The sequence below is a fragment of the Flavobacterium sp. GNP002 genome (genome assembly GCF_054343795.1).
The window spans coordinates 57,672-288,357 of record NZ_JBTGUW010000001.1; the positions used below are offsets into that span (position 1 = coordinate 57,672).

The window sequence follows — 230,686 nt, forward strand, 5'->3', positions numbered from 1 at the left end:
ATTCTACAAAAGTATTAAAACGATCTGTTTCATCCTCAATTGAATCTAAATAAGCACTATGCAAACGATATACATCTTTGATGTGACGAATCCAGTTATCAATAATACCAATAGAATCATTGCCCATTGCCGCTTTAACACCACCACAACCATAATGTCCGCAAACTAAAACGTGTTTTACTTTCAATACATTCACGGCATAATCCAATACGCTCAACATATTCATATCACTATGCACAACCATATTGGCAATGTTTCTGTGTACAAAAACTTCTCCGGGTTTTGCCCCCACGATTTCATTGGCAGGAACCCTACTATCTGAACAACCTATCCATAATAATGGAGGTGTTTGACCTTTGGCAAGATCTTGGAAATAATTTGGGTCACTCGCTAAAGAAGTTTCAACCCATTTTTTATTATTCTCTAATATTTTTTTATAAAAATCGCTCATAATCTTTGTGTAATTATTTTATTAATACAAACGTTTAGTAACTTTTCGATACAATGTAAAGAAACTCTTTTTTTTAAAATTTAATACCTAATTAATTTTAGTTTTATTCTTTGATGAATTCTTCATCTGTTGCAACCTTTTTAACCATAACTCTTTTGGCAGCATCATAGTAATGCTCAATAGAAACATGATTTTGTGAGCCATCAGTGTTTTCTAACTGATACGCTTTTTTAAATCCTTTCAGCTTCACTTTTATATTATTATCTAATGCTCTGGTCGTTTTAAATTCATGGATTAAATCCAAAATATCATGCGCAATATAAACCGTATCTTTTGCATCAATTATGACCTTAGAATTTTCCGGAATATGATTTAATGTTTGTTTGATTGCTGCTTTATTCAAGAAAGAAACTTCCTGAGCTAAATCAATATGAATTACATCGCCATCTGCATATTCCTCTTTTCTAAAGTAATAAGCTCTTTTAAGATTCCCTTTTAAAACAAAAATAATACTAATCATAATTCCAAGAGCAACACCTTTCAATAAATCCAAAAATACTACCGCCAATAATGTGGCTATAAAAGGTACAAATTGATACTTTCCTTTCTCCCAAAAATGTTTGAATGTAGCTGGTTTAGCCAGTTTATATCCAATTAAAATTAAGATAGCTGCTAAAGTAGCTAACGGTATTTTATTCAGAATTACTGGAATGGCAAGTACACTGATCAACAATAAAAATCCGTGGATGATGGTCGACATTTTAGATTTGGCTCCTGAATTACTATTTGCAGAAGAACGTACAATTACAGATGTTAAGGGTAAACCTCCTAAAAGAGAACTCATCATATTACCAATTCCTTGTGCTTTTAATTCCTTATTAGTGTCTGTATAGCGTTTTTGAACATCCATTCTATCAGACGCTTCAATGCTTAAAAGCGTCTCGATAGAAGCAACAATTGCAATTGTAAATGCTACTACCCAAACTTTAGGATTAGTAACTCCTGAAAGATTAGGCGTTACAATAATTGATTTAAATTCTTCGAAAGATGATGGAACCGGCAAAGAAACTAAATGTTCTTTTCCAATGGTCAAAGCACTTCCAGTACCAATGAAAATCTCATTCAAAATAACACCTAGAGCAACAGCAATTAAAGCTCCAGGAACTAATTTTAATTTTTTCAAAAAAGGAACTTTATCCCAAGAGATCAAAATCGCCATTGAAACCAATGTAATAACAATGGAGCCTATTTGGATATAATCAAAAATATTAAACAACGCAGAAAAGGTGTTACTGCCATCGGTTTGTGAAAATGCTTGATCGCCTTCAAAATCATTGTCGTAACCAAAAGCGTGCGGTAATTGTTTCAGAATAATAATAATTCCAATCCCTGCTAACATTCCTTCAATAACATTCGTTGGAAAATAATTAGAGATACTTCCTGCTTTGACAAATCCTAATATCAATTGTAAAAGACCTGCTATGAAAACTGCAGTTAAAAAAATATCGAAAGCACCTAAATCTGTTACTGCAGTAAGAACAATTGCAGTAAGACCTGCGGCAGGTCCAGACACACTTATGTTAGAAGTACTTAAATAACCTACAACTATTCCTCCTATAATCCCTGAAATAATTCCTGAAAATAAAGGAGCACCTGAAGCCATTGCAATACCTAAACACAATGGTAGCGCCACCAAGAAAACCACTAAACCAGACGCAAAATCAGATTTAAGGTTAGCAAAAAGATTGATTTTTTTTGTCATAATACCGAACTAAAAATTGAATACAAAAATTTGTTCACATGCCATATGTGAAAATTGATTTTAAAAAATTAAAATCGAAAATTGTATTAAACTTCGTTGGGCGGAGGTATGAATATCGAGGAGGTGATATTGTCGTGTTTTGATAAATTCTCAGATAGAATAGCACTAGAGGATAATCTCGATGAAGTAATAACTTCGGTAGGAGATTCTAAATAAAAAAAAGTCTTAATTTCTTTGTGCGCATGTTCTTCTTCGGAAACACTGTAGAAAATAGAAATATCTGCACTTTTCTCAATCACGGTAACTATCGTTGGAGTGATGAGAAAAGCGATAAATAGAATTAAAAATATTTTAGATATCATTTTCATTTGCGCAAAAATAGAATTAAGTTTATTAAATAAGCAATGGTTTTTCTAAATTTAAAAAAAAATTAACATTTAATAAAAATAGAAAAAAGTTAATTCATTTCATCACACTTTTTTTAAATTCGTATAAAACTACAAACTTTCTTCTAACCAAGCTTGCATCATCCAAATCGTCTTTTCCTGTTCTGATATAAAATCACTCATCATTGAATTTGTTCCTTCGTCATTAATTTCACCCGCTTTCTTAAGAATTTCCCTTTCTATCTTTAACAAATGAGACAATGACGTGACAATTAAATGTACTGCTTTTTCATCGTTTGAAATGTTTTTACCTACAACTAACTGATTATTATTTATGTAATCTTCAAAAGTATGCAGTGGTGTTCCACCAACAGTAAGAACTCTTTCGGCAATTAAATCAATTTTTATGTGGGCATCTGTATATAATTCTTCAAATTTCACATGCAAATCAAAAAAACGTTTGCCTCTAATATTCCAATGAATTCCTCTTAAATTTTGATAATAAATTTGAAAATTAGATAACAAAATATTCAATTCACTAACAATCAATTCTGATTCTTTTACCGGTAATCCTAAAATATTTGTTTTCATAATTTTTATTTTAAGCAAATCTAGATAAGAAAACTGATGTTTACACTATAAGTTAAATTGATTGTTTTTATATTTGCATCAGATATTACTATAAAAGATGACAATTACTCAATTAAAATATGTTCTAGCTGTAGCCGAACACAAAAATTTTACTCTAGCTGCCGAAAAGTGTTTTGTAACTCAACCTACATTGAGCATGCAAATTCAAAAAATAGAAGAAGAATTAAGTATTCAGATATTCGACAGAACTAAAAAACCAATTCAACTTACTGATATTGGTCAAAAAATTGTAAATCAAGCAAAAAACATCGTCAACGAGGCTGATAGGATTCAGGATATTGTAGAACAACAAAAAGGATTTATTGGCGGCGAATTCAGATTGGGAATTATACCAACCATTATGCCTACGCTATTGCCAATGTTCCTGAATAATTTTATAAAAAAATATCCTAAAGTAAAACTCATAATCGAAGAGTTAAATACGGAAGAAATTATAATAAAACTAAACAATGGTCACCTCGATGCTGCCATTGCCGCGACTCCTTTGATGGAGGAAAAAATAAAAGAAATTGTATTGTATTACGAGCCTTTTGTAGCCTACATTCCGGAAAGTCACCATCATTTTCAGAAGGATGAAATAGAAGTTTCTGACTTAAACTTAGACGAAATCTTGCTATTGCAAGACGGACACTGTTTCCGAGACGGGATTTTAAATTTATGCAAAAATGTAAGTAAAAATGAAACGAGTCGTTTCCAAATTGAAAGCGGAAGTTTTGAAACTCTTATAAAATTAGCCGACGAAGGTTTAGGGACAACATTGCTTCCCTACTTACATACCTTAGACTTGAAAGAAACGGACAAATTAAAACTACGCCATTTTAAGGAACCTAAACCTGCCAGAGAGGTCAGCCTCATCTTTCCTAAGAGCGAATTAAAAATACAGATAATTGATGCGCTTCGAAATACAATTGCAGGAGTTGTAAAAGGTGCTATCGTATTTCAAAATGTTCAAATTATAAGTTCTCTTCCTAAAAAATAAAAAAAGGAACCGTTTTGCGGTTCCTTTTTTTATGAATTTACGATTAGTAAACATTGTTTTAATTCTGGTTTTCCAATTGTAAAATTTAATAACCATTCTCGCAATTGCTCCATTTCGTATGGTAATAATGTTTTGATGGCTTTTTCTAATTCCTTGCAAAAAAGCAATGGATCAAAACTCACTCGTTCTAAAATTGATTTTGTATAGTCATACATGATTTTTGACATAGTAAACGTTGATTTTTAGTTAGATTTGGATTCTAAAGTCTTGTAAAAGTACATTTTTTTTTATTACTACATAACTATTTAACTTAGTTTTAATTTTTTTGTTTTTAATTCATGAGTTTTGGATTAAAAAAATTAAATCACTGAAAACAAACTATTTAAACAATAACTATTATCCTTTTCTAGCACGAAACATTTCTCTTTTTCCAGGTGGTCCGGCAAGTTTTTCAACAGTAAAGCCCACTTCAATCATACTTCTTTTTACAACTCCTCGAGCGGCATAAGTAACCAGCACACCATTCGCTTTAAGCGCCTTATACATCTTCTCAAAAATAGCAGTGCTCCACAATTCAGGTTGTACTCTATATCCAAAAGCATCAAAATAAATCAAATCAAATTTATCAACATCATCAATTTCTTCAAAAAACTGTTTCCTTTTCGTAAGTGAAAAATCATCTCTTAAATCAATTTTTTCTCCCCAATTACTTTCATGCATTTTATCGAAAATTGCACTTTCTTGACTTGCATTTAATTCTGCGACATAATTCATCAGTAAAACTTCATCTACGGAAATTGGGTAGGCTTCTACTCCAACGTAATCAATTGATTGCTGCATTTTTTTTGACTCCAGCAAAGTAATAAAGGCATTTAAGCCTGTGCCAAATCCTATTTCCAAAATAGAAACATTTCTACTTTTAAATAATGAAAGACCATTTTTAATAAAGACATGCTGTGCTTCCTGTATAGCACCATGTTTAGAATGATAACATTCGTCCCATTCTGCTATGTGAATGGTAGTTGAACCATCAAGTGTTTGGATTATTTCTCTTTTCAAAATCGCATTTTGAGGTTATATTGGATTAAAAGCTACAATGTTTGTCCAAAATTAATCAAAATCTAATACGTTTGCCTCTGAAAAATCTATATTTATTGTATAATCAATAGAAATGGGCATGATTTTTTTGTTTTTTTTAAAATGTAAACAAATCTTAGTTAAATGCTATAATTAATAGTTTTTTGACAAGTCTTTTGTTGATTTTTATTTAATTTTGCAAAGATTAAACTTCAACTTATGGACATTAAGTTTTTTTAAGCTACAGTTTGTCATTTAAAAAAAAATCAAAAAAACAATATATTACTATGAGTACTACTCAAACTAACAAAATTGAAACATTAAAAGCCTCCTCTACAAAAATAAACGAGGTTGATTTTTCAAACTTAAGCTTTGGTTCTGTTTTTACAGATCATCTATTTGAATGTGATTATAAAAATGGGGAATGGCAAAAACCGGTCATTAAACCTTATGCACCATTTTTGTTAGACCCATCTACAAGAGTTTTTCATTATGGTCAAGCAATTTTTGAAGGTATGAAAGCCTACAAAGACGAGAATGATGATGTTTGGCTTTTTAGACCTGATGAAAACTACAAGCGTTTTAACACCTCTGCAGTAAGAATGGCTATGCCAGAAGTTCCTGAAGAAATATTTATGAGCGGTTTGAATCAATTGTTGCAATTAGACGAAGCTTGGATTAAAAAAGGAAAAGGAAATGCCATGTACATCAGACCATTTATGATTGCAACTGGTACTGGAGTAATTGCTAATCCTTCTAATGACTATAAATTCATGATTATTTTATCGCCTGTGAGTTCTTATTATTCTGGTGATGTAAAAGTACTTATTGCAGAACATTTCAGTAGAGCTGCAAATGGAGGAATAGGAGCTGCAAAAGCTGCCGGAAATTATGCTGCTCAATTTTACCCAACTAATTTAGCAAATAAAGAAGGTTTTCAACAGGTAATTTGGACTGATGATGCTACGCATACCAAACTGGAGGAAGCGGGAACTATGAATGTATTTTTTAGAATAAATGATACATTGCTAACTGCTCCTGTAAGTGAGAGAATTCTTGATGGTGTGACCAGAAAAACACTTATTGATTTAGCAAAAAGTATAGGTATAGATGTAGAAATTCGTTCCGTATTAGTATCTGAACTTGTTGAGGCTGCTAAAAATGGAACTTTGAAAGAAATTTTTGGTGCTGGAACTGCTGCTGTAGTAAGTCCAATTTCTGGATTTTCTTATCAGGATGTTTATTATGAATTGCCAAAAATTGAATTCACAATGGCTTTACAACTAAAAACTAAATTGGAAAACATCCAAAATAAATTAGAAGAGGATACTTTTGGATGGACTGTTAAAGTATAATTCTAAGATTTGATAATTTTAAAAAAGCGATTTTCACTGTGAAAATCGCTTTTTTTTATATCATAATCTATGCATCAATAAAACTTTAAACATTATGCGCTATTCTTCTATTATTTTAGAAAAATCAGGTTTGAAATAATTAGGTCCTTTCATGACTTTCCCATCTTCGCGATAAATAGGTTTCCCGTCTTCACCTAACTTACTCATATTACTACGTTGGATTTCGTCAAAAACTGCTTCAATTTTATGTTGCAAACCATGTTCGATAATGGTTCCGCATAGAATATACATCATATCACCTAATGCATCTGCAATTTCTACTAAATCATTATTCTGAACTGCTTCAAGATATTCTTCGTTTTCCTCTTTCATTAAGTTGTAACGAAGCGTGTGTTTACTTTCCCCTAAATTAGCTGTAGGAATTTCACTGTGACCTATTTTAAAAGTCGTATGAAATTCTTTAACTGAGTTTATCTGTTTTTGCATCTTTTTATTTTGTTAAATGAAAAGGCAAATTAGCAACTATTTCTAAACTATTAACTAAATTTGCCGGAAATAATTTAAACTATGTTTAGTCAAGGTCAATTAGTGTTTGCAGGCTTGTTTTTAGTTGCATTTATTATCGCAGCAATTTATGCCTATCGAAAAGATATAAAAATACATAAAGAGTTTTATAAAGGAAATTACAAGATTCTAATAGGATTTGGGGTTTTTATTGGGATTTTATTTTTAATAAAAGTATTTTTCAAACGTTAGTGTTTTAAACCAAACAAATAATGTCCGCTAAATAGTGGACATTTTAATTTAAAACACTCAACAATAAAGACTTACTAAACTAAATGGATATACGAATTTAGTTTTTTCTTCAAAAACGGATCAGTTGAACACAATCGAATATCGTAAAGTCTTCTTTAAATTAAAACCAAAAATAAAGTGACAAACATTCTTTATCTAGAAAATCATCTATATTTATTTAACACTTTCAGTGACTTGTAAATAAAATCTTTAACTTTACAAAAATTAACAAACCTGTATATTATGAGGATTTTAAAATACTTATTTCTTTTACTATTGCTAAGTTTAGTGGCGCTTTCCATTTTTGTGGCAACTCAAAAAGGAGATTTTACCGTAGAAAGAAGTCAAATCATAAATTCTCCAAAATCTACCGTATTTAATTTTGTTAATGATTATAGAAACTGGGAAGATTTTAGTTCATGGATTGTTGAAGATCCTGAAATGCAAATTACATACCCTAAAAAAACAATTGGCCCTGGAGCTACCATTTCATGGGAAGGAAAAGAGGGAACTGGAGATATGTTGACCGTTTTTGTAAAAGAAAATGACAGTATTTCTCAAAAAATGAATTATGATGGAACTTCCTCATCTGTTTTTTGGAGTTTTAAGGATACTATAGGCGGAACAAAAGTGACATGGAAAACAACCGGAAAAATGAGTTTCACCATGAAAGTTTATACTGCTTTTAATGGGGGAATAAATAAAATTATAGGCGAAACATATGAAAAGAGTTTAGCTAACTTAGACAAAACTCTTGATTTTGAAATAAATACTTATGCGGTAAAAGTAAATGGATTAGTAAAAAAACTTGGAACCTTCTATTTGAGACAAACCTTTACTAGTGAAATTTCAAAAGTCATTAAAAATGGTCAAATCGTATTCCCAAAAATGATTACTTTTTGCGAACAAAACAATATCGAATTAAACGGAAAACCATTTATAATTTATCACACTTATGACACCGTAAGTGGTTTGACCAAATTATCTTTTTGTGTACCAATAAAAAATCAAATCTTAACGAGTTCAGGAAGTGATATTTTAACCGGAAAACTGGAACCATTTGAAGCCATTAAAACTACTTTAACTGGGGATTACTCGCATACGAAAAAAGCTTTGGATAAAGCAAAAACATATATTTATACCAATCGAATTGCTCTTGACCCAACATTTTCTCATGTAGAGAATTTCACCATTAGCAAAACAGAAATTAAAAACCCTTCAAAATGGGTTACGGAAATTTATTATCCAATAAAACCTAAAGCAATTCCAGTAATTCCTTCAAAGGCTTTCACTCCAGCTGTTACAAAGGCGTCTGAAGCCGTAAAAACGCCTGCACCAGTAATAAATAAGGAAGAAGAACAATCTGAATTTTAAAATTTTTTGTAGCTGATTAAACCTTTTTAATAAATTCTATTCTAACTCTTAAATAATCGCTTTGCAAGAAGAAAAGGAATTTATAAATCACTTGTTAGACCCTAAAACGCAAAATCAAGCGTTTCAGCAGTTATTGCAGGATTATCAAAGACCGTTATACAATCATATCCGTAACATTGTTTTGAATCACGATGATGCTGATGATGTCTTGCAGAATACTTTTATAAAAATATTTCAAAATGTAAAAAATTTCAAAGGAGAAAGTAAACTTTTTTCATGGATGTATCGCATTGCTACGAATGAAGCCTTGACGTTTTTGAAACAAAAATCAAAAACAAGTGGTATTTCATCCGAAACTTTACAAAACAAAACTATTGATAATTTGGAAGCCGACGTTTTTTTTGACGGAAATGAAATTCAAATAAAATTACAGAAAGCGATTGCATTATTGCCCGAAAAGCAACAATTGGTTTTTAAAATGAAATATTTTCAAGAACTGAAATACGAGGAAATATCGGAAATTCTGGGAACCAGCGTTGGTGGATTAAAAGCATCCTATCATCTTGCCGTTAAAAAAATTGAAGCTTTTGTTTCGACAAATTAAACCTTTTAGCTGTAACACTGTCTAAAGCACATTATGAAAACATTTAAATTAGAGAACGAACCTAAAATTGAAACTGGATTTAAAACTCCAGACCATTATTTTGAAAATTTTTCAATCAAAATGATGGAGCAATTACCTAGAAACGAGCCAAAAGTAATTTCTATTTTTCAAAAAAGAACAACTTTAATTATGATGGCAGCAGCAGCAGTTTTAATACTAGCTCTGATGATTCCAATTTTAAGTCCTTCTTCGACAAACACACAAGAATTAGATGCTGCGGCTTTAGAAAATTACATTACGTATCAATCTAATGTAAATCAATATGATTTGATAAGTGTATTAGAAACCGAAGATATTAATAACATAAAAACAGGTATTGTTTTAGAAGATGAAGCGATAGAAGATCATTTATCAACAAATTCAAACTTAGAAAATCTTATTTTAGAATAAACCAGACTGTAAAGCTTTCCTTTAAAGCTATAATTAAATAAATAAAAAATGAATCTAAAAAAATTATTACCAATACTATTGCTATTCGTTTCTTTTAACTTTTACGCTCAAGGCGAAAGTATGAAAGAGAAAAAAGAGCAAATAAAAGCTTTAAAAGTAGCTTTTTTCACAACTGAATTAGACTTCACAGCTAATGAAGCAGAAAGATTCTGGCCCATCTACAATACATTTGACGACAAACAGTTTGAACTGAGACATCAAAAAATGAAAACCTACATGAGAAGAATGAATGATGGCTCACTGGATAAAATAACTGAAAAAGAAGCAAATGCCTTTTTGGCCCAAATAGAAGATACTGAAGAAGAGTTATTTTTATTACGAAAAAAATTCATGCAAAATGTGAGAACAATTTTACCAGCCGTGAAAATAGTTAAACTTAAAAAAGCAGAAGAAGATTTCAATAGAAAATTGCTGCACCAATATCGTAACAAAGGTCAAAAAAAATAATATTTTTTATTTTTATTAGTTCAAAAAAAATACCCTAAGCTCTCATTATATAGGACTTAGGGTATTTTTAATTATTTAAAACTGATGCGAATCATTTTATTTTGCCCCGCAGCAATTGCCGTATGCTTATCTATAAACCTGATGGTATTAAGAGTGGAATCAGTAGATAATTGCTTCCATGAATTACCACCATCCGAGGAATAGTACATTCCTGAAAAACCAATCGTTACCAGCCCTTTTCCGTTACTTTCAGGAATATATTGCACACAAGAAGCGTATCCAAAAGCTTGATTTTCTGCTATTAGCTTCCACGTTTTTCCGCCATCAGTTGTGATTGCTTTATTAGAAAAATTTTGATTTCGCACTTCATAATCTCCTCCGGCTATAAATCCATTTTGAGCATCAAAAAAATCTGCAGTAAAAATTCCTGTCATTGATTTTCCTTGCACTATTGGAGTTTCATACACTGTCCATGTATTTCCCTTATCTGGAGAATAAAAAACTCTCGATTTTTTTCCGCCGGAAACAATCCAAGTATTATTCCCTTTAATAATAATATTAGTGTTGCTTGCCGCAAAAGCAGCTTCTCCATCCATCACCTTTGGCAATTTATCCGACGGGACCTTACTCCATGAATTTCCACCATCACGAGTGATTATTATGTTTAAGCAATCAGCAATTGGATCTCCCATCGCTATTCCTTCCTTATCATTCCAAAATTGCATACTATCATAAAACACTTTCTCATGATTTTCTTGGTACACTAATTTTGTTTTTTTTCCGTCTTTTGAAATTTGATATAACAAAGCAGGATTTCCAACATTTAGAATAAAAATATGCTTTTTTGTTTTGGCATTACTTCTAAATTCCAGCTTTAAAGAATCTTTGATAATTTTGCTTTCAAATTTTTGATTGTTATCTAAATTAAAAAAACCAAATCTTCCTTTATCAGCAGCAAACCAAATTTTATTTGCATCAAATAAAATGGCTCTGATACTTATTTTATCCTGAAATAATGTGTCAACTAGAACGGACTTAAATTCAACATAAGCATCGCTTTTCACAGTAAAATAGGCTGTTTTACAGGATATCAAAACATTTGAAATCAATAGAATCAAAAAAAAAGTTCTCATTTTTTATACATTTTATGGCTAATTTACAATTAATAATAAGAATAGTAAATAAGGATTAAATTAATTGGCACAGTAATTGGATAATCAAAAAAAGGACAAACTTAATTCAATTAATTATGAAAACGAAACTGCTACTATTGAGTCTATTGACTTCTGTTTTCGCAACTCAAATACAGGCGCAAGATAGAACATCAGTAAATGCAATGAATAATGAAATCAGTGACAACCTTGATTTGAGAGCTGTTGCTTCTATTTTTGGTGACTCCAGAAATCTACAAGATTTTGAACGTCGCCTGAATGACCCTGAACTGCAAATATCTAATTTAGATTTAAATGATGACAATGAAGTTGATTATTTGAGAGTTATTGAAACTGTCGAAAATCGGACTCACGTAATAATCATTCAATCTGTTATAGATACAGATGTATATCAAGATGTAGCTACAATTGACGTTGAAAAAGACAGAAACAACAACATCCATGTTCAAGTTGTAGGAGATGTATATATGTATGGTCAAAATTACATTTATGAGCCTGTATATTATAGCACTCCACTAATTTACGCTTCATTCTGGTCTGCTAATTATCGCCCTTATTATTCTACTTGGAATTGGGGTTATTATCCTTCTTATTATTATGCCTGGAATCCGTTCCCAATATTCAGATATAGAAATAATATCAACATTAGTTTGAACATTAACAACAATTACAATTATGTTAATTACAGACGAAGTGAACGTGCAATCGTTCTTCACAGTTCTAGACGTTCAAATGGATATGAAAGACAACACCCAAATTATTCCTTTTCCAGAAGAAATACTAATGTAACAAACCGTTATGAACTAGATCAAAGAAGAGGTTCAAGAAACGAAGTGGCTAACTCAAACAGAAGAACCGGATCTCAAAGAGATTACTCTCAAAACAGAACTAGTTCATCGAGAGAAGTATCACCACAAAGAGGAAATTCTAGCAGAGATTACTCTCAAAACAGAACTAATCCTTCTAGTCAGGCAACACCACAAAGAGGAAATTCTCAAAGAGATTACTCTCAAAACAGAACTAATTCTTCTAGTGATTCAACGCCACAAAGAGGAAATTCTCAAAGAGATTATTCTCAAAACAGAACTAGTCCTTCTACTCAAGCGGCTCCACAGAGAGGAAATCCTCAAAGAGATTACTCTCAAAACAGAACTAACCCTTCTACTCAAGCAGCTCCACAGAGAGGAAATTCTCAAAGAGATTATTCTCAAAACAGAACTAGCCCTTCTACTCAAGCGGCTCCACAGAGAGGAAATTCTCAAAGAGATTATTCTCAAAACAGAACTAATTCTTCTAGTGAGTCAACACCACAAAGAGGAAATTCTCAAAGAGATTATTCTCAAAACAGAACTAGCCCTTCTACTCAAGCGGCTCCACAGAGATCAGAGTCACAAAATAGAGGTAATTCTTCAAGAGAATCAGCTCCTCAAAGAAATGAATCTCAAAGAGGTAATTCCTCCAGAAATGACAACAGAAGGTCTTAAAAGATTTCAATAAAAAACATAAAGAAACACGGCTCATACAGCCGTGTTTTTTTTTATTGTATAAAAAGCGTTAATTTATTTTAAAAGTGTAAATTTGACCAGTTTTTTAAAAAATTTTTATGAGCACTTCACACAAAGACCTCCATAGCAAATGGACATTAGGTGGATTATTAATTTCATTAGGAATAATTTACGGTGATATTGGAACTTCACCATTATACGTAATGAAAGCCATACTTGGGGATCATGTTATTAATGCTGATATTGTTTTAGGCGGAATCTCATGTGTTTTTTGGACACTAACCTTACAAACAACTATAAAGTACGTCATCATTACCCTAAGTGCTGACAATCATGGAGAAGGCGGTATTTTTGCATTATATGCTTTAGTTAAAAAAACAAAAATCCAATGGTTAATAGTCCCCGCAATAATTGGGGGAAGTGCATTACTCGCTGATGGAATTATTACTCCTCCTATCTCAGTATCTTCTGCAGTTGAGGGAATCAGAACCTATTATCCTGAAATAAATACAATCCCAATTGTTATAGGAATTCTATTTATACTTTTTACCATTCAACAATTTGGAACCAAATTAGTTGGTAAATTCTTTGCACCAATGATGCTGATTTGGTTTGGAATGCTTGCTGTTCTAGGAATCACACAGATTTCTCAAAACACTGAAGTATTAAAAGCTATTAATCCGTATTATGCCTATCATTTATTAACTATACATCCGGAAGGTTTTTTTGTTTTAGGTTTCGTATTCCTTTGTACAACCGGTGCTGAAGCATTGTACTCAGACATGGGACATTGTGGACGAAAAAATATTAGAATCAGTTGGATTTTTGTAAAAACAGCTTTAGTACTTAATTATTTCGGACAAGCCGCTTATTTAATTCATCATGAAGGAGAAACATTACAAAGTTTAGGCGGAAAAAATGGAAACCCATTCTATCTTATCATGCCCGATTGGTTTCAACCCATTGGAATTGTAATTGCAACAATGGCTGCTGTAATAGCATCGCAAGCATTAATTAGCGGTTCATTCACATTGATAAATGAAGCAATGCGATTGAATTTTTGGCCAAAAGTAAAAATTAAATATCCTACTGAATTAAAAGGTCAGTTATATATTCCATCGATAAACTGGTTATTGTTTATTGGGTGTGTTGGAATCGTATTGCACTTTGAAGAATCTAGTAATATGGAACATGCTTACGGTCTTGCTATCATATTATGCATGATTATGACTACTATTTTACTTAATTTTTATTTGATAATGAAAAGAGTAAAATTGTATTTTATAGTACCGCTGATTACGATATATTTAGCAATCGAATTTAGTTTCCTGGCAGCAAATATCACTAAGTTTGCTGATGGTGGCTATGTTACTCTTTTCATAGCAATAACTTTAATAAGTATAATGACCATTTGGTATTTAGCCAAAAAAATCAACAAAAGCTACACCAAAATTGTCAAAATTGAAGATTATAAAAAAGTACTCGTTGAGCTAAGTGCTGATTTATCAATACCTAAATATGCAACGCATTTAGTTTATATGACCAATGCAGGAAGAATAGATGAAATAGAAGAAAAAGTAATGTATTCTATTTTACAAAAAAGACCTAAAAGAGCTGACATCTATTGGTTTGTACATGTAAATATCTTAACTGAACCTTATAAAACCGAATATAAAGTAACCGAAATCGTAAAAGATGATTTGTATCGAGTTGACTTTAATTTAGGTTTTAGAGAACCTACAAAAATAAACCTGATGTTTAAAGAAGTAATTAAAGATATGGTACAAAAAGGAGAAGTAGATATTACCAGTAGATACGAATCTCTAAACAAAAACAATATCATAGGCGATTTCAAATTTGTATTATCTGAAAAATTCCTTTCTAATGACAGTGATTTACGTTGGCATGAGAAAATAATTATGAACTCTTATTTCTTTATCAAAAAACTAAGTTTATCCGAAGAAAGAGCATTTGGACTAGACAGCAGCTCTGTAAAAGTGGAGAAATTTCCAATGGTACTTCATGCCCCTGAGAACATAGGCTTGACAAGAGTGAAATAAGCTTCTTTAGTTTAAAATTATAAAAAAACACTGTTTTAAAAACAGTGTTTTTTTATGCTAAAAAATTAAAAAACAACATTCATTATTAAAAATATAACATTCAATCAATTAATAGTACCTTTGCACCTCAATTATTTAAAATGAGATTACACAGAAATTTAGTTTACACAACAATAGATGCATTAAACGCCATTTTTAACGAAGGCGAATATGCTGATAAAGTGGTAGCAAGATCCTTAAAAAAAGACAAACGTTGGGGAAGCTCTGACAGAAAGTTTGTTGCCGAAACCATCTACGAAATTGTACGTTGGAAAAGATTATACGCAGAAATAGCCGAAGTAAAAGAACCATTTGACAGAGACAATCTTTGGAGAATGTTTTCTGTTTGGGCAATATTAAGAGGATATCCTATTCCGGATTGGCGTCAACTGGAAGGAACTCCAGAACGAAAAATAAAAGGACGTTTTGACGAACTTTCAAAAGTGAGAGCTTTAAAAGAATCTATTCCAGACTGGATGGATGAATTAGGCGTGAAAGAATTAGGCGAAAAAGTTTGGGCAACTGAAATAGCAGCTCAAAACCAACCTGCGAAAGTAATTCTAAGAGTAAATACACTTAAGACAACTAGAGAAGCGCTACGTGCTATTTTGATGGATTTAAACATTGAAACAGAAACGCTGAAAAATCAACCGGATGCTTTGGTACTGAAAGAAAGAGCTAATGTTTTCTTAACTGACGCTTTCAAACAAGGTTTCTTTGAAGTCCAAGATGCTAATTCACAATTAGTAGCTGCTTTCCTTGATGTAAAACCAGGAATGCGTGTTGTGGATACATGTGCTGGTGCAGGTGGAAAAACGCTGCACATTGCTTCTTTGATGGAAAACAAAGGACAATTAATTGCAATGGATTTGTATGAAAGTAAATTGAAGCAATTAAAAATCAGAGCCAAAAGAGACGGTGCTTTCAATATTGAATATCGCATTATTGACTCGACAAAAATCATCAAAAAATTACACGAAAAAGCAGACCGTGTTTTAATTGACGCACCCTGTAGTGGTTTAGGAGTTCTGAAAAGAAATCCAGATGCTAAATGGAAATTGAAACCGGAATTTATTGATAATATTCGTAAAGTACAATCGGAAGTTTTAGAAAGTTATTCTAAAATTGTAAAACCGGGAGGAAAATTAGTGTACGCTACTTGTTCTATATTACCATCTGAAAATCAAGAACAGGTAAAACGCTTTTTGACAACTGACATTGGTAAACAATTCAATTTTATAAAAGACCAAAAAATATTGGCCTCAGAGTCAGGTTTTGACGGATTTTACATGGCTTTGTTAGAACGTAAAGAAAACTCAGAACAGAAAGAAAAAAGAATACAAAAAGAAATAGAATAGGTTTTAGAGTCTAAAATTTACAAAAAAAGTCCTCGAAATTCGAGGACTTTTTTTTATATCATTATTTTTTCAGCTTAATCTTTTTACAACTTTAAAACATAAACTAAAAAACTTCAAATTTTATATTAATCATTCATTGAGATTAAAAACTCCTCATTATTCTTCGTTTTTTTGAAACGGTCATTAATAAAATCCATCGCTTCCACTGGGTTCATATCCGAAAGGTATTTTCGCATAATCCACATTCTTTGCAATGTTTTTTGATCTAATAGCATATCGTCACGTCTTGTACTTGAAGATGTCAAATCGATAGCCGGGAAAATACGTTTGTTTGCAATTTTTCTATCTAATTGCAATTCCATATTACCGGTACCTTTAAATTCTTCGAAGATAACTTCATCCATTTTCGAACCAGTTTCAGTCAATGCAGTAGCGATAATACTTAATGAGCCTCCATTTTCTACATTACGTGCCGCTCCAAAGAAACGTTTTGGTTTTTGCAATGCATTTGCATCCACACCTCCACTTAATACTTTACCTGACGCCGGTTGTACTGTATTATACGCTCTTGCCAAACGCGTAATTGAATCCAATAAAATCACTACATCGTGACCACATTCAACCAATCGTTTTGCTTTTTCAAGAACGATATTCGCAATTTTCACATGCTCTTGTGGTTCTCTGTCAAATGTAGAAGCAATTACCTCGCCACGCACACTACGTTGCATATCCGTAACCTCTTCCGGACGCTCATCAATCAATAAAACAATCAAATACACTTCAGGATGATTCGCCGCAATTGCATTGGCAATTTCCTTAAGCAACATCGTTTTACCGGTTTTAGGCTGCGCCACAATCATTCCACGTTGTCCTTTTCCTATTGGCGAAAACAAATCGATAATTCTGGTTGAAATAGTGCTTTGTTTTTCTGCCAATTTAAATTTTTCTGATGGAAAAACTGGAGTTAAATGTTCGAATGAAACTCTGTCACGAACCACTTGAGGATCGTGCCCGTTTATTTTTAAAACTCTAACTAATGGGAAAAATTTCTCTCCTTCTTTTGGTGGACGAACCACACCTTTTACAGTATCTCCGGTTTTAAGACCGAACAATCTGATTTGTGAAGTCGATAAATAAATATCATCCGGCGAAGCCAAATAGTTGTAATCTGAAGAACGCAAGAAACCATATCCATCAGGCATCATTTCAAGAACGCCTTCACTTTCTATAATTCCGTCAAATTCAAAATCAGAAGCAGCGAAATTACTTTTCTTATTTTTAAAATTTGGATTTTGATTCCCGTTACCATTTCCATTTTGATTTGGGTTTTGGTTAGGATTCTGATTTGGATTCTGATTTGGATTTTGCTTATGTAATTGGTTTGGATTTATCTTTTTTACTGGAGCAACAGGAGCTTCTGTTTTTTCTTCAGTTGCAGTGTCAGCAACAATCACATTCTCTGTATTTGCTTCTTTTACCTCTTCTTTATCCTTTTTTAAAGCAATTTTCTTTTCGTAAGCTGATTTATTAAATTTAATAATTTTGCCTACTTTTTTCTCATTTCCTTCAGATTCCGGCTTTGTAGCGGATTCTTCTTCTTTTGCAACAGCTTCAATCGGAAGATTATTTTCAACGGGGGTATTTATTTCATCTGCAACTTCTTCTTTTTCAAAAAGAGAATTTGGCACTGCTTTTTGAATTGCTGCTTTTTTTACAGGAACTATTCTAACTCTTTTAGGTTTGTCGTCATCAAGGTTATTTTCTTTTTTTGTCTCTGATGCAGAATCAACACTTGCCACTTGATGCTCTAAAATTTGACTGATTAATGTCTCTTTCTTTACACCGTTAACTTTTATGGTTTTAGCTGATTTAGCTATTTCTTGAAGCTCAGAAAGCTTCATTTCTTTTAATGCAGAAATATCAAACATGAATGTTCTATGAGTTTAATTAATTTTTGGAAAATAATGTAAAAGATAGGTAGTGAACTTTATTTTGAATCAACCGCAGTATGAAGTGCTTACGGTATTATGATGCAATAATACGAATAAAATTTAATCAGACAATAGTATTTATTAAAAAGAAAATATATTTTTGTAAAAGATATTTAACAAATGATACAAAGAATTCAGACCATCTATTTACTACTTGCTTTTGTAGTTACAGGCATCTTACTATTTTTTATTCCGTTATGGACAATGAAAGATGGAAAAGACTTTTATTTCATGCAAAGCCAAGTGTATACCATAATACTGGGATTGAGTACTACACTGACTTTGTTAAGTATTGTTTCCTATAAAAAAAGACAAAATCAATTTGTTATTGGCAGATTGAATATCATATTAAATTTGATTTTATTAGGATTGTTTGTATATCGTTCACTAAATCTATCTGGAGAGACACCCGCTGTTTCTGAGAAAGGTATTGGGATGTTTCTACCTGTAGTTGCTATCGTGTTATTAGTATTGGCTAATAAAGCTATCAAAAAGGATGAAGATCTTGTAAAATCTGTGGACAGATTGAGGTAAACCTATAAATTTTAGTTTATTAGTGCGAAGGAAACCCGAATGTAACAATTCGGGTTTTTTTGTATCTAATCTTTTTATTTGATTTAAAAAGCGAATAGAAATCTTATAAAATGATATTCTCCTATTTTTTTTATAAATTTGAAAATAGTAATTCCAATATGTTACAAAAAATTAAAATCCACCTTGCTGATGACCATCAAATACTTATTGATGGCATTCGTACTTTGCTGCATACCCTTCCTGATTTTGAAGTAGTTGGATTCTCTCTGAACGGACATACTATTTTCAATGAGGTTACCAAAAACAAAGCCGATATCCTTATTTTAGATATTAACATGCCTAAAAAGGATGGAATCGAAGTCATTAAGGAATTTGCCGAAAAAGGATTTCCTTGTAAAATTATTGTTTTATCCAGTTACGATGATTTAAGAATAATTAAAGAAGTGATGAAATTAGGCAGCAGTGGCTATTTGACAAAAAAATGTGCCGGTGAAAATATCGTTGAAGCGATTCAGGTGGTATCAAGAGGCGAAGAATATTTTTGTAAATCAGTGCGTGAAAAAATATTTAATACGGTAACAAAAGACAATGTAAAATTAATCAAAAATGAGTCTACCTTAAATTCTATTTTAACTGATCGCGAATTAGAAATCATAACATTAATATCCCTAGAATACAGTGGTAAAGAAATTAGTGACCAACTGTTTATCAGTATGAATACCGTTGAAACTCACCGCAAAAATATAATGAAAAAACTAGGCGCCAAAAACTCTATAAGTCTGGTTAAATACGCTATAAAAAACAAATTAATCAAATCTTGAGTTATCTATCTAAAATACAATTTGCTTGTAACAAAAAAAACAGAAAAATTAAAGTATCTATGCCGTACAAACAAATTGCTATAGTATTGATTTTACTCCTGAATCTTTCTTGCGTCACTGTTTTTTCACAAAAAAAAGCACCTTCAAAAAAAGAAGTTACCTTGATTTCCAACGAGGCAATTAAGTTAATGAAAGAGGGAAATTTCGAAAAATCATTAATAAAATCAAGACTTGTTTTAAGTTATGCCATTGCTTTAAAAGATGACAATCTCATTGCATATGCCTATAACACGATTGCTGCAAATTTTGATCAATTGTCTGAATATGACAAAGCCTTTTTTTATTACAATAAAGGGTTAGCCCATGCGAATAAAACCAATAATGACGAGTTAAAAAATTGGTTAAATAATAATTTGGGAAATATTTATTGCTTTGACAAGAAACAATACGAAAAAGGAATTTACTACTACAAAAAATCACTGCAATACAGCACTAAAATTCATGATTCAGCTCAAATTGTTTTTACAAAACTCAACATTACTTGGGCCTATTTTGACATTGGTCGTTACGAAGAGGGATTATCCTATTTAAAATACATAAACAAATACCATAAAAAACATGGCGATGAGTCGACCATTGTTGCCCTGAATATGCTAAATGGGATGTATCATAGCTATAAAAATGACACCCAAAAGGCATCGTTTTTTTTTCAAAATGCCATTAAATTAGGAACTGAAGGAAATGAAAAATCAGATTTATCGTATTCGCATCATGAGTTTTCTAAATTTTTATTAAAAAATGGAGATTATGAGAATGCGTATAAAAATCTGGCAATTTACAATGACCTAACGATTCAATTAAACAATGAAGAAAAGCTTAACAAAGCAAATGTTGCCGGAATAAATCTTGAAATTGACGAGTATAAAAGAGAAATCGATAAAATAGGAAACGAGTACAAAACTAAAGAATATTTACTAATACAAGAGCAATCCAGAAACAAAAAAATTGTGATTGTAATAATTATTATTTTATTATTTTTCTTTTTCCTTTTTTACATTTTCTCAGAAAACTCAAAGCTTAAACAAAAAAACAAACTAAAAGATATTCAAAATCAAGTACATCAAAATATAATCAACGCATCAATTAACGGACAAGAGTTAGAACGAAAAAAAATAGCTTCTTTTTTACACGATAACATTAGTGCCTTACTCTCTTCGGCAGGATTACACTTGAGTACTTTCACTTCGAAGAACCAAATTATTTCTCAAGAAATCTTAAAAACCAAAGCTATATTAGAGGAAGCGCATGATCAAGTCCGTGATTTATCCCATGAATTGATGCCAACTCTTTTAGCACGTTTTGGTTTATTTTACGCATTAGAAGATTTATGCGAAAAAAATTCAAACTCAGTAATTCAATTTAACTACTCCATTGTGGTACCTACAAAAACACGTTACAATGAAGATTTCGAAATGAAAATGTATTTTATCACAATGGAACTACTAAACAATATTATAAAACACAGTCGCGCCACTCAAGCAAATTTGACTATTCAAGAAAACAATAAATCGCTTCAAATCATAATAGAGGATAACGGAATAGGATTTGACACCGATAAATTTTATATTCGGGAAGGTTTTGGAATCAATCAAATTAAAGCCCGAATAAACAATAAGAAAGGAACTTTCGCAATACTTTCAAAGATTAACTCGGGAACAACTGTGGCTATTGAAGTTCCTATTACCTATCAGAAAAAAACAACTACACCCGTTTTTCCATCTCAATAATTTCCATATCCTTAATTTTATCTCCTTCAATCACAAATCTCAACATGGTGCGTACTTGATGAAAACCACTTTTTCCAGCAGCTCCGGGATTCATGTGTAATAAATTATGTTTTTTATCAAAAATGACTTTCAGGATGTGCGAATGTCCGCAAATAAATAATTTTGGAGGATTTGATTCCATCCCTGCTTTAATATTCGGATTGTATTTTCCTGGATAACCGCCAATATGCGTAATCCAAACATCCACTCCTTCACACATAAAACGGTTGTGCAAGGGAAATTCCAGTCTGGCTGTGGCATCGTCAATATTCCCGTACACGCAACGCAACGGTTTTAGCTTTTTTATCGCATCCGTAACAGCCAAATCACCTATATCGCCCGCATGCCAAACCTCATCAGCCTGAGCGACATATTTCAAAATCGTATCGTCAATGTGACTGTGCGTATCAGAAAGCAGAAGTATTTTTTTCATATTTATAGTGTCATTACGAGGTACGAAGTAATCTGGAGCAATTTGCTTCGCCAGTTCGCATCGCTCGTGTCCTGCTATCCGTTACAATCTTTATTATTATAGAGAAAAACAATAAAGGATTTTCACTTTTATCAGGGCTAGGATTTTGCGGTAAAAATAAACATTCGAATTCCAAATAAAAAATGAAATCGAAACTTAACAAAGTTTGCACCAATGCGACTTCGTGGCAAAAAAATTAATAAGTATCTTTGTGGCTTCAAAAAAATTCACTTGAGATATTTCATCAAATTAGCATACAACGGAACCCATTATCACGGCTGGCAATACCAACCCAATGCTGCTTCTGTCCAGGAAACAATGAACAAAGCGTTTTCGGTGCTATTGAATACAACCATCAATCTTATGGGAGCCGGAAGAACAGACACCGGAGTTCATGCCAAAGAGATGTATGCTCATTTTGATTTTGACAAATCGTTGGACACTCCAAGTTTAGTACACAAGCTCAACTCTTACTTGCCCAAAGACATAGTTATTTATGACATTATTCCGGTTCACGATGAAGCACATACTCGTTTTGATGCTACAAAAAGAACCTACGAATACTACATCAATACGTTCAAAGATGTTTTTTCGCAAGAGCAAAGTTGGTATTTCCATCAAAAATTAGATATCGATTTGATGAATGAAGCAGCTCGAATACTATTCAATCATACTGATTTTCAGTGTTTTTCAAAAGTCAACACGGATGTGAATACTTTTGACTGTACGATTTTTGAAGCGTATTGGAAGCAAGAAAACGGCAATCTAATTTTCACCATTTCGGCCAATCGTTTTTTACGAAATATGGTGCGTGCCATTGTGGGAACATTAGTAAACATAGGATTACACAAAATTTCACTGGCAGATTTTACCACCATCATAGAAAGTAAAAACCGAGATAAAGCTGGTTTTTCGGTTCCGGCGCATGGTTTGTATTTAACCAAAATAGAATACGATTATTTATAGCTTCAGGCTGTAAGCTTTACGCATTATGCCTAAAGCCTAAAGCATAAGGCTTAAAGAAAAAATATGAAAGCAAAAGCATTTGATACTAGATTATTCAAACGAATATTAAAATTCACCAAACCCTATCAATGGCGTTTTAATGGTGTAATTATTTTCGCCATTTCACTATCGATTTTTGCGGCATTACGTCCGTATTTGTTGAAACAAACCGTTGATGGTTATATTGCAACCCAAGACCAACAAGGATTATTATTGTATGTCATCCTGATGGGAATTGTGCTATTGCTCGAGGTATTCTCTCAGTTTTACTTTGTCTATTGGGCGAACTGGCTCGGTCAAGACATTGTAAAAGACATTCGGACAAAACTGTTTCAACACATTCTAAGTTTCCGAATGAAATATTTTGATCACGTTCCTGTAGGCCAACTCGTAACGCGTTCGGTATCGGATATTGAATCGATAGCTCGAATTTTCAGTCAGGGATTGTTCATGATTATCAGTGATTTGATGAAAATGGTTGTCGTATTGGCTTTTATGTTTTACATGAACTGGACCTTGACTTGGATTGTGATTGTGGCGATGCCAATTCTGGTTTTCTTCACCCGAATTTTCCAAAAGAAAATGCAAGTCGCTTTCGAAGAAGTACGTACACAAATTGCCAATATGAATTCCTTTGTGCAGGAACGCGTAACAGGAATGAAGATTGTCCAACTTTTTAATCGTGAAAAAATTGAATACGAAAAATTCAAAAGTATCAACGACAAGCACAAAAAAGCATGGATAAAAACTATTCTTTATAACTCCATCTTCTTCCCTATTGCGGATATTATTTCGTCTTTAACGCTTGGTTTTATTGTGTTATATGGAGGAATCAAGATATTAAACGGCGATAATTTTACCACTTTTGGAGATTTATTTTCATACACCATGTTCATTGGAATGTTATTCAATCCGCTGCGTCAAATTGCTGATAAATTCAACGAGATGCAACTGGGAATGATTGCGGCGAACCGTGTTTTTGACATTTTGGATACCGAAGATCAAATTCAGGATACCGGAACCATCGAAGCTCCGATTTTTAAAGGAGATATCAAGTTCAAAAAAGTTCGTTTTGGATATATTCCAGATGAAGAAGTGATAAAAGGAATTGATTTAGAGGTGAGTGCGGGTCAAACCATTGCCATTGTAGGCTCTACTGGTGCCGGAAAATCTACGATTATCAATTTGCTTAATCGTTTCTACGAAATCAACAGCGGTTCTATTTATATTGACAATCACAATATCGAGAACTACACTTTGGATTCTTTACGGAAACAAATTGCGGTTGTTTTACAAGATGTTTTCCTTTTTGCAGATACTATTTTCAACAACATCACCTTGAATAATTCTGAGATTAGTCGCGAACAGGTTTTGGCTGCAGCCAAAAAAATTGGCGTACACGAATTCATCATGAGTTTACCCGATAATTATGATTTTGATGTGAAGGAACGCGGCGTTATGCTTTCTTCCGGTCAGCGCCAGTTGATTGCTTTCTTGAGAGCATATGTGAGCAATCCAAGTATTTTGATTCTGGACGAAGCCACTTCATCAATAGACACGTATTCCGAAGAATTGATTCAGCGCGCTACGGAAACGATTACCAAAGGCAGAACATCAATTGTCATTGCGCACCGCTTGGCAACGATTGTCAATGCTGATAAAATTGTGGTAATGGATAAAGGACTGATTGTAGAACAAGGAACACACCAAGAATTAATCAACCGCGAGAGTGGGTACTACAAGAATTTGTATGATTCCCAGTTTTCGGTGGCAAATTAGTTTTTTAAACCGCAAAGAGCGCTAAGTTTTCGCAAAGGACGCAAAAATTTAATTAAAGAGTTTGAGGAGCGGGAATTTTTGAAAAATGGTTAGTTTGCCACTTTATTACTTTGAAACTTTCTCAAAACAGAATAAATCCTTAAATTCGCCCAAATAATTAAACAAGAGAAACACACAAAATAAAATGAGTTTTTACGAATTCATTTTACCAATAAAAAACAAATAAAAAACTTTGAAATGACACGAGGCCTTGCCGACTGCATTTTGTACAAATAACAAATAAACAAGCACAAAATGAAATACGATATTATAGTTTTAGGAAGTGGTCCAGGTGGTTATGTTACAGCTATTAGAGCATCACAATTAGGCTTTAAAGTAGCCGTAATAGAAAAAGAAAACTTAGGCGGTGTATGCTTAAATTGGGGTTGTATCCCAACAAAAGCATTACTAAAATCAGCTCAAGTTTTTGATTATCTAAAACACGCTTCTGATTATGGATTGACTGTTTCATCATTTGACAAAGACTTCCCTGCTGTTGTACAACGCAGCCGTTCAGTAGCTGACGGAATGAGCAAAGGTGTTCAATTCCTAATGAAAAAAAATAAAATCGATGTAATTGATGGTTTTGGAAAACTAAAACCAGGAAAGAAAGTTGATGTTACTGACAAAGACAATAAAGTTACGGAATACAGTGCGGATCATATTATTATCGCTACTGGAGCACGTTCTCGTGAGTTGCCAAACTTACCTCAAGATGGTGTAAAAGTAATTGGTTACAGACAAGCAATGACATTACCAACACAACCAAAATCGATGATTATCGTTGGTTCTGGAGCGATTGGAGTTGAATTTGCACATTTTTATAATTCTATGGGTACTGATGTTACCATTGTAGAATTTATGCCAAATGTAGTTCCTGTTGAAGACGAAGACATTTCGAAACAAATGGAGCGTTCTTTGAAAAAAGCAGGTATCAAAATCATGAAAAACTCATCTGTTGAGAGAATTGATACTACTGGAGCAGGTGTTAAAGCATTTGTGAAAACAGCAAAAGGAGAAGAAGTGTTAGAAGCGGAAATTTTACTTTCGGCTGTTGGAATCAAAACCAACATTGAAAACATCGGATTAGAAGAAGTAGGAATTGCTACTGACAAAGATAAAATTTTAGTAAACGCGTACAACCAAACGAACATTCCAGGTTATTACGCTATTGGTGATGTAACGCCAGGACAAGCATTAGCGCACGTAGCTTCTGCGGAAGGAATTAACTGTGTGGAGAAAATTGCAGGATTGCATGTAGAACCTATCGATTACGGAAATGTACCGGGTTGCACGTATGCAACTCCAGAAATTGCCTCTGTAGGTTTGACTGAAAAACAAGCTAAAGAAAAAGGATACGAATTGAAAATTGGAAAATTCCCGTTCTCAGCTTCAGGAAAAGCGAAAGCTGCCGGAACTCCGGATGGTTTTGTAAAAGTAATTTTTGATGCTAAATACGGAGAATGGTTAGGATGTCACATGATTGGTGCCGGAGTTACTGATATGATTGCTGAGGCAGTTGTAGCGCGTAAACTAGAAACTACAGGACATGAAATCCTAAAATCAATTCACCCGCACCCAACCATGAGTGAAGCGGTTATGGAAGCTGTAGCTGATGCGTATGGTGAGGTAATCCATTTGTAGATTTCAGAATTTATAATAAAGATTTCAGATTATAAATTAATCCGATTTGTGAAAGCAAATCGGATTTTTTTGTGGAAACATTTCCAACACAAAGCATCCATTTTGTGGGAATTTAACATATTAACATTTATTTACAAAGCAAGGTTATGAACCTATTTAATTCTACTGTATATTTGTATTTCGAGCCTTTTTTCTCGTTTAATTCTGATTTTATTCCATTATAAATGAATACTGAAACCAACCGTTTTTCGAATACACTACATGTAAACCAAAATAAAAATTGGGTAAGAGCAATCGATTCTTCTAAAATCATCAATTGGATTGATGATTTATTCAAAATATTATTTCCTGAAAAAGCTTTGGAAACCATTCAAATCGAATTGCTTTTGGACCAAAATAAAGCCAACTTTATTGCCATTCTTTCGGAGATTGTAAAAGACAAATCAGCCAATGAAATCTTAGATGATGCTGAATCATTTTACACCGCGCTTCCGGAATTGTATAATTCGATGCAAAAAGATGCTCAGGCTATTCTGGATACAGATCCTGCCGCTGATTGCATTCAGGAAATTATTAATTCTTATCCCGGTTTTTTTGCCATAGAAGTCTATCGCATTGCTAATGCAATTGCCTCCCGAACTACTTGTTTGTTGCCGCGAATTCTTACCGAATATGCCCACAGCAAAACCGGAATCGACATTCACCCAAGTGCCACCATTGACGTTCCTTTTATCATTGATCATGGAACTGGAATTGTCATTGGTGAAACCACAACCATAGGAAAACACGTGAGTATTTATCAAGGAGTCACTTTAGGAGCGTTGCAAGTAGAAAAAAACATGCAGGAAAAAAAACGCCATCCTACCGTAGAAGACCATGTTATTATTTATGCCAATGCCACCATTTTGGGCGGTAGCACAATCATAGGAAACCACAGTATTATAGGCGGAAATACGTTTATTACCAAGAGTGTGAATCCGTATTCATTTGTGATGCAATCCAATAAAAACACCGTTTTGAATCAACAGGAAATAAAAGATATTAATTTTTTCTCCATATAAATATTATGAAATACAACAACATACTCGAAACAATAGGTAATACACCACACGTAAAAATCAACCGTTTGTTTGGAACAAATCACAATGTTTGGATTAAACTGGAACGTGCAAATCCCGGAGCCAGTATCAAGGACAGAATTGCGCTTGCCATGATCGAAGATGCCGAAGAAAAAGGATTATTAAGAGAAGGAGGTACCATTATTGAAGCTACCTCCGGAAATACTGGCATTGGACTCGCTATGGTTGCTGCCGTAAAAGGTTATAAATTAGTGCTGGTCATGCCAGAATCCATGTCTATAGAAAGGCGCCGACTCATGAGCCTTTATGGTGCCGAATTTGTCTTGACACCTCGCGAAAAAGGAATGAAAGGCGCGCTGGAAAAAGCACAGGAATTAGTTGCTGAAATGCCAAATGCCTGGTCGCCACTTCAGTTTGATAATCCTGCCAATATTGAAATTCATAAAACAACCACCGCTCAGGAAATCATAAATGCATTTCCTGAAGGGCTGGATTATTTGATTACCGGCGTAGGAACCGGTGGTCACATCACGGGTTGTGCCGAAATATTGAAACAACATTTCCCCAACCTGAAAGTGTATGCTGTAGAACCTGAAGCCTCACCAGTAATCAGCGGTGGCACACCAGCTCCCCACCCTATTCAAGGAATTGGAGCAGGATTTATCCCTACCAATTTGCACACGGAGCTTTTAGACGGAACCATCCAAGTAAGCAAAGACGAAGCATTTGCTTATGCCCAAAGAGCCGCTAAAGAAGAAGGCATGTTCGTAGGAATATCCTCTGGAGCTTCGCTGGCAGCCGTGGCCAAAAAACTACCTAAAATCCCTGAAAACGCCAAAGTCCTGACCTTCTGTTACGACACCGGCGAACACTATTTAAGCATCGAAGGCTTATTTGTATAAACGAAAATCCTCTTTAAATACAAACCGATTTGTAAAACAAGTCGGTTTTTTTATGGCGTTTATTTTTTGGCGTGTCCTTGTTGCAGTGCTATTGTATAAATTACTTTGTTTAGTCCTGCAACAAGGTAAGGCTTTCCGTTATAATCTTTTATTCAGCTGTGCTTAATAAAAGGAGTTTCACTGCCATCCTTAACACAAAACGTACATGTTAAATGCTTTAGTAGACATGCTGACTTAGCTATCACAGAAAGTTAAAAACTAAACTCAATTTCAGCCTATGAAACAAGTCTGAAAAATTTATGACAAAGCTTTTAAAGAGAAAGCCGTTTAATTGAGTTATGATAGAACAAATGTATCACAACTCGCCAGAGAGTTGGGAGTTAGAGCACCACAGTTGTATGAATCGCGTAAAGAGTTTGAGGAATTTGGAGAAGGAAGTTTTAAACGTGTTACAATTTTAAAAACAGCCCTGGCCATGCGTCTTATAAGCGTTGATTTACTTGTATAACGTTAACCGGTTTAAAGTAAAATATATGAAATTATTATTTAAAAGGGAAGCTTTTGAAAGTACTATTTTTTAATCAAAAGGCGTTTCACTCTAACGGATAATTCATTTGGAGTGAAAGGTTTTGTTATGAAATCATCTGCGCCAAGTTCAAAAGCTTCCAATACTGTTTTCTCTAATCCAACAGCTGAAAGTATAATAATTGGTATATTTAATTGCAGTTCGATTTTCACTTTTCTTACGATATCTAATCCGGAAATATAAGGCATCATGATATCAGAAATTATTAAATCTGGATTTTCTGAAACTATTTTATCTAAAGCAACTTGACCGTTTGGACATAGAATCACGTGATATCCTTCTTTAACCAATCTGAATTCCATGGTTTTCAACATCATCTCGTCATCATCCACAATTAATATCTTCTTCATACAAATAGTTTTATAAGTTTATAGCTTTAAAAAAAATAAGAATCATGGGATAATTTAATATTTTCTACAAACTCAAGCTCAGTAATAACCAACTGGCAAAGTTTATTTAAATAAACAACTTCATCTCTTCTTTTCTGACTCAAGGGATTTGTCTCAATTTCATTTTCGATAATTTCTATACTTTCTGAAGCCTTGCTAATACCCAATAAACTGATGGACGATTTTAGCTTATGAATTTCTTCTTTCAACGTTTTTATGTCATCATCTTTGTTTGATTTCAAAATAATTTCTATGGATTCTGGTGTGTTTTCTAAAAAAATAGCAACCATATTTTTAATAAAACTCTGATCTCCTTCAGCGAAATCCTTTAAATATTTAAAATTAACTAATTTATCTCCTGTCAACACTTCATTTAGTGTTTTTGAAGATGGTGAATGAATTCCTTTATTTAAATTTACATTATGATATAACTTCTCCAATAATACATTAAAATCATAGGGTTTAGACAAATAATCGTTCATTCCATTTTGCAAACATCTTTTCTCTTCTCCCAATGTAGCATGCGCCGTCAAAGCGATAATAGGAACATTAGATTTATACCCCATTTGAGTCCGAATATAATGTGTGAGTTCATTCCCATCCATTTCCGGCATTTGGATGTCCATCAAAATAATATCATAATCGGTATTCGTGATCTTTTCAATCGCTATTTTTCCGTTAACGGCAATATCAATTTGTTTGTCCCATTTTCCAAAAACTTTCATCGCAAGAAGCTGATTCAATTCATTATCTTCCACTAAAAGTATTTTTATGTCTTTTAAGAAATCAGGATTGATTACCGTATTTTTTAATTTAGTGAGATTGCTTGTTGCTTTTTCCGCCTTTTTATACTGCAATGAAAAAGAGAATTCACTTCCTTCTGCAAATACACTTTCAACAGTAATTTTTCCGCCCTGTAACTCGACCAGTTTTCGCGTTATGGTAAGACCAAGCCCGGTTCCTCCATATTTTCTAGCAGTTTCGTTTGAAGCCTGATTGAAACTTTCAAATATGGAATCTATTTTATCTTTTGCAATACCGATTCCGGTATCGATTACTGAAAATTTAATCAAAGTATCGGTTTCAGTTTCCTGCATTTCAGTAACGACTACTTCCACATATCCTTTTTCGGTGAATTTTAAAGCATTCCCAACCAAGTTTACTAAAATTTGAGATAGTTTTGTAGGATCTCCAATTAAAATGCCATTTATATCCGGATCAATATCGTATAATAATTTTATTTTTTTCTCTTTTGCATTAGGAGATAGTAATTCAATCACGTAACTCACTGTTTTGGATAGAGAAAATTGTACTTCTTCAAAAGTCATTTTATCGGCTTCAATTTTAGAAAAGTCGAGAATATCATTAATAATATACATCAAATTATGGCTGGCTTTTTTAATTGCTTCCACGCTTTGCTTCTGGTCATTATCTAGATTTGTACTTTCAAGAATTCTGGCAAATCCAATGATTCCATTCATAGGAGTCCTAATTTCATGACTCATATTAGTAAGAAACTGCTCTTTTACAACAACTGCTTTTTCTGCTAATTCTTTTGCTTTAATTAATTCTGCTTCTGTACGTTTTTGTTCACTGATGTCTTGAATGGTTCCCAAAATTTTATACGGTTTGTCATTTTCGTCATTCACACATTTGATGAATTCATTGATATATTTTACCGTTCCTTTTTTACTTGTGATGCTATGATGAAACTGTACTTCTGCATTTGTGTTAATAACATGGTTCAGATTGTTTTCAAAAAGAGCTAAATCTTCAGTATCAGTAAAACAAGATTTAAAAAAATTAACTGAAGCAATTTCTTCGTTTTCTATTTCGAAAATAGTAAAGAATTCATCCGAAAAATAGACCTCATTAGTGCTTAAATTAATTTCCCAGCTTCCTATTTTGGCTAACTTTTGCGCTTCCAGAAGTCGGTTAGCATTTACCTTCAACGCTAATTCAGTATCTTTTCGGAGTTTTATACTTTCATGTAATTTGATTGCATTTCTAATACTTTGAGAAACACCATCAGGAGTCAAGAGGGTTTTTGGGATATAATCCGAAGCACCGCTTAGTATGGCCTGACTGGCAATTTTCTCGTCACCTTGTGAGGTTACAAAAATTATAGGTGTTTCAATTCCTGCCGTTCTTACTTTTTTCAAAAAAGAAATTCCATCCGTATCCGGCATCAAATAATCTAAAAAGATTAAGTCATAATACATTGATTCAATCTTTTCCATGCCTACTTTTGCAGAAAACACACTGTCTACCTCAGCAATCATTCCAGATTGAGATATCGAACGGCTGATTGTAATAGAGTCGATTTTGTCATCATCGATTATTAAAATTTTTAAAACAAGGGCCATAATATGCTGTTATTTTTGACTTGAAAATTCGATGATATTCCAATAATCATTCAATACCGAAAGAGAATAATTCAATTTATCGCTTTCAAATGACATTGGAATGTAACCGGCAATATTCAGGTTCAAAGCTGCTGCTTTATTAATATCTTCATCCGAGTCTGTAATCACAAAGATTAAAATCGATTTCAGATCTGGATGATTTCGTATTGCACTCAATAAATTTATTCCTTTTTTCTTTGTTCTGTTCACATCAATAAGTACTATTTTAGGAACAGGATTTATTTTATGAGATCCATCTAACATTAACCATGCCTCATTTTCGTTTTCTGCTGAAAATAAAGTATGCTTACAATCAATTTCTAAAAAAGACTTTTTGATATTTTCAATTGTGGTCTTTCTATTATCTACCAGCAAGATGTTTGCGTTTCCCATAACCAAAATAATTTAAATAAATTACATTTCACATAATTGCCAGAAATTTTTGAGCGTAGCAACTGAAGTCAAGAATTTTTCGAAAGAAAGGGGTTTAAGAATGTATCCGGCAACATTCAAATTATAAGCATTGATCTTGTCACTGTCCTCGTTTGAAGTGGTCATCACAAAAACCGATATATTTTTAAATTTTTCGTTTTCTCTCATAATTTTCAGAAACTCGATTCCATTCATTTTTGGCATATTAATATCCAAAATAATGATTTTAGGCATAGGAATTATCTTGTCGTCGAGCATTTCAAGGGCCTCCACTCCGTTTCCAGCAACAAAAAGCGGATTCATAATATTGTTTTTAGAGAATGCTCTTTTTACATTCATTACGTCTACTTCATCGTCTTCGACTAATAAAATATTTACCAATTTTTGGTTCATCATATTAATTTTTAAATGTTATTGTTTTGGGCCAATTTATTGTAAACACTGAACCGCTGATTAATCCCGGTGCATATGCTAATTTCCCTCCCACTAATTTCATGATTTTACAACTGATGGCTAAACCAGCTCCAGTTGTATTCGCTTCATCTTTAGAATTAACGGTATAAAAAATAGAGAAAATTTTCTGAATTGCCTGTTCCGGTATTCCCGGACCATTATCACTGATTTTTATTTCATAATCATTCTCATTTTCGCTTACGTCAACAAATACTTTCCTGTTCTCTTCATGATTAAACCGTACAGCATTATCAAGCACACACATTATTACTTTTTGCATTTTCAGCCCTAAAGTGATACAATTCTCCTGTTGCAGATCAGTATTAAATTGAAAATCTACATTTGCTGTGTTATCAAATAAAGCAATACAACTGGAAACCATTTTAGGAATATTCAATTCATAAAATTCTAATTCTGTTCGTTCAACCCGCGAAAGTTCAAGCAATGCATTCATCATGTTCTCAAGGCGGCTTACTCTATTTTTCAACAATCCTAAGTTAGTTAAAACATCTTGATTTACATCACTTCCCAGATCTTCTTCAATCCAGGTCGTTATATTTGATATCGCTCTCATTGGCGACTTTATATCGTGTGAAACAATATAAATAAACTCTTCAAATTCTTTTTTAAGGGTTACCAATTCTTCTTGGCACTTTTTTTCAGATTCCTCCATTTTAATTTATTTAGGCACGGTGAAAATGAAACTACATCCTTTATTTTGTTCGGATTCAATATGAATAGTTCCTCCTATTTCTTCAATAATTTTTTTGACAATAGATAACCCAATTCCGGTACTCTCTTTTACATCGCGCGCTTCAATGGTTTGAAAAACTTTAAATACTTTTTCATGGTACTCTTCCTCAATCCCTGGACCGTTGTCTTTTATACTAAATTGGTGAAAACCGGATACCGATTTATAATGACATCCTATTTTCCCCAAAGGTTTATCATTGTATTTTACTGCATTACTAATCAAATTACTAAAAACCTGTTGCAACAGTATTCCTTGAGATACAATAATCGGAAAGTTACCATCAATTGTAATTTCAAAACCTTCCATTGGAACAATCGAATCTACGATTTGACTTAGCATTAGTTTCAAATCAATAGTTTCGTTCGCAATTTCAACCCGTCCAATACGCGAATAATCTAAAACTCCATTAATTAAATTTTCCATTCGCATCACACGACCTCTCAATAAATCAAAGTTTGTGCTTACCTCTTTTGGCATATCCGGCATATCTTCAGCAATCCATTCCGAAAGATTATTGATTGCCCTGAGAGGAGCCTTCAAATCATGTGACACTACGTATGCAAACTGATCGAGCTCTTTATTCGTTTTCCCAAGATTTAATAATGCTACTTTTAAGTTTTCTTCGGCACTTTTCTGATCGGTAATGTCCGCACTGATAGCAATATATTGATATGGTTTTCCTTTTTCATCTAAGAAGGGTACAATGGTTGTTTTTTCCCAATAATACGTTCCGTCCTTAGCTAAATTTCTAATCTCTCCTTTCCATACATTCCCGTTTATAATTGTTTTGTATATCGTTCTAGTGAAATCCGGTGAAAGGTCACCTGAAATTATTCTTTGGTCTTTTCCTACCAATTCCTCTTTTGTATACTTAGAAATAGTACAAAAATTATCATTTACAAATGAAAACACCCCGTTTTTATTCATAATAGAAACAATTGAAGATTCATCTAATGCGGCTCTGATGTCATTGATTTCTTTTGCTTTTTCAGCAATTTTTAGCTCTGCAAGTGTTTTTTCAGTAACATCCATTATAGAACCCTGCAAACCAATTATTTGCTCTTTTTCATTTTTAATGGGCTTCCCAATTTCTAAAATATACTTTAATCTATTACCTGGTAAAACTATTCGATAACTAATTTTAAAATCTTGATCAATATCTAATTTATCATGGTTTAAATTATCTAATATTTCTAAATCATCGGGAAATATCCTTTCTCTATAGGCAGCAAATAACTTATCAGAACTTAACTCTTCCAGTTCAAAAATATTGTAATGTGATTTTGACCAAACCAAATCATCTGTAGCTAAATCAAATTTCCAACTACCAATTTTCGCAATACTTTGTGATTCATCTAATAATTTATTGCTATTTATCAAACTTTGTTCCACCAATGTCTTTTCAGTAATATCCTGAATACTCCCTTGAGCACCTATAACTTCTCCCGCTTCATTTTTGATAACCTCACCTAAAGTTAAAATGTATTTTACTCTGTTATCAGGGAATTCAATACTGTTTAAAAACTCAAAATCCTGACCTGTAGCAACACTTTTTTCAATTTCTTTATCTAATAGTACCAAGTCTTGCGGGCGTAGAATCTTTCTGTAAGCTTCATATAGGATTTCCGGAGCTAATTCATCAATTTCGAAAATTTTATAATGTCCTTTTGACCAAATTAAATCCTTTGTGATTAAATCAAATTTCCAACTTCCTGTTTTAGCAATACTTTGTGACTCGTCTAATAATTTATTACTGTTTATTAAATTTAACTGTGCTTCTTTTTCTTTAGTAATGTCTTTTGCTATCCCAAGATAACCTGTAATTTCATCTAAATTATTTTTTATAGCAGTTACTGATAATTGTACGGGTAATGTGCTGCCATCTTTTCGTACATAGGTCCACTGATGAGAATCAGCTATCCCTAATTTTCGTGCCTTAACAACAAAAACATCAAATCCAGGAAGTACTTCTTCTCCAAGTTCAACCGTGAGCTCTTCTGCCCTTTTAATTACTTCATCTAAAACATGCGCAATAGCCGGAGAATTTTTTTCAACTAGTTCAGCGGCTGTATAACCCAGCATAATTTCAGCTCCTCTATTGAATTCTTTAATTGTTCCATCAAGATCCGTCGCAATTACTGAAAACTCTGTAGAATTTAGAATTGCAGATAATTCACTACTTGTTTTTACAAGCGCTTCTTTTTGATCATTTTCTAAAGTCATGTCTCTGGCTATGCAATACAGATTACCAGTGATAGGATCTGGTGAGGTATTCCAGCTCAATAAAACATATTTCCCATTTTTACAGAGATATCTGTTTTCAAAACTGATTGTAAGTTCCCCGTTAGAAAGTTTTTCTACTTCATGGTAGGTTGATGCCAAATCATCCGGATGAACAAAATTAACAAAGGGAATTCCTTCCAGTTCTTCCTTAGAATAACCTAATACGGACGTAAATGCAGGATTCACTTTATAAAATAATCCATCCACATTAGTAATACAAACCAAATCCTTTGAAAGGTCAATAAAATTCTGAAATTCTTTTTGGGTAGTATTTAAATCTGAATTCTTTTTTCGCAATTGCAATAATAAAACGACTTGGTTTGCCAATAATTTTAAAGCATTTTTTTGTTCTGTACTCAAGGTCCTAGGCACCGTATCAATAACGCAAAGCGATCCTAAATTAAAACCATCTGAGTCTTTTAGCGGTGCTCCCGCATAGAATCTAATATCAGGATTGCCAGTTACCAGAGGATTAGCAGCAAATAATTTATTCTCTAAAGCATTTGCAACTTCATAGACTTCCTCTCCCATGATGGCATATTGGCAAAACGAAATTTCTCTAGGAGTTTCGGACGCTCCTAAGCCAACACTTGATTTAAACCACTGTCTTTCTTTATCCAACAAACTGACTAAAGCTATTGGAGTTCCGCAAATATAGGAAGCCAATTGTGTTATTGCGTCATACTCTTTTTCCGGTAAAGTATCCATAATTGAATAACTTTCAAGAGCTGTTAATCGTTCCGATTCATTTGTAGGTAAAGGGATTTTTTTCATTAATTTGGGTGGGTATTCTTTTAAATTTCATTAAACAAGAATTTAAATCCGTTTAAATAACTATTGATTAATAGCTAACAACTATATAGCACTTCCCGCTTTAAGAAGGTGTACATACAAAAATAATTTTTTTTTTGAATAATTGGAGTCTTAATCCCATTTTATATGGTCAAAACTAAAATCAAACTTAAATTTGTGGGTTCTTGACTCTAAAATTAACATTAGATAAAAGAATAAACTTTCACACAAAAATCTTATTCTTTTCTTCTATGCAATAACTATTTAAAGAGAAACAATTTTTCTTAAACATTTTTCATTTGTACGACAATTCTATCTTTTTTTGTGCTTTTCAAAAGTAAAAAATTTGTGAATAGGAAAAAATAAATCTATTTTTGATTCGATAACTTTTTGTTCAAAACGGATGAGCTACCTCAAAAAAGAATTATACGAACTTATCAAAATAGACAATTCTATTTTTGATTTCATTCAGGAATCCGCATTAGATGGACTTTGGTATTGGGATTTAGAAAAACCTGAGGAAGAATGGATGAATCCGAAATTTTGGACAACACTGGGCTATGATCCTCTAGAAATGCCTCATAAGTCCGCCTCTTGGCAGGACATTATTCATGCGGAAGATTTAAAAAAAGCAACCGAAAATTTTATCAAACATTGCGAAAACCCCAATCATTTATATGAGCAAATAGTTCGTTATAAACATAAAAATGGCACTACGGTTTGGATAAAATGTAGTGGCAAAGCAATACGGGATCAAGACGGGAAAGCAGTTAGAATGCTGGGCGCCCATACCGATATAACAAATTTAAAAAAGCAAGAAGAATTATTATTAAATTGTAATTCAGCCGCACGCATCGGATATTGGGAGATTGACTTGATTGCACAGACCTTACATTGGAGTCCCGTAACCAAAGAAATTCACGAAGTTAGCGCCGATTACGAACCCAATTTAGATACTGCAATAAATTTTTATAAAAAAGGGGAGAGCAGAGAACAGATCATCGCTTCGGTTAGTTTAGCGACAACTGAAGGTGTCCCATTTGACCATATGTTGCAAATAGTAACTGCAGAAAACAATACGCGTTGGATAAGAGCTATTGGTCAAACAGAGTTTTCTAATGGTATATGCACCAGAATTTATGGCACATTTCAAGACATTCATACTGAAAAAGAAGCCAAATTAGCTTTGATTCAGGAAAAAGAAAAACTGCAAAGTGTGCTCGAAGGCACAAATTCCGGTACTTGGGAATGGAATATACAAACAGGAGAAGCCCATTTTAATAGACGTTGGGCAGAAATTATAGGATACACGCTCGAAGAACTGGAACCCATAAGCATTCAAACCTGGATAGATCTGGCTCATCCTGATGATTTGATTACTTCCGGTGAAAAACTTAACGCCTGCTTTGGAAAAAAATCAGAATTCTACAACTGTGAATGTAGAATGAAACATAAAAATGGCGAATGGATATGGGTTTTAGACCGTGGAAAAGTTATTAGTTGGACTGAAGAAGGTTTACCGTTAATGATGTACGGCACTCATTCAGACATCTCTGAATACAAGAAAACCTTTGAACGAAACAAGCTTTTTATCGAACAAACCCCTACGGCGATAGCTATGTTTGATACGAACATATGCTACTTAGCTTCTTCGGAAAAATGGAGAGATGATTACGGATTACATGACAAAACCATAATAGGCAAATCACATTATGAAATATTCACGGAAATTGGAGAAGAATGGAAGCAAATTCATCGTGAATGCCTAAGTGGAATAACGAAAAAAAGAGACGAAGATAAGTTTGTTCGCAGCGATGGAACAATCCAATGGTTAACATGGGAGGTTAAACCCTGGTATACTGATAGTGGGATAGTAGGAGGATTAATAATGTACACCGATGATATTACTGCCAGAAAAAAAACCGAAGAACAACTACGTATCAGCGAAGAAGCTTTTAGAGGAAACTTTGAAAGTGCTGCTATAGGAATGGCTTTACTAAATGAGTCTGGACAATGGCTCAAAGTAAATAAAAGTTTATGTGAGATAGTGGGATATAATGAAGAGGAATTGATGCTCCTTACTTTTCAGGATATCACCCATCCGGACGACTTAGATACGGACCTCACCTTGCTCAAGGAACTTATTGATGGAAAAAGAAGTTTCTACCATATGGAAAAAAGATACATCTGTAAAAATCGCAGTACTGTTTCTATAATTTTGGCCGCTTCACTTGTAAGAGATGAAGACAACAAACCTCTATATTTTATTTCACAGATAATAGATATAACCGCCCAAAAAAGAGCAGAAAAAGAGCTGGAACAAGCATTAGCTCAGATTCAGGGTATTTTTGATGCCAGCACTCAGGTTTCAATTATTGAGACTGATGTCAATGGAATTATTACCACTTTCAATGTTGGTGCAGAAAATCTATTGGGATACAAAAAAGAGGAAATTACTTTTTTAAAAACACCGGAATCCATTCATCTGAAAGAAGAGATTATAGCCAGAGGAATAGAGCTAAGTTCTAAAAATAACTGCAAAATAGAAGGTTTTAATGTTTTTACCCACGCAGCAGATAAAGGTGAATTTGAAACACGCGAATGGACCTATGTAAAAAAAGATGGAAGTCAATTCCCGGTGCAACTAACCGTAACTGCTGTAAAAAACAGAGATATTATAGTAGGTTACTTAGGAATTGCGGTAGATATCAGCATTATTAAAAAAGCCGAAAATGAGATACAATCTCTGCTCCATGTAACCAAAGATCAAAATGAGCGGCTAAAAAATTTCGCACATATTGTTTCACATAATCTTAGATCGCATTCCGGAAATATAGCCATGATGTTCGATTTGTTGTTATATGAAAACCCAACATTCTTAGAAAACGAATTTATACAATTATTAGATACTGCTTCAAAAAATTTAAAAGAAACGATTGGACATCTTAACGAAGTAGTGTTAATGAACACTACTATAAGTGAAAACCTAATAACTATCAATCTACAAAAAGCTTTAAAAACATCCATTAATAGTATTAGTGCTCTTGCGAAAATTTCAAACGTAACCATTTACAACGAAGCAGATCCAAATCTGGAAATAGTAGGTATTTCAGCTTATGTTCATAGTATTTTACTCAATTTCCTTTCGAATGCTGTGAAATATAAATCCGATAAACGGTCTGCGTTTATAAAATTATATACCGAAATAGAAAATGATTTTGTAATTTTGAATATCGAGGATAATGGGATTGGAATCGACCTAAAAAAGAATAGTGGCAAACTCTTTGGAATGTATAAGACTTTTCATGGCAATTCAGATGCCCGTGGTATAGGACTATTTATTACTAAAAACCAAATTGAAGCCATTAGTGGAAAAATAAAAGTCACGAGTGACTTAGATAAAGGAACAACTTTTAAATTATATTTTAAACATGCCTAAAATTGACATTGCCTGTATTATTGATGACGACCCTATTTTTGTTTTTGGAACAAAAAGAATAATGGAAATTGCGAATTTTTGCGAAAGCTTCATGATTTTTCGGAATGGTAAAGAAGCTTTTGACAAACTGAAAGCAATTATTACTGCTGATGAGAAGCTACCCGATTTAATTCTTTTGGATTTGAATATGCCAATTTGGGATGGATGGCAATTTCTAGATGAGTTTATAAAAATTCCAAATGTAAATCCAATCACGATTTACATAATGACCAGTTCTGTTGATCCAGAGGATATCGAAAAAGCCAAAACTTACGATGCCGTTAGCAATTATCTAAAAAAACCTATCACCATGGCTGAGTTAAAAAAGCTTATGGAATAAAGTGTAAATTATTTCTATTCAACAAGAGCTAAAATATATAAAACTTTGATTTTAGTTCTTGTTACATTTGAAGTTCCATCTTTCCGTTTACTGTAACTTTATAAATATGTTTTTTTTAGCGCTAAAAATAAATTTTTAGTCACATAAAACTCTCTCTAGCACAACAAAAATACACTTCCAAAAAACTAAAAATAAAATACATATTAAAAAAATAACCATTTTTCTATTCTTTTTAAGTAGATTTATGTAGTGGTTTTTATCCCAATAAATATTTGACCCAAACAAAAATTTAAATACCATAAACACGGTTAATAATAAAATTTAAACCAATACTTATGGATGCTTATATTGTTAAAATGATAAAAGCGGTTTATATCACACACTATGTAAAATGCTTTACATTTCAAAACCCGACCGCGCTGATATAACATAATCGTGAGTACAATTATGCATCCGCTGCCGATAACATTGAGCATATAAATAAGAAACATTTTATACATGAAAAGAATTACTGTCTTCTGTGGATCCAGCTTTGGAAACGAAAAAAATTATGAAATTCAAGCTTTCAAACTTGGACAACTAATGGCCGAAAATAATTACGAACTCGTTTATGGTGGTGCAAACGTAGGTCTTATGGGAAGTGTTGCAGATGGTGTTTTAAATCACAACGGAAAAGTATTTGGTGTCTTACCAAGTTTTCTGATGAAGAAGGAAATCGCACACGATAGATTGACAGAATTATTCATTGTAGAAAGTATGCATGAGAGAAAAACCAAAATGAATGAACTTAGCGATGGCATAATTGCTTTGCCTGGCGGTTTTGGAACTCTGGAAGAATTATTCGAAATGCTAACTTGGGCGCAACTTGGACTTCATAAAAAACCAATTGGGATTTTGAATATCGATGGTTTTTATGATTTGTTACTACAATTTGTTGCAAATATGGTCGATAAAGGTTTTCTAAAACAAATCAATCAGCAAATGATCCTAGTGAGTGACAATGCTACCGATTTGCTTGAAAAAATGGAAAATTATGTAGCACCGGAAGTTGGAAAATGGATTATAAAGGGGAACGAATAATAGAGAGACAAACAAGTTCAATTGTTTCGCTTTTATAAAAAAGCTGCTGGTTCCTATTTTAGGTCTCTATTTAATATTTCTGATATAATGCGCCGAATTCAAATTAAGTCTACAGATGAACGATAAAAACAGTCAAAACGCGGTTATCGCATTATTAGCAGAATATGAAAAAGCAATCATAGAATTGCAGCATGTAATTCAAGATGTTTCCCAGGAAGACTTAATATTTATAGTAGATCAAGAAACCAAAAATCCTGATTGCAAATCCATTCAAACGATACTTTCACATGTGGTAAGTTCATGATATTCCTATTGTGTTTACATTCAGAATTTTAAATATAGAAATAGCATCCGTCCCGAAAAAGCAAATCGGAATTCTATTGTTGACTATATAAATGATTTAAATAACGTTCTCAAATTCACACAGGAAACATTTACAACAATTGAGGATGATGTGCTTGAAGAATGTGATTCTTCAAAGAAAATTAGGACTTCATGGGGACAACTTTATGATATAGAACAATTAATGGAACATGCCATAGTTCATATTCAACGTCACAGAAGACAAATTGAAAAGTTTAAAACCGCAATTAAACAACTGCACTAAACTGCAAATAACTGAGCACTAGTTTGTTTTTATGTTATAAAATAATACATTTACTCTAATTAGCATTAAAACGAGCAAGACGATTATTCCAAACTAAAAAATACAAACAACATGAAGTGGACAGTATCTTTTTTTCTTATCCTAATAATAAACATGGTAAGCTACAGCCAGAATAGCGATGAAGCTGTAGTTATAAAAAAATTACTGGAAAAAGAGTCCGCAACATGGAGAGCTGCTGATAGTAAAGGACATTCAGAATGCTGGCACATTCAACCGTATAGCCGAATATTAATTTCCACTCCTGAGGGAGTTACACTTGATATTCCTCCAACTGCAATGATTAACACAAATCCTAGTGCTATGGGAAATGGCGGTTTTTCTGTAAATACAAATTATAAAATGAGTATTAATGGGAATAGTGCGTGGGTGAGCCATGACGAAGAATCAACTGCTAAGGATGGTAAAAAAACTTTCTCCTATGAAATTCGATTATTAGAAAAAATTGAAGGACTATGGAAATTAGTGGGGCAATCCATCCACATTTATAATCCAAAATAATTTTTGAATCTTCAACTTTATTATGTTTAAAAAATTCTCTTTATCCAATAAATCAACTAAAACCATCAAAAGTAATTTTGATGGTTTTTTTTTGATCGGTTACAGCTATTATTTCCATTTTAATTCTACTTCAACTTTTAAGAAAACAAAAAAGAATTATTTACATACTATAAAACAGTATTTGAAATCGAAAAACACTAAGTATTCTATATTACTTTATAAAATAACTTTCAATATCCTAAACCAGTACTTTAGTTTGTTAAATTTTTTTCTAAGCAACTTTTCAAGGCCTTAATCAGTATATCAATGTCCTCTTTTGTATTGAAAAGACTAGATGAAATGCACTAACGTATTGTTTTTTTAATCTTAATCAGAAAGCATTTCAACTTAACATATCAGGGTTTTATACTTCCAGAGTGGTAGGTATTTCCACTAGAAACGGTAATTATTTTCATATCTAAATGAAACAAAAGCATCACCGTTTTTGCTGCTACAAAAGGCAATAACACAAATAACACAACCTTAATATAAAAATACAAATACCTGCCTGTTAAATACTTAAAATAAAAATATCTAAAAAAAGTATTTTTTTTGTACCAATAAAATAATTATTTGTTTAAATTTACAGTATTGGTTTAAACAGGCAGGAACACCTACTACCTCTTCTTTTAAACTTGATAAGTAAATTTCAAACCTACTCCAGAATTACAAAATTTACTATCCTATTAATTAAAAAATCAGCCCCAGTAATTTTCTATTGTTTCAAATCTAGCATACCAATAATGGTATGTTTATACTTAAAAAACATACGAAATGGGGAAGTACAAATACATACTGTTTTTTGACCAAATTGGTATTGATGCCATTAGTAAAGTAGGTGGTAAAAATGTCTCTTTGGATGAAATGTACAATCAGCTTAATCCAATAGGGATTAGTATTCCTAATGGATTTGCAGTTACAGCTGAATCATACCGTCTTTTCAGGAAAACGAATAATCTGGAGCAACCGCTTCAAGATTTGTTGTTTTCATTAGACACTAAAGAGTATTCGAATCTTTCTGCTATTGGAGAAAAAGCCAGAAACCTTATTTTATCAGCTACTATTCCAGACGAAATTCGGGATGAAATTAACACTGCCTACAAATCGCTTAGTGAACAATGCAACCTCAATACTTTAGATATAGTCGTGCGAAGTAGCGCTAAATCTGAGGATTTACCTACTGCGAGTTTTGCCGATCAAATGCAATCATTTTTGAATATCAACGGTGCAACACAATTATTGGATGCCGTTCACCGCTGTTTTGTTTCGTTATTTACAGATCGAGCCATCAAATACCGCCATGACATGGGTTTTACCATTTCGAATACTATTAAAATTCATCCGCTGGCTTTGTGCGAACCTGAAAAAATAATAGATGAAAAGATTATCGCCGAAATAGCGACATTAACGAAAGGCTATGAAAATCCTAAAAATTATTTCATTGATAAACTGGCCGAAGCTGAAGCAATTGTTGCCGCTGCTTTTTATCCAAAAGAAGTAATTGTTCGAATGAGTGATTTTAAAAGTAACGAATATGCTAACCTCATCGGAGGAAAATGTGCTTACTGAAATGTCTAAAAACGGATTAGTACAAGGCATAAACGGATTACAAGTATATGTCATGATTGAGATCCCAAGCAATGTATTAATGGCCGATGAATTTGTAAAACTCTTTGACGGGTTTTAAAATGGTTCTAATGATTTAACGCCACTCACATTAGGTTTAGACTGCGATTCTGCACTGGCAAGTTATTTGTTCAGCGAAGAAAATCCTGCTGTCAAATCTTTAATTAAAGAAACGATTCGGGTCGACAAACGTTTTGAAATAAAAGTGGGATTGTGCGGACAAGCACCGAGCGATATCCCACAATTTGCTAAATTCTTAGTAAACGAAGGTATTGACAGCATCTTGTTTAATCCCGACGCTTTGATAAAAGGGATTGAAAATATTTTGGAAGCAGAAAAGAAAACAAAAAGAGAAATTCTAATGTAAAGCGATTTGATTATCGAAGCACCATTCAAAAATAAAGTAGCCATCGTGACCGGTGGTTCGTCTGGAATTGGCAAATCAACCGCCTTGGCTTTCGTCCAAAAAGGGGCTATTGTAAACTGTGCTTCTGTAGCCGGACATGCAATGGCAGTATACGGCGGATTTGTCGCACAATAATTTTTTGAGTTTAAATGTCACTTAAAAACGCATAAGATGTATACTTACGAAATAAATCTAAAATGGTCCGACAAAAGGAAAGGGATCTTAAGTTCTCCCATTTTGCTTCAAAATATTGAAGTCGCGACACCTCCTGAATTTCCGAAAGGAATGGAGAAAATATTGAGTATAATCTTGTTCCGCTTGGCAATTCTTTCAAGATTAGTATTTAGAATCCATTTTCGAAAAAACATAAAGCTATCCTGACCAGCATTCTATCGATTTTGCTACAGCAATGGATTACAGAAAATGAGATTACTGGTTTTGAAAACAAAATAAAAATAAAAATTCAGAAAGCATTAGATTTTGCAGAATAAGGAGCAAGGGAATCTTTAGAGCAATTGACAAAATTTATTAACACCAAAATTTAAATTATTAATATTAAAATCAAAAAACACTATGAAAAACTTTACACTAAACTCTTTAAAAGTAAACAGTATGGAAGACATACTGTTTTGTCAAAGTTGCGGTATGCCACTTCATACAGACAAACTAAAAGGAACCGAAAATAATGGTATTAAAAGCAATGACTATTGCAAGTATTGTTATATTAACAGTGATTTTAAAAATCCGGAAATGAACCTCGATGACATGAAAAATGTTGTACAAACCTATATGGAAAAAAGAAATCTTCCCAGTTATATGATTCAAAAGGCCGTTAATATTTTGCCTGCCTTAAAACGTTGGAAAAACAAACAAAAACAATAATTGTTGATTCATCCCATGAAAAATAACAACGTGACATTATCCATCACTTATCGAGAAGCATTAAATCAAGGTTTTCGCGAAGCATTTCAAAATGATGAACGCGTCTTTTTGATGGGCGAAGATGTTAGCCGCTACTGATGTTATATCTGTGCATTATCTGCTCGATGAAACAACAAACCATCTGTTTAATAAAAGCATTTTCGCATTAATGAAAAAAGGAGTGATTTTTATTAATACTGCTCGTGGAGGAATCGTAAATACCAAAGATTTATTAGAAGCTATCGAAAATAAAACCAATGGTGCAGCATGCTTAGATGTTTACGAAAAAGAGAAACCATTATTTTTTCAAGATCATACTGATTCTCCAATAGATGACAACTCGTTTTTAAAACTTCGTTCCCATGATAATGTAATGATTACCGGCCATCAAGCTTTTTTGACAAACGAGGCATTAGAGGGAATTGCACACACAACAATTGCAAATTTGAATGCTTGGCCTGTAATTTTATTTCGGGAAATGAGGTGAACTAATACCGGTTTTGAATTCATTTATAAACGAATAGCTTTTGTATTGCTTGTCTGTTTTTCTAATCATACTACGGTTAATAACATTAAAAAATCAAAAGATGAAAGGATCCTTTAAACTCGGAAAAGTATCAGGTATTGGAATATTCATACACTGGACATTCAGTTTACTTATTCTGTTTATCATTTTCATGAACTACAAATCAGGACAAAATGCCACTAAAATAATATGGTCAGTGGTGTTTATCTTATGTATATTCATTACTGTTTTATTACACGAACTCGGCCATGCTTTAGCGGCAAAAAATTACAACATAAAAACCAAAGACATCATTCTTTTACCCATTGGCGGATTAGCCCGACTGGAACGATTACCAGAAAAACCATCGGAAGAATTAATAGTGGCTTTTGCAGGGCCTTTGGTAAATATTACGTTGGCCTTTATCACTGGAATCTTTATTACCATTCCCGATACTTCAGAACAATTAATGGCGGAGTTGTCTAATGGAGTAAACGCCAATAATTTCTTCCTCAATTTCTTTTTAGTCAATTTCTGGTTGGCACTTTTTAATTTAATTCCAGCTTTTCCTATGGATGGCGGCCGGATTTTACGTGCGCTCTTATCGTTCAAGTTAAAAAGACATATTGCCACAAGAATTTCGGCACGGATAGGGCAACTGTTAGCAGTAGGATTCATTATTTTTGGCTTTTTCACTTCTCCAGTTTTAGTTTTTATAGGTATTTTTGTAATTATTGGAGCTCAGGTTGAGGCTGATTATACGGAATCTAAATTCATCTTGAAAGGCTTTAAAGTCCATGATGTAGTAATGAAGCAATATCCTACGATTGATGTAAATGATACTGTAAAAACAGCCGTTGAATTAGTATTAGACAGTCAAAATAAGAATTTTTTGATTATTGAAGAAGGTATTCCTGTTGGAACACTGAATCGGGATCAGATTATTATGGCGCTTTCTAAAAAAGGAGATGATGAATTTATTTACAATGTCATGGATCGAAATTTAGTTTATCTTGACAGTGATTCTCTTTTAGAAAAAGTCTTTGGGCTCATTCAACTCAATAAATCAAGATTAATACTCGTTATGGAAAATAATAAAGTTGTTGGTATTTTAGATATTGAAAATCTTATGGAATTTCTTTTGATTAACGAAGTAAAAATAAATAAAGCCCATGATAGAAAATAAAAATAGCCTTATAGCTTCAAAAAATCTGGAACTTGTTTACAGTGGCGAAGATTATTTTTCTCGATTAGAGGCTATTATTTGTAATTCACAGATTGAAATTCACATGCAAATGTATCTCTTTGAGAACGATGCAACTGGAAATAGAATTATTAAGGCATTAAAAGAAGCGGCTTCCCGTAATGTTCAGGTTTATGTTCTTTTGGATGGTTTGGGGTCTTTATCATTTCCCTCCGAAACAATAAAAGAAATGAGACAAAGTGGTATAAACATTCGTTTTTTTGCTCCTTTATTTTCTACTTATACCTTTTATCTTGGTAGAAGACTACACCGAAAAGTTATTGTTGCTGATGCAAAAGTTGTACTAATTGGCGGCATAAATATAGCTGATAAATATTGTGGTTCCCCTACAGAAGCTCCTTGGTTGGACTATGCAGTTCAATTAAAAGGAGAAATTGCCGAACCACTTCAAAAATTATGCACCAATATCTATTTTAAAAAAAGAAACTTCCAAAACAAAAAAATAAAATCTTCCTTTCCATTTGAGGAAGATGGAATGGTTCGCATCCTTCAAAATGACTGGTTAAAAGGTGAAAATGAGATTTGTGATGGGTATATAAAATCCATACGAAATGCAAAAACAGAAATAATCATTGTGGGAAGCTATTTTCTACCTGGGATTCGAATCATTAGAGCCTTGAAAAAAGCATCTAAAAATAAGGTGAAAATTAAATTAATTCTTTCGGGAAAATCAGACCTGCCCCTGACAAGGCGTGCTACCTGTTTTCTCTATGGCAAACTACTTAAATATAATATTGAATTATACGAATGGGACCAATCTATCTTACACGGAAAAGTCGCGGTAATAGACGGTAATTGGACTACAATAGGATCTTTTAATTTGAATAATTTAAGTTCGTACGGAAGCCTTGAAATGAATGTCGAAATAAATTCTGCTTTATTTTCTAAAATGTTTGAAGCGCACCTCATCAAAATTATTGCTCAATGCCAAAGCATAACATCTAATTCCCTAAAAATCAAGAACAATTTATTGACGAAATCCATTAACTTTCTTTCGTATTGCATAACCAGAATAATAGAAATAATTGTCACCTACACTCCCTACAAGCGGTTCAATAATTGATTTTTTTTGCTAAGAATAATTACAGTTTCTATTCCAAAACAAAAAAATTATATTTTTTTGTACTATTGACAAATAATTTTCAATCAAATTAATGTATTGTTTTTTTTATTTAAAATATTGATAATTAATATTTTACAGCCGTTAATAATAAAACCACCCAGATTAAAAACGAAAAAAAGAGGATTAGATTCAAAAAGATTTGGAACGTACATTCTCAAATTAAAAAAATTAAAATAGTGCTTATTCACCATTAATATCAATTATTTTTTACTTCATTTCTCAAAAAATAAATGTTTAACTTGGTTTACATAGAAGCCTTCAATCACGATATTGTGATTGAAAGCCCTTTAAGCACTAGCTTAAAAATTCTTTATAAAGACCAAATTTAAACCGGTATTTTAATAGGAATAAGGGGAAAATAGTCTCTAATCTAATTACGATTTCGACGCATTGGATTTTGCACAATATAATATTCTTTTTATGCAAAATCAAAATAACCAGCCATTCGTTACCAAATATTCAACGCTGTCTGGATTATGCTGAAGTTTTATTTTCTAATGATGTACCGGATAGTAACAACACAAGTCGTTTTTTACTTCTGAAACATAACATATTGAAATAAAGCAATTTATTACTATTTTAATACCTTAAAATTAATTAAATTTGATAGACAAAAATTTCTAACAAGTACAATCATTTGTACTGTCTCTTTTACACCTACAAAAATTGATAAAAGCGAGATTACAACCTCCAAACGTCTTTATAACCTCTCAAATAATTAAAAAGTAATACCCCATGAAAAAAATAAGTACAATTATCGCAACATTATTTTTCTCTACTTTTCTGCTGGCACAAACAACATGGAAAGCAGATCCAATGCATTCTAAACTTACTTTTAGCACCGTACATCACGGCATTTCAGATATAGCCGGATTATTCAAAAAATTTGAGATAACCACAACCACTAACAAAACAGATTTCAGTGATGCTGTGCTTGAACTTTCGACTGATGTAGCATCTATTGACACCGAAGTAGAAATGCGTGATAATCATTTGCGAAGTGCTGATTTCTTTGATGTGGAAAAATATCCAAAAATGACTTTTAAAAGCATCTCCATAAAAAAAATTGGAAAGGATAAATACAAACTTATAGGCACGCTCACATTGCATGGAATAACAAAACGGGCAATAATTACTATGTGGTATAGAGGAACTATAGTGAATGAACAATCAAAAGCAATTACTGCTGGGTTTCAGTTTAGCGGAATTTTAAAGCGCTCTGATTTTAATATAGGTTCTAAATTCCCTTCGGAAATGATTAGCGACGAAGTAAAAATTAAAGCAGATTGTGAGTTCATTAAACAGTAAATACCTTCGATTAAAGTATTATTAAAGCCCGAAAATTAAATAAAAAAAATCCAGATGGCATTTATAGACTATTACAAGATTCTTGAGGTGGACAAAAAAGCAACCGAAGCCGAGATTAAAAAGGCCTATAGAAAACTGGCCCGAAAATACCATCCCGACTTAAATCCCAACGATAAAGAAGCTGAAAGAAAATTTAAGGAAATCAATGAGGCCAATGAAGTATTGAGCCATACAGAGAATCGTAAAAAATATGATGACTACGGCGAAAACTGGCAACATGCGGAAGAATTTGAAAAATCAAAACAGCAACGACAATACCAAGGCAATGGCCAACAAGGTGGTTTTGGCGGCGGGGCAGATTTTTCAGATTTTTTTGAATCTATGTTTGGAGGTCGTACATCAGAAGGTGGAGGTCGCAGAAGTGCGCAGTTCAAAGGACAGGATTTTAATGCTGAACTGCATCTGGACCTAAAAGACGTATACACTACCCACAAACGTACCTTGACAATTAATGGCAAAAATATTCGGATTACCATTCCTGCCGGAGTTGAAAATGGCCAACAAATAAAAATTACCGGACTTGGTGGTGAAGGCGCTGGCGGTGGACCTAAAGGAGATTTGTACATCACTTTCACCATTGAAAACCACACCAACTTTAAGCTAGATAAACACAACCTCTACTCCACCGTTACATTAGATTTATATACTGCCATATTGGGTGGCGATATCACCGCAGATACTTTTGACGGAAAAGTAAAGCTAACCGTAAAACCCGGAACCCAAAACGGAACAAAAGTAAAACTGAAAGGAAAAGGGTTTCCTGTCTATAAAAAGGAAGGGGAATTTGGAGATTTATACATTACCTATCAAGTGCAAATACCCACAAATATTACTGAGAAAGAAAAAGAATTATTTACGGAACTCGCTAAGTTAAAAACGTCATGAACATAGAAAACCTTATCGCTATACCTGTATTATGTACCCATTATAAAGTAGAAATATCCTTTTTTAACAATCTCAGTGAAATGGGTTTACTTGAAGTAAAAACAATCGAAGAAACGCAATATATCCATCCGGACGCAATCTATGAAATTGAGAAAATGATACGCATCCATCAGGAATTAGATATTAATACAGAAGGAATTGATGTCGTATTTAATTTATTGCAAAAAATTGATGCCTTGCAAAATGAGCTGATTTCCACTAAAAACAGATTGCGTTTGTATGAAAGTTGAGATTTGATAATCACAATATTCTTTTTACTGAATATAAAAAAGTAAAAAATATGAACTGGCATTTACTTCCGCTATCAGAAATAACACAGTTGCTAAACACAACTCCATCCGGTATTGATGATATAACTGCTTCGGAACGCTTGTGCGAACATGGTAAAAACCAAATTGAGGATAAAAAGAAAAAGACAATTCTACAGATGGTTCTTTCTCAATTATCTGACTTCATGATTCTCATCCTTATTGCTGCAGCAATCATATCAGGAATAATAGGTGATCTTACGGATACAATAATTATTCTTGCTATCATTATTATTAATGCTGTGGTGGGATTTATCCAAGAATATCGGGCTGAGAAAGCAATGGAAGCACTAAAGAATATGGCAGCAAACCATGCCCGTATTTTACGTGAAGGAAAAACAATCGACCTTCCGGCATCGGATATTGTCCCCGGTGATGTAATTGTATTAGAAGCGGGAAATGTTATTCCTGCTGATGTCCGTTTTTTTGAAACCCATCAGATAAAAGTAGATGAATCAGCACTTACAGGCGAATCAAACAATGTAGAAAAAAATCCTGAGGAACTTCCCGAAGGTAATTATGCACTAGGTGACCAAACCAATATGGGTTATAAGGGAACATTTGTTACTAACGGACGCGCACTAGCTTATGTTGTAACAACTGGAATGCATACTCAACTTGGACACATCGCAAAAATGATCCAAACCGATGAAACCGCTACGCCTTTACAAAAAAGGTTAGCTGCTTTTGGCAAACGATTATCAGTGATTATACTTATTATCTGCGCTGTAATTTTCTGTATCGGATGGTTGCGTGGAGAATCAGTTTTGATGATGTTGATTACTTCTATTTCGCTTGCTGTTGCTGCAATTCCTGAAGCTTTACCTGCATTAGTAACGATTGCACTTGCTTTTGGTGCCAAAAAATTAGCAAAAAGCAATGCGCTCATTCGAAAATTACCGGCAGTAGAGACTCTGGGTTCCGTGACTTACATCTGTTCTGATAAAACGGGAACTCTTACGTTGAATAAAATGACGGTACAGGAAATTTTTGAAACATCGGATACAAAGTATGATACTGTTTTTAAGGAAGAAAATTTACTGTTACACACTATCGCTTTAAATAATGATGTTACAAAAGAAGAAAATGGGAAATGGCTGGGAGATTCTACAGAACTTGCCTTGGTACAATATGCATTCGATAAAAATTTGAATCGCCCAGATTTAGAATTAAAGTTGCCCAGAATAGGAGAATTGCCCTTCGATTCTAAAAGAAAATGCATGACTACAATTCATCAAACCCAAAATGCTAATGGTGAAATTATGGTGATTACGAAAGGAGCTGTTGATGTATTGTTTCACAAACTGAATGCCAATCAAAAATCACTCATTCCTGAATTTGAACGTAAAGTCAACGAAATGGCTGAAAAAGGATATCGGGTTTTAGGGTACGCCATTAAAACACTTTCGTCCTTACCGGATACTTTAGATGCCAATTTGATAGAAAATGAATTAACGCTTATTGGGTTTGTAGGCATGATTGACCCACCACGAGAAGAAGCAAAACAAGCGGTTTCTGAGTGCAAAGAGGCCGGTATTATTCCCGTTATGATTACGGGTGACCACAAACTAACTGCCAAAGCAATTGCCGAAAAACTTGGCATTATTGTCACAGACGACGACCTTGTTTTAACGGGTTCAGAACTATCCGTATTAACACAGAGTGAATTTATAAAAATTGTCGAAAAGGTAAAAGTATATGCCCGCGTAAATCCAGAACAAAAGCTAAGAATCATTAAAGCTTTACAATCCAAAAACCATTTTGTGGCGATGACCGGCGATGGTGTGAATGATGCTCCTGCCTTAAAAAATGCGGACATAGGCATTGCTATGGGAATCAATGGAACCGAGGTATCAAAAGAAGCCTCGCACATGATTTTACTCGATGATAACTTTGCCACCATCGTAATTGCCGTTAAACACGGCAGGAAAATATTTGATAACATCTTAAAATTCATCAAATACATTATGACGGGAAATTCAGGCGAAATATGGGCTATTTTTTTAGCGCCATTCTTCGGTTTACCTATTCCGTTATTGGCGATTCACATTCTCTGGATTAATCTGGTAACGGATGGTTTACCTGGATTAGCACTAGCCTCAGAGCCATCTGAAGCAAATATCATGAAACGACCACCCAGAAATCCAAAGAAAAATATTTTTTCAAACGGTATGGCTTTACACATCTTATGGGTTGGGTTTTTGATGGGCTGCGTAACCATAGGAGTGCAGGCATACGCTATATACAACACCAATTCTCATTGGCAAACGATGGCTTTTACGGTACTTTGTTTTAGTCAATTAGGACATGTTATGGTCATTCGTTCCGGGCGTGAATCTATATTCAAAATTGGATTTTTTTCTAACAGACCTATGGTAGGTGCACTATTGATAACTATTATTCTTCAATTTATGGTTATTTACACACCTTTCTTTAATGAAATTTTTAAAACCCAACCTCTATCTTTATACGAATTGGGAATAACCTTAGCTGCATCAAGCATTGTATTTTGGTCTGGTGAAATAGAAAAATGGATTAAAAACAGACGCGTTACTAACTTCCATGTTCTGTTTTAGAATAATTTATGAGCAACAAAAACACCGCTAAAAGTGTTAATATACAAAACACTAACTTTTGATTGATTCAAAATTAATTAGGTCTTAAATCGCCTATTTACAATCTTAAAAATCATGTTTTTTTATATAAATTTAGTAAGATTATTCAAACGTTAATTATCTCAATTTTTAATATTAACAGAAAAAATTGCATTAATTTTACAATCCTAATTTATATAATATGACAACAATTACAGATTATTGGTGGGTACTAGTATTGGTTTTGTGCGTGATTCTTTACAAATTCGTTTTACGTGTTTTCTTCGGAATGGTAATCGTTCCTGAAGATAAAATTGGTTTAGTAACCAAAAAATTTGTCCTTTTTGGATCCGAAAAATCCTTACCGGACGGTAGAATTATTGCTACCAAAGGGGAAGCTGGTTTTCAGGCAAAAACACTTGCTCCAGGATTATACTGGGCTATGTGGCCTTGGCAATTTTCTGTTGAAATGGCTCCTTTTACCATTATCCCTGAGGGTAATATTGGTTTGCTTTTGAGTAAAGACGGTGCAGAAATACCAACTGGTAGAATTTTAGCACAAAAAGTGAACTCAGACAATTTTCAGGATGCTACCCTATTTCTGAATAATGGCGGGCAAAAAGGACGTCAATCGGCCTTTATAACTACTGGATCTTACAGGATTAATACCTTTTTATTTGAAGTGGTAATGTCCCCTCAAATTGTGATTTCAGAGAATATGGTCGGAATAGTAACCGCTATGGATGGTGAGCCAATTCCTATTGGTCAAATTGCAGGTAAATTTGTTGAAAATCACAATAACTTTCAAGATTTTGATCAATTTCTAAAAAATGGTGGAAATCGTGGATTGCAGCCACAGGTTATGCTTGCCGGATCCTATTATATTAATACTTGGGCGATACAAATTGAGCAAACCCCTATGACAGATGTACCTATTGGTTATGTTGGTGTTGTGATTTCTTATATTGGCGAAGATGGACAGGATGTAACAGGTGATACTTTCAAACATGGAAATATTGTTTCAAAAGGGCAACGTGGTGTATGGATGGAGCCGCTGGGTCCCGGAAAATATGCCTTAAATAAATACACTACTAAATTAGAACCTGTTCCTACAACAAATCTAGTGTTGAACTGGGCAGATGCACGCAGTGAATCCCATAATTTAGACCAAAATTTATCCACAATTACAGTTCGTTCAAAAGATGGTTTCCCTTTTAATCTGGATGTGTCCCAAATTATTCATGTTCCCGCGAATGAAGCTCCAAAAGTAATTGCCCGTTTTGGAAGTATGAACAATCTTGTTTCACAGGTTTTGGAACCAACAATTGGGAATTATTTTAGAAACTCTGCTCAGGAAAGTGATGTAATATCCTTTTTATCAACAAGAAAAGAACGTCAAGAATCTGCTAAAAATCATATCAAAGTGGTTCTTGATGAATACAATGTAAATGCAGTTGATACATTAATTGGTGATATTGTACCACCGGAATCCTTAATGAAAACACTTACTGACAGGAAGATTGCCGAAGAAGAGCAAAAAACCTATCAGACCCAAAGAATGGCTCAGGAGCAACGTCAGGGAATGGAAAAAGAAACCGCTATTGCCGATATGCAAAAAGAAATCGTAAAAGCGTCACAAAGTGTTGAAATTGCGCAGCGTACTGCTGATGCAACAGTAAAAAAGGCAGAAGGAGATGCAACCAGTTTAAAATTAAATGTAAATGCTGAGGCAGAAGCAACAAAAATGCGTGCTAATGCAGAAGCGGAAGCAACTAAAGCAAGAGCTGGAGCACAAGCAGAGGCGACAAAACTAACTGCTAGTGCCGAAGCCGAAAGAATTTCTAAAACAGGTCTTGCCGAAGCTGAAAAAATTATGGCTATTGGTAAATCAACTGCCGAAGCATATCAATTGCAAGTCTCAGCAATGGGTGGTGATAACTTTACGAAATACAAAATAACCGAAGAGATTGGTAAAGGAAAAATCAAAGTAATTCCTGATGTTTTAATTTCAGGAAATAATGGCTCTGATGGACCTATCAGCGGCCTTCTTGGAATGAAACTGATGGAAATGATGGATACAAAAAACGAGAAGGAATAAAGTCTAGTACAATAGTTTTTTATAAAATGTTCCACAAACGCCATTCAAAATTTGAATGGCGTTTGTTTTTTATGTTTTTTCAATAAAAACATAAAAAAAACAGCTTAAAAATACTGAAAATCAACACAATAACCCTATATTTGAGTAGCTTTTTTTCTATTAAAAATTAATTCATTTGCTAATGAATAGTATTTTTAAAATAATCGAATTGTTTAAAAGTTTTTTACTTGAAGTTGGCGAACTCTCCTATTTTGCCGGTCGTTTTTTTAAAGAAGCTTTTAAAAGTCCTTCGGAATTCAAAGAATTCCTTAGACAATGTTTTTATATGGGAAATCGTTCCTTGTTGCTTGTTGCAGTGACAGGATTTATCATTGGCTTAGTATTTACTTTGCAATCGCGACCCACGTTACAGGAATTTGGTGCCGTTTCCTGGATGCCCTCAATGGTGAGTATTTCTCTTATCAGGGAAATTGGACCTATCATTACGGCTTTAATTTGCGCAGGCCGCATTGGTTCCGGGATTGGTGCTGAATTAGGATCTATGAGAGTTACAGAACAAATAGATGCTATGGAAGTTTCCGGTACAAATCCATTCAAGTATTTAGTCGTAACCCGCATATTAGCAACTACTTTCATGCTTCCTGTTTTGGTTTTTTTTGGAGATGCTATTGCCATTTTTGGTTCTTTTTTAGTAGAAAACATTAAAGGAAATGTTTCTTTTTTACTGTATTACAATCAGGTTTTTGATGCGTTGGAATTTGGAGATTTAATCCCGGCAACCATTAAGACTTTCTTTTTTGGGTTTGCTATAGGATTAGTGGGTTGTTTTAAAGGATATTATTGTAAAAAGGGAACGGCAGGTGTAGGTTTAGCGGCTAATTCCGCAGTGGTTTTTACCTCGATGCTATTGTTTATTATTGACTTTGTTGCTGTTTTTATCACGGATATTTTTTATGATTTATAACTGATTATGAATACATCTACACCAAATAAAAAAGCCATAATAGAAATCAAAGGCTTAATAAAAAGCTATGGTAATAATCATGTTTTGGATGGTTTTAATATGGTTTTGAATGAAGGAGAGAATCTGGTTATTATGGGAAAATCAGGTTCCGGGAAATCTGTTATGATAAAATGCCTCATTGGATTAGAAGAACATGACAGTGGGACTGTTGAAATAATGGGAAAAGATATTAGCGCACTAAACCGGGAAGAATTAGATGATCTTCGGACGGAAGTAGGTTTCCTTTTTCAGGGGAGCGCACTTTATGATTCTATGACCGTTAGAGAAAATTTAGAATTTCCCTTACGCCGTCACAAAAAAAAATTTGGAAAAATAACCGATACCACGCCACTGGTTATGGAAGCTTTAGAAAATGTGGGACTCGCACATACCATAAATTTAATGCCCGAAGAACTTTCGGGAGGAATGAAACGAAGGATAGCTTTGGCAAGAACTTTAATTCTACAGCCAAAAATAATTCTTTATGATGAACCAACAACTGGATTAGATCCTATTACGGCAAAGGAAATTTTACTGTTAATGATGTCTATCCAAAAAAAATACAACACTTCGGCTATTATCATAACTCATGATGTGGATTGTGCCAGAGTGATTTCGAACCGAATGATTTTACTGGTTGACGGCATCAATTATATCGAAGGAACTTTTGAGGAATTATCAATCTCAACCGATCCTAAAGTACAAGCTTTCTTTAAATAAGAATACATTATGGAAAAAACGACATCACAAAAACTGCGCCTTGGACTTTTTGTAATCATCGGATTAACGCTATTTGTACTGGCAATATATTTCATTGGCGATAAGCAAAAAATGTTTGGAAAAACCAATCATCTTGAGGCGGTTTTTAACAACGTAAGTGGCTTACAATTAGGCAATAATGTACGGTATTCAGGAATAAATGTAGGCACTGTCCGCGGAATAGAAATGATCAATGACTCTACCATCAAGGTAGATATGCTCATTGATAAAACTATTTTTCCTCACATCCGAAAAAATGCTGTTGCCACCATAGGTTCTGATGGTTTGGTAGGTAATATGATTATAAATATTATCCCAGGTAAAGGAATGGAAGCAGCTGTAAATCCAGGCGATGAGATTCAATCCTTAAGCCGAATTCGTACGGATGATTTACTGAATACCCTTGGCGTGACTAATAAAAATGCGGCACTTCTTACGGCTGATTTACTTAAAATTACACAGGAAATAAATCAAGGCAAAGGAACGGTGGGGGTATTGATTAAAGATTCCACTGTAGCCAATAACTTGAAAGAAACCATCCGCTACTTGAAAAGTACCGGAAAAGGAACTTCAGAATCTGTGATAAAATTAAACCGACTCATTTCTTCCTTAGAAAATAAAGATAATGTGATAGGTTTTTTGAAAGATACCGCTGTTGCCAATGATATGAAAGCAGTAGTTCGCAATTTAGACAAATCCAGTACTGAAATAAATAAAGTAGTTAGCAACCTCAATTCGACCATTGCAAACATTAAAGATGGAAAAGGAGCTATAAACTACTTATCCAATAATCCGGAATTAGTACTAAAAATAGATTCTACGATGACAAATATTAATGATGCGAGTTCTCGTTTGAATGAAAACATGGAAGCCTTAAAACACAATTTTCTATTTCGGGGTTATTTTAAAAAACAGGAAAAAGCAAAATTGAAAGAGCAGAACAAATAAGACATAACATAGGAAACCAGTCTTTCGAGCAGATTTTTTATATTGTTTTCAACGCTTCAATGAGTAAATCAATATCCTCTTTTGTATTAAAATGACTAAAAGATATACGCAAACTCGGTTTTTTCAAATCCTCTACAGAAAGCATTTCGGCTAAAACATGCGAAGGTTTTATACTTCCGGATTGGCATGCGCTACCGCGGGAAACAGCAATTCCTTTCATATCTAAATGGAATAATATCATAGCTGTTTTTGCTTCAGAAAAAGGCAAAAGAACATTCAAAACAGTATAAAACCCATCAGGATTTCCATTAATTTTAAATTCCGGAAATTCAATTTTGAGTTGGGCAATCAAATAGCTTTTCAACTCAGCAATATGATTTTGCTCAGCTTCTAAGTTGGCATAGGAAACTTCTAATGCTTTTGCCATACCAGCAATTTGATGCAATGCTTCGGTTCCTGCTCGCAATCCTTTTTCTTGTTCGCCACCAAAAAACAAGGGTTGTAACCCAGAGTTTTTTCGAATAAAAGCAAAACCAACACCTTTTGGCCCATGAAATTTATGTGCACTTGCCACAATAAAATCAACAGGAATAGTTTGCAAATCAATCGTAGCTTTTCCAATGGATTGCACCGTATCCGAATGAAATAGAGTATTATGCTCTTTACAAATGCGCCCTATTCGTTCCAAATCTAAAATATTACCTGTTTCATTATTCACATGCATCAGGCTGACCAATGTTTTCTTTTCCTGCGAAAGCAACTCCACTAAATGAGTAATATCAATTTCTCCATTTGGTTTCACATCCACATAATCAATTTGAATATCATATTCTTTTTCTAAGACTAAAGCCGTGTATAAAACCGCATGATGCTCTATTTTACTGGTAATAAATCGTTTTACCTGTAAATCTTTTACCGCAGAACGAAGTATCCAATTGTTAGCTTCGGTACCACAAGAGGTAAAAATAATTTCCTGTGCAGTCGCATTTAGATTCTTGGCAATCGATTTTCTGGAAAGTTCCAATATACTTTTGGCGGCACGACCCAAACTATGCGTTGACGATGGATTTCCATAATCTTCCGTCATTACTTTGGTCATTTCCTGGATTACTTCGGCACGAATAGCTGTTGTAGAAGCGTTATCGAGATATACTTTTTTCATTTTTTTTGAAATTATAAAATTATTTTAAACCCTCTATTTCTACTGGAATGTTTCTCGATTTTCTAGAAAAAATAAGCTTCTCATTAAAAACAACTATCGAAATCATAATCAGGAAATAGGAAAATAACTGGAGTGTGCTTACGTGTTCATGGTAATAAAAGATGGCCAATAGAAACCCAATAATTGGATTAATATATATCATAATCCCAACTGCAGACGAGTTAATTCCTTTTAATGCGTACAAGTTTAAAAACAACGGAATAATCGTAAAAAAGACTACGATTACTAGCAAACAACTATAAAATAAGGGCTCTGTAGGTAAATCTCCACTATAATCAGGATAAAAAGGAAGTAGAATTATTGCTGTAAAAACTAATTGAATAGTCAAAACAAGAAATTTATCCAATTCACTATTTTTTCGCTGACTCACTAAATACATTGCATAAGTAGCTGCTGTAATAAGGCTGTAGAAAATGTCTTCAAAATGATTTAATGATAATAAAACACAGCTAAAGGCGCTTATCATTACTGCAAACCATTGCCATTTACTCAATTTCTCTTTTAATATAAAAAAAGCTAATATAGTCGTTAAAATTGGACAAATCATATAGGCTAATGAAGCAGCTTTTACACTAACGTGATTCATTACATAAATAAATACAAACCAGTTTGAGGATAGAAAAACGCCACCGCCAAGTGTCAATGTTATAACACTTTTCTTTTGTTTTGCAGTCATCACTTTGAAATGATTCCAATTTTGCAGGATTATATTGCGTCGAAAAATGACATTAATAACTACCATCAGCGCTACACTAAAAAAAACACGATAAAATAAAATATCTAACGAAGGATAATTGTGTAATGGTTTTAATGCTAAACTAAAAAAACCCCAGATAAAAAAGGCAGAGAAAGCAGCTAAATAATATTTGTTAGGTCTCATTTTAGTGTAAAATTTGCGCAAAGATAATGATTTCTGTTCGCTTTAAATTCATACAATAAAAGCAATACCACGAAGCACATGCTTTTCTATCTCTCTCACTAATTGAAATTTAAAAACCCAATATCCTGTTAAATAATCTATTTTTAAAGGGGAATGCAATTGGAACAAATTAAAAATTCTATTTTTGTTACAAATAATAAAAAAATGAAAAGAGTTGTAAGCCTATTGGTTTTTGCATTACTATTAAACGGTTGCGATGATGGTGATTTAATTCAAGAAGACATTAGTTTTGAAGATGTTGCTACGCAAAATTGCACCACGAATGACATCATCTACAAACTAAAAGATAGTGAAGCCCTTATTCTTGAAGTTGTTGGATTTACCTTCCCAACTGAAACGAAATCCCAAGAATTAGACATTAGCGCATCAAATCGTGTACTATATCGCTTTTACAATGGTGCTGTAACTTCATCAACTATTTGTGAAACAATTCCGCCTGCAACGCCTATTGTTGTGGATCAATGGACCACTTCCGGTGGAAAAATAGTTATAAACACTACGGCTGTCAAAACAACAAATACAACTGATAACAGCACAAAAATTACCGGCTACAATCATAATATCACGTTCAAAAATATCACATTTGTAAAAAGTAACGGGACACAAGTTTATGAAACATTCCCTTTTGGTGACTATGTAATTAGTGCAACGCCTCTACCTTTTGCATTCAATAAGACACTTGAACAATGCAGTTCATCTAAACAATTATACGATTACAATAGTAGTGAAGCTCTTATTTTAGACATTGATCCCACTTTAATTGTTAATGAAGCGACACCACTAAACGCTCCAAGAACCGGATTAATAAGCGATACAAAAAACAAACTTACCTATCGATTATTCTCAGGATTACTAACTGGTGCTTATTTTTGCAACACTACTTTTCCGGCAACTCCTGCAGTAAGTGAAGAATGGATTGCAGTGGCTGGAGTAGCAAACGAAAGTGGAATTGTGGAAGTAACAACTGCCACTTTGGGAACTGGTTTTAAACATACCGTTGTTCTTAAAAAAGCAAAAATGAAGAAGGGAAGTAGTGATTTTATTTTAGGTGATAATTATATTTACGGTGAATTATTGACTACGAATTAATCCCAAATAAGAAGCAAAATTAAAGACAAAAACAATCGTTTTTAGTCCCAAAAAAAGGTCCGATTTTTAAGTGAATTTTCTAATGAAAACTGCTTAAAAATCGGACCTTTTTTTTGTGCTTTTAAAAACCAAAATAAATATTACATGGCACTTTGCTTTATAAAAACTTCTGTTGCACCTTGACCATATTTTTGATAATTCCCTTCTTGAAAAGCAATGTTATCATAGCGACCCAATAAAAAATCCAGTTCAGCTTTTAGAACTCCTTCACCCACGCCGTGGATAAAAACAATCTTTGGAATGCGATTTCGAATAGCAAATTCTATATGACGTTTTGCTGTTTCAGTCTGTAAAGTCAGAATATCATAATTAGACATTCCGCGTTTATTTGGCACCAGTTTTTCGATGTGTAAATCAAACTCCGGAGCTGGAATTTCGTGCTTTGATTTCTTTTCCTTAACAAAACTTCGTGCTTTCGGGATTTCTTTTTCTTTTGAAACCTCACTTATATTAATTCTTCTAATAGAATCTAGTAAGTTACTGGAATCGTTTATTTTAATCAACTCATTGACAAAAAATGTCATCGTGAATCCATCTTCTGTTTCTACAGTAACTTGCTTCTCTTTGACTGACAACACGACTCCATTGATCGCTTCGTCAAGTACTGAAACCTTATCTCCTTTGTTAAACATTTTCGTCTTCTTTATCTTGATTTTTACTCGGCGTTTTGGCACTCAATTGCATCATTCCCATCATGAAAACTACAATAGCAATTACCATTATATACACATTTTTTTCGGCACTCACCTGCTCGTATAAAGCAACAGTTATCGCCAAAACCATTATTGGAATTATAAACTTTCTCATCTTTTTAAATATCAGTTTTCAAAAGTAATGAATTTAAAATTGCATCAATTATTATCACAACCGTTTCTTATTTTTTTGTAAAATTGTAAAAAGAAAAACCTTTGGATTTAGAAAAATTTATGCTGCCTTGTTTAAGCAAAACACTCTTTGGAATAGAGTGTTTGGGCTGTGGTTTTCAGAGGGGTTTTTTGTTGCTTTTGCAAGGGGATTTCGAAGGTGCTTTTAAGATGTATCCAGCCCTTTTTACCACCTTGTTATTTCTGGGGATTTTAGGTTTTAATTTTATCGACAAAAACAGGAATTACAAAAAACTCATTATTGGTTCGGCAATTTTAAATGGTGTTTTTATGATTGCAGGTTATTATTTTAAGCACTACTAAAGATTCCTTTTTTAGACTTTTTAGAACAACAAAATTATTTGATTCTAGTCAAAATATCATTCATCATTTCGATTTGCACTTTTTGAATTTCAATCAATTCTTCTTGTTGGTGCATAATCAAATGATCCAGTTTTTCATGAAGCATTCTAATTTCAAGTTCAGATTTTAGATTAATCATATAATCTTTTTTGGATCTTTCTCTATCTTTTTCTTCTTGGCGATTTTGACTCATCATAATTACTGGAGCTTGAAGTGCGGCAAGACATGACAAAATTAAATTCAGCAAAATAAATGGATACGGATCAAATCCTTTATTCAAGAGAATATAAATATTAATCAAAATCCAAAATAGAATAAATACACCAAAAAAGATTATAAATTTCCAGCTTCCGCCAAAAGCAGCAACTTTATCTGCCACTTTTTGTCCCACTGTACGAACACCTATTTCATCTTCAACAGTGCTTACTAATGATTTATCTTCATTCAAAGAACCGATAACTTTAGCTTCCAGATTAGACAACTCCCCTATTTCGACCAGTAAATAATTAGAAATGTATTTCTCTCGATACATATTCAACTCGCCAATTGATAAGATTTTGTCCTCGTCAAAATCAGGATAATCATTTTGAATAAGAGCTAATATTGGATTCCGAATGGTTTTAGCCGAAATTTTATCGGCTATTGGGAATTCTTTTTTTGAAATATCGCTTGTAAAAGTAGTAGTGGATTTCATGTATTGTTATTTATTGGCTAATTTAAAAAAACACTTTCATCAAAACTAATAATCGGTTCCTATACATTGAAAATAAAACAGATACACAACAGCTTTTTTATCTTAAAAAGATTAAAACAGCAATATCCACTATAATTAACATCACTTTATTTAACAAAAGTGTCTAAATAAACCAGATAGCTTTATGCTTGAGAAAGAAATAATTCGAAATAGTTCAATATCTTTGTGGCTCGTTTTAAAACCCATGAAAATGTCACTGAACTACAAAAATATTCCTTTCTGCTATTGTTGTTGCTGTTTTTAAAATACTCTCTTTAAAAAACATTGTTCAAAAACGAATACCAATTGTAATCCATTAAAATCTGATTATTACAATTTAAGACACCAAACAGCATGAAATCTCAAAAAATATTAGACCTTATTGGAAACACGCCTTTAGTAGAAACTACTAAATTGATAAAAAATAAAAACGTAAAACTTTTACTGAAACTTGAAGGAAACAATCCTGGTGGCAGTGTAAAAGATCGTGCAGCCTACAATATGATTGCTTCCGCATTAGAAAGAGGAGAAATCAAAAAAGGAGATAAACTTATTGAGGCAACTAGTGGCAACACCGGAATAGCTTTAGCCATGATTGCTCAATTATTCAATATCGAAATCGAATTGGTACTTCCGGAAGATTCTACCAAAGAGCGTACCCAAACTATGCGTGCTTATGGCGCAACCGTGATTTTGACACCGGCAGCTACCGGAATAATAGGTTCCAGAGATTATGCTGATAAAAAAGTATCCGAAGGCGGTTATATTATGCTTAATCAGTTTGCAAATGACGACAACTGGAAAGCACACTACAAAACCACAGGTCCAGAAATATGGAATGATACCGAAGGAACTGTAACCCATTTTGTCTCTGCTATGGGGACAACGGGAACAATTATAGGTACTTCAACCTACTTGAAAGAAATGAATCCTGGTATTCAAATTATAGGCGCTCAACCCAGCGATGGTTCTCAAATTCCTGGAATCAGAAAATGGCCTGAAGAGTATTTGCCTAAAATTTTTGATGCTAATAAAGTAGACAAAATCATCGAAGTTTCCGAAGAAGAAGCACGAGCCATGACTAAACGCTTAGCACTGGAAGAAGGCGTTTTTGCAGGAATGAGCAGTGGCGGTTCAGTTACAGCAGCAATAAAAATGGCCGAAGAATTAGAATCAGGCGTCATTGTAGCCATCATCTGTGACCGTGGCGATCGCTATTTATCTTCGGATTTATTTGATTAAATTAATTAGGCGTTATAAAAACAACCTTCCTTTTCTGTATCTTTCGGATATAAAAGGAAGGTTGTTTCGATTTTAAGCAAGAACAATTTCTATTTTAATCAAAAAAACGTTTCAACTGATTCAAACTTTATAATCTGGTTACAAATGAAAAACACACCATTAATTTACTGCATTCTATTTTTATCAATCATTATGGGAGGAAAAGTACAGGCTCAAGACTGGCCAAATTTAAATAAATACCAAAATGAAAATGCAAATCTCAAACCGGTACCGAACGGCCAAAAAAGAATTGTATTTATGGGAGATTCCATAACTGAATTTTGGAGTATCACAGATCCTGAATATTTCGCAGGAAAACCATACGTTAATCGCGGAATCAGCGGTCAAACCACACCTCAGATGCTTGTACGTTTTAGAGCGGATGTTATTGCTTTAAAACCCGCTGCTGTGATTATTTTGGCTGGAATAAACGACATTGCCGGTAATACCGGTCCGGCAACATTGGATATGATTGCAAATAATATTTTCTCAATGGCCGAATTGGCAAAAGCAAACCAGATTAAAGTAATTCTTTGCTCTGTATTGCCTGCTTATGATTTCTCTTGGAAACCCAATCAAAATCCGGCTGAAAAAGTGGTGGCTCTAAACGAGATGATAAAGAATTACGCTGACGCCAATGACATTCTGTATCTTGATTACTTTTCGGCTATGGCAGATAAACGAAAAGGTTTGCCTGCTTCGTACTCAAATGATGAAGTACACCCAAATAAAACAGGATATCAAGTGATGGCGCCACTTGCTGAAAAAGCAATCGCCAAAGTCTTATTACAAAAATAAACGAATACAAAGAAGCAAAACAAGATTGATGCTTTTGGGTACAAATAAAAAAAGGCTCGATTTAACTTAAATTGAGCCTTTTTTTTATGTGAATTCTTATTTTTATGCTAAAGTTGCAGAGGTCGAAATTGCAGCATTCAATAATTTAGAAATAGGACAATTTTTCTCTGCTTTAGTCACTAATTGTTGAAAAACTTCATCTGTTATTGCACTTATTTTTGCATTTACCGTTAAGTGGGAAGTTATAATTGTTCCTTCCACCAAGTCGATATCACATTTAGTTTCAATACTTTCTATTTCAAAACCAGCTTCGGTGACATAGGCAGAAAGTTGCATTGTAAAACAGCCCGAATGCGCTGCTGCAACCAATTCTTCCGGGTTAGTCCCCACTCCTTCTTCAAAACGGGATTTGAACGAATATTGCGTATCTTTTAATGTTGTACTTTGGGTGGTAAGTTTTCCGGCTCCTTCTTTAAGTGAACCATTCCAGACTGCGGTTGCATTTCTTTTCATAATATTATGTTTTATGTTTTCTCAAATTTAGTTCATTTGTAAAAAAACACTTTTGGAAATAGGTTTTTTTAACGAAAATTTAAAATTCATTAGACAATTTGACATCTAAAAAATGACAGAAAAAGTAGCTCCTTTATTAACTCCATCACTTTCTGCTAAAATTTGTCCGTCATGTCTTTCTATTATTTTTTTACATAAATACAATCCAATTCCTGTAGACGGCTCATTTGCCGTTCCTAATTTACTCATTTTAGTAAATTTACGGAACAGTTCATGACTTTCTTTTTGATCAAAACCTACACCTTCATCCGTTATTTTAAAAAAGAGTTTACTGCCTTGAAGATAAACACGAACTTTTATTTCACTATCCGGAAACGAAAATTTTATAGCATTATCAATCAAGTTCACTAAAACTCGAATCAATAGAATTTTATCTATTTTTAAAAGAGCTTCTTCAACTTCAATTGACAAATCCAATTTAATATTCTTGTTAGTCAGCAACTGATCTAATTGTTTTGATACAACCGAAAAAATAGAAGAAAATTGAACAATCTCATTTTCAGATTTTTTTTCTATAATTTGATCTTGCTCTTTTAGTAATTTGATAAAGTTTTCAATATAATTGTATTGTTGTTCTGTCGATTGAAGTATCAATTCGGCTAATTCCTTTATGGCTTCCGAAGGTTCCTCCTCTAAAATAAGCAATGCCGCCGATTTAGAATTCCCAACAAAGTTTCTTAGATCATGGGAAAGTAAATACACTAAATCTTGTTTTTCAGTAATAAAATTTTCGTTTTCTGCAATTGAATCCTGAATATTACTCATCAATAAACCGGCTTCATCAGAGAAATTATTTGGTAATGAAGGAACAATTTTTTTGTTTCTATACAAATGTAAGGCTTTCGAGGCGACTTCAATTGGCTTAATTAGTTGCTTTAGAAACAGTAAAGTTGCACCTGTAGCTACTAAGGTCATTATAAGTGCAAAAATCAAAATGGTATCTGCAGAAATGCTTTTACCGCCGTAAAGCACAAAAAATAACAAGCCAATCAACGGAATATGTATTCCTATAAATGCAACAAACAAAAACTTGAACGCATAACTCTTTTTAAGAAAACCTATGTTAGATAATTTTTTATATAATTGCATTGACAATTTGTTTACGTTTTTTTTACAACAGGAAATTATAAAGAACAAAAATAAGTGATTAATTTCTTACTGATACTCAAAATCTTCTAAATAAAATATTAAATTAATTATTTTAATTAAACCAACATACATTTAAAAAGAGTGTCAGGTTCTTAAATATATAACAATTATTTTATCGTATATTTTTCTCAAATATTTAAATACAATTGTGCCTCTCTGAAATCTTCGCTAAACAACAAAACCCAATTCTCACATACAATTTCCTGCCCGATTACTTCACTTATTTTTTATTTTCTGGCGGTGTTCAGTGAACTTTGTTTGCAGCGAAAAACCCGCAGTTACTAAAGCTTTGGAACACCTGCCTGTAAAGAGAGACTAACGGTAGCTTCTTTACTGGCGTAGCGTTACTGCTTGCGGAAGATCAACGAAGCGTCGGGATTACAGCAGAAAGCAGCAATGGGCTCAAATAAAAAACAGCTAAAAGTGAAAATATTTCACAATTTGAATTTATAAAACCATTCAAACACTTATTTTTGCGCTATGGCAAAGAAAAATACAGACAAAGTTGTCTTTCATCAAATAAAAGTCCTTGATGCTGGTGCAAAAGGCGTATCGGTAGCAAAGGCTCCCGACGGAAAAGTAGTTTTTATCCCGAATGTGGTTCCGGGTGATGTGGTTGATGTGCAAACTTTCAAGAAGCGCAAAGCCTATTACGAAGGAAAAGCAGTTCATTTTCATGAATATTCAGAGCATCGCGTTGAACCTATTTGCGAGCACTTTGGTGTTTGTGGCGGTTGTAAATGGCAGAATATGAAATACAGCCAACAGTTGTATTACAAGCAAAATGAGGTGAAAAACCATTTGCAACGCATCGGAAAAATAGAACTTCCGGAATTTGAACCGATTCTAGGTTCTGAAAAACAGTTTTTTTACAGAAACAAAATGGAATTTTCGTTTTCGAACAGCCGTTGGTTGACCGAAAAAGAAATTGACAGCACCGAAGATTTAGGAAACAGAAATGCGCTTGGTTTCCATATTCCGAAAATGTGGGACAAAATCCTGGACATCAATAAATGTCATTTACAGGAAGATCCATCGAACGCGATTAGAAATGAAGTGAGAGATTTTGCTAATGCAAATGGACTGACTTTCTTTAATCCAAGAGCGCATGAAGGCTTATTGAGAACTTTGATGTTAAGAACGGCTTCGACTGGCGAAATTATGGTTTTGATTCAGTTTTTTGAAAATGATAAAGCCAACAGAGAATTAATCCTAGATCATCTTTACGAGAAATTCCCGCAAATTACTTCGCTACAATACGTTGTAAACAATAAAGCCAACGATACTTTATACGATACTGATATTAAATTATACAAAGGTCGTGATTACATCCTAGAAGAAATGGAAGGGTTAAAATTCAGCATTAATGCGAAATCTTTTTACCAAACCAATTCTGACCAAGCGTATGAATTATATAAAATAACACGCGATTTCGCTGGTCTTACCGGTAATGAAATTGTTTATGATTTATACACAGGAACGGGAACTATTGCTCAGTTTGTTTCGAAAAAAGCAAAAAAAGTAATAGGTGTTGAAAGTGTTCCTGAAGCCATTAAAGATGCAAAACTGAATGCGGAACGCAATGAAATTACGAATTGTGAGTTCTTTGTAGGAGATATGAAAGTCGTTTTCAACGATAGTTTTATCGCTCAGCACGGGCATCCTGATGTTATTATCACGGATCCACCAAGAGACGGAATGCACAAAGATGTAATCGAACAAATTATGAAAATTGCTCCTGAAAAAGTAGTTTATGTAAGTTGTAATTCGGCTACACAAGCGCGTGATTTGGCTTTAATGGACGAGAAATACAAAGTGACTCGTGTACGTCCTGTGGATATGTTTCCGCAAACGCATCACGTGGAAAATGTAGTGCTTTTGGAGAGAAGATAATTGATTTTTGATTGCAGATTTTAAAAATTGTCATTGAAATTTTTCACTTCAGCTATCCTATTGCTTACCGAAGAATTACACAAAAACAAATTGTAAATGAAAAAAATAATTTTATTGGTATTCGCTTTAGCGCTATCCTTCTCCAGTTGTGAGAAAGATGATATTTGCGATGCAAATACACCCACAACGCCTCGTTTGGTGATTAGCTTTTATGATTACTTGAATCCTTCGGTTTTAAAAAATGTCACAAATCTAAAAGTAGTTGGTGAAGGAATACCTGAGGGAATTATTTTTAACGCGGCTACCGGAGATGCTAAATACCTGACAAACGGAAACACGATTTCGATTCCGCTAAAAACAGTTGGAACCAGTACAAGTTATAGTTTTACGTTAAATTCTGGCAATGCTAATCCCGCATTGGTGAACGTAGACAATATAAAATTTGATTATACGACTCAAGAATTATTTGTATCACGAGCTTGTGGCTACAAAACTATATTTACACTAGACCCAATAAATCCGTATACACATACCGATGCTGCAGTTGCAGATGAAAAATGGATAGAATACATCTCGGTTGAAAAAAGTAACTTAGAAAACGAAAATGAAACACACATTAAGATCTTTTTTTAGTATTTGTCTCTTATTGTCGTTGACTTTGATGCAGGCGCAAGAGACAACAACTGTGAAAAGTGATCCCAAAACTGCAAAAACAGAACAAATTGTTCCCGCAGCTCCTTTACCATTAGTTGCCATTGAACCAACAGTAAAAAATAATGATTCGATTCCTGTAAAAACAGACCGATACGGGATTCGTGTAGGACTAGATTTATTCAAACTGACACGCGCTCTATATGACGAAAATTACAAAGGAATTGAGTTTGTGGGAGATTATCGATTGACAAAAAAATATTTTTTGGCTGCCGAAATTGGAAACGAAAACAAAACTACTGATGATGACCGCCTTAATTTCACCACCAAAGGTTCCTACTTAAAAGCCGGTTTTGATTATAATGCCTATGAAAACTGGCTGGATATGGAGAATATCATTTCTATAGGAATGCGCTACGGTTTCAGTACTTTTAATCAGCAATTGAACAGTTATCGAATTTATAATGCCAATCCTTATTTTGGTGAAGTTCCTGTAATTCCTTCTGGTAAAAAGTTTGATGGTTTAACAGCGAGCTGGATTGAAGTCGTGGCCGCAGTGAAGGCTAAAGTATTCAATAACGTATTTGTGGGTTTCAGTCTTCGATTGAACCGATTGGTAACCAACAAAGAACCTGAGAATTTCTCTAACTTATATATTCCTGGATTTAACAGAACTTACGATGGTAGTTTTGGAGTAGGATTCAACTATACCGTTACCTATTTTGTTCCTATTTACAAGAAAAAAGTAAGGCCTGTTGCGGTTGCTAAAAAAGCTGAGAAAAAATAATTACGAAATACCAATAAAAAAAATCGCAAAGAAAACAACAGTTGTCTTTGCGATTTTTTTGTTAGAATAAACTAAACTACCCTATTTCCTTAATTCCTTTCATGAAAATCCATTTCATGAATAATTTCTCTCCGTCTTTGGTTTTTATCGCATGGAATTTTGGCGACAAAAGTGTTCCAATGACAAATGCGGTTAATGGAATCCAAAATCCAGTTAAATTAGTAAAATGTGCCACTAAATACCTGGCGGAAATAAATAATATTGCAAAACATCCCAGTTGGTAAAGGAATGCACGTATTTGTAATTTGGTCATTTTTTTAAGTCTTAAAGTTTTAAAGTCAAAAGTAGAAAGTAGAAATTTTAATATTGCTTATTCAGCATTATCAGTTGTTACCTGAAACTTTGTTCTCTTACTTCCTTCGTACATTTCGTATTTCACCAAACGTGCTTCTAAACCAGCGTTAAAAAGCTTGATTTTTCTCGAAGGTTTTAATCCTACAAATTTCAATGCTTCCAGATTTGCCGTAATCATCCAAGCATTTGTTCCCGGATAATTTTTCTTTAAGGTATCACCAATGTTTTTGTAGAATTCTTCCATGTGAATATCCAAACGCTCATCATACGGCGGGTTAAAAACTATGTGTAATTTTCCTTCTGAAGTTTTTTCAGTATCAAAAAAGTTCTTTTCTTCAATAGAAATATACTCGTCAAGATTAGCATTTTTGATATTGTCTTTGGCTTTTTGAACGGCACTTGGTGCTTTATCATAGCCTTTTATCGTGTAATGAAACTCACGAACACGTTTCAATAAACTGTCCGAAATAGCATCAAACAAGTCATTGTCCCAATCGTTCCATTTTTCGAAAGCAAATTCTTTACGGTTAATGTTTGCCGGAATATTACAGGCAATCATTGCTGCTTCGGCTAAGAATGTTCCCGAACCACACATGGGATCCAAGAAATCAGTTTGACCGTCCCAACCGGAAAGCAATAGAATTCCTGCTGCCAAAACTTCGTTTATAGGAGCAATATTAGTAGCTGTTCTGTAGCCACGTTGATTCAATGCATTTCCTGAAGTATCAAGCGCTACTGAAACCTGGTCTTTATCGATATGGATGTTGATTCTTAAATCAGGATGTACTTTATCAATACTTGGTCGTTGTCCTGTTCTTTCTCTGAACTGATCAACAATCGCATCTTTACACTTTTGGGAAACAAATTCTGAGTGATTAAAATATTCCGAATGCACCGTTGTATCAATCACAAATGTCTGATTGGCACCTATCAATTTAGACCAATTCACTCCCGAAATGCCTTTATACAAAGCCTGTTCATTATTTGCCTTGAAAAAATAAATAGGTTTCAGGATTTTCAAAGCCGTACGCAACGCTAAATTCGCTTTGTACATAAACCCTTTGTCCCCTTTAAAACTCACCATTCTCACTCCTTGCTCCACGTTTTGTGCGCCAAGGTTTTGCAATTCTTTTGCTAATATTTCTTCAAAACCAAAAAAGGTTTTGGCAACCATTTTATAATTATTTTCCATTGTAAAATCAAGTATTCGTTGCAAAAATACACTAAATTTGCATCAATCAAATTAATTGAAAAAGAATAAATGTCTGCAGCACAAAATCCACCAACTGAAAATCAACTGAAATCAACTGAAAACTGGTATACCTCTTGGTTTGACACTCCCTATTATCATATTCTTTACAAAGACAGAAATTATAGAGAAGCTCAGGTTTTTATGGATAATCTTACCCATTACCTTAATCTTCCTGAGAAGGCAAAAGTATTGGATTTAGCATGTGGCAAAGGCCGTCATTCTATTTATTTGAATCAATTAGGTTTTACAGTTCTTGGAGCTGATTTATCTGAAAATAGCATTACCGAAGCAACTAAAAATACGAATGAAACCCTTCATTTCAAAGTTCACGATATGCGTGAACCTTTTGAAGAAAAATTCGATGCCATTTTCAATCTATTTACCAGCTTTGGTTATTTCGAAAATGATGAGGACAATCTAACCACGTTAAAAGCCATCAAAGAAAGCCTTTCGGAATATGGTTTTGCCGTGATTGACTTTATGAATGTTGCCCAAGTCCTAGAAACATTAGTTCCTGAAGAAACAAAAACGGTCGAAGACATTGATTTTCAAATTAAACGCTATTTAAAAGACGGGCATATTTACAAAGAAATTGACTTTGAAGACAAAGATCAAAAATTTCATTTTACTGAAAAAGTAAAAGCCCTTACCCTAAAAGATTTCGAGGAATTAATGGAAGAAGCCGGAATTTATCTATTGGATATTTTTGGTGATTACAAATTGAAAAAATTCCATAAAACAGATAGCGAACGCCTAATCATGATTTTTAAATAATTGTTGGGTTAATCGGTTAATCGTTTAAAGGGTTAATCGTAAAAACAAACAAACCGTGAAGCAGATTAACGGTTAAACAAATAAACAAATAAACGGTTAAGCAAGAAACATGAATTACCTTTTACCTTTACTTTCCGTAATCTTAGGATATATCGTCGCATTGATTATACGACCAAACAACAAAACTAACTTAAAATTGCTATTGGCTTTCAGTGGTTCTTTTTTACTTTCATTAACGGTAATGCATCTATTACCTGAAATTTACGAAAGTGCAAACCCAAACATTGGACTCTTTATCATGCTGGGGATATTGTTTCAAATTATATTGGAATTTTTCTCAAAAGGAGCTGAACACGGTCACGTTCACGGACATGAAATAATGACCCAAATCCCGTGGTTGTTGTTCATCAGTCTTTGTATACATGCGTTTTTAGAAGGATTCCCCGTAAGCCATCATCATGATTTAGCCATAGGAATTGCCATTCATCATTTACCTATTGCTATAATTCTGACCACATTTTTTATCAATGCAAGTCTAAACAAAAAAGCCATATTTTTCTTCATGATCACTTTTTCAGTAATGACGCCGCTAGGAACCATTTTATCTGATTATTTGCCAATATTAAACGTGTATTATACTGAAATCACAGCCATAGTAATAGGAATATTATTTCATATTTCATCCACCATTATTTTCGAAAGCAGCGAAGGACACAAGTTCAATATTGCAAAGGTTTCGATGATTGTTATAGGAATTGCGTTGGCATATTTTATATAAATTTATAATTTGGGCGTGACCACAAGGGTCGGGCTATTCGCTGCAATCTTTTTATTTTTAAAGAAAAAATAAAAAGGATTTCCGCTTTTATCCCTCACGCAAAAAAACATTGTAGTTAAGACAACTCACAAATTGTAGCTTCAAAAAAACATAACTATGGAATTTACTAAAACTACCGAACAATCCTCAAAATACGAACATTTAGAAAAAATGTCGGTTCCAGAATTGTTGTCTAATATCAATCAGGAAGATAAAACCGTACCGCTTGCCGTAGAAAAAGCGTTACCCCAAATAGAAACATTAGTGACTGAAATCGTTGCCAAAATGAAACTTGGCGGACGATTATTCTATATTGGCGCGGGAACTTCCGGACGTTTGGGAATTGTTGATGCTTCGGAATGTCCGCCAACATTTGGCGTTCCTTTCGATTTAGTAATTGGGATTATTGCCGGTGGTGACACCGCAATCCGCAGAGCCGTAGAAAATGCCGAAGACAATGCAACACAAGCTTGGATTGACTTAAAAGCTTTTGAAATAAATGAAAATGATGTCGTTGTAGGAATAGCAGCTTCGGGAACAACGCCTTATGTTATTGGAGGATTACAAACTTGCAACGAAAATAATATTACCACAGGAAGTATTTCATGCAATGCAGGAAGTCCACTTTCGCAAACCGCAAAATTCCCTATAGATGTAGTTGTAGGACCGGAATTTGTAACCGGAAGTTCACGTATGAAAGCCGGTACAGCCCAGAAACTGGTACTGAATATGATAACTACTGCATCCATGATTCAACTAGGTAAAGTAAAAGGAAACAAAATGGTCGACATGCAATTGAGTAATAGCAAACTGGTGGATCGCGGTGTGAAAATGATTATGGGAGAAATTCCTGTTTCCTATGAAGAAGGTGCCGAATTATTAAAAAAACATGGAAGTGTTAGAAAAGCTGTTTATAATTTTAAAAAGTAAACAACAATGATTCACCATATCGTAATGTGGAAATTAAAAGATTTTGCAGAAGGCAAAAGCAAAGCCGAAAATGCAATTATTCTAAAAGAGAAGCTTGAAGGTTTAAAAAAAGATATTCCTGAAATAATTGAAATACGGGTAGGAATAAATATTGAAAGTGAATATTCAAACTTTGATGCCGTTTTACACTCCTATTTTGATTCGTTTGAAACATTAGATAAATACCAAAATCATCCAACACATAATGTTGTTGCTGAATGGATAGGTAAAATTAGAGATTTGAGATATTGTGTGGATTATGAATTTTAATTATTAAATTATGGCAACCAACAAAGAACTATTATCTAAAGGAATCAAATATTTAGCGGGAGCTTTGCCATTGCTATTCTTGGGGCCGGCAGTGATTTATAATGCTTTTATGAACCAACAAAATGTGTGGCATTATTTAGTTTTAGCAATAGGAATTATTGCTTGTCTCGCTGCAATGTTTTTAATGTATTCGGGATTAAAAATAATTATGAAAAGCTTATTTAACGACTAATGGAAAACCTAATTCACGTGCAAAAAACATTTGAAAAAATCGTTTATGTCGATAAAAAAGTAAACAATAGAGAATTTGAAGATTGCGTTTTTAAAAACTGTGATTTATCAAATAGTGACTTCTCCTATAGTAGCTTCATGGATTGCGAGTTCATTGATTGCAATTTGGCTATGACCAAATTATCAGGAACAAGCTTGAAAGGGGTACAATTCAAAAACTGTAAATTATTGGGCATTCAATTTGAGGAATGCGATGATTTCTTGTTTAATGTCAATTTCGAGGAATGTGTTTTGGATTATTCTTCGTTTGCCAATAAAAAAATGCCAAAGACGAAATTCAATTCCAGTTCGTTAAGAGAGGTAAGTTTTGTTGGTACCAATCTTACGAGTTCCGTTTTTGACAACAGTAATTTGGACGGTGCTATTTTTAATAATACACAATTAGCGGGAGCCGATTTTTCAAAAGCAACTGATTTTAAAATTGACCCCGAATTCAATCCCATGAAAAAAGCCAAGTTTTCTACACAAGGAATCATTGGACTTCTGGACAAATACGATATTAAAATACAATAGTTAAAAAATAAATATACTGATAAATGAAAAAAATAGTATTCCTCCTCCCTCTATTACTGCTAATGTCTTGCTATGATGCGGAGCGCAATTGTAAGGATTTTAAAACTGGAAAATTCAAGTTTGAATATGAAGTTGACGGCGTAAAGAAAACGGCTATTTTTGAGCGTAATGACAGTATCGAAATAGAAACTTTTGAAGGAAAGACTGATACCGCTTCGATACGATGGGTAAACGATTGTGAATATGTTTTACTGAAATTGCATCCAAAAAATATGGCTGAAGAAAAGGCTATTGGTATGAAAATTTTGACAACCACAAAAAATTCCTATACCTTTGAATTTGGAATGGTTGGTGTTGATGAAAAACAAAGAGGAACTGTTACTAAGATTTCCGATTAAGCATATAAAATCAAATTAATTACAAATAATAACTAAACATGGAAGTATTTTTAAATCCGGATGCTTGGATTGCCCTTTTAACATTGACTTTTTTGGAAATTGTATTAGGAATCGACAACATTATTTTCATATCAATTGCTACAGGAAAATTACCTGCTGAACAACGTAAGAGAGCCACAAAAATAGGAATGTTCCTTGCCATGTTCATGAGAATTGCGCTTTTGTTTGGAATCAATTTATTGATTCAAATGAAAGAACCTTGGTTTCATATAGATTTAAGTTGGTTTTCAGCCGGAATTACTGGTCAAAGTCTTATTTTACTAGGCGGAGGATTATTCTTGATTTATAAGAGTACCAATGAGATTCGTGAAAAAGTAGATGAGAAAGGTCATGAAGAAAAAGAATTAGGAAAAGCGGCTACAAAATCATTTCAAAATGTACTGTTACAAATCATCATGATTGATTTAGTTTTCTCTTTTGATAGTATTCTTACCGCGGTAGGTATGACAAATGGCGTTGAAGGTGCTTTGTATATTATGATTACTGCAGTAGTTATTTCTGTATTAATTATGATGCAATTTGCGGTTCCTGTTGGGAATTTTGTCAATAAACATCCTTCTATTCAAATACTTGGTTTATCATTTTTAATACTAATTGGAATGATGTTGCTAACAGAAAGTGCTCATTTATCGAATGCTTTAATTTTTGGAAGTCATGTAGCACCTGTCCCAAAAGGGTACTTGTATTTTGCTATATCTTTCTCATTATTAGTTGAAGTGCTGAATATGAAAATGACAAAAAATAAAAAAGTAAAGTAATTAACTTTAAAATTCATAAAAAAAGCTTCCATGATTGGAAGCTTTTTTTATTCTAAAGTTAACGTTATTTGACCATCATCGTCTAACTGAATCAATGAATCATCCGCATTTGTCTCTTCTCTCACCTCTAAATCCTCAGGAATAACCTCAACAGGAATTTCATACGGCAAAGGTTCCAGCAGGTTCACTTGCTTCAACTTATCGGTTGTCAATTGATTTCCCATAGCTTTGAATCCTTTTACCGCTATAAACGATTCTATATCTACCGTTATAGTCTCTTTTTGAACTCCTTTTATTTTAGGAAAAATTAATTCAGCCACAGGACGATAATCCGTTGATACAATCTCTAATTGTGAATTAGGATGTTCCGTGATAAAACTTTCTTCTTTATTCTCTGTTTCCACCAAGAAACGTTTGATATAATAACGCTCTTTTTCTCCATCATAATAAATCGCCGAAATTGGTTTCTTTGGAATCCATTTCTCCAAAACCACCATATCTTCATCAAAATGAGTCGATAATTCTGGTGTAATTACTTTTATTTTTCCAGATTGCGATATGACCAAAATTTTATCATTAGGCCTGAACTCCCCTAATAATTCTCCTCTTGCATCAACGTTTAATCGTTGAACAGTATCATCAAACCAAACTTTTCTTGGCAATAAAGTTGAAATTCCTTTCTCCTTCAGTTCTATTTTTTTTATTGGATACTTGGTAACCAAATTTCCTTTGGAAGCGCGGCCTTTTATAGCTAAACTGGCAAAATCAATATCGAATTTCAGTTTTTTGACACTTCCTACCTGACGCAATAATATCGTAATTACCTCAGCTTCACCATTTGGATTACAAGAAAAATATACTACTTGAGAACCAGCCGTTTCATTGGTTAAATCGTATGCTTTGTCTCGGGTTACTCCTGAAACATTGAATCTTTTTATATAGGAAGGCCCAGATTTTCCATCACGGTAAATCATGTTATAAATCGTTCGCTTATCGCTTTTGTCAAAAATAGCAATGTGAATAATATCTTTACCCACGAATGTTTTCGCATCTACTTTGGTAATCATCATTTTTCCATCACGCAGAAAAACAATTACGTCATCAATATCAGAACAGTCTGTAACGTATTCGTCTTTTTTCAAGCTCGTACCTACAAAACCTTCTTCTTTATTGACGTATAATTTAGTGTTTCTTAAAACCACTTTCGTCGCTTCGATATCATCAAAAATACGAAGTTCTGTCTGACGTTCCCGCCCTTTACCGTACTTCTCTTTTAATTTGGTAAAATAGGCAATTGCAAAATCAATCAGATGTTCTAAATTGTGTTTTACTTGTTCGATATCGCCTTCCAACGCTTCGATTTTATCCTGTGCCTTATTACTGTCAAATTTAGAAATACGCATGATTCGAATATCTAATAAACGTAAAATATCGTCTTCGGTAACAGCGCGTTTTAAGTGTTTCGTATGTGGTTTCAAACCATCATCAACGGCCTTAATTACCGTTTCTCTAGTCGTCATTTCTTCAATGTCACGATAGATTTTATTTTCGATAAAAATACGTTCCAAAGAAAGAAAATGCCATTGTTCTTCCAATTCACTCAATTGAATTTCCAATTCACTTTTCAGCAATTGTACCGTTCTATTGGTTGAAATTTTCAACATATCCGAAACCCCAATAAACAACGGTTTGTTATCTTCAATCACACATCCCAATGGCGCTACCGAAGTTTCACAAGCCGTGAAAGCAAACAACGCATCAATGGTTTTATCTGGAGAAACACCTGGAAAAAGATGAATTAATATCTCTACCTCCGCCGCGGTATTGTCTTCAATTTTCTTGATTTTTATTTTCCCTTTATCATTCGCTTTCAAAATACTGTCAATCAAAGTAGTCGTATTTGTAGAAAACGGAATTTGGGTAATCACCAACGTATTTTTGTCCAACTGACCAATTTTGGCACGAACCCGAACCCGTCCGCCACGCAATCCGTCATTATAATTAGACACATCAGCAATACCTTGCGTCATGAAATCCGGATACAGTGTAAAAGGCTTCCCTTTTAATATTTTTATCGAAGAATCGATTAATTCATTGAAATTATGAGGTAACACTTTCGTGGAAAGACCTACCGCAATACCTTCGGCCCCTTGTGCCAAAAGCAATGGAAACTTCACCGGAAGATTGTTTGGTTCTGCTCTTCGTCCATCATAAGAAACGCCCCAATCGGTGATTTTTGGACTATAAATAACCTCCAAAGCAAATTTCGACAAACGCGCTTCAATGTAACGGGAAGCCGCAGCACCATCACCTGTTAGGATATTTCCCCAGTTTCCTTGACAATCAATAAGTAATTCTTTTTGTCCTATTTGCACCATCGCATCACCAATACTCTGATCTCCGTGAGGATGATACTGCATAGTGTGTCCAACTACATTCGCTACTTTATTGTAACGACCGTCATCTAATTCCTTTAAAGAATGCATGATACGACGTTGCACCGGTTTAAAACCGTCTTCAATCGCCGGAACGGCACGCTCCAGAATTACATAGGAAGCATAATCAAGAAACCAGTCTTTATACATTCCCGTAACTTTGGTAATGGTATCGTTTCCGTCTTCTTGATTATCGTAAAAATGCTGGCCTTCAAAAGATTTCTCTTCAGATTGATTTTCATCAATAGAATTATCATCTTCCTGACCTTCTGGAATTGTATTTTCGTCTTCTTCGTCTTTCATTAAATATATTCTATTGAATAGTAATCAATTCTAATTTTGTTCTAAAAATGCTAAAAAGAATATTTTTCTTTACAAACATGCTCTTCTTTTGTAACCTTAATTCCATTTTTATCCATCTCTTTTTTTATAATTATATCACATTCTTTATGATCATTACTCCTTATAATAAAAAAGGTAGTCGAAAAACTAATTACAAATAGTAATGCAATAAAAATTAGTATTTTCTTGTAGGTATTTTATGACTATTTAAACTTTCTCGATTACATCTAATTCGACTTTCAAATTCTTGATGATAAATTCCTGTCTGTCTGGCGTATTTTTACCCATATAGAAAGACAATAATTGCTCAATCGAAGTGTTTTTGTCCATCATAATCGGATCTAAACGAATGGTTTCTCCAATGAAATTTTTGAACTCATCGGGAGAAATTTCTCCTAATCCCTTGAATCGGGTGATTTCAGGTTTTGGTTTTAATTTTTCTATTGCGTCTTTACGCTCTTCGTCAGAATAGCAATAAATGGTTTCTTTCTTGTTTCTAACCCTGAAAAGTGGTGTTTGCAAAATATACAAATGTCCTTCTTTTATTAACTCAGGAAAAAACTGAAGAAAGAACGTAATCAATAATAATCGAATGTGCATTCCATCGACATCGGCATCGGTTGCAATTACGATGTTGTTGTAACGCAATTTTTCCAATCCATCTTCAATATCTAACGCCGCTTGCAATAAATTAAATTCTTCATTTTCATAAACAATTTTCTTGCTCATTCCATACGAATTCAAAGGCTTACCACGCAAACTAAAAACCGCTTGCGTATTTACATCGCGCGATTTAGTAATAGACCCAGAAGCCGAATCTCCCTCCGTGATAAAAAGCGTACTTTCTAAATTCCTAGGGTTTTTAGTATCCGGAAGATGCGCTCTACAATCTCTTAATTTCTTGTTGTGAAGATTTGCTTTTTTAGCGCGATCTGTTGCTAATTTTCGAATACCAGAAAGCTCTTTACGTTCTCTTTCGGCTTGAAGAATTTTTCGCAACAGCGCCTCTGCTGTTGGAGGATTCTTGTGCAAATAATTATCTAATTTCGTTTTCACAAAATCATTTACAAAAGTACGTACCGAAGGCATTCCCGGTTCTGAACCCATATCTGTTGAACCTAATTTGGTTTTGGTTTGCGACTCAAAAACAGGCTCCATTACTTTAATACTAATGGCCGTAACAATCGATTTTCGGACATCAGATGCTTCGAAACTTTTATTGTAAAACTCCCTAATGGTTTTTACAATCGCTTCTCTGTATGCTGCTAAATGCGTTCCACCTTGAGTTGTATTTTGTCCGTTGACAAAGGAGTGATACTCTTCAGAATATTGGGTTTTGCTGTGTGTTAAGGCAATCTCAATATCTCCTTCTTTTAAGTGAATGATAGGATATTCTAAATCCTCTACATTTATCGTAGCTTCTAATAAATCTTTAAGTCCGTTTTCGGAATAGTATTTTTCGCCATTAAAAATGATGGTTAAACCATTGTTTAGATAACAATAATTTTGGATCATCTTCACTACATATTCCATGCGGAATTTGTAATTCTTAAAAATGGTTTCGTCAGGAGTAAAAATAACTTTGGTGCCTTTTCGTTTGGTAGTGTCTATAATTTCTTCTTCGAGAACCAAATTTCCTGCGGAAAATTCGGCCGCTTTTTGTTTTTCATCACGTACAGACTCTACTCGGAAATAATTAGACAGTGCATTGACTGCTTTTGTCCCTACTCCGTTTAGACCAACTGATTTCTGGAAAGCTTTTGAATCATATTTCCCTCCAGTATTCATTTTTGACACTACGTCAACCACTTTCCCTAACGGAATACCACGGCCATAATCCCGAACAGTAACCGTTTTGTCCTTAATTGTCACTTCAATAGTTTTTCCGGCGCCCATGGCAAATTCATCGATACAGTTATCGAGAACTTCTTTGACCAAAATATAAATACCATCATCTGCAGAAGATCCATCTCCCAGTTTTCCTATATACATTCCGGGACGCATGCGAATGTGTTCTTTCCAGTCGAGCGACCGAATATTATCTTCGGTATATTGATTTTGTTCGGACATTGTAAAATTTCTGGATTTTGTGCTAATATAGTGTAATTCGATAAAATTTAAAATAGGAAGTCATCAAAGTTATCAAGAATGATATTGACATTTTCTATTGAAAGATTTAAAAATTAAAGGATTGAAAAAAAATTAAAAATTCTTGATAATTTCTTTCAACTGACTATCCAATTCAGCATTGGAAACTTCACCCTTTGCTACATCAAAATTAGCCTCGAAACTAGGAAGTGAAAAAGCAGCTTTTATATTCCCTCCATAAAAAGGAAAAGCTTTTTTAGCAATTTCTAAAACGCTTGCACCGCCTCTGGCTCCTGGTGAAGTAGCCATCAGTAACATTGGTTTTTCCTGAAAAACTTTAGCGTTTATCCTAGAGCACCAGTCAAAAACATTTTTGAAAGCTGCTGAATAATTTCCGTTATTTTCAGCAAGAGAAACCACTAGAGTGTCTGCACTGGCAATTTTAGCCAAAAATGCTTTTGCCAGCTCGTGCTGACCAATTTCTTTTTCTATATCAACAGTAAATATCGGCATTTGGTAATCATTTAAATCCAATACCTCCACTTCGGCCTTTTCAAATAAATTGGCTGCGTAAGTCGCTAATTTTTTATTGATAGAGTTTTTGCTGGGGCTTGCGCCAAAAGCTATGATTTTCATGAGAATTAGTTTTTATTAAAAGTAGTAAAAATAAAATAGTAACAAAACAATTAACCACTGATTCACTGATTTAAAAAACGATAAGAAAACAAAACTTCATTTTTTTCTTAATCGATTTTATCCCAGAGTGAAACAGAAGGCATTTTTACCATCAATCTTATTTTTTTTTTCATAAAAAAGAGATTGATAGGAAAATATTACTTCACTAAACTATAATTTTAATTGGAGTTCAGTGAACTTCGTTTGAAGTGGAAAGCTGGAATTGGGTATATAAAAAAAGTCGAAAGTTATTGCTAACTTTCGACTTTATGACTTTCGCCTTTATGACTATATATTTATACGTTAAATCTAAAGTGCATTACATCACCATCTTTTACGATGTATTCTTTCCCTTCTACTTTAAATTTTCCGGCTTCTTTACATTTGGCTTCAGAACCGTAATGAACGAAATCCTCATACGCAATAACTTCGGCGCGGATGAATCCTTTTTCGAAATCAGTGTGAATAACTCCCGCAGCTTGTGGTGCGGTTGATCCAACATTGATGGTCCAAGCACGAACTTCTTTTACTCCGGCGGTAAAATAAGTTTGTTGCTTCAATAATTTATAAGCAGCACGAATTAAAACTGAAGCTCCTGGCTCCGTCAATCCCATATCTTCAAGAAAAACCTGGCGCTCTTCGTAGCTTTCTAATTCGGTAATATCAGCTTCAGCACCTACAGAAAGTACGATAACTTCTGCATCTTCATCTTTTACCAATTCTCGAACTTGGTCTACATATTTATTTCCGTTTACTGCTGAATTTTCATCCACGTTACAAACGTACAATACTGGCTTAGCAGTAATTAATTGAAAACCCTCCATCAAAACTTCTTCATCATTGTTTTGAGGTGTTATTGTTCTAGCAGATTTTGCCTGAAGTAACGTTTCTCTAATTCTGTTCAACAACGCTTCCTCAACGATTGCTTCTTTATTACCAGTTTTGGCTGCACGCTTTACTTTTTCTAAACGTTTTTCAACATTCTCCAAATCTTTCAACTGCAACTCAATATCGATTGTTTCTTTGTCACGAATAGGATTTACATTTCCATCAACGTGAACAATATTATCGTTATCAAAACAACGCAAAACATGAATAATAGCATTACACTCTCTAATGTTTCCCAGAAATTGATTTCCTAAACCTTCCCCTTTACTAGCACCCTTTACCAATCCTGCTATATCCACGATATCAACAGTAGCCATTTGCACACGCTCTGGCTTTACTAATTCTTCCAGTTTTTCTATTCTGGAATCCGGAACATTCACAACACCTATATTAGGTTCGATAGTACAAAAAGGAAAATTTGCACTTTGTGCTTTTGCATTAGATAAACAATTGAATAATGTTGATTTTCCAACATTTGGTAATCCTACAATCCCTGCTTTCATATGTAGATAATATTTATTTTTTAATGGAATATTGTATCGCAATCCTATTTTTTTAAAAAAAACTGAACGATTGAGATTCTATGTTCTTGTTCTTTACCAAAAACTGTTGCCAGTTAAAAGTTTAGCATTTAGTTTAAAAGTTTGCAAATATAAGATTTTATAAATGTTTAAGTAAGTAAAAATTGCAGTTTAAATAGGCCTGATATTTTTTTTATAAAAAATTAAACGATGTGCCAATATTTTGTTAAAAAAAAATTATATTGCAACCGATTTTAAACCAAACAAAAACCAAACTCAACTTATTATGAAAAAATTTGCATTATTATTATTTCTATTAAACGTCTCGTTTCTTTTTGCACAAAAAGAAGTCTCAGGTGTTGTAAAAGACAACACCGGCAATGCTTTGCCTGGTGTAAATATTATTGAAAAGGGAACTCAAAACGGAGTTTCTACTGACATGGACGGTATGTATAAAATTAAAGTAAAAGAGGGCGCTACTTTAGTTTTTAGTTATGTAGGGTTTTCTAAATTAGAAAAAGCAGCTACGGATGCTGTTATAAATGTTGTTTTATCCGAAGAAGGTGGACAAAACCTGGACGAAGTAGTTGTAACAGGGTCAAGAACGGCTCCAAGAAGTAACACTACCACTCCACTTCCTATTGATGTAATATCATCAAAAGATTTGGCTTCAACTGGTCAAGCATCATTTGACAAAGCATTACAGTATAAAATTCCGTCTTTCAACACGGTTCAAACTCCTGTAAATGATGCTACTTCATTGCTAGATCCATATGAAATAAGAAACATGGGACCTAGTAGAACGTTAATCTTAATCAACGGAAAGCGTAAAAACTTAAGTTCATTGTTATATGTACAAACATCTCCAGGACGTGGGGAAACTGGTGCTGATATCTCTGCAATACCTACAGATGCTATCGAAAGAGTAGAAATACTTCGTGATGGTGCATCTGCTCAATACGGTTCTGATGCGATTGCTGGAGTTATGAATATCATTTTAAAGAAAAGTACAAACGGTGGATCTGTAACTGCTAGAAGTGGTGTAACTTCTGAAGGTGACGGAGAAATGATTGGAGTAAGTTTAAATAATGGATCTACAGTAGGTGATAAAGGATATATCAACTATACTGTTGATTTTTCAAAAGTTAATCTTGCAAACAGACCTGGAACTGTAGATGCAGCTGGTGAAGCAGGAGATTTTGGAGCTTCACTTTCTGATGTTCAAGCTTTCCTTGCAAAAAAACCAGATGCTGGAAATATCAATGGATCTCCAGAAACTGCAGCTGCTAAATTTTTAGTTAATGGTGGATTTGAATTATCAGATGAAACATCATTGTATTATAACGCAGCATACGTTTACAAAAAAGTAAACTCATTTGCTAATTACAGAACACCATATTGGAGAACATTAAATCCTGCTAACCCATACCTTGCTGATTTCTTTGGAGATGGTACAGCAGCGTCTTACGTAGGTTATGTTCCTACTTTTGTTGGAGATTTAAATGATTACAATGCTACTTTAGGATATAAAGCAGTTAAAAACGGTTGGAATACTGACGCTAGTGTAACAGTTGGTGGTAACTCCCAAACGTATTCAGTAACAAACTCTCAAAACAGATCAGACATTCAAGATGCAAATGGTAACAACGTTTATCAAGAAAACAGCCCTATTACTTTTCAACCTGGAGGAACTGCTTTTAATCACATTGTAGGAAATTTAGACATCTCTAAAATAGTATCAGACAAAGTGAGTATTGGTTTCGGTACTGAGTTCAGAACAGAAAATTTTGAAGTAATCGAAGGAGATAAAGCTTCTTGGGATGGTATTGGTGCAGACTCGTTTGCAGGAAACAGACCAGAAAACTCAGGAAAATGGAATCGTTATAATTTAGGAGCTTATTTTGATGTTGCTTACGATGTAACTGAAGATTTCTTAATCAACGGAACACTTCGTCATGAAGAATATAGTGATTTTGGTGGGGCTACCGTTTGGAAATTAAGCTCAAGATATAAATTTGCAGATGATAAAATTACACTAAGAGGATCTGTTTCTACTGGATTCAGAGCACCTACATTACACCAAATTTACACTCAAAAAGCACAATATTCTTTTGTAGCTGGTCAAGGAATTCAAGTAAGTGGAATTATCAATAACGTATCTCCACAGGCTCGTATTTTAGGTGTTCCACAACTAGATGCTGAAAAATCAACTAACGTAACTGTTGGTATTGGAGCTAAACCTTCTAAAAACTTCAACTTTACTGTAGATTACTACAATATCAAGGTAGAGGACAGAATTGTATTAGGAGACAGACAAGATACTCAATTTGGTAATGTAGCTTTCTTTTCAAACTCATTTGATTCTCGTACATCAGGTTTAGATGTAGTAGCTAATTATAACAACATCTTACTAGGAGAAGGAAAATTAGGATTTAATTTATCTGGTAATGTTACCTTACAAAATGAAAGAATCTCTGATGTAAGAAACAATTCATTCGGAGGAACATTAGACGCATTGATGTTTACATCAAGACCTGATACCAAATGGATTTTAGGAGCTAATTATGAAATTGGTAAATTTGGTTTCTCTTTGAACAATACTTATTTCGGAAAAACAACTTTCAAACAAGATGGTTTGAATGCTAACTTAAGAACTGAGTTTACTCCAAAAATTGTTACTGACTTAGGAATTACTTTCTCTGCAACTGAAAAATTAACTTTGGCATTGAATGTAAACAACTTATTGAATGTACTTCCTGAATGGAATTTCAAAGCAGAAAATGCAGCTGGGACAGCTATTTTAAACGACCCTGCTCAAGTAAAAAATCAATCTAACCTGATCACTTTCAACCAACGTTATTCTCAAATGACGTATGATGGATATCACTTTAGCCAATTAGGAACTATGTTTAATTTATCTTTAAACTATAAATTCTAATTTAGTATTGAATAATTTAAAAAGGGCTATCGAAAGATAGCCCTTTTTTTATTTCACTAATTCTCCCTGAATTTAGTTATTATCACATCAGCAACTGGAAAACAACTTCATCAGAAAATTTTATGCTGGAGTAATTGCCGCAAGAAGTAAGTAAAACCTACAGCACTAAACCCTTTATGTGAATTATATAATCTTTTATTATAATTACGTAACAAGTACCCAGCCAAAGGATTGTAAATTTGTTTCATATTAATCACAAACTTAAATATTATGAAAACTATAATTCTTGGAATAGCTGCTTTTCTATTTACAGTAAATATTCAAGCTCAAAATAAAAATGTTAAATCGGAAGTTAAAACGACTGTTACTACTGTAAAAAATTCTGATGGGCAGAAAAAATCAGTGAAAACTCAAGAAGTAAAAGAAATTCAAAAAATTGAATTGAAAGACGCCGAATCTAATGCATTAAACAAAGAAAGAAAAGAAACTCCGGTTGAAGTAACGGCCATCACTAGCATTACAGCAAATGGGGTTACCAATATTGTTGATGTAGACAGATCAGCATATTATGATTTAAACGGAGAAAAATATGAAGTCAAATTAGCTGAAAGCGGATATACTATATACCAACCTAATGCTGAAAAAGCTGCTGTTTTAAGAAAAACATCAAACAACAATTATATTTACAGTTCAAAGAACAAAACTTCTTATGGTTACTTTGATGCTAATGGAAACTTAGTTTTAGAATCCTATGATGCCAAAACAGATAAGATAACGGTAGAAACTTTTGTAATTATCAAAAAATAATCTATTACGAAATACAACAAAAAAATCCTGAGTTTATAGCTCAGGATTTTTTTTTAAATTAAATTTTAATCTTTATTCGTTATGTAAAAACGCTTGTCTGTTTAGTAACGTTTCTTCGCTTTCTACATGATTATCATCTGGAATACAACAGTCTACAGGACATACTGCTGCACATTGTGGCTCATCGTGAAAACCTTTACATTCTGTACATTTTCCTGGCACGATATAATACACTTCGTCAGAAATAGGAGTTTGAGCTTCATCAGAATCTACTTCGGTACCATCCGGCAAAATTACTTTCCCTTTAAGTTTTGTTCCGTCTTTATATCTCCAGTCATCTGCTCCTTCGTATATTGCTGTATTTGGGCACTCTGGTTCACAAGCACCACAGTTGATACATTCGTCTGTTATAATAATTGCCATTTTTCTATAGTTTTAAAGTCTTAGTATCAAATGTCAAACGCCAAAATTCTTTTGACATTAGGACTTTTGACTTTAGACATATTTATGCTTATTTTTGTGCAAAATTACAATCAAAACTATTCATAAGCAAACATTATGACATTAGAAACAAAAAAAAGTGTTTTTGTTGAATTAGGAAAATTCTTAAGTCAATTTTCTGAAGATAATACCTCTAAGAATCCAACTGTTTTGCACAACGATGTGTTTTTTGAAGATTTTATCGAATTAATAAAATTATCTCAATCACATAATGGATGGTATACGCCAGAACAAGTGTATTTTTCTATTCAATCTTGGGCGGAAGCATTAACTGCAGAAAACTTAAATCAATGGCTTTCTGCTTATGATTTACAAATAAAAGAACCAAAAAACATTGCCTTAATTCTTGCCGGAAATATTCCCTTAGTGGGTTTTCATGATTTCCTTTCTGTTTTAATTACAGGAAATAATGTATTGGTAAAAACATCATCAAATGACCAACATTTATTGCCTTTTTTAGCAAAGTACATCATTGCTATTGATTCTGAATTAGCCAATAATATCACTTTCGTAGATGAGAAGTTAGAAAATTTTGATGCAGTAATAGCAACAGGAAGTAATAATACCGCGCGTTATTTTGAATACTATTTTAAAGACAAACCTTCTATAATTCGAAAAAGCAGAAATTCAATTGCAGTTTTGAATGGAAAAGAAACTAAAGAGCAACTAGCAGCTTTAGGGGAAGATATCTTCCGATATTTTGGATTGGGCTGTCGGAATGTTTCTAAACTTTTTGTTCCAAAAGGATACGTATTTGATGCCTTTTTTGAAGCAATATTTGAATACCAAGATGTTATTCATTATGAAAAATACGCTAACAATTATGATTACAATAAAGCTGTTTTCCTGATGAGTAATTTTAAATTATTGGACAATGGTTTTTTGACAATAAAAGAAGATAAAAGCCATGCCTCGCCTATTTCTAGTGTGTTTTATGAGTTTTATGAGGATATCAACGATTTGAAATCAAGATTACAATCAGAAAACGAGCAAATTCAATGCATTGTAAGTGAAAATCTTATAGCAAACAGCATTGCCTTTGGACAAACCCAAAAACCAAAATTGTGGAATTACGCAGATAACACCGATACTATTTCGTTTTTGTTAACAACATAGTTGAAATATGTTTAATTATTTCGAATTATTTAACGCCTTTTAAATTCCTATTGCCGAAATTTGCACTTTAATTTTTTGGACTTAAACTACACCATGAAAAAACACAACTACAGCGCAGGACCTTGTATTTTACCACAAGAAGTTTTTGAAAAATCAGCACAAGCAATATTAAATTTTAACGATTCTGGGTTATCACTTTTAGAAATTTCCCATAGAAGCAAAGACTTCGTTGCCGTAATGGATGAAGCAAGAGCAATTGTTATTGAACTTTTAGGCCTAGAAGGCAAAGGATATCAAGCATTATTTCTGGCTGGCGGAGCTAGTTTAGAATTTTTGATGGTTCCTTATAACTTAATGAAAGAAGGCGGAAAAGCGGTTTATCTTGATACTGGAACATGGGCATCCGGCGCAATAAAAGAAGCAAAACTTTTTGGGGACACAGTTGTTGTCGCTTCATCAAAAGAACAAAATTACAATCATATTCCTAAAGGATATTCGGTACCTGCAGATGCAGATTATTTCCATTGCACGAGTAACAATACTATTTTTGGTACACAAATGAAGGAATTCCCATCAGTTGATATGCCAATTGTATGTGATATGAGTTCTGACATCTTTTCAAGAGAATTAGATTTTTCTAAATTTGATTTGATTTATGCAGGTGCTCAAAAAAATATGGGTCCGGCAGGAACTACTTTGGTTGTTGTAAAAGAAGAAATTCTTGCTAAAAACAACCGAATTATCCCAAGTATGTTGGATTATACTAAACATATTAAAGCAGAAAGTATGTATAATACTCCTCCTGTTTTTCCTGTTTATGCTTCGTTATTGACGTTACAATGGTTAAAAAACCTTGGTGGAATTGCTGCTATTGAAAAAATAAACAATGCTAAAGCTGCTTTACTTTATTCAGAAATAGACAGAAATCCATTATTCAAGGGAGCTGCAGCTGTTGAGGATCGATCAAACATGAATGCTACTTTCTTATTAAATGATGAAGCGCATGCTGCTACATTTGATGCAATGTGGAAAGCAGCAGGAATATCTGGATTACCTGGACATCGTTCAGTAGGTGGTTACAGAGCTTCAATGTACAATGCACTTCCATTAGAAAGTGTTCAAGTATTAGTTGATGTTATGCAGGCTTTGGAAAAAGCAATTTAAAAATTAAAACATTGAATGATTTAAAGATTTGAAAAATGAATTTTTAATCAATCGCTACATTAAACAAACCAGATTGAATCTTTAAATCTTTAAATTTTACAATCTTAAAATATAAAAAAATGAAGGTATTAGCCAACGATGGAATTTCTAAAAGTGGAATTCTAGCTTTAGAAAAAGGTGGATTTGAAGTGATAACTACAAAAGTAGCTCAGGAACAAGTAGCTAATTTTGTAAACGAAAATAATGTAAGTGTAGTTTTGGTAAGAAGTGCGACTAAAGTTCGTAAAGATATCATTGACGCTTGCCCAGGATTAAAGATTATAGGTCGTGGTGGTGTAGGAATGGATAATATTGATGTGGATTATGCTAAAAGCAAAGGAATTCACGTAATAAACACTCCAGCTTCTTCATCAGAATCAGTGGCAGAATTGGTGTTCGCACACTTATTTTCTGGTGTTCGCTTTTTACACGATTCTAATAGAAATATGCCTCTTGAAGGAGATACAAACTTTGAAGGCTTGAAAAAAGCTTATGCAAACGGAATTGAATTAAGAGGAAAAACTCTTGGTGTAGTAGGAATTGGCCGTATTGGTCAGGCTACTGCTAAAATGGCATTAGGTTTAGGAATGAAAGTAATTGCTTCTGATATGTTTATCCCAAAAGTTGACATTAAAGTTGAGTTTTTTGACGGGCAATCTATCACAACTACTGTCGTTTCTCAATCATTGGAGTCTTTATTCAAAGAAGCTGATTTCATCACATTACACGTTCCTGCACAAGATGGTTACATCATTGGAGAAAAAGAACTTGCTATCATGAAAGATGGTGTAGGTATTGTAAACTGTGCTCGTGGTGGGGTTATTGATGAAGTAGCATTAGTAAAAGCACTAGACAGCGGTAAAGTATTATTCGCAGGATTAGACGTTTTTGAAAACGAACCAACTCCAGAAATGACTATTTTGATGAATCATAAAATATCGTTGACTCCTCATATTGGGGCTGCAACTGGAGAAGCTCAAGACAGAATTGGTACTGAATTAGCTTCACAAATTATTAGCATATTAAGCTAGAATTTTAGACTAAATAAATTAAAAGGGATTTATTAACTTATGTTTAATAAATCCCTTTTTTTATTAAATTTGATTTCTAATCTAAAAATACTTTCCATGTTTGAACAATTAACACAATTAGCACAACAATTTGGAGTCGAGTCAGTTGTTAAGAACCAAGCCGTTCCTAACGAACATAATGAAGCCATTATGACCGAGGCAAGTAGTTCTATTTTTTCAGGATTACAAAAAATAGTTGCAGAAGGCGGAGTAGATCAACTTGCAGGTTTGTTTCAAGGAAACAATGCACAAAACAGCTCAAATCCTGTAGTACAACAACTCACTGAACAACTTACGGGGAGCTTAGGAGAAAAATTTGGCATCAATAGTGAAACTGCTTCTGGTGTTGCAGGAAGTTTAATTCCTCAAATTTTAGGGTCATTAGTCAATAAAGCGAAAGACCCTAGTGATAGCAGCTTTCAAATTTCAGATGTGATAGCAGCTATTTCTGGTAATAGTGCCCAAAATTCCGGTATAATGGATGCTATATCTAAATATGGAGGTCAATTTGGCTTAGACCAAAATGCCGATGGAAAAGTAGATATAAGTGATGCCATGTCAGCCGTTTCTGGAAACAGTGGAGGAATAGGTGGTATACTAGGAAAAATTTTTGGAAAATAATTAAAACCAAAAAATATTTACAAAAATCATCTACTACTCGTAGGTGATTTTTTATGTTAAAACACTACTAACAAGTCATTTAATTTTGTAAATTTATTATTCAATTTTTTTTATGAAAAATAGTGTTTATTTATTAGCAATTATTCTAGTTTCTATTTTTAGTTGTAACACTTCAAAGTCTAATTTCCCAAGTACTAAAAAACCTGTTATAAATCAAGGCGATACCATACGAATTGCCAACGACGAGCTCGAATATGAAGTTATCATTATTGATCCCGGTTTTAGCACATGGCTTAACTCCAGAGCATCCCCTAGAGGATATCATTCTCAAAGCTTTTTAGAGAATAAAAATCAATTGTATGTCAGCGAGTGGAATAACCGCGTTTTACAGCCTGTGCTATACAATCCAAATTTATATGAAATGTCCATCAATTATGATCCAAATATTGATTATGGCTACGAAGTAAATTATTTGATTTACAACTATATGATTTATTTTCAAAATACCTATAAACAAAAACTTTTTGGTTTAGTCCCCATCAGATAATGTTACTATATTTGTAATCATTATAAATAAAAATGAATAAACTAAAGCAACGTTGGGGAATTGCAACTAATTTCCAACTCATAATCATATTTATCGTTTTTGCAATTACAGGCTCGGCTTCGGCATGGTTGTCAAAACCATTTTGTTTTTGGTTGGGAATTACAAAAGAAGACCTAGGCTATTGGTTTACACCTGTTCGATTACTTTTAATTTTCCCTATATACCAAGTACTTTTAGTACTAATCGGTTTTGTTTTTGGGCAGTTCAAATTCTTTTGGGCATTCGAAAAAAAGATGCTAAAACGCATGGGATTAGGATTTCTTTTTACAGAATAACAAAAACGCCTCAATTACGAGGCGTTTTTGTTTTTAATCCAATACTTATAAATCCATGTCAATGTAAACGTTGGTATAAAATCCGAAAAAGGTAAAATTTCTTCCAGAAAAGTAACCACACCTCCTACTCGTCCTATGGTTCCTTTATACATCCAAGTCATTAAAAACCCAGCTAATGGCGCCCAAATCACATCTGAAAATTCGCCAACTAATGGAACTGTAAACGATACTAATCCTAACGCATCCAACAGAATTCCTAATATAAGATTCCTTGTTTTATTATTTTCTACACTAACGGGCACTTGCTCTGTCATACTATTTCAATTTATCAGGAAATGTACAAATCTAATGCCAATTATTTTTTCAACTTGTCTTGATACACTTTTTTCAGCTTCTCAATTTTTGGAGTAATAACATAACTGCAATAGCCTTGTGTTTTGTTTTGATTGTAATAATTTTGATGATAATCTTCGGCTTCATAAAATTTAGACGCTGCAGAAATCTTAGTTACAATTGGTTTCCCAAATGTATTCTCGCTGGTCATCAAAGCTATGTAATCTTCCGAAAGCTGTTTTTGAATAGGATTATGGTAAAAAATTTCACTTCTATATTGTGTACCAACATCATTTCCTTGACGATTTAACGTTGTTGGGTCGTGTGTAGCAAAAAATATTTCCAATAGTTCTCCAAAACTTATTTGGCTTGGATCAAAAGTAATTTCAATAGCTTCCGCATGACCCGTATCTCCATTGCAAATATCTTTGTATGTTGGGTTTACAGTAGCACCACCAATGTATCCTGAAACAACTTTTTTTACTCCATCCAGTTCTAAGAAAACTGCTTCTGTACACCAAAAACAACCTCCTGCTAAGGTTGCAACTTCTAATCCGTTTTGTATTTCCATATTTTTTGTTTCTTTACTTTTTGGCACAGCACTACTCTTTTCTTTTGCACAAAATGAAAAAGGCAATAGTGCCAGAAAAATACCAATTATTTTTTTCATCATTCTAGATTTAAAATCAAATTTATCCATTAAAACCAACCAATTATAAGATATTAACTAAAGTTTATCTTTTGTCAAAGCAAAATATATTGGGATGCATTTAATAATCATTAAAATCTTTGTTTCTTTGTCAAAACAGTTTCAAAATGATACAAGCCAAAAATTTACATAAATATTACGATCAACTGCATGTGTTAAAAGGAGTCGATTTACATATTCAAAAAGGAGAAATTGTCTCTATCGTTGGGGCTTCTGGAGCAGGAAAAACAACTCTTTTGCAAATCCTTGGAACTTTAGACAAGCCAACAGTTGAAAACGGAATTGAATTGCGCATCAATAATGAAGACATTCTGACTATGAATGACAAAACCTTATCTAAATTCAGAAATCTAAATTTAGGTTTTATTTTTCAATTTCATCAATTATTACCTGAATTTACAGCATTAGAGAATGTTTGCATTCCCGCTTTCATTGCTAATAAATCAAAACTGGAAACTGAGATTGAAGCAAAAAAACTGCTGACTTATCTTGGACTTTCTCATAGAATGAATCATAAACCCAATGAACTTTCTGGAGGGGAACAGCAACGTGTGGCTGTTGCAAGAGCCTTAATCAACAAGCCTGCAATCATTTTTGCAGATGAACCTTCGGGAAATCTCGATACTGCTTCGGCTGAAAACCTACATCAATTATTCTTTAAATTGCGTGATGAGTTGGGACAAACTTTCGTGATTGTAACACATAATGAAGATTTAGCCAATATGGCCGACAGAAAATTAGTAATGGTTGACGGCTTAATTTCAAATTAGTATTAATGATTATAATAGCATTAAGTTGGGTTGTACTGTTATTATTTTGCATTCCTACAGGAATCATAGCAAAATCAATATTCAAAATAAACACTACTGATAATTATATCACTATATTTTTAGGCATGTTTATGCAATGTTTTGGATTAAGTATATGCAGCTTTTTCTTTAAAATTGGCTGGATTGTTTTTCTTATTAATTTTCTTATTGTCATTGGATTTTCTTTCTGGAAATCACGAGATATAAAAAATAGTTTGAAAGAAATAAAAACGGACATACTTTGGATCTCAACAATTTCAAAACTTATCCTTTCAACACTATTTATTTTTGCATTATTTAAATGTGCACAATCACCTTTTCTCATTGATAATGAAAGCTATTATCTACAAACCATAAAATGGATTAACGAATATGGATTCGTAAAAGGATTAGCTAATCTTCATATCTATTTAGGACAAACATCACCGTTTCACGTTTTGCAAGCGGGTTTTAATTTTAGTTTCTTTACCGATAGGATCAATGATATAAATGGATTTTTACTATTATTTTCCTCCGTTTATTTTATAACTGAATTCGAAAAAAAACAATCAAGGAACGGAGAAATTCATTGGATCGGATTTATTCTGATATTCAATATTCTTTTTTTTCAATTTATCAATGCACCCTCCCCTGATTTATCAATAATTCTGGTGTCCCAAATTCTTTTCTATTATTTTTTAGACAAAGAAGATTCTCTAGATAATTTCAAAATTGTAACACTTTTATATTTATATCTTCTGTTTATAAAAATTACCATTGCTCCTTTTGGATTACTTTTTATTTATTTACATCATTTTAACAAAAAAAGAATTTCGTTTTTATTCATTTTCGGAACATTAATAGCTATTATTTTATTACTAAAAAACGCTATAATCACAGGTTACCCGTTATATCCATTTGATTTTTTACCTTTACATACTGATTGGAAAATTCCGGAAGAAGTATTAAAATTCATTTCTGATTACACCAAAAGAGAAGGTTATAGCCAAAACGATTCTTTCTATAATCCTTCATTATCAATCAACTTAAAATCGTGGTTAAACCTTGAGGGTATTAATCGTTTTTTTAATTTTGGGATACTTATTTTATTTGTTTTTGGATTATTTATAATCAAATTTAAGAAGCAAACTAAATATAAAATTTTGTTACTAATACTTGTCATCCATTTTGTAATACTGCTTTTAACTTCGCCACAATTTCGGTTTTTCCTACCAGAATTTGTGTTTTTATCTGTTTTAGCAGTGAGTTCTGTTTTAACATATTTTAAAATGAAAACTAATATTATTCGATTATCATTACTTGCAAATATTATTTTTCCTCTTATTTTAATTGAATTTATCAATTATGAAAACCTAACAGTAAACAAACACCACCAGCAAATAGAACCCTATAGTTGGCATCAAATTTTATTACCAGAAAAAAACTCTAAATATGCCGAAATAGCTTTCGAAAAAATAAATGAAGGTAACTTGAACTATAATTCTCCTCAAGAAAACTTCTTTTTTTATGGTACTGCCAATGGCGATTTGCCTTGTGTGAACAAAGTTCAAATTGATTATTTCAAGCAGTATTATTACATAAAACCACAGCTACGGACTTCTAATTTAGGCGATGGATTTTATTCCAAACGCATTGCACATAATGAATAAGAAAGAACTCAAATCTTTCCTCGATGAGAAAGTGGAACAATATAACACTCTCGACTTCATCGAAAGTGATCCTGTGCAAATTCCGCATTTATTTTCACAAAAAGAAGATATCGAAATTGCCGGTTTTCTAAGTGCTACCATTGCTTGGGGAAATCGCAAAATGATTATCAAAAATTCCCATAAAATGATGGATTTAATGGGAAATGCACCTTATGATTTTGTCATGTCACATTCGGAAAATGATTTGGAACGACTAGAAACTTTTGTTCATAGAACTTTTAATGGTCAGGATTTTGCAAGTTTTATAAGAAGTCTAAAAAACATCTATAAAAACCATAATGGATTAGAATCCGTATATGCTAAAAACCAAGAGTTAAAAACCATGCAAAACAGCATCTCGGAATTCAAAAAGACATTCTTCGAAATTCCCCATCAATTTAGAACACAAAAACACATTTCAGACCCTCTGAACAATTCTGCAGCCAAGCGAATAAATATGTATTTACGCTGGATGGTCCGCCAAGATAGTAAAGGTGTCGATTTAGGAATCTGGAAAAGTATTTCTCCAGCATCTTTATCCTGTCCTTTAGATGTGCATTCTGGTAACGTAGCCCGAAAATTAGGATTGCTGACCAGAAAACAAAATGATGGCAAAGCATTAGCTGAATTAGATTTAAAACTTCGCGAATTCGATGCGAATGATCCAGTAAAATATGACTTTGCGTTATTTGGATTAGGTGTTTTCGAAAAATTTTAAATTAGATGAGTTAGACTCCCTTAATTTTTAGACTAATTTTAAAAACCTGAAATCTAAAAATATAAGAATCTAATGAATTCTAAAATTTAGCGTACCTTTGCACAAAATTTAAGCAAATGAGCACTTTCGAACAATTCAATCTCCCTAAATCTGTACAAAAAGCAATAGATGATTTAGGATTTACATCTCCAACTCCTATCCAAGAAAAAACTTTTTCTGTGATAATGTCTGGAAGAGATATGATGGGAATTGCACAAACTGGTACAGGTAAAACATTTGCCTATTTATTACCTTTATTAAAATTATACAAATTTACTCCGGGACATACTCCTAAAATAGTAATTCTGGTTCCTACACGTGAGCTTGTAGTACAAGTGGTGGAAGAAGTAGAAAAATTGACAAAATACATGTCAGTTCGTACTGTTGGTATTTTTGGTGGTGTCAACATCAATACCCAAAAAACAACCGTTTATCAAGGTTGCGACATCCTAGTGGGAACTCCAGGAAGAATCATGGATTTAACGCTGGACAATGTGATTCGTTTTGAAGAAATGCAAAAATTGGTAATCGATGAGTTTGACGAAATGCTTAATTTAGGTTTCCGCACCCAATTAACGGCTATTTTGGCTATGATGCCAAAAAAACGTCAAAACATACTGTTTTCGGCAACTATGACGGATGAAGTAGATGCTATTTTAAATGATTATTTTGATTATCCGGAAGAAGTTACGCTTTCGGCATCAGGAACTCCATTGGAAAACATTCAACAAATCACCTATAATGTTCCCAATTTCAATACCAAAATAAATCTTCTGAAACACTTATTACAAAACAACGAAGACATGAGTCGTGTGCTGGTATTTGTTAATAATAAGAAGATTTCAGATATGGTTCACGAACGTATCGAAGAAGATTTTGAAGGTCAGTTTGGAGTAATTCACTCGAATAAATCACAAAATTATCGTTTGAGTACTATGGCTTCTTTTCAAGAAGGAAATCTGCGTGGATTGATTACCACAGATATTATGGCAAGAGGTCTAGATATTTCTAATATCACCCATGTTATCAATTTCGAAATGCCAGAAATGCCAGAACTATACATGCACAGAATTGGTAGAACTGGACGTGCAGATGCTACAGGAACCGCAATAAGTCTTATCGCTCCTCGTGAAGAAGAATCTAAAGTGGAAATAGAAGTGCTAATGAATATGGAATTAGCAATCGAACCTTTTCCGGAAACCGTTGAAGTTTCTTCAAAATTAATCGAACCTGAAAAAGACAGACAACCGATTAAGTTTATGATGAAAAAACAGAAACTGGCAGGAGATGGTGCTTTTCAAGAAAAAAGCAAAAAGAATAAGAAAGTCAATTTGGGCGGACCTGGTGTAACTAAGAAAAAAACGCACGGTTCTGTAAATAGAAATATGCTAAAAACCAGAGACAAAAAGAGAAAAGACAAGAATAAATAATACTAAAAAAAGGCTAAAAATGACAATCATTTTTAGCCTTTTTTCTTGAACTGTATTATTAATTCTTGGTAAAAACCAAACAAACCGGAGAACATAAAGTTATTTTTTTACCAGTATCAGTAAGTAATCCAGTCTTTTTACTTCTTTTAAAAATTACCACGTCATTTGTATATTGATGAGCTACCAAAAGAAAATTCCCAGTAGGATCAATCGCAAAATTCCTAGGTCCTTTCCCTAAAGTACTGTTTTGTCCTTTCAATACTAATTTTCCGTTTTTTAGAATTTTAAAAATTGTAATGTTATTGGCTTCACCACGATTAGACGCATATAAAAACTTCCCATCAGGCGAAATATGAATATCCGCAGAACTGAACGTTCCTTTGAAGCCTTTAGCTAAAATAGTCGTTTCATCAATCTTCTTTAATATTCCGTTGGCGTAACTAAATACCGTTAACGCTCCGTCAAGTTCCTGTAATAGATAAACAAATTTTCCGTCTTTGCTAAAGGTTAAATGTCTTGGTCCACTTCCAGATTTTACAGAAATACTATCTTTCAATTCTAAAACAGTACTAGCAGCATTAGGATTATAGCCATAGGAATACACTTTGTCATTCCCTAAATCATTGGACAAAACGAACTTTTTATCTGGAGAAAAATGAACCATATGCACATGAGGACGTTCTTGTCTTTGTGCGTTAATTCCTTTTCCATAATGCTGTATTACTTGCTTAGCTCCAGCAAGACTTCCATCATCATTTTTACTGAAAACAGAAATATTTCCGCCAGAATAATTGGCAACGATTACATTTTTATCATCGTTTATAATGTAACAAGGATCGGCACCTTTGGAGTTTTGCTTGTTGATTAAGTCTAATTTTCCACTTGCTGGATTATAACTAAAAGAACTTACTGTGCTTTCAGCACCAAATTCATTTACGGAATACACAAAATTATTATCTTTTGAAACCGTCAAGTAACTTGGATTTATAACCTTTTCAGTAGCATTTTTAAAACTGAAATCGCCTGTGTTTGAATCAAAATCATATACATAAATTCCTTTACTGTCACAACTTTGGGTATAGGTTCCAATCAGTAAATTGAATGTATTTTTTTGTGCCTGAACACTTGTAAAAATGAAAATGAATAGAAGAACTGCAAACGGCTTTTTCATGTTTTTAAAATTTATTAGAAAGCTAAAATACACATTATATTCATAATGAATGTCAAATGTTTATTCCTTTGAAAAATTATAACAACTTCAACTAAAACTGTCAACAAATTTGTATTTTTGACTCACGAAATTCAATGAACTCCATTGAAAATAAAATCTAGTGAAGTAAACTCAACCTCAGAATGCATTTTAAACATCCCGAAATTCTATACTTTCTGTTCTTGCTGATTGTTCCAATTTTGGTTCATTTATTTCAATTACGCCGTTTCAAAAAAGAATATTTTACTAATGTTCGTTTCTTAAAAGCACTTTCTATACAAACCAGAAAAAGCTCTAAAATCAAGAAATGGCTGCTTCTCGCCTGTCGTTTATTACTGCTAACTTGTATTATTATAGCATTTGCGCAGCCTTTTTTTGCGTCCAAAGACAGTAAAAATGCCAACAATGAATTGTATATCATTTTGGATAATTCTTTTAGTATGCAAGCCAAAGGCAAAAAAGGAGAATTACTAAAAAGAGCTGTTCAGGAACTGCTAGAAGAAACTCCGGAAAACGTCAATTTTTCTTTGCTCACTAATTCCGAGAATTATTGGAACACTGATATAAAGTCGGTTCGTAGTGCCTTGCAAAATCTAAAATACAGCGCTACTCCGTTCCAATTGGACAATATAACGGCAAAAATAAAAGCGCATAAATCGGCTTTTAAAAAGGACATCGTTATCATTACCGACGCTGTTGGCCTTGATAAAAAACAACTGAAAAATAGCGATGCAACTGATTCTCCCTTATTTATAATCCCAAAAGCAGAACAAAAAAATAATGTATCAATTGATAGCGTTTTCATCAATAAAACATTGGACAATTTTTATGAAATTAGCGTCCAAATATCCGGTTATGGAGATGATTTCAACCCGATTCCAATTTCTTTATACAATGAAAACAAGCTTATTGCTAAAACGATAGTAACTTTAGACACGAAGAAAAAAAATCTCAACTTTACGATTCCAAAACAATCCTTTCATGGTTATTTCTCAATAGTTGACAACGGTTTGTCTTATGATAACACGTTATATTTTAGCATTTCTAAAACGAAAAAAAACAACATCATCAGCATTGGAGAACCAGCAAAAAGCAACTTCCTTTCCCGAATTTACACCAGTGAAGAATTCAATTTCAACAATTATACTTTAAGCGCATTAGACTACAATAAACTTGAAGAACAAAACACTATTATTTTAAATGAATTAGATGAAATTCCCCAAGCTTTGGCAACCACTTTGAAATCTTTCGTAGAGAAAGGCGGAAATTTAATTGTGATTCCTTCGGCGATAAGTTTCATTACAAATATGAATTCTTTTATGTCGAATTTTGGAAACCTAAAATTCAATGCTTTAGAAAACAGAGAAAAGCTGATTACTAAAATCAACTTTAATCATCCTATATTCAATAGTGTTTTTGAAAATAGAGTGACTAATTTTCAATATCCAAAAACAAAAAGTTCGTTTATATTATCAAGTTCCAGTCCTGCTGTTTTGTCTTATGAGGACCAAAGTATTTTCTTGACATCGATCGCAAATTCAGTTTCAGCAGTTGCTGTTTTTGCAGCTCCTATCAACATTGAAAATTCAAATTTCCAACAATCTCCATTAATTGTACCTACATTTTACAAGATGGCGATGCACAATCAAAATAACGGTGTAAATGCTTTGATAATTGGGAATAACAATCCGCATTTTACAGAAGTATCGCTAAACAAAGATGCTATTTTAACGGTAAAAGGCTCAGATGAACAATTTATTCCTATCCAACAAATTCTGAATAATAAAGTCAAAATGACTTTCAATGATTATCCGGAACAAGCTGGAAATTTCAGCATTTACAATAAAAAAGAGTGGATTGAAAACATCAGTTTTAATTACAACAGAACCGAAAGTGATTTGGCTTCAGCCAATGACAATATCCTTTCTGACTATAAAACAATCGAATCAATCCCATCGCTATTTGACTCTTTACAAACTGACAGGACTGATAATCAAATTTGGAAATGGTTTGTTATCTTTGCACTGTTATTTCTAATAACCGAAATGGCAATTATACGATTCGTAAAGTAAATAACGAAGGCCCAATTATTAAAAAATAAAGATGAAATGAGCATGACCGTAATTTGGTCGTAAAAGTCAATGCAAATTCCATATTCTATTAAAAAAAACAAATATTATCTACATATGAAATTAATCATCAGAGAAGCAAAAATTATCGATTCGAAAAGTCCCTTTCATAATAAGACTGTAGATATTTTAATTGTTGATGGTTTTATAAAAAAAATTGGAACAACGCTTCCAAATCCGGATAAAGCAGAAGAGGTAAAACTTGATAATTTACATGTTTCCCAAGGCTGGTTTGACAGTAGCGTTTCTCTTGGAGAACCTGGTTTTGAAGACCGAGAAACCATTTCAAACGGACTTACTGTAGCTGCTAAAAGCGGTTTTACGGCAATAGCATTACACCCCAACTCCTTTCCTATTATTGATAATCAATCCCAAGTGAATTTTGTATTAAATAAAGCATTAGGATTTGCAACTCAACTCTATCCTATTGGCGCTTTAAGCAAAGAAAGCGCAGGAAAAGATATGGCTGAATTGTATGATATGAAAAATGCGGGAGCAGTTGCTTTTGGAGATTATAATAAAAGTTTGGATAATGCTAATTTGCTAAAAATCGCTTTACAATACGTTCAGGATTTTGATGGATTGATTCTTGCTTTTTCTCAAGACGAGAATATAAAAGGAAATGGAGTTGCAAATGAAGGCATTGTTTCTACCCGATTGGGTTTGAAAGGAATTCCAAATCTTGCCGAAGAATTGCAAATCGCAAGAAATTTATTTCTGTTAGAATATACCGGAGGGAAACTTCACATTCCGACAATTTCGACTAAAAAATCAGTTCAATTAATCAAAGAGGCTAAAGCAAATGGATTAAATGTAACGTGTAGTGCGGCAGTACATCATTTGGTTTTAACCGATGAAAAACTGGAAAGTTTTGATACCCGTTATAAAGTTTCGCCGCCGCTAAGAACTGAAACCGATAGAAAGGCTTTGTTGAAAGGGATAAAAGACGGAACTATCGATATGATTACATCCGACCATAATCCAATAGACATTGAACATAAGAAAATGGAATTTGACGGTGCCAAAAATGGAACAATCGGAATGGAAAGCGCTTTTGGTGCTTTGATGACTGTATTGCCATTAGAAACCGTAATAGATAAATTGACCGCTGGAAAATCAACATTCGGTATTGATATCCAAATCATAAATGAAGGTTCAAAAGCAAATATTACCTTATTCAATCCTGAACCAAAAAGTATTTTCACAAAATCATCTATTTTATCCAAATCGAAAAACTCCGCTTTTCTAAAAACTGAAATCAAAGGAAAAGTTCATGGAATTGTGAATCAAGGAAAATTAATTTTAGCATAGAAAAATGAATAATAATAATAATAATAATAATAATAATAATTCTGAGTCAGGAAAAACTGCCGCCATTACTAGCTATATTTTAGGAATTGGCGTGTTTATAGCAATGTCTATGAACTCAGAGGACAAAAATGCGTTTGCTTCTTTTCACATCCGTCAAGGACTGGGACTCACATTAACGTTTATATCACTGGGACTAATCATCAGCAATTTTGACAGCTTGATGATTTCAGCTCCAATGTGGATTTTCGTGTTTATTTTATGGTCTTATGGCATTACCAGTGCTATAAAAGGAGAAACAAAACCGGTTCCTTTATTGGGAACATATTTTCAAAAATGGCTTAAAAACATATCATAACCCGATGAATTTATCTTTAGAATACAAAATAAGAGAACCAAAAATAAAATTAGACAAGAATCCTCTAATCCTTTTATTGCATGGATACGGAAGCAATGAAGAGGATTTATTTTCCTTCGCGACTGAACTTCCGGAAGAATATTATATTATTTCAGCGCGTGCGCCTTATGATATGCAATACGGTGCTTTTGCGTGGTATGCTATAAACTTTGATGCAGACGAAAACAAATTTTCTGACCACGAACAAGCCAAAGTTTCAAGGGATTTAATAGCTGAATTTATTGATGAATTGATTCAAACCTATCCTATAGATGCTCAGAAAGTTGCTTTAGTTGGCTTCAGCCAAGGTTCAATCTTGAGTTATGCTGTTGCGCTTTCTTACCCAGAAAAAATTCAAAAAGTGGTCGCTATGAGCGGCTATTTGAATTTAGAAATTGTAGCTGAGGATTATCTTAAAAACAACTTTACTAACTTGAAAATATTTGCTTCACACGGAACAGTTGACCAGGTCATTCCAGTAGAATGGGCTAGAAAAACACCTGCAATATTAGAAAATTTAGGAATAAATACAACCTATAAAGAATATCCTGTTGGTCATGGAGTGGCACCACAGAACTTTTATGACTTTAAAAATTGGTTAGAAAATAACTAACCGATTTTATTGTCCTGTATATTTAATTTCTTCGGCTTTTTTCAAAACATAACCTTTCCAAGGAATCAATTGCCAATCATCCTTAACCCATGGTTGGCCTTCGGATTTTCGTTCTAATACGATAGATTCCTTTTGGGTATCCAAAAACAATTCTGCTTTATTACCGTTGTTAGCTTCAAAAATCACAAAAGCTGATGTAGTTGCAGTTTCTCCGCTTTGCTCGTAATGATTTAATCGAGTTCCGATTTCAAAAACCCGGATACACTCCTTTCTCAACACAGACCAAGTATAACCGGCAGAAGCTTTACAACCGTTTTCATCCAAATCGCCACCTACTAATGGTGGTTTTTCTTCTTTTAGAATTGGACTCTTAGATTCCATTTTATGATCCATTTGCTTTGCACAAGAAAAAGCAAAAATGATTATTACCGAAAACAATAATCCCTTTTTCATATTTATTTTTGATATAACAATGATAGATTTACTTCGAATGAAATACTATCATCAGGATTGACAAAATATTTTAATAAAACTTCTCCCCAAATTTCGCCATCACTAAAATCCGCAATAATCCATCTGTGGTTTAGAATTCTTACTTTGTTGATAATAAATTTATTAGTTCCAATTTGATCTTGACCGGTATAAGGATTCCCTTTTGGATTGGAATTAAAATCTAATAATTTTTCGGTAACAACAGGAATTAATTTTTCGTATTGAATTATTTTATCTGAACTACCTGAATCAAAATAATTTTGGGCATTTTCATTTTTAGCCAAAGAAAAATAGTTGGCATCAGCTAACTGATTTGAAACTAAACGTATACTGTCTCTTAACTTTTTTGTAGTTTTTTCATACCTTGTTTGTTCAAATGTAACCTGTTTACTCAAAAACATATAAGTAAAAATTGAAGAAAGTACCGCTAAAATAGTGAGATAAAGGAATAGTGATTGTTTCATTGTGGATTAAATTATAATGTAATTTCTAAATTGTCATACGCTAGGAAAACATTTGGAGGAAGTTTTCTTTGAACCTCTTCATGGTATCCCATACTATGACTAATGTGTGTTAGATAAGTAGTTTTAGGTTGCACCAAAGTTATAAAATCTAATGCTTCTTTCAAATTGAAATGCGTATCATGAGGCTCTTCTCGTAACGCATTTATTACCAAGACCTTCAAATTTTTTAATTTTTCAATTTCGCTTTTTTCAATCGTTTTTACATCAGTCAAATAGGCAAAATCATCTATTCGATATCCAAAAACCTGAAGATTTCCATGCATTACATCAATAGGAATTACCGTTTTATTTCCTAGAGAAAATGGTTGATTGTTGACAACTTCTATAGTTGCAACAGAAGGTGCGCCTGGATATTTATTTACCGTTTCAAAAACATATTCAAACCGTCTTCTCAGATTATCTATAACCCTTTGATGTGCATAAATTGGTATTTCTCCCTGCTTGAAATTAAACGGACGAATATCATCTATTCCTGCTGTGTGGTCAGCATGTTCATGAGTAAAGAGGATTCCATCTACTTTTTGACAATTTGAAGAAAGCATTTGTTGTCTGAAATCAGGTCCGCAATCGATTACAAAAGAATGATTTTCCCAAGAAATCCAAACGGAAACTCTTAGTCTTTTGTCTTTAAAATCAGTGCTTTTACATACTGGATGATTGCTCCCAATAACAGGAATCCCTTGTGATGTGCCAGTTCCTAAAAAATATACCTTCAATTTTATTGCTTTTATTTACAAAAATAGGGTTAATTATCTTTCATTAGAAACCTATTTCATTAACTTTGCAAAATATTAGCCATATTAAAAGAAAATGGATACAGAAATAAAATTAAAAGGTGACAAAATCATCGAACAAATCCCTTCGATTAAAGACAAAGCACTACGTATCAATTTAAATGAAAATATTTACGGAACTTTTGCAGAAATTGGAGCTGGTCAAGAAACTGTAAGACATTTTTTTAGATCTGGTGGTTCTTCAGGTACAATTGCAAAAGCAATGTCTGCGTATGACAAAGACTTTAGTGATGCTGTATATGGCATTGAAGAAGATGGCCGTTACGTAACAGAAAGCCGGCTTAAAAAAATGCTTTCTCATGAAGTAAATCTAATAGAAAAAAGATTGAGCAGAGAGAAACATCCTAACAAAATGTTTTTTAGTTATGCCAATACTGTAGCTACTATTGATTTTGCAAAACAATTTAAAGGACATGGTTGGGTTGGAATTAGTTATCAAATTGAACCAGATGAAGATTATAACGAAATTATCATTCACATTCGATTTAAAGAAACTGATGTACGATTACAGCAAGAAACACTTGGTATTCTTGGTGTAAACTTAATTTATGGCGCTTATTATAAATACAATGATCCCAAACGATTGTTGCGCTATTTATACGACCACTTAGATAAAGATCAATTAGAAATAGATACTATAAATTTCTCAGGACCACGTTTTGCTGATGTAGACAATCGTTTGATGAGTTTACAATTAGTAAAAAATGGAATGACTGATGCGGTAATGTTTAACCCAGAAGGTAAAAATATTCTTCCCGCAGCAATTTTATACAAGAAAAACATTCTTGCTTTTAGAGGTAGTTTTCGTCCCGTTACAAAAGTAAACATGGACATGTATGAGAAATCATTGAAAATGTTCTTGAACGAGAATAAAGTGAATGCTGAAAATACACTGGTAGTTTTTGAAATTACATTATCAAACTTACGTTCTGATGGTGAAATTGATGAAAGAGATTTTATGGATAGAGCTGAATTACTGTGTTCTCTTGGACAAACGGTAATGATTTCAAACTTCCAGGAATATTATAAAGTGGTGGAATATTTTGCTAATTACACCAAAGCTAGAATGGGATTAGCCATGGGCGTGAATAATTTAGTAGATATTTTTGATGAAAAATATTACCGTCATTTAAGCGGTGGAATTTTGGAAGCTTTTGGAAAGTTATTCTATCGCGATATGAAAGTTTTCTTGTATCCAATGATTGGAGAAGATGGAGAAATAATCACATCAGAAAACTTGAAAGTTCATCCAAGAATGAAAGAATTATACAAATTCTTTAAATTCAACGGAAAAGTAGTCGATATCGATGATTATGACCCATCTATTTTAGAAGTATTCTCTCGTGAAGTTTTAAATATGATTAATAATGGAAAACCAGGTTGGGAAACAATGCTTCCTACTGGTATTGCAGAAATAATCAAAGAACACCGTCTCTTTGGGTATGACCCAAATAAAGTTTTGAAGGAAAGTAATTAAGTAGTTTTCAAAGTATAAAAAGAGCCAAGAAACAAGACAATCTTAATGTCTTTTTCTTGGCTCTTTACTTTTCAAAAAAAAAGATTATTTCAATATCTGAGCGGCATGAGCCTTAGTTTTCACATCTGAAATCACGTCCTCTATAATTCCTTTTTCATCAATTACAAATGTAGTTCTGTGAATACCATCATATTCTTTTCCCATGAATTTTTTTGGGCCCCAAACACCAAAAGCCTGAATCACAGATTTATCTTCATCAGCAAGTAATGGAAAAGGGAAATCATATTTTTCTTTGAACTTGGATTGTGCTTTTTGAGCATCGGCACTAACGCCTAACAGTTCGTAATTATTAGCTTGAAATCGCTCAAAATTATCTCTTAAGTCACAAGCTTCTGCTGTACATCCTGGTGTATTTGCTTTTGGATAAAAAAAAACGACTAATTTCTTACCTGCATAATCCACTAATTGATGTGATTTTCCGTCTTGGTCCAGACCAGAAAACTCAGGTGCTTTATCTCCTTTTTTTAATGTTGTCATTATTTATATTTTTTTATTTATTTGAATTGAAATTGAATTTTGCTATTGCCAATGAAATTGATTTTCTTTACAAATCAAATTTAATGAATAATGAATAAACAAGAACGTGTAACGTTTGTTATAAATACGTTAAAAGAGCTATACCCAACGATTCCTATTCCTTTAGACCATAAAGATCCTTATACATTATTGATTGCTGTTTTACTTTCGGCACAATGTACAGATGTTCGCGTGAACCAAATCACACCTTTACTTTTTGCGAAAGCAGACAATCCATATGATATGATAAAAATGTCTGTTGAGGAAATTAAGGAAATCATTCGTCCATGCGGCTTATCGCCAATGAAATCAAAAGGAATTCATGGTTTATCCCATATTTTAATTGACAAACACGGTGGAAAAGTACCTCAAAGTTTTGAGTTTTTGGAGGAATTGCCAGCTGTAGGACATAAAACGGCAAGTGTCGTAATGTCACAAGCCTTTGGGGTACCTGCTTTTCCTGTTGACACTCACATTCATAGATTGATGTACCGATGGAATTTGACAAATGGAAAAAACGTTGTTCAAACTGAGAAAGATGCGAAACGTATTTTTCCTGAGGAAATTTGGAATGATTTACACCTTCAGATTATTTGGTACGGAAGGGAATATTCTCCGGCTCGTGGCTGGGATTTAGACAAGGATATAATCACTAAAACAATTGGAAGAAAAACAGTCATTGATTCCTATCTCAAAAAATAAAACCTCATTGAACAAAAAAACCCATTATTTTAAAAAAATAATGGGGTTTTTGAATAATTTAAAACCAAATTAAATACACTTATGAACACCAATAATTGGAGTTGGTGTTTTTAATTCGATATGATTTCGAAACTTTTATTGTCTATTTTTATTATGCTCAACGCTTTGGAATAGCTTAATAAGAAAGAAATTGTTTCTTTACTTGGTTTCCTTTTTTCTGAAACTGATGCTTTTTTTGAGTAAATTTTTGCCATAGAGTAATATATATTTTTCTTTATATTACAACGCAGCAAGTTCAAACATATTGTTAATTGGTCAAAACAATTTGGTGTTTGTCTATCACTTTTCTCAAATTCATCAAAGCATAACGCATTCTCCCTAAAGCGGTATTAATACTAACTCCAGTAGATTCTGAAATTTCCTTAAAGCTCATATCTTGATACATTCGCATCACCAATACTTCTTTTTGATCTGCTGGAAGTCCTTCGATTAGCTTTTTTAAATCCATTTCGACTTGTTCCGAAATTATTTTATTTTCTATCGTCTGACAATCATCTGACATTATGGAAAATATAGAGAACTCTTCGGTTTCTCTAAACATAGGCATTTTTTTTGTTTTCCTGTAATGATCTACAACCAGATTATGAGATATGCGCATAACCCATGGCAAGAATTTACCTTCTTCGTTGTATGAATTTGATTTCAAAGTTTTAATCACTTTGATAAAAGTATCTTGAAAAATATCGTTGGTAATATCTTTATCCGGAATTTTCGAATAAATAAAACCATAAATTTTTGATTCGTGCCTTTTTATTAATTTAGCTAAGGCATCCTCGTTACCTGCGACATAATCCTTTACTAATGACGCGTCAGGGAGTTGTATATTAACCATAATAATACTTTTTAGTTTTAAAATAAAATAAGAGATTTCTCTAAAAAGTAGTTTTTTATTATAGGCTATTGTAAATTTAGGTTTGTTAAGTTTTCAAATTTAACTAATTATTGTTTTAACATGCAAGTAAAATTAATAAAAATTAACATATCATGAATAAAATTTGTTAAAATTTTTCTTTTATTTTTCACATTTATTATACAAATAGCATGCCGTTGCATAAAAAAAGAATAGTTTATATCAAGGAATTCTTAAAAAGAAAAAAAAAAATAAATGCTGATTATCAATTAATTACAATCAAAACTTATTTTGTTTTTAAATATTTTACTTAATATTTCTGATTATTGATAAACTCTGATGTAATCAATTATGAAATCTTGCGGAAGGATACTATCATTCACTTCGGGACCTCCAAAATTCCCTCCTATCGCCATATTAACAATAAAATAAAAGGGCTGGTTGAATGGCCAAATCGCTTCTGTTTTATTTTCAGGTTGAAACGTATACACTAAAGTATTATCTACAAAAAAATCAATTTTGTCTTTCGTCCATTCTACAGCGTAAATGTGAAAACCTTCCTCAATAGCATCAAATCTTGTTTTCTTAGTATTTATAGTGTTTCCGTGACTGTCTTGCGTATGCAAAGATGTAAAAACCATATTAGGTTCTTTCCCAACATATTCTAAAATATCGATTTCTCCCGATTTAGGCCAACCGACTTCACTGATATTTGAACCCAACATCCACCAAGCGGGCCAAACTCCTTGCCCAACAGGAAGCTTTGCTCTTGCCTCGAAACGACCGTATTGAAACTCTTTTTTGCCTTTGGTGGTAATCCGTGTCGAAGTATATTTATCACCCTCCTTTTTAGCCGTGATGACTAATTGATTTTTGGCAACCTTGTGGTTTTGTTTCGTGTACAATTGTCGTTCGTTGTTTCCCCAACCACAGTTAGGACAACCATCTCCAAGTTCAAAATTCCAAAATTTTTCATTTAATTTGGTACCTCTAAAATTTTCTTCCCAAACCAGTTTTCGTTTGTTCTGTTGTGCAAAAGAAAAATTAACGACAAGTAATAGTACTAGTATTTTTTTCATTTTATTTTAATTAGAATATTGAAAATCACCTTCCAACTTTGTTACTGAACTGCCTCCGATGAATACTTTAAAATCCCCAGCTTCTGCTTCCCATTTTCTGTTGGCTGTGAAATATTCGATTGTTTTTTCATCAATTGTAAATATTACTTTTTTGGTTTCGTTGGGTTGCAATTCTATCATTTCAAATCCTTTCAACTCTTTTACCGGACGAGTAATACTTCCTATCAAATCTCTAATATACAATTGAACGACCTCTTTTCCGGCAAATTTTCCAGTATTTTTCAAATTCACATAAACTTCAATTTTACCATTTTTAGCAAATGCATTAGATGATAATTGCAAATTAGAGTATTCAAATCTAGAATAACTAAGTCCATGACCAAAAGGGTACAAAGGCGTGTTCTTCTCATCAATATAATGCGACCAAAATACACTTTCGGGCTCATTCATCACCGGTCTTCCCGTGTTTTTATAATTATAATAAATAGGAACCTGACCTACATTTCTAGGAAAAGTCATTGGTAATTTTCCGCTTGGGTTGTAATCGCCATATAAAACTTGCGCTATTGCGTTACCACTTTGCGTTCCCAAGTGCCATCCTTCAACAATTGCAGGAATATTTTCATCTGCCCAAGGTATAGCTAACGGTCGACCGTTATTCAAAACCAAAACCACATTAGGATTGACCTTATAAATTGCTTCCAACAATTCTTGCTGAACACCCGGCAAACCTAAATCAGTTCTGCTTCTTCCCTCACCTGATTGCAAACCGTGTTCTCCCAAAACCATAATTACTATGTCAGCTTGTTTTGCAGCCACAATGGCTTCTGCAAATCCACTGTTATCAGTACTATTGATTTTAGTTTCCCAAATGAATTGGGTTCTTCCCTCAGTTACATCAGCTCCTTTAGCATACATTAGCGTATTTCCGGTATACTTTTGTAATCCTTCCAGAACTGAAACTGCCGAATTATCGTCAGCTGCGATTCTCCAACTTCCCAAAGGACTCGTTTTATCATTTGCCAAAGCACCGATTAATGCAATTTTTTGCCCTGATTTTTTTAAAGGCAATAATTCCTTTTCATTTTTCAAAAGTACAATCGATTTTTTGGCTACATCTAAAACTCCTTCTTGAAATTCTTGTTTCCCAACGGTTGTCAATTCTCGATTTTCATCACAATATTTATATGGATCATCGAACAAACCCAATTCGAATTTTACTTTCAAAATCCTTCTAGCCGAATCATCAATATCACTTTCTTTAACTTTACCTTCTTTAACTAATGCCAACAAATGTTCCACATACGCACTGGATTCCATATCCATGTCAGAACCTGCATTAATAGCTATTTCAGCTGCATGTTTACTATCCTTAGCATATCCATGTGGAATCATTTCATTGATAGAACCCCAATCCGAAACCACAAAACCATCAAATTTCCAATCTCTTTTTAAAACTTCTCTTTGCAAATACCCATTTCCTGTTGCGGGAATTCCATTCAGTTCATTGAAAGAATTCATAAATGTTCGTACACCTGCATCAACAGCCGCTTTAAAAGGTGGGAAAATTGTATTCTGCAACACGGTTTCACTTATATCAACCGTATTATAATCTCTTCCGGATTCGGCAAAAGCATATCCTGCAAAATGTTTGGCGCAAGCCAAAATAGTATTTGTAGCGGATAAATCATCGCCTTGAAAACCTTGTACACGTGCTACGGCAATTTTACTTCCTAAAAAAGTGTCCTCACCAGCACCTTCCATAACACGTCCCCAACGAGCATCTCTGGAAATATCAACCATCGGTGCAAAAGTCCAGTTCAATCCTACCGAAGCGGCTTCTTCTGCGGCTATTGCAGCCGACTTTTTTATTGCATCTAAATCCCAACTTGCTGCTTCAGCGAGCGGAATAGGACTAATCGTTTTATACCCATGAATAACATCAAATCCAAAAAGTAACGGAATTCCCAATCGCGTTTGTTCCACCGCTAATTTTTGTAACGCTTTTACATCTTTCACCCCTTTTACATTCAGCATCGATCCTACTAAACCTTTTTTCAGGTCTTCGTATTTTTTTGCTGCTTGACCTTCTTTCGGTGTTGGACCTGTAATATCCCAAAAACCATTATACTGATTGAGTTGCCCTATTTTTTCTTCCAAAGTCATCAATTGGAGAACTGAATCTACTTTAGTATTTAAAATATTTTCTTTGGAATAAGAAATAGGAGATTTCAAGATTTTATTACTGCAACCTGCAACTATTAGAGCTGCTATAGTAAATGATGCTACTAGGGATTTATTTCTCATCTCTAAACTTTTTATATAATTAAAAGGTCGGTACAAAACCGACCTTTATAAATTCATTACATGTTCTATTGATAAACCCTAACATAATCAATCTCCATAGAAGATTGTGAAAAAGCAGGATCAATCGCACCTCCAAAACTTCCTCCCATTGCCACATTCAAAATTAAAAAGAAATCTTTATTAAATGGTAAAGAATTATTATTTGCTACTGTATGATATAATTTGTCATCCACAAAGATCTGAACTGAAGTAGGACTCCAAATGGCTTTGTAAATGTGAAACTCAGAAGAAGCATTTGCAATAGTTGTTGAATTAGTATTACCCGCTCCTGGAGAAACTGCAGGATAATGGAGTGTTCCGTGTATTTTATTAGGTTCACTACCTTTAAATTCCATTATATCTATTTCACCGCAACCTGGCCATGTATTTGTTGCGTAATCCTGTCCTAACATCCATATTGCAGGCCATGTTCCTGCACCAGTAGTAAGTTTAGCTTTTACTTCAATTTTACCATAAGTAAATTCAAATTTATTTTCTGATTTTAGTCTTGAGGAAGTATACCCTGTTCCTGATTTTTTAGCCGTAATTTTTAGATTTCCGCCTTGTACAATTACATTATCAGAAGCGCTTGTATACGTTTGGGCTTCGCCATTTCCCCAACCACCAGCACCAAGATCGTATCCCCATTTTGTAGGATCCGGAGCACCGTCAACATTAAATTCGTCAGAAAATTTCAAAACCGTATAATTTGTTGTAGGAGTCGGAGTTACAACTGCACCAGGAGCCGTTGTCGTAAAAATATGATACCAAGCTAAAAATGGATTTCCTGACTGAATTACTCGCACAACCATACGATTATCTGTAATTGATAGAATTTCGTAAGAACTGGTTCCAACAAAATACCCCATAAAACCTGCATCAGCTATGTTTAAAACCGTACCTCTAGTTTGAGTTGCACTATCTGGATTTTTTGAAACAAATGAATCTGACTTACTCAAAGTTACTGTTTTTGCACCACTGGTATTTAAATCATAACAAGCATCATCGCCGCCGCCTTTAAAAGCTCCATTATAATACGTTTGACCTTTGTTATCTAACTCAAATTTCATTTGAGCACCTACTAAAGAAAAAGTCATCACACTATTGTATAAACATGTAGCTGATTTTTCATTTGCTTTAGCACTATAAAATGAAGGATAATAATTTTGTTTTCCAAAAGTAGGATCAGACCATGCTACGTTTGGACCAACTCCCAGGTGACCTTCCTCAGTTTGTGCCCAATACCATTTTCTAGACGCGCCACCTGTTAAGAATTGTACCGCTTGTTCATCTTTAAAATCACTGAAAACGGTTACTTCCAAAGTCATATTGGTAGCAACTCCTCCAGCTCCAGATGCAATTACAGTCACCGTGTACGTATTTGTACCTGGTGTAGCAAAGTTGTTTTCAAGAATCCCACTTGGCGAATTCTTAGAAGTTCCATCGCTAAAAATGTACTTATACGAAATTGCATTTTCTGCTGTACTGGTAAATTTAACTTTCCCAGAACCATCTCCGTTTGGTAATGCTGCTGTTTTACCTATTATTTCTGCCGTAACCTTTAGGTTGGTTGGCGTGTCTAGTGCTCCAAAACCTAAATTATCTTCCTGACAATTGACCATCAAAAGAAGGACAAAAACGGATACTATACTTATGATTATTTTTTTCATTTTTACTGTTTTTTAAAAAATATAATTGTGACACTCGTTGTATACCAATTCATTTTAAATTCATAATTAGTTACTAATATCTATCTTTTATTAATTATGAAAATAAACATTATCAATATAAACAGTATTATTTCCAGAAGGGCCACCCACATAAATTAACTGTGCAATGTGTGCTCGTGTAGTTAATCCTGTGAAGGAACTTAACGGGATATCTAAACTTACCCAAGATCCTTTAGTTGGTGACGGAATTGTGATTTCATGTTCTACATCATCTCCACCTCCAAAAGCTCCATTAGCTCCAAAATCGACTAATTTTATTTTGAATTGTGTAAAATCTGAGGACCAGACATCAGTATGAAAATGTGTCATTGCAGTAGCATTTATAGGAGTTGTAGTTGCTTCTATACCAACAAAATCCAATGCACTATATTTTTTTGTTGCATTTCCATTAATGCTCAAATCCGTCAAGGTAGCACTTGACCAAGAAGTTCTCCAAGTGTTAACAGGAACATTTGTATAAGCATCGCTGAACATAGAAATTACTTTAGATGCTGCTAAAGTTGGAGTTGGCGCTGCCGTAATAGAACCGGCTTTATTGTAAAAGAAAACATTATCTACATAGACAGTTGTACTTCCAAATGGTGCACCTACAAAAATTAACTGTGCTATATGACTGCGTGTCGTCAATCCAGTGAAGTCACTTAATGGAATATCTAAGCTCACCCATTTTTCCTTAGCGGGATTAGCGATTGTAATTTCATGTTCTTTATCATCCCCTCCACCAAAAACACCATTAGCTCCAAAATCAACTAATTTAACTTTAAACTCTGTAAAATCAGATGACCAAATATCGGTATGAAAGAAAGTCATTGCCGAAGCATTGATAGGAGATGTAGTCGCTTCAATACCTACAAAACCTAATGAACTGTACTTTTTGGTTTTGTTGCCACTAATATCAATATCTTCTAAATTTGCCTGTGACCATGAAGTCCTCCAAGTGTCAACCGCAACATTTGTATAACTATCGCTAAACATAGAAATAACATTTGCTGCAGGAATAGTAGGCACTGGAGCAGCAAATAAATTAGTTACTGTTACACTTTGTATTTTTTGTGTCGTAGCAACCCCTCCGCTTAATGCGACCACTTTTACTTGATAGGTTCCCGGATTTAAATACGTATGTGTAATCACTTCATCTTGCATAAAATCTACTGGAACTTCATTCGCTACATCTCCAAAATAAACTTGAAAGAATGTCTCTAATTCCGCTTTAGCGGTTACATTAATCGAAAGATTGCTTCCAATAGTTATGGTCGGTTCAAAATTTGTCGGTGCCAAAAAAGAGACTGTTACCTCTTGAATAGTTTCGGTTTTTTTACCGTTAATAGTTACACCTACTATTTTTGCCTGAAATTTACCTTCTTTATATTTGTGGGTAATAGTAGCTCCAGGATTTACATAAACAGGAACTGTAGTTGCATCTCCAAAATAAATTTCGAATTGAGTTACACCTTCCCCTTTTGGCAAAAAAGTAACATTTCCTGAGTTATCTTGTGTAATGGTTGTCAGGGCAGATATATTTGAAGGTGCATTAACACCGTCTAGATCTACGTCATTATTTTCATCTGAACATCCCAAAAGGATAGTAAAAATAAAAAGACTTAGTATTAATTTTAAGTTTTTCATATTTAAATAATATTAGTTTTTAGTATCCAGGATTTTGTGTCCAATTTCCATTAGCAAATTGAATTTCCTCAATAGGAATGGGAAACAATTCATTTTTGTTAGCTTTAAATCCAGTAATTTCCTGAGTAGCTTTGCCAGTTCGCACTAAATCGAAGAAACGGTGTCCTTCACCAACTAATTCCACTCTTCTTTCTGCTAAAATAAAGTCAGTCAAAGCTGCTCCAGAAGACGAAATATCATGATTCAAATCGCCAAAAGCACGTCTTCTAACTTGGTTCAAATATCCTCTCGCTTTAGTATCATCGATTCCACCGCGATTGTAAGCTTCGGCCGCCATCAAAAGAACATCCGCATAGCGAATGGCTCTGTAATTATTAGGATTAGTTAGGTTTAAATCTCCTTGCGCATTGGCACTTCTTTTTCTTGGAATGTATTTTCTATTAAAAAAACCGGTGTGTTCATATCCTTTTCCGAAAGTTGCACCTGTTGAAGCTGCCCAAGCTTCGATATCTAATATTGCTACCGCTTTTCTTCTGTCTCCAGCTTCAAATACATTTACGACTTTCTGAGTTGGAACATTAAAACTGAAACCTGAAGTAAATAAATCGCCTGAATAATTTCTTGGTCCACTGAAACCAACCGCTACATTTCCTTCACTACATTGGAGACATCCAAAACCTGCACCTTCCACATCTGTGTATTGTACTTCAAAAACCGATTCTAATCCATTTTCTCCGGCATTTTCAAAGATAGCATTGTAATCTGAAACCAATGAATAGGTGGATGTTCCAATTAAACTTTCGAAGGTTGTTGCTGCTTGCGCGTATTTATTCTGGTACAAATATGCTTTTCCTAATAATGCCAAAGCTGCGCCTTTAGTTGCTCTTCCTTTTTGGGCTGCTGTTGAAGATAAGTTTTGAGAAGCAAAGATTAAATCAGCTTCAATGGAAGCATATACTTCTGAAACGGATGCACGCGGAATTACTTTCTCGTCACCAGAGCTGAACCTTGCATCCCCTTTCAATGGGATTCCACCAAACCATTTTACTAATTCAAAATGATAATAGGCTCTTAGAAAGCGGGCTTCACCAATCACTTGATTTTTTCCATCAAAATCAGTTTTGTCTTTGAATTCCAAAATATAATTAGCTCTTTGAACTCCTGCAAACATCCAGTCCCATAAGTTTTTTAGATTACTGTTCACTGGTGTGTGAATCATATCATCAATTTGCTGAAAACCCGGAGTATCAGATTGACTTTCGCCTCCGGCCAAAGTATTATCTGAAGCTATTTCGCCTAACAATGCATTCAGATATGTAGTTTGTAACAAATCATAGGCTGCTATTAAAGCGTTGTCATAATCTGATTTTGAATTAAAATAATTCTCAGAATCAATCGAATATTCGATAGGTCGATCTACAAAATCATCACTACAGGAAATGGTTACTGTTGAGAAGATTGTTATCGATATAAGGGTAATAAATAGGTGCTTTTTCATTTTAATACGAATTAAAAATTAATGTTTAAACCTAATAAATAGGTTCTTGGGATTGGATAAAAACCATAGTCAATTCCTCCGCCAATCGGAGCTCCATTAGAAGCACCCGGATCAAAACCTTTGTATTTTGTAAATGTGTATAAATTATTTACACCTGCATACAAACGTAGTTTTGTGATTCCTGCTTTTTCAGAAAATTTAGAATTTATTGAATATCCCAATTGCATGTTTTGGATTCTTAAATAAGAAGCATCTTCAACAAAATAACTGGAAAAAGTAGAATTTCCTGTAGCACTTGTCGTCACTCTTGGAGTAGTATTAGTACTTCCTTCGCCAGTCCAACGGTCTAAAACATAATTAAGTCGATTTACATCTGTAAGGTTTCTTTCGTAATTTCTTACCATATCATTTCCTACTGAAGCAAAAGTATAGACTGCAAAATCAAAATTTTTGTAATTCATTTGTAAATTGAAACCCATTGTAGCATCAGGAATTGGATCTCCAATATTCGTTCTGTCATTAGCGTTAAGAATTCCGTCTCCATTTACATCTACAAATCGAAGATCTCCAGGACTGGCGTCAGCACCTAAAGATAATTGAGACGGGTGTGCATCAACTTCTGACTGGTTTTGAAAAATTCCATCTGTTTTATAGCCATAAAAATAACCTATTGGCTGACCTACTTCCATTCTTGAAGGTGCTTGTTGGCCTACGCCAAATGAACCTCCTTCAATATATCCTATTCCGTTGTTTACGGCTAATACTTCGTTTTTAAGGAAGGTAACATTGTACCCAACACTCATCGAAAAATTCTCCGAGAATTTGTTCTTGTAATCTATTGCAAACTCTAAACCTGAATTTCTAACCGTTCCTGCATTGATTGTTGGTGAACCTGCACCAGGAGCTGCTGTTCCGTTGATTCCTGAAACAGGTATAAATGGGATTAACAAATCGGCTCTGGTATCAATAAAATAATCTGCAACAATAGAAACTTTATTTTGTATCAATTTAAGATCTAAACCAACGTCAAATTTCCTGGCTTCTTCCCATTTCAAATTTGGATTTGGAATTTGTCCTGTAGCCAAACCATTCACTAAAACATCATCAAAAACGTACGTCGCTTCTCCGCTTAGTTGTGAAACATAGCCATTGTTAGGAATTTGGTCATTTCCTAAAGTACCGTAACTTCCTCTCAATTTCATGAAGTTTATTAGTTTATCTTCTCCAAAAAAGCCTTCATCAGAAATTACCCAACCCGCAGTAAATGATGGAAAATAACCCACTTTATTTCCGGGTCCAAATTTTGTAGAAGCATCACGTCGTATCATCGCAGAAAAAAGGTACTTCCCTTTGTAATCGTATTGTGCTCTTGCAAAATAAGAAAGTCTTCGTTCGTCATAATTATAGGAACCGTTTGGTACGGTTTCAGAAATTCCTTTGGTCAATGCTATATCTGCAAACTCCCATGAATTGTAGGGAACATCAAATCCAGTAGCAAATAATCCGTTTCCGTATTGTTTGAAAATAGTATTTCCCACTGTCGCCACTACATTATGGTTTTCTCCAATTTTCTTAGTGTAAGTTCCAAATAAATCAAATGAATAGTCATTATCATTAATGGCACTTTGGGAAACCGAACTTCTCAAAACATCAAATACTTTATCTGAAGGATTTATCCAATATAAAATTTGCTTGGCAAACGATTTAGACTCACTGTTTGAAGTGTTAAAACCAATAGAACTTGAAATTGTAAAATTTTTGAAAACCTTATAATCCAATCCAAAATTACCATTGACTTTCTTAAAGTTATAGTCATTATAAGTATTGGCAATTTGGGCCAATGGATTTATAATTTCAATTCCTAACCCAGTATTTGTAGGTACTTTTGTAAAATCTCCATTTGCATCATAAGGCGTTAATGTTGAAGGTGTATTCAAAGCATTGAACAAAACAGAACCTAAACCACTTTCGTTTAATGATTTTCTATTAAAATAAGTGTAGATTACATTCGTTTTCAATTTCAATTTATCTGTAACATCTGCACCTACAGAAACTCTTGCCGTATTTCTTAAAAACCCAGATTTACTTTCGCCAATAATTCCTTCCTGATCTAAATGAGAACCACTTACCGCATAGGTAATTTTATCAGATCCACCAGAAAATGAGATGTCATGATTGATAATAGGAACACTAGTACTGAAAACTTCATTTTGCCAGTTTGTACCTTTACCTAAACCAGAAACATTAGGAAAAGGAATTGAGTTTCCACCATTAGCATAACTTTCATTCAATAATAAGGCGTATTCAGTAGCTTTCAACATAGGTAATGTTCTTGACGTTTCCTGAAAACCTGTATAAGTATTGTAACTAATTTTTGATTTCGAATTCTTTTTTCCGGATTTTGTCGTGATAAGAATAACTCCATTAGCACCAATAGTACCATAAATAGCTGCTTGGGCATCTTTTAAAACGGTGATAGACTCGACATCATTTGGATTTAACAATCCAAGTTCTCCAACATATCCATCGATGATAGTTGTAGGTCTATTTTCACCATTGGTTGCGATACCTCTAATTCGAATATCCAAAGCTGCACCTGGAGCACCCGAAGTAGTTGTAACATTTACTCCTGAAACAGTTCCTTGTAAAGCTTGCTCAATTTTAACCGGTTTTAAAGCTTCCAAAGTTTTGCTGTCTACCACAGAAACTGCTCCTGTAACTTCTCGCTTTTTTTGGCTTCCATATCCAATTACTACAACCTCATCCAATACTTTAGAATCCTCTTGTAACGAAATAGAAAGAGCACTATTATTTGATACTACTTTAAATTCTAAATTTTTATATCCTAAATATGAAAATATTAAAGTTGCTCCAGAGGTAACTCCTTTTAGAGAAAAACGACCATCCATATCTGTCGCCGTCCCAATAGTTGAATTTTTAACTTGAACATTTACTCCTGGTATAGGTAAACCAGAACCGGTTTCTTTAACAACTCCTCCTACATCATATCCTTGGGCAAAACCAAAAGAGGATAGAAGTAGAAAAAGGATTAGTAGATAGTTTGACTTCATAATTTATATTTTTTGTGAATTATAAAATTAATCGGATGAACTAATAATAAATTAAAAATAACCTCTACAAAAAACATACAATGCAAAAAATCACTTGTTTAATTCATAATATTTAAATAAAGACTGAGAATTAAGAAGAAATTAAGAAATTCAGATTTTCTCTAAAACAAAAAAACCACAACAATAACGCTATTGTTGTGGTAATGTATAGTTTTATCTGTAAAATCTAGAAGGAACTATACAGCTAAAATGTACTCTACAAGTCCTTGTTCGTGCGACAATTCCATTTTCTTACGCAAACGATATCTTTTTATCTCAACGCTTCGTACAGAAATATTTAACAAAGGTGCCACTTCTTTTGAGGAAAGATTTAATCTCAAGTAGGCACATAATCGCAAATCGTTTGGAGTTAAGGATGGATGCGCCAATTTCATCTTTTTCAAAAAGTCTTTATCGGCATTATCAAAAGCTTCTTTAAATACACTCCAGCTATCCCCTTCAGTTATGTTCTTATTTATTGTAGAGATGACTGATTTTATACTTCTGTTGCCATCATCTGGTGTTTTCTTTAAATCATCTTTGATAAAAGCCAACAACTCATTTTTACTATTCAAACTCATCGTAGAAACAGCCAACTCTCTATTTTTAGTATCTACATCTTGAGAGAGCTGTTCGTTTCTAATGCGCATTAATTCCTGCTCGTTTTCAAGTTCTTTAATCTCTAATAACAAATTATTCTCTTCTATCAATTTCTCTTTTTGTTTTTGATAGTAATTTTTATAGGTCTTATGAATAAATCGAGCCATCACAATCACAAAAACTAAATAGAAAAAAAGAGCAACATTAGTTAAATACCAAGGTTTTTCAACAGTAAAAGTGTATATAGCTGTATCTTCTAAAGTTGAATTTACGAATTTAGCTCTCACCTTAAAAGTATATTCCCCAGGAGGCAAATTTTTAAAATTCACTGTTGGTTTTGCGCTCCATTCGCTCCACTCCTCTTGAAATCCTTCTAATAAATATTGAAATTCAGCATTGATGTATTTATTAAATTCAGGAACCGTATAATTAATGGTTATATTATTTTCATCATATTTAAAACTGCCTTCTTCCTGAATGGAACGGTTTTCAGAGCTTTCATTTAGTTTATTTGTTGTAATTGCGGAAATAGAGACGTTATGATTTTTAAAACTTAATTCATTAAGATTCAAAACATAATATCCATCAGTAGTTCCTATCAAATAATTAGAATTGGATATTTGAGTAATATTCTCATAGCCTAACATCGAATTCGTTAATGAAGCTGGTATAGGAATTACATTTTGCTTCAGTTGATTACTTAGTTTACTCAATGAAAAATAATGGATGTAATTCTTTGAAAACAACCATATTTTATTAGAATTATCCACAATCAATTTTCCTGAAGTATATTCATCTTTTTCGAAAACAGAACTTAATAAATTATCCTTACTGAATTGTTTTGTCTTCTCATTCAATTTAAAAATACCTTCTTTATTAGCATAGTAAATTATGTTGTTGAACTTAGTTAGACTGGCATTTTTACCTTTTTCAGGTGTTTTATAGGTCACAAAAGGTTTCGTTTTTGACAGTTTCCCATCTAATTCCAGCCTGTAAACTCCTTTATATTCGTGACTTACATATACATTCAAAGTATTAGTGATTTCAAAATATTTTGAGGAATAATCAAATCCTGCTATTTTATTTCTAAAACTCCATTGATTATTCGTTTTTTCCAAAACAGAAATTCCGTAGTAATTCCCTTGAAGTAAAAGCCCTTTTTGATTGGGGATTATTTCAAATTTCCAAGTTCCTGATGCTGAAAATATATTTTTTGCAACAGCGTTTTCAATCACAAATGTTCCTGAATCATGACCGCAAAAAAGCGTTCCAGCGTACTCAAACAAAGACCAAACCTGCCCTTTAGTTCCGTTTACAAATTTGAATTCATCATTAGTCAGATAGTTTTTATAAAACAAACCTTGATTGGTTCCTACATACAAATTACCTTTATAAAGTTTTGATGTATAGACGGTTCCTAAAATTCCAGTGTCATCAACAAAATTTTGTATGGGAGATTGCAGATTAATACAATTGATACCGTTATCCAATCCTACCCAAAGATTCTTATCGGCATCTTCATATAAAGACAATGCTGTATTATTACTCAAGCCTTTGTTTTGATTGATGTGATACTTAATTTTCCCATTATTGTTTAAGATAAAAATCCCATTAGAGACTGTTCCCAAAGCAAAACTTCCATCCGATAGCAATTGACTGCTATACACGCTACTGGATGCTAATTCCAAATCAACTTCGGTAGTAAATTTAGTCAAAACAGTTCCTGTAAGTTTATAAAATCCATTCAGCTTAGTCTGGATTAAAAGGCCTTCATCAATAGCAAAAACGTTGACAATCCTATTATTTTGTAAAATAGGATTATTAGATACCAAGCGCACTTTTCCGCTTTCAATTTCAAAAAGTCCTTCATTTACACTCTGAAAATAAATTGCGTTTTTTGTACGGAACGATTTAGTAATATTGTTTTTGGGAGCAATAATTTTGAAACCACCTGTTTTGGTATCGTAAATATAAATTCTGTCCAAAGATTGAAAAATCACCCATTGTTCATAATTCAATATGTTCCAAAACTGTTCGTCATTAAGAATTTGAGTTTTTATTGTTTTACTGAGCGAAGTGTATTTTAGTTTTCCATTTGCCTGCCTTGTCCAGAAACCAAACTCCATGTAGCAACCCGTATAAATTTTAGTTCCAATCACTTTTACAGAACGAACAATAGTCTCGTTTGGTGACGGATATAATTCCCAATTTGATCCGTTAAATTCCAATAATCCTTCATTATTTGCAAAGAAAACAGACTGGTTTTGATCCTGCGAAATCATCCAATTCTGGTTTCCCGCACCATAAGTGGTTGAGGCATATTTTACAATTGGTGGCAATTCTTGAGAAAAAGCACAAAAGGACATTAAAAAAAGAAAAATGTATAGTTTTGTTTTCAATGGTATGGTGAAGTTAATTTTTCTCAAAAATAATCTTAAAAATACTATTTTTTTAGGTGATAGAAAACATAAAAACTATACAAGAAGAAAAATCACTTATCAACCCCACTTTTAATCATTATTTGTGACTTGTTGAATCCTTTTAGTCAGTTGAAAATTGATTACTTTTGTAAAAATTATCATTTTTATGCAAGTTGACCTTTCGAAATTAGATCCAAAGAAAAATATCATCATAAAAGGCGCACAAGTACATAACCTAAAAAATGTAGATGTTGCGATTCCCCGAAATAAATTAGTGGTTATTACAGGACTTTCAGGTTCTGGAAAATCAAGTTTAGCTTTCGATACTTTATATGCCGAAGGGCAACGCCGTTATGTAGAAAGTTTATCTTCGTATGCGAGACAATTTCTTGGACGTTTGGATAAACCAAAAGTGGAATACATCAAGGGAATTGCTCCTGCGATTGCTATCGAACAAAAAGTAAATACAACAAATGCACGTTCTACAGTAGGAACTTCAACCGAAATATACGATTATATAAAATTGCTTTTTGCAAGAATAGGCAGAACATATTCTCCTATTTCTGGTCGTGAAGTCAAAAAAAATACGGTGACTGATGTTGTTACCGATGTAAAAACTTTTGAATTAGAGAGCAAATGGTTGCTTCTTGCTCCTATTCATTTAGAAGAAGGACGAAAACTGGAAGACAAACTAAAAGTACTTTTACAACAAGGTTTTGCAAGGATTTTGATTAATAATGAAATGGTCCGTCTGGACGAAATAGACCAACATTCTTTAGAAAATAAAGACATCAAGCTTATTATTGATAGGATTGTGGTTAATCCCAACACTTCGGGAGAAGAAGAGTTCTACAATCGATTGGCTGATGCAGTTCAAACTGCTTTTTTTGAAGGAAAAGGAATTTGCTATTTACAAGAATTAAACTCTGATAAAAAGTATTCGTATTCCAATAATTTCGAATTGGATGAAATTACATTTTTGGAACCAAATGTACATTTATTCAGCTTCAATAATCCGTATGGAGCATGTCCAGTATGTGAAGGATATGGCAATATTATAGGAATTGATAGCGAATTAGTGGTGCCAAATACGACTTTATCCGTTTTTGAAAATGCAATTTTCCCTTGGAGAGGCGAAAGCATGAGTTGGTTTCGAGACGAATTAGTCAATAACGCGTACAAATTTGATTTCCCAATCCACAAACCATATTACCAATTATCTGAGGATCAAAAAGAATTGATTTGGAATGGAAACACCTATTTTCAAGGTTTAAATGATTTCTTCAAAGAACTGGAAGAAAAGAACTATAAAATTCAAAATAGAGTGATGCTTTCTCGTTACAGAGGAAAAACTAAATGCCATTCCTGCAAAGGAAAACGCTTGAGAATTGAAGCTTCCTATGTCAAAATTAATTCAAAAACAGTTTCTGACTTAGTTGATTTACCTATTAAACATTTGGTTACTTTTTTCGAAAATATTGATTTAGATGTTTATGAAAAACAAATAGCAAAACGATTGTTAGTAGAAATTAACAACCGTTTGTCATTTTTAACCGAAGTAGGATTAGATTATCTGACATTAAACAGGAATTCAGCAACGCTTTCCGGAGGAGAATCGCAACGTATCAATTTAGCGACTTCGCTTGGAAGCAGTTTAGTTGGTTCTATGTATATTCTGGATGAACCTAGCATTGGTCTGCATCCAAAAGATACGGAACGCTTGATAAAAGTTTTACTTTCCTTACGTGATTTAGGAAACACGGTTATTGTGGTAGAACATGATGAAGATATCATGAAAGCCGCAGATATGATTATTGATATTGGTCCGGAAGCAGGTACTTTTGGAGGTAATCTGGTAGCTCAAGGCACGTATGATGAAATATTAAAATCCACTTCACTAACAGCAAAATATCTGAATGGTGATTTAGAAATTTCGGTTCCAAAAAAACGCAGGCTTTTCAAGAATTTTATTGAGATAAAAGGAGCACGAGAAAATAATTTACAGAATATAAATGTTACTTTTCCACTAGATGTACTAACGGTCATCACAGGAGTTTCGGGAAGCGGAAAAAGTACGCTTGTTAAGAAAATCCTTTTTCCAGCGATGCAAAAAAAGCTGGAGAATGTGGGTGAAAAAGCGGGACAGTTTACTGAAATGACCGGTTCTTTTTCGCAAATCAAGCATATTGAATACGTAGATCAAAACCCAATAGGAAGAAGTTCCCGTTCTAATCCTGTAACGTATATTAAGGCGTATGATGATATTCGGGAATTGTATGCCAAGGAAAAACTATCAAAAATAAGAGGCTACCAAGCCAAACATTTTTCTTTTAATGTTGATGGTGGAAGATGTGAAACCTGCAAAGGAGAAGGTTCCATAAACGTAGAAATGGTTTTCATGGCCGATGTACAATTGCCTTGTGAAACCTGTAACGGGAAACGCTTTAAGAAAGAAGTTCTGGAAGTGGCTTTTGAAGGCAAAAACATTCACGATATACTCACGATGACGATAGATGATGCTATTGCTTTTTTTATCGCCAATAAACAAGCTAAAATCACTCAGAAATTGCAACCTTTACAGGATGTTGGGTTGGGTTATGTACAATTAGGACAATCATCTTCTACACTTTCCGGTGGAGAAGCACAACGTATAAAACTCGCTTCATTCTTAGTAAAAGGAGCTACGAAGGACAAAGCTTTATTTGTTTTTGACGAACCCACAACTGGATTGCACTTTCATGATATCAAAAAATTATTGGCTTCTTTTGATGCTTTGATAGATAAAGGACATTCTATATTAGTAATTGAGCACAACCTTGATCTTATCAAATGTGCCGATTGGATTATTGATTTAGGACCTGAAGGTGGAGAAAATGGAGGGAAATTATTAGCCGTAGGAACTCCTGAACAAATTGTAAAAATAAAAGATTCAGTTACTGGAAAATACCTAAAGGAAAAATTATAAAAATGCTATTCTGAATAGCATTTTTCTTCAAACGTATTTCCATCTTCATCGATGGCTATCACAATATTTTTTTCTTTGGAAGAAACATAAGTCACATAAATCCAGCCAACTGACCATACTCCTAAAGTCATACAACAAAGTAAAAAATTAAATCCATGATCTACCTCTTTCCTGCCTTTAGACAAAACTGCAAAAGGTAAACTATCGTTTTGCTCTATAATAGTAAATCCATGGTGAATTTTATTAGCTAGCGTACTAGTAAATTTTTGTAGACTTTCTTCGTTAATGTATGTATTGCTTTTCATAATTATTGGTATAAATTACTTTAGCTATTTATTATTTTCTAAAAACAGTTTGTTAAAATAACACTCCGCAAAAATAAGTGTAATCTATTATTTCCACAATACCCACTTTTAGTGATTTTTGATCAATCCAAAACAATTAAACTGCTAGTTATTTTTACTATTAAAGTTCTGCACAAATATATTTTTTTTAGATACTTTAAAAGTTATAAAATAATTATATAAAGTTATAATATTCACATACAAAACTCTTTAATTAACTTTACAATAAGACTTCTGTAACTATTTTCTCAAGCAAGAAAACGTTAGTCTATGATAAAATTTAGTTTGAAAGATGATTTTAGGAATTAGAATCGGTATTATTTCTGAACAAAAAAAAATTATAATTTAATTCTCAATTTTTTAAAAACCACATCTAACGCTTGATTAATTTCAATAGAAATAACAAATTTATAATTAATATAAACGTATAATAGAGTAACCAAAATAGATTTTAACCCAATACTAATTATGGGACTAAAAGGGAATTCCCAAAAATAAAATAATAAGAATATTCCAAAAGTAATTGCAAGAGAATACACCGTCTGATTTGTAAATGGATACAAATGCATACGCTTGACTACAAAAAGTAATTTAGCCAAACTGTATAGAGTAATTGATAATAAAGTTGCAACTGCAGTACCGGTTATAGCATATCTTGGTATAAAAAACATGTTTAGTCCTACTGTTAAAAAAACAAGCAATAATCCTAAAAACAAAACCATGCGATAATATTTTGAATTGAAAATTATAGCATTATTATTTCCTAAAATCAAATCAAAATATTTAGAAATCCCAATCAAAAATACCACAAGAATTCCTCCACTATATTCTTTTGGAACCATTATATATAACTGATTGATATTAACAAAAATACACAACATCACAAAACCACCAACAACTTGCAGATTTATTGAAGTCTTTTTGTACAAATCATTTAATTCATCATGTTTATTCTCATGCATCAATTTAGCCGTTATGGGATATGTAATCTGATGCATCGCACGACTGGGAACTGCAATAACAGAAGCGATATAAGTTGCAACAGAATAATAGGCAATATTCTCAATTTTAATATATTGATTCAGCATAATCTTATCAATATCCAGTAACATAACTGCAACGCTACCTGATAAAATAATGAAAAAAGTATATACTAAAACATCTTTTACATTTTGAGGAATGGAGAACTGAAAAACAGGTTTTTTAATTCGGAAAGCATAAAACATCGTGATAATAAAAGCCAAAAAATAAATAATAGCCGTAACATAAATAAAATCTACAACAGTAATCCATTTATAATAAACTCCAATCAAAGCAAACAAAGAAAATAATCTAAGTCCCACCTCTTTAACAAAATTTCCAAAGACTGAATGCATGTGAACTCTTGCCCAAGCATAAAAAATTTCGAAATAAGCCATACTTAGTCCTATAAATGGAATAAGCCATAAATAATCCTTAACTACAGGATTTTCTTTACTCAAGTACAACGATATGGGTTCAAAAAAGAACAATCCAATCAATACTAAAGGAATGCACAATAAGAAAGGGATTAGTACTGTAAACGACAGAAAACGAGAGCGCTCTTCTTCTGTTTTATATTGAGTATAAAACTTCACCAAAGTATTTTGCATCCCAAAAGCCAACAACGGCATAATAATATTTGCCCAAGAAAGTATATAGTTTGTTAAAGCATAAAATACGGTTCCTAAAAAAAATGGATACAAATAAAGGGTGTTAATTGCACCAATTCCAAAACCCAAATAGGTAATTATCGTATTCTTTAAAGATTGATTTAATACTATTCCCATTTTAGGCGTTTAAAATTTAAGGTTAAAAGAAGGTAAAACTTCTAATTTTATTGGATTAATTGTGACAATTCTTTCGTGAGATTTTTTCTGGAATAACGTTGTAATCCAATACCGTTTGCTTGTAATTTCCCCTCCAAAAACTGATTATAAAAGTCCAAAATTACACTTTTAAGTTTCATTTTCTCTGAATAATCAAAAAATACACCTGTGTTGGTTTCCGTTATGATTTCGGCAAAATCAGATCCGTTTGGACCAATCGCAATAATAGGTCGGTTTGAAACCATATATTCGAATAATTTCCCTGGAATAATGCTTTTAGTATCTTCAGAGTCAATTTCGATAAGTAACAAAACCTGTGATTTTCTTTGATGTGCAATGGCATCTGCATGCGAAACATAACCCAAATTATTCAAATAGGTATTTAGCCCAAATTGAGTAATCGTTTCCAAGACTTCCTGACTGACTGCTCCAATTAGTTTTATTTCTAAATGTGATTTAAAATCTGGAATTTCATTAATCAATTCCACTAAACTTTCCCATAAAATTAAGGGATTTCTCTCGGAAAGAAAAGAACCAATATGCGCTAAGCTGAACTTTGAATCCAAAGTTTGTTTTTCTACATTTTCCGTGTCATAACCATTCGTTATTACCGCAATTGGTTTATTTGTAATCGCTTGAAATTCTGTTTTAGTGGTTTTACTGGTTACTATAATTGTATCAGCTGTATTTAAAACCAAATGTTCTAATGCTTTGTGTTTTTTGGCTGCAAAACGAGACAATCGTAAGGATTTATGATAGCCAATAGTCGTCCAAGGATCCCTGAAATCAGCAAACCATTTCAAATTTAATTTTTGTTTTAATTCCAATCCAATAAGATGCAGACTGTGTGGTGGTCCAGAAGTAACAATAGTATCAATATTATTTTCTGCAATGTATTTCTCCAAATAAGCAACCGATGGTTTAACCCAAAATACGCGCGCATCAGGAATAAAGAGATTCCCGCGAATCCAAAGAAAGGTTTTATCCAGAAAAGATTGCTTTTTCTGATTTGGAATAATACCCGAACTAATTTTTTTAGTTTTGTTTTTCGAAAGAAAAGAAGCCAATTGATAGGGTTCAAAAATCCTTTGTTTCAGAATAATCGCTTTATCTGAAACTTCTTTAACCAAATTTTCATCAACAATGGGATATGTAGGATTCTCTGGAATATAAACAATAGGCTGAATACCAAAATCTGGTAAGTACTTAACAAACTTAAGCCAACGTTGAACACCTGGTCCGCCAGCCGGTGGCCAATAATAGGTAATTATTAAAATTTTTTTTGGTTCCAAGGTTAGGATTTTGTAGTAATTGATTTTAAATCCGTAAAAAACAAATTACTGTTTTTATACAATCCTTTTGAAATAAAGTATAAAACTGGTACTGATGGCAGTAACAATATAAATCTAAATTTATCCGGATTAATGAAATATAGCGTTAATAAAACCCCAATAATAATTCCTAAAAGAAAAAGCCAAAACAATATTTGTTGAAACGATTTTAAACTTAATAACTCTTTCATAATTTAATTTTTAAAACCTTTCTTCCTTTCGTAATAAATCCCACCAACTAAAAGTAAAAGCATTCCTAAGGAACTTATCAAAGTAATCAAGCTTCCGGTTTTTACGATTTGTGGTTCAAACTTGAATTCAATCGTGTGTTTTCCTGCTGGAATATTCAAAGCTCTTAAAACGTAATCCACTCTAATATGGTCTGCACTTTTTCCATCAATATAGGCATTCCAACCTTTTCCATAATACATTTCGGAGAAAACAGCTAAACCTTCTTTTGAATTATTAGAAACATATTTCAAGTAATTAGGTTTGTAATTTTCTAAAGTTATAGTCGCTGAACTGTCTTTGGCGAAAGCCGTATTTTTAACATCAAAATCTTTACTATTTACAACCGCAACTTCTTTAGAATCCAAACTATCCAACGCTTTCATCTCTTCATCAGCAGAATTTACCAATTTTATTTGGCTCACAAACCATGCATTTCCATTAACATCAGGATTTGATACTGGGAATTCTTTTCCTTCTTTGTCTTTTTGGATAACATACTTGACATTAAGCATATTAAGGACTTCTAAATTGTTTTTTGAAATTTGATAATCAATTAATTGCTGCATTCTTCTAGGCCTAACGGCGCTGTAACCACCAATAGATTTATGGAAATAAGAAGCTCTTGCCCCCATGATATCGCCTACTTCAAAAACGCGGTAATTAGCTGTATCTTTTAGAATCTCAGTATCCGAAGGTGACTCTTGAAAAGGCACTTCAACTTGACTTCCGCTTACAAAATCTTTTCCCGAAACATACTTTTTATCCACAAAAAACAAATCGGAGACCATCAATAAACCAACGATAATAATGGCTGTGTTTTGAGCAAATCTGTCTTTAATGAACAACCATAAAACTCCTGCTGTTAGCACAATAAAGAAGCCTGAGCGCAACAAATCAGCGCTGTATAAACTCATTCTATCTAACTTAAGTGCATTTACAAATTCAGGACCATAACTTTCTTGAAAATAAGCATCGTTTCCTCCAGAAAAGCTGAACATACTTTTGCTTAAAAATAAAATCAAAATAATCCCTAAACCTAAAATTGTGGTTTCATATAATGCTTTCCATTGTAGTTTTTTGTCTAATTTGAAGAAAGACTGTAATCCCATAATAGCCAAAACTGGAATACACAATTCTAAAACAACTTGGATAGAAGATACTGCTCTGAATTTATCGTACATTGGAACATAATCAATAAAAAAGTCCGTCAAAATAGGGAAGTTTTTACCCCATGAAAGAACTAACGCAACTATTGAACCCGATAGAAATACATATTTAATCTTTCTTTTATCAATAAATAAAGCCAAAATTGCCAAAAAGAATACTACAATTCCAATATATGCAGGAGCTGCAACAATAGGTTGATCTCCCCAATATGTCGGCATTCCTGAAACAAAATCAGTTGCCTGATCTTCTGGAACTCCCTGACCTATCATGAATTCATACATGTTACTGTCTTTTCCAACAGCCTCATTATTAGAACCACCAAAAAGTCGTGGTGCAATAAGATTAAAGCTTTCCATCACCCCATAACTGTACTCCGTGATATAGTCCTTAGACATTGAAGAAGTAGTCTCGTTTTTTGAACCGTTTGGATTAAATGTCAATTCGCTTTTACCACGAATACTAAAATCAGCATACTCAGAAGTTGCTAATAGATTTGTAGCATTGGCACCAATAGCTAAGATTCCTGCTGCGGCTAATACTCCAAAGGAATACAACAACGATTTATACTCCTTTTCTTTTACTTGCTGATAAATAAAATACGCGGCAAGAATCAATAGAAAAATCAATAAGTAATACGTCATTTGGAAGTGATTCGCATTGATTTCTAATGCTGTCGCAAAAAGCGTAATCAAACCTCCCAGAATATATTTTTTTTGAAATACCAGAATAAATCCGGCAATAACCAGCGGCATATAAGCAATAGCATGCGCTTTGGCATTATGACCAACTCCAAGAATAATAATCAAATAGGTAGATAATCCAAAGGCCAAAGCTCCAAAAAAGGCCTTCAAAGGATCAACTTTTAGCACCAGCATCAAACCATAAAATCCAAGGAAATATAAAAACAAATAATCCGCAGGACGCGGTAAAAACCGTAAAACATCGTCTATCGCGCCAATATAATCATGTGGATATTTTGCTCCCAACTGATACGTTGGCATTCCACCAAATGCAGAATTAGTCCAGTACGGTTCAACATCATCCGTGGCTCTAAAGTCATTTTGTTCTTTGGCCATTCCTGTATACTGCACAATATCTGATTGGAAAATTTGTTTTCCTTGCAACACAGGATAAAAATATAGGAGAGAAATCACAACAAAACCAAGTATGGCAAGGGCGTGCGGATAGAACTTATTTATTATTTTCAATGTAAAATGGTTTGGATTAGAGTAAAAACGGTGCTAATAACGACAAATTTAATCTATTTCTTCGTAATCAACATAATCGCCCACTTTTTTGGTTTCACGTGGGTTTTTAGCATTTGCCGTATTGTAAATTACTTCATCCTTAGTTTGAGTTTTTTTCCAAGTATTATCTTGCGCATACTGTTGTTGCTTCTGCATATTTTCGCCCGCTTTTTCGACTACTTTTTTAACCAATAATGGCAAAAATAGTTTTGCTAAAAATCTAAAAATATAATAGAAAGCGATCATGTAAAAAAGCGCTTTTATAAAACCAATGAAAGAAGCTGTTTGCATATAAGTGTAATTTTTTCCAAAATTAATAAATCAACCGTTCAAAATTAAAATATCTCTCTTAAATAAATAATAAAATATAGTACATTTGAAAAGCGTTATTACTTTTTAACCCAAAAAAAATAATATGTCCAAAATCAAAATCTTATTTATCGCTGCTATTTCAATGCTTCCAAGTATTCATTATGGCCAACATACTGATCAAATAAATTCTAACAGACCGGGCGAAACCATGTCGGCTTACGCAGTTGGAAAGTCAGTAATCCAAATAGAAACAGGCGTTTACGGCATAAAACAAAATCATAGCTTATTGAATTATGATGCCAATGGTTTTGGGATTGATGCCACCTTGCGATGGGGATTATTTATGGAAAAACTGGAATTGATAGCCGATATACAATACCAAAATGAAATCTACACCTCCGTGTTAAACAAAACTGCCATTGCTGATTTCAAACAAACTGTTTTGGGAGCCAAATATTTGATTTACGATCCTTTCAAAAATTACGAAAAAAAGGTAAACATATACAGTTGGAAAGCCAATCGAGCATTCAATTGGCACCAGTTAATTCCAGCTATCTCTGGATTTGTGGGCGTTAATTATTCTGCAGAAAACAATCCCTATGCGCTTTCAAATAGAAACCCAACCGTGAGTAGATATCCTGCACAATTCTCACCAAAAGCGATGTTAATTACGCAAAACCATTTTGGTGACGGAAGATGGGTTTTAGTCTCAAATATTACCGCAGATTACATTGGTACAGATTTTCCTAGCTATGGATATGCCATTACACTTACGCGCGGCTTTAACAATAAATGGTCTGGTTTTGTAGAAAATCAAGGCCTAAAAAGTGATTTGTATGCTGATGCAATAGTTCGTGGTGGCACGGCTTATTTATTGAATAAAGACATGCAAATTGACGCATCAATAAGTACAAGTCTTAAAGACACACCTTCGGCACTTTATGGAGGTATTGGTTTTTCTTGGCGCTACGACGCCAATTATCAAGAAGTACGAATAAACATTGACAATAAGGATTCCGATAAAAAAGCATTAAAAAGAGCAAAAAAGACAAAAAAAGGATAATGATTACAATAAAAGAAGCTAAAACAAAAAGTGAATTAAAGGATTATATCAAATTCCCTTTTTCCCTATACAAAAACAATAAATATTGGGTTCCGCCAATCATTGCTGATGAATTAGAAACCTTTGACAAAACAAAAAACCCAGCTTTTGAAAATGCCGAAGCATATTTTTATATTGCTTACAAAAACAATGAAATAGTAGGTAGAATTGCGGCAATCATCAATTGGAGTGAAGTAAACGACCAACAAAAAAAGAAAGTTCGTTTTGGTTGGTTTGATGTGATTGATGATATCGAGGTGACTAAAGCACTTTTGGAAAAAGCGTATGAATTAGGTCGAAAAAACAATTTAGAACACGTTGAAGGTCCAATGGGATTTTCAAATTTAGATAAAGTTGGTGTCCTAACGGAAGGTTTTGATGAAATTGGAACTATGATTACGTGGTATAATCATCCGTATTATGCCACTCATTTTGAACAATTAGGATATAGCGTAGAAAAAGAATTCTTAGAAAGTAAATTCCCTTTCGAAAATGTAAAACCGGAATTTTTTGAAAAGGCAAATGATTTGGTAAAAAGAAGGTACCAGTTAAGTCCGCTTAATTTCAAAACGACCAAAGAAGTGATGCCACATGTGGATAAAATGTTTGATTTATTCAATGAATCTTATGCTTCTTTATCGTCTTTTGTAGCTATTTCAGACGTTCAAAAAGAATATTTCAAGAAAAAATACATCAGTTTTATCAATCCAGAATTCATCAAATTTGTGGAGGATAAAGATCATAATATTGTTGCTTTTAGTATTGTAATGCCTTCCTTTTCTGAAGCATTGCAAAAATCAAAAGGAAAATTATTCCCATTTGGATTCCTTCATTTGCTTAAAGCAAAAAACCAAAGTAAGGATATGATTTTCTATTTGATAGGTGTTCATCCAGATTATCAAAACAAAGCGGTTACAGCGATAATTTTCAATGAATATTACCTTACTTTCAAAGAAAAAGGAGTCATCAATTGTTTTAGAACTCCTGAACTAGCGGACAATCTTGCCATTCATAACTTATGGAAACATTTTAATCCTGTTGTTCACAAAAGAAGATGTACTTTTCTAAAGAATTTATAACAATTTAGATTTTAGCATTTAAAATAAAAAAAATCCATTCGTCGCGGCGAATGGATTTTTTGTTTTAAATAATACTTCTTAATAATGAAAACTACATTTTACAATCTACTTTTGACAAAACGATATTTCCTTCAAATTTTAATTGTTTAGTATCTTTAAAAGTGACTTTTCCTTTATTGTCATCTACAACATCGCCATAACCTTCAACATACGTATTTCCTTTTTTCAAAAAAGCAACTTCACGAATTGACGAAACTCCTTCGGACATAAAAGTATACTCTGCAAAAAGCGTATCGCCTTTTATTTCTCCCACTAAAGTTCCTTCATTTTTATCTTTTTCAAAAAACTTATAACTTAATTTCCCAGAAGCTATTTGATTTCCTTTTACATTCAAAGACATCGAAATAGTATCTTTTTTAATAATTGCACTAAAGCATTCTTCTGAAACAGTTTCTTCTGCAACTATTTCTTCTGGTGCAATTGTCGTTTCTTCCGTTTCCTTTTCTTTTTTACAAGAAACAAAAACAGTCATAAAAACGACACCCAATAAAATTACTTTTTTCATAACCTTTAAATTTTAAGTTGCATAAATATACTCATTATTCGCTAGATACATTTCAAAAAAAAATCCATCAACAAAAGCTGATGGATTTTTTATAAACTTAAAATTGCTATAATTTCAAAAACTAAGCGTCTAAATCAACAGTAGTTCTGCTTGCAATTTCTTTGTATGTACCATTTTCAAGTTTCTCACGAATTGCTTCAAAAGCAGTTAATGTTTCATCAACATCTGATAAAGTATGAGACGTTGTAGGAATCATTCTTAACAAGATAATCCCTTTTGGAATAACAGGATAAATTACAATCGACAAGAAAATTCCGTAGTTTTCTCTTAAATCATTTACCATAATCATTGCTTCTGGCACACTTCCTTCAAGATATACTGGAGTTACACAAGTATTAGTATCTCCAATATTGAAATTACGCTCTCTCAATCCGTTTTGCAACGCATCTACATTCTCCCACAATTTATCTTTCAATTCCGGGTGATTACGTAACAATTCTAATCGTTTCAAAGATCCAATTGTTTGAATCATTGGCAATGCTTTTGCAAACATTTGAGAACGTAAATTGTATTTCAAATAATCAATAATGTCTTTATCAGCCGCTACAAACGCACCTATGTTAGCCATAGATTTTGCAAAAGTAGAGAAATAAACATCAATTCCATCTTGACAACCTTGCTCCTCACCTGCTCCGGCACCTGTTTTTCCTAGTGTTCCAAATCCATGTGCATCATCAACCAATAAACGGAAATTAAATTTTTCCTTCATGGCAACAATTTCCTTCAATTTTCCTTGTTGTCCACGCATCCCAAAAACACCTTCAGTAATAAAAAGGATTCCTCCTCCAGTTACTTCAGCTAATTTTGTAGCACGTTCCAAGTTTTTTTCCATACTGGCAAGATCATTATGACGGTATGTAAAACGTTTTCCCATGTGCAAACGAACGCCATCAATAATACAAGCATGCGCATCTACATCATATACAATTACATCATTTTTTGTAACCAAAGCGTCAATTGTTGACATAATTCCTTGGTATCCAAAATTCAATAAATATGCCGACTCTTTCATTACAAAAGCAGCCAATTCATTCTCTAATTGCTCGTGATATTTAGTGTGACCGCTCATCATACGGGCTCCCATTGGATAAGCTGCACCATATTGAGCTGCTGCTTCCGTATCTGCCTGACGCACTTCCGGATGATTAGCAAGACCTAAATAGTCATTCAAACTCCAATTCAAAATATCTTTTCCACCAAACTGCATTCTTGGACCTAACTCACCTTCCAATTTAGGAAAAACAAAATAACCTTCAGCTTGCGAAGCCCATTTCCCTAACGGTCCTTTATTGTTTTGAATCCTTTCGAATAAATCTTTTACCATAATATATCAAGTAATAATTTTAATTTTAAGAAGTTGCAAAAATAATTATTTAAATTTTATAAAGGTATTGAAAGCGAAATTATTTTTCAGGGTTTATTCTAATGAGTATCAGGAGCTATTTAGCTGCGCTGAATCTTCGATGTCCTGCTCTACACTGTATCTTTTGTGATTTTAAGAAAGATTACTCCGTTCCTCGCAATAACAGCACAAAAGGATACCGTTTGGATCAGGGCTAATACTTAAACTTCGAGAGCTATTCCCCAATAAACTTTGTATATTTGAATAAATATTTCAACATTAGAAATCTATGTCACAAGATACAAAAGAATTAAAACTGGCTGTTCTCATTGATGCTGACAACGTTCCTTATAGCAATGTAAAAGGAATGATGGAGGAAATTACCAAATTTGGAACACCAACCACCAAGCGTATTTATGCTGATTGGACTAAACCGAATGCAGGTGGATGGAAAAGTGTATTATTAGAACATGCTATCACGCCTATACAGCAATACAGTTACACCGTAGGGAAAAATTCATCGGATTCTGCCATGATTATTGACGCCATGGATTTATTATATTCGGACAAAGTAGATGGTTTTTGTATTGTTTCCAGTGATTCTGATTTTACACGTTTAGCAATTCGACTTCGTGAATCCGGTATGAAAGTCATCGGAATAGGTGAACAAAAAACGCCCAATTCATTCATTGTTGCCTGCGACCGTTTTATTTATATTGAAGTTTTGGATGGCGCAATCAAAAAGAAATTACCAAAGCGAACTGCATCCGACACTAAAAAAGCAACTCCAAAAAGCCTAAATAAAATTGATTTACAAACTATCGAGTTAATAGAATCTACCATTGAAGATATAGGCGATGATAGCGGCTGGGCATTTCTTGGGGATGTAGGAAACCTAATAGTAAAGAAAAAACCAGAATTCGATCCAAGAAATTATGGTTTTTCTAAACTTACTCCAATGCTAAAATCCCTTACAGATATTCTAGAAATCGACGAAAGAGATTCAGATAAAAAAGGCATTAAACACGTTTATGTACGATTGCGTTTTAGTTAAACTAATTCTTTAATCGCCTTATATAACGTTTCTTTCTTAATTGGTTTAGACAAATAATCATTCATCCCTATTTCTTTGACACGATTTTTTGTTGTTTCCATAACACCGGCAGTAACTGCAATAATTGGAATATTGCAGTTGTGTGCACCAGCTTCACCATTTCTAATGGCAACTGTTGCTTCATAACCATCCATAATTGGCATTTGCAGGTCCATTAAAACAATATCAAAATGATTTGTTTCAAATGCTTCCAATGCTTCCTGACCATTATTAACATATAAAACTTTTGTATTCAACCATTTTTTGGTTATGACATCAATAATCATTTGATTCATTTTATTATCCTCAGCTACTAATATGCTTTTCCCTCCCAAATCGTAAACTGCAGGTACAGGAGCAACTATTTCCATTTGTGATTGCACTACAATATCAAAGTCTATACTAATTTTAAAATTTGTTCCTTTACCTAAAACACTTTTTACTTCAACTACACCACCTTGCATATCAATTAAAGATTTTACAATGTATAATCCTAAACCTATTCCACCATACGCCCGTTTATTGTCAATGCTTTTCTGACTAAAAGAATCAAATATTCTATCTATTTTTTCATTTTCAATACCAATACCTGAATCAGTTATGGAGACAGTTATCCTAACTTTATTATTTGGTACTACTTTAGATTTAATATCAAAATCAACAAAACCTACTGAAGTAAATTTAATAGCATTATCCATCAAATTATTAATAATCTGCGAAAACCTCGACTCATCCCCAATTACTAAGTTTGGAAAACCTTCACTTTCAGAAAAATTAAATTTCAACCCCTTTTCTGTTACTCTCAGCTCTTGCGTTTTTTTAATTCGAATCAAAGTCTTTAATGGATTAAAAGCTAAATTTTCTAACTTCAATTCCTTTTTCTCAATCTTGGAAAAATCAAGAATATCATTAATTGAATTTAATAAATTTTCAGAAGAATTTTGAATATTTTCGCACTTTTTATTAATGGACGTATCAATATTTTTCTCTAAAATGTCTCTGTTTAAATTCATAATCACATTCAAGGGTGTTCTCAATTCGTGGCTAATATTACAAAGCAGATAACATTTTAAATCTTTAATTTCTTGCGTTTTACTCAAAGCCTTTTCCCTTAGACTATTTTTTAAAATTCTTAATCTAAAAAGGTAGATAACCTCTCTAATTGTAAATAAAATTATAGTAAGTGCTATTGAAATTTTAGTGCTACTTTCAATTAAAGTAGTTGAATCCAATATCCCATAAATTTTTAATGAATAAATTAAATAACCCACAAATAGGGAGACATTTCCTAAAACAAAAAATATTATTATCTTATCTTTTCTGTTTTTGAAAGTTAGAAGCGCAAACCCAATTAGTAAAAACAATATAAAACCGAATAAATTTGAAAGAATTAAAAATAAAGCAAAATGTGTTTTAAAAATACACTGTAAGGGAAACAAAGTAACATTTAAGACATAAAAAATTTGAAAAACATAAAATAATTTTTTATTGTTAGTTTTGATTTTTAATGATAATTCTCCAAACTTTCCTAACAACAAACCTGTAAGTATAAGAATCAGTAAGAATATATTATTAAGGAAAACCCCTGAATCTTGTTTAAAGTATGTAGAAAAATAACCATCAAGCGTAAAAGCTATCAATCCGCTTAATAAAATAAAAAAGGCTAAAGTCACTATTTTGGCTCCACGCATTGCAAAATATAAAAAAAACAAAAACAATGAAAACTGTATTACAAGACCATAAAAAACACCATTAATAAACTTTTTGTGAATTGTATTTTTATAGAAACTCTCATAACTATAAAGTTTCATAGGTATTGCAACAACACCTCCAGTGGTGCAATAATGTACATATAAATCCAAATTAGTGTCAGGATTAATACTTAAATCAAAAAGAACTTCATTACTGGCTAAAATCCTTTTTGAGTAGTTTAAAGAAGCACCATTTACAATTTTTTTAATTTTTTTTGAATCTCTATCTACTACATACAGTTCAACCAAGTTAGTCATTGGAGTTGCAGTTGAAAGTAAATATTTTAATGATTGATTTGTTTTATTTTGGATAGCAACTTTGGCCCAATAATTATCATTTGTATAGCCAAAATATTTTTGGATTGACGCCCTTACCCTAGGTTGTTGAGATTCAAACTTTAAGATTACTTCTTGAATATCTAACACTTCGTCTTCAGCATTAATAATTTCAGTAAAACTTTCTAAAGATACTTTTTCAGGTAGCGCTTTTTTTTCAAAAACATATTGAGAGTAGCAATTTGTAAAAAAGAGCATTAAAAGAAATGTTTGAATATTTTTCATAAAAATCAGTTAGTTTTATTTTTTAAATACGTTAACAAAGATTAAAATACTGTAGAAGATCATTAGAAACATTCGACGAAATGCCGTTTTATACTGTTGGAATAATATTAAACGCAGTTAAAAAAAAATCGGAAAGAGAAAATTACCAAATTTAGAACACCAACCACCAAGCGTAATTATGCTGATTGGACTAAACCGAATGCAGGTGGATGAAAAAGTGTATTACTAGAACATGCTATCACGCCTATACAGCAATACAGTTCCATCGTAGGGAAAAATTCATCGGATTCTGCCATGATTAATGACGCCATGGATTTATTATATTCGAACAAAGTAGATGGTTTTTGTATTGTTTCCAGTGATTCTGATTTTACACGTTTAGCAATTCGACTTCGTGAATCCGGTATGAAAGTCATTGGAATTGGAGAACAAAAAACGCCCAATTCATTCATAGTTGCATGCGACCGGTTTATTTATATTGAAGTTTTGGATGGAGCTATCAAAAAGAAATTACCTAAACGAACTGCATCCGACACTAAAAAAGCAACTCCAAAAAGCCTAAATAAAATTGATTTACAAACTATCGAGTTAATAGAATCTACTATTGAAGATATAGGCGATGATAGTGGCTGGGCATTTCTTGGGGATGTAGGAAACCTAATCGTAAAGAAAAAAAACAGAATTCGATCCAAGAAATTATGGCTTTCCTAAACTTTCTCCAATGCTAAAATCCCTTACAGATATTCTAGAAATCGACGAAAGGGATTCAGATAAAAAAGGCATTAAACACGTTTATGTACGATTAAGGTTTAGCTAATAGACCACTATTTCCATCAATGCCATAAAGACCCCTAATTTATTTGCTCCTAATTAAAAATAACACAAAAAAAGGAGGACCTTTAGAGTCCTCCAGTTGTCGGTTCTGATTTACCATTATCAACTCATACAATTATAGTAGTATAGCTGAATATTGAATTATCATATCTTATTGCAAGAGTGATATACTCAAGTAATTAATCAAAACCACATTCAAATATACAATCTTATTTAATAGAAACCATTTAAAAACAAACGTTTAACTAATAATTAACGTACTATATCACAGCATATAAATTACAATTAGTAACCATTTCACATCTTGAAAAATGTCCTTTTAATTCAAACTTTAAAAATTTAAATCCTTAAAATTATACCACAAAAAAAGGAGGCCTTTTTAAAGGGCCTCCGATTGTAAATTTTGATTTACCATTTATCAAACATACCGTTCAGTACGAAATGACAATTTGAATACTCTTCTCCTTGCAGATAGTTTTTATTCAAGTGATTAATCAAAACCACACTCAAAGATACAACTTATGTTAGTTTAATCATTAGAAAAAAAACACTTTAACCATTAATTAACATATTGATTATCAATAAATTAAATCCGCTAACATTCATTAATCTCCAAACACACAACTACTCGTATTATCAATAGACTCTACGGGCTGCTATTGATAGCATCTTACGCACTATCTAAAAAAATGTATCTTTGAAGAGTAAAATTAAAAACTATAAAATGCAACTTGTCTTCGCTTCCAACAACAAAAATAAAATACTAGAAATACAAAGTATACTTCCTGACACGATTGAAATTCTGAGCTTAGAAAGCATAGGCTGTTATGAGGACATTCCTGAAACTGCCACAACAATTGAAGGCAATGCGATTCTGAAAGCCAATTACGTTACACAAAAATACGGTTACAATTGTTTTGCTGATGACACCGGACTGGAAGTAGATGCCCTGAATGGAGAACCCGGCGTTTACTCTGCAAGATATGCCGGAGAGCAACGTAATTCTGATGATAATATGGATAAATTATTAGAATGCTTATCCGATAAAAGTAATAGAAAGGCTCAGTTTAAAACAGTGATTGCATTGAATTTAAACGGAAAACAGCATCTTTTTACAGGAATTGCACGAGGCGAAATTACTTTAGAAAAATTTGGAAATCAAGGGTTTGGCTACGACCCTGTTTTCAAACCTGAAGAATACCAAGAAACTTTTGCCCAATTATCGTTGGATATAAAAAATAAAATCAGTCACAGAGGAAAAGCTACACAGCTATTAATTGATTTTTTGAAACTGAATAAATAAACGCCTCAAAATACAACATTTTTATAACAAAAAAACAAAATCCAAGGCGTAATTTTACAACAAAATCCTAAATCAAAACGCATAATTCGCAAATAAAAAATATAACTTTCTGATAATCAAATTATAATAAAACATTAAATCTTAAAATAGCATTAGTTTATATCGATTATTAACAGTAATTTTGCACCCTATTTTAAAAATACATATGAATAAATTTGAACAATTAGGATTGAGTGAATCGTTACTGAAGGCGATTTTAGATCTAGGATTTGAGAATCCGACCGAAGTACAGGAGAAAGCGATTCCCCTATTATTGGAAAAAGACACAGATATGGTTGCGTTGGCTCAGACAGGGACGGGGAAAACGGCAGCTTTTGGTTTTCCAGTTATTCAGAAAATTGATGCCAACAACAGAAACACACAAGCATTAATTTTATCTCCAACACGCGAACTTTGTTTGCAGATTACCAACGAAATTAAAAACTACTCTAAATACGAAAAAGGTATTAATGTGGTAGCAGTTTACGGTGGAGCTAGCATTACAGAACAAGCGAGAGACATAAAGAGAGGCGCACAAATTATTGTGGCAACTCCAGGAAGAATGCAAGACATGATTAATAGAGGATTGGTAAACATTTCTCAAATTAGTTTTTGTATTCTTGACGAAGCTGACGAAATGTTAAACATGGGTTTCTACGAAGATATCGTAAACATCCTTTCTACTACGCCAGACGAAAAAAACACATGGTTATTCTCTGCAACAATGCCTGCTGAAGTAGCACGTATTGGAAAACAATTCATGAAAGACCCAATTGAAATTACAGTTGGTGCTAAAAACTCAGGTTCTGCTACCGTTTCTCACGAATTTTACCTTGTAAATGCACGTGATCGTTACGAAGCTTTGAAACGTTTAGCTGATGCCAATCCAGACATCTTCTCAGTAGTTTTCTGTAGAACTAAACGTGATACACAAGCTGTTGCTGAAAAATTAGTTGAAGACGGATACAGCGCTGCTGCATTGCACGGAGATTTATCTCAAGCGCAACGTGATGGTGTTATGAAATCTTTTAGAGGAAGACAAATTCAAATGCTTGTAGCTACTGACGTTGCTGCTCGTGGAATTGATGTTGATAACATTACTCACGTAGTGAATTATCAATTACCTGACGAAATTGAAACCTACAACCACCGTTCAGGTCGTACTGGTCGTGCTGGTAAATTAGGAACTTCTATTGTAATCGTAACTAAAAGTGAATTGCGTAAGATTTCTTCAATTGAAAGAATCATCAAACAAAAATTCGAAGAAAAAACAATCCCTTCTGGAATTGAAATCTGCGAAATCCAATTATTACACTTAGCTACTAAAATTAAAGACACAGAAGTTGATCACGAAATTGACAACTATCTTCCTGCAATTAACAGCGTACTTGAAGGTTTATCAAAAGAAGAATTAATCAAGAAAATGGTATCGGTTGAATTTAATCGTTTTATCAATTACTACAAGAAAACTAGAGATATTTCTAATCAAGCTTCAGGTTCTGAAAGACGTGATCGTGACGATAGAGATGGTGCTCCAAGAGAAAACAACAATGGTGGTGCAACAAGATATTTTGTGAACATAGGTTCAAGAGATAACTTTGATTGGATGTCATTGAAAGATTACTTGAAAGAAACATTAGACTTAGGTCGTGATGACGTTTTCAAAGTAGATGTAAAAGAAGGTTTCTCTTTCTTTAACACTGATCCGGAACATACTGATAAAGTAATGGAAGTATTGAACAACGTACAATTAGAAGGACGTAGAATCAATGTTGAAATTTCTAAAAATGATGGTGGCGGAAGACGTGACCATAACGGAAGAAGTTCTGGTGGAAGTTTTGGTGGTGGAAGAAGTTCTGCTCCAAGAAGAGAAGGAAGCTTTGCTCCAAGAAGAGAAGGTTCTGGTGGTGGATTTAGAAGCGATAGAAATTCAGCTTCAAGAGAAGGTGGATTCGGACCAAGAAGCTCATCAGCTCCAAGAAGAGAAGGTGGTTTTTCTTCTGACAGACCTAGAACTGAAGGTTCATCTGACAGAGCACCAAGACGCTCTGAAAGCTTTGGTGACTCACCAAGACCAAGAAGACCAAGAAGAGACTAACATTCATTGTTAATTTTCTTATAATTATATACTGGAACTACAAAATATTTAATCCTGTTTTATTACTTTTAAAGTCTTAAACCAGTTTATGAAATATTTTGTAGTTTTCTTTTTTTTAGTACTCTCCGCAACTGCTTTTGCGCAAGTTAAAGAACCCTCCCAAAAAGTTAATGGTATCATTATCAGCAATACTACTAGACAAGTATTATCTAGTGTAAATATCATTAATATCAATAAAGTTAGAGGCGCAACTACCGATTCAGGAGGATATTTTGAAATAGATGTACAAGTGAACGATACACTTCACATTACTAGTTTAGGATTTCAATCACTTCGCGTTCGTGTAACCAATGACTGGATAAAAAACAAAAGCACCAAAATACAACTTACCGAAAAAGCAATTGCACTTGAAGAAGTCGTAATCAGACCTTTTAATCTAACAGGATATCTTGAAGTAGATACTAAAATTATCCCAGTAAGAGAAAACTACAGATATAGTATTTCCGGCTTAACGCAAGGATATGAAGCAGGGGAATATTCTCCAAATGCTTTTGGAAGAGTGCTAGGTTCTATATTTAATCCCGCGGACATGCTCTATAATTTCTTTGGTAAGAATCCAAAAGAGCTCAAGAAACTGAAAGAAATGAAGAAAGATGACACGGTAAGAAATCTTTTGGAATCAAAATTTGACAGAGAAACAATATCAGTTCTTTTAGGTGTTGACAAAAATGAAATAGCTGAAATTCTGCAACGTTGTAACTACTCTGAATCTTTTATAAAAACAGCTAATGATTTGCAAATCATGGATGCTATAAGCGGATGTTATGAGGAATACAAAGTTCTGAAGAAAAAATAAATACAGTATTCCATTACTTAAATAGCTAGTTATTTTGAAATAAAAAACAATTTAATCCCCGATTCCGAAAGTAGTTGGGGATTTTTTATTTTAAAGCGCTTAAATTCGAGTTATCAATGCAATTAAATAATCTAAAAATAAATTCTATGTCTATCATACCTTTCCAAACTATCAATTGGGATTCAATAGAAAAGACCGAACACATCGGAACAACAGGAATGGCGCATTGGCAAACGATACAATTAGGCGGACTTAGAATTCGTAAAGTAATATATTCCAAAGATTATCTGGCAGATCATTGGTGCCAAAAAGGACATATTGTACATTGTCTCGAAGGAGATTTTATTAGTGAATTAGAATCCGGTGAGCAAATCCAACTCTCTAAAGGAATGACTTATGTGGTTTCAGATGACGCCAGTTCTCATCGCTCAATAACTGCTAATGGAGTTGAATTATTAATCATAGATGGGGATTTTTTGAAATAATATTTAAAATAAATCAAAATATTATATACATTTACTTATACCAAAATTAAAAACAAAATTAAATACCTATATCATGGCAAAAAGTCAAGACGCTAAGAAGACCGTAAAAAAAGAACCTTTAAAAACGGCTAAAGAAAAGAAAGAAGAAAAAAGAGATAAGAAAAACAGTCCTAAAAGAGACTAATTCTTTTTTATAAAAACAAACCCTCGTTTATTGCTAAACGAGGGTTTTATCTTTTATTAAAATTCAAGATTATTTCACCGGAATATTAGCTAAAATCTCCAATACAAATTTCCAGAATTTCTGAGAAGAAGAAATACTTGCTCTTTCATCAGGGGAATGTGCACCGTGAATTGTTGGTCCAAAAGAAATCATATCCATATCCGGATAATTCGTTCCCAGAATTCCACATTCTAATCCTGCGTGACACGCCACTACTTTTGGTTTTTCGCCGTTTTGTTTTTCATAAATTGGAACTAAAACATCTAAAATCTCCGATTCAGAATTTGGCGTCCAACCTGGATATGAACCTGAAAATTCTACTTCACAACCCATTAATTCAAAAGCAGAACGCAACGCATTCGCCAAATCAAATTTAGAGGTTTCAACCGAAGAACGTGTTAAACATTGTACCGAAAGCTGTCCTTCGCCAACAATTACTTTAGCGATATTATTCGATGTTTCCACCAAATTATCAAAATCAGCACTCATTCTATAAACGCCATTATGAGCTGTGTACATTGCTCTTACAAAGTAAAACTGAGCAATTGAAGGCATTACTTTAGCAGGAGCTGCATCCATTTTTTCAAAAACAACTTCTAAAGTTGGTTCTGTTGTTTTTAACTCCGTTTTGATTTCGTTTACAATTTGCTGCATGTCAAAAACAAAAGCTTCATCATACACTTCGGCAATAATTACTTTTGCTTGACTTTCACGCGGAATCGCATTACGCAGACTTCCACCTTTTATTTCGGAAATTTGTAAACCAAAATTATCAAAACCATCAAACAACAATCGGTTCATGATTTTATTGGCATTACCTAAGCCTTTATGAATATCCATTCCAGAATGCCCGCCCTTCAAGCCTTTTACAGTAATCGTATATCCTACAGATCCTTCCGGAGTTTGCTCTTGATCATACTCAGCAGTTGCAGTCACATCAATTCCTCCAGCACAACCAATGTCAATTTCATCATCTTCTTCCGTATCCATATTCAAAAGAATTTGACCTTGCAGAATTCCTCCTTTTAAGTTCAACGCCCCTGTCATTCCTGTTTCTTCGTCAATGGTAAACAAAGCTTCTATAGCAGGATGCGGAATATCTGTACTTTCTAAAATTGCCATGATAGCTGCAACTCCAAGACCGTTATCAGCACCAAGAGTGGTTCCGCGAGCACGAACCCAATCCCCATCAACATACATATCAATTCCTTGTGTATCAAAATCAAAAACGGTATCCGAATTTTTTTGGTGCACCATATCCAAATGTCCTTGAAGCACTATTGCTTTTCGGTTTTCCATTCCTGCAGTAGCCGGTTTTCGGATAATTACGTTGCGAATTTCATCTTCGAAAGTTTCTAATCCAAGGCTTTCGCCAAAGTTTTTCATGAACGCAATCACACGCTCTTCTTTTTTTGAAGGACGAGGTACAGCATTCAAATCGGCAAACTTGTTCCAAAGTGCTTTTGGTTCCAGATTTCTTATTTCCTGACTCATTTATTTTCGTTTGAGGTTTAACATTTACAAGTCCCAAAGTTACAAAGTTTAAATTCCTTACGGTAGTAATTGATATTGTAATTATATTTACATTACTAAAATTCATCCTGTGCGAACAAAATATTTTCTTCCTCTCTTTCTTTTTGTCCAAATACTAATTTTACAGGTCCTACCTTATTTTCCGCTACAAGTAGAACAATTTTACAGTAATGGTTTTTATCCGATACTTTCAAAATTTTCAAGATTAGCATTGGGCAGCATTCCATTTTCTTTGGGGGATTTAATGTATATTATTCTTATTGGTTTTATTTTAAAATGGTTTTGGAACCAACGAAAATCTTGGAAATTAAAATGGAAAAGCAATATATTATCCATATTAAGTTTCACTTCGGTATTCTACTTCTTGTTTCATTCACTGTGGGCTTTTAATTATTACCGCCAACCGCTTTTTGAAAAAATGGAAATTAAAAAAGACTATTCAGATGCTGATTTATTGGCTTTTACCAAAAAGTTAATCACTAAAACAAACGCCATTCAAAAACAAATTACAAAAAATGATAGTTTGAAAGTAGTATTTCCTTACTCACAAAACCAGGTTTTTAAGATGAATTTGAGTGGGTACAAAAAACTAGCTGAAGAACATTCCCATTTTACTTATAATCATTTAAGCATCAAAAAATCACTTATCAGTTTACCTCTGACATACATGGGTTTTGGAGGCTATTTGAATCCGTTTACCAATGAAGCGCAGGTTAATTATTTGGGTCCAATGTACAGTTTCCCAATGACCACGTATCATGAAATGGCACACCAAATAGGTTATGCAAGCGAAAGCGAATGCAACTTTATTGGATTCTTAGCTTCAATAAAAAATGATAATTTATACATTCAATATTCGGGTTACAGCATGGCTTTGCGGTATTGTTTAAGCAATTGGCAAGCCAGAGATGAGGCTATTTTTAAACAATTATTAAAAACTGTTCATCCCGGTATTTTGAAAAATTATCAAGAAAGTGAACATTTCTGGAAACAATACGACACGATTATCGATAAAGGTTTTCATGCTTTTTACGACCAGTTCCTTAAAGTAAACCAACAAAAAGACGGAATAGAAGGCTACAGCAAATTTGTGAATTTGATGGTGAATTATTATGAAGGAAAAGTATTGTAGATTTAAAAATCCCTAAAAATCTTTTTTTAATACTTTTAACCTGATTAATTGTCCAATTGAAAATATGGGTATTAAATAAAACCAATTATTATATTTATATGTTGATACTAAGTAACAAGAAATAAAAACTATAACTAAGCATTCCAGTAAAAATAATTTCTTGCAATCAGTAACCGAAACTTTTGATTTCAACCCTATAATTTCAATTAATAAAATAATTAAAACTAGTAATGGCCAAACTAAAATTCCATAAGTAAAAAAACTAAAAATAGAGCCAAAAATACCTATCAGAAAAACACTTGATAAATCTCCGTTTTTTAAACCTAAAATGCTATCAACCACTTCAGAAAAAAATCCCAAAGCAACTGTACCAGATAAAAGACTAAAAAAAATAATATAATTACTGATTAAAATATCTGAACGCTTCATACCTTCAATTTACACTTCATCACTCGTAAAAGTAGTAAAACTTTTCTTTTTGTATGGTCTAATGATCAATCTTCCTTCACGATCAAAACGAATGTAATTGTAGACCCAATTCAGAAATACGACAGCTTTATTTTTGAATCCAATAAGGGAAAACAAGTGCACAAACATCCATACAAACCATGCAAAAACACCATTGAAATGGTATTTAGGCAAATCGACAACCGCTTTATTTCTTCCTATGGTTGCCATCGAACCTTTGTCATTGTATTCAAAAGCTTCCATAGGTTTGTTTTCAATTAATTTTATTAAGTTTTCACCCAATAATTCCCCTTGTTGCATAGCGGGTTGCGCCATCATGGGATGTCCCTGCGGATAGGTTTCGGATTCCATGGAAGCAATATCGCCTACTGCAAAAATGTTTTCATAGCCCACTACTTGATTGAATTCATTGACACGTATGCGTTCAACTTTTTCAACCAAAGATTTTCCATCTAATCCGGCAACAAGAGCGCCTTGAACACCTGCTGTCCAGATTACGGTGGCAGTATCAAATGACAAATCGGAATTTGTGGTTATAGTGCGTCCGTCATAATTAGTTACTCGGACGTTTTTCCAGATTTTTACACCCAAACTGGTTAGAAATTTTTCGGCAGCTTGAGAGGATTTCTCACTCATGGTATTCAGGATTCTGTCGCCACTTTGAATCAGATTGATTTCCATTTTGGCAATATCAAGATCTGGATAATCTTTTTGCAGAATGGCTTTTTTCATTTCGGCCAAAGCTCCTGCAAGCTCTACTCCTGTTGGTCCGCCACCTACGAGTACAAAATTGATGAGACTATTTTGTTCGGCTACATCGGTGGTTAAAACAGCTTGTTCAAAATTTTCAAGAATCAGACTGCGGATATTTAGCGATTGCGGTATGGTTTTCATAGCCATACTGTTGCGCTCGATTTCTTTGTTGCCAAAATAATTGGTTTTGGAACCCGTGGCAATCACGAGATAATCATACTTTAATTCTCCAATTTCGGTGATTATTTTTTGATTATTAGTATCGATTTCTTGGACATTGGTGAGTCTAAAATAAACGTCATCGTATTCCTGAATTACTTTTCGGATTGGGTATGCTATAGAACCGGCTTCGAGGCCGCCTGTAGCAACTTGATATAATAGAGGCTGGAAAGTATGGTAATTGTGTTTGTCTAGAAGGACAACCTGAACTTTTTTGTTTTTTAGTTTTTTGGCTAGTGCAATTCCCGCGAAGCCTCCTCCTATAATTACTATTCTGGGTAAAGTTGAATTTGGGATGTTCATGTTTGTAAAAAAGTTCAAAATTGTTAAAAACCAAAGATACAAAGTTTTCTATTGTTGCATTTCATCAAATAGTATCGAAATTTTTGTTTGTTTTAGAAATGTTCTTCAGATAAATAAACGTGTAAATTAGCCCCGATGGTCCCGAAGCTTCAGAAAAATAAAGATTGCAATGTACAGCGGGACGAATCATAATTATGAAATGAATACTGTTGTGCTACTAAAAAAAATGTACTACTTTGTAACAAAAACCAGTATTGACTTACTAACGTATATATGAGTGATAATCTAGAACATTCTTTTGTAAAGCAGTTGCAGGAAAATCAGAATATAATCCACAAGATTTGTAGGTTGTATACTAATGGCGATGATGCACATAAGGATTTGTTCCAAGAAATTACGATTCAGTTATGGAAGGCTTTTCCAAAATTTAGGGGCGACAGTAAATTTTCGACTTGGGCCTATCGAGTCGCGCTGAACACAGCGATTACTTTATACCGAAAAACAAAACGATCCATAAATACTATCGAATTTGAAGGGCGACAACATTTCCTGAATGATGTTGAATATGACTATGAGGAGGAGGAACAATTAAAACTAATGTATAAAGCGGTTTACCAGCTGAATGATATTGAAAAGGCGTTGATATTTATGTATCTGGAAGATAAGGATTATCAGGAAATATCAGAAACTTTAGGAATTAGTGAAGTAAATGCGAGGGTGAAAATGAATAGAATAAAAGGGAAATTAAAAAAAATATTAAATCCATTAGGAATATGAAAGAGCTGGATTTATTAAAAAAAGACTGGCAGAAGAGTGATAATTCTTTTGAGCAGGTATCAGAAATCGAAATTTACAAAATGATACATAAAAAATCATCTTCCATAGTAAAGTGGATTTTGATCATTAGTATTTTGGAGGTTTTATTGTGGTCGTGTTTGAGTCTTTGTTTTGACTCAGATGGTTACTTAAAAAACATCCAACATTCTGAATTAATTAGCTATTTTGAGCTACTAAATTATGCCAATTATGCTGTAATTTTGATTTTTATTTATTCTTTTTATAAAAGATATAAAGTTATATCTACAATTGCCACAACCAAACAATTGATGCAGGATATCCTGAAGACCAGAAAAACAGTTCAATATTATGTTTGGTATAATTTAGGAATGTTAGTGTTTAGTTTAATCGTAGGATTTATTATTGCTTTTGCCTACAATCCTGAAATGGATGCTTTCAAGCAGCAAATAAATAGTAGTGCTAAGATTATGGCCATTACAATTGGAGTTTTAAGTATTTTTAGTATTGCATTATTTGGCTTACTTTGGTTGTTTTATCGAGTATTATATGGCACTTTACTACGTCGTTTGTATGCCAATTACAAGGAACTAAAGAAAATAGATCTTTAAGTGCAAAAGAAAAAGTCTTAAAATTCAACGTTATATAATATTGAATTTTAAGACTTTTGACTTTGTGACTAAATTTTTAATATTCCCATTTTCTTAAACGGTTCAATTCTTCTTGCTCCTTTATAATTTCAGATGGAATAACTTTTAAAAATGAAGGATGTTGCTCAATTGCATATTCTACTTTTTCTACAATTTCCTCGATTGTATCATTATCGTAATCTATATCAAGAGGTTCCTTGATAATAAAGGACTGCAAAATTCCTTTTTTCTTCATACGAAATCCCTTTTTGTCAAATGAACGACGAAAACCATCTATAACAATAGGCACCACAATAGGTCTGTGTTGTTTGATAATGTGCGCTGTTCCTTTACGAACCGGTTTAAACGATTTTGTAGTTCCTTGCGGAAAAGTAATTACCCAACCATCAGCTAATGCAATTTTAATATTTTCAGTATCATTGGGGTTAATGTCTTTTTTCTCCTGAACATCAACTCCTTTAGCACGCCAAGTGCGTTCTACAGAAATTGCTCCGGCATACGCCATAATTCTTGGCAATAATCCCGCTTGCATAGTTTCTTTAGCAGCTACATAATAGATATTCATTTTAGGTTGCCACAAATAGCAAACATTCTTGATAGTATCATCGCGACCGCTCAAACTCGCATTAAAAACATGGAACATAGCAACGACATCCGCGAAATAGGTTTGGTGATTAGAAATAAAAAGTACGTTGTTGTCCGGTAAATTTCTAATAATTTCCGAACCTTCAATTTGCAACTCATTAAATCCTCTATAACGTCTATGCGTCATGGCTCCGAAGATTCGGATTAGCCATTTTTTTATAAATAATATGTGTCCGAAAGGATTTCTCTTCAACAATCCCATAAAATTGTGTGTTTTTTTGTGAATTTGGATTACAAATTTACGAAATTTATATTTGAAGTTGGTCGCTGAATTCAACAGAACTATTTGAAAATTACAACCAATTAATAGGCGCTTTTCTAACTGTAACATTTTATTTTTTTACACTAGAACCCCTTTCAAAACTTCCTTTAACTCACTCAACATCATCGCTGTAGCTCCCCAAACAATATGCTCCTCAATTTTGAAAGCTGGAATACTGATGTTATCAGCGTAAGAAGTTGACAAATTTGTATCCACTACAAGTGCATCGTCTAAGAAAACCGACAAAGGCAATTCGATAATATTGGCCACTTCCGAAGGTTGTGGTACAAACACCAGTTCTTCTTTACTGATACCCAAAAAAGGATGTACCATAAAATTACTTGGCGGAATATATAATTCTGTAAACGGTTTAAGAATTTCTATTTTATCCGGATGAATCCCTACCTCTTCATGCGTTTCCCGAAGAGCCGTTTCGGCAAAATTCTCATCTTCTAATTCGTATTTCCCTCCTGGAAATGCAATTTGTGCCGAATGAACCCCTTTATAGGAGTTCCGGACAATCAATACCAAATGCGTAATGTCGTTTTTAGGATAAAAAAGCATCATTACAGCTGCAATTCTGGGCTTTTTATCTTCAATGTTGCTGTTTTTTAAGCTTTCTAATCGCTCTAAAGGCGCCATTTTTATATGTGCGTCAAAAGCTGGAAGCTTTGCTTCAATTAATTTAGGAACATACTGTAAAAATTCTTGAAAATCCATAATCAAAGTCTATTTTTGCATATAAAACAGCATATAAATATAGTTTAGAAAATACAATTGCACAAGTTTTTCTATAACCAAAAAGTCATCACAAATGTACAGCAAAGAAGAAACACAAAGATTAAAACGAGAATTCTGGGTTGCATTCGCAGAGAAATATCCTAGAAAATGGGTATTATACGATACTAAAATCAAGGATTTCTCTTTTAAATTTTATGTAGACAATAAAAAAGCTCAAGTTTTAATAGATATTGAACATCGAAGTGATGAAAAAAGAATTGCTTATTTTGAAAAACTGGAAGCGCTAAGAAATATTCTCGAAGAGGATTTTATAAAAGACTTGATTTTCGAAAAAGACTATACACTGGAAAGTGGCAAAACCATCAGCCGAATTTGGGTTGAAAAACTAGGAGTTGGTGTTAGTAATCGTAACTATTGGGATGAAATATTTGACTTCTACAATGAAAAAATGAATGCTCTGGAACTATTTTATTTAGAGTACGATGATTTCATAAAGGACATTGAAAAGCTTTAAATTACAAACTCTATAGAAATTAATATTAAAAAAAATGCTTCAATTTGAACGATTTAATTATTCAAATTGAAGCATTTTTTCATCCAATTCATCACATATTGAAGATATTATACACAATAATCCGATCTTCATAATTGATATACAATTGCTTCCTATTATCCTGTTTTTTTCTGGTGATAATAGAAACAGTACAATCTAATCCTTCATTATCCTTACAAGTAAAAGAATAAACAATATCAGTATCATTCTCTTCGATAGGCTGATAATCTATGATTTCAAATAATTGAATAATTTGAGAATAAACTACTATTCTATTTTTATCAGTATCTAATGTGACTAAAATATTAACCAAATCTAAATCAGACCATTTACCCCATTTCCCTTTTTCAGTTTTTTCTAAAACACTAAAGCCCGAAGTTTTAAACTTATAATTTTGGCCAAAGGAATGCTGTAACCCCATCACTAAAAAAAGTAATACTATATATATTTTAGTCTTTGTCATTCCTTATAAATTAAAAATCGAAATTAATTATTTCTTTTCTGGCCGTGTCAAAATCAGTTATCATTTCCTGAATAATAGCTTCTGCTGATTTTATGTCGTTAATCAATCCTGCTATTTGTCCTATCTCTAATTCACCTTCGATTAAATCGCCTTCAAACATACCGCGTTTCGCTCTTGCTCTTCCTAACAAACTAATAAGTTCTTCTTTTGTTGGACATGTTTCATACAATTGCTGAACATCCTGATAAAATTTATTTTTAATCAATCGAACAGGAGCGAGTTCTTTCAAGGTTAATTGTGTATCGCCCTCTTTAACATTTACAATTGTTTCCTTAAAATTCTCATGTGCAGATGATTCTAATGATGCCGCAAATCTACTTCCTACCTGAACTCCGTCAGCTCCCAAAACCATCGTTGCAAGCATACCATGACCCGTTGCTATACCTCCAGCGGCAATTAAAGGAATAGTGATCTTTTCTTTCACCATAGGAATCAGTGTAAGCGTAGTCGTTTCTTCTCTACCATTATGTCCTCCGGCTTCAAAACCTTCAGCAACAATTGCGTCTACACCTGCATCTTGTGCTTTTAATGCAAAAACAGAACTGCTAACGACATGTACAACAGTTATGCCATTTTCTTTCAAATAAGAAGTCCAAGTTTTTGGGTTCCCAGCCGATGTAAAAACGATTTTTACACCTTCATCAACGATAATTTTTATGATTTCTTCGATATTGGGATACAACATCGGAACATTTACTCCAAAAGGTTTTGAGGTGGCCTTTTTACATTTTTGAATGTGTTCCCGCAAAACTTCAGGATACATGGAACCTGCTCCAATCAATCCTAAACCTCCGGCATTACTCACTGCACTTGCTAATTTATAACCACTATTCCAAATCATTCCTCCTTGAATAATTGGATATTTAATCTTAAAAAGGTCTGTGATTTTATTCATGTAGTATTAACGCTATAATTTCTTAATTATTTTTCCAGTTTTAGAAAAACCATCTGATTCCATTTTATAAAGATACACTCCTTCATGCAGAGATTTCAATGAAATAATAGATGCTTGCGGTGTGATTTTTTGTTCTAAGACTTTTTGACCCAAAATGGAATAAATATATACTGTTCCCATATCAAATGTTGAAGGTAAAGAAACCGAAACAGTGTCACTGGCAGGATTGGGATAGAGTATAAAATCATCTTTAGAAAAAGATTCTAAATTCAACTGGTTGCTTACTGCCAATGCAAAATCAGGAATCCCAAATCCATATTGATTATTTGGATTCGAAAATTTATCCGAGGATTTTAATACTAATTCTCTAATTTCCTTATTTGTTTTTTGAGGAAACGCCTGCCATAAACAAGCTATCATTCCAGCCATTATAGGACTTGAAAAAGAAGTTCCATTAGCAGTCACGATATTTCCGGCTGCATCAGAGACTATAGCTGCTTGTCCTTGTGCCATCACATCTGGTTTTATCCTTCCGTCAAAAGAAGGACCTACTGAACTGAACGAAGTCAATACCTCCGAAGAATTTACTGCACCTACAGCAATTACTGAAACAGCATCAGCAGGAGTTGCAATATGTGGCTCTGCTGTACCGCCTGAATTACCCGCAGATGTTACTACAATCATACCTCTGCTAAATGCAATTTCTGCACCACGGGATATAAATGCATTTGTACCATTTATTTCACTATATGTATGACTATACGCATCATTATCGTAATCAAAATACCCCAAAGAAGTATTGATAATATCTACTCCTAAACTATCTGCTCTTTCTGCCGCTTCAACCCAAAGCGATTCTTCTACAGGATTTTCTGAGGTATCATCTTCGGTAATAAATAAATAATAAGATGCATCTGGTGCTGTTCCCACTAACGAATTTTCTTTATAACCACCCATCGAAGAAAGCACCAAAGTTCCGTGTGAAACTCCAGTATAAAAATCCGGATTTCTTAATACAAAATTATAACCTCCTAAAATCTGGTTGTTAGCTCTTAATCTTTGAAAAGGCTCAGCAGTATCGACTCCCGGAAATCCACCATCTAAAACCGCTATTATTTTACCGGAACCGGTATAATTCTGTTGGTGCAGCTTTTGACCGTTAAGCATCTGAATTTGATTCGATGAAGAACCATAAGCATATTCAATTTTGGTTTTCTTAGTTTTATTTACCTTCTTCATTTTTGAAAGCTTCACTATTTTTGCAGTTTGATTCAATGATTTATCCGCAAAATCAACTTTACTGACAAAAGAAAGCAGTGCTAATGAATTTATATTAGCTTGTGATCCACGAACATGGACTGCATTCATCCATTTGGATTTTGCCATGACAGTAATTCCAGCAGCTAATTTTACTTGATTAATATAGGATTCCTCAACTGGAACATCTTTAAAGTCTATAGCAATACTCTGTTTAGTTCTCCTATCTAATGCTCTCTGACTAAGCATTTCCAAAGGTCTATCTAAATAAAATTGAGAATTGGGCTTTGCATTAAAATATACCCAAGCGTCTTGTTGTGAAAAACCAGCTGAAGTAATCAGCAAAAAAAGATATATATAGATTTTTTTCATAGTTAACTTTATTTATTAGCCCTAAAAACTTCAACTATTACTAGGATTGAATAATTATTATTGCTTTTCAGGAGCTACTTAATTCCAGAAAAGTATTTGTTCTCAGAACTTTTTATAAATTAAAGTACTAAACTAAGAAATTACTCCCGAACCAACTAATTCTTCTCCTAAATACCAGGCTGCAAATTGCCCTTCTGTTATTGCAGATTGCGGTTCGTCAAAAGCTATATACATTCCGTTTTCAAATTGATGCAAGGTGGCGCTTTGCAAAGGTTGTCTGTATCGAATTCTAGCCATTACATGCATAGTTTCTCCATTGGCCAAAGCCAAATCTTCACGAATCCAATGCACTTCATTTTTTTCTATAAATAAGGCTTTTTTGAACAATCCAGGATGTTGACTGGTCAATCCAGTGTAAATAGTATTGGTTTCCACATTAGTGGCGATAATAAACAATGGATCAGTTGTTCCTCCTACATTCAGTCCTTTCCGTTGTCCAATAGTGAAATAATGTGCACCTTGATGTTTTCCCACTACTTTCCCCATATCTGGAGTGTACGGGATTTTTCTAGCATCAGATAGCAAACTATTTTCTAAAGTTAATTCGCCTTCTTGTTCAAAACTGTAAACAGGATCGTTTTTGTCAATTTGAATTATAACTCCGTCTTTTGGTTGCAATTTTTGTTGTAAAAACTCTGGCAAACGTACTTTTCCAATAAAACATAATCCTTGGGAATCTTTCTTTTCAGCAGTAATCAAATCCATTTGAGCCGCTATTTCACGAACTTCCGGTTTTGTCAATTCTCCAATTGGAAATAATGATTTTGCCAATTGCTCTTGTGATAATTGACACAGAAAATACGATTGATCTTTATTAGTATCGGCACCAGCTTTAAGTTGATAAACCGTTTCTCCGTTCACTTTGATTTCACTTTTTTGGCAGTAATGTCCAGTAGCCACATAATCAGCACCAAGACTTAAAGCAATTTTCATGAAGACATCAAATTTTATTTCGCGGTTACAAAGTACATCGGGATTTGGAGTACGCCCTTTTTCATATTCGTTGAACATATAGTCCACGATTTTCTTTTGGTATTCTTCACTTAAATCAACCGTTTGGAAAGGAATTCCTAACTTTTCAGCAACTAATAGAGCATCGTTACTGTCTTCAAGCCACGGACATTCATTAGAAATGGTAACCGAATCATCATGCCAATTTTTCATAAAAAGACCTATGACTTCATACCCTTGTTGTTGCAATAAATAAGCAGCAACACTTGAATCTACACCTCCAGAAAGTCCTACAACAACACGCTTCATCTTCAAAAAATTATAATTTTACAAGGATGCAAAGTTACAAAAGATTTACAACAGTATTTGTTAAGTATAAAGTTAATTGTTTTTGGATTTTGTTGCATTTTCAGGAAAACTCATATTCGTTTCTTTTACCAATTTCCCTTTTTCAAAAAACTGCCAAATTCCTGATTTTTTACCATTTACAAACTGCCCTTTAGAAACTATATTTCCATTTGTATCGCTGAAAATTGCTAGACCACTGTAGCTATTATTTTTAAACATTGACTCTTCTAATAAAATTCCTTTCTCAGTATATTTTTTATAAAAACCATTCTTCAAATTGTTTTTATAACTGATTTCCTCTGCAATTTTACCACTAAGATAAAAAACGGTACGCAAACCTTCCAACTTTCCATTTACGTAATTCTCTGTAGTCATAATATTTTTTGAAGCTTGATGGTAGTACTTCCATTGTCCTTCAAACAATTTATTCACCACTTTACCTTCACTTACTTTATTCTTATTCTGGTCATAAAAAATGGTATACGCTGAATTATCTTTTGCATTAAATTCTCTTGTAGCAATTATGGATTTAGCTTTGGTATCATCGTAAAAATTAAAAATTCCAATTTCTTTTCCGTGCTCAAAAGTACCTTCATATCTAGGTCTTTTTGACTCCTCATAAAAACCTTTCCAAACTCCGTGTTTTTTACCTTTTTCATCTAGCTTATTGAAATCTGCTTGCGCATAAAGACAAAACATATTCAAAAACATTAAAACAAATATTCCTTTTTTATAAAATGCCTTCATAAATACTTTTTTATAATAACGAATTTGGATTACTTAAATTATATTTAAATAAAAAAATCCCGAAAATATCGAGATTTTTTTATGAATTATTTTTTCTTCTGTTGTGCTTTTTGAGCTTCGGCTTGTTCCATCACTTCTTGTAGTTTTTTCTGGAACTTACCCTGTTTTTTCGGCTCTTTCAATTTATTTTCTTGAATTTGAGCATGAATCTTATCACTATCGATAAAGTATCTTTTAATGACTATCATAATTCCAATGGTAATTAGATTCGAAATAAAGTTATATAAACTCAATCCCGCTCCATAACTGTTAAAGAAAAACAACATCATTATTGGCGATACATAAATCATGATTTTCATCATCTTAGCCATATCCGGCATTCCTTCTTGTTGCGGAGCCGCCATTTGCTGGTCACCAGAAGTCATTTTCATATAGAAGAAAATAGCTATCGAGGCAAGAACTGGAAACAAACTGATGTGATTTCCGTAAAAAGGAATATAGAAAGGCAATCTGATTATTTCATCAAAAGAAGATAAATCATCTGCCCAAAGGAAACTTTTTTGTCTTAACTCAAAAGCCGATGGGAAAAACTGAAATGAAGCGTACATAAAAGGAAGCTGAATCAAGGCTGGAATACATCCCGCCATAGGATTTACACCTGCTTTGTTGTATAATTTCATTGTTTCCTGTTGCTTCTTCATTGGGTCTTTTTTGAATTTTTCTCCCAATTCAGTAATTTCAGGTCGCAATACTTTCATCTTGGCTTGTGACAAGAATGATTTGAAAGTAATAGGCGACATCGCAATTTTTATTATTATTGTAAAAACAATAATTGCAATTCCATAGGCAATGTAAGAACTTAAAAATCCGAATAAAGGAATAAAAATAAACTTGTTAATCCATCCAAAAATCCCCCAACCTAACGAGATAATTTTTTCAAGATTTTGATCGTATGCTTTTAGTGTCTTATAATCTGTTGGTCCAAAATACCAACTCATTTTATGATCTAATTCCCCATTTGTAAAAGCCAAAGGGATATTTGCTTTAAATTGTTTCGTAAAAGTGGTATCGATTTTATCGTCTTTAACCAAGTTATCAGACTTCACTTTAGCTGTTTCGAAAGGAGTTTTTGTCAAAAGTATCGTTGAGAAAAAGTGCTGTTTGAAAGCTACAAAAGTTGCTTTTTCAAGATCTGATTCTTCTGATTGACCTAAACCTGCATAATCTATTTTTCCATCTTCATGTTCAAAATAGATTTCAGTATAACGGTTTTCATAAGAAACACTTTTCTCATTTCTGTAGGTTTTTAAATTCCATTCTAAATCTAATGGTTTTGCTGTATTCAATACTTTATTCAACCCTTGAGAACGAATATCAAAACCAATCATGTAATCGTTTGACTTCAAAATGTATTTGTACTCCAAGAATTCATTAGCTCCCGCTTTTAACTTCATGGACAAAACTTGATCTGCTCCAACTTTTGTCAAAGTAGGTTCAAAATACAAGTCTTTAGAATTTAAAGTACGGTTATCACTGGTAAGCAATTGTACATTTAAATTAGCATTATTGTCTTTTATCAGTTCAACTAATTGTCCGGAACCTTTCTTAAATTTTTCAAATTTTTTCAAAGTAGCCTCAACAATATATCCACCTTTATTGGCAATTTTTAATTTAACCAATTCGTTTTCAATAGTTGTAAAACCAGCTGTAGCCGAAGGAAGTGTAGCAGAATAAGCAAAATTTCCTAACGTTTTTTGTAATTGGGCCAATTGTGTAGAATCTCCGGTTGCCGCAACTGCTATAGTAGCTTTTGCAACAGTTTTCGCCTCTAATTCTTTGGCTTTAGCCTGCTTAATTGCCAGCTCTTTTTGTGCTTTTTCAGCTGCAACCACTTTCGGGTCAGGTTGATTTTGGTACATGATGAATACCAAAATACCAAAAATTAATGCAAAACCGATAATCGAATTGAGGTCGAATTTTTTTTGTTCCATTATTATATTTAAAAAAAGTTTAATCTATTAGTATGCACTTTGATGAATTGTTTCAAAAAAAAATAACTATTTTTTCTTTGCCTGAACTGCTGCTGCTACGAAATTCACAAAAATAGGATGCGGATTCGCTACTGTACTTTTATATTCCGGGTGGTATTGTACTCCAATGAAAAATGGATGATCTTCTATTTCTATAATCTCTACCAATCCTGTATCTGGGTTCACACCTGAAGCAATCAATCCTGCATTTTGCAATTGCGCTACATAATTACTGTTGTACTCATAACGGTGACGGTGACGCTCCGAAATTGTCTCTTTTCCGTAAATTTTGTATGCCAATGAATCTTGTTTTATATCACATTTCCATGCTCCAAGACGCATTGTTCCTCCTTTATCAGTAATCGTTTTTTGCTCTTCCATAAGGTTTACTACCGGATGTGAAGTATGCTCATTCATTTCAGTAGAATTTGCATCAGCATATCCTACAATATTTCTTGAATATTCGATAATTGCCATTTGCATACCCAAACAAATTCCGAAAAACGGCACTTTATTTTCACGGGCATAACGAACTGCTTCGATTTTTCCTTCAATTCCTCTTTCTCCAAAACCAGGAGCAACAAGAATTCCATCTAAACCGGCTAATTTCTCATTTATGTTTGTTGCGTCAATGTGTTCTGAATGAATAGAAATCACATTTACTTTGGTTTCATTTGCTGCACCGGAATGAATGAATGCTTCCAGAATAGATTTGTAACAATCTTGCATTTCTACATATTTACCAATCAAACCGATGTTTACAGTATGCTTTGGATGCTTCAATCTGCGTAAAAAAGTATTCCAGTTTTTCAAATCCGGAGCCGCTTTCTTAGGTAAATCTAGTTTCTTTAATGCAACTACATCAAGTCCTTCTTCGAGCATTAAATTTGGCACTTCATAAATCGTCGAAGCATCAATAGATTGAATAACGGCTTCTCTTTTTACATTACAGAATAAGGCCAATTTATTTCGAATCTCATCAGAAAGTTCATGTTCTGTTCTACAAACTAATATATCCGCTTTGATACCACTTTCCATCAATGTTTTAACGGAATGTTGTGTTGGTTTTGTTTTCAATTCTCCTGCGGCAGCCAAATAAGGTACTAAAGTAAGGTGAATCACTATAGCATTATTCTCGCCCAAGTCCCAAACCAATTGACGAACGGATTCTATATAAGGTAATGATTCTATATCTCCTACTGTGCCACCAATTTCGGTAATAACAATATCATAATCGCCAGAATTACCTAGCAATTGCATTCTTTCTTTAATTTCGTTAGTAATATGAGGTACAACTTGAACCGTTTTTCCTAGAAATTCTCCTCTGCGTTCTTTTTCTATAACCGAAAGATAAATTCTTCCCGTAGTAACATTATTCGCCTGAGAGGTTGGAACGTTCAAAAAACGCTCGTAGTGTCCTAAATCTAAATCGGTTTCTGCACCATCATCGGTTACATAACATTCTCCATGCTCATAAGGATTCAAAGTACCCGGATCAACATTAAGATAAGGGTCAAACTTTTGAATTGTTGTTCTGTATCCTCTTGCTTGTAACAATTTTGCCAAAGATGCTGCAATAATTCCTTTTCCTAAAGAAGAAGTCACACCGCCTGTAACAAAAATATATTTCGTTTGATTCATTCTGTTGTTGTTTGTGTTGTAGTTGAGTAAAAAACTTGGCAAAAATACAATTATAAATTGAGAAAAAGCTAATTTGAAAATGAGATAATTTTGAAATTTAAGAATTATTAAACGTTCCAATTTAAAATTCAGAACATTATTAAATTCGTAAATTAAAGTGGTTTAGGGTATCTTTTTTTAATATTTCGTATCAATTCCTCTAATCCGTTTAATTTTAGCTCATAAATTAGCTGGAGTTGCTGTCCTAACTCGCCCTTCGGAAATCCTTTATTACTGTACCATACCACATAATATTCAGGCAAGTCAATCAGATACTTTCCTTCGTATTTACCAAAAGGCATTTTAGTATGAGCAAGTTTGATGAGTTGTTTTTGATTTTGATCCATTTCTTTTGGAGAAAAAAAGAAAAAAGAGGCAAGAAGTAAGCTTTATTTAATAGTCTTACTCCTTGCCTCTTTCTTCTCTACTCTATTTTATTTCCAGTTAAAAATAATACGTTTTTCGATTTCGGTATTTAAGCTCAGAAAAACAGGACATGTCATGGCAACTCTTTCCAAAATGGTTTTATTCTTTTGATCGGCTTCTCCATACATTTCAAAAGTAATTTCGATTGCACCGATGCGTCTTGGTTCAGTATTCATGATTTTAGTAACTTCAGCAGTTGAGCCTTTCAAATCAACTTCTAAATCACGTGCTTTTATTCCCATAACCGTCATCATACAACTTGCCAAAGCATTAGCTACCGTATCCGTTGGAGAAAAAGCCTCACCTTTCCCATTATTATCTAAAGGTGCATCCGAAATGATTTCATTTCCTGATTGTAGATGAATAGAAGAGGTTCTTAAATCCCCTAAATAGGTTACTTTTGATGTCATAATTTTATTATTATCATTTTATTATACTGCCTTGACTAAACATTAATTACTGAATACTGAACACTTTTAATTAGCTTCTTTTATAGTTAAATCAGTGTCATAATATAAGATATACACTCCTTTATTAATATAGCCACTATCTTCTTTTTTGTAAAATTCGAACCTATTATCTACTTGCTCTGTAGCTGTAGTTTCAATCGTTTCTTGATATTTCTTGTCTTGTGACAATCGCATCATAGTATCAAAAGTAATATCAAAACCTCGGGTTGCAAATGCACTAGGATAAATTTTGTTTTTCTTTTTAAATTCTTTTTCAAAAACTACAGCTTCAGGAGATTCATTTTCACGAGTAACAGAAGGATACATTAATTTCAATTTTGTTAAATTCACAAAACTAATTTCGTCTGTATCTAAAGTTTCATTTGGCTCCAAAATAACCAATTGCACTTTATAAGCAGCCATAGCACCTAACATAGTAGCCATAGTTGATTTAATCATTCCGGTATTTCCGGTTTCCATCACCACATAGTTTATTTTATCTTTTACAAATAAACTTTTCAAATTTTCAGCAGATACACCACCATTTGCAGTAAGCGCTGAAAATTTTACATCTTTATGATTCTCTTTAATAAACTGTATAACCGATTCTTTTTTCTTATCCACTACAGCTATAATATTCCCATTCTTAGCTCTCATGAAATCGAACATAGCATTTTTAACCGCTGTACCAGAAGGGATCGTTTGAAGCATATTACTAAACGAATTACCTGTATCTTTTGACAAAGGTGAAATAACCGGTACTTGATTTGCACTTAATAATTCGGCAGTTTTCTCTACATTATTTTGATAAAAAGGCCCGATGATAGCATCGGAATTTTCCAGATTATTTTCTTTAATTATAGCAGCTACATTAGAGGTGTTTTTAGTTTCCTGAGAATCAAACACACTCACATCTATAGCAAGTCCAAGTTGTTTAGCCGAATCAATCGCTACCAAAGCTCCTGCATAAAAATCTAAAGTCATGTTCAAGAACTTGTCTTTTTTCAAGCGCATGGAAGTCGAATTAACCGTATCGCCCTCAATTTTTGAAATATTGAAAGGCAAAAGCAATACTAATTTTTTCCTACCGTTACTTTTCTTTGATATTACAGCGTATTCTTTTTTACTTTCCTGTGGTATACTAATCGTTGCCGGAACTTTCAAAATCATTCCTTCTACAACACCTTGAGATAAAGCAGGATTAAGAGTAATTAATTCTTCCTGACTCATCCCTGCCATTTTTGATAAACTATACAAGGTTTCTTTTGGTTTTACCGTGTAATTCAAATAATTGACTGCAGTAGAAACTTTTTCGGGACTGGCTTTTACAATTTCTTTTTTAGCTTCAACCACTGTGGCAGTTTTATCCTCTTTTGGTCTCGAAGTTTCGGGAGTTCCTTTGATAATTAATTTATAACCAATAGGCAAATTCGTAACTATTTCAGGATTTTTTTTCTCTAATTCTTCAATGGTAATCCCATATTTTTTGGCAATAGAATATTTAGTTTCTTTTGGAAGAACATCATGATATACAACTTTTGTTTGTATTGAAGAAGTATTTCTTTGTCCAATACCGGAAGGAATAGTAAGAATTTGACCTATTTGCAATCCATCTTTTTCCAAAAAAGGATTTGCTTGTTTTAAGGCTTCATCCGAAACGCCATATTTTTTTTCGATACCATACAAAGTTTCTTTTGGAGCTACTTCATGGGTAATTGCTTTCGCATTTGCCTTAGCTTGAACCGCTACTTTTTGTCTCCCGTTGCTTTTTGGAATCAGCAAAACACTATTGGGTTTTAAACCACTTAGCGCATCTGGATTTAATTGGTAAATATCATACGGAGTAACGTTGTATTTTATTGCAATCTGACTGATTGTCTCTCCTTTTTCTACTTTATGAGTAGTCGTTTTTTCTTGTGAAAAAACGCTATAATTAAAAAACAAAACCGTTATACAAATCGCAAAAAAATATTTCATCATTTTTATTTATAAAATTATTCAATCATTAATAACGGAACGGTATCAAATTTTATTCCAAAAATCTGATACCGTTTTATAGAGAACATTAAAAACAATGATGTTCAAAAGATTAGATTAAAATCTAAAATATTATTCCCACTCAATAGTTGCTGGCGGTTTTGAACTAATATCATACACCACTCTATTGACTCCTTTTACTTTATTAATGATATCATTAGATACTTTCATCAAGAAATCATAAGGTAAATGCACCCAGTCAGCTGTCATACCATCTGTAGATTCTACTGCACGAAGCGCAATCACTTTCTCATAAGTACGCTCATCGCCCATTACACCTACACTATTAACCGGAAGCAAAATTGCTCCTGCCTGCCAAACTTTATCGTATAATCCCCAAGATTTCAATCCTTCGATAAAAACAGAATCTACTTCTTGTAAAATTCTAACTTTCTCAGGTGTTATATCTCCTAGAATTCTAATTGACAATCCTGGCCCTGGGAAAGGATGTCTTCCTAATAATTCTGGATCAATTCCTAATGAAGCTCCTACTCTGCGTACTTCATCTTTGAAAAGCATACGAAGTGGTTCTACAATTTTTAATTTCATGTAATCAGGTAAACCTCCTACATTATGGTGCGATTTAATAGTCGCTGAAGGTCCTTTTACTGAAACTGATTCAATAACATCAGGATAGATTGTTCCTTGTGCTAACCATTTTACATCTTCTATAAGGTGTGATTCATCATCAAAAACTTCGATAAATACACGTCCAATAATTTTACGTTTAGTTTCTGGGTCACTTACACCTGCTAATTCAGATAAGAAACGATCTCCAGCATCTACACCTTTTACGTTTAAACCCATTCCTTTGTATTGATCTAATACATTTTGGAATTCGTTTTTACGAAGTAAACCATTATTTACAAAAATACAGTATAGATTTTTCCCAATAGCTTGATGCAATAAAACTGCCGCTACTGTAGAATCTACTCCACCAGAAAGACCAAGAACTACTTTATCGTCTTGTAATTTTTCTTTTAATTCTGCCACCATTTCTTCAACAAAAGCATTTGGCGTAAAATTTTGAGGAACTTCTGCTATTTTTACTAAAAAGTTTTCCAGCATTTTTGATCCATCCGTAGAATGGAAAACTTCAGGGTGGTATTGAATGGCATAAGTTGTTTCACCTTCAATTTTGTAAGCAGCAAATTCTACATCGTGAGTACTTGCAAGCTTTACTCCATTGGTTGGCAATACCTTAATACTATCACTATGGCTCATCCAAACTTGGCTGTTCTCTGAAACACCTTCAAAGAAAACTTCATTCTCTTTTATAAAAGACAAATTAGCTCTACCATATTCTCTCGTGTTCGAAGCAGCTACTTCACCACCACTAAAATGTGATAAGTATTGTGCTCCGTAACAAACGGCTAACAAAGGTAGTTTCCCTCTAATTTGAGATAAATCAGGATGTGGCGCATCTTCTCCTCTAACAGAAAAAGGGCTACCTCCAAGAATTACTGCTTTATAAGATGATAAATCACTCGGAAAATGATTGTATGGGAAAATTTCGCAGAATATATTTAATTCGCGAACTCTACGCGCAATAAGCTGTGTATATTGCGATCCGAAATCTAAAATAAGTACGTTGTGTTGCATGCGCAAAAATACTTTTTATATTTTGAATTGAAAAATTGATTTTTGAAAAATATTCTTTTTATTTGTCTCACCTCAATTATTCCTCTAAAATCAAATCAAATAGCCTAAAAAAAAACCTACACGCTACAATTTTCGTAAGTGAACTTAAAGATTCTAAAAAATTAATTTAAAATATAACAACATTTCAATGAGAACAAAAATTTATTTATCAATAGTAACAGTACTGCTTTTAATTACTTCGTGTAATGTAATCGATGATTTGTTGACTTTTTCAATAGATAACCAAACAACTTTTAAAATTGAAAGTGGATTTCCTCTTGGCACTGCTTTTAATGTGGTTACTCCAGATGTTACCACAAACTCAAGCTCCACTTTTGAAAACAACAACACCAAAGCTGAATTAGTAAAAGATGTAAAATTAACTGAGTTAAAATTGACCATCACAGAACCAAGCAATAAGTCATTCAGTTTTTTAAAATCAATTCATTTATACATATCAACTGATGCAAATGATGAAATAGAATTGGCTTATTTAGATGAAATTAATTCGACTTCAAATACCATAAATCTAACATGTACTTCACAAAAATTAGACAAATATATCAAAGCATCTTCTTATAAAATAAGAACTAAAGCAGTTATTAAAGAGAGTTTGACACAAGATATCACGGTGAAATCTGATATGAAATTCAAAGTTACCGCTGATCCGTTTTAAGAAATCAGCGGTACTAAAATGCTTTTTATTCTTTAACAATTATAAACTTTCCTTTTACTCCTGCATCCCAATTTTCCCAAAAATCAGATTTAATAAATTTTCCTTCTGCATCATAAATCTGGAATTCAGCTGTATTTCCTCCTAACAAACCTTTGTTAAGAGCTTCAATTTCAAATGTGTTTATTCCTTCTTTAAAAAATATTTTAAATTCCTGATAATTTTCTTTCATTACTAATTTTTGCTCGGTAACAACACCATTAAGTGATGCTCTGGCTAAATCTCCATCAATCTGTCCAAAATCACGAAATTTAATTACAAAATATTTTGATTTAGTTCTAATTTCTCCAAAATTGACATCAATTTTAACTAAAAATCTAGAATCTTCTTTCAAACCCTGCTTGACTAATGTTTTATCTAAATCCTTTTCCATTTTATCCATATAAACATCTCCTGGATTAATAAAATCATTTTTTGGAGTCATGTTTATAGTGTTTTCTTCTCCAATTTTCAATACTGAACTTGGGATTTTAATTTCAGGACTTTTAAAAACATTTGGAGTATAAATTGGCGGTATATCAGTTTCAGGTGGAACTGTTTTTTTTATTTTAGGGGCATTATTTTTAAGTGGAATTGCTTTAAATTTTTTACTAAATTCAATCTGACTATAGCTTTTTGAAGAAATACCAATACTAATTATTAAAAAAAAAAGAATCTGTTTCATAGTAAGAGAATATTGATAAGTCAATATTTATTGAAAATTTAAAACTAAAAATAATATTTAAACGACAAAAATAATATAAATTAATTTTATTTATTTATCGAATTTAAAAAAGAACATTCCTAATCTTTCATCAATATTAAGGTCCCTTTGAAATCTGTTCCAAGATTCCATTGACTGGCAGAAATAATACTTCCCTTATCATCAAACACTTGAAATTCTGCTGTATTGGGAGGCGCAAATCCTTCATTCAATGCCTCAAAATCAATCTTATTAATCCCTTTTTCTAATTTTATCTCAAACCCTTTAAAATCTCCATCCAAAACAACCTCGTAATCTACTACTTTATCGTTTAAATATACTCTAATCTTATCCCCATCAACATAAGCAGCATCTCGATATCTTACTTTTGCTGTAAGAGAACCCGTTTTAAAAGTTCCCAAATTTTGGTTTCGTTTGTAAGTAACAACATCTGAATTTTCTGGCTTTTTAATAATTTTATCAGGATTTATAAAATTAATTTTTGGTACATCTAGAGAAACGTCTTGTTTCTTTATAACTTTTTGACTTATCCTTTTTGGTAGATCTGCTTTTGGAGGTGTTTCTTTTTTAATTTTAGGAGCATTATTTTTAAGTGGAACGGGTTTAAATTTTGAACTAAATTCATTCTGAGCATATCCACTTAAGGAGATGCTTATAGCAACCATTAAAAATAAAATCCTTTTCATAACTTTTTTAAATTAGTTTATCAGTGCTTGTAAAATTTTAAAATTAAAAAACGAATCATATATAATGACTAATGATAGTATAATTTAACTTTCATTTATAACATTCAATTTTTAAATTTATTGCCTTCTAGAACCTCTAAAATTCTAACAATTCTCAACAAAAATTGAAGTTTTTAATTAAAAATTACTGTTTTTAATTTCACTATTTTTTATAAATTGCAATTATTATGCCACACCAAAAATTGTATTTAAACAATACAAAATAACTCCTAAACACAATTAAAATGAAAAGAGAAAATATCTTGACAGGTTCACCTTGGGAAGACAAAATGGGATATTGCCGTGCAGTACGCATTGGAAACATCATTGAAGTATCAGGAACTGTCGCCATTGTTGATGGTGAAAAAGTAAAAGCTGACGATGCGCATGCTCAAACACTAAACATTTTAGAACGCGTAGAAAAAGTTCTGGAAGACCTAAATGTAAGTATGAAAGATGTCATCCGTACCCGCATATTTACTACTGATGTTTCTACATTTGAAGCCGTTGCTACCGCTCATGCCAAGTTTTTTAAAGACATAAAACCAACCACTGGTTTCTACGCAATTAACCAACTGGTAGCCCCAGAATATTTAGTTGAAATCGAATTTACTGCTATAGCTTCTGAAAAACCATTAATTCAAGAAGGATTATAATACTTTTGTAAAAAATACTTCTCTAATTAAGGTAATGAATATAGAAAACGCTAAAAAAATAATGCTTGTCACACTCAAATGGATTTTCATTTGTGTTTTGACAGGCATTTTTTCTGGATCGGCATCTGCCTTTTTCTTAGTAGCACTAGATTGGGTTACACAGTATAGAGAACACAACAACTGGATGATTTGGCTTTTGCCAATAGGCGGTCTTATAATAGGATTGGGATATTATTATTGGGGTAAATCAGTAGTTAAAGGCAATAATTTATTGCTGGAAGAATATGAAAATCCTCAAAAAATAATTCCTTTTAAAATGGCTCCTTTAGTGCTTTTTGGTACTTTAATCACGCATCTTTTTGGAGGTTCAGCCGGTCGTGAAGGAACAGCAGTTCAAATGGGTGGCGCTATTGCCGATCAATTTACAAGAATTTTCAAACTTGATAATAGTGACCGAAAGACATTAATTATTTTAGGGATTAGCGCTGGTTTTGCCTCCGTTTTCGGAACACCTTTGGCTGGAGCCTTGTTTGCTTTAGAAGTTCTGTATTTCAGTACAATCAGTTATAAAAGTATTCCGCTGTCGTTTTTAACGGCGTACATCGCTTATTTCACCGTTGAATTTTGGCATGTTAAACATACTCATTATAGCATTCCTATTATCCCTGAAATAAATTTTACTGTCCTGTTTTGGATAATTCCAGTCGGTATTGTTTTTGGTTTAGCCGGCATGTTGTTTTCACGAAGCACCCATTTTTGGGGTCATTTATTTTCAAAAAGCATACCTTTTCCTCCACTTCGTCCTTGCGTTGGAGGAATAATACTTGCTTTAGCAATTTACTTTATTGGAACCACAAAATACATCGGTTTAGGAGTCCCTATAATTGTTGATTCGTTTTCTAATCCAAATGCTTCGTATGATTTTCTTCTAAAAATACTATTCACCGGATTCACGCTCGGAGCAGGATTCAAAGGTGGCGAAGTAACTCCGCTATTTTTCGTAGGTGCCACACTGGGAAGTGCTTTATCTATTGTAGTTCCTTTACCCATCGCACTTTTAGCAGGAATGGGATTTGTGGCTGTTTTTTCGGGAGCAACCCACACTCCTATCGCTTGTACGGTTATGGGAATGGAGCTTTTCGGGATAGAAAGCGGTATTTTTATTGGCATTGCTTGTGTAATCGCATACTTTTTTTCAGGGTCAGTAGGAATTTATAATGCTCAAATAGTAAAAGGAGCAAAATACCATCTGTATCAAAAAATAAGAAGAAAAAACAGGGAACTTTTGTAAATCAAAAACACTTTTTTTTTAAATTATAAAATTATTTTTTTGTAGTATTGTTCTTAATTCCACATTAATTTAATTTTACCGCAATGGCTTTTGGACTTCCCTCAACTTCTTCACAATACATTCCTCTAAATAACTTATCGAAGTTGCAGCTTATTTACATAGCTATTGAAGTCTTTAAAAAACTGAAGTGGGACTTAACTCAAATAAATGAAAACGGATTAAAAGCCCAATCAAAAAATGATTTAAACACTTGGAATGAAACCATTGCCATTACTTTAGAGGATCACGATCCTTTGATAACAAGCTTTAGCAATGGAAATCAACTTTATGACCGCGGAAGAAATCAGAAGAATATTGATACCTTTTTAGATTTATTTTACCAAATAAAAAAAGAGGAATCCATTTTAGCATTAGACGAAAGTTCACTGAAACATTTTATAAAATCTGAAACAACAAAACAGGATTCAGAGATAGAAAAAAATAGAAGCCTCACTCAATTTTATTCTTTTTTCTCCATATTTATACCTACCAAAGATTATTTTATTACCCCAATTCTCATCAATATAAATATTCTGATTTTTCTTTTAATGAGTTTTTCGGGAGTCAATATCTTTGTTCCAGAAACGCAAGATATTGTTGATTGGGGCGGGAACTTCGGTCCTTTGACTATAGAAAATAACTGGTGGCGATTGATTTCAGCTTGTTTTGTACACATTGGGATTTTTCATTTGCTAATGAATTGTTACGCGCTGGCGTATGTTGGTTTATTATTAGAATCCTACTTAAAAAAAAGAGATTTCCTGCTGACTTATCTTTTTTGTGGACTCATAGCAAGCTTAGCAAGTTTATATTACAATACCGATATTGTAAGTGCTGGTGCATCTGGAGCTATTTTTGGAATGTATGGGATTTTATTAGTATCTATCCTGTTTAAAACTATTGACAAAAAAGCAAATAGCTCACTGTTGCTAACAATAGGAACTTTGATTGTCTTAAATATTGCCAACAGTTTTAAAGAAGGCATCGATGGAGCGGCACATATTGGAGGATTACTTTCAGGAATAGGATTTGGTTCTATCCTAGCATTATTGGTTAAAAACAGAAAAATTGGAATTACAATAGTCGCATCAGCAACACTGATTCTAACTGTAGGTTTATTTACACTTAGTAAAAATTCAAAAGTATATATCTATCAAATCATTGAATATCAAGAAGGAATGCAAGATTTTGTAGATATGGAAAAAATGGCTTTGGAATCCTACACTACTTTTTATGGGGACAGCAAAGAAAATAAATTGTCTGAAATTAAAGACCGAGGCATTTATTATTGGAACGAAAATATAATTCTACTAAAACAACTTGACAAATTATATCTTCCAGAAGCCTTACACTTACAAAATGAAACTTTAATTGAATATTGTGAATTAAGGATGGAATTTTACGGACTTGCCTATAAAAAATTAAATGAGAACACCGATAAATATGATGCTGACATGACAGAACTTAATAATAAAATCAACACAATCGTTATTAAAATAAAAAGCACTGCCAAGAAATAGATTCCGAGATTTAATTCCAAATTAAAAAAATTAAGACATTGATTCCCAATAAATTTCTTTTCATCCCAGAAACCATTTTGAAGAAAATAGAAATAGAAAAATACTGTCTTTAATAATCCGTGAAATTCCTGTTAATGATTTCAACATTACATTAAAAAAATGTAATTTCGCAATCTATGAAAATACAAGACATTCAAGCGATACAGTTGTTATTATCAACTCCAAAAAAGATTGCCATAATCCCACACCGAGGTCCTGATGGAGATGCCATGGGCTCTACCTTAGGCTTATATCATTTTTTATTAAAAAACAATCATCATCCTGTGGTGGTTTCTCCAAATGAATTTCCTGATTTTCTGGCTTGGATGCCTGGCTCAGAAACCGTAAAAGTATACGAAAAGGACAAAGAAAACTGTACTAAAATACTGGAAGAAGCGGAGCTTATTTTCACCTTAGACTTTAATGCTTTGCACCGAACTGGAGAAATGGAGCATGTTTTAGCCAAGTTGAAAGCGCCATTTATCATGATCGATCATCATCAAAAACCTGATGATTATGCCGCATTTACCTATTCTGACACCTCGTTTGGGTCTACTTGTGAAATGATTTATAACTTCATTTTATTTCTTGGAAAAAAAGAAGACATAGATAAAACTATAGGAACTTGTATTTACACCGGAATTCTTACTGATTCAGGTTCTTTTCGTTTTCCAAAAACAACAGGAACAACCCATAGAATTATTGCAGAATTAATTGATTTAGGTGTCGAAAATACGGAGATTCCAACGTTATTATTTGACAACAGCTCTTATGAAAGATTACAATTATTAGGAAGAGCACTTCAAAACATGAAAGTCTTAACGGAGCACAAAACTGCATACACGACGCTAACTCAAGACGAGTTGAATTCTTTTGATCATGTAAAAGGTGATACCGAAGGAATTGTAAACTACGGATTAAGTATAAAAGGAATCGTTTTTACTGCTATATTTATCGAAAATAAAGAAGAAAAAATCATCAAGATTTCATTTCGTTCACAAGGCGATTTTGATGTCAATCAATTTGCCAGAGACCATTTCAATGGTGGAGGACATCGTAATGCTGCCGGCGGAAAATCAGAAGTATCGATGGAAGAAACGATACGAAAATTTGAAGGTTTAGTAACAACGCTAAAAATATAATAGATGTCAAAATTTAGTACGTTAATCGTATTTGGGTTCTTTTTATCCATATTCGCTTCAAGCTGTAAACAGCATCAGGATGCCAGAAAGCCTATTTCACAGACTTCAGGAAGCTTTATGAAGAAATCAATTGCACGCAATAAAAAACTGGTTGCCAACGAAGAAACTCAAATTGAAGCTTTAATCAAAAGTAATCCTAACGTAAAATATATCGCTTCCACAAAAGGATATTGGTATACTTATGTGACAAAAAATGATATTGATTCTCTTACTCCTAAAAAAGGTGATGTTGCTTTTTTTGACTACGAAATAAAGGATTTAAAAGGTACTGTTATCTATTCTGAATTAGAATTAAGACCTCAAATCTATTATGTAGACAAACAAAACATCATGATGGGATTGCGTGACGGTATTAAATTAATGCGCAAAAACGAAAAAGTAAGTTTCCTTTTCCCCTCAAATATGGGATATGGCTACCATGGTGACGACAAAAAAATTGGGACAAACCAACCTTTAATTTGTACAGTAACTTTACGTGATTTTAAATCAGAAGCAGTCTATAAAAAAGAAAGTGAAGTCCAACAAAAAGTAATACCTACGGCAGCCAAACCAGAAACTAAAGCCGTGCTAAAACCCAATGACACTATAACTCAATAAAATTAAATGTAGAAATGAAATCGCCATGATTCAATCCCGATCCTGAAATTTCGGGACGGGACAAAAACAATAAAAAAAGAATGGCGATACCATATACCAATAAAAAACAAATATTAAATTAGTATGAAAAAAAAGATCCTATTCGCATTCCTAGTTATTGCTTCCTTTTACTCTTGTAAAGAAGAGCACAACAATCTTCCTGATGGTTTATATGCAAAAATAGAAACCAATAAAGGGGAAATTATTGTACAATTAGATTTCGAAAAAGCACCTATAACTGTTGCCAACTATGTAACATTAGCCGAAGGAAAAAATGAATTTGTCACCAATGAAAACCTTAAAGGCAAACCATTTTTTGACGGATTAAAATTCCATAGAGTAATTCCAGAATTCATGATTCAAACGGGAGACCCTTTAGGAACAGGCTCTGGAGACACCGGGTATAAATTTAAAGACGAATTTTCAGATTTAAGATTTGACAAAAGCGGTGTTTTGGCTATGGCCAATAACGGACCTACAACTAACAGCAGCCAGTTTTTCATCACGCATCTAGCAACACCTTGGTTAGAAGGAAAGCATACTATTTTTGGTCATGTAGTCGAAAAAGGGATGGATGTTGTCAACAAGATTGTACAAAACGACTACATCAATAAAGTTACCATCATCAGAAATGGTGAAGCTGCTAAAAAGTTTAATGCGGTAAAAATATTCAACGATTATTTTTCAGTAGAATCTGAAAATCAAAAGAAAAAAGCGGCGATTGATGCTGAAAACAAAAAAATTTACGACGCTAAATACAAAGAAGTTCGCGAACAAAAAATCGCTTATTTTGCCACTTTAAAAGCCAAAGCGACTAAAACGCCTACAGGATTGCAATACGTAATTACAAAGAAAGGCGGTGGTAAAAAACCTGCAAATGGCACCAATGTTTTCATTCATTACGCCGGTTTTCTGGAAGACGGAGAATTATTTGACGCCAGTGTAGAAAGTGTTTCTAAAACATTTGGTAAATACGATGAAAACAGAGCTGCTCAAAACGGGTACCAACCCATCCCTTTCCAAAGCGGAAGAAAAGATGGCATGATTCCTGGTTTCATTGAAGGATTGGAGCAATTATCTTTTGGGGACAAAGCGGTAATTTTTATTCCATCTCGATTAGGATATGGTGAAGCGGGAGCTGGAGGCGTAATTCCACCAGGTGCTAATATCATTTTTGAAATTGAATTATTGGAAACAATACCTCAACAATAACAGATTAAAAAAGTTAGACCTTAAATACTTAAAAAATGAAATTTAAAATTCTGTTTTTATTATTTGTGGGAATGTTAAACCTGCATTCTCAAACTACAAAGAAAACTGTTCCGGTAAAAAAACCTGTGACAACAGTAAAAACTGCTGTAAAATCTGCTGTAAAACCAGTAGTAAAAGCACCAGCAGTAATCGAAGGAATTTTTGCAACAATTTCCACAAACAAAGGAGATATTGTGCTTGAATTAGAATACAAAAAAACTCCGGTTACCGTAGCTAACTTCATCGCGCTTGCTGAAGGTAAAAATACTTTTGTAACCAATGAAAAACTAAAAGGAAAACCGTTTTTTGATGGTTTAAAATTTCACCGTGTCATCAAAGACTTCATGATTCAAGGTGGAGATCCTTCTGGAAATGGTTCAGGTGGACCTGGTTATGCGTTCAAAGATGAAATTACAGATTTAAAACACAACAAAGCCGGAATCCTTTCTATGGCTAATTCCGGACCCACTACTAATGGAAGCCAGTTTTTCATTACCCACAAGGAAACGCCATGGTTAGACGGAAAACATACTGTTTTTGGTCATGTGACTGAGGGAATGAATGTGGTGAATTCCATTGCTGCAAATGATGTCATTACTAAGGTTACCATTGTTAGAAAAGGCGTTTTAGCCAAAAAATTTGATGCCCCAAAAGTGTTCGCAGATTATTTCAACAATAAATCCGAAGACCAAAAGAAACAGGATGCAATCAACGCTGAAAACAAAGCAAAACAAGCAGCAATTGAAGCCGAAGCCAAAAAAGCGTACACTGAAAAATACGGTCCGGTAGTAGCTGCAAAAAAAGCCTATTTGACCACTACAAAAGCAACAGCAACCACTACTCCAACAGGATTAGCATACAAAATAATCCAAAAAGGAACTGGCGTAAAACCTGCAAACGGAACTACATTTTATTTCCACTATGCTGGTTATTTTGAAGATGGAACCCTTTTTGACAGCAGTTATGAGGACATTTGTAAAAACTACGGAAAGTTTGATGCAAACCGTGCCGCTCAAAACGGATACCAAGCATTCCCTTTTGAAGCAGGGAAAAAAGACGGTATGATTCCAGGATTTATCGAAGCATTAGAAAACATGTCCTTTGGAGACAAAGCAGTCGTTTTTATCCCGTCAAATTTGGCGTATGGAGAAAGAGGTGCCGGTGGTGTTATTCCTCCTAATACAACACTTGTTTTCGAATTAGAAATGCTGGAAAAACAAGTAGCTCCAAAACAATAACTCTCAAAAAAACACAAATAAAAAACCCGACAGACTTCAAAATCTGTCGGGTTTATTTTTATAATTTATTTGGTAAGCGTATTGGCCCACCAATAGAAATCGGTGTTAATCCGTTTTATCAGCGTTATCGGCATTTCAATTATTTCTTTCCAAATTTCCAGTCAAATTCATCTTTTTGATTGATAATAGCACCAATCTCAAATTTCACCACTTCATCAAATTCCGTTTGAAAAATAATCCAGTTTTCCTCATTGAAATAATTTTCAAACGTGTCGAATTCCTCTTGTGTGAATTTAGTTATTCCTTTGGCTGCCAAATCTTTTTTGACATCACTGATTTTTTTATTGATAATTTTATTACCAAACAACTCCATTTCAGGACTCGAAGCTACGATATAACCCAATTTGAATTCTTCCTCCACATAGAACGTCAAACGCATTTTTAGTTTGTTGTAGGCAAAAATCACATTATCATCCTCGTCCTTGTAATTCCTGTCTGGTTTCCCGTAAATAGCGGTAACATCGTTTTGTTTCATTCCGAAAATGAGCTTGTCAATTCCGTTTTTTGGATTTATTTTCATATGTAGATAATATTTGTTTTTTAATGGACTATGGTATCGCCAGCTCTTCATCCGTGTTTGCGACAAATGTTGTCATGCCGATTTCATACCTAGTTTATATTTTTTTAAGCAATATGTAATTTGCATAGCGCTACAGTTGTTTATTTCAAACTTGCGTTATACGCTTTTCATCTCGTATTATTTGACCGCAAAGTTCGCAAAGTTTTTCGCAAAGTCCACTACCTTTTTATTTAAAAATTAATGCTACCAAATACTGCTACTGATTCTAAAATTTACAATTTGGGCGTGACCCGCTAAAAAAATCGGGTCGGGCTATCCGCTTTAATCTCCCGAAGAAAAATCGGGAGGATTTCAGCTTTTATCCCTCACGCAAAACAAGACGTAATAATAACTAAACTAGTGTCATGTAAATTCAAAAAGTATTCAACAATTTAAAAGTCCTTTTGATGATTTTTAATGTACTATCTATATATTTGAATTAAAATAAAGTTTGATATTTGTCATACATATCTACCCAAAACTGGAATGCTTTGTATGATTTTGTCATACATATATACAAGTTACCTGCAAGCTTAACTACAAACAACTAAAATGCTAAGACTGAAATTAACCATTTTTACACTCTTCATTCTGACAAATTCATTTGGACAGAAAATAGAAAAAGTATTTCTTGACAAAAATGATTCTAGCAAAAATTGCTACACAATAATTTATCCTCCAAAACTACCTTGGACTGGTTATATATTTATTATTCCAGGATTTGGAGAAACGGCCGAAAGAGTTTTAGAACAAACTGACTTACCTAAACTTACAGCTAAAAGTGGGCTTTTGACAATTATTCCAACTTTTCAAGATGGTGTTTTGTCATTTGGTATTGATAACTTAAGCCAACAATCATTCAATAATATCATAATAGACGTAAGGGAAAAACATAAATTAACTGACCTTGATTATTATGTTGGTGGTTTTTCTATTGGTGGAAGTACAGCAATTAAATTTGCTGAAAATGAATCACTAAAACCAAAAGCAATTTTTGCAATTGATCCACCACTTGATCTTGAAAGATATTATAATTCAAGTAAAAGAGAGGTTAGATTATCCGTAAACAAAATTCCTGATGAAGAAAGAGTTTATATGATTGAAAGACTAGAAAAAGAAATGGGTGGGTCACCAAAAATTGCGTTAAAAAATTATTACAAAACATCACCTTATTCATTCAGTGACACTACTCAAACAGCTATTAAGAATATAATAAAACTTCCTTTGAGAATTTACTCTGAACCTGATGTTAATTGGTGGCTAAAAGAAAATGCAGAGGATTTCACAGGGATGAATGTTACGGAATGTTCGGCAATGATTAACGAATTGAATAGACTTGGAAATACTAAAGCAGAATTGATAATTACGCAAAATAAAGGATATAGAAAACCTGACAATAGAAGGTATCCACATTCTTGGAGTATTGTGGACAATAAGGAATTAATTGAGTGGTTGTTAATACAGAAATAAAGCCAGCAGGTAGCAGCTACTGCAACAGATTTACTTCGTCCGTTCGCTATCGCTCGGGTGGCAAATCCGAAGAATTGGCTTAATTTAGTACCAAACCCGCTGCAGTACCAAAACGTTAGCGGTCATTGCAAAGCAGAATCGGAGAAAGAAAAAATTTCTTAAATTAAACAAATATAGAAAATGAAAAAAGAAAAAATAATATTTTGGACAGCAACAACAATCATTGCTTTATTTGAAGGAGTAATGCCAGCATTGACTTCACAAACAGAATTAGCAAAAGAAGGAATTAGACATTTGGGTTATCCAGAATATTTTGGGAACGCATTAGTTGTTTTTAAGATTTTAGGAGTTTTGGCATTAGTTATTCCACAAGTTCCAAAACGAGTTAAAGAATGGGCATATGCTGGTTTTGCATTTGACTTTATTTTTGCAACAATTAGTCACGGAGCAGTTGACGGATTAAATGGACAAACATTTTTCCCATTGATTGTATTCGGAATTTTAGCCATTTCATATATTTACTATCACAAATTAAATTCTAACGAAAATTAAAAATTTATGTCATTTCAAGCATACATAGAAAATATAAAAGCCAAAACAGGAAAGACTCCTGCTGACTTTAAAAAAATGGCTGAAGAAAAAGAATTTATCATTGACGGAAAACTTAATCCTAAAATTAAGGCAACAGAAATTACGAATTGGCTCAAAGAAGAATTTGAATTAGGACACGGACACGCAATGGCAATTTATGCAACATTCAAAGGAAAAACCGAATGACGAAAGAAACTATTAACTTAAATATTGAAGTAACAGACTTTTTAAACAAACTAAACCATCCGTTTATCAAGGAAATCGAGCAACTAAGAAATTGCATTTTATCAGCGGACAAAAACTTGACTGAAAATATAAAATGGAATGGACCAAACTATTGCTTTGACAATGAAGACCGTATTACAATGAGAGTTCAACCACCAACTAAACAAGTTCAACTCATCTTTCATAGAGGAGCAAAAAAGCAGACACAACCAGAAGACAAATTAATATCTAATAAAAGTAAAATGTTAGTTTGGAAAGAAAATGACAGAGCAATTGTAACTTTTAAAAGTTTGCAAGAAATCGAAAAAGAAAAAACTGACTTGACAAAAATAATAAATGAGTGGATAGAAGTAACGAAATAAAAACAACGAACCGCTAACAGGGGTTTGGCAAAATGGGGGCAGAAGTGCTAAATTAAACATTAGAAATTCTATTGAGCATTTGTGCTAAACTGAACAATTGTGCTTCTAATCCCCACTTCGCCAAGCCCCCAAAACGTTAGCGGTCAGCTTAACCAACGATATCCAAATTAAACAATCAAATAAAGACATTATGAATATAAGAGAATTAAATAATAGACAAAATAGCTTTACTAACAACAAATTAGTTAAAATTTATTCGCAATTTGGAGAACTTTTACACGAATTAAGAAAAAGAGAATTACCTGAAAATATTGAAAAATCAGTAAATGATTGTGTTGACCAAATAAATTCTTCAACTCTGAATGAAACTCAACTGACGAAATTTATTAAACAAAAGCAAACTTCAATTTTAAAACAAATTGAAAAACAACTTAAAATTGTTACTAAAAATTATTATCGAAATTTGTGGATGCTGTTTGGGTTTACCGCATTTGGATTACCAATAGGAGTAGCATTTGGTTTAAGCATTGGGAATATAGGACTTTTAGGAATAGGTTTACCAATTGGTATGGCTATTGGACTTGTTGTTGGTAATCTTTTAGATAAAAAAGCATTAACTGAAGGACGACAATTAAATATTGAAATTCAAAATTGAAATTACAAAGTAAAAAGCCGAACCGCTAACAGCGGTTTCGCGAAATGGCGAAATTTGTGGTAAATTCACGTTTATTTTCCGCAAGAAATTTTATCTTTAATGGAAAATAATCGGTTACGAAGTTCGCCACTTCGTGAAGCCGCGAAACGTAGTAGCAATTAAAAAAAACAGACTTTATGAAACAAACTATACTTATTCTAACTCTCACATTTCTAATCAACACTTTAGTAAATGCTCAATCTTGTGTAATTGCTAAAAGTTTTACAGGACATAAAGAGGCAATTTTGGGAATTGATCAATCCCCGAACGGAAAATATATTCTATCGGGTAGTGATGACAATCTTGCTTTTCTGTGGAATGAATACGGTAAAATTATTGACACAATAAATGTACACTTGAAAAGTGTAAACGATGTAGTTTTTTCACCAGACAATAAACGTTTTATTACAGGAGGTTCTGAAGGTACGTTTGTAATTTGGAATATAGACGGTACTGAAGTTAAAACAGTCACTGCGGACAAAGTATATGTTAAGACCGTTGTTTATTCAAACGACGGAAAATTTATTTTAAGTGGTGGTGGTGACAATACTGCAAAATTATGGACAGCAGATGGCACACTTATCAGAACATTCAAAGGACATAAATGTACAATTTATCAAGCCTCATTTTCCCCAAATAACAAATCAATAATACTTGCAAGTTGCGACAATACCGCATCGATTTGGAACATAAATGGAAAAAGATATATGATTTTAAAAAGGCATAAAAGTGGAGTAAGTGCTGCAAGTTTTTCACCTGACGGAAAAAACATACTGACAGCAAGCTTCGACAAAACATCAGTAATTTGGAATTTAAACGGAAAGCCAAGTGTCATTTTAAAAGGACATTCTGGAGAAATAAATCAGGCAGAGTTTTCATCAGACGGAAAGTATATTTTAACAGGTAGTGAAGACGGAACTGCCAAACTATGGAATATTAAAGGTAAACTTATTAAGACATTTGAAGAGAAATTTGAAACACAATATACCGCTGCAACATTTTCTAGAGATGGACAGTTCGCAATTGTTTCTTCAAAAGATAATAACATAGACTTTTGGTATCTGCCCAAATAAACGGCTACTAACACACGCTACAAGCAATTTGGGTATTAGGCTTAATTTAAAATTGGTTTTGTATTTGGAATAATTTGTCAAATCCGAAAATAGCGCTTAATTTAGTCCCAAACCCGCTGTAGTGCCAGAACGTTGGCAGCAATATTTAGCGAAAACGAGAAAATTCAAATAAAATATTAAATCTCATTATGAAAAAATTTTTCTTACTTTTTTTCTTTACAATTGGATTACATTCAGCTAGTGCAGAATGCGGAATGGATGGAATGCAATTTTTTCCTGAAAAAAGAAATATAAGCTTGAATTCAATGTTTATAATACAAGGATATTCCTTAAGTGAAAAAACAATCAATAGTTTTAAAAATCGTACAGTTTATTTAGAAAGTAAAGATGGTGAACTAATCAAACTTAACCTTCTAGAAATTCTAAAAGGGCAAATGAGTTTAATTCAAGCCATTTTTAAACCAGAAAAAGAACTAGAACCAAACAATATTTATTTTTTAAAATACTCTGAACAGACTGAGAATGAGACAAGAGATATGATGCAATGGAACTCTGAAACTAAACAGAGCGAAAAGGTTTTTTGGAGAACAACAGACAAAAAATCAATTGAACTATTAAATCCCAATTTGAGTATTAAGTATCAGAAAACTGAAGTTGTTCATTATGGTTGTGGGCCTTCAGCAAATGCAATCTTTGGTATTAATAATACATCAAATTCTGAAATTTGGTGTAAAACAGAAATGGTTAATCTTACTACAAAAGAAAAGACTATATATTACATCCAAGGATGGAATGGGAAACTTAATGTTGGACATGGAATGTGCTCTGGAGCTTTTACATTTAATAGACGTGGAAAATATAAAGTTAGATTCACACCTATGAATATTGATGGCAACTCATTAAGTACGACGGAGTGGGAAATTTTCGAAAGCCCTTTTGCAAACGATAAGAGTTATCATTGAAACAAAAAAATACTGCCGCCAATATATGCTACAAGCAATTTGGGTATTAAGCTTAATTTGAAATTGGTTTTGTATTTGATAAATTTGTGTTTAACCGAAAAATCTCGTGTCTTTATTCCCCAACCACGCCAAGCGCCAAGACGTTGTGCGTCATTTTTGGAGAAACTTTAAATAACAATAAAAAAATCATTATGTATATATCTCACAGAATCAAAGCAAGCTATTTTACACTGATTTTATCATTCTTATTTAATTCGTGTGTAGGACAAATTACAGAATCAATACCAGTTAAAATTACAAAAATTCATAAAGATAGTATTAGTCTAAAAGCAGAAACGCAACCCGAATATAGAAATAGTGTACATGATAAAGATTACCAAGGAAACCAAATAAGTGGTGTTATTCGAACTGTTTTTCAAGACAGCAAAGGAAATTTTTGGTTTGGAACACAATCTGGTCTTAGTCGTTATGATAAGAATGGACTTGTTTATTTTGTACTAAAAGATTACAATGGTCAAAAAGTAACAGTTCATGTTATTATTGAAGATAAAATTGGAAATATCTGGATAGGTTATGATCGTGGAATTGCAAAATTTGATGGTAACTATTTTACAATGTATTACGAAAAAGACATAATGAAAATAGGTGGTCTTTGGAGCATGACCATGGATAAAAAGGGAATCCTTTGGATTGGAACTACACAAGGTGTTTATACATTTGATGGAGAGAAATTTTCTCCGTTTGAAATTCCTGAAGGAAAGATAAATCCAGATGCGGGAATCAGTACAACCAAAATGATACATTCCATTATAGAAGACAGTAAAGATAAAATTTGGTTTGCAACGAACGGAGGAGTATATATTTATGATGGAACTACTTTAACAAACATATCTGAAAAAGAAGGTCTTCAATCTAATTTTGTGAGTCAAATAATTGAAAGTAAAGAGGGAAACTTTTGGATTTCAACCTCGAAAGGGCTTTTTAAATATGATGGAAATACTGTTATAAATGTAACTAAAAATCTATTAAACCAAAATGATGGAGTTGGTTGCATTTTAGAAGATAAAAACGGTACACTTTGGTTTAATGCAAACAAACGTGATATTTATAGTTTCAGCAACAAAGTATTCACAAAAATGGAAAGTAAAGTAGGTGAATTCAAACCATTTCCATTTACTATTTATCAAGATAAGCAAGAACGCATTTGGTTTGTCGGTCTTAAAGGTGCTTATCGCTTAGAAAATAATGCGTTTATAAATGTAAACAGAAATGGACCTTGGTAAAATTTAAAACGATTGCACAACAGCGGTTTTAAAAAATTGGGGTTTTAGGTCTTAATTTAAAGTTTGTTTTATACTTTGGGCTTTCAGTGCTTAATTGAAAGTTTCGAGCTTACAAATCCCCAACTCCTTAAAACGGCGGCCCGTTAAGCACAAGTTACCAACGAAATAACGAAGAAACTATGAATAAATACTTCTACATTTTATCGATTGTAGTTTTGATAGTAAGTTGCGGAAAAGACGTTGAAATTTTTAAGCCGACAACAAATCTCGAAAATATATTGAAAAATGAAAAGCTTGGTAAAGTGTATTATGAATTTAGGAAAGAAAATATTTATTTGACACTCAGAATTGACACAGTAAAGAGTTTTAAAAAGTTTGTGGCAGAAACATCCATTAAAGAATTAATTTCCTTAACAGAATGTGAAAGCCCTGTTGTACGTTGTTTTGCTTTCAAAGCGTTAATAGAAAAAGGTTATCCTGAGATTAAAAATATATTATTCAGACATAAGTATGATGAAGAAAATGTAGAAGAATTTCAAGGTAGTTGTATCAGAATGAATTTTCCCGTTAAGACTTATATGATAAATAAACTTCGACCATTTGCGAGTTACAAAAACAAAGAATACTTAGAATTGGAAAAAGAATTTATGGGCAATTAAATGCTTAAATAACCTGCCAATAACAGCCGTTTTGCGCAATGTCTGGTTTTATTTTCCTTAGCCGGAAAATAAAACCAGCCGGAAATTTACAATTCTTTACAACTAAGCGGTAAATTACCGCTACTGCGAAAATATGCAAAGCATTAACAGTAAGGCTCTAGAGACATAAAATTGACAAAATAAATTTAAATGAATTACAAAAATGAATACGGAGACATTTCCAATATTAACAACTGAAAGATTAACACTAAGACGATTGTCAATTGACGATTATCAAGATATTTTTGATTTGCGTTCGGATACAGAAGTTAGCAAGTTTCTTAACAGGCAACTATGTAAAACAACCGAAGATGCAAAAAACTTTATCAACAAAGTCAATGAAAGCATTGAAAAAGGCGGAACGTATTATTGGGTAATTTACTTAACAGACACAAAACAAGTTGTCGGTACAATTTGCGTATTTGACTTCTCAATTGAAAAAACAGTTGTGAAATTGGTTATGAACTAATGATGAAATTTCAAGGATACGGAATAATGCAAGAAGCAGCACAAAAAGTAATCGACTTTGTGTTTCTGACTTTAAAATTTAAAAAAATACTTGCCTTTACACATTACGAGAATAAGAAATCAACCAAACTTCTCTTAAAATTGAATTTTTTAAAATCAATAAAAGAGAATAAGGAAAATCCCAAAATAACTATTTTCACTTTGGCAAAATAATTTTAACAAATAGAATCCAAATATATTAGAAAATAAAGCCCGAACTGCTAACAGCGGTTTTGAACTAGCTGGAGTATAGTAGAATCACCGTTTCGCATCAAGTTTTTTTTACACCGAAAATAAAAGGTTACGAATTTCCAGCCATCTCAAATCAGCAGGACATTATATGTTACCCTACCACAACATTCCGTTTTCCTTTAAGAGACAGAGCATTTAAAGCAAAAAAACCTATGTGCCCACCGCACATTGCAGCAAATTTGCAAAAAACTCAAAACGAAAATCCCAAAGCCAACCTTGCAAAAAACCTGCAATCGCCAACATACAGCAAACAGCCCTTAGTCCGACTCATAAACAGAAAGACATTTTATTAGCTTGACTTTAAAGTTTGAATTTATTAACTTTACGAAATGAAAGAAAAGGTAATAAGGGTTATTTCTGAGTTTAACAGTGAGTTGAAACTTCAGGGATTTAAAGCGTTTCAAATTGAAGCAGACTGCAGTGACACGCGTACCTACAGCAGAAAAGATTTCTATAAAATATGCCTTACAACTGGGGAAAGTAAAATTCATTACTCGGATAAAACCTTTGAACAGGAAGGTACGATTCTCTTTTTTGGCAATCCGCATATTCCGTATTCTTGGGAAACGATTTCTACAACTTATGTAGGTTACACGATTCTTTTTTCTGCAGAATTCTTCAAAAATTCCGAACGCTCAGAGAGTTTGCATCAATCGTCTTTCTTTAAGATTGGTGGAACTCCGATTTTGAAAATTACAACTGAGCAAAGAGACTTTCTCAATACTGTTTTTCAGAAAATCATTTCTGAACAAGAAAGTAATTATACCCATAAGGATGAGCTGATTAGAAATTACATCAGTCTCATCATTCACGAATCTTTAAAAATGGAACCTTCTGAAAATTACGAGCAAAATAAAAATGCATCATACAGATTGTCTTCGGTTTTTCTTGAATTATTGGAAAGGCAGTTTCCAATAGAAACTACACAAAATCCGCTTAAATTAAAAACGGCACAGCATTATGCCAAACATTTGAACGTACATATTAATTATTTGAATCGTGTCGTAAAAGAAGTTACCGGAAAATCCACAACTTCACACATTACCGAACGAATCATCACTGAAGCAAAAGCACTTTTACAACATACAGATTGGAGTATTTCTGAAATCGCCTATGCACTAGGATTCGAATATCCAACATATTTTAATAATTTCTTTAAAAAAATAACAGGAACCAATCCTAAATCATTCCGACTGACTGGGGTTTGAATTTCTTAATTTTTGGTTTGATAATCTTTAACAGCTTAATGTTAGATCGCCATAACTTTGTAACAGGTTATCAAATCAATTTAAGATGTCAAATTCACAAAATAATTCCAATCCTCAAGCTTTTAAAAAAGACATTTTCGAACGGTTAAAATCGGGAGAAATGATACGTACGACAGACAATGAATATTTTAAAATAAACGAAGTCGTTACAAGAACGCTAAAACTTTCACAGCAATTGAACTCTTGCAACAATACGGAAGAGGTTCGGCACTTTTTAAGTGAAATTATTGGAAGTGAAATTGATGATAGCACAACTATATTTCCTCCGTTTTATGTCAACTTCGGAAAGTTTATCAAAGTTGGCAAAAAAGTTTTCATCAATCACGCCTGCTCATTTCTGGATATGGGTGGAATAATCATTGAAGATGAAGTTTTGATTGGTCCGAAAGTCAATCTTATTACAGAAAATCATCCAACCAATCCCAACGACAGGCAAGCTTTAATTACAAAACCAATTATCATAAAAAGAAAAGCTTGGATTGGAGCAGGTGCAACAATTCTTCCTGGAGTAACTATTGGTGAAAATTCAATTGTCGCAGCAGGAGCTGTAGTCTCAAAAGATGTTCCGGATAACACTATTGTTGGCGGGGTTCCCGCAAAAATCATTAAAAAAATAGAGTATGAATCCGTTTAAATTTAACTATAAAAAAACTTGTTATTGATATTAGCATCAATAGCAATGCTATCGTGTAACAATAAAAAAATAGAAAAAATGAATACAGAAAACAAAACGGAAATTTTTCCAAAAGGAGATAAGCTACCAAACGAATGGTTTACTGGAAACGCATTTTTGTATCCAATAGTTTCCAAAGATAAGAACAATGATTTTTCGGCAGGAAATGTCACCTTTGAAGCGGGAGCAAGAACGGTTTGGCATACACATCCAAAAGGACAGGTTTTAATTGTACTTGAGGGTAACGGCTTTTATCAGGAAAAAGGCAAAACCGCACAGCCTATAAAAAAAGGAGATGTTATTAATGTTCCTGAAAACACAGAACATTGGCACGGAGCTTCCGCATCCTACTCGATGACTCATATAAATATTACTAATTTCAAAGACGATACTCAGGTGACTTGGCTGCAACCCGTAACAGAGGTGGAATTTAATGAGGTAAATAATCAAAACTAAAATGAAGAAAATCGCATTAATCGTTGCTGTAATCATATTGTCATTAGGACATTTAACAGCGCAAACAAAGCAGAAATTGTCAAACAAAAATTCTTATAAAATGAATAATACAGAAAAGTATACATTCAAACTCAGCGATAAAGTGACCCGTGAAAAAGTAACATTCAAAAACCGTTACGGAATAACACTTTCAGGAGATTTATATCTTCCAAAAAATGCTGGAACTGAAAAATTAGCTGCATTGGCAATCAGCGGACCATTTGGCGCGGTAAAACAACAGTCATCTGGATTGTATGCTAATGAAATGACAGAAAGAGGTTTCGCAGTCGTTGCATTTGACCCGTCTTACACAGGCGAAAGTGGTGGCGAGCCCCGCAACTTGGCTTCGCCTGAAATCAATACCGAAGATTTCAGTGCAGCAATAGATTTCTTAGGGCTTCAGAAAAACATAGACCGAAACAAAATCGGAATTATTGGAATTTGTGGATTTGGAGGTTTTGCTTTGAATGCCACTGCAATGGACAAACGCGTAAAAGCGGTTGCCACGACAAGTTTGTATGATATGACAAGAGTGATGTCTAAAGGATACAACGACTCCGTAACTCCCGAACAACGTACGAAAACCTTGGAAGATTTGGGCCAGCAACGTTGGAAAGATGCTGGAAATGGAAAACCTGCCGATGGTCCGCGTAATTTACCTGAAAGCCTGAAAGGCGATGAACCTCAATTTGTAAAAGAATATTTTGATTATTACAGAACACCTCGTGGTTTTCATCCGAATTCTTTGAACTCAAATGGAGCTTGGTTGATAACAAATCCGTTATCATTTATGAATATGCCAATCTTGATGTATGTGAAAGAAATCTCTCCAAGGCCTATGCTTTTAATCGTAGGAGAAAATGCGCATTCAAGATATTTCAGTGAAGATATTTACAAGAGTGCTTCCGAACCTAAAGAAATACTAATTATTCCAAATGGTGTTCACGTCGATTTTTATGACAAAGTTGACATAATTCCTTTTGATAAATTGGAAACGTTTTTCAAACAGTATTTAAAATAATTTTTTTAGTCTAAAACACATCGTATGAAATATCTATTGTCAGCATTTTTGATATTAGTGTCATTTACGCTTTGTTTGGCAAGCTGTGGCAAAGATGATAAACAAACGTCTACTCAAAATAACGAAAAACCTAATAATCCAATCCTAAGTAAAATGAAAATAACAGTTGGCTCTTCTGTTTTTACAGCCACATTATACAACAATGCTACCACAAAAGCTTTCAAAGCTATGTTGCCTTTGACAATCAATATGAGTGAGTTGAATGGTAATGAAAAATTTTATTATTTTTCTTCAACATTACCTACAAATGCAACAACTGGTAAAAACATTCAAACAGGAGATTTGATGTTGTATGGTAATAATTGTTTGGTGTTATTTTATGAAAACCTTAATACATCCTATAGTTACACACGACTGGGGAAAATTGATACTATTTCAGGATTAGCTTCGACATTCGGAAACGGAAATGTAATCGTGAAATTTGAATTAGAGTAACGAAAAAGACCCAACATGAACCACAGCAAATAATTGTGGTTTTGCGAACTGCGCCCACAATAGTGAGCAAATAAGACAATAAGCTATGAGTAATTCATGGCTTTTTTGTTATTCTAAATCCCTTGTATCATCCAAAAAAAGCCTAGCTATTTAAGCTTAATCCTAAAATAGATTTACTCCATACTTGGTTAAAATATAAAAAAAACACTTGTTAATTCAATCTAATTAACTAACTTTCATACACTTATACTTTAATTATCAACTCTAGAAATAAGGTTAGCACTATTTAATTTTTATACCATACGACTATGAAAATTTCTTTAGAAAAAAAAATAATTATTGGATTCATCCTCAACTTGTTTGTCGTTTTTGCGATAGCTGGGGTTTTTATTTTAAGAATAAATAAACATAGAAATCCAGAGTTAGATAATTCATTAAATTGGATAGAAATTGCATTAATCATTCTTTCAATCATTTTGTTGACTGTAGTTTATTTTATCATTCGATCCCAACTTCGGGCTAAAAATCGTTCTCAAGATTTACTTTTAGAAAACAAACAATTACTGCAATCGATTATTGACAATACTTTAAGTCCTATGTTTATCAAAAAAATAAATGGTGAGTATCTGTTGATTAATAAACAATTTGAATCTTTACATAAAATCAAAAATGAAGAAATAACAGGTAAAACCGATCATGATTTTTTACCTGCTTTAATTGCAGATGCCAACCGAAACTCCGATTTTGAGGTTGTAAAAGCATTAAAAGAATTAAAAACCGAAGAAACCATTCAACAATCTGATGGCATGCATACCTATATTGCCGTGAAGTTCCCTATCTATGACGCTGCAAAAAGAATTTACGCCATTGGTGGAATTTTCACAGATATCTCTGAAAGAAAAAAACTGGAAGAATCTTCTAAAGCGGCTTATAATTTTTTTAAAATGTCAGTAGAAATGATGATTATTTCCTCTATGGATAAATTCATAAAAGTGAATCCGGCAGTCAGTAAAATTTTAGGATATTCAGAGGAAGAATTATTAAGTAAAAGCTTTTTGGAGTTTACACATCCAGATGATATTGAAATCACACAAAAAGAAGTTGCTAAACTTCAAACCGGAGCTCCCTCCATAAAATTCGAAAACAGATATATTTGTAAAGACGGCTCGATAAAATGGCTTATTTGGTCTGTATTTCCTGATATTACGACTGGATTATTGTATGCCGTTGCCAGTGATATAACCGCTCAAAAAGAAATTGAAACCGCACTAAATGTGGCGAATACATTTTTCTACATGTCCTTTGATATGTTTGTAGTCATTAAAAATGAAAAATTCGTAAAAGTAAATCCTGCTTTCACAAGGATACTTGGATACGATCAAAGAGAAATAATCAACAAACCATTTTTAGATTTTATTCATCCTGAGGATACTAAAATTTTTATGGATGGAATTAAAAAACTACAAGTTAGCGACTCCTTTATAAGTCATAGAGTTCGAGAACGACTAAAAGACGGTTCTTACAAATGGTTTGACTGGACCAGCACGATTGATATTCAAACAGGAATAATTTATGCTGCAGCAAGAGATGTTTCTGAATTGATTAAAAATGAAGAATCCTTGAAGGTAGCAAATATGTTTTTTGATATGGCATTCGACATTTTAACCGTTGCCAAAGGCGATCGTTTTATCAAAATTAATCAAGCTTTCACAAAAACCCTTGGGTATAATCAAGAAGACATGGATCGAATTAAATTCATGGATTTAATTCACCCAGATGATAAAAAAACTACAGAAGAAGTATTGGAAAAACATTTAAAAGGAAAATCTGTTGTTAATTTTAGAATACGTTTTCTTTGTAAAGATGGTACTTATAAATGGCTCGACTGGAATAGTAATATGGATCTTCAAAACGGAGTTTTTTATTCTGTTGGAAGAAATGTTACGGAACTCGTAGAACTCGAAAATGAACAGCAACTAACCATAGAAAATCTCTATGAAAATGAAGAAAAATTACGATTAATAGTCGAAAATATCAGCGAAGGAATTATTGTGGCTAATGCTGATAAAAAAATAATCATGGCCAATGAGATGGCCAATGCCATTTTTGGAATCGAAGAAGACGACAAAATATCCCCAAATTTAAGCAATCATTTCGAGCTCTATTTCCCAGATGAAAAAACCATTTTTCCATCGCAAAACTTACCTATGGAGCGTGCTCTAAGAGGTGAAGTGACTACTGATGTTGAAATCATTCTTTGGAATCCAATGGCACAGGAAAAGAAAAGAGTGCTTATTAGCGGTAGACCGTTAGTTGATCAAAGCAATAATGTAGTCGCAGCTGTTGTAACAATAAAAGACATTAGTAAATACAAACAAATGGAAGAAGATTTGAAAGAATCAGAATCTAAATACAGAAAATTAATAGGATTTCGAAAAGGCAATACTGATACAATAATTTAAACTGGAAAGCCACATTTGCAAAGGATTATTTGCACTATAATTTCCTTTTTAGATTCTCTTTCACTTCATCAAACCATTCATTTTTTAAAATACTTAAAATAATACTGTCCCTCCGAGCGTCACTTCCTAAAGTTGGCATGTGATTGCGCAATACACCTTCTACTTTACAACCGATGCTTTTCATGGCTGCAATACTTCGTTCGTTATTATTGTCAGCTCGAAATTCAACCCGCTCCATTCCAAGCGTTTCAAATGCATATTGTAAAAGTAAATATTTACAATGCTTGTTCAGTCCTGTTCCTCGAAATGATTTGCCATACCAAGTGTAGCCCAATTGCAACGTTTTAAACTGAAGATTGATATCATAAAAACGAGTACTTCCAGCATATTTTCCAGATTTTTTATCGAAAACTATAAAGGGAAATTCGGTTTTTATCTCTCTGGCTTTTAGCGCAATCTGAATGTATTTTTCCAGATTTTCTCTGCCATTGGCGCGCACCAAAGAATATTCCCAAGTCTCCGGTTCATTAATGGAAATTTCCAAAAGATTTTCGAAATCTGATTCTTGTAAGGAACGCAATAAAACTGTTTCATCCTCCAGAACCAGCGTATGTGAAAAGTTTAAATCCATTTTGGTATTCATTTTAGAGTTGTAAACTAAAGATGACCAAATATAAACCATATTAGATTAGTACCGAAAAATATTTTACGCCCAAGTTAAAACCTACCAAATACCTTATTCACTGGACAATAGCCACAAACCTAACTTCAATTGCGTGCTTTCTACTGTTTTACTATTTTATTTTTTCTTACTTTTAGTGTCTAAAGCAAAAACTTCGTTTGCTATTAAAATATCGTTGAACCTAAATTTAAAAAATGAAACCAATCCAGTTATTAGCGTTCTGTTTACTACTTTTTAGTACATTTTCCTCTAACTCCCAAAATCAAAAATCAAAAGAATTCAAAGTAGAATTTGAAAAATTCACACTTGAAAATGGATTGCAAGTTATTTTGCATATTGACCGATCTGATCCTGTAGTTGCGGTTGCTTTGACGAGTCATGTAGGTTCTGCAAGAGAAAAAGCAGGTCGCACTGGATTTGCGCATTTGTTTGAGCATTTACTTTTCTTGGAATCGGAAAATTTAGGAAAAGGAGGGCTTGATAAAATGAGTGCGCGTATAGGTGGTGAAGGTGCCAATGGTTCTACAAGCAGAGACCGCACTAATTATTTTCAGACGGTCCCTAAAGATGCATTAGAAAAAATGATTTGGGCCGAAGCTGATAAATTAGGTTATTTCATCAACACGGTTACAGAACCGGTTTTAGCTAAGGAAAAACAGGTCGTTAAAAATGAAAAAAGACAGAGTTATGATAACAGACCGTATGGTCATAATTTTTCAGTAATCTCTAAGAATTTATATCCGGCAACGCATCCGTACAGCTGGGATGTAATTGGTTCCTTAGAAGATTTACAAAATGCCACACTGGAAGATGTAAAAAGTTTCTACAATCGCTGGTATGTACCTAATAATGTTACACTGACAATTGCTGGAGATTTTGATGTGAAGCAAACCAAAGCTTGGGTCGAAAAATATTTTGGAGACATCAACCGTGGTGAAGCAATTCCCAAAATGGAAAAACAGTCTGTAACATTGACCGAAACTAAAAAACTATATTACGAGGATAATTTTGCCAAGTTACCGCAACTCACACTGACTTGGCCTTCAGTTTATGAATACCATCCAGACAGTTATGCTCTAGAAGTTCTGGCCAGTTATCTTTCAAAAGGTAAAAAAGCACCTTTGTACAAAACCCTTGTTGAAGACAAAAAATTAACGGATGGCGTTGATGTTTTCCAATACAATTCAGAAATAGCAGGTCAGTATATGTTAAGTGTTACTGCTTTTGAAAAAACAAATTTGAATGAAGTAATGAATGGCGTAAACGTAGCTTTTAAAAACTTTGAAGCTGAAGGAATTTCACAACAGGATTTAAATAGAATTAAAGCAGGACAAGAAACTGCTTTTTACACAAATTTATCGAGTGTATTAGGAAAAGGATTTCAACTGGCACAATATGAAATTTTTGCAGGAACTCCAGATTATATCAATCAAGATGTAAAAAATATTCTAGCCGTGACTACCGAAGATGTGATGCGCGTGTATCAAAAATACATCAAAGGAAAGCATTTTGTTGCTACTAGTTTTGTTCCAAAAGGTGAAGCCAATTTAATCTTAGAAGGTTCATCATTAGCCGCAATTGTGGAAGAAAAAATTATCGAAGGAAAAGAAGATTCATTTGATGCAAGTATTGCTGCTACGTATGAAAAAACACCTTCTAAATTTGACCGAAGTGTTGAACCCGCTTATGGTGAAAGCCCTGATGTAAAATTACCAACAGTTTGGAAAAGTAAGTTATCATCCGGTTTAAACGTATTAGGAATTGAAAACCACGAAGTGCCGCTAGTTCAATTTCAACTACAAATTAAAGGCGGAATGTTGCTTGAAAACACCGATAAAGTAGGAGTTTCGACTATGCTGGCGGAACTGATAACAAAAGGAACAAAAAACAAAACTCCAGAACAACTTGAAAATGCTATCGAAAGTCTGGGAGCAACCATAAGAGCGTATGCAAGTGATGAATCTATATTTATTTCAGGAAATACCTTAGCCAAAAATTACGCTGCAACTATGGCATTAGTTCAAGAAATAATTTTACAACCACGCTGGGATACTGCCGAATTTGATTTGATTAAACAAAGTACGTTAAGCCAAATCACACAACAGAAAGCAGATCCAAATAGTATTGCCAGAAATGAATTCAAGAAATTAATTTATGGAAAAGAATCTACATTGGCGAACAACCGCATCGGCACTGAAAATTCAGTGAATAGCATTACGATTGCCGATTTGAAAAATTATTACAACAAAAACATGACTCCATCTGTTTCTAATTTTCAAATTGTGGGTGCTATTTCAAAAGCAAATGTGACAAATTCATTAGCGGCTTTAAATAAAAACTGGGAAGCTAAAAAAGTTACGGTTCCTAAAATAGAAACTACGAATACTGTAGCGTCATCCAAAATTTATTTTTATGATGTTCCCGGTGCCAAACAATCTGTAATCCGAATTGGATATCCTGCTCTTGCTGCTACTGATGCTGATTTTTATCCTGTTCAAATCATGAATTACCGTTTAGGCGGTGGTAGTTTTGCTTCACAATTGACACAAGAATTACGCGAAGGAAAAGGATATACGTACGGAATCAATTCCTCCTTTAATGGTTCTGTAAACAAAGGTCCATTTACTATTGCAAGTGGTGTGCGTTCGAATGTAACTTATGAATCCGTTAGCTTAATCAAAGAAATTCTTTCGCAATATGGGAAAAACTTCAACGAGAATGATCTTGAAGTGACTAAAGGATATTTAATAAAAAGTAATGCGAGAGCGTTTGAAACACTTTCTGCTAAACTGGAAATGCTATATGATATCAGCAACTACAACTACGCTAATGATTATGCGAAACAGCAAGAAAACATTGTAAAAAACAGCACTATTGACGTTATAAAAAAGCTTTCAGAAAAGTATTTGAATGCTGATAAAATGATCTATTTAGTGGTAGGTGATGCTGAAACACAATTGAAAAAGCTGGAGCAAATTGGTTTTGGAGAACCAATTCTTCTGAATAAACCAGCAGTAAAATAAGTTGATTTTAAACTAATTTGGGTTTTACATGACTGATTGTCTTAGCCCAGATCGAAGTAAAAATCCCGAACTGTAAAAAAAATAATTTTTCTTGTCCTGAAAGAGCGACCAACGGAAGCTCCTTTCAGGATTTAGAAAAATATTTTTTTTTTAAGGAAGTCCCGAAATATCGGGATGTAACGGAGCGCTGTCCCGGAGCTTCGGGATAGCTCCTAAAAGAATTATTCATTCATTTCGTCATAACGAACCGGAATTTGCGGATCGTACAACGAACATTTGAATTCTTCCATAGTATCTGAGAGAAGATTCATGGTTTTCCCTTCGGTTCCATAGCAATCAATCTGGATGCTCTGTGGTGTAGTTTTGATGTGAAAAGCACCTTTTCCAGCCGTATTTTTCCAACTAAATTCATCTACTTTTTCCCAGTTTGAAAATACCGAATTGATTCGATTGATGATAACCGTCACAGGCAATTCCTCTAGTCCTTCGACAATTTCCTGCTCAACAATAGCTTCATAAACCAAGTGATGGTTCAGATAAATTCCGTCCTGATATTTCCAAAAAAGTAATTCGTACATAGTATTTTATTTTACTTTTTAATATTCAAAAGTACCGTATTCGCTAGTAATAGTTAGTTTTTTCGAAGTAGCAGCTTCTACTCTACCTACGATTTGTGCATCAACATTAAATGATTTTGAGATTGCAATAATGTCTTGGGCAACAGCTTCCGGAACGTAAATTTCCATGCGGTGACCGCAATTGAAAACTTGGTACATTTCTTTCCAATCCGTTTTAGATTGCTCTTGAATTAACTGGAACAATGGCGGAACCGGAAATAAATTGTCTTTTATAATGTGTAGATTTTCTACGAAATGTAAAATCTTAGTTTGTGCTCCTCCACTGCAATGCACCATTCCGTGAATTTCATTAGAAGAATATTGGTCTAAAATTTTCTTGATGATTGGCGCATAGGTTCTGGTTGGTGAAAGTACCAGTTGTCCTGCGTCTATTGGTGAATTTTCAACGGCATCCGTCAATTGTACTTGTCCAGAATAGATTAATTCCTCAGGAACTGCAGCATCAAAACTCTCCGGATATTTGTTTGCTAAATACTTCCCGAAAACATCATGTCGCGCTGATGTTAATCCGTTGCTTCCCATTCCGCCATTATAGCTTTTCTCGTAAGTAGCCTGACCAAAAGAAGCCAATCCTACTATTACGTCGCCGGCTTGAATATTTGCATTGTCAATTACTTTACTTCGTTTCATGCGGGCTGTTACCGTCGAATCTACAATAATAGTTCGAACAATATCTCCCACATCTGCTGTTTCTCCACCTGTTGAATGAATGGTCACGCCAAAAGAGTCCAGTTCTTTAATCAACTCTTCGGTTCCATTGATAATTGCTGAAATAACTTCGGCTGGAATTAGGTTTTTATTTCTTCCAATGGTAGATGATAGCAAAATATTATCTGTTGCACCCACGCACAATAAATCGTCAATATTCATGATTAAAGCATCTTGCGCAATACCTTTCCAAACAGAAATATCTCCCGTTTCTTTCCAATACATGTAAGCCAAAGAGGATTTAGTTCCTGCTCCATCAGCATGCATGATAAGGCAATATTCTTCGTCTTGAGTTAAATAATCAGGGACAATTTTGCAGAAAGCTTGTGGAAATAATCCTTTATCAATATTTTTTATGGCATTGTGAACATCTTCTTTGGATGCCGAAACACCGCGAAGCGCATATCTTTTTGAAGTATCTGAACTCATGTAGTATAGTTGTAAATCCTGCTTTTAAGCAGATAGTTGTGGCGCAAAGATAATTATTTTTTTTGGGTTTTACCTATGGAGAGTTAGTAAGAGTTACTCAAATCAAAGCCGTATTTTAAGACAAAAAAAACACCTAGTTCATAAGAATTAGGTGTTTTTTTTGTCTTAAATATATATATCATTCCCAATCTGGCATACTTGCATTAGCGAATATTATCGTTCTTGAAACTCCCGCACTATTGTTTGCAGCCGGTGTACATTTTACAATATTTTTGGTAGACACTCCGTCATTAGAGGTATTCATGATAATTAGTTCGGCCTCATTGGGAGAATATCGCACATCCAAATCAACTGTTCCTGCAGGTTTCTCTAATGAAATTTCGCTAGCAGTACTGCTACTAAAAAAATATTGAAACACTCTAGTATCCAATTGTCGATAATTAGCATCTTCGTATCCAGAAACATCTCTAGTAAAGACTAATTTTTGTCCTGTAATAGAAAAATTAAGACCTCCTATTGCTCCTGTTGTTCCAGACCAAACTTGAGTTATAAGTGCGCCTGCTGGACTGATCACATAAATTTCAGCATTGTAACCGTTACTATCATTTACTTTTAAAGCAATTTTAGAACCATCGTTACTCCAATCGCATTCTGATATGAATTTTCCGTTTGGAGTTTGATAAATTTTAGTTAATCCACTTCCGTCGCTATTGATTCTATATAATTTATCGAAATACGGATAAATGATCTGACTACCCGATGTGTTCCAAGAAAAATTAAGAAAATCAGAATTAAATCCAGCAATAGGAATCGAGTTCGTTACTTTAAAAATTCCTGAACCATCTGGATTCATTGTGTAAATATGATTTTGCGAACCGCTCGCTCTAATGAATGCAATTTTTTTAATTTGATTATTTTTCCTCGGTCTCCAGCTATTTACATCTAAACTAGTCAGTCTTAATTGATTTCCAGAATCATCACCAGAATAAATCACATTATTCTCAACGCTCTTTTTTACAAATAATAATCTAGCGGAAGAAAAAGCAGTAGTTGTAAAAGCACGAACTGCGCTCAAAACAAATGGATTAATCCCATCAGAAACAGAAACTTGCCAATAATATTTTGTACTGTAATTTAATCCTTTTAACGTAAAGTTTGTTTTAGAAATATTAGGATAAATAACAACCTCATCACTATTTTCTTTTCTCAAGCTAATTTCGTACTTCAAGCTATCTTTTTCAACATCTGTAGCGGTCCATATCAAATTCAAATCTAATGATTGATTAATAGCATTGTCTAAAGGTGTAATTAATACTGGAGTAGTTGGAGGTTTATTGTTAGTTGTCGATAATTTAAGCTCAAAAACTAACATTGTAGTTTTGTCGGTATTTACACTTGCAGCTTCAAATTTCACTATATAACCCTCTTTTTGAGCTTCAAATGAATAATCACCAACTTTCACATTATTAACAACAAATTTTCCTTCATCGTCAGTAAAAACAATACTGGTATTTGGATTTGAAAAAACCTTGACATTCGCCAAAGGTTTGAAATCAATAGCACTCACCACTTTACCTTCTACTGTTCCGTAATCTTCTCCAGTAAATTTTTCTTCACTACAAGAGAACAGCATTAAAAACAATATTAATAAAGTAATTTTAAGATAAGTATTTTTCATCAGTATAGAATTAAAATTATTAATGAGCTGGGATTAATTGATTTTGATAATATTAGAAACCTTTCACTTCACGAGATTTTTTTTATTAGAAAAATAAATAGTCACTCCTAAACCGAAACGATAATAATAATCGTCTCGTACTCCTCTTTTTATATGATCGATGTTATCACTAAAATTTAGATTTTGCTCACCATACAATTTTATACCTAAATTATCCGTCGCCATATATTCGATACCAATTCCATATTGAACTTTCGCATGTAAATTTTCGAAGGCTTTATTCATCCCAAATCCACCACCAGCGAATACATACGGACTTAATTTATCTTTTGGCAATAAAATAAACTCAGTATTCAAGTCGTATGTTAAATAACCAACATCTAACAAATTCTTATTGGCCAGTTCAAAAACATTTGTAGATGCACTTAAGTTAAAAGAAGGAGTTAGAAAATACTTCAAAGCACCTCTTCCCATAAGTCTTAATTCAGGGTTGCTGTAATCTCCGTCCATTAATGTAGTACCACCTGTTATTTCTATTCCAAACTTTGATCTTCTTTGTTTTAAATTTCGATCATATATCGCTGTAACATTTGCTTCTTCGTTCTCGTTCTTATAATTTTTCAAAAGGGATTCCTTGGCTGGCAAAGAAAGATCTGCTTCCCAAATTCCATCTTTAATTCCTTCTAAAACCAAAGTGGAAACTGCTTTTTCTATAGCTTCTGTAACTGCCATTTGAACAGGTTCGTTGGTAGTATAACCAGTTTCTACTTCTAACAATCTTTTAAAATTGACGTACTTAAAAAGACTTTGATCGATAGCTTGAGAGAGTATTGTTTTAGAAATATAGACCGATTTTAAAATTTTACCATTAGCAGTAGATACCATTCTAAGATAAATCGTAACTCGATCTTGTCTGTATTTTACAGCACCTCCAGTACCAAAATAGCGCGCACCAAAACCGCCTGTAATAATATTAGAATCGTAAGATATAATTCCTCCTTCGAGTAAAACTCCTGCATACAATAAGGGTGTAATTTGTGGTACATTAGGATCAACATCTTTTACATACTCTTGTCTTGTTGAACGGATAAGATTTCGCTCTTGAAGTAAGTTTCCAATATTTTCGCGCTCGATAGGAATGAACCATTTAGAATCCTCTAAAGCCTTAATTAATATGGATGTGGCTCCTTGTGTAACGGCGGTACTAAAATTACTACCGTTTTCAGATGCTTTGTACTGACCAGTTTGATCTCTAAATTTATAAATCCCTACCACAATTTGTTCTTTGGCTTTAGGTAGTTCTTTCAAAAGTGTAGTTGCCGGAGTAATTTCTCCAATTATCGCTTTTTCTGTTCCAGTAGGTTGATTAAAATAAGCACCGCAACTAGACATGAAAAAAAAATCATCAACATTAAATTAGTATATAATCTCATATTATCGATTTGGGATGATTACTTGTGTCTGTGCTCCTGTTTTAGTATCTAAAATATCAACAGTTAAACCTCCGGATGAGGGATATACCTCAACAGATAAACTACCAAAAGTATAGGAGCCTATTTTTATTCCATCATTACCAAACTGTTGTTTGAATAAAGAGCTTGAGATTTGGCTCAACAATAAAGAATTTAAACTTGCGGTGAATCTTTCTAATTCTGTTTGTTGCACCTGCGCAACTGGTTTATCGGTAAATTTATTTTGAGATTCAGCAGAACTAGCTAGCCACTGATAATTAAAAGTATCACCTCCAAAAGCAGGATTTTTGGGCTTGTAAACAAAATCTTGTGCTTCTACTGATTGAAAACCAAAAATAAAAGTCACAATAAGGAATAACGTTTTCATATTTAACAGGATAAAATTAATACTGAGTAAAATATTTACTTTGCTTTTCTAAATTTTTTAAATATAAATAGGTGGCATAAATAGATTCTTCGGCCATCTCTTTTAGATATTCCTCATCAGGCTTGGCCAAAAACTCATAAATAACTTCATTATCTATGTTGACGACTATTTTGGTATTTCTGGCAAAGCTAAATTCCTCATTTAGCGTAATAATTTTTCTTGAATTGACTTTGTATTCATTATATAAATAATAATATACATCATAAAAATCTTTTCCAACTTTTGTTTTTGTATCATCTGAAATAATGCCTAGTAAATCAAACCCATCTGAAGGAATTACTATAACTTCCTCTTTTTTTTTGTTCACCAAGAACTAACCTATCTTTTCCAATTAGTTGCTTGTTTTCATTATAGAAAAGTAATAACACAATTACCTCATCTCCAGTATTTAAATTAACTTGTGAGGTTGATAAATTTTTATTTTCACTTGGATTTAAAGAAAAAAACCCTTCTTGAATGTTATCAGAATGATTATTATTTAAATTGTTTTTTTTTATTACCGATAACTTATAAGAAAAACTTTGAACGATGTCTGATAGATTTTCCGCTGTTCCAGTTACTTTAATAATGCCATCTAAATTTTCAATGTCTATTTTAGCTTTTACGACAGTATTTGTTGTTTGAGCATAAGACATTGTTTCGCTAAAAAGCAACACAAATAATGAAAAGCAGCACATCAAAATTCTCATAATTTAGTATGGTTTATTATTGTGACAGCTGCACCATTTCCTGATTGAATTATTGTCATATTTTTTGAAATTGAATTAGATCCAAAATTTTTAATATTTTGATTATTTCCTTTTTGAAACAATTCAGTAGTTAGTTCATAATTAGCATAAGGAACATAATCATGTACAATATTATTATTTCCTTGTTGAGTTACTTTTTGATAAATTGAATTTGCATTTTTGTCAATAAACAATTGATTGTTATTTCCTTCTTGGGCTAGTGTAGCATCAATTTTACTGGATACAAATTGAGAATTTATACTATTATTGTTTCCTATTTGCAATACTTGAACGGTATTAATATTTTGTTGATGATTTAAATTGGTATGCGATTTAGTAACATAAAAATTAGAATTCATAGAAACAATTCCTTCCTTTGTATCTATCAATGCTATTGGGTTTTCATTATATGGAGCAGGAAAACTTTCTTTTCCTTGCGCCAAACAAAGCTGAAAAGAAAAGAAAAGAAAAACAATGATATTTATAGATAGCGTTTTCATTAGTCCCTATTTTTATAAAAAGAAGGGACAACTTAATAAGCTGCCCCTAACTTTATGAGGTTTAACTAGTTACTTTGAGTTACGTTTGATACATTATAACTACCTTGTTGAGATACTGCATTCATGTTACCAGAGCTAAATCCGTTTTGATTTGTAAAAGATTTGTTCCAGTTTCCTTCTTGCAAAATGTTATCACGGTTTTTAAAACCAACTTGAGTAGTTTCAGCTATATTGTCATTACCATATTGATAATGATTTGCTTCATTTCTTGCAAGTGCTGTTGCAGCTTGTGAAGTACTATTTTGACTAATTTTTGAATCATTACGCATACCACCTTGGCTGGTGTATGCTAAATTAAAATTACCTTTTTGAGTTTGTACTGCTACGTTATCACCATGAGGATTAACAGGCACTGCAGAACTTAAAGGATTCATCATAGGAAAAGTTCCAACTACTGGAAGCGGATTATTCCCTGAAGTTCCTTGATCAATAGTCCCTTTATTGTCATTACCGTTTTGAGTTTGAGTAGCTTTATCATGTCCTTTTAAATTTGGATATGAAAAACCTTTCTCATCTTGCCATATAGTAGCATCATTTCTATCTCCTACTTGTTTTTGTATGGCAGTATTATCCCAGTTATTTTGAGAAATAAATGCACGGTTTGTATTTCCATTTTGATCGATGTCTGCAATATTTTTTGCTGATATGTTAACACCGCTTCCCATAATCTGTCCTGGATTTACACCTTGATACACAAAAGCATCATTGTCGTTTACCGTTTGTTTAATTTTAGAACTTTGAGCCGTTCCAATTTGATGAACTAACGCATTTTGTAAAGTTCCAGTTTGACCTACTAAACTTGAATTCGCTCCAACTGCTGGACCTGGTTGTGCATAAGATGCAGCTCCTACAAATAGCATCGCGGAGATGCTTAAAATTACTTTTTTCATAATAAATATATTTAATTGGTTGTTAATACAAGTTATTACGTAAGTTTATAAAAAGTGATTTGGGAACCTCCTCTTTTATGTAATAAATAACAAGAATTTTAATGTTAATAATAGTCATTGTTTCTTTATTACATATCAAAGATATAAAACGTAATTAAAAAAAAACACGTATAAATACTTGTTTTTCATATAATTACAATAATTTTCGATGAAATGCAATTCTGTATCGATGAACTACATTTTATTAAAATAAAAAAAACAAGAAAAGGACTACACAAAGCTGTATTATTGAAAATACTAGCCTTTATACTACATTAAATAAGAACTATATGACAAAATAAAGAAAAACTTAAGAATACATTTTAAGACATACGATAGCTCTATAATAATCCTCAATTTCTAAAATGACTAAAAAGGATTTACTATTTACTTTATTAGAAACCTGCATAAATAAACCTTCTTCATATCTGCACAATTGTAATGACTTAAAAAATAAAACCAAAAAATTAATACTGTTTATCAACTATACCAATCTTTCTATTTTGTTTTATGAAATTTTCAAAAAAAAAAATGCCTTTCCAAAAGGAAAGACATTTTCTACAAAAAAGTATTTGCAAATATTCTAAAGCATTATCTTATTTTTTAACAACTAGAATTTCGACTCTTCTATTAGCAATTCGTTCCGCTTCATTTTTTTCCGGCAAAGCATATATAGGTTTACTGCTTCCAAATCCTTTATGACCCAATCTTGAAGTTGCAATCCCGTTTCTTATTAAATAATCAAATACAAACTTTGATCTTCTGTAGGAAAGCTTTAAGTCATTTGGATTATCATTGCAACAAATATGTCCGTATATATTGATTTTCAATTGAGGATTCATTTTTAAAACCTGAAGAAGATCTGAAAGAATTGGTTCTGACTCGACAATTATTTTTTCTGAATTAAAATAAAAATTTAAGTTTTCAAGTTTAATTAAATCTCCTACTTTAGCTTTATTCACTTTTTCAACTAGAGAAATCGTATTCTTCGTTTTATTAACTGGAACTTCTTTCTCTGGGGTATTTTGAAAAACTAAATTCTCATCATCCATTTTTTTATTGACAAAAATCTTATCTTGATAATAAACAAAAACTTTTCGGTTATCACTTTGATTTTTTAACTGTTGAAAGTCTTCTCCCAAACCGTATAATTCAAGTTTTTCACTTAGATGGACTTTATTGAATTCTAAAAGAGCGAGTACATTATTAGCTCTTCTAAAAGATAATTCCTTGTTATAAGAATTGGAATCGATACTGTCACAAAAACCTTGAATCTTTAAAATTTCTTTGCCTTTTGAATGTTCTAACCATTTGCAAAAATCGTGTTGTGATTTTTCATTAATTATATCTTGGTTAAAATCAAAAAACAATACAAGTTTACTTTGGGAAGACAAAGTAATTATGTTTAAAAAGAAAATCAAAAAAAGTCTTATTTTCATGTAAAACGATTAACCATTATTTCAAAATAACGCACAAATAAAAAAAATAGTATAAAAAAACCCGATAGGTTTTGAAATCTATCGGGTCTAATATTTTAGAGATATTATGTTTATTTTGTAAACAACAATTCTCTGTATTTAGTCAATGTCCAAAGTTCGTTATCTACCAATAACTCAAGTTTATCACAATGTTCACGGATAATTTCAAAATATGGTTTTACTGAATCGCAATATGCTTCCGCCATTTCTTGGGCATCAGTCAAAATATTTGCTTTCTTTCTTTCGTTTGTCATCGCTTCAACTTTAGAATTGATTCCTTCGATATGACCCGAAATTTCTCTAATTAAAATGATTTGTTCTTTAGCAATCGATTCAAATTCAGCTCCAAAAATATCTTTCAAACCTTTAACATTTTCAATTAAAGTATTTTGGTAACGAATAGCAGTAGGAATTACGTGATTTTTAGAAATATCACCTAAAACTCTACCTTCAATTTGAATTTTCTTAGTGTACTCTTCCAATTCAATTTCGTAACGCGCTTCCACTTCAATGTGGTTCATTATACCCAATTCAGAAAACAAATCTAAAGCTTGTTTTGAAGCTCTCGCTTTTAATGCTTGTGGCGTTGTTTTGAAGTTACTTAAACCTCTTTTTTCTGCTTCGATTTCCCAAGCTTCGCTGTAACCGTCTCCTTCGAAAAGAATATTTTTAGAAACTTTGATATATTCTCTCAATACATTAAAGATAGCATCATCTTTCTTCATGTCTTTAGATTCAATTAAGCTATCAACTTCTTTTTTGAAATCTCTCAATTGTTTTGCAACAATCGCATTCAAAGTAGTCATTGCATTAGAACAGTTTGCAGTAGAACCTACGGCTCTGAACTCAAATTTATTTCCTGTAAAAGCAAATGGCGAAGTTCTGTTTCTGTCTGTATTATCCAAAAGTACATCTGGAATTTTACCTACCACATTTAATTTTAAATCTGTTTTTTCTTCTGGAGATAATTTTCCTGCAGTTACGCCTTCTAATTCCGCTAGAACTTTAGTTAATTGCTCACCAATAAATACAGATATAATTGCCGGTGGCGCTTCATTTGCACCTAATCTATGGTCATTACTTGCAGAAGCAATAGCTCCTCTTAATAATGCTTCATAATCATTCACAGCTTTAATTGTATTAATAAAGAAAGTCAAGAACTGTAAATTGCTCATAGGCGTTTTACTTGGACTCAACAAGTTTACTCCTGTATCAGTTGCTAATGACCAGTTATTGTGTTTTCCTGAACCATTAACTCCTTTGAACGGTTTTTCATGGAATAACACTTTCAAATCATGACGTTCCGCCACTTTTTGCATTACATCCATTAACAAACAGTTGTGGTCAACCGCTAAGTTTGTCTCTTCAAAAATAGGTGCCAATTCAAATTGATTTGGAGCTACTTCATTATGACGTGTTTTAACCGGAATTCCTAACAACATACATTCTTGCTCTAAATCTCTCATATAGGTTAAAGCACGTGTTGGGATAGAACCAAAGTAATGATCATCCAATTGTTGTCCTTTTGCAGAGGTATGGCCAAGCAAAGTTCTTCCTGTCATCATAAGGTCAGGGCGAGAATCTGCCAAGGATCTGTCGATCAAGAAATATTCTTGCTCCCATCCTAAGGTTGCCGTAACTTTTTTAACATTTTTATCAAAATATTTACACACTTCGGTTGCCGCGTCGTCCATAACGGTTAAAGCTCTCAACAAAGGTGTTTTATAATCTAAAGCTTCTCCTGTGTAAGAAATAAAAACGGTTGGAATACATAAAGTAGTTCCAAAAATGAATGCTGGAGATGTTGGATCCCAAGCGGTATATCCTCTTGCTTCAAATGTATTTCTAATTCCACCGTTTGGGAAACTAGATGCATCCGGTTCTTGTTGTACTAATTGAGCACCTCCAAATTTTTCTACCGAATCGCTACCATCATATGAAGTTTCAAAGAAAGCATCATGTTTTTCAGCAGTAGTCCCTGTAAGTGGCTGAAACCAGTGAGTATAATGAGTTACTCCTTTTGACAGAGCCCACTCTTTCATACCCATTGCAATATAATCAGCTAATTTTCTGTCTATTTTAGTTCCATGCTGAACAGCACCTTGTACTCCTTTAAAAGCATCTGAAGTCAAATATTGCTTCATTGCTTTATCATTAAACACATTCGAACCAAAAATAGTTGATTTTCTATCGGTTTCTTCAAATTGAACAGGCTTTCTGTTTGATGCTTCTCTCAAAGCTTGAAAACGTAATGTTGACATAAAAAATTATTTTATAGATTAAACCCCTAATATTTTGATGCAAATATAATTCAATTATTACTTTCATGAAATTTTACCTCTATTTTTTATGGGCAATTCATTAAATTTATCAAATTCTTAAAAAAGACGTCTAATAATAACAACATAATAATTTTAGCGACTCTATTTTTTTTAACTGCTGTTTTCACCAAAAAAAAATAAAACAGCAATTACGATGTAAATGAACTTTAGATTAAAATATTTATGGAAGTTAAAAATTCATAAAGTATCTTTGCATAACTTTAAAAATTATAGATATGATTGTCTGGATTTCCTTTTTAACAGCTGTTTTAATATTTCTTGCACTCGATTTAGGAGTTTTCAACAAAACACCACATATTATAAGTTCAAAAGAAGCTGGTAAATGGACTGCTATTTGGGTAGCTTTATCTTTTATGTTTTCTGGAGTAGTCTATTGGCTTTACACCACGAATTACATTGCAAATCCAGACACTTTGAAACCTGCGGATGCGTCAATAAAATTCATCACAGGCTATTTAATAGAATTATCCCTTAGTATAGATAATATTTTTGTAATCGCTATTATTTTTTCAGCCTTTAAAATACCACAAAAATACCAACATCGCGTGCTATTTTGGGGAATTCTCGGCGCTATAGTGTTTAGAGGTTTAATGATCTATTTTGGTGTTTTGCTTATTAACAAATTTTCATGGATGACGTATATTTTTGGAGGTTTTTTAATTTACACCGCCATGAAAATGCTTTTCAGTGGTGAAGATGAAAAATTTGAACCTAAAAAATCATTCATTTATAAAGCGCTAAAAAAAGTCATGCCAATTTCTAATCACATCGATGGAGAGCATTTCTTTGTAAAAAGAAGACATATTACGGCTGCGACTCCTCTATTTGTAGCGCTAATCGTGATTGAAGTTATGGATGTCGTTTTTGCGATTGATAGTGTTCCTGCAATTTTAGCCATAACAAGCGATCCTTTTTTAGTTTTTAGTTCTAATATCTTTGCTATTTTAGGATTGCGTTCTATGTATTTCTTTCTGGCTCACATGCTAGACAAATTTGCTCATTTGGAGTACAGTCTTATCGCCATCTTGACTTTTGTAGGTGTTAAAATGCTACTCCATGATTATCTTAAATTACCTGAATGGGTATCACTAGCTTTTATAGCCCTTTCACTTATCGCAGGAATTGTTGCATCGCTTAGAAAGAGCAGTAAAGAAATGGTTTAAAACTAAAAAGTACAAGCAATAAAAAAAGGAAATCTCACGATTTCCTTTTTTTATTTATAGAAAGTATACTTTACAAATCAATTTTCTTAACATCACTCCCATCAACTTTCAATGCAGACATTACAGAATCAATATTATTTTTATTAATTGTTTTAGCAAAACCATCTGGTATTATAACTATTCTAAAAGTTTGGTTTTGAGTCCAACTTGCAGGCAATGTATTAAGATTAAAATTTGCCGAAAGATAGATATCCACATTAAATCTAGAATAATCAAAATTGAAATCTAGCGCTCCTCCATCATTAAAGTAATACGTTTGAGGCATTAACTTCCAAACATCCTGACCATTTACTGTATCGTATAAATGATATACTAAAACAGAATCCGAGGAATAAATAGGCGGATCAAATACGACCAATCTACTATAGTTATTATTGGAATTGAATGAAGTCGTAACTTCAAACACTTCATTTCTTGGGGCATCATCATATACTTCTGTTACTTCACAACTTTGTAGTGCCATCATCCCGATGAAAACTAAAAATAAGGTAATTTTTTTCATTCGATTTCGTTTTTATAATTTAGATAAAAGACTCTATTCATGAATTGTGCCAAACTTTATTGTAAAGAATAATGTACTTTTGAATTATGGAAAAGAAACTTAAATTATACATGATAATGCTAGGCTGTGTACCAGAAGGACGGTTTACAGAACAGCATGATATTTTTTTTGGAATTGGTAATTCCTTAAAAGAATTAATTCCTCATATCAATCTTTTTTGGCCAGAAGCCAAAGGTCAAATTCATATTGATGTGTGGCGAGAAGTTTCTGTCGTTGATGACTTCGCTATTGAAATTGTTCCAAAAAATATGGAAACACAAGTTCCCCCTGAACAATTATTTTTCATCAATTTAGGAGGTTATAAACAAAATGAATTTGAAGAATACCATTATAAAATGATTACAGTTGCTGCTAGTTTAGCATTAGCATTAAAAAAATCAAAAAAAACTGCCTTTTACAAACATTGTGGTTTCAAAGAAGCACCTTCGCATATTGACGATCAATACGGAATTGATGTAGATGATATTTACAATGTAGTAGATATGCTGCCAGCACATTTCAAAGCTTTATATTCGTTAAAAATCACAAAGTCAGAAATACAATTAGAGCAAAACCAATTACATATAGGCTATTTAAAATTGAAAAAAATCAAAGATTAAATCAATCGCTGTTACTCTTTTTTTGTGACTGAATCATAATAAAAAAGGCCTTCCAATACTGTGATATGAAAGGCCTTTTGAAATTTTTAAAGAAAATAAAAACTATTTCACCAATAGAGTATTATTTTTTAAGATTTTACTAAAAAACAAAATATGTGAAGGCAACGCATTTTCCCAATATTCCCAGGTATGCGCTCCTGGCCGTTCCGTGTAATCGTGAGCAACTTTATTATAAACAAGTCTTCGGTGTAATTCTCTATTAGATTCAATCAAAAAATCATCTACTCCACAATCTATAATCAATTCCAGTTTGTTGCTTTTTATTTTGTCCACCATATTCAAAACCGCATTAGAGGCGTAAACTTCCTGAGGCGCACCTTCGATTCCAAAAACTGGCTCCATCAATTTAGTAACTCTTTCCTTAGATTCCGGATTTATCATGCTTCCCATATCTACTGCTCCACTCATACTTCCTGCAGCACAAAATAGTTCTGGGTGTTTTGTCGAAAGATACAATGCTCCGTGGCCTCCCATGGAAAGCCCAGTGATTACACGTCCTTTCCTATCATTTATGGTTCGATAGGTATTATCTACTTTCTCAATAACTTCTTTAGTAATATAAGTTTCAAACTGGCTTCCTTTATTCACAGGACTATCCAGATAAAAACTGAATGTTTCACCTTCCGGCATTACAATTATAATATTATACTGATCAGCTAAATTGTGTAATAAATTCTTATCCGGAGTTTTAGACAACCAATCATTAAAATGACCATATGCGCCATGCAAGAGATAAAGCACTGGATAATTAGCTTTACTTTTCGCATAAGAACTTGGTAAAACTACCGCAGCTTTATAGGTTTTATTCATTGCCATACTAGGAATTTGCAACGTATCGGCTTTTGCAGCATAAGAATCGGCAACATGCCCGAAAAGAAAAAATAAGAATACAATTTGAAGTTTTTTCATACTACATTATTTTTTAAGGTGAAATGTAAATATACTGATTTAGGATAAATAAAATTAAGATACGGCAATTCATATCAGATCAAACGTATTGAAAATTGAACCACATAGAAACATAGAAATTAATTTTTGATTTAAATGGGTTCCGAACAGTCGAAATTTAGGTGACATAGAAAAAAAGCCAATGCTTTTTTTTTCTATTGTGAACTCTTATCATCGTCAAAATTTATTTTTTCAGGAATAAACACTATGTTTTTATGTGGTTTAAACTTCAACTTATTTTAATGCGTTTGACCTGTAATTCATACAAACAAAAAGACCTCTCATCACTGAAAGGTCTTTTATAAAATCTATTACTATAAATGTAGTTTACATATTTCTTCTGTACTGCCCACCCACTTCAAACAAAGCAGATGTGATTTGTCCCAAAGAACAAACCTTCGTTGCTTCCATTAAATGTTCGAATAAGTTTTCGTTTTTAATGGCAGCTTCTTGAAGCGTATTCAAATGCGCATTCACTAAATCCTGATTGGACTGGTGCAAATGGTTCAACATATCAATTTGGTATTGTTTTTCTTCTTCCGTAGCACGAATTACTTCCGCTGGAATCACCGTTGGAGAACCTTTGGAACTCAAGAACGTATTCACTCCAATAATTGGGAATTCACCCGTATGTTTCAAAGTTTCATAGTACAAACTTTCTTCCTGAATTTTACTTCTTTGGTACATCGTTTCCATAGCGCCAAGCACTCCGCCACGTTCGGTAATTCTGTCGAATTCCTGTAGAACTGCTGCTTCTACTAAATCTGTCAATTCTTCGATGATGAAAGCACCTTGAATTGGGTTTTCATTTTTAGCCAAACCTAATTCTTTATTGATAATCAACTGAATTGCCATGGCACGACGCACTGACTCTTCCGTCGGCGTTGTGATTGCTTCGTCATAAGCATTAGTATGCAATGAATTACAGTTGTCATAAATAGCATACAACGCTTGCAAAGTCGTACGAATATCATTGAAATCAATTTCCTGTGCGTGCAAAGAACGACCTGATGTCTGAATATGGTATTTCAACATTTGCGCACGTTCATTAGCACCGTACTTGTTTTTCATGGCTTTCGCCCAAATTTTACGCGCTACACGACCAATAACGGCATATTCAGGATCTACTCCATTTGAAAAGAAGAAAGATAAATTTGGTCCAAAATCATTGATGTTCATTCCACGACTCAAATAATATTCCACATACGTGAAACCATTTGAAAGTGTAAATGCCAATTGTGTAATTGGATTTGCTCCCGCTTCGGCAATGTGATATCCTGAAATAGAAACCGAATAGAAGTTTCTAACATTCTTTGTAATGAAATATTCCTGTACGTCACCCATCAATCGCAACGCAAATTCAGTAGAGAAAATACAAGTATTTTGTGCTTGGTCTTCTTTCAAAATATCAGCTTGAACCGTTCCACGAACTTGAGATAAGGTTCTTGCTTTAATTTCGTCATACACCTCCAAAGGTAAAACCTGATCTCCGGTAACGCCTAAAAGCATCAATCCTAAACCGTTATTTCCTTCCGGTAAATCCCCTTGATAATGCGGTCTTTCGACTCCTTTAGCTGCGTATATTTTGTTGATTTTTGCTTCAACTTCTTTTTCAAGACCATTTTCTTTGATGTAAAACTCACATTGTTGGTCAATCGCCGCATTCATGAAAAAGCCTAATAACATTGGTGCCGGTCCATTAATGGTCATACTCACCGAAGTCATCGCATGAACTAAATCGAAACCAGAATATAGTTTTTTAGCATCATCCAAACAACAGATAGAAACTCCGGCATTACCGATTTTCCCATAAATATCAGGACGAACATGTGGATCATTTCCGTATAAAGTAACGCTATCAAAAGCAGTTGACAATCGTTTTGCAGGCAAACCTGCGCTTACATAATGAAAACGTTTGTTGGTTCTTTCCGGTCCGCCTTCTCCAGCAAACATTCGAGAAGGATCTTCTCCTTCACGCTTGAAAGGATACAAACCTGCAGTGAAAGGAAATTCTCCAGGAACATTTTCCTGCAAACACCAGCGTAAAATATCACCCCAAGCTTTGTACTTTGGTAGTGCGATTTTTGGAATTTGAGAATGTGAAAGCGACTCTGTATGCGTAGCCATTTTTATTTCTCTGTCACGAACTTTGAACGTATAAACGGGATTTTTGTACTTGTTTACTTTTTCGTCCCAAGTCAAAATGATTTCCCAATTGTATGGATCCAAATCCATTTTTACTTTATCGAATTGATTTAGTAAAAGATTCAAAAATATTTTGTCCTCAGCAGCACCTGGTTTTTCAGATTCCAAAGCATTTGGCAAAACCGAATCATCATTGATTCCTGCTTTGTTTAACTCAGGCGTTTTTTTAGCTACTGTTTCAATCGTTTTGAAAATTCCGTATAATTTTTGAGCAACTTGTTCTTGGCTTACCGCAGTAACATCATATTTACGGTTACTTTCAGCAATTTCAGATAAATAACGAGTTCTGTGTGGCGGAATAACGAAAATCTTCTCGCTCATTTCACGCGTGATTTGAAACGTTGATTTCAAATCAGAATTTGTTTTTTCATGGACTTTATCCATAATCGCTTTGTACAGCGTATTCATTCCAGGATCGTTGAACTGCGAAGCAATCGTCCCGAAAACAGGAAGTGTATCTAAATTAGCATCCCATAAATTATGGTTGCGTTGGTACTGTTTTTTCACGTCTCTCAAAGCATCAAGAGAACCGCGTTTGTCGAATTTGTTTATTGCTACCAAGTCAGCAAAATCAAGCATATCGATTTTTTCCAATTGGGTTGCAGCACCAAATTCAGGTGTCATAACATATAAAGAAACATCAGAGTGATCCATGATTTCCGTATCGGATTGCCCGATTCCAGAAGTTTCCAGAATTATAATATCATAATTTGCCGCTTTAATTACTTGGATAGCATCAGCAACATATTTAGATAAAGCCAAATTGGATTGACGTGTAGCCAATGAGCGCATGTAAACACGAGGATTATTGATCGCATTCATTCGGATTCTATCTCCTAAAAGTGCTCCACCCGTTTTGCGTTTAGATGGATCTACTGATATTAATCCGATAGTTTTTTCTGGGAAATCAATTAGAAAACGACGTACTAATTCATCCACCAAAGATGATTTTCCTGCTCCGCCTGTTCCTGTAATTCCAAGAACCGGAATCGTGCTATTTTCATTCTTTTTTTGGATGGCCTCCAAAGTTTTAGCCGCTACATCAGGGAAATTTTCTGCTGATGAAATAATTCTGGCAATTGATTTTGGATTTTTTTCTTCCAAATGATTGATTTCGTCCGTCAGTTTATCGCCAATAGCGTAATCCGATTTTTGCACTAAATCGTTTATCATTCCTTGTAACCCCATCGCACGTCCGTCATCTGGAGCATAAATTCTGGTGATTCCGTACGCTTGCAATTCAGCAATTTCTGAAGGCAGGATTACACCGCCACCACCACCAAATATCTTGATTTGGCCCGCTCCTTTTTCCTGAAGCAAGTCGTACATGTATTTGAAATATTCGTTATGTCCTCCTTGATAAGAAGTTATCGCAATGGCATTGGCATCTTCTTGAATCGCGGTATTGACTACTTCTTCCACACTACGGTCGTGGCCTAAATGGATTACCTCAACACCTGTAGATTGAATAATTCTACGCATAATGTTGATTGCGGCATCGTGACCGTCAAAAAGAGCTGCTGCGGTTACAATTCTTACTTTATTGTTAGGGATATATGGTTTTTGTTGTTCCATTTTATGAATATGATAATTTAAGCCTGCAATTTACAATTTTATTTTAAAAATTATTTGATGTTGCCGCTCGTTGTTAATAAATAAGGAAGAATTTTGTTATTTAGCCCCGATTGAAGCGGCATCTCCCGATTTAGAAAAACAAGGCTTTTTTTTAGCCGTAGTTTTTATTTAGCGGGAATACAGCGGAAAGCGGGACAAATCGTGATTAATAAGACTGAATTTTGTGCTCCTAAAGAATAGTTGGCTTTGTTTTTGAATAAGTAGTATTTTTACAAATGCCAAATGGCAAACAGATGAAGTAAACTAATAATATAATTACGATGAAGAAAATTTTAGTTTTAGCAGTAGCAATTTCGCTTTCCAGTTGTGCCGAAATGCAACAAGTTATGAATCAATTTCCGCAAACGCAAGGAATTGGGGGCGTTGATATTGCCGGAGGATTGAAGGAAGCACTGAATAATGGGATTTCAAAACAAGTGACCAAACTGACCGCTACCGATGGTTTTTACAGAAATGAAGCCGTAAAAATTTTATTGCCGGAAGAATTGAGAAAAGTAGATGCGGGTTTGAGAAGAATTGGATTGAGTTCTTTGGCTGACGAAGGATTAAAAGTACTAAATCGTGCTGCCGAGGACGCGGTAAAGGAAGCGACGCCAATATTTGTTGACGCTGTTAGAAACATGACATTTATGGATGCTAAAACGATATTGATGGGCAATGAAAGTTCGGCGACTACTTATTTACAAAATAGCACTTCTACGGCTTTATACGGAAAATTCAATCCTGTGATTAAAAATTCGTTTACTAAAGTAGGTGCCGATAAAGTTTGGGCCAACATTATTACAAAATACAACAGCATTCCTCTTGTAAATAAAGTAAATCCTGATTTGACGGATTACGTTACGAATCAAGCGCTGAATGGTGTTTTCAAAATGGTTGCCGTTGAAGAGAAAAACATCAGAACGAATCTAAGTGCCAGAACTTCTGTTTTGTTACAGAAAGTTTTTGCCATGCAGGATAACAAATAGATTTAAATTTGGCTGTTTTTTCTCAAACATTAAACAGCCAAATTCAACTTTTTTTTTATAAAAACAAATACGTTTAGTTTTGAAGAACATTATTAATTACTAAGAAAAAAACTGAAAACAGAACCCTAATGCACAAAATTACAATCCTAATCCATTGCGAAGATCAAAAAGCAATTATTGCCTCCGTTACAAACTATATTTCATCCATTGATGGTAATATTATTTATTTAGACCAACATGTTGATGCCGATGAAAATGTGTTTTTCATGCGGTTAGAATGTGAATTCAGTGCCAAAAATTGGAATATTGAAGCTATTAAAACTGATTTTCAAGCTAAGTTAGCTTCACCGTTCCAAATGTCGTGGGAAATGTACACTCAAAACGAAAAACCAAGAATGGCTTTGTTTGTTTCTAAATATGATCATTGTTTGTATGACATTTTAGGACGCTACAGCGCAGGCGAGTTGCCTCTTGAAATACCTTTGATCATCAGCAACCATGAGGATTTAAAGTGCGTGGCAGAACGTTTTTCTATTCCGTTTCATTATGTTCCGTTTACGAAAGATATCAAAGCCGAAGGCGAGCAAAAGCAGTTGGATTTACTGAAGCAATACAATATTGACTTTATTGTATTGGCACGCTACATGCAAATTATCACTCCTAATTTGATTGCGCAATATAAAAATCAAATTATCAATATTCATCATTCCTTTCTTCCCGCATTTCCTGGCGCAAAACCGTATCATTCGGCTTTTAAACGCGGTGTGAAAATCATTGGTGCCACCAGTCATTATGTGACCGAAGGATTGGATGAAGGTCCGATTATTGAGCAAGATATTGCCCGAGTTTCACACAGTCATTCGATAGAAGATTTTATTATGAAAGGACGGGATCTAGAACGCATGGTTTTGGCCAGAGCCATAAAATTGCATGCTGAAAGAAAAACAATGGTTTATGACAATAAGACGGTGGTGTTTTTATAAAAAAAATCCTTTTTCGAATTAGTTTCTGCACTGAATATTGTCAACCATTCACCAATAAAATCTTTCGAAACTAGAATTAATTATAAAGAATAAAAAGTGTAAAAAATCTTAACTTATGTGCAACAAAGTAATAACAAAATCTTAACAGCAAAACGTTTCCTTAAGTGTGATCTTTGCAGGGTAATAAACTGGTTATTTATTATTTTGGTTTTGGTTAGTTAAAGAATTGCCTGCATTCATAGTGCAGGCATTTTTTATTTAGCTGTATTTATAAATGACAGAACCGCATCGTTAAAAGCATTAGGTTGCTCCACATTTACAACATGTCCACATTTTTCTATTACAAAGAGTTTTGACGATTTATAATGATTTTCGACAACTTTCCTAACTGATGGCAAAAACATATAATCCTCCTCGCCCATCACATAGAGCGTAGGAATATTCAATTCGACCTGGCGGAACCATTTCAGCACGGGATTTATTTCAGCAGTGAGTTTAAACCACTTTATAAATTCTTTTTGGTATAATTTCTTGGCTTCGTTTATAAAAAGGACACGTGATTGCTTGTGACTTTTTTTAGGCATAATCACAAAGGCAAAAAACTTGTATAAAACCAAATAAGGTAAAACATACTTAAACATATTTCCCAATCGCATCAATACTTGAGATCGAAAATTCATTTTCAGGATTGCACCACCCAGAATCATGCTTTGCACTCGTTCCGGATACATTTCGGCCAATTGTCTGATGAGGATTGTTCCCAATGAAATACCTACAAAATGTGATCTTCCAATTTTTAAAAAATCTAATACTTCCAGAATATCATTGGCTAAAGCCGAAAAAGTATATTTCTGTTTGAAAGCTGTCTTCAAAGTGGGCTTTGATTCGCCGTGACCTCGTAAATCCAATAGCAATACATTATATTGTTTCTTGAAATCGCGAATTTGCTTAAACCATATAGACGAACTTCCGCCGGCACCATGGACAAAAGTTACCCACTGATCGCTGTTTTTATTTTCGTATATGGTATAATTAATCACGTATTTTTTTTTGTAAAAATAGAACTTTAATTTTAAATCCCAATCTTAACAACAAATAGTGTGTTTTTTATAATTGTATACCGTAAATTTGCAAAAAAATTACACCCATGATTGGATTATTGAAAGAGAAAAGTGAAATAGAAAAGCTTAAAAGAGAATACCAAATACTTGCAAAATTTAATTTCGAACTCGAAAAAAAACCTATAAATACCACCGTAGCTCAGGAAGAATTAATTTTAGAGGAATGCGCATTATAGCTTTTGATGCATTTTTTTAAAATAATCAAATGCTTTTAGCAACCTGCTTCCATACCAAGAAAACATTTCGCCATCAACAAACACAGTTTTGGCATGATGCGTGTGTCTTCCTATTTCGAATGCGTCTTCCTCTTTGAAAGGATACGGCTCTGAAGAAAGGAAAACCAAATCCGGATCGCCCTCTAAACGTATTTTTTTGAGTTCGATTTCTGGATAACGCCCTTTGTTGTCATAAATATTCTGAAAATGGTTCAGTTTCAGTAATTCATTGATAAAATTATCCGAACCTGCGACCATAAAAGGGTTTTTCCAAATGAAATACGCTGCTTTTTTAACTGGTTTATCTTTGATGAAATTTTTAAAATCGCTCAAGGCAAAAGCCAATTTATCGTTCCATTTCTGAGACTCGGTTCTGCAATTAAAGAGTTGACCAAAATCGGTTATCATTTGAAAATTGTCTTCAATCATGATGATATTCGTCACCCAAACTGGACAAATTTCACGAAGCTCTTCTACAATTTCTTGTGTATTTTCCTCTTTGTTACAAATGATAATATCCGGTTGCAACAATCTGATTTTCTCGTAATGCACTTTTTTGGTTCCGCCAACGATTTTCTTAACAGACTTAAAATGATACGGATGCACACAGAATTTGGTAATCCCAACAATTCGGTCTTCGAGACCTAAATCATACAACAATTCCGTTTGCGAAGGAACTAACGAAATAATACGTTTTGGAGACGTTTCAAATGAATGAAATGTTCCTATTTGATCAATTAGAATTTTTTGTTTCAAGTTTAAAGTTTTAAGTTGATATTATTAAAACATAAATTGGCAGCTTTTTAACCAATAAGAAATTAAGAAAATTAAGCTTTAAAGTATGTCTTAATGAAACTTAATTTCTTAATGGTTTAGAATTCATCCACTTTAAACCTTTTCAAACTTTAAACTCATAATTGCTGCCATTTCCTGTTGCATTTTCAACGCTTCGGCTCTTGCTTTTTCAACAAAATCAGTTCCATTTGAAGCGTAAATAATCGCTCTGGAGGAATTAATCAGTAATCCAACATTGTCGTTCATACCATATTTGCAAACCTCAGCTAAACTTCCGCCTTGTGCGCCCACTCCAGGAACAAGCAAGAAACTGTCAGGAACAATTTTACGGATTTCAGTAAAGTATTCGGCTTTGGTAGCGCCAACAACATACATCAGATTTTCACTGTTTTTCCACGATTTAGACGTTTCTAACACCTGTTTGTACAATTCTTTTCCATCAACGTTTAAAGTCTGAAAATCGAAAGCTCCTTCGTTTGAAGTCAAAGCCAACATAATCGTATGTTTATTTTCGAAAGCTAGAAAAGGCTCTACCGAATCTTTCCCCATATAAGGAGCAACAGTAACACTATCAAAATTCAAATCTTCAAAAAAAGCTTTGGCATACATCGATGACGTGTTTCCAATGTCACCACGTTTTGCATCAGCAATCGTGAAAACATCCGGATAGGTTGAGTTGATGTAATTGATTGTTTTTTGTAACGACATCCACCCTTTTATTCCGTAGGCTTCATAAAAAGCAGTGTTGGGTTTGTAAGCTACGGCTAAATCATGCGTCGCGTCAATTATCGCTTTATTGAATTCGAAAATAGGATCTTCCAATTCTAATAAATGTTGTGGAATTTTATTCAAATCAACATCGAGTCCCACAGTTAGGAATGATTTCTTGATTTTGATTTGATCTATCAATTGTTGTGTAGTCATTTTTTTGCAGTTATGCGGCAAAATTACAAACATAGAATCAATAACAGTTAGAATACGATAATAAAATTCAAAATTATATTAAGAAGTTACAATACAGTATTCTGAAATTTCCGAAATGACAATTGTAAAATTATATTATTTATGAACGAAAATTATCTTCAAAAAAACAATTACTCCCAACTGTTGATACTAAAAGAAATGATTCTGATGCTTTTGAGAAAAACAGAATTGAAAAAGGTTTTGAGATTGTTAAAAAAAACATAATTTTAACGTTTGTTAAACCTTTAAATGTTTTTATTTAAGCTGAAAAATTTTAAAAATAATAATTTTAAAAACTTAATAATCAAAAACATAACCGCCTAATTATTATTCAAATAATTTTGAAAAATTCATCGCTCCATATGTATCTTTAAAAGAATTTCTTTTGTAGATGGTTCAGAAATAAATTTAAAAGAAACGTTTTTATATCTTTACTATTTAACAAAAGTATTATATGAAAGTATATTTAAAGTTTGACTATGCGCAACTGACAAAAAAAATTGTTCAGGAAAAGCTAACTGAATTAGGATTAAAATATAACATTGTCGGATTTGGTGAATTTAATTTTTTAGAAAAAGTACCTTCTTCAAAAATGGATGAAATCACAACAATTTTCAAAGAATACGGCATAGATATAGTTGAAAATCAAAAAAGTGTGTTAGTCCAAAAAATAAAAGATGCCATAGTTGAAATGGTTAATAATGACAAACCATTGAACATAAAAAGCTCCGTGTATATTGCAGACAAATTAAATCTTAATTACGTGTATTTATCTAGTTTATTTTCAGAAGTCACGTATACTTCCATTGAAAATTTTATTATTATTCAAAAAATAGAATTAGCCAAACAACTTATGCTTAATACCTCGATGAATTTAACTGAAATTTCCATTCAATTGAATTATTCCAGCGTAGCACATTTGAGCACACAATTCAAAAATTTAACGGGAATGACTCCTTCATCATTCCAGAAGATTATCCAGAAAAGAAGAGAACAATCTAATAAAAACAACAGTTAAAATACATTTATATGAATACTGATTTTATAAATATTTGCCTAGCAGATGATGACGAAGATGACAGATTGTTTTTCACTGACGCCTTTGACGAATTAAAAATTAATACAAAAGTAAGCACCTTCAAAGATGGTGTTGAATTGATGGATTATCTTAACCATGAAGATTCCGTTTTGCCAAATGTATTGTTCCTAGATTTAAACATGCCAAAAAAGAATGGAGTTGAATGTCTATTGGAAATCAAAAAGAATGAAAAACTGAATGATATTGCAATAGCAATCTATTCTACTTCATCATCGGAAGAACATATTGAAGAAACCTTCATAAATGGAGCGAATATCTATATAAAAAAACCAAGTGATTTCGATAATTTAAAAAAAGTCCTTTCAGAAGTAGTGACCATCAATTGGCAATACCATACCTCTGGCCTTAATAAAGATAATTTTTTAATGAGAATGTAAAATGAAATATATTCAACTTCACAAATCACCGCTTTTTTTAAAAATAATTTTTATTATTTCTGTTGCTGTAATATTTTTTATTGGCGGTATTACTTTCAAGCATATTACGGTTTTAAAAAAATCGTCCAATTATGTAAGTAATAGTCATGAGGTGAATACTGAACTTGAACGCTTAATTTCATTCATAAAAGATGCTGAAACTGGTCAAAGAGGTTATATCCTGACTCGCGACAAACAGTTTCTTGAACCGTACCTAAAATCAAAGGATTTAGTAAAAAAATCTTTTAACCATTTGTCTCAACTCACTAAGAATAGCCGAACACAACAGGAAAATTTAAAAAAACTGTTGTTTTTTATCAATAAAAGACAAAATTACCTTTCCAAAACCTTATACCTCTCAGAGCATAAAAATTATGACGAGAAACAATTAACTGCTAATTTATTGGTAGGTAAACAAGCTATGGATTCTATCAGATATAAGATAGAAGACATGATGACAGCCCAAAAAAATCTACTGAATAACCGACAAATGGAGTATGAATCTACAATGAATTATACGCCCTTACTCATTTATTTAACGCTAATTGTTACACTTATTTTAATCACAATTGCTTTCATCAAAATGAACCGGGATTTAATCGTCCTAAAAACCACCATAAATACCCTTACTGTTGCAATTGAAGCCAGCAAACTTGCAGAAATTGTAGGAGGTTTTGGAAGTTGGCAATACAATCTGGAGACACACGTATATCAATTCTCTGATAACGAATACCGACTATTGGGATGTGAACCCCAGTCCTTCAAAGCAAGTGTCGAAGAGTTTTATAAATTTGTGCATCCTGATGATTTACAATACGTTATTGACAATGCAAATAATATTCCTACCGGATCTGTATTACCGCCTTTTACCTATAGAATTATTCGAAAAGACGGTGAAATAAGATATTTTAGAGCATTAGGTAGAGTTGTTACCGTTGCTTCTGGTGAGAAAACACACATAGGAACTACCAGTGATGTAACCGAAGAGATGTATGCTAAAAATTTTATTGAGGAACGCAATAGAGAATTGGAAAGCAACAATAAAGAACTTACCGCATTCAATTATATTGCCAGTCATGACTTACAGGAACCGCTAAGAAAAATTGAAACTTTTCTTTCCAGATTAGTGAATAAAGATTATGATAATTTATCTAAATCCGGTCAGCAATATGTTTCCAGCATTCAATCTTCTGCAAAAAGAATGCGTCTGCTTATTGAAGATTTATTACAATTCTCCCGAACCAATAAAGCTGAAAAAGTTTTTGAAGAGGCAAATTTGAACTGCTTATTGGACAATGCAAAACAAGAATTAGCTCAAGTAATTGAGGAGAAAAATGGAATCATAGAAAGCAATACCCTACCTACCCTGCGTGTAATTCCTTTCCAAATTCAACAGTTATTTATTAATCTTATCAGCAACTCATTAAAATATAGTAAACAAGATGTCGCGCCAGTTATCAAAATAAATTCTTCCCTAATCAGTGCGCAGGAATCTAATTTTCTTCCTAACAATAACAATGCTAAATATTACAAAATTACTGTCGAGGACAATGGTATAGGCTTTGAACAAGAATATGCTAAAAAGATTTTTATTCTCTTCAACCGACTGCATAACAAAAATGAATACGCCGGAACAGGAATTGGTTTAGCAATTTGTAAAAAAATAGTAGAAAACCACAAAGGATTTATAGTTGCGAATTCTGAACTTAATGAAGGAGCAACCTTTACTATTTATATTTCTGCAGAATAAACGATTATTCCCCGCTTATCAAAAAACAACGCTCTTCATAAGTAGTAAGTCACGCTCCTTATAAACTACTTTTGCAGACCAATTATGGTTCTGCAAATACTATCTCATACCTAAAAATGAGGTATTCATCCCTATAACTATTAGTTTTCAAAATATCGTCCATCATCTTCTACTACACCACTGAACCAACATAAAAACAAGTTGTTTTTCCGGATATTACTTTGTAAAACCCCAAATTCTATAAAGTCATATGTAAATTCTGTAATAATATTCGAAATTGATGTAACATGCAATTTCAATCGCCGTCGCATCTTTGTAAAATAGAAATAAACAATTAAAAATATACAAAGATGAAAAATTTAAAGAGAGTATTAGCCATTGTTTTAGTAACATTAGCGGCTTCAAATGCAGTGCAAGCACAAGAATCTGGCGCAGCGTTAGGAATAAAAGGAGGTTTAAATATGTCTAATTTATACACTGAAGATGTTGATGACAAAAATGTTTTGGCCGGTTTCAATATTGGTTTATTCGCACAACTTCCTTTAACTTCAAGCCTATCATTACAGCCAGAAGTTAGTTACACTACAAAAGGAGCTGAATTACAATACAACAACGCCTTTGCTGAGGGAACTGGAAAATTCAGATTAAACTATATTGAAGTTCCTGTATTGTTGAAAGCAAATCTTACTAAAAATTTCAATGTACAATTTGGACCTTACGCAGCTTTCTTGGTAGACTCAAAAATTACCAATCAATCCGCAGATGGATCTTACAACTTTGAAGAAAATGTGAATGAAGACGATTTAAATAAATTTGATTACGGTGTAGCTGCTGGAGTTGGATTTGATTTTGACAGTTTTGGAATAGGAGCCCGATATAATTATGGATTAAGCACTGTTGGAAAAGAAAGAACAGTTCTGGGACAAACATATACCTTTCCAGATTCAAAAAACAGTGTATTAAGCGTATACGCAGCCATAAAATTTTAATACTAAACAACCCTAAAACAAAAGAATCATGCAAAATATTTTATACTTAGCCGCAGTAATACTAGTAATACTGTGGGCATTAGGGTTCTTCGTATACAGCGCGGGCAGTATCATTCACATCTTATTAATAATCGCAGTTATAGCCATTTTACTCAGAGTGATAAAAGGATAATTTCAATTATAAAAACATTAAATATGAAAAATAACACATTAGCCATCGGACTACTAGGAGGTTTAGCAATAGGAACAGCCTTAGGTATATTATTTGCACCTGCAAAAGGAAGCGAAACAAGAAAAAAAATAGCTGATAAAAGCACTGATTTGAAAGACATTGTAGTAGATTCATCTGGAAAACTAACAAATAAAATTACTCAAACAATCAATGAACTTAAGAGAGAATCACAAAATCTCATAGAAAATACAACAGAGAGTGTTAAAGATGAAATACAAAACTTTGACCATCTTAGAGATATAAACAAGGCAATTGTTTAATCAAAATCCAATAAATCACACTCTTTTAAAGCAGTGTGATTTGTTGGTTTTGTACAATCCATTCCATTAGAAATATACGATAAAAAGCAATTTCAGCGGAAAAAGCATACCACGAAGTCTAAGTGCTATTTCCACATCGCAGAAAAATTGATAGTAGAATACGATACAAGCATTTGAATACCATTTTTCACCTAAAAAAGTAACCTACATCGAAGGATTTGAACACCTAATAGTATGACTAGCTTACAGATTCAAATTATAATAATACCATAATGAAAAATTTAATACCTCTATTGGGATTTTTCTTAATAGCAAACGCATTTACATCCTGCAAAAGTGACGCCGAAAAAAATGTCGAAATAGTAACTGATGATTATGTACGTTTTGTAGATTCAATAACTGATATAACTACATTAGATGCCCGCCAAAATTGGAAAAGCATTGAGAAATCCTTTGAAAAAAAATCAAATGAACTCAATCTAGGAATGGATAATTTAGAGGATAATGAATCGTTCGACGCCAGAATTGATTCCGCTACGGAAAAATATGAAGCGTTCCGAAATTCCATTTTTAGACAAACTGTACAGCCCGATTCAGAGAATCTTTTTGAAGAATAAACACAAATAGGTTGGTTTTTAATTCATGCAAAAAACCCAGCGAAAATAATTTTTCGCTGGGTTTTACTATTGAGATCAAGTTGCTTTTTCTTAGAATACCTCGCTGGCTTCTTTCAGTTTTTCCATGTTGTTGACTAACGCTAGCTCGTCAACAATTTTTTGAATGTCACCATTCATAATATTTCCTAAATCATACAACGTCAAACCTACACGGTGATCTGTTACACGACCTTGTGCGTAATTGTAAGTACGGATTTTTGCAGAACGGTCACCAGAACTTACCTGAGATGTACGTTTTGTAGCATCTTCCGCTTGTTTTTTAGCTAATTCCTGTTCGTACAAACGGGAACGTAAAACACCAAAAGCTTTGTCTTTATTCTTGTGTTGTGATTTCTGATCCTGACATTGCGCCACCAATCCGGTTGGAATGTGCGTCAAACGAACGGCAGATTTAGTTGTATTTACCGATTGTCCACCAGGTCCTGACGAACAAAAGAAATCCACACGCACATCATTCATATCAATCTGTACATCAAATTCTTCCGCTTCCGGCAATACCATAACAGTCGCTGCTGATGTGTGCACACGTCCTTGCGTTTCCGTTTGCGGTACACGTTGCACACGGTGAACACCCGCCTCAAACTTCAAGGTTCCGTAAACATCCTCACCGGTAACTTCAAAAATCACCTCTTTAAATCCACCCGAAGTTCCTTCATTCATATCCACCACAGACGTTCTCCAACCTTGGTTTTCGCAATATTTTGTGTACATACGAAACAAATCCCCTGCAAAAATACTAGCTTCATCCCCACCCGTTCCGGCACGAATTTCCACCATAACATTTTTAGCATCTTCGGGATCTTTAGGAATCAACATAAATTTGATTTCATCCTCCAGTTCCGGTAATCTTTCTTTTGCTTCTTCCAGTTGCATTTTGGCCATTTCGGTCATATCTGCATCACTGTTATCGGCAATTATTTCGTTTGCTTCATCGATATTCGCCATCAAAATAACGTATTCATCGCGCTTTTCAGCCAAAGCTTTTAAACTCTTGTACTCTTGATTCAATTGCACATAACGTTTCTGATCCGAGATTACATCCGGCTGAATAATCAAATCCGAAATCTCGTCGAAACGTTGTTTTACTATTTGAAGTCTATCTAACATATTCTTATTCCTTTTATTGGAGTGCAAAAATACAAAAAAAGTATTCAGTTTGCAAGGCTCGTTTTTGGCGTATTCCTATCCATTTAAAACTTTCTAGACACAAAGCCATCGATAACACAAACACTACAATGATAGAAACTTTTAACAGTAAACTTTTAACTAGTTAAACTCTTTTTAGGAGCTGTTTCCTGCTGTCTTTCTAAATGAAATTCACTGAACTCCAATTAAATTAAGAATGTTGTGAAGTAATCTTTATTGAAAAACTTGCTTCGCGTTTTATCAATAAAGGATTTTCCCTTCCATCAGGGCTAGGCGTTTGGGTTAAAGTAATAGCGTCTACGTTTTTTCGTAAATTTACTAAAGCAAAGGGAGTTCGTTTTGAAAACCATTTTTATCTGTATTTTCGGTATTATTTTTTATATTTGAAAATAAATAAACGCTATTGTTTATCAGTTCAATATGCAAGTTAGTGACAATTTTGCAGAAACGAACCGCAGACAACTCTAAAATAATAATGAAAGAATCAGACAAATTATCTTTATTTTTTAGCAATGAATTTCCTTTTAATAAAGAAGGTTTAGAAGAATTTGTAAATACTTTTACTGTAAAATCATTCAAAAAAGGGGAAATCATTTTAGAAAATGGAAATGTAGAAAATGAACTTCGTTTTTTAGATCAAGGAATAATTCGGGAATACTATGCAACCAATGATAGAGAAAAAAATATCAATTTTTACACTAGTTCAGGTTTTATAACCGACTTTTCTTCGTTTACTCATTCCACTCCAACAAAAAAATTTCAAGAATGTTTGACTGATGTAGATTTGAGGGTTTTATCTAAAGAAAAATTCTTGACTTTTACAGACCAATATAAATGTGGCAAACTATTTATTGAAACTATTTTCCAAAGAATAGTTGTTAATAAGGAAAGTGAAGAGTTCAACCATTTTGTAAATACTGCAGAAGAATTATATCTCGATATTATGAAAAATAAGCCTGATTGGCTATTGCAAATTCCTCAATATCATATTGCTTCTTATTTAGGGATTACGCCTGAAACATTGAGTAGAATTAGAAAAAGAATTTAATTTCTTGATTTCAATCAATGGAATCTATTTTAGCAATGAGCAACTTTGGACTTTCAATTTAAAACATCAAAAAATGAAAATACATCATTTGCGAAATGCTACTATGATAATAGAAACTGGAAATAAAGTTATTTTAGTTGATCCAATGCTTGGAAAAAAAGGAACAGCTGGACCCACTTTTACACTGTTCCGTTTCAAACCACAACGAAATCCAATTGTAGATTTGCCAACCAATGCAATGGATATAGTTGAAAAAACTACACATTGCTTAATAACACATCTGCACCCCGACCATTTAGACAAGGAAGCAGAGCATTTTCTTCGCTCTAAACAAATTCCTGTTATTTGTAGCATAAAAGACGAAGCCACATTAAGGAAAAAAGGATTAAACGTATCACAAACTGTTGAATATTGGAAAGAAAGCCCTTTTTTAGGTGGAAAAATTCAAGGGATTCCAGCAGTACACGGTTACGGATTTGTAGCAAAACCAATGGGAAATGTAATGGGATTTTACTTAGAATTACCTAATGAAAAATCTTTTTATTTAAGTGCTGATACCATTTATACTGATGACGTACACAAAGTTTTGACACAATTGAGACCAGAAATAGCTGTTGTAGCTTGTGGAACGGCTCAATTAGATATTTTTCAGCCTTTATTAATGAGAATGAATGATATTTTAAAATTCGTAAAAAACGCACCAAATAAAGTAATCGCTAATCATTTAGAAGCTGTAAATCATTGTCCAACAACAAGAAAACAATTAGAAGTAGAAGTTTCAAAAATTGGAATTTCTGACAAGGTTTTTATTCCAAATGATGGAGAAAGTATAGTGTATTGATAAAACTATTATCAATCTGCAGAACTAAAAGAAAATAAATATAAAAATCAAAAATGAACTTTCAAATACAAAATAGCAACAGTAACGACGCAGAAGAAATTTTTCGTTTATACAAAATCGCTACCGATTTTCAGAAGACGAGATTTACCCATCATTGGCCAGAATTTGACAGACAACTTATAGAAACTGAAATTTTAGAAAACAGACAATGGAAAATAGTTGCAGATGGTAAAATTGCTTGTGTTTGGGCGACAACTTTTAATGATCCTCAAATTTGGGAGGAACGCAACGAAGACCCAGCTGTTTACATCCACCGCATTGCAACAAATCCTGATTTTCGCGGACAAAATTTAGTGGGTAAAATTGTCGAATGGGCAAAAATTTATGCCAAAGAAAATCAAAAACAATTCATTAGAATGGATACTGTTGGCGATAATTCTGGATTAATTAATCACTACACAAAATGCGGCTTTGAA

General features: G+C 33.2%; 214 protein-coding genes and 2 pseudogenes (2 of these 216 only partly in view). 125 read left to right on the plus strand and 91 right to left on the minus strand.

Annotation, left to right across the window (positions count from 1 at the left end; genetic code table 11):
* The 4 genes from can to ACXX80_RS00290 all read right to left on the minus strand — a co-directional run.
* Nucleotides 1–451, minus strand: partial view of a carbonate dehydratase gene (gene can, locus ACXX80_RS00275; protein ID WP_113667103.1) — the 5' portion only. The gene continues 185 nt to the left of window position 1, outside the view; the window shows 451 of its 636 coding nt (coding positions 1–451); the start codon lies at nt 449–451; the stop codon falls past the left edge of the window.
* A gap of 103 nt (nt 452–554) precedes the next feature.
* Nucleotides 555–2,213, minus strand: a complete 1,659-nt coding sequence (locus tag ACXX80_RS00280) for a SulP family inorganic anion transporter (protein ID WP_458551490.1) — start codon at nt 2,211–2,213, stop codon at nt 555–557.
* An 86-nt stretch (nt 2,214–2,299) separates the two neighbouring features.
* Nucleotides 2,300–2,581 carry a hypothetical protein gene (locus ACXX80_RS00285; RefSeq protein WP_417953555.1) on the minus strand — a complete coding sequence of 94 codons (282 nt, stop codon included), beginning with the start codon at nt 2,579–2,581 and terminating at the stop codon, nt 2,300–2,302.
* Between the two features lie 129 nt (nt 2,582–2,710).
* Nucleotides 2,711–3,190: a Dps family protein gene (locus ACXX80_RS00290; protein ID WP_458551491.1), complete on the minus strand. Its 480-nt coding sequence runs from the start codon at nt 3,188–3,190 to the stop codon at nt 2,711–2,713.
* Nucleotides 3,191–3,287: 97 nt separating this feature from the next.
* On the opposite strand from ACXX80_RS00290, the gene ACXX80_RS00295 reads away from it, so the two are divergent.
* The gene (locus tag ACXX80_RS00295) at nt 3,288–4,229 is read left to right on the plus strand and encodes a LysR substrate-binding domain-containing protein (RefSeq protein ID WP_315208017.1); all 942 of its coding nucleotides are present in this window, start codon (nt 3,288–3,290) and stop codon (nt 4,227–4,229) included.
* Between the two features lie 29 nt (nt 4,230–4,258).
* Here ACXX80_RS00295 and ACXX80_RS00300 read toward each other — a convergent pair whose 3' ends face one another.
* Complete coding sequence (locus ACXX80_RS00300) at nt 4,259–4,456, minus strand: hypothetical protein (protein ID WP_099716298.1); 198 nt, start codon at nt 4,454–4,456, stop codon at nt 4,259–4,261.
* Nucleotides 4,457–4,625: 169 nt separating this feature from the next.
* Entirely contained in the window at nt 4,626–5,288 is a 663-nt protein-coding gene (gene mnmC2 / locus ACXX80_RS00305; RefSeq protein WP_458551493.1) for a tRNA (5-methylaminomethyl-2-thiouridine)(34)-methyltransferase MnmC2, read from the minus strand.
* Nucleotides 5,289–5,593: 305 nt separating this feature from the next.
* On the opposite strand from mnmC2, the gene ACXX80_RS00310 reads away from it, so the two are divergent.
* On the plus strand, nt 5,594–6,661 hold the full coding sequence (locus tag ACXX80_RS00310; protein ID WP_458551495.1) for a branched-chain amino acid aminotransferase: 1,068 nt from the start codon (nt 5,594–5,596) through the stop codon (nt 6,659–6,661).
* Nucleotides 6,662–6,760: 99 nt separating this feature from the next.
* Here ACXX80_RS00310 and ACXX80_RS00315 read toward each other — a convergent pair whose 3' ends face one another.
* Nucleotides 6,761–7,147, minus strand: a complete 387-nt coding sequence (locus ACXX80_RS00315; protein ID WP_458551496.1) for a pyrophosphohydrolase domain-containing protein — start codon at nt 7,145–7,147, stop codon at nt 6,761–6,763.
* Nucleotides 7,148–7,228: 81 nt separating this feature from the next.
* Between ACXX80_RS00315 and ACXX80_RS00320 the strand changes: the two genes are divergently transcribed.
* The 5 genes from ACXX80_RS00320 to ACXX80_RS00340 all read left to right on the plus strand — a co-directional run bounded on the left by ACXX80_RS00320 (nt 7,229) and on the right by ACXX80_RS00340 (nt 10,391).
* Nucleotides 7,229–7,417 carry a hypothetical protein gene (locus ACXX80_RS00320; protein ID WP_458551497.1) on the plus strand — a complete coding sequence of 63 codons (189 nt, stop codon included), beginning with the start codon at nt 7,229–7,231 and terminating at the stop codon, nt 7,415–7,417.
* 282 nt (nt 7,418–7,699) lie between these two features.
* The gene (locus ACXX80_RS00325) at nt 7,700–8,830 is read left to right on the plus strand and encodes an SRPBCC family protein (protein ID WP_458551499.1); all 1,131 of its coding nucleotides are present in this window, start codon (nt 7,700–7,702) and stop codon (nt 8,828–8,830) included.
* Nucleotides 8,831–8,891: 61 nt separating this feature from the next.
* Nucleotides 8,892–9,434, plus strand: a complete 543-nt coding sequence (locus ACXX80_RS00330; protein WP_315208008.1) for an RNA polymerase sigma factor — start codon at nt 8,892–8,894, stop codon at nt 9,432–9,434.
* Between the two features lie 33 nt (nt 9,435–9,467).
* Entirely contained in the window at nt 9,468–9,884 is a 417-nt protein-coding gene (locus ACXX80_RS00335; RefSeq protein ID WP_458551500.1) for a hypothetical protein, read from the plus strand.
* Nucleotides 9,885–9,932: 48 nt separating this feature from the next.
* Entirely contained in the window at nt 9,933–10,391 is a 459-nt protein-coding gene (locus ACXX80_RS00340; RefSeq protein ID WP_458551501.1) for a sensor of ECF-type sigma factor, read from the plus strand.
* Between the two features lie 71 nt (nt 10,392–10,462).
* Here the strand turns inward: ACXX80_RS00340 and ACXX80_RS00345 are convergent, their stop codons facing one another.
* A complete protein-coding gene (locus tag ACXX80_RS00345) occupies nt 10,463–11,524 on the minus strand; it encodes a WD40/YVTN/BNR-like repeat-containing protein (protein WP_458551503.1) in 1,062 nt (353 codons plus the stop codon).
* 116 nt (nt 11,525–11,640) lie between these two features.
* On the opposite strand from ACXX80_RS00345, the gene ACXX80_RS00350 reads away from it, so the two are divergent.
* The 3 genes from ACXX80_RS00350 to ACXX80_RS00360 all read left to right on the plus strand — a co-directional run bounded on the left by ACXX80_RS00350 (nt 11,641) and on the right by ACXX80_RS00360 (nt 16,525).
* Nucleotides 11,641–13,047, plus strand: coding sequence for a hypothetical protein (locus ACXX80_RS00350; protein ID WP_458551504.1), 1,407 nt, complete (start codon nt 11,641–11,643; stop codon nt 13,045–13,047).
* Nucleotides 13,048–13,166: 119 nt separating this feature from the next.
* Nucleotides 13,167–15,128 (plus strand): KUP/HAK/KT family potassium transporter, encoded by a 1,962-nt coding sequence (locus ACXX80_RS00355; RefSeq protein WP_458551505.1) that lies wholly within the window; start codon nt 13,167–13,169, stop codon nt 15,126–15,128.
* A gap of 140 nt (nt 15,129–15,268) precedes the next feature.
* Nucleotides 15,269–16,525, plus strand: a complete 1,257-nt coding sequence (locus ACXX80_RS00360; RefSeq protein ID WP_417991818.1) for an RsmB/NOP family class I SAM-dependent RNA methyltransferase — start codon at nt 15,269–15,271, stop codon at nt 16,523–16,525.
* Between the two features lie 125 nt (nt 16,526–16,650).
* Here the strand turns inward: ACXX80_RS00360 and rho are convergent, their stop codons facing one another.
* Nucleotides 16,651–18,453 carry a transcription termination factor Rho gene (gene rho / locus ACXX80_RS00365; RefSeq protein WP_458551507.1) on the minus strand — a complete coding sequence of 601 codons (1,803 nt, stop codon included), beginning with the start codon at nt 18,451–18,453 and terminating at the stop codon, nt 16,651–16,653.
* Between the two features lie 183 nt (nt 18,454–18,636).
* On the opposite strand from rho, the gene ACXX80_RS00370 reads away from it, so the two are divergent.
* The 3 genes from ACXX80_RS00370 to ACXX80_RS00380 all read left to right on the plus strand — a co-directional run bounded on the left by ACXX80_RS00370 (nt 18,637) and on the right by ACXX80_RS00380 (nt 21,658).
* A complete protein-coding gene (locus tag ACXX80_RS00370) occupies nt 18,637–19,050 on the plus strand; it encodes a DUF4293 domain-containing protein (protein ID WP_099714847.1) in 414 nt (137 codons plus the stop codon).
* Between the two features lie 158 nt (nt 19,051–19,208).
* Nucleotides 19,209–19,871 carry a response regulator gene (locus ACXX80_RS00375; protein ID WP_458551508.1) on the plus strand — a complete coding sequence of 221 codons (663 nt, stop codon included), beginning with the start codon at nt 19,209–19,211 and terminating at the stop codon, nt 19,869–19,871.
* Nucleotides 19,872–19,930: 59 nt separating this feature from the next.
* The gene (locus ACXX80_RS00380) at nt 19,931–21,658 is read left to right on the plus strand and encodes a tetratricopeptide repeat-containing sensor histidine kinase (RefSeq protein WP_458551510.1); all 1,728 of its coding nucleotides are present in this window, start codon (nt 19,931–19,933) and stop codon (nt 21,656–21,658) included.
* Here ACXX80_RS00380 and ACXX80_RS00385 read toward each other — a convergent pair.
* A complete protein-coding gene (locus ACXX80_RS00385; RefSeq protein WP_458551512.1) occupies nt 21,633–22,130 on the minus strand; it encodes a metallophosphoesterase family protein in 498 nt (165 codons plus the stop codon). The two genes, ACXX80_RS00380 and ACXX80_RS00385, sit on opposite strands and share 26 nt — an antisense overlap.
* A gap of 270 nt (nt 22,131–22,400) precedes the next feature.
* Here ACXX80_RS00385 and truA point away from each other — a divergent pair, with 270 nt between their 5' ends.
* From truA to cysK, 5 genes are all read left to right on the plus strand, one after another.
* Nucleotides 22,401–23,135: a tRNA pseudouridine(38-40) synthase TruA gene (gene truA, locus ACXX80_RS00390; RefSeq protein WP_458551513.1), complete on the plus strand. Its 735-nt coding sequence runs from the start codon at nt 22,401–22,403 to the stop codon at nt 23,133–23,135.
* 63 nt (nt 23,136–23,198) lie between these two features.
* The gene (locus tag ACXX80_RS00395; RefSeq protein WP_458551515.1) at nt 23,199–24,953 is read left to right on the plus strand and encodes an ABC transporter ATP-binding protein; all 1,755 of its coding nucleotides are present in this window, start codon (nt 23,199–23,201) and stop codon (nt 24,951–24,953) included.
* Between the two features lie 294 nt (nt 24,954–25,247).
* Nucleotides 25,248–26,636 (plus strand): dihydrolipoyl dehydrogenase, encoded by a 1,389-nt coding sequence (lpdA, locus tag ACXX80_RS00400; protein ID WP_458551516.1) that lies wholly within the window; start codon nt 25,248–25,250, stop codon nt 26,634–26,636.
* Between the two features lie 224 nt (nt 26,637–26,860).
* A complete protein-coding gene (locus ACXX80_RS00405) occupies nt 26,861–27,697 on the plus strand; it encodes a serine O-acetyltransferase (RefSeq protein ID WP_458551518.1) in 837 nt (278 codons plus the stop codon).
* A 5-nt stretch (nt 27,698–27,702) separates the two neighbouring features.
* On the plus strand, nt 27,703–28,617 hold the full coding sequence (gene cysK / locus ACXX80_RS00410) for a cysteine synthase A (RefSeq protein ID WP_458551519.1): 915 nt from the start codon (nt 27,703–27,705) through the stop codon (nt 28,615–28,617).
* A gap of 570 nt (nt 28,618–29,187) precedes the next feature.
* Here cysK and ACXX80_RS00415 read toward each other — a convergent pair.
* From ACXX80_RS00415 to ACXX80_RS00440, 6 genes are read right to left on the minus strand one after another with little or no spacing between them, the layout of a single operon-like run.
* Nucleotides 29,188–29,553: a response regulator transcription factor gene (locus ACXX80_RS00415; protein WP_458551520.1), complete on the minus strand. Its 366-nt coding sequence runs from the start codon at nt 29,551–29,553 to the stop codon at nt 29,188–29,190.
* Between the two features lie 26 nt (nt 29,554–29,579).
* Complete coding sequence (locus ACXX80_RS00420; RefSeq protein WP_458551521.1) at nt 29,580–31,958, minus strand: response regulator; 2,379 nt, start codon at nt 31,956–31,958, stop codon at nt 29,580–29,582.
* A 9-nt stretch (nt 31,959–31,967) separates the two neighbouring features.
* Nucleotides 31,968–32,390, minus strand: coding sequence for a response regulator (locus tag ACXX80_RS00425; protein ID WP_458551523.1), 423 nt, complete (start codon nt 32,388–32,390; stop codon nt 31,968–31,970).
* Between the two features lie 21 nt (nt 32,391–32,411).
* Nucleotides 32,412–32,825, minus strand: coding sequence for a response regulator (locus tag ACXX80_RS00430; RefSeq protein WP_458551525.1), 414 nt, complete (start codon nt 32,823–32,825; stop codon nt 32,412–32,414).
* Between the two features lies 1 nt (nt 32,826).
* Nucleotides 32,827–33,555 (minus strand): sensor histidine kinase, encoded by a 729-nt coding sequence (locus ACXX80_RS00435; protein WP_458551526.1) that lies wholly within the window; start codon nt 33,553–33,555, stop codon nt 32,827–32,829.
* Nucleotides 33,556–33,561: 6 nt separating this feature from the next.
* Nucleotides 33,562–36,693 (minus strand): PAS domain S-box protein, encoded by a 3,132-nt coding sequence (locus ACXX80_RS00440; RefSeq protein ID WP_458551527.1) that lies wholly within the window; start codon nt 36,691–36,693, stop codon nt 33,562–33,564.
* A gap of 421 nt (nt 36,694–37,114) precedes the next feature.
* Here ACXX80_RS00440 and ACXX80_RS00445 point away from each other — a divergent pair, with 421 nt between their 5' ends.
* The 20 genes and pseudogenes from ACXX80_RS00445 to ACXX80_RS00540 all read left to right on the plus strand — a co-directional run bounded on the left by ACXX80_RS00445 (nt 37,115) and on the right by ACXX80_RS00540 (nt 58,681).
* Nucleotides 37,115–40,150, plus strand: coding sequence for a PAS domain S-box protein (locus ACXX80_RS00445; protein ID WP_458551528.1), 3,036 nt, complete (start codon nt 37,115–37,117; stop codon nt 40,148–40,150).
* Nucleotides 40,143–40,529: a response regulator gene (locus tag ACXX80_RS00450; protein ID WP_458551530.1), complete on the plus strand. Its 387-nt coding sequence runs from the start codon at nt 40,143–40,145 to the stop codon at nt 40,527–40,529. Before ACXX80_RS00445 ends, ACXX80_RS00450 begins: the two co-directional genes overlap by 8 nt.
* Before the next feature lie 498 nt (nt 40,530–41,027).
* Nucleotides 41,028–41,609 (plus strand): LOG family protein, encoded by a 582-nt coding sequence (locus tag ACXX80_RS00455; protein WP_458551531.1) that lies wholly within the window; start codon nt 41,028–41,030, stop codon nt 41,607–41,609.
* A 115-nt stretch (nt 41,610–41,724) separates the two neighbouring features.
* On the plus strand, nt 41,725–41,913 hold the full coding sequence (locus tag ACXX80_RS00460) for a hypothetical protein (RefSeq protein WP_458551532.1): 189 nt from the start codon (nt 41,725–41,727) through the stop codon (nt 41,911–41,913).
* 414 nt (nt 41,914–42,327) lie between these two features.
* Nucleotides 42,328–42,774 carry an endo-arabinase gene (locus tag ACXX80_RS00465; RefSeq protein WP_458551533.1) on the plus strand — a complete coding sequence of 149 codons (447 nt, stop codon included), beginning with the start codon at nt 42,328–42,330 and terminating at the stop codon, nt 42,772–42,774.
* 813 nt (nt 42,775–43,587) lie between these two features.
* Nucleotides 43,588–44,382 carry a PEP/pyruvate-binding domain-containing protein gene (locus ACXX80_RS00470; RefSeq protein WP_458551535.1) on the plus strand — a complete coding sequence of 265 codons (795 nt, stop codon included), beginning with the start codon at nt 43,588–43,590 and terminating at the stop codon, nt 44,380–44,382.
* A gap of 1 nt (nt 44,383) precedes the next feature.
* A pseudogene (locus ACXX80_RS00475) lies at nt 44,384–44,806 on the plus strand (putative PEP-binding protein).
* 6 nt (nt 44,807–44,812) lie between these two features.
* Nucleotides 44,813–44,980, plus strand: coding sequence for a hypothetical protein (locus tag ACXX80_RS00480; RefSeq protein ID WP_458551536.1), 168 nt, complete (start codon nt 44,813–44,815; stop codon nt 44,978–44,980).
* Between the two features lie 477 nt (nt 44,981–45,457).
* Nucleotides 45,458–45,727: a zinc ribbon domain-containing protein gene (locus ACXX80_RS00485; protein ID WP_458551538.1), complete on the plus strand. Its 270-nt coding sequence runs from the start codon at nt 45,458–45,460 to the stop codon at nt 45,725–45,727.
* A gap of 121 nt (nt 45,728–45,848) precedes the next feature.
* Nucleotides 45,849–46,253: an NAD(P)-dependent oxidoreductase gene (locus ACXX80_RS00490; RefSeq protein WP_458551540.1), complete on the plus strand. Its 405-nt coding sequence runs from the start codon at nt 45,849–45,851 to the stop codon at nt 46,251–46,253.
* A gap of 100 nt (nt 46,254–46,353) precedes the next feature.
* Nucleotides 46,354–47,457 carry a site-2 protease family protein gene (locus ACXX80_RS00495; protein ID WP_458551541.1) on the plus strand — a complete coding sequence of 368 codons (1,104 nt, stop codon included), beginning with the start codon at nt 46,354–46,356 and terminating at the stop codon, nt 47,455–47,457.
* Nucleotides 47,444–48,598 (plus strand): phospholipase D-like domain-containing protein, encoded by a 1,155-nt coding sequence (locus ACXX80_RS00500; protein WP_458551542.1) that lies wholly within the window; start codon nt 47,444–47,446, stop codon nt 48,596–48,598. Before ACXX80_RS00495 ends, ACXX80_RS00500 begins: the two co-directional genes overlap by 14 nt.
* A 795-nt stretch (nt 48,599–49,393) precedes the next feature.
* The gene (locus ACXX80_RS00505; protein WP_458551543.1) at nt 49,394–49,966 is read left to right on the plus strand and encodes a YceI family protein; all 573 of its coding nucleotides are present in this window, start codon (nt 49,394–49,396) and stop codon (nt 49,964–49,966) included.
* A 54-nt stretch (nt 49,967–50,020) separates the two neighbouring features.
* A complete protein-coding gene (locus tag ACXX80_RS00510; protein WP_417982015.1) occupies nt 50,021–50,911 on the plus strand; it encodes a DnaJ C-terminal domain-containing protein in 891 nt (296 codons plus the stop codon).
* The gene (locus ACXX80_RS00515) at nt 50,908–51,201 is read left to right on the plus strand and encodes a chaperone modulator CbpM (protein WP_458551545.1); all 294 of its coding nucleotides are present in this window, start codon (nt 50,908–50,910) and stop codon (nt 51,199–51,201) included. Before ACXX80_RS00510 ends, ACXX80_RS00515 begins: the two co-directional genes overlap by 4 nt.
* Before the next feature lie 50 nt (nt 51,202–51,251).
* A complete protein-coding gene (locus ACXX80_RS00520; protein ID WP_458551546.1) occupies nt 51,252–53,855 on the plus strand; it encodes a cation-translocating P-type ATPase in 2,604 nt (867 codons plus the stop codon).
* Between the two features lie 220 nt (nt 53,856–54,075).
* Nucleotides 54,076–55,971, plus strand: a complete 1,896-nt coding sequence (locus ACXX80_RS00525) for an SPFH domain-containing protein (RefSeq protein ID WP_458551547.1) — start codon at nt 54,076–54,078, stop codon at nt 55,969–55,971.
* Between the two features lie 181 nt (nt 55,972–56,152).
* Nucleotides 56,153–56,935, plus strand: coding sequence for an MlaE family ABC transporter permease (locus ACXX80_RS00530; RefSeq protein WP_417950062.1), 783 nt, complete (start codon nt 56,153–56,155; stop codon nt 56,933–56,935).
* Nucleotides 56,936–56,941: 6 nt separating this feature from the next.
* Nucleotides 56,942–57,694, plus strand: a complete 753-nt coding sequence (locus ACXX80_RS00535; protein ID WP_417982021.1) for an ABC transporter ATP-binding protein — start codon at nt 56,942–56,944, stop codon at nt 57,692–57,694.
* A gap of 9 nt (nt 57,695–57,703) precedes the next feature.
* A complete protein-coding gene (locus tag ACXX80_RS00540; RefSeq protein ID WP_458551548.1) occupies nt 57,704–58,681 on the plus strand; it encodes an MlaD family protein in 978 nt (325 codons plus the stop codon).
* A 37-nt stretch (nt 58,682–58,718) separates the two neighbouring features.
* On the opposite strand, the gene ACXX80_RS00545 is transcribed toward ACXX80_RS00540, so the two are convergent.
* Both ACXX80_RS00545 and ACXX80_RS00550 read right to left on the minus strand, forming a co-directional pair.
* The gene (locus tag ACXX80_RS00545) at nt 58,719–59,843 is read right to left on the minus strand and encodes a cysteine desulfurase family protein (RefSeq protein ID WP_458551549.1); all 1,125 of its coding nucleotides are present in this window, start codon (nt 59,841–59,843) and stop codon (nt 58,719–58,721) included.
* Nucleotides 59,844–59,862: 19 nt separating this feature from the next.
* Nucleotides 59,863–60,783, minus strand: coding sequence for an EamA family transporter (locus ACXX80_RS00550; RefSeq protein ID WP_458551550.1), 921 nt, complete (start codon nt 60,781–60,783; stop codon nt 59,863–59,865).
* A gap of 204 nt (nt 60,784–60,987) precedes the next feature.
* On the opposite strand from ACXX80_RS00550, the gene ACXX80_RS00555 reads away from it, so the two are divergent.
* Nucleotides 60,988–61,932: a hypothetical protein gene (locus tag ACXX80_RS00555; RefSeq protein ID WP_458551551.1), complete on the plus strand. Its 945-nt coding sequence runs from the start codon at nt 60,988–60,990 to the stop codon at nt 61,930–61,932.
* Nucleotides 61,933–62,072: 140 nt separating this feature from the next.
* Here the strand turns inward: ACXX80_RS00555 and ACXX80_RS00560 are convergent, their stop codons facing one another.
* The gene (locus ACXX80_RS00560; protein WP_458551552.1) at nt 62,073–62,624 is read right to left on the minus strand and encodes a DUF8465 domain-containing protein; all 552 of its coding nucleotides are present in this window, start codon (nt 62,622–62,624) and stop codon (nt 62,073–62,075) included.
* Nucleotides 62,617–62,799: a hypothetical protein gene (locus ACXX80_RS00565; protein WP_458551553.1), complete on the minus strand. Its 183-nt coding sequence runs from the start codon at nt 62,797–62,799 to the stop codon at nt 62,617–62,619. The genes ACXX80_RS00560 and ACXX80_RS00565 overlap by 8 nt, the downstream gene beginning before the upstream one ends.
* A 101-nt stretch (nt 62,800–62,900) precedes the next feature.
* Here ACXX80_RS00565 and ACXX80_RS00570 point away from each other — a divergent pair, with 101 nt between their 5' ends.
* Nucleotides 62,901–63,179 carry a DUF2752 domain-containing protein gene (locus tag ACXX80_RS00570; RefSeq protein ID WP_458551554.1) on the plus strand — a complete coding sequence of 93 codons (279 nt, stop codon included), beginning with the start codon at nt 62,901–62,903 and terminating at the stop codon, nt 63,177–63,179.
* Nucleotides 63,180–63,213: 34 nt separating this feature from the next.
* On the opposite strand, the gene ACXX80_RS00575 is transcribed toward ACXX80_RS00570, so the two are convergent.
* A complete protein-coding gene (locus ACXX80_RS00575; protein WP_458551555.1) occupies nt 63,214–63,912 on the minus strand; it encodes a DUF1003 domain-containing protein in 699 nt (232 codons plus the stop codon).
* A gap of 393 nt (nt 63,913–64,305) precedes the next feature.
* On the opposite strand from ACXX80_RS00575, the gene cysM reads away from it, so the two are divergent.
* Together cysM and ACXX80_RS00585 are read left to right on the plus strand one after the other, a co-directional pair.
* Nucleotides 64,306–65,193: a cysteine synthase CysM gene (gene cysM, locus ACXX80_RS00580; RefSeq protein ID WP_458551557.1), complete on the plus strand. Its 888-nt coding sequence runs from the start codon at nt 64,306–64,308 to the stop codon at nt 65,191–65,193.
* A 144-nt stretch (nt 65,194–65,337) separates the two neighbouring features.
* Nucleotides 65,338–66,030, plus strand: a complete 693-nt coding sequence (locus tag ACXX80_RS00585) for an SGNH/GDSL hydrolase family protein (protein ID WP_458551559.1) — start codon at nt 65,338–65,340, stop codon at nt 66,028–66,030.
* Between the two features lie 102 nt (nt 66,031–66,132).
* Here ACXX80_RS00585 and ACXX80_RS00590 read toward each other — a convergent pair whose 3' ends face one another.
* Both ACXX80_RS00590 and ACXX80_RS00595 read right to left on the minus strand, forming a co-directional pair.
* On the minus strand, nt 66,133–66,543 hold the full coding sequence (locus ACXX80_RS00590) for an OsmC family peroxiredoxin (RefSeq protein ID WP_458551561.1): 411 nt from the start codon (nt 66,541–66,543) through the stop codon (nt 66,133–66,135).
* A gap of 105 nt (nt 66,544–66,648) precedes the next feature.
* A complete protein-coding gene (locus ACXX80_RS00595; RefSeq protein ID WP_458551562.1) occupies nt 66,649–67,692 on the minus strand; it encodes a sensor histidine kinase in 1,044 nt (347 codons plus the stop codon).
* A 540-nt stretch (nt 67,693–68,232) separates the two neighbouring features.
* On the opposite strand from ACXX80_RS00595, the gene rlmD reads away from it, so the two are divergent.
* From rlmD to ACXX80_RS00610, 3 genes are all read left to right on the plus strand, one after another.
* A complete protein-coding gene (gene rlmD, locus ACXX80_RS00600; protein ID WP_458551563.1) occupies nt 68,233–69,645 on the plus strand; it encodes a 23S rRNA (uracil(1939)-C(5))-methyltransferase RlmD in 1,413 nt (470 codons plus the stop codon).
* Between the two features lie 96 nt (nt 69,646–69,741).
* Nucleotides 69,742–70,278, plus strand: a complete 537-nt coding sequence (locus ACXX80_RS00605; RefSeq protein ID WP_458551565.1) for a DUF6452 family protein — start codon at nt 69,742–69,744, stop codon at nt 70,276–70,278.
* Entirely contained in the window at nt 70,250–71,083 is an 834-nt protein-coding gene (locus ACXX80_RS00610; protein ID WP_458551566.1) for a DUF6048 family protein, read from the plus strand. The genes ACXX80_RS00605 and ACXX80_RS00610 overlap by 29 nt, the downstream gene beginning before the upstream one ends.
* 76 nt (nt 71,084–71,159) lie before the next feature.
* On the opposite strand, the gene ACXX80_RS00615 is transcribed toward ACXX80_RS00610, so the two are convergent.
* Complete coding sequence (locus tag ACXX80_RS00615; RefSeq protein ID WP_458551568.1) at nt 71,160–71,396, minus strand: hypothetical protein; 237 nt, start codon at nt 71,394–71,396, stop codon at nt 71,160–71,162.
* Nucleotides 71,397–71,453: 57 nt separating this feature from the next.
* Nucleotides 71,454–72,629 carry a THUMP domain-containing class I SAM-dependent RNA methyltransferase gene (locus ACXX80_RS00620; protein WP_458551569.1) on the minus strand — a complete coding sequence of 392 codons (1,176 nt, stop codon included), beginning with the start codon at nt 72,627–72,629 and terminating at the stop codon, nt 71,454–71,456.
* Between the two features lie 69 nt (nt 72,630–72,698).
* Between ACXX80_RS00620 and ACXX80_RS00625 the strand changes: the two genes are divergently transcribed.
* The 8 genes from ACXX80_RS00625 to ACXX80_RS00660 all read left to right on the plus strand — a co-directional run bounded on the left by ACXX80_RS00625 (nt 72,699) and on the right by ACXX80_RS00660 (nt 77,539).
* Complete coding sequence (locus ACXX80_RS00625; protein ID WP_458551571.1) at nt 72,699–73,463, plus strand: class I SAM-dependent methyltransferase; 765 nt, start codon at nt 72,699–72,701, stop codon at nt 73,461–73,463.
* Nucleotides 73,464–73,572: 109 nt separating this feature from the next.
* Nucleotides 73,573–74,241: a ZIP family metal transporter gene (locus tag ACXX80_RS00630; protein ID WP_458551572.1), complete on the plus strand. Its 669-nt coding sequence runs from the start codon at nt 73,573–73,575 to the stop codon at nt 74,239–74,241.
* A gap of 156 nt (nt 74,242–74,397) precedes the next feature.
* Nucleotides 74,398–75,210, plus strand: coding sequence for an N-acetylmuramic acid 6-phosphate etherase (gene murQ, locus ACXX80_RS00635; protein WP_458551574.1), 813 nt, complete (start codon nt 74,398–74,400; stop codon nt 75,208–75,210).
* 6 nt (nt 75,211–75,216) lie between these two features.
* Nucleotides 75,217–75,519: a Dabb family protein gene (locus tag ACXX80_RS00640; protein ID WP_315207880.1), complete on the plus strand. Its 303-nt coding sequence runs from the start codon at nt 75,217–75,219 to the stop codon at nt 75,517–75,519.
* Between the two features lie 10 nt (nt 75,520–75,529).
* Nucleotides 75,530–75,751 (plus strand): DUF6095 family protein, encoded by a 222-nt coding sequence (locus tag ACXX80_RS00645; RefSeq protein WP_458551576.1) that lies wholly within the window; start codon nt 75,530–75,532, stop codon nt 75,749–75,751.
* A complete protein-coding gene (locus tag ACXX80_RS00650) occupies nt 75,751–76,323 on the plus strand; it encodes a pentapeptide repeat-containing protein (RefSeq protein WP_417982063.1) in 573 nt (190 codons plus the stop codon). Before ACXX80_RS00645 ends, ACXX80_RS00650 begins: the two co-directional genes overlap by 1 nt.
* A gap of 23 nt (nt 76,324–76,346) precedes the next feature.
* Nucleotides 76,347–76,721: a DNA topoisomerase IV gene (locus tag ACXX80_RS00655; protein ID WP_315207874.1), complete on the plus strand. Its 375-nt coding sequence runs from the start codon at nt 76,347–76,349 to the stop codon at nt 76,719–76,721.
* Nucleotides 76,722–76,759: 38 nt separating this feature from the next.
* Entirely contained in the window at nt 76,760–77,539 is a 780-nt protein-coding gene (locus ACXX80_RS00660; RefSeq protein ID WP_458551578.1) for a TerC family protein, read from the plus strand.
* Between the two features lie 47 nt (nt 77,540–77,586).
* Here the strand turns inward: ACXX80_RS00660 and ACXX80_RS00665 are convergent, their stop codons facing one another.
* The 4 genes from ACXX80_RS00665 to ychF form a co-directional block, all read right to left on the minus strand.
* On the minus strand, nt 77,587–80,277 hold the full coding sequence (locus ACXX80_RS00665) for a DNA gyrase/topoisomerase IV subunit A (RefSeq protein ID WP_458551580.1): 2,691 nt from the start codon (nt 80,275–80,277) through the stop codon (nt 77,587–77,589).
* A gap of 246 nt (nt 80,278–80,523) precedes the next feature.
* On the minus strand, nt 80,524–82,386 hold the full coding sequence (locus tag ACXX80_RS00670) for a DNA topoisomerase IV subunit B (protein WP_315207863.1): 1,863 nt from the start codon (nt 82,384–82,386) through the stop codon (nt 80,524–80,526).
* Between the two features lie 132 nt (nt 82,387–82,518).
* Entirely contained in the window at nt 82,519–83,040 is a 522-nt protein-coding gene (locus tag ACXX80_RS00675; protein ID WP_458551582.1) for an NADPH-dependent FMN reductase, read from the minus strand.
* Nucleotides 83,041–83,375: 335 nt separating this feature from the next.
* The gene (gene ychF / locus ACXX80_RS00680; RefSeq protein ID WP_113633349.1) at nt 83,376–84,470 is read right to left on the minus strand and encodes a redox-regulated ATPase YchF; all 1,095 of its coding nucleotides are present in this window, start codon (nt 84,468–84,470) and stop codon (nt 83,376–83,378) included.
* Nucleotides 84,471–84,774: 304 nt separating this feature from the next.
* On the opposite strand from ychF, the gene ACXX80_RS00685 reads away from it, so the two are divergent.
* Both ACXX80_RS00685 and ACXX80_RS00690 read left to right on the plus strand, forming a co-directional pair.
* On the plus strand, nt 84,775–87,426 hold the full coding sequence (locus ACXX80_RS00685) for a TonB-dependent receptor (RefSeq protein WP_458551584.1): 2,652 nt from the start codon (nt 84,775–84,777) through the stop codon (nt 87,424–87,426).
* A 270-nt stretch (nt 87,427–87,696) separates the two neighbouring features.
* Entirely contained in the window at nt 87,697–88,233 is a 537-nt protein-coding gene (locus tag ACXX80_RS00690) for a hypothetical protein (protein ID WP_458551586.1), read from the plus strand.
* A gap of 72 nt (nt 88,234–88,305) precedes the next feature.
* Here ACXX80_RS00690 and ACXX80_RS00695 read toward each other — a convergent pair whose 3' ends face one another.
* Nucleotides 88,306–88,656: a 4Fe-4S dicluster domain-containing protein gene (locus ACXX80_RS00695; protein WP_073207893.1), complete on the minus strand. Its 351-nt coding sequence runs from the start codon at nt 88,654–88,656 to the stop codon at nt 88,306–88,308.
* Nucleotides 88,657–88,791: 135 nt separating this feature from the next.
* Between ACXX80_RS00695 and ACXX80_RS00700 the strand changes: the two genes are divergently transcribed.
* The 6 genes from ACXX80_RS00700 to ACXX80_RS00725 all read left to right on the plus strand — a co-directional run bounded on the left by ACXX80_RS00700 (nt 88,792) and on the right by ACXX80_RS00725 (nt 93,626).
* Entirely contained in the window at nt 88,792–89,850 is a 1,059-nt protein-coding gene (locus tag ACXX80_RS00700) for an acyl-CoA reductase (protein ID WP_458551587.1), read from the plus strand.
* A 93-nt stretch (nt 89,851–89,943) separates the two neighbouring features.
* Nucleotides 89,944–91,014 (plus strand): 3-phosphoserine/phosphohydroxythreonine transaminase, encoded by a 1,071-nt coding sequence (gene serC / locus ACXX80_RS00705; RefSeq protein ID WP_458551588.1) that lies wholly within the window; start codon nt 89,944–89,946, stop codon nt 91,012–91,014.
* A 119-nt stretch (nt 91,015–91,133) separates the two neighbouring features.
* Nucleotides 91,134–92,084: a D-2-hydroxyacid dehydrogenase gene (locus ACXX80_RS00710; protein ID WP_458551589.1), complete on the plus strand. Its 951-nt coding sequence runs from the start codon at nt 91,134–91,136 to the stop codon at nt 92,082–92,084.
* 96 nt (nt 92,085–92,180) lie between these two features.
* Nucleotides 92,181–92,744 carry a DUF937 domain-containing protein gene (locus ACXX80_RS00715; protein WP_458551590.1) on the plus strand — a complete coding sequence of 188 codons (564 nt, stop codon included), beginning with the start codon at nt 92,181–92,183 and terminating at the stop codon, nt 92,742–92,744.
* A gap of 112 nt (nt 92,745–92,856) precedes the next feature.
* Nucleotides 92,857–93,291, plus strand: coding sequence for a DUF6146 family protein (locus ACXX80_RS00720; protein WP_417966293.1), 435 nt, complete (start codon nt 92,857–92,859; stop codon nt 93,289–93,291).
* Nucleotides 93,292–93,323: 32 nt separating this feature from the next.
* A complete protein-coding gene (locus ACXX80_RS00725; RefSeq protein WP_458551591.1) occupies nt 93,324–93,626 on the plus strand; it encodes a DUF6787 family protein in 303 nt (100 codons plus the stop codon).
* Between the two features lie 14 nt (nt 93,627–93,640).
* Here ACXX80_RS00725 and ACXX80_RS00730 read toward each other — a convergent pair whose 3' ends face one another.
* Nucleotides 93,641–93,940 carry a hypothetical protein gene (locus tag ACXX80_RS00730; RefSeq protein WP_458551592.1) on the minus strand — a complete coding sequence of 100 codons (300 nt, stop codon included), beginning with the start codon at nt 93,938–93,940 and terminating at the stop codon, nt 93,641–93,643.
* A 41-nt stretch (nt 93,941–93,981) separates the two neighbouring features.
* The gene (gene msrA, locus ACXX80_RS00735; protein ID WP_417966382.1) at nt 93,982–94,530 is read right to left on the minus strand and encodes a peptide-methionine (S)-S-oxide reductase MsrA; all 549 of its coding nucleotides are present in this window, start codon (nt 94,528–94,530) and stop codon (nt 93,982–93,984) included.
* 245 nt (nt 94,531–94,775) lie between these two features.
* On the opposite strand from msrA, the gene ACXX80_RS00740 reads away from it, so the two are divergent.
* The 4 genes from ACXX80_RS00740 (at nt 94,776) to ACXX80_RS00755 (ending at nt 99,352) form a co-directional block, all read left to right on the plus strand.
* Nucleotides 94,776–95,438, plus strand: a complete 663-nt coding sequence (locus ACXX80_RS00740; RefSeq protein ID WP_417966295.1) for an ABC transporter ATP-binding protein — start codon at nt 94,776–94,778, stop codon at nt 95,436–95,438.
* Between the two features lie 5 nt (nt 95,439–95,443).
* Complete coding sequence (locus ACXX80_RS00745; protein WP_458551593.1) at nt 95,444–97,126, plus strand: LIC_10190 family membrane protein; 1,683 nt, start codon at nt 95,444–95,446, stop codon at nt 97,124–97,126.
* Complete coding sequence (locus tag ACXX80_RS00750) at nt 97,119–97,883, plus strand: TIGR02757 family protein (protein ID WP_458551594.1); 765 nt, start codon at nt 97,119–97,121, stop codon at nt 97,881–97,883. The genes ACXX80_RS00745 and ACXX80_RS00750 overlap by 8 nt, the downstream gene beginning before the upstream one ends.
* Nucleotides 97,884–97,999: 116 nt before the next feature.
* Nucleotides 98,000–99,352 carry a DEAD/DEAH box helicase gene (locus ACXX80_RS00755; RefSeq protein ID WP_315207822.1) on the plus strand — a complete coding sequence of 451 codons (1,353 nt, stop codon included), beginning with the start codon at nt 98,000–98,002 and terminating at the stop codon, nt 99,350–99,352.
* 58 nt (nt 99,353–99,410) lie between these two features.
* On the opposite strand, the gene ACXX80_RS00760 is transcribed toward ACXX80_RS00755, so the two are convergent.
* Complete coding sequence (locus ACXX80_RS00760) at nt 99,411–100,523, minus strand: lactonase family protein (RefSeq protein WP_458551595.1); 1,113 nt, start codon at nt 100,521–100,523, stop codon at nt 99,411–99,413.
* Between the two features lie 182 nt (nt 100,524–100,705).
* On the opposite strand from ACXX80_RS00760, the gene ACXX80_RS00765 reads away from it, so the two are divergent.
* The 4 genes from ACXX80_RS00765 (at nt 100,706) to ACXX80_RS00780 (ending at nt 105,009) form a co-directional block, all read left to right on the plus strand.
* Nucleotides 100,706–102,634 (plus strand): BatA domain-containing protein, encoded by a 1,929-nt coding sequence (locus ACXX80_RS00765; RefSeq protein WP_458551596.1) that lies wholly within the window; start codon nt 100,706–100,708, stop codon nt 102,632–102,634.
* 114 nt (nt 102,635–102,748) lie between these two features.
* Nucleotides 102,749–104,002 carry a dihydroorotase gene (locus ACXX80_RS00770; protein ID WP_458551597.1) on the plus strand — a complete coding sequence of 418 codons (1,254 nt, stop codon included), beginning with the start codon at nt 102,749–102,751 and terminating at the stop codon, nt 104,000–104,002.
* 4 nt (nt 104,003–104,006) lie between these two features.
* Nucleotides 104,007–104,357 carry a hypothetical protein gene (locus ACXX80_RS00775; RefSeq protein WP_458551598.1) on the plus strand — a complete coding sequence of 117 codons (351 nt, stop codon included), beginning with the start codon at nt 104,007–104,009 and terminating at the stop codon, nt 104,355–104,357.
* A 4-nt stretch (nt 104,358–104,361) separates the two neighbouring features.
* Entirely contained in the window at nt 104,362–105,009 is a 648-nt protein-coding gene (locus tag ACXX80_RS00780; RefSeq protein ID WP_458551599.1) for an alpha/beta hydrolase, read from the plus strand.
* Nucleotides 105,010–105,015: 6 nt separating this feature from the next.
* Here the strand turns inward: ACXX80_RS00780 and ACXX80_RS00785 are convergent, their stop codons facing one another.
* Genes ACXX80_RS00785 through ACXX80_RS00795 form a run of 3 tightly spaced genes read right to left on the minus strand, consistent with a single transcriptional unit; the run spans nt 105,016 to nt 106,741 of the window.
* Nucleotides 105,016–105,462, minus strand: a complete 447-nt coding sequence (locus ACXX80_RS00785; protein ID WP_458551600.1) for a hypothetical protein — start codon at nt 105,460–105,462, stop codon at nt 105,016–105,018.
* A 2-nt stretch (nt 105,463–105,464) separates the two neighbouring features.
* Entirely contained in the window at nt 105,465–105,965 is a 501-nt protein-coding gene (locus ACXX80_RS00790; RefSeq protein ID WP_458551601.1) for a hypothetical protein, read from the minus strand.
* 11 nt (nt 105,966–105,976) lie between these two features.
* Nucleotides 105,977–106,741, minus strand: coding sequence for an MBL fold metallo-hydrolase (locus ACXX80_RS00795; RefSeq protein WP_458551602.1), 765 nt, complete (start codon nt 106,739–106,741; stop codon nt 105,977–105,979).
* A gap of 94 nt (nt 106,742–106,835) precedes the next feature.
* Between ACXX80_RS00795 and ACXX80_RS00800 the strand changes: the two genes are divergently transcribed.
* The gene (locus ACXX80_RS00800; RefSeq protein ID WP_417950166.1) at nt 106,836–108,296 is read left to right on the plus strand and encodes a TonB-dependent receptor; all 1,461 of its coding nucleotides are present in this window, start codon (nt 106,836–106,838) and stop codon (nt 108,294–108,296) included.
* A gap of 84 nt (nt 108,297–108,380) precedes the next feature.
* Here ACXX80_RS00800 and bcp read toward each other — a convergent pair whose 3' ends face one another.
* Nucleotides 108,381–108,833 (minus strand): thioredoxin-dependent thiol peroxidase, encoded by a 453-nt coding sequence (gene bcp, locus ACXX80_RS00805; protein ID WP_458551603.1) that lies wholly within the window; start codon nt 108,831–108,833, stop codon nt 108,381–108,383.
* A 90-nt stretch (nt 108,834–108,923) separates the two neighbouring features.
* On the opposite strand from bcp, the gene ACXX80_RS00810 reads away from it, so the two are divergent.
* Nucleotides 108,924–109,574, plus strand: coding sequence for an endonuclease III domain-containing protein (locus ACXX80_RS00810; protein ID WP_458551604.1), 651 nt, complete (start codon nt 108,924–108,926; stop codon nt 109,572–109,574).
* Between the two features lie 307 nt (nt 109,575–109,881).
* On the opposite strand, the gene ACXX80_RS00815 is transcribed toward ACXX80_RS00810, so the two are convergent.
* From ACXX80_RS00815 to ACXX80_RS00850, 8 genes are all read right to left on the minus strand, one after another.
* The gene (locus ACXX80_RS00815; protein WP_282715214.1) at nt 109,882–110,466 is read right to left on the minus strand and encodes an RNA polymerase sigma factor; all 585 of its coding nucleotides are present in this window, start codon (nt 110,464–110,466) and stop codon (nt 109,882–109,884) included.
* 341 nt (nt 110,467–110,807) lie between these two features.
* Nucleotides 110,808–111,563, minus strand: coding sequence for a glycoside hydrolase family 16 protein (locus ACXX80_RS00820; protein WP_458551605.1), 756 nt, complete (start codon nt 111,561–111,563; stop codon nt 110,808–110,810).
* A gap of 6 nt (nt 111,564–111,569) precedes the next feature.
* Nucleotides 111,570–113,870, minus strand: a complete 2,301-nt coding sequence (bglX, locus tag ACXX80_RS00825) for a beta-glucosidase BglX (RefSeq protein ID WP_458551606.1) — start codon at nt 113,868–113,870, stop codon at nt 111,570–111,572.
* A gap of 65 nt (nt 113,871–113,935) precedes the next feature.
* Nucleotides 113,936–115,579: a family 16 glycosylhydrolase gene (locus tag ACXX80_RS00830; RefSeq protein WP_458551607.1), complete on the minus strand. Its 1,644-nt coding sequence runs from the start codon at nt 115,577–115,579 to the stop codon at nt 113,936–113,938.
* A gap of 90 nt (nt 115,580–115,669) precedes the next feature.
* The gene (locus tag ACXX80_RS00835) at nt 115,670–117,265 is read right to left on the minus strand and encodes a hypothetical protein (RefSeq protein WP_458551608.1); all 1,596 of its coding nucleotides are present in this window, start codon (nt 117,263–117,265) and stop codon (nt 115,670–115,672) included.
* Between the two features lie 19 nt (nt 117,266–117,284).
* A complete protein-coding gene (locus ACXX80_RS00840) occupies nt 117,285–118,763 on the minus strand; it encodes a RagB/SusD family nutrient uptake outer membrane protein (protein ID WP_458551609.1) in 1,479 nt (492 codons plus the stop codon).
* Nucleotides 118,764–118,774: 11 nt separating this feature from the next.
* Complete coding sequence (locus tag ACXX80_RS00845; RefSeq protein WP_458551610.1) at nt 118,775–121,834, minus strand: SusC/RagA family TonB-linked outer membrane protein; 3,060 nt, start codon at nt 121,832–121,834, stop codon at nt 118,775–118,777.
* A 236-nt stretch (nt 121,835–122,070) separates the two neighbouring features.
* Nucleotides 122,071–124,872 carry a helix-turn-helix and ligand-binding sensor domain-containing protein gene (locus ACXX80_RS00850; protein WP_458551611.1) on the minus strand — a complete coding sequence of 934 codons (2,802 nt, stop codon included), beginning with the start codon at nt 124,870–124,872 and terminating at the stop codon, nt 122,071–122,073.
* A gap of 187 nt (nt 124,873–125,059) precedes the next feature.
* Here ACXX80_RS00850 and uvrA point away from each other — a divergent pair, with 187 nt between their 5' ends.
* Nucleotides 125,060–127,858 (plus strand): excinuclease ABC subunit UvrA, encoded by a 2,799-nt coding sequence (uvrA, locus tag ACXX80_RS00855; RefSeq protein WP_417950181.1) that lies wholly within the window; start codon nt 125,060–125,062, stop codon nt 127,856–127,858.
* 5 nt (nt 127,859–127,863) lie between these two features.
* Here the strand turns inward: uvrA and ACXX80_RS00860 are convergent, their stop codons facing one another.
* From ACXX80_RS00860 to ACXX80_RS00885, 6 genes are all read right to left on the minus strand, one after another.
* A complete protein-coding gene (locus tag ACXX80_RS00860) occupies nt 127,864–128,163 on the minus strand; it encodes a hypothetical protein (protein ID WP_417953507.1) in 300 nt (99 codons plus the stop codon).
* 377 nt (nt 128,164–128,540) lie between these two features.
* The gene (locus ACXX80_RS00865) at nt 128,541–130,010 is read right to left on the minus strand and encodes a lipopolysaccharide biosynthesis protein (RefSeq protein WP_458551612.1); all 1,470 of its coding nucleotides are present in this window, start codon (nt 130,008–130,010) and stop codon (nt 128,541–128,543) included.
* 47 nt (nt 130,011–130,057) lie between these two features.
* Complete coding sequence (locus ACXX80_RS00870; protein WP_458551613.1) at nt 130,058–131,341, minus strand: glycosyltransferase family 4 protein; 1,284 nt, start codon at nt 131,339–131,341, stop codon at nt 130,058–130,060.
* Between the two features lie 2 nt (nt 131,342–131,343).
* Nucleotides 131,344–131,571, minus strand: coding sequence for a hypothetical protein (locus tag ACXX80_RS00875; protein ID WP_417982131.1), 228 nt, complete (start codon nt 131,569–131,571; stop codon nt 131,344–131,346).
* 3 nt (nt 131,572–131,574) lie between these two features.
* Entirely contained in the window at nt 131,575–133,986 is a 2,412-nt protein-coding gene (locus ACXX80_RS00880) for a YfhO family protein (RefSeq protein ID WP_458551614.1), read from the minus strand.
* A gap of 48 nt (nt 133,987–134,034) precedes the next feature.
* On the minus strand, nt 134,035–134,316 hold the full coding sequence (locus ACXX80_RS00885; RefSeq protein WP_458551615.1) for a DUF4834 family protein: 282 nt from the start codon (nt 134,314–134,316) through the stop codon (nt 134,035–134,037).
* A gap of 124 nt (nt 134,317–134,440) precedes the next feature.
* Between ACXX80_RS00885 and ACXX80_RS00890 the strand changes: the two genes are divergently transcribed.
* Both ACXX80_RS00890 and ACXX80_RS00895 read left to right on the plus strand, forming a co-directional pair.
* Entirely contained in the window at nt 134,441–135,400 is a 960-nt protein-coding gene (locus ACXX80_RS00890) for a transporter (RefSeq protein WP_458551616.1), read from the plus strand.
* Complete coding sequence (locus tag ACXX80_RS00895; protein ID WP_458551617.1) at nt 135,400–136,518, plus strand: GTP cyclohydrolase; 1,119 nt, start codon at nt 135,400–135,402, stop codon at nt 136,516–136,518. The genes ACXX80_RS00890 and ACXX80_RS00895 overlap by 1 nt, the downstream gene beginning before the upstream one ends.
* Nucleotides 136,519–136,609: 91 nt before the next feature.
* On the opposite strand, the gene ACXX80_RS00900 is transcribed toward ACXX80_RS00895, so the two are convergent.
* Together ACXX80_RS00900 and capB are read right to left on the minus strand one after the other, a co-directional pair.
* A complete protein-coding gene (locus ACXX80_RS00900) occupies nt 136,610–137,083 on the minus strand; it encodes a hypothetical protein (protein ID WP_458551618.1) in 474 nt (157 codons plus the stop codon).
* A 121-nt stretch (nt 137,084–137,204) separates the two neighbouring features.
* Complete coding sequence (gene capB, locus ACXX80_RS00905; protein WP_417950197.1) at nt 137,205–138,467, minus strand: cysteate-C-fatty acyltransferase; 1,263 nt, start codon at nt 138,465–138,467, stop codon at nt 137,205–137,207.
* Nucleotides 138,468–138,774: 307 nt separating this feature from the next.
* Between capB and ACXX80_RS00910 the strand changes: the two genes are divergently transcribed.
* Nucleotides 138,775–139,539 carry an NYN domain-containing protein gene (locus ACXX80_RS00910; protein ID WP_315207766.1) on the plus strand — a complete coding sequence of 255 codons (765 nt, stop codon included), beginning with the start codon at nt 138,775–138,777 and terminating at the stop codon, nt 139,537–139,539.
* Here ACXX80_RS00910 and ACXX80_RS00915 read toward each other — a convergent pair.
* On the minus strand, nt 139,536–141,890 hold the full coding sequence (locus tag ACXX80_RS00915; protein ID WP_458551619.1) for a hybrid sensor histidine kinase/response regulator: 2,355 nt from the start codon (nt 141,888–141,890) through the stop codon (nt 139,536–139,538). The genes ACXX80_RS00910 and ACXX80_RS00915 overlap by 4 nt on opposite strands.
* Nucleotides 141,891–142,025: 135 nt before the next feature.
* Here ACXX80_RS00915 and ACXX80_RS00920 point away from each other — a divergent pair.
* The 5 genes and pseudogenes from ACXX80_RS00920 to ACXX80_RS00940 all read left to right on the plus strand — a co-directional run.
* A pseudogene (locus tag ACXX80_RS00920) lies at nt 142,026–142,707 on the plus strand (NYN domain-containing protein); the annotation flags it as partial.
* A gap of 741 nt (nt 142,708–143,448) precedes the next feature.
* Nucleotides 143,449–144,027, plus strand: coding sequence for a non-canonical purine NTP diphosphatase (locus ACXX80_RS00925; RefSeq protein WP_458551620.1), 579 nt, complete (start codon nt 143,449–143,451; stop codon nt 144,025–144,027).
* Between the two features lie 205 nt (nt 144,028–144,232).
* A complete protein-coding gene (locus ACXX80_RS00930; protein WP_458551621.1) occupies nt 144,233–146,164 on the plus strand; it encodes a DEAD/DEAH box helicase in 1,932 nt (643 codons plus the stop codon).
* 88 nt (nt 146,165–146,252) lie between these two features.
* Nucleotides 146,253–147,020, plus strand: coding sequence for a carboxypeptidase-like regulatory domain-containing protein (locus ACXX80_RS00935; RefSeq protein ID WP_458551622.1), 768 nt, complete (start codon nt 146,253–146,255; stop codon nt 147,018–147,020).
* 146 nt (nt 147,021–147,166) lie between these two features.
* Nucleotides 147,167–147,505, plus strand: a complete 339-nt coding sequence (locus tag ACXX80_RS00940) for a DHCW motif cupin fold protein (protein ID WP_417992330.1) — start codon at nt 147,167–147,169, stop codon at nt 147,503–147,505.
* A gap of 253 nt (nt 147,506–147,758) precedes the next feature.
* Here ACXX80_RS00940 and ACXX80_RS00945 read toward each other — a convergent pair whose 3' ends face one another.
* Nucleotides 147,759–149,222 carry an aminoacyl-histidine dipeptidase gene (locus tag ACXX80_RS00945; protein WP_458551623.1) on the minus strand — a complete coding sequence of 488 codons (1,464 nt, stop codon included), beginning with the start codon at nt 149,220–149,222 and terminating at the stop codon, nt 147,759–147,761.
* Nucleotides 149,223–149,331: 109 nt separating this feature from the next.
* Between ACXX80_RS00945 and ACXX80_RS00950 the strand changes: the two genes are divergently transcribed.
* Nucleotides 149,332–150,393 carry a DUF3810 domain-containing protein gene (locus ACXX80_RS00950; RefSeq protein WP_458551624.1) on the plus strand — a complete coding sequence of 354 codons (1,062 nt, stop codon included), beginning with the start codon at nt 149,332–149,334 and terminating at the stop codon, nt 150,391–150,393.
* Between the two features lie 438 nt (nt 150,394–150,831).
* On the opposite strand, the gene ACXX80_RS00955 is transcribed toward ACXX80_RS00950, so the two are convergent.
* Nucleotides 150,832–152,136: an NAD(P)/FAD-dependent oxidoreductase gene (locus tag ACXX80_RS00955; RefSeq protein ID WP_458551625.1), complete on the minus strand. Its 1,305-nt coding sequence runs from the start codon at nt 152,134–152,136 to the stop codon at nt 150,832–150,834.
* Between the two features lie 273 nt (nt 152,137–152,409).
* On the opposite strand from ACXX80_RS00955, the gene ACXX80_RS00960 reads away from it, so the two are divergent.
* Both ACXX80_RS00960 and ACXX80_RS00965 read left to right on the plus strand, forming a co-directional pair.
* Nucleotides 152,410–152,913 (plus strand): RNA polymerase sigma factor, encoded by a 504-nt coding sequence (locus ACXX80_RS00960; RefSeq protein WP_091171887.1) that lies wholly within the window; start codon nt 152,410–152,412, stop codon nt 152,911–152,913.
* The gene (locus ACXX80_RS00965; RefSeq protein ID WP_458551626.1) at nt 152,910–153,542 is read left to right on the plus strand and encodes a DUF8845 family protein; all 633 of its coding nucleotides are present in this window, start codon (nt 152,910–152,912) and stop codon (nt 153,540–153,542) included. The genes ACXX80_RS00960 and ACXX80_RS00965 overlap by 4 nt, the downstream gene beginning before the upstream one ends.
* Nucleotides 153,543–153,618: 76 nt before the next feature.
* Here the strand turns inward: ACXX80_RS00965 and ACXX80_RS00970 are convergent, their stop codons facing one another.
* Both ACXX80_RS00970 and ACXX80_RS00975 read right to left on the minus strand, forming a co-directional pair.
* Nucleotides 153,619–154,428, minus strand: coding sequence for a lysophospholipid acyltransferase family protein (locus ACXX80_RS00970; protein WP_315206833.1), 810 nt, complete (start codon nt 154,426–154,428; stop codon nt 153,619–153,621).
* Between the two features lie 138 nt (nt 154,429–154,566).
* Nucleotides 154,567–155,208 (minus strand): NUDIX hydrolase, encoded by a 642-nt coding sequence (locus ACXX80_RS00975; RefSeq protein WP_458551627.1) that lies wholly within the window; start codon nt 155,206–155,208, stop codon nt 154,567–154,569.
* 94 nt (nt 155,209–155,302) lie between these two features.
* On the opposite strand from ACXX80_RS00975, the gene ACXX80_RS00980 reads away from it, so the two are divergent.
* Nucleotides 155,303–155,743: a DUF4268 domain-containing protein gene (locus ACXX80_RS00980; RefSeq protein WP_417966351.1), complete on the plus strand. Its 441-nt coding sequence runs from the start codon at nt 155,303–155,305 to the stop codon at nt 155,741–155,743.
* A gap of 91 nt (nt 155,744–155,834) precedes the next feature.
* Here the strand turns inward: ACXX80_RS00980 and ACXX80_RS00985 are convergent, their stop codons facing one another.
* From ACXX80_RS00985 to guaA, 11 genes are all read right to left on the minus strand, one after another.
* Complete coding sequence (locus ACXX80_RS00985) at nt 155,835–156,203, minus strand: hypothetical protein (RefSeq protein WP_458551628.1); 369 nt, start codon at nt 156,201–156,203, stop codon at nt 155,835–155,837.
* A gap of 52 nt (nt 156,204–156,255) precedes the next feature.
* Nucleotides 156,256–157,200 (minus strand): NAD(P)H-dependent flavin oxidoreductase, encoded by a 945-nt coding sequence (locus ACXX80_RS00990; RefSeq protein WP_458551629.1) that lies wholly within the window; start codon nt 157,198–157,200, stop codon nt 156,256–156,258.
* 12 nt (nt 157,201–157,212) lie between these two features.
* Nucleotides 157,213–158,829: a S8 family serine peptidase gene (locus ACXX80_RS00995; protein ID WP_458551630.1), complete on the minus strand. Its 1,617-nt coding sequence runs from the start codon at nt 158,827–158,829 to the stop codon at nt 157,213–157,215.
* A 132-nt stretch (nt 158,830–158,961) separates the two neighbouring features.
* Complete coding sequence (gene mnmA / locus ACXX80_RS01000; RefSeq protein ID WP_458551631.1) at nt 158,962–160,149, minus strand: tRNA 2-thiouridine(34) synthase MnmA; 1,188 nt, start codon at nt 160,147–160,149, stop codon at nt 158,962–158,964.
* Between the two features lie 72 nt (nt 160,150–160,221).
* Nucleotides 160,222–160,935: a toxin-antitoxin system YwqK family antitoxin gene (locus ACXX80_RS01005; RefSeq protein WP_458551632.1), complete on the minus strand. Its 714-nt coding sequence runs from the start codon at nt 160,933–160,935 to the stop codon at nt 160,222–160,224.
* An 86-nt stretch (nt 160,936–161,021) separates the two neighbouring features.
* Nucleotides 161,022–162,926, minus strand: a complete 1,905-nt coding sequence (yidC, locus tag ACXX80_RS01010) for a membrane protein insertase YidC (RefSeq protein ID WP_417992343.1) — start codon at nt 162,924–162,926, stop codon at nt 161,022–161,024.
* 66 nt (nt 162,927–162,992) lie between these two features.
* On the minus strand, nt 162,993–164,606 hold the full coding sequence (gene pyrG / locus ACXX80_RS01015) for a CTP synthase (protein WP_417992344.1): 1,614 nt from the start codon (nt 164,604–164,606) through the stop codon (nt 162,993–162,995).
* A 152-nt stretch (nt 164,607–164,758) separates the two neighbouring features.
* Entirely contained in the window at nt 164,759–164,992 is a 234-nt protein-coding gene (locus ACXX80_RS01020; protein WP_099714715.1) for a DUF3820 family protein, read from the minus strand.
* 87 nt (nt 164,993–165,079) lie between these two features.
* The gene (locus tag ACXX80_RS01025; protein ID WP_458551633.1) at nt 165,080–165,481 is read right to left on the minus strand and encodes an OsmC family protein; all 402 of its coding nucleotides are present in this window, start codon (nt 165,479–165,481) and stop codon (nt 165,080–165,082) included.
* A 66-nt stretch (nt 165,482–165,547) separates the two neighbouring features.
* On the minus strand, nt 165,548–167,500 hold the full coding sequence (locus ACXX80_RS01030; RefSeq protein ID WP_458551634.1) for a LysM peptidoglycan-binding domain-containing protein: 1,953 nt from the start codon (nt 167,498–167,500) through the stop codon (nt 165,548–165,550).
* 129 nt (nt 167,501–167,629) lie between these two features.
* Nucleotides 167,630–169,159: a glutamine-hydrolyzing GMP synthase gene (gene guaA / locus ACXX80_RS01035; protein WP_417992347.1), complete on the minus strand. Its 1,530-nt coding sequence runs from the start codon at nt 169,157–169,159 to the stop codon at nt 167,630–167,632.
* Nucleotides 169,160–169,346: 187 nt separating this feature from the next.
* Here guaA and ACXX80_RS01040 point away from each other — a divergent pair, with 187 nt between their 5' ends.
* Nucleotides 169,347–169,874, plus strand: a complete 528-nt coding sequence (locus tag ACXX80_RS01040) for a hypothetical protein (RefSeq protein ID WP_458551635.1) — start codon at nt 169,347–169,349, stop codon at nt 169,872–169,874.
* 25 nt (nt 169,875–169,899) lie between these two features.
* Here ACXX80_RS01040 and ACXX80_RS01045 read toward each other — a convergent pair whose 3' ends face one another.
* Both ACXX80_RS01045 and ACXX80_RS01050 read right to left on the minus strand, forming a co-directional pair.
* Entirely contained in the window at nt 169,900–170,595 is a 696-nt protein-coding gene (locus tag ACXX80_RS01045; protein ID WP_458551636.1) for a hypothetical protein, read from the minus strand.
* Nucleotides 170,596–170,714: 119 nt separating this feature from the next.
* Nucleotides 170,715–171,320: a hypothetical protein gene (locus ACXX80_RS01050; protein WP_458551637.1), complete on the minus strand. Its 606-nt coding sequence runs from the start codon at nt 171,318–171,320 to the stop codon at nt 170,715–170,717.
* 284 nt (nt 171,321–171,604) lie between these two features.
* Between ACXX80_RS01050 and ACXX80_RS01055 the strand changes: the two genes are divergently transcribed.
* From ACXX80_RS01055 to ACXX80_RS01085, 7 genes are all read left to right on the plus strand, one after another.
* A complete protein-coding gene (locus ACXX80_RS01055) occupies nt 171,605–172,015 on the plus strand; it encodes a RidA family protein (RefSeq protein WP_458551638.1) in 411 nt (136 codons plus the stop codon).
* 34 nt (nt 172,016–172,049) lie between these two features.
* Complete coding sequence (locus tag ACXX80_RS01060; protein ID WP_458551639.1) at nt 172,050–173,306, plus strand: voltage-gated chloride channel family protein; 1,257 nt, start codon at nt 172,050–172,052, stop codon at nt 173,304–173,306.
* Between the two features lie 83 nt (nt 173,307–173,389).
* Entirely contained in the window at nt 173,390–174,865 is a 1,476-nt protein-coding gene (locus ACXX80_RS01065) for a rhomboid family intramembrane serine protease (protein WP_458551640.1), read from the plus strand.
* Between the two features lie 176 nt (nt 174,866–175,041).
* Nucleotides 175,042–176,046 (plus strand): DHH family phosphoesterase, encoded by a 1,005-nt coding sequence (locus ACXX80_RS01070; protein ID WP_315206887.1) that lies wholly within the window; start codon nt 175,042–175,044, stop codon nt 176,044–176,046.
* Nucleotides 176,047–176,049: 3 nt separating this feature from the next.
* Entirely contained in the window at nt 176,050–176,703 is a 654-nt protein-coding gene (gldI, locus tag ACXX80_RS01075) for a gliding motility-associated peptidyl-prolyl isomerase GldI (protein WP_458551641.1), read from the plus strand.
* A 123-nt stretch (nt 176,704–176,826) separates the two neighbouring features.
* The gene (locus ACXX80_RS01080) at nt 176,827–177,954 is read left to right on the plus strand and encodes a peptidylprolyl isomerase (RefSeq protein WP_458551642.1); all 1,128 of its coding nucleotides are present in this window, start codon (nt 176,827–176,829) and stop codon (nt 177,952–177,954) included.
* Between the two features lie 35 nt (nt 177,955–177,989).
* Complete coding sequence (locus tag ACXX80_RS01085; protein ID WP_458551643.1) at nt 177,990–179,231, plus strand: peptidylprolyl isomerase; 1,242 nt, start codon at nt 177,990–177,992, stop codon at nt 179,229–179,231.
* 139 nt (nt 179,232–179,370) lie between these two features.
* Here the strand turns inward: ACXX80_RS01085 and ACXX80_RS01090 are convergent, their stop codons facing one another.
* Entirely contained in the window at nt 179,371–179,811 is a 441-nt protein-coding gene (locus ACXX80_RS01090) for a hypothetical protein (protein WP_458551644.1), read from the minus strand.
* Between the two features lie 591 nt (nt 179,812–180,402).
* Between ACXX80_RS01090 and ACXX80_RS01095 the strand changes: the two genes are divergently transcribed.
* The 17 genes from ACXX80_RS01095 to ACXX80_RS01175 all read left to right on the plus strand — a co-directional run bounded on the left by ACXX80_RS01095 (nt 180,403) and on the right by ACXX80_RS01175 (nt 194,381).
* The gene (locus tag ACXX80_RS01095) at nt 180,403–181,320 is read left to right on the plus strand and encodes an alpha/beta hydrolase family protein (RefSeq protein WP_458551645.1); all 918 of its coding nucleotides are present in this window, start codon (nt 180,403–180,405) and stop codon (nt 181,318–181,320) included.
* Nucleotides 181,321–181,500: 180 nt separating this feature from the next.
* Nucleotides 181,501–181,872 (plus strand): DoxX family protein, encoded by a 372-nt coding sequence (locus ACXX80_RS01100; RefSeq protein WP_458551646.1) that lies wholly within the window; start codon nt 181,501–181,503, stop codon nt 181,870–181,872.
* Between the two features lie 6 nt (nt 181,873–181,878).
* Nucleotides 181,879–182,097 (plus strand): DUF4287 domain-containing protein, encoded by a 219-nt coding sequence (locus ACXX80_RS01105; protein WP_458551647.1) that lies wholly within the window; start codon nt 181,879–181,881, stop codon nt 182,095–182,097.
* The gene (locus ACXX80_RS01110) at nt 182,094–182,498 is read left to right on the plus strand and encodes a DUF1801 domain-containing protein (protein ID WP_458551648.1); all 405 of its coding nucleotides are present in this window, start codon (nt 182,094–182,096) and stop codon (nt 182,496–182,498) included. The genes ACXX80_RS01105 and ACXX80_RS01110 overlap by 4 nt, the downstream gene beginning before the upstream one ends.
* 190 nt (nt 182,499–182,688) lie before the next feature.
* Nucleotides 182,689–183,153 carry a hypothetical protein gene (locus ACXX80_RS01115; RefSeq protein ID WP_458551649.1) on the plus strand — a complete coding sequence of 155 codons (465 nt, stop codon included), beginning with the start codon at nt 182,689–182,691 and terminating at the stop codon, nt 183,151–183,153.
* Between the two features lie 176 nt (nt 183,154–183,329).
* Nucleotides 183,330–184,265 carry a WD40 repeat domain-containing protein gene (locus ACXX80_RS01120; RefSeq protein WP_458551650.1) on the plus strand — a complete coding sequence of 312 codons (936 nt, stop codon included), beginning with the start codon at nt 183,330–183,332 and terminating at the stop codon, nt 184,263–184,265.
* 188 nt (nt 184,266–184,453) lie between these two features.
* Complete coding sequence (locus tag ACXX80_RS01125; RefSeq protein WP_458551651.1) at nt 184,454–185,227, plus strand: hypothetical protein; 774 nt, start codon at nt 184,454–184,456, stop codon at nt 185,225–185,227.
* A 191-nt stretch (nt 185,228–185,418) separates the two neighbouring features.
* Nucleotides 185,419–186,510, plus strand: a complete 1,092-nt coding sequence (locus ACXX80_RS01130; protein ID WP_458551652.1) for a ligand-binding sensor domain-containing protein — start codon at nt 185,419–185,421, stop codon at nt 186,508–186,510.
* Nucleotides 186,511–186,689: 179 nt separating this feature from the next.
* A complete protein-coding gene (locus ACXX80_RS01135; protein ID WP_458551653.1) occupies nt 186,690–187,169 on the plus strand; it encodes a hypothetical protein in 480 nt (159 codons plus the stop codon).
* A gap of 202 nt (nt 187,170–187,371) precedes the next feature.
* A complete protein-coding gene (locus ACXX80_RS01140; protein WP_458551654.1) occupies nt 187,372–187,677 on the plus strand; it encodes a GNAT family N-acetyltransferase in 306 nt (101 codons plus the stop codon).
* A gap of 26 nt (nt 187,678–187,703) precedes the next feature.
* Complete coding sequence (locus ACXX80_RS01145; protein ID WP_458554065.1) at nt 187,704–187,889, plus strand: GNAT family N-acetyltransferase; 186 nt, start codon at nt 187,704–187,706, stop codon at nt 187,887–187,889.
* Nucleotides 187,890–188,296: 407 nt separating this feature from the next.
* Nucleotides 188,297–189,175 (plus strand): helix-turn-helix domain-containing protein, encoded by an 879-nt coding sequence (locus ACXX80_RS01150; RefSeq protein ID WP_458551655.1) that lies wholly within the window; start codon nt 188,297–188,299, stop codon nt 189,173–189,175.
* 85 nt (nt 189,176–189,260) lie between these two features.
* Nucleotides 189,261–189,869: a sugar O-acetyltransferase gene (locus ACXX80_RS01155; RefSeq protein WP_315206937.1), complete on the plus strand. Its 609-nt coding sequence runs from the start codon at nt 189,261–189,263 to the stop codon at nt 189,867–189,869.
* A 78-nt stretch (nt 189,870–189,947) separates the two neighbouring features.
* The gene (locus tag ACXX80_RS01160) at nt 189,948–190,364 is read left to right on the plus strand and encodes a (R)-mandelonitrile lyase (RefSeq protein WP_315206940.1); all 417 of its coding nucleotides are present in this window, start codon (nt 189,948–189,950) and stop codon (nt 190,362–190,364) included.
* A 1-nt stretch (nt 190,365) separates the two neighbouring features.
* Nucleotides 190,366–191,424 carry an alpha/beta hydrolase gene (locus ACXX80_RS01165; protein WP_458551656.1) on the plus strand — a complete coding sequence of 353 codons (1,059 nt, stop codon included), beginning with the start codon at nt 190,366–190,368 and terminating at the stop codon, nt 191,422–191,424.
* A 24-nt stretch (nt 191,425–191,448) separates the two neighbouring features.
* Nucleotides 191,449–191,919, plus strand: coding sequence for a cyclophilin-like fold protein (locus tag ACXX80_RS01170; RefSeq protein ID WP_458551657.1), 471 nt, complete (start codon nt 191,449–191,451; stop codon nt 191,917–191,919).
* Nucleotides 191,920–192,227: 308 nt separating this feature from the next.
* The gene (locus tag ACXX80_RS01175) at nt 192,228–194,381 is read left to right on the plus strand and encodes a PAS domain-containing protein (protein ID WP_458551658.1); all 2,154 of its coding nucleotides are present in this window, start codon (nt 192,228–192,230) and stop codon (nt 194,379–194,381) included.
* A gap of 34 nt (nt 194,382–194,415) precedes the next feature.
* Here the strand turns inward: ACXX80_RS01175 and ACXX80_RS01180 are convergent, their stop codons facing one another.
* Entirely contained in the window at nt 194,416–195,024 is a 609-nt protein-coding gene (locus tag ACXX80_RS01180) for a GNAT family N-acetyltransferase (protein WP_458551659.1), read from the minus strand.
* 233 nt (nt 195,025–195,257) lie between these two features.
* Here ACXX80_RS01180 and ACXX80_RS01185 point away from each other — a divergent pair, with 233 nt between their 5' ends.
* On the plus strand, nt 195,258–198,086 hold the full coding sequence (locus ACXX80_RS01185; protein ID WP_458551660.1) for a M16 family metallopeptidase: 2,829 nt from the start codon (nt 195,258–195,260) through the stop codon (nt 198,084–198,086).
* A gap of 221 nt (nt 198,087–198,307) precedes the next feature.
* Here the strand turns inward: ACXX80_RS01185 and ACXX80_RS01190 are convergent, their stop codons facing one another.
* The 11 genes from ACXX80_RS01190 to ACXX80_RS01240 form a co-directional block, all read right to left on the minus strand.
* Entirely contained in the window at nt 198,308–198,664 is a 357-nt protein-coding gene (locus ACXX80_RS01190) for a hypothetical protein (RefSeq protein WP_458551661.1), read from the minus strand.
* 18 nt (nt 198,665–198,682) lie between these two features.
* Nucleotides 198,683–199,861 (minus strand): AIR synthase related protein, encoded by a 1,179-nt coding sequence (locus ACXX80_RS01195; protein WP_458551662.1) that lies wholly within the window; start codon nt 199,859–199,861, stop codon nt 198,683–198,685.
* Nucleotides 199,862–200,039: 178 nt separating this feature from the next.
* A complete protein-coding gene (locus tag ACXX80_RS01200) occupies nt 200,040–201,539 on the minus strand; it encodes a carboxypeptidase regulatory-like domain-containing protein (protein WP_458551663.1) in 1,500 nt (499 codons plus the stop codon).
* A gap of 63 nt (nt 201,540–201,602) precedes the next feature.
* Entirely contained in the window at nt 201,603–202,931 is a 1,329-nt protein-coding gene (locus ACXX80_RS01205) for a CsgG/HfaB family protein (protein WP_458551664.1), read from the minus strand.
* Nucleotides 202,932–202,973: 42 nt separating this feature from the next.
* On the minus strand, nt 202,974–203,378 hold the full coding sequence (locus ACXX80_RS01210; RefSeq protein ID WP_458551665.1) for a curli assembly protein CsgF: 405 nt from the start codon (nt 203,376–203,378) through the stop codon (nt 202,974–202,976).
* A 16-nt stretch (nt 203,379–203,394) separates the two neighbouring features.
* Nucleotides 203,395–203,745, minus strand: a complete 351-nt coding sequence (locus ACXX80_RS01215; protein WP_458554066.1) for a CsgE family curli-type amyloid fiber assembly protein — start codon at nt 203,743–203,745, stop codon at nt 203,395–203,397.
* Nucleotides 203,696–204,127 (minus strand): hypothetical protein, encoded by a 432-nt coding sequence (locus ACXX80_RS01220; protein WP_458551666.1) that lies wholly within the window; start codon nt 204,125–204,127, stop codon nt 203,696–203,698. The genes ACXX80_RS01215 and ACXX80_RS01220 overlap by 50 nt, the downstream gene beginning before the upstream one ends.
* A complete protein-coding gene (locus tag ACXX80_RS01225) occupies nt 204,124–204,666 on the minus strand; it encodes a hypothetical protein (RefSeq protein WP_458551667.1) in 543 nt (180 codons plus the stop codon). The genes ACXX80_RS01220 and ACXX80_RS01225 overlap by 4 nt, the downstream gene beginning before the upstream one ends.
* A gap of 65 nt (nt 204,667–204,731) precedes the next feature.
* Complete coding sequence (locus ACXX80_RS01230) at nt 204,732–205,616, minus strand: hypothetical protein (protein WP_458551668.1); 885 nt, start codon at nt 205,614–205,616, stop codon at nt 204,732–204,734.
* A 635-nt stretch (nt 205,617–206,251) separates the two neighbouring features.
* Complete coding sequence (locus ACXX80_RS01235; RefSeq protein ID WP_458551669.1) at nt 206,252–207,094, minus strand: OmpA family protein; 843 nt, start codon at nt 207,092–207,094, stop codon at nt 206,252–206,254.
* Nucleotides 207,095–207,204: 110 nt separating this feature from the next.
* Nucleotides 207,205–209,394 carry a glutamine synthetase III family protein gene (locus ACXX80_RS01240; RefSeq protein WP_458551670.1) on the minus strand — a complete coding sequence of 730 codons (2,190 nt, stop codon included), beginning with the start codon at nt 209,392–209,394 and terminating at the stop codon, nt 207,205–207,207.
* Nucleotides 209,395–209,690: 296 nt separating this feature from the next.
* On the opposite strand from ACXX80_RS01240, the gene ACXX80_RS01245 reads away from it, so the two are divergent.
* Entirely contained in the window at nt 209,691–210,638 is a 948-nt protein-coding gene (locus ACXX80_RS01245; protein ID WP_458551671.1) for a TerC family protein, read from the plus strand.
* A 70-nt stretch (nt 210,639–210,708) separates the two neighbouring features.
* On the opposite strand, the gene ACXX80_RS01250 is transcribed toward ACXX80_RS01245, so the two are convergent.
* Nucleotides 210,709–211,200 (minus strand): hypothetical protein, encoded by a 492-nt coding sequence (locus ACXX80_RS01250; RefSeq protein WP_458551672.1) that lies wholly within the window; start codon nt 211,198–211,200, stop codon nt 210,709–210,711.
* A gap of 86 nt (nt 211,201–211,286) precedes the next feature.
* On the opposite strand from ACXX80_RS01250, the gene ACXX80_RS01255 reads away from it, so the two are divergent.
* A complete protein-coding gene (locus tag ACXX80_RS01255) occupies nt 211,287–211,859 on the plus strand; it encodes a DUF1543 domain-containing protein (RefSeq protein ID WP_458551673.1) in 573 nt (190 codons plus the stop codon).
* A 102-nt stretch (nt 211,860–211,961) separates the two neighbouring features.
* On the opposite strand, the gene ACXX80_RS01260 is transcribed toward ACXX80_RS01255, so the two are convergent.
* Both ACXX80_RS01260 and ACXX80_RS01265 read right to left on the minus strand, forming a co-directional pair.
* Complete coding sequence (locus ACXX80_RS01260) at nt 211,962–212,828, minus strand: alpha/beta hydrolase (RefSeq protein WP_458551674.1); 867 nt, start codon at nt 212,826–212,828, stop codon at nt 211,962–211,964.
* 366 nt (nt 212,829–213,194) lie between these two features.
* Nucleotides 213,195–216,647 (minus strand): methylmalonyl-CoA mutase family protein, encoded by a 3,453-nt coding sequence (locus tag ACXX80_RS01265; protein WP_458551675.1) that lies wholly within the window; start codon nt 216,645–216,647, stop codon nt 213,195–213,197.
* Between the two features lie 320 nt (nt 216,648–216,967).
* Between ACXX80_RS01265 and ACXX80_RS01270 the strand changes: the two genes are divergently transcribed.
* A complete protein-coding gene (locus ACXX80_RS01270; RefSeq protein WP_315206993.1) occupies nt 216,968–217,675 on the plus strand; it encodes a DUF4197 domain-containing protein in 708 nt (235 codons plus the stop codon).
* 128 nt (nt 217,676–217,803) lie between these two features.
* Nucleotides 217,804–218,658, plus strand: a complete 855-nt coding sequence (purU, locus tag ACXX80_RS01275) for a formyltetrahydrofolate deformylase (protein ID WP_458551676.1) — start codon at nt 217,804–217,806, stop codon at nt 218,656–218,658.
* Between the two features lie 254 nt (nt 218,659–218,912).
* Here the strand turns inward: purU and ACXX80_RS01280 are convergent, their stop codons facing one another.
* Nucleotides 218,913–219,698, minus strand: coding sequence for an alpha/beta fold hydrolase (locus ACXX80_RS01280; protein WP_458551677.1), 786 nt, complete (start codon nt 219,696–219,698; stop codon nt 218,913–218,915).
* A 107-nt stretch (nt 219,699–219,805) separates the two neighbouring features.
* On the opposite strand from ACXX80_RS01280, the gene ACXX80_RS01285 reads away from it, so the two are divergent.
* On the plus strand, nt 219,806–219,955 hold the full coding sequence (locus ACXX80_RS01285; RefSeq protein ID WP_458551678.1) for a hypothetical protein: 150 nt from the start codon (nt 219,806–219,808) through the stop codon (nt 219,953–219,955).
* Here the strand turns inward: ACXX80_RS01285 and ACXX80_RS01290 are convergent.
* On the minus strand, nt 219,950–220,750 hold the full coding sequence (locus tag ACXX80_RS01290; RefSeq protein WP_458551679.1) for an ABC transporter substrate-binding protein: 801 nt from the start codon (nt 220,748–220,750) through the stop codon (nt 219,950–219,952). The two genes, ACXX80_RS01285 and ACXX80_RS01290, sit on opposite strands and share 6 nt — an antisense overlap.
* Before the next feature lie 132 nt (nt 220,751–220,882).
* Nucleotides 220,883–221,713 carry an orotidine-5'-phosphate decarboxylase gene (gene pyrF / locus ACXX80_RS01295; RefSeq protein WP_458551680.1) on the minus strand — a complete coding sequence of 277 codons (831 nt, stop codon included), beginning with the start codon at nt 221,711–221,713 and terminating at the stop codon, nt 220,883–220,885.
* A gap of 493 nt (nt 221,714–222,206) precedes the next feature.
* Here pyrF and ACXX80_RS01300 point away from each other — a divergent pair, with 493 nt between their 5' ends.
* The 7 genes from ACXX80_RS01300 (at nt 222,207) to ACXX80_RS01330 (ending at nt 227,115) form a co-directional block, all read left to right on the plus strand.
* Nucleotides 222,207–222,770: a helix-turn-helix domain-containing protein gene (locus tag ACXX80_RS01300; RefSeq protein WP_458551681.1), complete on the plus strand. Its 564-nt coding sequence runs from the start codon at nt 222,207–222,209 to the stop codon at nt 222,768–222,770.
* Nucleotides 222,771–222,781: 11 nt separating this feature from the next.
* Nucleotides 222,782–223,228 (plus strand): response regulator, encoded by a 447-nt coding sequence (locus ACXX80_RS01305; RefSeq protein ID WP_458551682.1) that lies wholly within the window; start codon nt 222,782–222,784, stop codon nt 223,226–223,228.
* Between the two features lies 1 nt (nt 223,229).
* The gene (locus tag ACXX80_RS01310; protein ID WP_458551683.1) at nt 223,230–225,017 is read left to right on the plus strand and encodes a CHASE3 domain-containing protein; all 1,788 of its coding nucleotides are present in this window, start codon (nt 223,230–223,232) and stop codon (nt 225,015–225,017) included.
* Between the two features lie 350 nt (nt 225,018–225,367).
* A complete protein-coding gene (locus ACXX80_RS01315; RefSeq protein WP_458551684.1) occupies nt 225,368–226,006 on the plus strand; it encodes a porin family protein in 639 nt (212 codons plus the stop codon).
* Between the two features lie 28 nt (nt 226,007–226,034).
* Nucleotides 226,035–226,178, plus strand: coding sequence for a lmo0937 family membrane protein (locus ACXX80_RS01320; protein ID WP_458551685.1), 144 nt, complete (start codon nt 226,035–226,037; stop codon nt 226,176–226,178).
* Nucleotides 226,179–226,201: 23 nt separating this feature from the next.
* On the plus strand, nt 226,202–226,498 hold the full coding sequence (locus ACXX80_RS01325) for a YtxH domain-containing protein (RefSeq protein ID WP_417979421.1): 297 nt from the start codon (nt 226,202–226,204) through the stop codon (nt 226,496–226,498).
* Between the two features lie 272 nt (nt 226,499–226,770).
* The gene (locus ACXX80_RS01330) at nt 226,771–227,115 is read left to right on the plus strand and encodes a hypothetical protein (RefSeq protein ID WP_458551686.1); all 345 of its coding nucleotides are present in this window, start codon (nt 226,771–226,773) and stop codon (nt 227,113–227,115) included.
* 90 nt (nt 227,116–227,205) lie between these two features.
* Here ACXX80_RS01330 and prfA read toward each other — a convergent pair whose 3' ends face one another.
* Entirely contained in the window at nt 227,206–228,282 is a 1,077-nt protein-coding gene (prfA, locus tag ACXX80_RS01335) for a peptide chain release factor 1 (protein WP_458551687.1), read from the minus strand.
* A gap of 514 nt (nt 228,283–228,796) precedes the next feature.
* Between prfA and ACXX80_RS01340 the strand changes: the two genes are divergently transcribed.
* The 3 genes from ACXX80_RS01340 to ACXX80_RS01350 form a co-directional block, all read left to right on the plus strand.
* A complete protein-coding gene (locus ACXX80_RS01340; RefSeq protein WP_458551688.1) occupies nt 228,797–229,369 on the plus strand; it encodes a Crp/Fnr family transcriptional regulator in 573 nt (190 codons plus the stop codon).
* A 73-nt stretch (nt 229,370–229,442) separates the two neighbouring features.
* Nucleotides 229,443–230,210: an MBL fold metallo-hydrolase gene (locus ACXX80_RS01345; protein ID WP_458551689.1), complete on the plus strand. Its 768-nt coding sequence runs from the start codon at nt 229,443–229,445 to the stop codon at nt 230,208–230,210.
* Nucleotides 230,211–230,263: 53 nt separating this feature from the next.
* A protein-coding gene (locus tag ACXX80_RS01350; protein ID WP_458551690.1) for a GNAT family N-acetyltransferase crosses the window boundary here: on the plus strand, nt 230,264–230,686 show its 5' portion. Its footprint extends 99 nt past the window's final position; only the first 423 of its 522 coding nucleotides appear in the window; it begins with the start codon at nt 230,264–230,266; its stop codon lies off the right edge, out of view.

Excerpts from the sequence above, each read along its gene's own strand:
- ACXX80_RS00280 (WP_458551490.1), bottom strand. The coding sequence starts at position 2,213 with ATGACAAAAAAAATCAATCTTTTTGCTAACCTTAAATCTGATTTTGCG.
- ACXX80_RS00285 (WP_417953555.1), bottom strand. The coding sequence starts at position 2,581 with ATGAAAATGATATCTAAAATATTTTTAATTCTATTTATCGCTTTTCTC.
- ACXX80_RS00290 (WP_458551491.1), bottom strand. The coding sequence starts at position 3,190 with ATGAAAACAAATATTTTAGGATTACCGGTAAAAGAATCAGAATTGATT.
- ACXX80_RS00295 (WP_315208017.1), top strand. The coding sequence starts at position 3,288 with ATGACAATTACTCAATTAAAATATGTTCTAGCTGTAGCCGAACACAAA.
- ACXX80_RS00300 (WP_099716298.1), bottom strand. The coding sequence starts at position 4,456 with ATGTCAAAAATCATGTATGACTATACAAAATCAATTTTAGAACGAGTG.
- ACXX80_RS00310 (WP_458551495.1), top strand. The coding sequence starts at position 5,594 with ATGAGTACTACTCAAACTAACAAAATTGAAACATTAAAAGCCTCCTCT.
- ACXX80_RS00315 (WP_458551496.1), bottom strand. The coding sequence starts at position 7,147 with ATGCAAAAACAGATAAACTCAGTTAAAGAATTTCATACGACTTTTAAA.
- ACXX80_RS00320 (WP_458551497.1), top strand. The coding sequence starts at position 7,229 with ATGTTTAGTCAAGGTCAATTAGTGTTTGCAGGCTTGTTTTTAGTTGCA.
- ACXX80_RS00325 (WP_458551499.1), top strand. The coding sequence starts at position 7,700 with ATGAGGATTTTAAAATACTTATTTCTTTTACTATTGCTAAGTTTAGTG.
- ACXX80_RS00335 (WP_458551500.1), top strand. The coding sequence starts at position 9,468 with ATGAAAACATTTAAATTAGAGAACGAACCTAAAATTGAAACTGGATTT.
- ACXX80_RS00340 (WP_458551501.1), top strand. The coding sequence starts at position 9,933 with ATGAATCTAAAAAAATTATTACCAATACTATTGCTATTCGTTTCTTTT.
- ACXX80_RS00345 (WP_458551503.1), bottom strand. The coding sequence starts at position 11,524 with ATGAGAACTTTTTTTTTGATTCTATTGATTTCAAATGTTTTGATATCC.
- ACXX80_RS00350 (WP_458551504.1), top strand. The coding sequence starts at position 11,641 with ATGAAAACGAAACTGCTACTATTGAGTCTATTGACTTCTGTTTTCGCA.
- ACXX80_RS00355 (WP_458551505.1), top strand. The coding sequence starts at position 13,167 with ATGAGCACTTCACACAAAGACCTCCATAGCAAATGGACATTAGGTGGA.
- ACXX80_RS00360 (WP_417991818.1), top strand. The coding sequence starts at position 15,269 with ATGAGATTACACAGAAATTTAGTTTACACAACAATAGATGCATTAAAC.
- rho (WP_458551507.1), bottom strand. The coding sequence starts at position 18,453 with ATGTTTGATATTTCTGCATTAAAAGAAATGAAGCTTTCTGAGCTTCAA.
- ACXX80_RS00370 (WP_099714847.1), top strand. The coding sequence starts at position 18,637 with ATGATACAAAGAATTCAGACCATCTATTTACTACTTGCTTTTGTAGTT.
- ACXX80_RS00375 (WP_458551508.1), top strand. The coding sequence starts at position 19,209 with ATGTTACAAAAAATTAAAATCCACCTTGCTGATGACCATCAAATACTT.
- ACXX80_RS00380 (WP_458551510.1), top strand. The coding sequence starts at position 19,931 with ATGCCGTACAAACAAATTGCTATAGTATTGATTTTACTCCTGAATCTT.
- ACXX80_RS00385 (WP_458551512.1), bottom strand. The coding sequence starts at position 22,130 with ATGAAAAAAATACTTCTGCTTTCTGATACGCACAGTCACATTGACGAT.
- ACXX80_RS00395 (WP_458551515.1), top strand. The coding sequence starts at position 23,199 with ATGAAAGCAAAAGCATTTGATACTAGATTATTCAAACGAATATTAAAA.
- lpdA (WP_458551516.1), top strand. The coding sequence starts at position 25,248 with ATGAAATACGATATTATAGTTTTAGGAAGTGGTCCAGGTGGTTATGTT.
- ACXX80_RS00405 (WP_458551518.1), top strand. The coding sequence starts at position 26,861 with ATGAATACTGAAACCAACCGTTTTTCGAATACACTACATGTAAACCAA.
- cysK (WP_458551519.1), top strand. The coding sequence starts at position 27,703 with ATGAAATACAACAACATACTCGAAACAATAGGTAATACACCACACGTA.
- ACXX80_RS00415 (WP_458551520.1), bottom strand. The coding sequence starts at position 29,553 with ATGAAGAAGATATTAATTGTGGATGATGACGAGATGATGTTGAAAACC.
- ACXX80_RS00420 (WP_458551521.1), bottom strand. The coding sequence starts at position 31,958 with ATGGCCCTTGTTTTAAAAATTTTAATAATCGATGATGACAAAATCGAC.
- ACXX80_RS00425 (WP_458551523.1), bottom strand. The coding sequence starts at position 32,390 with ATGGGAAACGCAAACATCTTGCTGGTAGATAATAGAAAGACCACAATT.
- ACXX80_RS00430 (WP_458551525.1), bottom strand. The coding sequence starts at position 32,825 with ATGATGAACCAAAAATTGGTAAATATTTTATTAGTCGAAGACGATGAA.
- ACXX80_RS00435 (WP_458551526.1), bottom strand. The coding sequence starts at position 33,555 with ATGGAGGAATCTGAAAAAAAGTGCCAAGAAGAATTGGTAACCCTTAAA.
- ACXX80_RS00440 (WP_458551527.1), bottom strand. The coding sequence starts at position 36,693 with ATGAAAAAAATCCCTTTACCTACAAATGAATCGGAACGATTAACAGCT.
- ACXX80_RS00445 (WP_458551528.1), top strand. The coding sequence starts at position 37,115 with ATGAGCTACCTCAAAAAAGAATTATACGAACTTATCAAAATAGACAAT.
- ACXX80_RS00450 (WP_458551530.1), top strand. The coding sequence starts at position 40,143 with ATGCCTAAAATTGACATTGCCTGTATTATTGATGACGACCCTATTTTT.
- ACXX80_RS00455 (WP_458551531.1), top strand. The coding sequence starts at position 41,028 with ATGAAAAGAATTACTGTCTTCTGTGGATCCAGCTTTGGAAACGAAAAA.
- ACXX80_RS00460 (WP_458551532.1), top strand. The coding sequence starts at position 41,725 with ATGAACGATAAAAACAGTCAAAACGCGGTTATCGCATTATTAGCAGAA.
- ACXX80_RS00465 (WP_458551533.1), top strand. The coding sequence starts at position 42,328 with ATGAAGTGGACAGTATCTTTTTTTCTTATCCTAATAATAAACATGGTA.
- ACXX80_RS00470 (WP_458551535.1), top strand. The coding sequence starts at position 43,588 with ATGGGGAAGTACAAATACATACTGTTTTTTGACCAAATTGGTATTGAT.
- ACXX80_RS00485 (WP_458551538.1), top strand. The coding sequence starts at position 45,458 with ATGGAAGACATACTGTTTTGTCAAAGTTGCGGTATGCCACTTCATACA.
- ACXX80_RS00490 (WP_458551540.1), top strand. The coding sequence starts at position 45,849 with ATGTTAGCCGCTACTGATGTTATATCTGTGCATTATCTGCTCGATGAA.
- ACXX80_RS00495 (WP_458551541.1), top strand. The coding sequence starts at position 46,354 with ATGAAAGGATCCTTTAAACTCGGAAAAGTATCAGGTATTGGAATATTC.
- ACXX80_RS00500 (WP_458551542.1), top strand. The coding sequence starts at position 47,444 with ATGATAGAAAATAAAAATAGCCTTATAGCTTCAAAAAATCTGGAACTT.
- ACXX80_RS00505 (WP_458551543.1), top strand. The coding sequence starts at position 49,394 with ATGAAAAAAATAAGTACAATTATCGCAACATTATTTTTCTCTACTTTT.
- ACXX80_RS00510 (WP_417982015.1), top strand. The coding sequence starts at position 50,021 with ATGGCATTTATAGACTATTACAAGATTCTTGAGGTGGACAAAAAAGCA.
- ACXX80_RS00515 (WP_458551545.1), top strand. The coding sequence starts at position 50,908 with ATGAACATAGAAAACCTTATCGCTATACCTGTATTATGTACCCATTAT.
- ACXX80_RS00520 (WP_458551546.1), top strand. The coding sequence starts at position 51,252 with ATGAACTGGCATTTACTTCCGCTATCAGAAATAACACAGTTGCTAAAC.
- ACXX80_RS00525 (WP_458551547.1), top strand. The coding sequence starts at position 54,076 with ATGACAACAATTACAGATTATTGGTGGGTACTAGTATTGGTTTTGTGC.
- ACXX80_RS00530 (WP_417950062.1), top strand. The coding sequence starts at position 56,153 with ATGAATAGTATTTTTAAAATAATCGAATTGTTTAAAAGTTTTTTACTT.
- ACXX80_RS00535 (WP_417982021.1), top strand. The coding sequence starts at position 56,942 with ATGAATACATCTACACCAAATAAAAAAGCCATAATAGAAATCAAAGGC.
- ACXX80_RS00540 (WP_458551548.1), top strand. The coding sequence starts at position 57,704 with ATGGAAAAAACGACATCACAAAAACTGCGCCTTGGACTTTTTGTAATC.
- ACXX80_RS00545 (WP_458551549.1), bottom strand. The coding sequence starts at position 59,843 with ATGAAAAAAGTATATCTCGATAACGCTTCTACAACAGCTATTCGTGCC.
- ACXX80_RS00550 (WP_458551550.1), bottom strand. The coding sequence starts at position 60,783 with ATGAGACCTAACAAATATTATTTAGCTGCTTTCTCTGCCTTTTTTATC.
- ACXX80_RS00555 (WP_458551551.1), top strand. The coding sequence starts at position 60,988 with ATGAAAAGAGTTGTAAGCCTATTGGTTTTTGCATTACTATTAAACGGT.
- ACXX80_RS00560 (WP_458551552.1), bottom strand. The coding sequence starts at position 62,624 with ATGTTTAACAAAGGAGATAAGGTTTCAGTACTTGACGAAGCGATCAAT.
- ACXX80_RS00565 (WP_458551553.1), bottom strand. The coding sequence starts at position 62,799 with ATGAGAAAGTTTATAATTCCAATAATGGTTTTGGCGATAACTGTTGCT.
- ACXX80_RS00575 (WP_458551555.1), bottom strand. The coding sequence starts at position 63,912 with ATGAAATCCACTACTACTTTTACAAGCGATATTTCAAAAAAAGAATTC.
- cysM (WP_458551557.1), top strand. The coding sequence starts at position 64,306 with ATGAAATCTCAAAAAATATTAGACCTTATTGGAAACACGCCTTTAGTA.
- ACXX80_RS00585 (WP_458551559.1), top strand. The coding sequence starts at position 65,338 with ATGAAAAACACACCATTAATTTACTGCATTCTATTTTTATCAATCATT.
- ACXX80_RS00590 (WP_458551561.1), bottom strand. The coding sequence starts at position 66,543 with ATGAAAAGAAATGCAACCGCAGTCTGGAATGGTTCACTTAAAGAAGGA.
- ACXX80_RS00595 (WP_458551562.1), bottom strand. The coding sequence starts at position 67,692 with ATGCAATTATATAAAAAATTATCTAACATAGGTTTTCTTAAAAAGAGT.
- rlmD (WP_458551563.1), top strand. The coding sequence starts at position 68,233 with ATGGCAAAGAAAAATACAGACAAAGTTGTCTTTCATCAAATAAAAGTC.
- ACXX80_RS00605 (WP_458551565.1), top strand. The coding sequence starts at position 69,742 with ATGAAAAAAATAATTTTATTGGTATTCGCTTTAGCGCTATCCTTCTCC.
- ACXX80_RS00610 (WP_458551566.1), top strand. The coding sequence starts at position 70,250 with ATGAAACACACATTAAGATCTTTTTTTAGTATTTGTCTCTTATTGTCG.
- ACXX80_RS00615 (WP_458551568.1), bottom strand. The coding sequence starts at position 71,396 with ATGACCAAATTACAAATACGTGCATTCCTTTACCAACTGGGATGTTTT.
- ACXX80_RS00620 (WP_458551569.1), bottom strand. The coding sequence starts at position 72,629 with ATGGAAAATAATTATAAAATGGTTGCCAAAACCTTTTTTGGTTTTGAA.
- ACXX80_RS00625 (WP_458551571.1), top strand. The coding sequence starts at position 72,699 with ATGTCTGCAGCACAAAATCCACCAACTGAAAATCAACTGAAATCAACT.
- ACXX80_RS00630 (WP_458551572.1), top strand. The coding sequence starts at position 73,573 with ATGAATTACCTTTTACCTTTACTTTCCGTAATCTTAGGATATATCGTC.
- murQ (WP_458551574.1), top strand. The coding sequence starts at position 74,398 with ATGGAATTTACTAAAACTACCGAACAATCCTCAAAATACGAACATTTA.
- ACXX80_RS00640 (WP_315207880.1), top strand. The coding sequence starts at position 75,217 with ATGATTCACCATATCGTAATGTGGAAATTAAAAGATTTTGCAGAAGGC.
- ACXX80_RS00645 (WP_458551576.1), top strand. The coding sequence starts at position 75,530 with ATGGCAACCAACAAAGAACTATTATCTAAAGGAATCAAATATTTAGCG.
- ACXX80_RS00650 (WP_417982063.1), top strand. The coding sequence starts at position 75,751 with ATGGAAAACCTAATTCACGTGCAAAAAACATTTGAAAAAATCGTTTAT.
- ACXX80_RS00655 (WP_315207874.1), top strand. The coding sequence starts at position 76,347 with ATGAAAAAAATAGTATTCCTCCTCCCTCTATTACTGCTAATGTCTTGC.
- ACXX80_RS00660 (WP_458551578.1), top strand. The coding sequence starts at position 76,760 with ATGGAAGTATTTTTAAATCCGGATGCTTGGATTGCCCTTTTAACATTG.
- ACXX80_RS00665 (WP_458551580.1), bottom strand. The coding sequence starts at position 80,277 with ATGAAAGACGAAGAAGACGAAAATACAATTCCAGAAGGTCAGGAAGAT.
- ACXX80_RS00670 (WP_315207863.1), bottom strand. The coding sequence starts at position 82,386 with ATGTCCGAACAAAATCAATATACCGAAGATAATATTCGGTCGCTCGAC.
- ACXX80_RS00675 (WP_458551582.1), bottom strand. The coding sequence starts at position 83,040 with ATGAAAATCATAGCTTTTGGCGCAAGCCCCAGCAAAAACTCTATCAAT.
- ychF (WP_113633349.1), bottom strand. The coding sequence starts at position 84,470 with ATGAAAGCAGGGATTGTAGGATTACCAAATGTTGGAAAATCAACATTA.
- ACXX80_RS00685 (WP_458551584.1), top strand. The coding sequence starts at position 84,775 with ATGAAAAAATTTGCATTATTATTATTTCTATTAAACGTCTCGTTTCTT.
- ACXX80_RS00690 (WP_458551586.1), top strand. The coding sequence starts at position 87,697 with ATGAAAACTATAATTCTTGGAATAGCTGCTTTTCTATTTACAGTAAAT.
- ACXX80_RS00695 (WP_073207893.1), bottom strand. The coding sequence starts at position 88,656 with ATGGCAATTATTATAACAGACGAATGTATCAACTGTGGTGCTTGTGAA.
- ACXX80_RS00700 (WP_458551587.1), top strand. The coding sequence starts at position 88,792 with ATGACATTAGAAACAAAAAAAAGTGTTTTTGTTGAATTAGGAAAATTC.
- serC (WP_458551588.1), top strand. The coding sequence starts at position 89,944 with ATGAAAAAACACAACTACAGCGCAGGACCTTGTATTTTACCACAAGAA.
- ACXX80_RS00710 (WP_458551589.1), top strand. The coding sequence starts at position 91,134 with ATGAAGGTATTAGCCAACGATGGAATTTCTAAAAGTGGAATTCTAGCT.
- ACXX80_RS00715 (WP_458551590.1), top strand. The coding sequence starts at position 92,181 with ATGTTTGAACAATTAACACAATTAGCACAACAATTTGGAGTCGAGTCA.
- ACXX80_RS00720 (WP_417966293.1), top strand. The coding sequence starts at position 92,857 with ATGAAAAATAGTGTTTATTTATTAGCAATTATTCTAGTTTCTATTTTT.
- ACXX80_RS00725 (WP_458551591.1), top strand. The coding sequence starts at position 93,324 with ATGAATAAACTAAAGCAACGTTGGGGAATTGCAACTAATTTCCAACTC.
- ACXX80_RS00730 (WP_458551592.1), bottom strand. The coding sequence starts at position 93,940 with ATGACAGAGCAAGTGCCCGTTAGTGTAGAAAATAATAAAACAAGGAAT.
- msrA (WP_417966382.1), bottom strand. The coding sequence starts at position 94,530 with ATGGAAATACAAAACGGATTAGAAGTTGCAACCTTAGCAGGAGGTTGT.
- ACXX80_RS00740 (WP_417966295.1), top strand. The coding sequence starts at position 94,776 with ATGATACAAGCCAAAAATTTACATAAATATTACGATCAACTGCATGTG.
- ACXX80_RS00745 (WP_458551593.1), top strand. The coding sequence starts at position 95,444 with ATGATTATAATAGCATTAAGTTGGGTTGTACTGTTATTATTTTGCATT.
- ACXX80_RS00750 (WP_458551594.1), top strand. The coding sequence starts at position 97,119 with ATGAATAAGAAAGAACTCAAATCTTTCCTCGATGAGAAAGTGGAACAA.
- ACXX80_RS00755 (WP_315207822.1), top strand. The coding sequence starts at position 98,000 with ATGAGCACTTTCGAACAATTCAATCTCCCTAAATCTGTACAAAAAGCA.
- ACXX80_RS00760 (WP_458551595.1), bottom strand. The coding sequence starts at position 100,523 with ATGAAAAAGCCGTTTGCAGTTCTTCTATTCATTTTCATTTTTACAAGT.
- ACXX80_RS00765 (WP_458551596.1), top strand. The coding sequence starts at position 100,706 with ATGCATTTTAAACATCCCGAAATTCTATACTTTCTGTTCTTGCTGATT.
- ACXX80_RS00770 (WP_458551597.1), top strand. The coding sequence starts at position 102,749 with ATGAAATTAATCATCAGAGAAGCAAAAATTATCGATTCGAAAAGTCCC.
- ACXX80_RS00775 (WP_458551598.1), top strand. The coding sequence starts at position 104,007 with ATGAATAATAATAATAATAATAATAATAATAATAATTCTGAGTCAGGA.
- ACXX80_RS00780 (WP_458551599.1), top strand. The coding sequence starts at position 104,362 with ATGAATTTATCTTTAGAATACAAAATAAGAGAACCAAAAATAAAATTA.
- ACXX80_RS00785 (WP_458551600.1), bottom strand. The coding sequence starts at position 105,462 with ATGAAAAAGGGATTATTGTTTTCGGTAATAATCATTTTTGCTTTTTCT.
- ACXX80_RS00790 (WP_458551601.1), bottom strand. The coding sequence starts at position 105,965 with ATGAAACAATCACTATTCCTTTATCTCACTATTTTAGCGGTACTTTCT.
- ACXX80_RS00800 (WP_417950166.1), top strand. The coding sequence starts at position 106,836 with ATGGATACAGAAATAAAATTAAAAGGTGACAAAATCATCGAACAAATC.
- bcp (WP_458551603.1), bottom strand. The coding sequence starts at position 108,833 with ATGACAACATTAAAAAAAGGAGATAAAGCACCTGAGTTTTCTGGTCTG.
- ACXX80_RS00810 (WP_458551604.1), top strand. The coding sequence starts at position 108,924 with ATGAATAAACAAGAACGTGTAACGTTTGTTATAAATACGTTAAAAGAG.
- ACXX80_RS00815 (WP_282715214.1), bottom strand. The coding sequence starts at position 110,466 with ATGGTTAATATACAACTCCCTGACGCGTCATTAGTAAAGGATTATGTC.
- ACXX80_RS00820 (WP_458551605.1), bottom strand. The coding sequence starts at position 111,563 with ATGAAAAAAATACTAGTACTATTACTTGTCGTTAATTTTTCTTTTGCA.
- bglX (WP_458551606.1), bottom strand. The coding sequence starts at position 113,870 with ATGAGAAATAAATCCCTAGTAGCATCATTTACTATAGCAGCTCTAATA.
- ACXX80_RS00830 (WP_458551607.1), bottom strand. The coding sequence starts at position 115,579 with ATGAAAAAAATAATCATAAGTATAGTATCCGTTTTTGTCCTTCTTTTG.
- ACXX80_RS00835 (WP_458551608.1), bottom strand. The coding sequence starts at position 117,265 with ATGAAAAACTTAAAATTAATACTAAGTCTTTTTATTTTTACTATCCTT.
- ACXX80_RS00840 (WP_458551609.1), bottom strand. The coding sequence starts at position 118,763 with ATGAAAAAGCACCTATTTATTACCCTTATATCGATAACAATCTTCTCA.
- ACXX80_RS00845 (WP_458551610.1), bottom strand. The coding sequence starts at position 121,834 with ATGAAGTCAAACTATCTACTAATCCTTTTTCTACTTCTATCCTCTTTT.
- uvrA (WP_417950181.1), top strand. The coding sequence starts at position 125,060 with ATGCAAGTTGACCTTTCGAAATTAGATCCAAAGAAAAATATCATCATA.
- ACXX80_RS00860 (WP_417953507.1), bottom strand. The coding sequence starts at position 128,163 with ATGAAAAGCAATACATACATTAACGAAGAAAGTCTACAAAAATTTACT.
- ACXX80_RS00865 (WP_458551612.1), bottom strand. The coding sequence starts at position 130,010 with ATGGGAATAGTATTAAATCAATCTTTAAAGAATACGATAATTACCTAT.
- ACXX80_RS00875 (WP_417982131.1), bottom strand. The coding sequence starts at position 131,571 with ATGAAAGAGTTATTAAGTTTAAAATCGTTTCAACAAATATTGTTTTGG.
- ACXX80_RS00885 (WP_458551615.1), bottom strand. The coding sequence starts at position 134,316 with ATGCAAACAGCTTCTTTCATTGGTTTTATAAAAGCGCTTTTTTACATG.
- ACXX80_RS00890 (WP_458551616.1), top strand. The coding sequence starts at position 134,441 with ATGTCCAAAATCAAAATCTTATTTATCGCTGCTATTTCAATGCTTCCA.
- ACXX80_RS00895 (WP_458551617.1), top strand. The coding sequence starts at position 135,400 with ATGATTACAATAAAAGAAGCTAAAACAAAAAGTGAATTAAAGGATTAT.
- ACXX80_RS00900 (WP_458551618.1), bottom strand. The coding sequence starts at position 137,083 with ATGAAAAAAGTAATTTTATTGGGTGTCGTTTTTATGACTGTTTTTGTT.
- capB (WP_417950197.1), bottom strand. The coding sequence starts at position 138,467 with ATGGTAAAAGATTTATTCGAAAGGATTCAAAACAATAAAGGACCGTTA.
- ACXX80_RS00910 (WP_315207766.1), top strand. The coding sequence starts at position 138,775 with ATGTCACAAGATACAAAAGAATTAAAACTGGCTGTTCTCATTGATGCT.
- ACXX80_RS00915 (WP_458551619.1), bottom strand. The coding sequence starts at position 141,890 with ATGAAAAATATTCAAACATTTCTTTTAATGCTCTTTTTTACAAATTGC.
- ACXX80_RS00925 (WP_458551620.1), top strand. The coding sequence starts at position 143,449 with ATGCAACTTGTCTTCGCTTCCAACAACAAAAATAAAATACTAGAAATA.
- ACXX80_RS00930 (WP_458551621.1), top strand. The coding sequence starts at position 144,233 with ATGAATAAATTTGAACAATTAGGATTGAGTGAATCGTTACTGAAGGCG.
- ACXX80_RS00935 (WP_458551622.1), top strand. The coding sequence starts at position 146,253 with ATGAAATATTTTGTAGTTTTCTTTTTTTTAGTACTCTCCGCAACTGCT.
- ACXX80_RS00940 (WP_417992330.1), top strand. The coding sequence starts at position 147,167 with ATGTCTATCATACCTTTCCAAACTATCAATTGGGATTCAATAGAAAAG.
- ACXX80_RS00945 (WP_458551623.1), bottom strand. The coding sequence starts at position 149,222 with ATGAGTCAGGAAATAAGAAATCTGGAACCAAAAGCACTTTGGAACAAG.
- ACXX80_RS00955 (WP_458551625.1), bottom strand. The coding sequence starts at position 152,136 with ATGAACATCCCAAATTCAACTTTACCCAGAATAGTAATTATAGGAGGA.
- ACXX80_RS00960 (WP_091171887.1), top strand. The coding sequence starts at position 152,410 with ATGAGTGATAATCTAGAACATTCTTTTGTAAAGCAGTTGCAGGAAAAT.
- ACXX80_RS00965 (WP_458551626.1), top strand. The coding sequence starts at position 152,910 with ATGAAAGAGCTGGATTTATTAAAAAAAGACTGGCAGAAGAGTGATAAT.
- ACXX80_RS00970 (WP_315206833.1), bottom strand. The coding sequence starts at position 154,428 with ATGGGATTGTTGAAGAGAAATCCTTTCGGACACATATTATTTATAAAA.
- ACXX80_RS00975 (WP_458551627.1), bottom strand. The coding sequence starts at position 155,208 with ATGGATTTTCAAGAATTTTTACAGTATGTTCCTAAATTAATTGAAGCA.
- ACXX80_RS00980 (WP_417966351.1), top strand. The coding sequence starts at position 155,303 with ATGTACAGCAAAGAAGAAACACAAAGATTAAAACGAGAATTCTGGGTT.
- ACXX80_RS00985 (WP_458551628.1), bottom strand. The coding sequence starts at position 156,203 with ATGGGGTTACAGCATTCCTTTGGCCAAAATTATAAGTTTAAAACTTCG.
- ACXX80_RS00990 (WP_458551629.1), bottom strand. The coding sequence starts at position 157,200 with ATGAATAAAATCACAGACCTTTTTAAGATTAAATATCCAATTATTCAA.
- ACXX80_RS00995 (WP_458551630.1), bottom strand. The coding sequence starts at position 158,829 with ATGAAAAAAATCTATATATATCTTTTTTTGCTGATTACTTCAGCTGGT.
- mnmA (WP_458551631.1), bottom strand. The coding sequence starts at position 160,149 with ATGAAGCGTGTTGTTGTAGGACTTTCTGGAGGTGTAGATTCAAGTGTT.
- ACXX80_RS01005 (WP_458551632.1), bottom strand. The coding sequence starts at position 160,935 with ATGAAGGCATTTTATAAAAAAGGAATATTTGTTTTAATGTTTTTGAAT.
- yidC (WP_417992343.1), bottom strand. The coding sequence starts at position 162,926 with ATGGAACAAAAAAAATTCGACCTCAATTCGATTATCGGTTTTGCATTA.
- pyrG (WP_417992344.1), bottom strand. The coding sequence starts at position 164,606 with ATGAATCAAACGAAATATATTTTTGTTACAGGCGGTGTGACTTCTTCT.
- ACXX80_RS01020 (WP_099714715.1), bottom strand. The coding sequence starts at position 164,992 with ATGGATCAAAATCAAAAACAACTCATCAAACTTGCTCATACTAAAATG.
- ACXX80_RS01025 (WP_458551633.1), bottom strand. The coding sequence starts at position 165,481 with ATGACATCAAAAGTAACCTATTTAGGGGATTTAAGAACCTCTTCTATT.
- ACXX80_RS01030 (WP_458551634.1), bottom strand. The coding sequence starts at position 167,500 with ATGATGAAATATTTTTTTGCGATTTGTATAACGGTTTTGTTTTTTAAT.
- guaA (WP_417992347.1), bottom strand. The coding sequence starts at position 169,159 with ATGCAACACAACGTACTTATTTTAGATTTCGGATCGCAATATACACAG.
- ACXX80_RS01040 (WP_458551635.1), top strand. The coding sequence starts at position 169,347 with ATGAGAACAAAAATTTATTTATCAATAGTAACAGTACTGCTTTTAATT.
- ACXX80_RS01045 (WP_458551636.1), bottom strand. The coding sequence starts at position 170,595 with ATGAAACAGATTCTTTTTTTTTTAATAATTAGTATTGGTATTTCTTCA.
- ACXX80_RS01050 (WP_458551637.1), bottom strand. The coding sequence starts at position 171,320 with ATGAAAAGGATTTTATTTTTAATGGTTGCTATAAGCATCTCCTTAAGT.
- ACXX80_RS01055 (WP_458551638.1), top strand. The coding sequence starts at position 171,605 with ATGAAAAGAGAAAATATCTTGACAGGTTCACCTTGGGAAGACAAAATG.
- ACXX80_RS01060 (WP_458551639.1), top strand. The coding sequence starts at position 172,050 with ATGAATATAGAAAACGCTAAAAAAATAATGCTTGTCACACTCAAATGG.
- ACXX80_RS01065 (WP_458551640.1), top strand. The coding sequence starts at position 173,390 with ATGGCTTTTGGACTTCCCTCAACTTCTTCACAATACATTCCTCTAAAT.
- ACXX80_RS01070 (WP_315206887.1), top strand. The coding sequence starts at position 175,042 with ATGAAAATACAAGACATTCAAGCGATACAGTTGTTATTATCAACTCCA.
- gldI (WP_458551641.1), top strand. The coding sequence starts at position 176,050 with ATGTCAAAATTTAGTACGTTAATCGTATTTGGGTTCTTTTTATCCATA.
- ACXX80_RS01080 (WP_458551642.1), top strand. The coding sequence starts at position 176,827 with ATGAAAAAAAAGATCCTATTCGCATTCCTAGTTATTGCTTCCTTTTAC.
- ACXX80_RS01085 (WP_458551643.1), top strand. The coding sequence starts at position 177,990 with ATGAAATTTAAAATTCTGTTTTTATTATTTGTGGGAATGTTAAACCTG.
- ACXX80_RS01090 (WP_458551644.1), bottom strand. The coding sequence starts at position 179,811 with ATGAAAATAAATCCAAAAAACGGAATTGACAAGCTCATTTTCGGAATG.
- ACXX80_RS01095 (WP_458551645.1), top strand. The coding sequence starts at position 180,403 with ATGCTAAGACTGAAATTAACCATTTTTACACTCTTCATTCTGACAAAT.
- ACXX80_RS01100 (WP_458551646.1), top strand. The coding sequence starts at position 181,501 with ATGAAAAAAGAAAAAATAATATTTTGGACAGCAACAACAATCATTGCT.
- ACXX80_RS01105 (WP_458551647.1), top strand. The coding sequence starts at position 181,879 with ATGTCATTTCAAGCATACATAGAAAATATAAAAGCCAAAACAGGAAAG.
- ACXX80_RS01110 (WP_458551648.1), top strand. The coding sequence starts at position 182,094 with ATGACGAAAGAAACTATTAACTTAAATATTGAAGTAACAGACTTTTTA.
- ACXX80_RS01115 (WP_458551649.1), top strand. The coding sequence starts at position 182,689 with ATGAATATAAGAGAATTAAATAATAGACAAAATAGCTTTACTAACAAC.
- ACXX80_RS01120 (WP_458551650.1), top strand. The coding sequence starts at position 183,330 with ATGAAACAAACTATACTTATTCTAACTCTCACATTTCTAATCAACACT.
- ACXX80_RS01125 (WP_458551651.1), top strand. The coding sequence starts at position 184,454 with ATGAAAAAATTTTTCTTACTTTTTTTCTTTACAATTGGATTACATTCA.
- ACXX80_RS01130 (WP_458551652.1), top strand. The coding sequence starts at position 185,419 with ATGTATATATCTCACAGAATCAAAGCAAGCTATTTTACACTGATTTTA.
- ACXX80_RS01135 (WP_458551653.1), top strand. The coding sequence starts at position 186,690 with ATGAATAAATACTTCTACATTTTATCGATTGTAGTTTTGATAGTAAGT.
- ACXX80_RS01140 (WP_458551654.1), top strand. The coding sequence starts at position 187,372 with ATGAATACGGAGACATTTCCAATATTAACAACTGAAAGATTAACACTA.
- ACXX80_RS01145 (WP_458554065.1), top strand. The coding sequence starts at position 187,704 with ATGCAAGAAGCAGCACAAAAAGTAATCGACTTTGTGTTTCTGACTTTA.
- ACXX80_RS01150 (WP_458551655.1), top strand. The coding sequence starts at position 188,297 with ATGAAAGAAAAGGTAATAAGGGTTATTTCTGAGTTTAACAGTGAGTTG.
- ACXX80_RS01155 (WP_315206937.1), top strand. The coding sequence starts at position 189,261 with ATGTCAAATTCACAAAATAATTCCAATCCTCAAGCTTTTAAAAAAGAC.
- ACXX80_RS01160 (WP_315206940.1), top strand. The coding sequence starts at position 189,948 with ATGAATACAGAAAACAAAACGGAAATTTTTCCAAAAGGAGATAAGCTA.
- ACXX80_RS01165 (WP_458551656.1), top strand. The coding sequence starts at position 190,366 with ATGAAGAAAATCGCATTAATCGTTGCTGTAATCATATTGTCATTAGGA.
- ACXX80_RS01170 (WP_458551657.1), top strand. The coding sequence starts at position 191,449 with ATGAAATATCTATTGTCAGCATTTTTGATATTAGTGTCATTTACGCTT.
- ACXX80_RS01175 (WP_458551658.1), top strand. The coding sequence starts at position 192,228 with ATGAAAATTTCTTTAGAAAAAAAAATAATTATTGGATTCATCCTCAAC.
- ACXX80_RS01180 (WP_458551659.1), bottom strand. The coding sequence starts at position 195,024 with ATGAATACCAAAATGGATTTAAACTTTTCACATACGCTGGTTCTGGAG.
- ACXX80_RS01185 (WP_458551660.1), top strand. The coding sequence starts at position 195,258 with ATGAAACCAATCCAGTTATTAGCGTTCTGTTTACTACTTTTTAGTACA.
- ACXX80_RS01190 (WP_458551661.1), bottom strand. The coding sequence starts at position 198,664 with ATGTACGAATTACTTTTTTGGAAATATCAGGACGGAATTTATCTGAAC.
- ACXX80_RS01195 (WP_458551662.1), bottom strand. The coding sequence starts at position 199,861 with ATGAGTTCAGATACTTCAAAAAGATATGCGCTTCGCGGTGTTTCGGCA.
- ACXX80_RS01200 (WP_458551663.1), bottom strand. The coding sequence starts at position 201,539 with ATGAAAAATACTTATCTTAAAATTACTTTATTAATATTGTTTTTAATG.
- ACXX80_RS01205 (WP_458551664.1), bottom strand. The coding sequence starts at position 202,931 with ATGTCTAGTTGCGGTGCTTATTTTAATCAACCTACTGGAACAGAAAAA.
- ACXX80_RS01210 (WP_458551665.1), bottom strand. The coding sequence starts at position 203,378 with ATGAAAACGTTATTCCTTATTGTGACTTTTATTTTTGGTTTTCAATCA.
- ACXX80_RS01220 (WP_458551666.1), bottom strand. The coding sequence starts at position 204,127 with ATGAGAATTTTGATGTGCTGCTTTTCATTATTTGTGTTGCTTTTTAGC.
- ACXX80_RS01225 (WP_458551667.1), bottom strand. The coding sequence starts at position 204,666 with ATGAAAACGCTATCTATAAATATCATTGTTTTTCTTTTCTTTTCTTTT.
- ACXX80_RS01230 (WP_458551668.1), bottom strand. The coding sequence starts at position 205,616 with ATGAAAAAAGTAATTTTAAGCATCTCCGCGATGCTATTTGTAGGAGCT.
- ACXX80_RS01235 (WP_458551669.1), bottom strand. The coding sequence starts at position 207,094 with ATGAAAATAAGACTTTTTTTGATTTTCTTTTTAAACATAATTACTTTG.
- ACXX80_RS01240 (WP_458551670.1), bottom strand. The coding sequence starts at position 209,394 with ATGTCAACATTACGTTTTCAAGCTTTGAGAGAAGCATCAAACAGAAAG.
- ACXX80_RS01245 (WP_458551671.1), top strand. The coding sequence starts at position 209,691 with ATGATTGTCTGGATTTCCTTTTTAACAGCTGTTTTAATATTTCTTGCA.
- ACXX80_RS01250 (WP_458551672.1), bottom strand. The coding sequence starts at position 211,200 with ATGAAAAAAATTACCTTATTTTTAGTTTTCATCGGGATGATGGCACTA.
- ACXX80_RS01255 (WP_458551673.1), top strand. The coding sequence starts at position 211,287 with ATGGAAAAGAAACTTAAATTATACATGATAATGCTAGGCTGTGTACCA.
- ACXX80_RS01260 (WP_458551674.1), bottom strand. The coding sequence starts at position 212,828 with ATGAAAAAACTTCAAATTGTATTCTTATTTTTTCTTTTCGGGCATGTT.
- ACXX80_RS01265 (WP_458551675.1), bottom strand. The coding sequence starts at position 216,647 with ATGGAACAACAAAAACCATATATCCCTAACAATAAAGTAAGAATTGTA.
- ACXX80_RS01270 (WP_315206993.1), top strand. The coding sequence starts at position 216,968 with ATGAAGAAAATTTTAGTTTTAGCAGTAGCAATTTCGCTTTCCAGTTGT.
- purU (WP_458551676.1), top strand. The coding sequence starts at position 217,804 with ATGCACAAAATTACAATCCTAATCCATTGCGAAGATCAAAAAGCAATT.
- ACXX80_RS01285 (WP_458551678.1), top strand. The coding sequence starts at position 219,806 with ATGATTGGATTATTGAAAGAGAAAAGTGAAATAGAAAAGCTTAAAAGA.
- pyrF (WP_458551680.1), bottom strand. The coding sequence starts at position 221,713 with ATGACTACACAACAATTGATAGATCAAATCAAAATCAAGAAATCATTC.
- ACXX80_RS01300 (WP_458551681.1), top strand. The coding sequence starts at position 222,207 with ATGAAAGTATATTTAAAGTTTGACTATGCGCAACTGACAAAAAAAATT.
- ACXX80_RS01305 (WP_458551682.1), top strand. The coding sequence starts at position 222,782 with ATGAATACTGATTTTATAAATATTTGCCTAGCAGATGATGACGAAGAT.
- ACXX80_RS01310 (WP_458551683.1), top strand. The coding sequence starts at position 223,230 with ATGAAATATATTCAACTTCACAAATCACCGCTTTTTTTAAAAATAATT.
- ACXX80_RS01315 (WP_458551684.1), top strand. The coding sequence starts at position 225,368 with ATGAAAAATTTAAAGAGAGTATTAGCCATTGTTTTAGTAACATTAGCG.
- ACXX80_RS01320 (WP_458551685.1), top strand. The coding sequence starts at position 226,035 with ATGCAAAATATTTTATACTTAGCCGCAGTAATACTAGTAATACTGTGG.
- ACXX80_RS01325 (WP_417979421.1), top strand. The coding sequence starts at position 226,202 with ATGAAAAATAACACATTAGCCATCGGACTACTAGGAGGTTTAGCAATA.
- ACXX80_RS01330 (WP_458551686.1), top strand. The coding sequence starts at position 226,771 with ATGAAAAATTTAATACCTCTATTGGGATTTTTCTTAATAGCAAACGCA.
- prfA (WP_458551687.1), bottom strand. The coding sequence starts at position 228,282 with ATGTTAGATAGACTTCAAATAGTAAAACAACGTTTCGACGAGATTTCG.
- ACXX80_RS01340 (WP_458551688.1), top strand. The coding sequence starts at position 228,797 with ATGAAAGAATCAGACAAATTATCTTTATTTTTTAGCAATGAATTTCCT.
- ACXX80_RS01345 (WP_458551689.1), top strand. The coding sequence starts at position 229,443 with ATGAAAATACATCATTTGCGAAATGCTACTATGATAATAGAAACTGGA.